Origin of the sequence: Streptomyces sp. NPDC053431, from assembly GCF_044544925.1 — a bacterium.
GTDB lineage: Bacteria > Actinomycetota > Actinomycetes > Streptomycetales > Streptomycetaceae > Streptomyces.
Window position 1 is genome coordinate 115,048 of the sequence record NZ_JBITXX010000004.1, and the last position, 222,087, is coordinate 337,134.

A 222,087-nucleotide genomic window follows, 5' to 3' on the forward strand; every position below is an offset into this window, starting at 1 on the left:
GGGAGTGGGCGAGCACGTCGTGGAGCTCGCGGGCGATCCGCAGCCGCTCCTCGTCGGCCCGGCGGCGCTCGGCCGCCGCCCGCTCGGCGCGCTCCTTGGCCCACTGCTCGCGGCGGACGCGGACGAGTTCGGAGGCGGCGAGGACGGCCACCGCGAAGGCGGCGACCGGGATCTCCTGCCCCCAGGGGGCAGCCCCGTCTCCCTCGGGGGGCAGGTACCGGTAGAGCCAGTGGGCCAGCACCAGATGCCCCGCCCACAGCAGACCGAGCGCCCACCAGGCGGCGCGCCGGTGCCCGTGCACGACGGCGGCGAAGCAGGCGGCGGCGACGAGAGCGAAGACCGGGCCGTACGCGTAGCCCGCCGCGAGGTACCCGAGTGTCACCGCCGACACCCCGAACACCACCGGCACCGGGTAGCGGTGACGCAGCAGCAGCACCGCGGCACCGAGGAGCAGCAGGGCCCGGCCGAGGGCGTCGAGCGTGGACCGATCGGGCTGGTTGCGGGCGGCGAAGCCGGTGCCGACGAGCACGAAGGCGGCGATGACGACTGTGGACCGCCAGGGCAGGCCGCCCCGGGGCTCCCGCGCGGCCCACCCCAGGGGCCCGCCGTGCCACCGCCCCTCGTGCCCGGCCCGACGCCACCGGCCTCCACCACGTCCGGCGCGGCCACGTCCCGCCGCACCGGAGCGCGAACCGCGGCGCCTCGGCCTCCGGCCGCCCGGGGGCCCGTCGTGCCCGGGGGCCGAAGTCCTGATCGCCTCTTCGTCCATGCGGCCACGCTAGACGGGGCCACGGCGCGCGGGCGTCAGCCGGGCGGGGTGGTCACCCGTACTCCCGCGGGAGTACGGGTGGGCGTCCGGCGGGCGACGTGCGCCGACAGACCGGGGCAGCCCCCCAAAAAAACCGGCCTGCCCCGGACCACCCCGTCCGCCCTCACGGCTTCGGGAAGAGGCCCACCTCGCGGCCCAGTCTTTCCGCCGCCGCCGTGAAGAAGGTGTCGCGGTCCTCGACGACCCGGTGGAACTGGCCGAAGACCTCGAAGGAGATCAGCCCGAAGAGCTGGGCCCAGGCGGAGGCGAGGGCGACGGCCAGGGGCGGGGGGAGGTCGGGGGCCACGTCGGTGGCGAGGCGGGTCGCCTCCGGTTCCAGGGCGGCCGGGAGGGGCGGCGGGGCGACGCCCTTGTCCTGGTAGGCGGCGCGGGCGACGGAGATGAGCAGCAGACCGACGCGCGACGCGGGGGCGATGGTGTCCTGGGGAGCGCTGTAGCCGGGGACGGGGGAACCGTAGATGAGGGCGTACTCGTGCGGGTGGGCGACCGCCCAGGCGCGGACGGCCCGGCAGACGGCGGTCCAGTGGGCGAGGTGGGCGCCGGGGGCGGCGCTCCGGGCGGTGGCGTGGGCCTGTTCGGCGGCGGCCCCGACGGCGTCGTACGCGTCGATGATGAGAGCGGTTAGCAGGTCGTCGCGGCTGGGGAAGTAGCGGTAGAGCGCGGAGGAGACCATGCCGAGCTCCCGGGCGACGGCGCGCAGCGAGAGCTTGGCGGCGCCCTCGGCGGCGAGCTGGCGGCGGGCCTCGTCCTTGATGGCGGCGGTGATCTCGATCCGGGCGCGGGCGCGGGCTCCTTGGACAGTGGTCATGAAGAGCAGTCTGCCACGTTTCGGAGCACCGCACCGAAACGAGAGCACTGCTCTTGCGTAGGAGCGCCGATCCGTGCACACTGATGTCAAGCGAGAGCAGTGCTCACACTTTGGAGCAGCGCTCACCCTGCCCGCCGCCCCAGGAGGCCCCGATGTCCGCTCAGCCGTCCGACCGCCCCGCCGCCGGCGCCCACGTCATGAAGCCCGGCTGGTTCACGATCAACGTCTTCAACCGCGCCGTCAGCTGGATGACCCGCCGCGGCATCAGCATCTGGGGCTCTCGCGTCCTCGCCGTCCGCGGCCGCAAGAGCGGCGAATGGCGCCGCACCCCCGTCAACCTGCTGACGGTGGACGGCGCCCAGTACCTGGTGGCCCCGCGCGGCCACGTCCAGTGGACCCACAACATGCGGGCGGCCGGCGGCGGCGAGCTGCACCTCGGCCGGCAGGTCCAGCCGTTCACCGCGGTGGAGGTCGCCGACGACGACAAGCCCGTCCTCCTGCGCGCCTACCTCAAGCGCTGGAAGGCCGAGGTCGGCGTGTTCTTCCAGGGGGTCGGGCCGGACTCCACGGACGAGGAACTGCGCGCCATCGCGCCCAGGCACCCCGTCTTCCGGGTCACCCCCACCGCCCCCACCCACGCGTGAGGGCGGTACGGATCCACTCCGCACCGCCCTCAGGAATCACCGCGCGAGCGGCTCAGGAGGCTTCCGGCACCTGCCGGTCGGCGCCGTCCCCAGCGCCGTCCCCGTCACCGGCCCCGGGTTCGGCCGCGCCGTCCCGGACCGCCCGGGCCGCGTCCTCCGACGCCTCCCCGGCCGCCGCCTTCTCAGCCGCCTCCTTCTCAGCCGCCTCGGTGTCCGCCGCCTCGGTCTCCGTGCCGCGCGGGACGCCCCGGCCCGCCGGACCCACGCCCGCGGAGGTGTCGATCCGGCGGTCGAACAGCTCGAGGGCGCGGTGCGCCAGGCCGTTGCCGCGGACCAGGCCGGCCAGCGTCGTCCCGCCCCGCGTGATGTCCGTGAACGCCTTCCACGCGGGCCGCAGTCCGGTGATCGCCGCGTGCAGCAGCCCCGGGCGCCGTTCGAACACGGCGAGCATCCGGCGGCCCACGGCCATCTCCACACCGAGCCCGGCCTTGATGGCGAAGGCGTAGTTCAGCGCCTGACGGCGCGCGTCCACCGCGTCGCCCGCCTCGGCGATCCGGACCGCCCACTCGCCCGCGAGCCGGCCCGAGCGCAGCGCGAAGGAGATGCCCTCGCGGGTCCACGGCTCCAGGAGACCGGCCGCGTCGCCGCAGACCAGGACCCGGCCGCGGGAGAGCGGCGAGTCGTCGGTGCGGCATCGGGTCAGGTGGCCGGAGGAGACGGACGGTTCGAAGCCGGAGAGGCCGAGCCGCGCGACGAAGTCCTCCAGATAGCGCTTGGTGGCCGCGCCCTCGCCGCGCGCCGAGATGACGCCGACGGTCAGCGTGTCGCCCTTCGGGAACACCCAGCCGTAACTGCCCGGCAGCGGGCCCCAGTCGATGAGCACCCGCCCCTTCCAGTCCTCGGCGACGGACGGCGGGACGGGGATCTCCGACTCCAGGCCCAGGTCGACCTGGCCGAGCTTGACGCCGACGTGCGCGCCTATGCGGCTCGCGCTTCCGTCGGCGCCGACCACGGCGCGGGCCAGGATCGTCTCGCCGTCGGCCAGGACGACGGCGACGGTGCGGCGGTCCGGCACGGCCGGACCGTGCTGCTCGACGCGGCTGACGGTGGCACCGGTGCGCAGCTCGGCCCCCGCCTTCTGGGCGTGCTCGACCAGCTGGGCGTCGAACTCGGGCCGGTTGATGAGCCCGAACAGCATGCGGCGGGAGCGCCGCGTGCGGGCGAAGCGCCCGTTGTGCTGGAAGGTCACCGCGTGCACGCGGTCCTGCAGGGGCAGTTCGAAGCCGGGCGGCAGCGCGTCGCGCGACGGGCCGATGATGCCGCCGCCGCATGTCTTGTAGCGGGGCAGCTCGGCCTTCTCCAGGAGCAGCACGCGGCGTCCGGCCACGGCCGCCGCGTAGGCCGCGGAGGCCCCCGCCGGCCCGGCGCCCACGACGACCACGTCCCACACCGGCTGCCCCCCGTCCGGGCCCACCGCCCCCGCTCCAGCCTCTGCCGCTCCGGCGTCTGCGTTCTCGCTGCTCACGATGTGCTTCTGCTCCTGATCCGACCGGTGGTACCTGCTGTGATCGCATCCTACGGCTCGGTAGCGGGGCCCGGCCGTGTCGCCCCGCGCCGTAGGATCGGCATGCGTTCGCCGTACAACCGATACACGGCGTTCGTCCTGACAACGTCGCACCCACCAGGAGCGTGCCCATGACCGCGAATCCGATAGCCGAGACCGTCGCATCCCTGATGCCCCGCGCCAAGGCGGAGCTGACGGAGCTGGTGGCCTTCCAGTCGGTCGCGGACGAGGCGGTCGCTCCGCGCAGCGAGTGCGAGGCCGCGGCGAACTGGGTGGCCGACGCGCTCCGCGCCGAGGACTTCCAGGACGTGGCGCTGCTCGACACCCCGGACGGTTCGCAGTCGGTGTACGGCGTGCTGCCGGGCCCGGTCGGCGCCCCGACCGTGCTGCTGTACGCGCACTACGACGTGCAGCCGATGCTGGTCGAGTCGGCGTGGGTGACCCCGCCGTTCCAGCTGACCGAGCGGGAGGACGGGCGCTGGTACGGGCGCGGCGCCGCCGACTGCAAGGGCGGCTTCATCATGCACCTGCTGGCGCTGCGCGCCCTGAAGGCGAACGGCGGCGTGCCGGTCACCGTCAAGATGATCGTGGAGGGCTCGGAGGAGCAGGGCACGGGCGGTCTCGAGCGGTACGCGGAGGCGCACCCCGAGCTGCTCGCCGCCGACGCGATCGTCATCGGCGACGCGGGCAACTTCCGGGTCGGCCTGCCCACGGTGACGGCGACGCTGCGGGGCATGACGATGATCCGGGTCACCGTCGACACCCTGCAGGGCAACCTGCACTCGGGGCAGTTCGGCGGTGCCGCGCCGGACGCGCTGGCCGCGCTGATCCGGGTCCTGGACTCGCTGCGCGCGGAGGACGGCTCGACGGTGATCGACGGGCTGCCGGCGGACGCCGAGTGGCAGGGTCTGCAGTACCCGGAGGCCGACTTCCGCAAGGACGCGAAGGTGCTCGACGGAGTGGACCTGCCGGGCAACGGCACGGTCGCCGACCGGATCTGGGCCCGGCCGGCCGTGACCGTCGTCGGCATCGACTGCCACCCGGTGGCGGGTGCCACGCCGTCGATCCCGGCGACCGCCCGCGCGCAGATCAGCCTGCGGGTGCCGCCCGGCCAGGACGCGGCCAAGGCGACGGAGCTGCTCTTCGCGCACATCGAGAAGCACACGCCGTGGAACGCCCGGGTGAGCCTGGAGCAGGTCGGCCAGGGGCAGCCCTTCCAGGCGGACACGTCCAGCCCGGCGTACGTCTCCATGGCGGAGGCGATGAAGGTCGCGTACCCGGGCGAGGAGATGCAGACGGCGGGCATGGGCGGCTCGATCCCGCTGTGCAACACGCTGGCCACGCTGTACCCGGAGTCGGAGATCCTGCTGATCGGTCTGAGCGAGCCGGACGCGCAGATCCACGCGGTGAACGAGTCGGTGTCGCCGGACGAGCTGGAGCGCCTGTCGGTCGCGGAGGCGCACTTCCTGCTCAACTACGCCCGCTCGAAGGCGTAGTTCCCGCGAGGGTCACGCTCTGGGCGGAACTCGCCCAGAGCGTAGACCGGACCGGAGGTCCGGGGCGCTGCCGTACGTTCGCGGCATGGACCTCGTAGAGATCACTCCCCGCCTCCACCTGCTGCGCTTCTCCATCGGCCAGGCGTATCTGTGGCGGGACGACACGGAACTGACGCTGATCGACGCCGGCTGGGCGGGCTCGGCCGACGAGATCGAGACGGCGCTGCGCGGAGCGGACCTCGACCCGTCCCTGCTCCGCCGGATCGTCCTCACTCACTGCCACCGCGACCACGTGGGCGCGGCGCAGGAGTTGGCCGACCGGTTCGGCGCGGAGATCCTGGCGCACGCCCTGGACGCCCCCGTGATACGGGGCGAACTCCCGGTCCCCCAGCCGGTCCTGCTGGACCGGGAGATCCCGCTGTACGCGCACGGGCTGACCGTCCCCGAGGCGCCGCCGACCCGGGTGGACCGCGAGCTCGCGGACGGCGAGGAGCTCGGCTTCGGCGACGGCGCGGTGGCGCTGCACACCCCCGGCCACACGCCCGGCTCGCTCGCGGTCCATCTCCCCCGCCACGGCGTGCTGTTCACGGGCGACACGGTGGCCTCCGTACCGGACGTCATGTTCGGCGTCTTCCACGTCGACCGCGCCCAGGCCCTGGCCTCGATGCGCCGCCTCGCCGCGCTGCGCCCGTCGGTGCTGTGCTGCGGGCACGGGGAGCCGGTGACGCAGGACACGGCGGAGCGGCTGGAGAAGGCGGTGGCCGCCGCGCCGGAGGCGTGACGAAAGGGTCCGCGCCCGGGCCCGGGCGGTCGGCGTGCGCCGAGATCACGTGGCCGCACGGCGCCTGGGCCCGGTTCGCGGGCCAGTCGGCGCCTGGGTGGGTTCGATCGGCCGACCTCTGCCCCCGGGGGGCGCCGGATTCAGGCTCAGGCACTTGGGGGCCCGGTTCGACGCCTGCCCCGGGGCCGCGGGAGCAGGCTCAGGCACGCGGGGGCCCGGTTCGACGCCTGCCCCGGGGGCGCCGGAGCAGGCCCAGGCACACTCAGGCCGGTTGCCTCGTCGGTCTTCCGGCCGCCCTCAGCCGACCGGCACCCCCGCCTCCAGGTTCAGCACCGTGCCGCGTTCGCGGGCGCGGAGGGCCCAGCGGAGGCGGGTGTAGCGGACCGGGGGGAGGAGGTCGGCGGCCTCTTCCTCGGTGACGAAACGCCAGGCGCGCAGTTCGGCGCCGGGGAGGAGGAGGCGGGCGGCGTCGGCGGTGGCGAGGCGGCCGCCGTCGAACAGGAGGCGCAGTCCGCCGTAGCCGGGGGGCTGGGGGCGTTCCCAGTCGACGAGGAGCAGGCGGGGGACGGTGTCCAGCTCCAGGCCGATCTCCTCGGCGACCTCGCGTATGCCGGCCCGGGCGGGTGCCTCGCCGGGTTCGACGACACCGCCGGGGAACTCCCAGCCGGGCTTGTAGGTGGGGTCGACGAGCAGGAAGCGGTCGTGTTCGTCGAAGAGCAGGACACCGGCGGCCAGGGTCTCGCCGGTGGGTTCGGGTGTCTGGACGATGCCGCAGGGTGCGGCGTGGCCCGCCGCGACGGCGTCGGCGACGGCGCGCGCGGTCTCGGCGGCGGTGAGCGCCGAGTTGTCGACGGCGTACGCGTCGGCGGCCAGCCAGCCGTCGAGGGCGTCGCGGAAGGGGCCGACGCGGTCGAGACTCCAGCGGCGGACGCGTTCGGCCGCCTGGGCCGGTGTCTCGCCGGCGGCCTCGGCGTACGCCTCGGAGCCGGGCTCGCCGGTCACCCCGCCGCCGGTCCCCGCCTCGGCGGCGAAGGCGGCCCGGCTGTCGATCCGTCCACGCAGGATCGTTTCGTCGGGAGCGAGCACCACATGCCGCACCTCGATCCTCCGGGCGGCGAGCGCGCCGAAGATCTCGTCCCGGTAGTCCTGCCGGACCAGGGTCATGGGGACGACGAGCACCCCGCCGAGCTCGGCGAGCATCGCGGCGGCCGTGTCCACGACCAGGCGGCGCCAGATCGGCAGGTCCTGGAAGTCGGTGACCTCAGCGAGACGTTTCTGCGGGAGCAGTCGGCACACGGCGCCGCCGACCAGCTCGGGGTCGTACAGCGTGCTGTTCGGGATCAGATCGACCAGCTCGCGCGCGGTGCTGGACTTCCCCGCGCCGAACGCACCGTTGATCCAGACGATCACGATTCCCCCTCTTCGGTTGCCCCCAGTGGACTGCCCGCACCACCCTGCCACGGAAACCCTCCGGCGGAAGCGGTCCGGGCGCAGCGGACGGCGGAACCGCGGCATGCCCCCGGCGCGTAACACATCCCGAGCGATCGTCGTTGGAAACGGCGAGCACGAGGGGGTGCGGAGATGGACCGTACGGTTCTGGAGCGGTTTCCGGCCGGAGGCCCGCGGGGCAGCTGGCCCGCGGAGGAGTTCGCCCACGCGCGGCGCGCGGAGGGACTGCCCGCGCGCGTGGTGATGGACCTGGAGGCCGACGCCTTCCTGGTGATCGTGGAACAGCGTTCGGCGGACACGGTACGGGGCTGAGCGCGGCCCTCCCGAGTCCTCCGGACGGGCGCCCGCCCGGGCCCCGGGAACGCGGTCGAGCCGGCGGCGCCTCGGCGTCGACCCGCGCCGCGGCAGCCCCGCCGGCCCCGGCAGCCCCGCAGCCCGGGATCCTCGTCGGCGATCCGGCCGCCGGGCCTTCAGGGTCGCGGGGCCGCCGCGGCCGCCGCTCCCAGGAGCCCCGCGTCCGTGCCCGTCAGGGCCGGGACCACCTGGAGGTCCCGGACGAAGGAGAGCGTGGCGTAGGAGCGGAGGCTGCGCCGGAGCGGGGCGAAGAGGATCTCGCCGGCGCCCGCCACTCCCCCGCCGACGACGGCGATGTCGATCTCCACGAGGGTGGCGGTCGCGGCGATCCCCGCGGCCAGGGCCTGGGCCGCGCGCTCGAAGGACGCGACGGCCACCGGGTCGCCCGCGCGGGCGGCGGCGGCCACCGCGGCGGCGGAGGTGTCGCCGTCGGGGCCGGGGCGCCAGCCGTTCTCCAGCGCGCGGCGCGCGATGTGCGGGCCGCTGGCGATCCGCTCGACGCAGCCGCGCCCCCCGCAGGCGCACGGCTCGCCGTCCAGGTCCACGCTGATGTGGCCGATGTGACCCGCGTTGCCGGTGGGGCCCGGGTGGACGCGCCCGTCGAGGACGAGACCGCCGCCGACGCCCGTCGAGACGACGAGGCACAGCGCGTTGTCGTGGCCGCGCGCCGCGCCCTGCCAGTGCTCGGCCGCCGTCATGGCGACGCCGTCGCCGACGAGGGTGACGGGCCGTCCGCCGCTCGCCCGATGAACCCGCTCCACCAGCGGGAAGTCGCGCCAGGCCGGCACGTTGACGGGGCTGACGGTGCCGGCCGCGGCGTCGACGGGACCCGCGCTGCCGATGCCGACGGCGCCCGCCGAGGCCCACAGCGGCGAGCCGGCCAGCTCGTCGAGCACCGCCGCCACCGCCCCCATCACCGTCTCCCCGTCCTCCCGCGCGGGCGTGGGCCGCTGCGCCCGGACGCGGATCCGGCCGCCGTCGTCGACCAGCGCTCCGGCGATCTTGGTGCCGCCGATGTCGAGGGCGACGACGAGGTCAGTGCGCATGGGCTCCGGATCTCCGTGGGACAGTGGGTGCGACCTACAGTCTTCCGCCCTCTGACAACGTTGTCCAGGGCCTATGCTCGACAACACGAGATCGACACGCATCTGAGCGCACGATCGCACACTCGACGGAGGAAACCCTCATCGTGGCCGACATCGCCCGCCGCCCCGAACATCGTTACGGCAATCGGCCCACGATGAAGGACGTCGCCGCCCGGGCGGGCGTCGGACTCAAGACCGTCTCACGGGTAGTCAACGGCGAGCCGGGCGTCACGCCCGACACCGAACGGCGGGTCCAGGAGGCCATCGACGCGCTCGGCTTCCGCCGCAACGACAGCGCGCGCGTGCTGCGCAAGGGGCGTACGGCATCGGTGGGCCTGGTCCTGGAGGATCTGGCCGACCCCTTCTACGGTCCGCTGAGCCGCGCCGTCGAGGAGGTCGCCCGGGCCCACGGGGCGCTGCTCATCAACGGCTCCAGCGCGGAGGACCCGGACCGCGAGCAGGAGCTGGCGCTCGCGCTGTGCGCCCGGCGCGTGGACGGACTCATCGTCATCCCGGCGGGCAGCGACCACCGCTACCTGGAGCCGGAGATAAGGGCGGGCGTCGCCACCGTCTTCGTCGACCGCCCCGCCGGCGGGATCGACGCGGACGTCGTGCTCTCGGACTGCTTCGGCGGCGCACGGGCCGGCGTGGCCCATCTGATCGCGCACGGCCACCGCCGGATCGGCTTCATCGGCGACCGGCCCCGCATCCACACCGCGACGGAGCGCCTGCGCGGCTACCGGGCGGCGATGGAGGAGGCGGGTCTGGACGTGGCCGAGGAGTGGGTGTCACTCGGCCCGACCGCGCCGGAGCGGGTGGCGGAGGCGGTCGAGGCGATGCTCTCCCGGCCGGAGCCGGTGACGGCGCTGTTCGCGGGCAACAACCGGGTGACGGTCACCGCCGTACGGGTCCTCGCGAGCCGCGAACACCCCGTGGCGCTGGTCGGCTTCGACGACATCGAGCTCGCCGACCTGCTGGGCATCACGGTCATCGCCCAGGACGCGGCCGCGCTCGGCCGGACGGCGGCGGAACGCCTGTTCCGGCGCCTCGACGGAGCCGACGAGGCGCCGGACACGGTCGTCCTCGGAACGAGGCTGATCGCCCGCGGCTCGGGAGAGATCCGCCCGGGCCACTGACCGACCGTGACACGGTCCCGCCCCCCGACGGTGGGCCGGCCGCTACCCAAGGGAAGGCCGATCTCTGTCCGGCGGAAGGCCGACCTCCGCCCGACGCGCGCCAGCCGCCGTACGACCGGCGGCCCGGCGCCTCCTGCTCGACCGTCAGCCGGTCCTGCCCTCTGCCGGGGGGGGGGCAGGCCGCTGTCCGACCGGCAGCCGGCCTCACGGCTCGACCGTCGGCCGGTCCCGCCGCCCGACGGAGAGCCGGCATCGGGACGGGCGGCCTGCCTCTCCGCCTGGCCGGTGGCCGACCGGCCAGGCGGAGAGGCAGGCCGGTGGCCGACCGGCCCGGCTGCCCCGGCCGCCCGCCGGCCCTCGGCGGCCAGCCGGCACGCCGGCCGCCCCGACCGCCCCGCAGCCCTCAGCAGATCGGCAGTCCCGGGATCGGCTGGTCGTTGTCGCCGCCCTTGAGGTAGACGACGCTGAAGTACACGTTCGTGTTGCCGCTGTCGTCGTCGGTCCTGGCCCACCAGATGTTGGTCCAATTGCCGTACGTCTCGCGCCGGCCCAGGTCGACCTGGCAGTAGAAGTAGTTCGTGCCGGCGTTCAGGACGCCCATCTCCCCGCCGTCGTGACGGTACGTCTTCTCGGTGCGCCACACCTGGCAGTCGTACTTCCCGCCGCCGCGCGCGGTGCAGCCGCCGGTCGCCGGCGTCGGGGACGTACCGCCGCCGCCCGTCGTGGTCGAACCGCCGCCGGTGCTCCCTCCCGTACTCCCGCCGCCGGTCGTGCCGCCCGCGGCTGCGCCCGGCAGTGGCGCCTTCGACGGCGTCGACGGCGAAGGGGTGGGCTTCCCGGACGGCTTCGCGCCGTCCTCCGAGGGGTTCGCGGACGCGGACGGGCTGCCGCTCGCGGTCTTCCCGCCGCCCGGCGCGCCCGGGTCGAGCACCCGGCCCGGGTCCGCGCTCGGGCTCGCCGACCCCTGGCCGCCGGCCAGCTGCTCCTGTTCGGTGCCGCCGCCGTCCCGGTCGACCAGCGCGTACGTCACACCGCCGCCGGCCAGCAGGACGGCCGCGACCGCGGCGGCGACCAGCGCGCCGGACCGCTTCCGGCCCCCCGCGCCGTGCGCGCCGTGCGCGCCGGACGCCCGGGTCGGCGCGGAGGTGCCGCCGTACGCACCGGGTCCGCCCGGCACCGGCGCCGGAGCCGGCGCGGACGGTCCGCCGGACAGCGGGAACGTCCCGGGGCCCGGCCCCTGCGGCGGCAGCGCCGGGCCGAATCCCTGCGGGCCGTGCGGTACGGCGTCGAGCTCGGTCGGCACCCACTGGGACGCGCCGGCGGGCGGTGCGGCCGCGGCGGGCGCCTGGACCGCGGGCGACCCGGCCTGCGGGTGGGGCTCGTCGCGTCCCTCGGCCACCGCCGTCAGCAGCCGTGCCGCCGTGCGGGCGTCCGGGCGTTGCGCCGGGTCCTTGTCCAGGAGCCGGCGGAGCACCGGGGTGAGGGGGCCCGCGTTGCGCGGCTCGGGCAGGGGCTCGACGACGATGGCGTTGAGGGTCTGCCAGGTGGAGGTGCGGCGGAAGGGGGAGTTGCCCTCGACGGCCGCGTAGAGGGTGGCGCCGAGTGCCCAGACGTCCGAGGCGGGGCCGGGCTGCTGCCCCTGGGCGCGCTCGGGGGCGAGGTAGTCGAGCGAGCCGACGATCTCGCCGCTGCGGGTGAGGTGGGTGGCGGAGCCGTCGCCGGGGTCGTCCATGGCGGCGATGCCGAAGTCGGTGAGGACGACGCGGCCGGACCGGTCGAGCAGGATGTTGCCGGGCTTCACGTCCCGGTGCAGCACGCCGGCGTCGTGGGCGGCGGCGAGCGCCTCCAGGACGGCGGCGCCGATCGCCGCGGCCTCCCGGGGGTCCATGGCGCCGCGTTCGCCGAGCACGCCGTCGAGCGAGGGCCCGTCGACGAGCTCCATGACGATGACGGGACGGCCCTGATGGTCGGTCACGTCGTGGACGGCGACGACTCCGGGGTGGCGGACCCGGGCCGCGGCCCGGGCCTCGCGCTGCATCCGCAGCCGCAGGTCCTGCAGCTCGGGACCGGACGCGTCGTTGTAGGCGCGCAGTTCCTTGACGGCCACCTCACGGCCGAGGACCTCGTCGACGGCGCGCCAGACGACGCCCATGCCGCCGCGCCCGAGCTGCCGCACCAATCGATAGCGGCCGGCCAGCCGCTCGTACTCCCCCGATGACACCGATGCCCCGTTCTCTGTGGCTGCGTTGGACGCGTACAGAGTACGGGGCGTCGGGAGGGGCCGGTGGGCGCCGTCTGGCTACTGGGCGGTCACGGTGAGGTCGCCGCGCCGCGGGGCGGCGAAGCGGTCGAGGTCCGCGCGGGTGAGGCCGGTGAGGGCGTCGACCTCGGCGGTGTCGAGGGCGCCGCAGTCGATGCCGCGCAGCAGGTAGGAGGAGAGCGCCTTGGCGGTGGCGGGCTCGTCCATGACGTCGCCGCCGGCGTGGTTGGCGTAGGCGGAGAGGCGCTTGGCGGCTGCCTGGAAGCCCTCGCGGTAGAAGGCGAAGACGGCGGCGTAGCGGGTGGGGATGTGGCCGGGGTGCATGTCCCAGCCCTGGTAGTAGGCGCGGGAGAGGGCGCGCCGGGTGAGGCCGTAGTGGAGCCTCCAGGCCTCGTGGACGTGGGCGGTGGGGCCGACGGGCAGGACGTTGGTGGAGCCGTCGGAGACGCGTACGCCGGTGCCGGCGGCGGCGACCTGCATGATCGCCTTGGCGTGGTCGGCGGCGGGGTGGTCGCTGGCCTGGTAGGCGGCGGAGACGCCGAGGCAGGCGCTGTAGTCGAAGGTGCCGTAGTGGAGGCCGGTGGCGCGGCCCTCGGCGGCGTCGATCATGCGGGCGACGGTGGCGGTGCCGTCGGCGGCGAGGATCGCCTGGCTGGTCTCGATCTGGATCTCGAAGCCGAGGCGGCCCTCGTCGAGGCCGTGGGCCTTCTCGAAGGCCTCGACGAGGCGGACGAAGGCGGTGACCTGCTCGGGATAGGTGACCTTGGGGAGGGTGAGGACGAGGCCGTCGGGCAGGCCGCCGTGCTCCATGAGGCCGGTGAGGAAGACGTCGGTGGTGCGGATGCCGCGGTCGCGTACGGCGGCCTCCATGCACTTCATCCGGATGCCCATGTACGGGGCGGCGCTGAGGTCCGCGTAGGCCTCGGTGATGATCCGGGCGGCGCGGGCGGCGTCGTGGTCCTCGTCGGTCCCGGCGTAGCCGTCCTCGAAGTCGACGCGCAGGTCCTCGATGGGCTCGCGCTCCAGCTTGGCGCGGACGCGGCCGTAGACGTCCTCGGCGAGGTCGTCGGAGAGGCCGAGGACGGCGGCGAAGGTGGCGGCGTCGGGGGCGTGCTCGTCGAGGGCGGCGAGGGCCTGGTCGCCCCAGGAGCGGATGGTGCCGGCGTCGAAGACGTTGCCGGGCACGTAGACGGTGTGGACGGGCTGACGGGTGCCGGGGTCTCCCGGGTAGCGACGGTCCAGCTCGGCGTCCACGCTGGCGAGGGAGGCGCTGATGCCCTCGCTGACCGCGCCGGCGAGGCTCGTCGACACCTTCTCCTGCTGACCCATCCCACATCCTCCTGTTTTCCGCTGCACGGAATCAACAATCCGTATAGCGAAGTTAGTAGTCCGCCTCCACTTGCGTCAATGGGTGTCCGAAACGGACGGGGGCCGCGCGGTGAAGATCACCACGCGGCCCCCGGACCGGCGAAAACCGCAGATCAGCCCTTGCGGGCCTTGATCTCGTCGGTCAGCTGCGGGACAACGTCGAAGAGGTCGCCCACCACGCCGTAGTCGACGAGGTCGAAGATCGGGGCCTCGGCGTCCTTGTTGATGGCGACGATGGTCTTCGAGGTCTGCATACCCGCGCGGTGCTGGATCGCACCGGAGATGCCGGAGGCGATGTACAGCTGCGGCGAGACCGACTTGCCGGTCTGGCCGACCTGGTTGGAGTGCGGGTACCAGCCGGCGTCGACGGCGGCGCGGGAGGCGCCGACGGCGGCACCGAGGGAGTCGGCGAGCGCCTCGATGACCGCGAAGTTCTCGGCGCCGTTGACGCCACGGCCACCGGAGACCACGATCGCGGCCTCGGTCAGCTCCGGGCGGCCGGTCGACTCGCGCGGCGTGCGGGCGGTCACCTTGGTGCCGGTGGCCAGCGCGCCGAAGGAGACCGCGAGGGCCTCGACGGCGCCGGCGGCCGGGGCGGCCTCCACGGGGGCCGAGTTCGGCTTGACGGTGATGACCGGGGTGCCCTTGGAGACACGGGACTTGGTCGTGTACGAGGCGGCGAACGCGGACTGCGTCGCGACCGGGCCCTCGTCACCGGCCTCCAGGTCCACGGCGTCGGTGATGATGCCGGAGCCGATGCGGACGGCGAGGCGGGCGGCGATCTCCTTGCCCTCGGCGGAGGACGGGACCAGCACGGCGGCCGGGCTGACGGCCTCGTACGCGGCCTGGAGGGCGTCCACCTTCGGGACGACCAGGTAGTCGGCGAACTCCGGGGCGTCGGCGGTCAGGACGCGGGTGGCGCCGTGCTCGCCGAGGACGGCGGCGGTGTCGCCGGCACCCTTGCCGAGCGCGACGGCGACCGGCTCGCCGACGCGGCGGGCGAGGGTCAGCAGCTCCAGGGTGGGCTTGCGAACGGCTCCGTCGACGTGGTCGACGTAGACGAGAATCTCAGCCATGGGACTTCAATCTCCTGCGGAAGAAACGGGGACGGCCTGAGGGGACAGCGCGGTTCGCGCGAGCCCTTAGATGAACTTCTGGCTCGCGAGGAACTCGGCGAGCTGCTTGCCGCCCTCGCCCTCGTTCGTCACGATCGTGCCCTTGGTGCGCGCGGGACGCTCGGTGGCCGAGTCGACCTTCGTCCAGGCGCCCTCCAGGCCGACCTCCTCGGCCTCGATGTCGAGGTCGGAGAGGTCCAGGGACTCCACCGGCTTCTTCTTGGCGGCCATGATGCCCTTGAAGGACGGGTAGCGGGCCTCGCCCGACTGGTCCGTCACGGAGACGACGGCCGGGAGGGAGGCCTCCAGCTGCTCCGACGCGGAGTCGCCGTCGCGACGGCCCTTCACGACGCCGTCCTCGATCGTGACCTCGGAGAGCAGGGTGACCTGCGGGACGCCCAGGCGCTCGGCCAGGATCGCCGGGAGGACACCCATGGTGCCGTCGGTGGAGGCCATACCGGCGATGACGACGTCGTAGCCGGTCTTCTCGATGGCCTTGGCGAGCACCAGGGAGGTGCCCATGACGTCGGTGCCGTGCAGGTCGTCGTCCTCGACGTGGACGGCCTTGTCGGCGCCCATGGACAGCGCCTTGCGCAGGGCGTCCTTGGCGTCCTCGGGGCCGACCGTGAGCACGGTGACCTCGGCGTCGTCCGCCTCTTCGGCGATCTGCAGGGCCTGCTCGACCGCGTACTCGTCGAGCTCCGAAAGGAGGCCGTCGACGTCGTCGCGGTCGACCGTCAGGTCATCGGCGAACTTCCGGTCGCCAGTGGCGTCCGGCACGTACTTCACACAGACAACGATCCTCAAGCTCACGCCGGCTCTCCTACTGCATCGTCATAACTGGGCTGCGGTGTTGCTCGCAGCATAGGCGCCTGAAGGGCGGGTTTCCGGTCGGGGCGTCCAACGCCCCGACCGAAATATTACTCGTCAGTACACCCAGTTCGTTACCAGTAAGCAAGCGCTCAGCCGTGTGACCTTGCCAACGCCCCCGCGGGGCGCCCGTACGGGAACTCTCAGTCGCGCAGCGCGTTGAAGCGCCCCTGGTGGTACAGCAGGGGGCGGCCCACGCCGTCCGGGTCGCCCGCGACGACCTCCGCTATGACGATGCGGTGATCGCCGGCGGGCACCCGGGCCACCACCCGGCACACCAGCCAGGCGAGCACGCCGTCCAGCACGGGCACGCCCTCGGGGCCCGGGCTCCAGCGGGTGGGCGGGGCGAAGCGGTCGGCGCCGCTGCGGGCGAAGGTGGCGGCCAGCTCCTGCTGGTGCTCGCCGAGTATGTGCACGCCGATGTGCTCGGCCTCGGCCACCACGGGCCAGCTGGAGGATCCGGTGCCCACCCCGAAGGAGATCAGCGGCGGGTCGGCGGCGACGGAGTTGAGGGAGGTGGCGGTGAAGCCGACCGGCCGCTCACCGTGCGCGGTGACGACCGCGACGCCGGCGGCGTGCTGCCGGAAGACGGAGCGGAGCAGGTCCGGAGAGCCGGGGCGGGGCGCCCCGAGGGAGGGAGGGGAGGGAATCGTCGTGAGCGTGCGGAGCTCGGGCGAGACCGTCATGGAGTTGTCCTTCTGCGGTGGCGGCGGGAGGCGGGTGTCGGGTTCGTCAGACACCCGGACAGCGCGCGCTCGCGTTACGGGCCAGGTCCACGTGGGCCCGGCCGTAGAGAAGGAGTTCTGAGGGCACTACGCCAGACTGACGATCGTTGACGTGTGCAGTCAAGTGCGGACCGGGATGTGGGAGATGTGTCACCGCGTCAGGGACCGCGCCGCGCACCGGATCAGACCGCCCGTCCGAGCGCGGCGATGACATCGGCCTTACGGGGCTGCCCGGACGCCCTGCGGACGATCCGGCCGGCCCGGTCGAGGACGAGCACCGTGGGCGTGCGGACGATGCCGAGCTCCCGTACGAGATCCAGCCGCTCCTCGGCGTCGATCTCCACGTGCCCGACGCCGTCGACCATGGCGGCCACCTCGGCGAGGGTCCTGCGGGTGGCGCGGCAGGGCTGGCAGAAGGCCGTGGAGAACTGGACCAGGGTGGCCCGCTCCCCCAGCTCGGCGCCCAGCGCCGCCGCGCCCAGGACCTCGGTCATCCCCACCGCCTCCTCGTGTACGTCCACTCCCGGTGCAGCGTCCCACGGCGCCGTTCGATTCCCGCCACGAACACCGGGAGTGACGAGAATCTCCCCGTACGAAGCCGTCAGGACTGGTCACGAGCCCCCACATGGGGCACGATCTGCCCAAAGCCGAAAACCTACGGCTGCGTAACTTCGCCGGGAGAACCCTCCCCAGGCACAGACGAAGGGTTTCCCTCCAGATGGCAGAGCTCGTCTATCGGCCGGTCATCGGCGCCGCTCTCACCATGTTCAAGGCGCTGGACCTGAAGATCGACACTCAGGGTTCACACCACATCCCCCGCCAGGGCGGAGCGGTGATCGTGAGCAATCACATCAGCTATCTGGACTTCATCTTCACCGGTCTGGCGGCCCTGCCGCAGAAGCGTCTGGTGCGCTTCATGGCGAAGGAGTCGGTGTTCCGGCACAAGGTGTCCGGTCCGCTGATGCGCGCGATGAAGCACATCCCGGTGGACCGCGCCCAGGGCGAGCAGGCCTACGAGCACGCGCTCAAGGCGCTGCGGGCCGGCGAGCTCGTCGGGGTCTTCCCCGAGGCGACCATCTCGCAGTCCTTCACGCTCAAGAGCTTCAAGTCGGGTGCCGCGCGCCTCGCGCAGGAGGCGGGGGTCCCGCTGGTCCCGATGGCGCTGTGGGGCACCCAGCGGCTGTGGACGAAGGGCCGCCCGCGCAACTTCAAGCGCAGCCACATCCCGGTCACCATCCGGGTCGGCGAGCCGATCGAGGCGCCGACCGACCAGTACGCGGGCGCGATCACCCGGCGGCTGCGCGAGCGCGTCCAGGAGCTCCTGGAGGCGGCGCAGCGCGCGTACCCCGTGCGTCCCAAGGACGCGGGCGACACGTGGTGGGTGCCCGCGCATCTCGGGGGCACGGCGCCGACGCCGGAAGAGCTCAAGGCCCGGGAGCAGTAAGAAACGCCGTCAAGGGTCCTCCGGAGTCCGGAGCGGCCCCTTCGGGGGTTCAGAGCGCGGTGGGGAGCGTCCGCCAGAGGTGCGGCCGGTCGGTGGCGGCGCGCAGCACCGCGAGGACGGCCGGGTGCGGTTCCTCGTGGACCACCGGGTAGTCCACCTCGCCGAACCCGGGGCGGACGGCCCACGCCAGCCGCTCCTCACCGACCGAGAACCGGGCGTCGACGCCGGGCTTGTTCCCGCGGGGGTCCTGCCGCGCCCACTCCCCCGCGTCGGGCAGCTTCACGGCGGCGAGCCCGTGGATCACCGGGTTCGAGCCGTCGTCGTCCGCCAGCCGCTGGTAGCAGAGGCCCGCCGGGATGCCGCGGGCCCGCAGGAGCGCGACGTACGCGACGGACTTGGCGTAACAGATGCCGGTGCGCTGTCCGAGGACGTCGGAGGCCCGCCAGGTGACGCGCATGTCCCCGGTGTCCGCGGAGTGCGGGATGGTGTCGCGCACGAACTCGAAGGCGGCTTCGGCGTATGAGTATGCGTCGGCGTGATCGACGTACAGGCGCTCCGCGGTGGCCAGGATCAGCGGGTGATCATGGTCGATGACCTCGCTCACGGCCAAGTAAGCAGAGATGTCAGGATTCTGCTGGATGAGTTCCATGGGCGGGGAGCATAGGAATGCGGCCGGACGGAAGTCAATGACTTTCCATCCGGCCGCATATTCATGCACCATGGCGGAGTGTTACCGCGCCATCTCTTCCTTCAGCGCCTGGAGGAAGGCGTCGACGTCTTCCTCGCTCGTGTCGAAGGAGCACATCCAGCGCACGTCGCCGGCCGCCTCGTCCCAGAAGTAGAAGCGGAAGCGCTCCTGGAGGCGGCGGCTGACGTCATGCGGCAGCCGCGCGAAGACGGCGTTCGCCTGGACCGGGTAGAGGATCTCGACCCCGTCCACCGCGCGCACGCCGGCCGCGAGGCGCTGGGCCATCGCGTTGGCGTGCCGCGCGTTGCGCAGCCACAGGTCCTTGGCGAGCAGTGCCTCCAGCTGCACCGACACGAAGCGCATCTTGGAGGCGAGCTGCATGGACAGCTTGCGCAGGTGCTTCATGTGGCTGACCGCGTCCGGGTTGAGGACGACCACGGCCTCGCCGAAGAGCATGCCGTTCTTCGTGCCGCCGTACGAGATGACGTCGACGCCCACCGCGTTGGTGAACGCGCGCATCGGCACGTCGAGCGAGGCGGCCGCGTTGGCTATGCGGGCGCCGTCGAGGTGGACCTTCATGCCCTTGGAGTGGGCGTGCTCCACGATGGCCCGGATCTCGTCGACCGTGTAGACGGTGCCGAGCTCGGTGTTCTGGGTGATCGAGACGACCTGCGGCATCGCCCGGTGCTCGTCCTCCCAGCCCCAGGCCTGCCGGTCGATCAGCTCGGGGGTGAGCTTGCCGTCCGGAGTGGGCACGGTGAGCAGCTTGAGGCCGCCCATCCGCTCGGGAGCGCCACCCTCGTCCACGTTGATGTGCGCGCTCTCGGCGCAGATCACCGCGCCCCAGCGGTCGGTGAGCGCCTGGAGCGCGGTCACGTTCGCCCCGGTCCCGTTGAAGACCGGGAACGCCTCGGCCGAGGGGCCGAAGTGGCTGTGCATGATGCGCTGGAGGTGCTCGGTGTACTGGTCCTCGCCGTAGGCGACCTGGTGGCCGCCGTTGGCGAGGGCGATGGCCGCGAGGACCTCGGGGTGCGCGCCGGCGTAGTTATCGCTGGCGAAGCCCCGGACCGACGGGTCGTGGTGACGACGGGCGTCGGTCACGGGGCCCAGGGCCGAGGTCACGGCTTGGGGGTCAGCCACAGGCGCTGTCCATTCACTTCCTGTGCGGGCCGGTCCCAGAGTCCGGCGATGGCGTCGGCCAGTTCCTTGACGTCGGTGAAGCCCGCGAACTTCGCATTCGGGCGCTCGGCGCGCATGGCGTCGTGCACCAGTGCCTTGATCACCAGGATGGCAGCCGCGGCCTGCGGGCCCTCTTCGCCCCCCAGCTTGCGGAACGAGTCCGCCATGGCGAGCGTCCACGCCTCGGCCGCCGCCTTGCCGGCGTTGTACGCGGCGTTGTTGGCCTGCGGCTTGTGCGCGCCGACCTGACTGATCAGGGCGTAGCGGCCGCGACCGCCGCTGCGCAGCAGCCCGTCGTGGAAGGCGAGCGAGGTGTGCTGGACGGTCCGGACCAGGAGCTTGTGCAGGAAGTCCCAGTCCTTGAGGTCGGTCTCGACGAAGGAGCCGCTGCCGCGCCAGCCGCCGACCAGGTGGACCAGGCCGTCGATCCGGCCGAACTCCTTCTCGGTCTTCGCGGCCCACTCCTTGGTGGCGTCCAGGTCGAGGAGGTCGACGGTGTCGCCGGTGACCGTGGCGCCGCCGTGGGCGTACCGCGCCGCGTCCACGGCCTCCACGAGGCGCGCCGGATCGGCGTCGGAGGCGACGACGGTCGCACCCGCCTCGGCCAGGCGCAGGAGGGTGGCCCGGCCGGCCGGACCGGCCGCGCCCGCGACCGCGATGACGGCTCCGTCCAGCGTTCCGCCGTTACCGTTGCCGATCATGGTCGCCTCCTGCTCCGTCGCCTGTGCCGCCTCGTCCGTCCCTGCCGTGTCGCTCACGCGGCGGCCTGCTCGGCCCGCGCGGCGCCGACGGCGGTGATGCCCTTGGTGGAGGCGATCACGCCCTTGAGCTTCTTCGCAAGGGCCTCATAGAACATGCTGAGCGGAAACTCGTCCGGAAGCACGTCGTCCACGAGCTTGCGCGGCGGCTGCGTGAGGTCCAGGGCGTCGGGGCCCTTGGCCCAGGTGGAGCCGGGGTGCGGGGCCAGGTAGGTGGAGACCAGCTCGTAAGCCTTGAACCAGTGCACGAGCTTCGGGCGGTCGATGCCGTCGCGGTACAGCTGCTCGATCTCGCCGCAGAGCTGGTTGGTGACCTCGGGGGCCCGCTGCCAGTCGATCTTCAGCTTGTTGTCGGTCCAGCGCACCACGTCGTGCTTGTGGAGGTACGCGAAGAGCAGCTGGCCGCCGAGACCGTCGTAGTTGCGGTTGCGGTCACCGGAGACCGGGAAGCGGAACATGCGGTCGAAGAGCACCGCGTACTGCACGTCACGGCCGTGCCCGTTGCCCTCGGCCTCGAGCTTCACGGCCTCCTTGAAGGCGGTGAGGTCGCAGCGCAGCTCCTCCAGGCCGTACATCCAGAACGGCTGGCGCTGCTTGATCATGAAGGGGTCGAAGGGCAGGTCGCCGTGGCTGTGGGTGCGGTCGTGGACCATGTCCCACAGGACGAAGGCCTTCTCGCAGCGCTCCTGGTCCTCGACCATGGCGGCGATGTCCTCGGGCAGCTCGATGCCGAGGATGTCGACCGAGGCCTCGGTGACCTTGCGGAAGCGGGCGGCCTCGCGGTCGCAGAAGATGCCGCCCCAGCTGAAGCGCTCGGGGGCCTCGCGGACGGCGATGGTCTCCGGGAAGAGGACGGCCGAGTGGGTGTCGTAGCCGGCCGTGAAGTCCTCGAAGGTGATGCCGCAGAACAGCGGGTTGTCGTAGCGGGTGGCCTCCAGCTCGGAGAGCCATTCCGGCCACACCATGCGCAGCACGACCGCTTCGAGGTTGCGGTCGGGGTTGCCGTTCTGGGTGTACATCGGGAAGACGACGAGGTGCTGGAGCCCGTCCCGGCGGTTCGCGGCCGGCTGGAAGGCGAGCAGCGCGTCCAGGAAGTCCGGGACCTCGAAGCCGCCCTGCGCCCACTTGCGCAGGTCCGCGACCAGGGCGCGGTGGTAGGCGGCGTCGTGCGGGAGCAGCGGGGAGAGCTGCTCGACCGCGGCGACGATGCGCTCGACGGTCTGCTCGGCGTGGGCCCGCGCCGGGGCGCCCTCGGCCGCGAAGTCGATCGAGCCGTCGGCGCTCTGCCAGGGGCGGAGCTCCTCCACGGCATTCTTGAGCTCGGGCCAGGCAGGGTGGTCGATCACCGGAGCGTCGGCGGATATCCCCCCACCGGTCACGTCCTGCACAAGAATTTCCGTCATGCCTCTTCCTCCACAGGAGAACCTTGCGTCAGCACAACGTAATCATGGCCGGATCTCTCCCACAAGAGGGGAAGGAAAAATTCTCCTGTGAGACCCCCCATATGACCGACAATTTTCCTGTGCCGCAGGGTTTGAAGCCGAGAAATACGGTGTTCCGCGCGGCAGCTTCCCGTTTCGTCCCCAGCGGTTAGGCTGCGCCACGAGCCGCGTCCTGGTCCGGCGGCGCCGGACCGGACCCCGACGGAAGCGAGAAGATCTTGAGTTTCCTCACCATCGGTCATCGCGGAGTCATGGGCGTCGCGCCCGAGAACACCCTGCGCTCCTTCGTCCGCGCCGAGCAGGCCGGCATGGACGCCATCGAACTGGACCTCCACCTCAGCAAGGACGGCGCGCTCGTCGTCATGCACGACGCCGAGGTGGACCGCACGACGGACGGCACCGGACCGATCTCCGGCAAGACGCTCGCGGAGCTGCGCGAGCTCGACGCGGGCGACGGGGAGCGGATCCCCGTCTTCGAGGAGGTCCTGGCGGCGGTCCGGGCCCCGCTGCAGGCCGAGATCAAGGACGTCGCCGCGGCCCGGGCGCTCGCCGAGGTGATCCGCGCGCGCGACCTGACGGCGCGGGTGGAGGTGCTGTCCTTCCACGACGAGGCGCTGGCGGAGATCCGGGACCTGGTCCCCGGGGTGCGCACCGCCCTCGTCGCCGACCACCTTCAGTCGGAGGTGGTGGAGCGCGCGCTGGCCGTCGGCGCCGCCGCGCTCGTCCTCAACATCCGGCACCTCACCCAGGCCACCGTCGAGCGGGCGCACGCGGCGGGCCTGCGGGTGATCGGCTGGGTGGTGAACACCCAGGACGACCTGCGGCTGGTGCGCGCCCTGGGGCTCGACGGGGCCACCACGGACCGGCCGGAGATCCGCCGCACCGGCCGCTTCACGGCCTGAGCGCCGGGCTCCGGTGCGTCAGACGAGTTCCTTGACCAGGAGCTCGAACTGCAGGTCGTCGCGCTGCGGCACGCCGAAGCGCTCGTCGCCGTACGGGAAGGGCGTCATCCGGCCCGTACGGCGGTAGCCGCGGCGCTCGTACCAGGCGATGAGCTCGTCGCGCACCGAGATGACCGTCATGTGCATCTCGCGGACGTCCCACAGCTCCCGCACCCGGCGCTCGGCCTCGCCGATGATCTGGCGGCCGAGGCCCGCGCCCTGGAGCTCGGGGCGGACGGCGAACATGCCGAAGTAGGCGGCCTCGCCGCGGTGTTCGAGCTGGCAGCAGGCAACGAGCGCGCCGTCCCGCTCGACCACCATGAGCCGGCTGCCCGGCGTGCTGATGACCGCCGCCACACCCTCGGCGTCGGTGCGCTGCCCCTGCAGGATGTCCGCCTCGGTGGTCCAGCCGGCCCGGCTGGAGTCGCCGCGGTAGGCCGACTCGACGAGCGGGACGAGGGCCGGGACGTCGTCCAGGACGGCGTCGCGGTAGGTGATCCGGCCGGTGTGCTGGGGCGCGGCGGTGTCCATGGTGTGCGGGTCTCCCCTCGGGCGCTGACGATCGGCGGGCGCGATCGTCCACGAGCCTAACGCGCTCCCCGCACTCCCCCCTCGTACACCCGTGCGCGCCTTCGCGTCCGCGTGGGCGGGGCGGGCACCGGGCATGCACTCCCGGTCGGGACCGCGACGAGGGGGTGTGCGGCGTGCACGGACCGGCTCTGTCCGGGTGGTTGCTGGTCGTGCTGTGCGCGGCGAGCGGGGCGTACTGCCTGCTGCGCGTGCGCGGCAGCACCGGTGCGGAGCGCCGGGCGGCCGGCGGCGAGGCCGTGATGGGCTTCGGGATGGCCGCGATGGCGCTGCCCGCGGCGGCGCTCACGGCGCCGGACTGGAGCTGGGCGCCGTACGCGGGGGTGTTCGGCATCGCGGCGCTGCGGACGCTCGGGTACGCGGTGCGGCACGGCGGGCACCATCTGCACCATCTGGTGGGCTCGCTGGCGATGGTCTACATGGCGGTGGCGATGGCCGCCGCGGGTCCCGGCGCGCACGCGGAACACGGCGCGGGGCACGGCGGCGTGGCCGCCACCGGAGGCATACCCGTGCTGACGGGGACGCTGCTCGCCTACTACGGGGTGTACGTGCTGCGTTCGGGCGCCCGGCTGGTGCCGGCGGCCGCCCCGGCGGGCGCGGGTGACGCGCGGCGGATGTCGGCCGTGGCCGCGGGTGACGCGCCGCGGACGTCGGCCGTGGCCGCGGGTGCCGAGCTGACGCTGGTGTGCCGGCTGTCCATGGCCCTCGCGATGCTGGCGATGCTCCTCACACTCTGAGGGACCGGCGCGACGGGATCACACCGTGGTGTACGTCACTTGCTCCGCGAGGCCATACCCCCGGTTGGTACCGCGCTCATAGGGTGGCGCCATGTTGGTCTCCCTCGCGCTGCTCGCGCTCGGCGTCCTGACCGCCGTCGTCGCCCCGCGGCTCCTGTCGCGGGCCGACTGGGTGGAACGGGAACCCGTGGTGGCGCTGTGGGTGTGGCAGTGCGTGGTGGCGGCGGTGCTGCTGAGCTTCGCGCTGTCGATGACGTTCAGCGCCGCGGCGGCCTGGCAGGCGGTGCGGGGCCATGTCTTCGCGTCCGCGCCGAACGCGGTGGTCGAGGCCTACGAGCTGGGCGGCCACCGGCCGTGGTCGGCGGCGCTTGCGGTGCTGCTCGCGGCCGGCGGGCTGTGGTCCGGTGCGATGCTGGGCCGGGAGATCGGCCGGGCGCGGGCGCGTCGCAGGCAGCGCCGCTGCGAACTCCTGGTGCGGGCGCCGCTGTTGCCGGGCGAGGAGGCCGCCGGCAGCGGGCGTCTGGTGGTCCTGGAGGGCGAGCGCGCGGACGCCTGGTGGCTGCCCGGCGGGACGCCGCGCCTGGTCATCACCACGGCCGCGCTGCGCCGGCTCAAGGGCCGCCAGCTCGACGCGGTGCTCGCGCACGAGCAGGGACACGCCCGGGCGCGCCATGACTGGCTGCGGCACTGCGCGGCGGCGCTCGCGGACGGTTTCCCGGGGGTGCCGGTCTTCGCGGCCTTCCGCGGCGAGATGCACCGGCTGGTGGAGCTGGCGGCGGACGACGTGGCCTCGCGCCGCTTCGGCCGCCTGACGATCGCCCTCGCCCTGGTCGAACTCAACGAGGAACGCGGGGTGTTCGGACCGGGCCCCGCCCCGGACGCCGATCTCCCGCAGCGCGTGAACCGGCTGCTCACGGCCACGCCCCGGCTCAGCCCGGGCCGCCGGCTGCGCCTGACGGCCGCCGCCGCGCTCGTCCCGGTGGTCCCGGTGCTCGTCGCCTTCGTACCGGCGCTGACGGCGCTCCCGTAAGGACACCCCGGGGCCGGGCGCACGGCACGGCGGCCCGTCGGGCAGGATCGGCCCATGCGCATCTCCGCCGTCGTGTCCGGCGCCCTGACCGTGCTGCTGCTCGTCCTCGTCGTCGTGGGATGGACTCCTCTGCTGTCCTTCGACCGGGACGTGACCCAGGCGCTGCACCGCATAGCGGTGGCCGAGCCGGGCTTCACCCGGCTCAACCGGATCCTGACGGACTGGGTCTGGGACCCGCTGACCATGCGCGCGCTCGCGCTCGCGACGGCCGTGGTGCTGTGGTGGCGGCGCGAGCGGCTCGCGCTGTGGGTCGCGGGCACCACCGCGGTCGCCTGGGGCCTCCAGCAGGGCCTGAAGGCCGCCGTGCAGCGGGAGCGGCCGCGCTGGCCGGACCCGGTCGACTCGGCACCGTACGCGGCCTTCCCGTCCGGTCACGCGATGGCCGCGTCGGTCACCTGCGGGCTGCTCCTGTGGGTGCTCGCGCTGCACTGGCGCGAGTCCTGGCGGGGCTGGGGTGCGCTCACCGGGGCGGCTGTGGTGTCGGTCCTCGGGGTCGGCTGGACCCGCGTCTACCTGGGCGTCCACTGGCCCTCGGACGTGTTCGCCGGCTGGCTGCTCGGCTGGTGCTGCGTCGCCGTGGCGATCCTCACGTACCGGCGCTACGGCGCCCGCGGCACCCCCACGGACGGCGCCCGCGCGACCCCGACGGACGGACCGGACACCGGAGGCAGAATGGGAGAAACACGATGAAGCCGCCTGTTCTGGACGATCCCCCGCGTCGCCCAGAACAGACGGCCTGTCCCGCCTCCGGCCACGAGGGCACGACGGCGGGACGCGTTGAGTATATTGGCTGCGAGCCAGTCAACGCAGGAGTCCAGCATGTCCCCGCGTAGCGCATCGGTCAATGAAGAGCTTCGGAGACGCTCCCGCGAGCGGATCCTGGCAGCCACCGTGGAGCTGGTCTCGGAGCGCGGGTACGAGGCCACGACCCTGGGGGACATCGCCGAGCGGGCCGGTTCGGCGCGCGGGCTGATCTCGTACTACTTCCCCGGCAAGCGGCAGCTGCTGCAGTCCGCCGTGCACCGGCTGATGCACCTCACCCTGGAGGAGGCGCTGGAGCGCGAGCCGCGCAGCGAGGACGGACGGGAGCGGCTGGCGCGCGCGATCGACGCGATCCTGGGCCTGGCCGAGGAGCGGCCGGTGCTCATGCGGACCCACATGGCCGGCATCCTCCAGGCCGAGGGCTTCGTGCGGTGCCCCGAGCAGCAGCGGCTCGCGGCGCTGCTCCGGGACACCGTGGTGCGCTACGGCTCCGCCGACGTGGACCGGGACTACCCGCTGCTGCGGGCACTGCTCATGGGCGCGGTGTTCGCGGTCCTGCTGCCGGGGGCGCCGATGCCGAGGGCCCGGCTGCGGGCCGAGCTGTTCCAGCGGTACGGGCTCGACTGGGACCTGGGCGTGCCGCCGGACGAGGGTCCGCCCGGCGGCATGCCGGAGATCCGTACGGTCTTACCGGACCGGTCGGTCCGGGTGCCGGGTCAGTCGTCGGCGCCCTGGTCGCCGTCCTCGGCGACGGACGAGGAGCCGCCCGTGCGGTCGAAGTCGTCGAAGTAGTCCGGCTGCGTCTGGACGTTGAGCTCGTCCATCCGGATCCGGGCCGCCTTGTCGGTGCGCTTGTCGCTGAGCTTCAGGACGTCGAAGCCCTTGACGAGGTCGTTCGAGTAGATGTGGCCGTTGTAGTAGTACGCGGACCAGGAGCCGCCGCCGACGAGGGTGGTCGCGGAGATCGGGCCGCGCTCGAAGTAGGCGATCTCCTTCGGCCGCCGGGAGTCGGTGAAGTCCCAGACGGAGACGCCGCCCTGGTACCAGGCCTGGACCATGATGTCCTTGCCCCTGACCGGGATCAGCGAGCCGTTGTGGGCGACGCAGTTCTCGGTGTCGGCCTGGTGGCGCGGGATCTTGAAGTAGCTGCGGAAGACCAGCTTGCGCTTGTCGCCCTTGCCGACGATGTCGTAGATGCCGTCCGCGCCGCGGTTCGGGCCGACGGCCGCGTTGCAGGTGGCCGCGCCGCCGCCGCCGAGCTCGTCGGTGAAGACGACCTTGTCGGCCTTCTGGTTGAAGGTGGCGGAGTGCCAGAACGCGAAGTTGACGTTGTCCTGGACCTGGTCGAGCACCCTCGGGTGCTCGGGGTCCTTGATGTCGAAGAGGATGCCGTCGCCCATGCAGGCGCCGGCAGCGAGGTCCTTGCCCGGGAGCACGGTGAGGTCGTGGCAGCCGGTCGTCTTGGAGACGCCCGGGTTGGTGGGCGCGCCGGGGTTGCCGCCGCCGTCCGGGCCGCTGCCCGGGAAGAGGACGGGGAAGCCGACGACCTTGGCCTGCTCGGGCGCGTCGCGCGGCACCTTGATGACCGAGATGCCGTCGTGCGGCGGCTGGCAGTCGGGGAAGGCGGCGTTCGGCGAGTACGAGGAGACGTAGATGTAGACGTCCTTGCGCTTGGGCACCAGGGTGTGGGTGTGGGAACCGCAGTTGGTCTCGACGGCGGCGACGTACTTCGGGTTGGCGACGTCGCTGATGTCGAAGATCTTCATGCCCTCCCAGGACGACTTCACCGAGGCCGGCTGGGGAACGCTGGCGCAGGAGTTGTCGCTGCGGGAGGAGTCGGTGGACAGGAAGAGCAGGTTCCCGGAGACGGAGACGTCGTTCTGGGAGCCGGGGCACAGCACCTGGGTCACCGTCTTCGGCGCCCTGGGGTCGCTGATGTCGAAGATCCGGAAGCCGTCGTAGTTGCCGGCGAAGGCGTACCTGCCCTGGAAGGCCAGGTCGGAGTTGGTGCCCTTGAGGGCGTCCTTGGGGATGTTGGCGAGGTGTTCGATGTTCGCGCTGTGGACGATCTCGTCCACGCCGGGTATCTCACCGTTCGCGATCGCGGCGCGGGCGTCGGCCGCCTGCTCCGCGCTGACGGTGCCCTGGATCGCGACGTCTCCCGGGTCGGGTGTGGCGGCCGCGGGTCCGGCGGCGAGCATTCCGATCAGCAGGCCGGCCGCGGCGGTCGCCACACCCAGGCCTCTGATCCGTGCACGCGGGGTACTCGTGGTACGCAACGAAGTCACTCCGTCCTCTCTGGATTCCGTTCACAGTTGAACGACGGATGGACCCCGGCAGTATCTTCCTTAGCGTGCGCATCTCAACAGATGGCAACACACATGTCATGAAGATTCTCCGAAAAGTGGCTGTCACACGAGTGCCCGGTGTTGCTCAAGTGCCTTTGGAGGACGTCTTGTTGAACCGCCGTCACATCCGCCGCCCGCTCGCCGCGGTCCTGACCGCCACCGCCGTACTCGCCCTGGCAGCCTGCGAGTCGGGGCCGGAGGATGCCAACTCCAGCCCGAAAGCGGGGAGTTCCACCGGACCGGCGATCGTGGCACCGGGCAGGCCGGGCGAGCCCGCGAAGCGCGTGTCGCCCGAGGAGGCGGCCCGGCTGATGCCCGACGAGAAGCCCAACGGGGCCGACTTCCGCTACGTCCAGATGATGATCGAGCACCACCGGCAGGCACTCACGATGACCGCCCTGGCCCCGCAGCGCGCCGGGTCCCCCCAGGTGAGGAACGTCGCGGCGCGGATCGCGGCGGCGCAGGGGCCCGAGATCGGCGCCATGCAGGGCTGGCTGAAGAACAACGGCGGCCCGCGTCCGATGTCCGGCCACGACCACCACACCATGCCCGGCATGGCCACCGAGGCCCAGCTCGCCGCGCTGAAGGCCGCCCGCGGGAAGGCCTTCGACGAGCTCTTCCTGAAGCTGATGATCACCCACCACCAAGGGGCGGTGACGATGGCGGCGGAGGCCCTCAGCCAGGGGAACAACGTCCTGGTGGAGGAGATGGCCAACGACGTGATCGCCCAGCAGACGGCGGAGATCGACCGGATGCGGTCGCTGTAGGGCGGGGGGCGGCGGGGGTAGGACGGAGGGGCGGCGGGGGTGAGCCGCCGGGGGCGGCGGGGGCACTCCGGCCGGGCGGCGGGGGCACCCGCGGCGGTCGCCTGCCCGGTGGGTGCACGCGCACGGTCGGTCCACCGGCGCCCGGCCGGGCGCCCCCGCCGGTCCCTGACGCGAGGCGCACCCGCCCCTCCCGGCCCTCCCGGCTCTCCCGGCTCTCCCGGCTCTCCCGGCTCTCCCGGCTCTCCCGGCTCTCCCGGCTCTCCCGGCTCTCCCGGCTCTCCCGGCAGACGCCTACTCCCCCGTCCGGGCTCGCGGTGCCATGCTGGAGGTCTCCCGGCGGGAAGGGGTGCGTTCGTGTTGCGTGTCGCGGTCGTCGGTTCCGGACCGAGCGGGGTCTACACCGCTCAGGCCCTGGTCGGGCAGAGCGCCGTGCCCGGGGTGCGGGTGGACGTGCTGGACCGGCTGCCCTGCCCGTACGGGCTCGTGCGCTACGGGGTGGCGCCCGACCACGAGAAGATCAAGTCGCTGCAGGGGAGCCTGCGCGCGGTCCTGGAGGACGAGCGCGTCCGCTTCCTCGGTGACGTGGAGGTGGGGGCGCGCGGGCTCACCCCCGCCCGGCTCCTGGAGCTCTACCACGCGGTCGTGTACTGCGTGGGCGCCGCCCGCGACCGGCGGCTCGGGGTTCCCGGTGAGGAGCTGTACGGCAGCTTCTCGGCGACGGAGTTCGTGTCCTGGTACAGCGCCCACCCGGACGCCGTCCACGACGGCTTCGGTCTGGACCGGCCCGCCGCCGTCGTCATCGGCGCCGGGAACGTGGCCGTGGACGTGACCCGGATCCTGGTCCGGCGGGCGGAGGAGCTGCGGCCGACCGACATCCCGCAGGGCGCCCTGACGGCGCTGGCCGGGAGCGGCGTGCGCGAGGTGCACATGGTCGCCCGACGCGGCCCCGCGCAGGCCCGCTTCACCACGAAGGAGCTGCGCGAGCTCGGCGCGCTTCCGGACACCCGGGTCCTGGTCGACCGGACGGAGCTCACGCTCGACCCGGCGTACGACGACCCCTCCGGCCTCCCCGCCGTCAACCGGCGCAATCTCGACGTCGTACGGAGCTGGTCGGCCGGCGCCGCCCAGGGCGCGCCCGCCTCCCGCTCGGTCCGGCTGCGGTTCTTCCTGCGGCCCGTGGAGATCCTCGGGGACGCGGACGGCCGGGTGGCCGCGGTGCGCTTCGAGCGCACCGAGCCCGACGGGACCGGCGGCGTGCGGGGCACCGGGCGGTACGAGGAGATCCCCGCCGGCCTCGTGCTGCGGGCGGTCGGCTACCAGGGCGTCCCGCTGCCCGGACTCCCCTTCGACCCGGTGCGCGGCACGGTCCCGCACGCCCAGGGGCGGATCCTCAGGGAGGGGACGCCGTCGCCGGGCGAGTACGTGGCCGGCTGGATCAAGCGCGGCCCCACCGGCGTGATCGGCACCAACCGGCCCTGCGCCAAGGAGACCGCCGCTTCGCTGCTCGCCGACGCGGTCGTCCTCGCCGCCCGTGACGTCGCCCCCGACCCGCTCGCCGCGCTGCGCGCCCTGGGTCACGAGCCGGTGCCCTGGACGGGCTGGCTGGCGATCGAGCGCGCCGAGGCGGCCCTGGGCGGCACGCTCGGCCGCGGGCCGGTGAAGATCCCGGACTGGGCGGGGCTGAGGGACGCGGCCCGGCCGGCCCGGGCGCCGGAGGGTCAGCCGATCGGTTGACCCCGGGGTCGGCCGGACGGGGCGGAAGGAGGGGCCGGCGGGCGGACCGGCCGCGTCGGGAGCCGCCACCACGATGGACGACAGAGCTTCGCCGGACCGGCGTCGCCTCCCTCGGGCGACTGACGCACCCCGCGACCGGCGCGAGCGACCACGCCGTTCCACACACCCGCACCACGGCGCCGCCGCACCCCCGGCGCCGCCGCACCCCTGAGTACGAGGAGCCCTCATGACCGCCCCCGCCGATCTGCGGCTGCTCGCCGCCGCCCGTCACGGCGACACCGAGGCCCTGCGCACGGCGCTCGACGACGGCGCGCGGGTCGAGGCCCGCGACGAGGAGCTCCGCTCGCCGCTGCTGCTCGCCGCGCTCGGCGACCACGTGGAGGCGGCGCGGATCCTCGTCGCGGCGGGCGCGGACGTCAACGCCCAGGACTCCCGGCACGACAGCCCGTGGCTGGTGACCGGGGTGACCGGCAGCGTCGCGATGATGCGGGTCCTGCTCGCGGCGGACCCCGCGCCCGACCTGACCCTGCGCAACCGTTTCGGTGGCATCAGCGTCATCCCCGCGTCGGAGCGGGGCCACGTGGCCTACGTGAGGGCCGTCCTCCAGGAGACGGCGATCGACGTCGACCATGTCAACGACCTCGGGTGGACGGCCCTGTTGGAGGCGGTGATCCTCGGCGACGGCGGGCGCGACCACCAGAAGGTCGTGGCCCTGCTGCTCGCCGCCGGGGCGGACCGTGAGCTGGCGGACCGCCACGGGACCACCGCCCTGGAGCACGCCGAGCGGCGCGGCTTCCAGGAGCTCGCCGCCCTGCTGAGGGACCCGGCCTGACCCGAAGGGCGGGACCTGGCCACCCTGTGCGAAGAGCGGGCCCAGGTCCTGTCGTCGGACTACCGGCGTTGCCCGGAGTCGCGGGGCAGGCGGGAGTTCGACGACAGGGCCTAGCCGCCCTGCGCGGGCAGCTCCTCGCCCAGGCGGTCCGCCTGGGCGTCCGCCGCCGCGAGGACGCTGTCGAGGAGGCCGGGGAAGAGCGCGTCGAGGTCGGCGCGGCGGAGGCTGTTCATCTTGGCCGTGCCCTGGTAGGTCTGCCGCAGCACGCCGCTCTCGCGGAGCACGCGGAAGTGGTGGGTGCAGGTCGACTTGGTGACCGGCAGGGCGAAGTACGAGCAGCTGAACTCCTCGCCCGCGCCGCGCGCCATGGCACGGACGATCCGCAGCCGTACGGGGTCGGACAGCGCGTGCAGCACGGGTCCCAGCCGGATGTCCTCGCGCGCGGGGTGGTTCAGGACCCGGGGACTGGTCGCGGTCGACACGGCTGCGGCTCCACGGCGCTCGGGAATGGATGCGGCCATTGTACGAGCGTCCCGGCACCGGCGAGGGGCCGCCCGGATCCCCCGTTCCGGGCCGCAACACGCCTCTCACCTGGGGCGGAGCCCACTCCGGGGGCCGTTGTCAGTGGCCGGGTGCAGACTGGCCCCTATCCGCGACAACGGCGTCCTGGAGGTGTCGGGCATGACCGACGTGCTATTGACCGTAGGGACCCGCAAGGGTCTGTTCATCGGCCGCGGGCGAGACGGCCGATGGGAGTTCGACGACCCCCACTTCAACGCGCAGGCGATCTACTCGGTCGGCATCGACACGCGCCGCGGCAGCCCCAGAATCCTCGTGGGCGGGGACAGTTCGCACTGGGGGCCGTCCGTCTTCCACTCCGACGACTTGGGCGCGAGCTGGAAGGAGCCGGCCAAGCCCGCGGTCAGGTTTCCGCAGGACACAGGGGCTTCGCTGGAGCGGGTCTGGCAGCTGCATCCGGCGCCGGCGCACTCCCCCGACGTCGTGTACGCGGGGACGGAGCCGGCCGCGCTGTTCCGGTCGACCGACGGCGGCGAGTCCTTCGACCTGGTGCGCCCGCTGTGGGAGCACCCCACCCGGGACAAGTGGGTGCCGGGCGGTGGCGGTGAGGCGGTGCACACGGTCGTGACCGACCCTCGCGACCCCGACGCGGTGACGGTCGCGGTGTCGACCGCGGGGGTCTTCCGTTCCCTGGACGGCGGCGCGAGCTGGACGCCGGCCAACCAGGGTGTGTCGGCGGTGTTCCTGCCGGACCCGCACCCGGAGTTCGGGCAGTGCGTGCACAAGATCGCCCAGGACGCGGCCGACCTGGACCGGCTGTATCTGCAGAACCACTGGGGCGTGTTCCGCAGCGACGACGGGGGCGGCCGCTGGACCGACATCGGCGGCGGGCTCCCCTCCGACTTCGGCTTCGCCGTCGCCGCGCACCCCCGCCGCCCGGACACCGCCTATGTCTTCCCGCTCAACGCCGACTCCGACCGCGTCCCCGCCGAGCGGCGCTGCCGGGTCTACCGCACCACGGACGCCGGAGCGAGCTGGGAGGCGCTCAGCAAGGGCCTGCCGGAGGGCGCCCACTACGGCACCGTGCTTCGTGACGCCCTGTGCACGGACGACGCCGACCCGGCGGGTGTGTACTTCGGCAATCGCAACGGCGAGCTCTACGCGAGCCCGGACGACGGGGACAGCTGGCAGCTCCTCGCCGACCACCTGCCGGACGTGCTGTGTGTCCGCGCGGCGGTGATCGGGTGAAGGCAAGCCGCGTGCACCCGGGGTAGTCGGCCGGGCGCACTCGGGGTAGCCGCCGGGTCGCTCCGGTGGGCCGGTGGGAGCGGGCGTGCGTCCCACGATCCCGGGTAGCCGCAGTCCGTCCCACCCCCTCGTGGGCCGAGACCGGCCTGCGCGGAACGGCCGAGGAGGCGGTTCATGCGCGTGGACAGCACGCTCCCCCTGATGGTGAAGGGCTACCCCTGGCTCTCCGAACTCCGCCGGCGTCAAGGCGGCGGTCCGGTGCGGACGCGTCTTCTCGGACGCCCCGCGCTCGTGCTCCGGGGCCCGGGGATGGTCGGCTTCTTCTACGACGAACGCCATGCGCGCCGGAGCGGAGCACTGCCGGGCCCGGTGCTCGACACCCTCTTCGGCCGGGGCGCCGTGCACACCCTCGACGGCCCGGCGCACCGTGCCCGCAAGGCGCTGTTCCTGGCGCAGCTCACCGACCCGGCACGGGTGGGCGAGCTGACCGCGCGCGTGAGCGCGGAGTTCCGGGAGACGTTCGGCCGCCTGCGGGGCTCCGAGGTCACGCTCTTCGACGAGGGCGCGCTCGTGCTCGCCAGGGCCGTGGCCGACTGGGTCGGCCTGCCCGGCCACGGCGCCGCGGAGACCGAGCGGCTCGCCCGTGACTGCGTGGCGATGGTCGACGGCTTCGCCACGCCGGGGCCGCGCCACTTCCGCGCCCGGCGCGCCCGGGCGCGGCAGGAGGCGCTGCTGAGCCGGGCGGTCGCACGGGCGCGGGAGGCGGGGACGAAGCCGGCGGGAGAAGGGGCGCCGGCGGGACGGCGCGGGCGGGGCGGCCCGGCGCGTACACCCTTCGAGGCGGTCGTGGCCCATCGGGAGGCCGACGGGACGCCACTGGATCCCCGCACGGCAGCGGTGGAGCTCCTGAACATCGTGCGGCCGACCGTGGCGATCACCTGGTTCGCCACCTTCGCCGCCCACGCCATGAGGGACGCCCCGAAGCTGCGGCGGCGCCTCGCGGACGACGACCCCGCCGGACTCGCCCTCTCGTTCGCCCATGAGGTACGCCGCTTCTACCCCTTCGTGCCGTTCGTCGGTGCCCTCGCGCCGGACGACCTGGTCGTGGCGGGAGAGGCCGTGCCACGAGACACGATGCTGCTGCTCGACGTGTACGGGCAGAATCACGACCCCGCACTGTGGGACGAGCCCTTCCGCTTCGTGCCCGACCGGTTCCTCGGCGCCGATCCTCGCCCCGACACGCTGATCCCGCAGGGGGGCGGCCCCCGGGAGGGCCATCGCTGCCCGGGCGAGGACATCACGATCGCCGTCCTGTCGGCGCTGTCCCGCGAACTCGCCCGGCTCGACTTCGCGGTGCCCGCCCAGGACCTGCGCATTCCGTTGCACCGGATCCCGACCCGGCCCCGCGACGGCTTCCGGCTGGAGGTACCCCGATGAACGCCGAACGTGACGACGGCGGCGGCCCCGCGAACGACGCCGCCCCCGAGCCGTACGACGCCACGCCCTTCCTGCCGAAGCGCGGCAAGCTGCCGGCCCACCGACGCGCCGCGGCCGACTGCCGGGGCTGCCCCCTGCACCGGGAGGCGACCGGGACCGTCTTCGGACGCGGCGACCCGCACGCGCGGCTGATGCTGGTCGGGGAACAGCCCGGCGACCGCGAGGACCGCGAAGGGGTCGCCTTCGTGGGACCCGCGGGCCGACTGCTCACCCGGGCGCTGGGCGATGCCGGGATCGACGAGGAGGGTGTGTACGTCACCAACGCGGTCAAGCATTTCAAGTTCAGCCAGGACGAGCCCCGGAAGCGGCGCATCCACAAGGCGCCGAGCCTGCGGGAGATGCTCGCCTGCCGGCCGTGGCTGACGGCCGAGCTCCGACTGGTGTCCCCGGAGCTGGTGGTCACTCTGGGCGCCACCGCGGGCCGCGCCCTGCTCGGGCCGTCCTTCCGGGTCGGCACGGACCGCGGCGTGCCACGGCCGCTGCCCGCGGCGGACGGCGAGGACGGCCTCGACGAGGAGGTCCGGCAGGGCATCCGGGTGCTGGCGACCGTGCATCCGTCGGCCGTTCTGCGCGCGCGGGACCAGGACCGCGAGGGCATGTACGCGGGCCTCGTCGCCGACCTGCGGACCGCGGCCGAGGTGCTGGACGCGCTGTGACGTCGGGCCGCGCAGCGGTCGTCGACGCGAAGGCGGTCGGAAAGCGGTCCCTCAACGCAAGGCGGTCCCTCAACGCGGGGCGGTCCTCAACGCGGGGCGGTCCTCAACGCGGGGCTTCGCCGTTCGGGGCCTCGCCGTCCTCCGCGCCGTCTCCGCCGTCCTCGGAGGGGTCCTCGTCGTGGGGCGGCATGAGGGCGATGCACTCGGCGTCGATCTCGTCGGCCACCTCCATGAGCTGGGTCGCCAGCGTCAGTACGGTGGCCGGGTCGTAGTCGGCCGCTCCGGTGTCCGTGGCCTGCAGCCAGACGGCCGCGACGTGCCGCAGCATCCCGGTCATCTGGTCCGCCCGGACGAGCAGGTGACCGCCCGCGAGGATGATGAAGGCCGACGGCGTGGTGGGGGTCACGGCGTTCTCCTCTCGCGACCGGCGTGCCGGCGGCGCAGCCGCACCGGCAGGACGTACCAGCACAGCGCGAACCAGGCCATCACGGCGGCCACGACCGCCTGGGCGAAGGGGGTCGGCAGAACGGCGTGCAGGAGGAACAGCAGCGTGCAGCCGATGGTGAGGGCGAGGAGGACGAGTCCGCAGGTCATCATGCGGCCGGCGGCTTCGACGACCTCGCGCTTCATGCGCAGCCCGGACAGGCAGCGGTGGATCGCGACGGGGGCTATCAGGGCCGCGGTCGAGGACGCGGCGAGGACGACGGTGACGACGTAGAGGCCGCGGTCGAAGCCGGACAGGTCGCCGAACCGCGGGGTGAAGGCGATGCTGAGCAGGAAGCCGAAGAGGATCTGGACACCGGTCTGGGCGACGCGTGTCTCCTGGAGGATCTCGACCCAGCGCCGGTTGACCCGTTCGCGCGCCGTCTCCGGCCGGCCCGTCACGTCCTGCCGCCGTGCTCTTCGCGGCGGCTCCTCGGCCCCTTCGAGCTCCTCGGTCCCGCCGAGCTCCTCGTCGGCCCGTACGAGCTCTCCTCCGACCGTGTGGGGGAGGTCGTCGCTCCGGCCCGACGTGCCCGATGTGAGGGTCATGACGGCCTCCTCGGCAGCTCGCGTCCGGCCGTGCGGGCGGGCGAGGACGGGTGGCGGTGGTCCCTCGTCCCCGCGGTCGCCTCGTCTCGCGCGTTCATCGCGGCCGGCTCCTCGGTACGAGTCCCGGCCGAGCGGCCGGGACGTTGCGGACGCGACTACCCGGGTCGACGCCGTCGAGTCCTCTTTTCGGAGACCGATTGACGTCGCGGGGATGCGGCTCAGGCATCGGCGGCGCGGGGGTGCCCGTTCAGCGGGACGCGGTAGAGCGTGAACGCGCGGCGGATCACCGGCTGGGCGACGTTGCGGACCCGTACGCCACCGGCCGTCATGCCGTGCTCGGTACCGAGGTGGGCGTGGCCGTGCACGGCCAGGTCGGCGCCCGCGGAGTCGATCGCCTCGGCGAGCAGATAGCTGCCGAGGAACGGGTAGATCTCCAGCGGCTCGCCCGCCAGCGTGTCGGGCACCGGCGAGAAGTGGGTCAGCGCGATGCGCACGTCGCACTCGGCCGCCGACAGGTCGCCGAGCGCCACGGCCAGCCCCTCCGCGCTGCGCCGGGTCGTCCGCACGAAGGCCTTCATCTCCGGTTCGCCGAACTCGCTCGCGCTCGCACCGACGAATCCGCCGCAGAAGCCCTTGGTGCCGGCGACGCCGATCTTGTGCCCGTCCACGGGGAGGACGACCGAGGCACCTTCCAGGACGCGGATGCCGGCGTCCTCGAGCACCCGGCTCACCTCCGCCTCCTGACCGGACTGGTAGTCGTGGTTGCCGAGCACGGCCACCACGGGCACCCCGGCGTCCCGGACCTCCTCCGCCACCACCTCGGCCTCTTCCGCCGTGCCGTGCCGGGTCAGGTCGCCGGCGAGCAGCAGCAGGTCGGCGCACTCCGACAGCACCGAGAACGCCGGCCGCAGCAGATCCCGGCAGTCGGGGCCGAGATGGATGTCTCCGACGGCCGCGACCCGCACGACCTCGGTCGACGTGGGGGCGGTCATGACAGCTCTTCCAGCTGGTCGGGCGCGTCCGCGCAGGCCACGGTGAGGTCGGCGCGCACCGTGAGTCCGGCGAGTTCACCGCGGGCGAGGCGGAGGATCTCGTCCCGCCGAGTGGTCGTCGGCACGGTGCCGGTCAGCAGGACGGCGCCGCCGCGCTGCTCGACGTGCACGCCGAGCTCGGCCAGGTCGTCGCCGGCGAGGCGCTCGACCAGCCGCGCGATGCGGTACTCGTCCTCGTGCGCTCCGAGATGCTCACTCATCGTCCGGTTCTCCTCTCCCGCCGGCCGCATCCCCGGCCCCGTCCCTCGCGTCGTCCGCGCCGCCGTCCTCGCCACCGTCCCCGTCGATCACGTCGAGCAGTTCGAGCAGGTACAGGAAGGCGGCCGCCATGGGCTTGCCCTTCGTCTCGGCGCGCACGCGCTTCCAGTCGACGCGTTCGCGCAGCCCGCGCGCCACGGGCAGCAGGGCGCCGAAGTCGCAGTGGTGCTCGGAGAACGCGGAGAGCCGCACGGCCATCAGGTCCGTCGGGTCGATCACCGGCATGTGCACGGAGTCGACGGGCAGGATCCAGGCGCGTCCGAGAAGTTCGGTGGTGACGGGCCGCCCGGCCAGGGCGAAGATGAGGTCGATCTCCTCGCCCCCGGTGCGGGCCTTCACGAGCCAGTCCTCCGGGGGCTCCACGATGGTCACGCCCCGCCGCTGCAGCAGCTGGGTGACGGTCTCGGCGTCCTCCCTGCGGACCGCGAAGTCGGTGTCGTGCTGCAGGCGTACGGGGATGCCGTGCGCGTACGCGGCGACGCTTCCGACGAGGGCGAAGGGACAGTCCGAGGTCTTCAGGACGGCGGCGATCTCCTTGGTGGCCTCAAGGATGGCCTGGGTGTGGTCGGCGGGCAGAGAGCCGCGCCGGTCGGGGCGCGGTTCGCGGACGGCCGCGTCCTGGGGGCCGCCCCTGCTGTTCACCTGCTGCCCGTCGGGCACGTCGGGCCCGCCGTGCGGGTGGGTGGCCCCGGGGCGTGCGCTGCCGCCCCGGCCTTCCATGAGGGTCATGGCGTCCTCCTGCCGTCGCGGCGTCCCGGTCGTTCGGGCCCCGTCTTGCGGGCCTCCGCAGCCTCGCGACGGTCCTCCGCTCGGATGCGACGCCTTGGCGGATTCCCCGTTCCGGCGGCCCTATGCCGCGCCGGCCGCCACGGGGGGGGGACGTGCGCATGATGTGCCGGACCGTGGGCAGGGGCCGTGGCGGGTGGCGCACACCCTTCGAGACGGCCGCCGTCCGGCTTCCCCCCTCCGGACGGCGGCTCTCGGCGTCCGGGGCATGTTTTCCGGGTCACGCAGCGAACCGGCGTGACCCAAAAGACAGGTCCTAGTCGCCGTTCCGGCTCGGGGGCCCGGGCGGCGGCACAGCGGGGCGGAGGTCGAAGAGTTCTATCGAACCCGTGGTCTCCAGCAGTCGCACCATCTGATGACTGGGCGCGGCGAGCTGGAGGGTGTGGCCGGACTCCAGCGCCTGTCCCCGGGCGGCCAGCAGCACGTTGAGACCCGTCGAGTCGCAGAACGAGGAGTACTGCAGATCGACGACGATCGCGGCGCCCTCGGGTGCCTCGTGGGCAGCCCTGAGGAGCGCGGACCGCAGCCCGGCCGAGTGGTCCAGGTCCATGTCGCCGATCACCCGGACGACGAAGGGATCACCGGCGGAGTCGTCGGCCGGGCGTTCGGGTTCGGGGTGCGGTACGAGCTCCGTTTCGGATGTCATCACACACCTCCTCGTCACAGGGCCACTGCCCTGCGCGCGACGTCGCATGCTCGCCCCTGCGTGCTCCGGGACTTCGGCGTGCCCGCCGGGGAGGAGCGGCACGGTGAGTGATCACGCGCGGGCCGGGCAGGCGCCCCGTGTCCGTTCGAGCACCCTTTCCGGGAGGCAGAACCATGCGCGCCTTGACGTGGCAGGGCACGCGGAACGTCCGCGTGCAGTCCGTACCCGACCCGCAGGTGGAGGAGCCGACGGATGTCGTCGTCAAGGTCACCTCCACGGGGATCTGCGGCTCCGACCTGCACCTCTACTCGGTGATGGGCCCCTTCATCGACGCCGGCGACATCCTCGGGCACGAGGCCATGGGCTTCGTGGAGGAGGTCGGCTCCGAGGTGTCCACGCTCCGCCCGGGTGACCGGGTCGTCGTCCCGTTCAACGTCTCCTGCGGGAACTGCTACATGTGCGACCAGGGGCTCCAGTCCCAGTGCGAGACCACCCAGGTCCGGGAGTACGGCAAGGGCGCCGCGCTCTTCGGCTACACCAAGCTGTACGGGCAGGTTCCCGGCGGGCAGGCGGAGTACCTGCGGGTCCCGTTCGGCGACACGCTGCCCGTGAAGGTCCCGAAGGGGCCGCCCGACGAGCGCTACGTGTACCTGTCCGACGTGCTGCCCACCGCGTGGCAGGCGGTGGAGTACGCGGACATCCCGCCCGGCGGATCCGTCACCGTCCTCGGCCTCGGGCCGATCGGGCAGATGGCCGCGCGGATCGCCCTGCACCGCGGAGCGGGTCTGGTGGTCGGGGTCGACCCGGTCGCCGCCCGGCGCGAGAGCGCGGCCGAGCGCGGGGTGCACACCATGGACCCGGAGAAGCACGGGAAGGACCTGGCGGACGCGATCCGGCAGCTGACGCACGGCCGCGGGACCGACTCGGTGATCGACGCGGTGGGCATGGAGGCGCACGGAACGCGGCTCGCGGCGGGAATGCAGCGCGCCACGGCGCTCCTGCCGGACGCCCTGGCGAGGCCGCTGATGGAACACGCGGGCATCGACCGCCTCGACGCCCTCCACAGCGCGATCGACATCGTGCGTCGCGGCGGGACCATCTCCGTGTCGGGCGTCTACGGAGGAGCCGTCGACCCCATGCCCCTGCTGACCCTCTTCGACAAGCAGGTCCAGCTGCGCATGGGCCAGGCCAACGTGCGGTCCTGGGTGGACGACATCCTGCCGCTGCTCGACGACGCGGACCCGCTCGGTGTGGAGGGCTTCGCCACCCACACGATGCCGCTGGAGGAGGCGCCGCGGGCCTACGCGATGTTCCAGGCCAAGGAGGACGGCATGATCAAGACCCTGCTCAAGCCCTGAGACGGGGTTCCGACGTAGAGGCCCGACGGCGATTGGGCCCGTCAGCTGCGGGTAGCCGCAGAACCGAGGAGGCTGATTCACATGGCCGAAGGCAAGAAGATTCGTGGCAAGGCCCAGGAAGCCATGGGCAAGGCCAAGGAGAAGACGGGAAAGGCCACGGGCAGGGACGACCTGCGCCTCAAGGGTGCCGGCGACCAGATGGCGGGCAAGGCCAAGCAGGCTGCCGGTGAAGCGACGCGGAACGCCAAGGCGACGAAGGACGAGGCCAAGGGCAAGATGCGGCGTCACACCTGACCGCACGCACCACCTGACCGCACGCACCGCCTGACCGCAGGCACCGGATCACAGCGGGAATCACCTCGCACCACGCCGCGGGCCCGGAGAGTGGGAACCTTCCGGGCCTGCGGCTGTGCGCGACGGCCCGACGCGGAACGTGTCGGGCCGTCGCCCTGTGCCCGCGCGCCTTGTCCTCCGTGGGGCGTCAGCGTGGCGGGGGGATCACCCGCGTCAGCGCCGTACGCCTCGCCCCGCGCCGTACGCGGCACCGGTCACCGCCGTACGGGTCCCTCCGTGTCGTTCGCCAGGAGGTCGCGTACCGCCGTCTCCACCGCGCCCTGGGTCGCGGGATGGCCGAACTCGCCGTGCTCGCCGAGCCGTCCCAGCGCGGGCGCCACGGTGACGCCGTCGGCGTACCGTTCCAGGACCCGGGGCGCGATGTACGAGGCCCGGCAGACGGTCGGCGTGTTGCCCAGGTAGTCGCTCACCTCGCACACCGCCCGCCGCACGGCCTTCCGCCGCGCCGTCTCGGACTCGTCGCCGGCCTCCTCGGACACCGCCAGCGCGACCGCCGCGAGGACCGTCGCGTGCCAGGTGCGGAAGTCCTTGGCGCTGATGTCGACGCCCGACCGGTCGCGCAGATAGGCGTTGAGGTCCTCGGCCCGCACGTCGTGCCAGGAACCGCTGTCCCAGTAGGCGAAGAGCCGCGGACCGTCCCCGGCACGGCGCAGCAGCGACCGCAGCACCCGGTAGGCCTCTTCGTCGACGAGCGTCGCCGTCGCCTGCTTCCCCGACTTGGCGGGATAGTCGAAGCGGGCCTCTCCGCGCGCGCAGCGCACCTGGGAACGCAGGAGGGTGGTCAGACCGTACGACTCGTTGTCGCGGCGGTACCGCTCCCCGCCGATCCGGAAGAAGCCGCGGTCGAGCAGGCGGGCGGCACACGCCAGGACGCGCTCCCGGCACAGCCCGCGCCGCGCGAGGTCGTTCCGGACGGCCCGGCGCAGCCGGGGCAGTGCACCGGCGACCTCGAGCACGTGGGTGTGCTTGGCGAGCTCCTGACGTGCGCGGTACGCGTCGTGGTACAGGTACTGCCTTCGGCCGGCGCCGTCGGTGCCGACGGCCTGGATGTGCCCGTTCGCCCAGGGGCAGATCCAGACGTCGCGCCAGGCGGGCGGGATCACGAGGGCCCGCACGCGGCTCCGGTCGGCCGCTTCGAGCGGCCGGCCCTCCGTGTCGAGGTAGCGGAATCCGCGGCCGCAGGGCACACGTCGCCACCCCGGGCGGGCGGGATCACTGGTCCGCAGTCGCATGGTCCGCGTATTCCCCGGAACGGTCGGGCCACGCGAAGGCGTCTCCCCGCCGCGCCCTACGCGGTGGCTGTGCGGTGCGGTCTCCATCACGTTTGGACCCGGGATATGGTGGCATTCGGATTGGTTACGCGGAAAGAACAGTCCGACTTTGGCGGTGAACCGTCACGAATACCGAAGACAGACGCAAGAGAAACGCCCGGAACAAACGCGATCCGGAGCCCGAGGGCGACGTCGAGAACGACGTCGAGGACGAAGTCGACGACGACGTCGAGGACGAAGTCGACGACGACGTCGAGGACGAGCCCGACGAAGACATCGAGGCGGAGGCGGATTCCGACTCCGAGGGCGGGACCGAGGCCCCCGACGAGGAATCGGCCGAGACCGAGTCGTACAAGCGCGTATCGGCCGCCGAGGCACTCCGGGTCGGCGTGCGGCAGCTCAGCGAGCTGCTGGGCCGCAGCCCCGAGTCCGTATCGGCGCTGGCACCGACGGAAGAGGGCTGGAAGGCGCAGATCGAGGTCGTCGAGATCGAACGGATTCCGGAGACCACCAGCGTTATGGCAAGTTATGAGGTTGCGCTGCGCCCGGACGGGCAGTTGCTGGGATACGAACGCGGCAAGCGGTACACGCGCGCTCAGGTCGACAACGACAGGTGAGCGAGCCGCCCCCTCGAACCGAGGGAGGAGAAGTGTCTGTTGTACAGCAGGGTGGCGGAATGCCCGGACAGGGCGGAGGCACCGGAAATCTCTACGACGTCCTCGACCTGATTCTGGATCGTGGCCTCGTCATCGACGCATTTGTCCGGGTGTCCCTGGTGGGCATCGAGATCGCCAAGATCGACGCCCGCGTCGTCGTGGCGAGCGTGGACACCTATCTGCGCTTCGCCGAGGCGTGCAACCGTCTCGACCTGGAGAGCGGCAGGAAGGCCCCGACGCAGCTGTCGGACGTCATGGAGAAGACAGTGGAGGGCGGAGCGAAGGGCAAGTCGAAGGGTGCTCTCACCGGCGCCGTCGAGGCCTTCACCGATTCCCTCACGGGCAAGGGCGAGGAGCGGGAGAAGGAGCCTCGCGAACGGGAGAGGCGCGATGACGACCGCCGGCGGGAGCACCGCTCGTCGCGACGGTCCTCGGAGGACGGCGATTGACGATGGCGCTCTACGTGTATGCCATAACGAAGTCGTCGCATCCGCTCGACGGCCTCGACGATCTGACCGGCGTGGGCGAGTCCACACCCGTACGGGCCGTGCGCGGCGACTCTCTGTGCGCCGTCGTGAGCGAGGCGCCGGACGAGGTCAGCGTGAAGCGCAGCGACGTGCAGGCGCATCACGCCGTACAGGAGCGCTTGTGGCACGACGGCGTCACGCTGCCGTTGGGCTTCGGCTTCGTGGCCGAGGACGAGGAGGCCGTCCGCGCCGTTCTCGAAGAGGGAGCCGAGCAGTTCGCCCAGCGCCTCGACGAGCTCGCGGACCGGGTCGAGTTCAACGTGAAGGGCGTCCAGGAGGAGGAGGCCGCCCTCCGGCAGCTCGTCGAGGAGTCCGAGCCGATCCGGCGTCTCAACGACGCCACCCGGGACGGCGGCGGCACCTACGAGCAGCGCCTGGAACTCGGCAGGATGCTCCATGACGGGATTCAGGCCCAGCAGGCGGCACTTGCCGAGTCCGTCCTGGCCGCACTGCGGCCGCACGCCGCGGCGGAGCGCCTCGCGGAGCCGTCACAGCAGTATCTGCTGAGCGCCTCGTTCCTGGTCGACAACGACAAGGCGGAGGAGTTCACCGGGGCCGCCCGGCAAGTGAGCGAGGAGCTGCCCGAGGGAGTCGAGCTCCGGATCCGAGGCCCGCTGCCGCCGTACAGCTTCGCCTGACGGCGGGCGCCACGACGGAGGGAACCGGAGGGAGACATGGGACTGCTGACCGAGATCCTGATACTGCCCGCCGCCCCGTTCCGCGGGGTCGCATGGGTGCTGGACAAGGTGACGCAGGCCGCCGAGCAGGAGTACTACGACCCCGGACCGGTCCAGGAGGCGCTCGCCGCTCTCGAACGGGACCTGGAGGAGGGCCGGATCGACGACGAGGAGTTCGAGGAGCGGGAAGGGCCGCTCCTGCAGCGCCTCGAAGAGATCCGGTCGTACCAGCTCGGCCGCGCCGGGCAGGCGTGACCGGAGCCGGAGCGGTAGCCCCGGTCGCCGGTCCGGGAACAGAAGACGACCGGCCGAGGAGAGAACATCATCATGAACACGGCCAAGATCGGTACCGCTCTCATCGGCGGTTATGTGCTGGGACGGACGAAGAAGGGGAAGCTCGCCCTCGGGGTGGCGATGGCGCTGGCCGGGTCGCGGGTGAAGCCCGCGCAGGTGGGGAAGACCCTCGCGCGTTCGCCCTTCCTCAGCGACGTGAACGAGCAGGTGCGCGGCGAACTCATGACGGCGGGCAAGGCCGCCGCCACGACGGTGCTCAACGCCAAGGCCGGGCACCTCGCCGACACCCTGCACGACCGGACGGCGGGCCTTCGCGGTGGGCAGGAGGACACGGAGGAGCGCACCGCTCGTCCGCGGGACGAGGAATCCGCGTCGGACGACGACCGTAACGAGGCGTCGGAGAAGGGCGGCGAGGGCGGGGCCGGCAAGGCCGGGTCGCGGCGCACCTCCTCCTCGAGCCGTGGCGGCGGCGCCGCGACGAAGAAGACCGAGGGGGCGAAGAGGACCGAGGGGGCGAAGAAGTCGGAGTCGAAGAGGTCCGACGGAGCGAAGTCCGAGGCCGGGGCCAAGCGCTCGACGCAGCGGACGTCCGCGTCCGGCGGGTCGGGGAGCAGCCGTTCCGGAGGCGGCAGGAGGCGGGACGATGACTGACACGAAGGGACCGGAAGGACGGGCGACGGGCGGTACGGACACCGCGTCCGGCGAGTCCGGCGCGCGGAAGATGCTCGACCGCAACCCTGGCGCCAACCGCCTGGCGGAGGAGTTCGAGTCCTATCTCATGGCACGCCTGGACAAGGCGCTGTCCGGCGTCGGCGACCGTATCGGCGGCGCGGCCGAGAAGGTCGGCGAGGCCCACATCGGGCCTTCCGCCCTGCTCCGCGGCATCGGCAAGGCCGGCCTCAGCTCGGCGGCGTCCAGCCTCACGAAGTCGGCCGCGGGCGCCAAGGACGCCCTGATGGACAAGGTGACCTCCGGCGGGTCCGACGAGCCCCGTTCCTCGGCCTCGAACTCGGGGCAGAAGAACCTGACGATCATCGAGGACATCGACGTCGGCGTCCCCGTCGAAGAGGCGTACAACCAGTGGACCCAGTTCCAGGAGTTCAGCCGGTTCGCCAAGGGCGTGGTCTCCGTCGACCAGCAGGACGAGACGACCACCCAGTGGCAGGTGAAGGTCGCCAAGTCGAACCGGGCCTTCACCGGCAAGATCACGGAACAGGTCCCCGACGAGCGCATCGCCTGGACCTCGGAGGGAGCCAAGGGCACGACCAGGGGCGTGGTCACCTTCCACCCGCTGGGCGAGAACCTCACCAAGGTCCTGCTGGTCATGGAGTACTACCCCAAGGGCTTCTTCGAGAAGGCGGGCGGTCTCGTACGGGCCCAGGGCCGACGCGCCCGGCTCGACCTCAAGGCGTTCCGCACCTTCGTGATGATGAAGGGCGAGGCGACCGGCAGCTGGCGCGGCGAGATCCGGGAGGGGAAGGTCGTCGCGGGCCCGGACGAGGAGGAGGGGGAGGCCTCCGAGGACAGGGAACCGGACGAGTACAAGGCCGGTGAGGAATCGGACGACTCGTACGAGGACCGGGACGAGGACGAGGACGAGGACGAGGAAGAGGCCGGGGAGCAGCCCGAGGACGAGGCCGCCGAGCCGGAGGACTACGACGAGGAAGAGGACGAGGAGGAGGACGAGGAAGGGGAGGGCGAGCCGGAAGGCCGGTACGACGAGGACGAGGAGGACGAGGCGCCCGAGGACCGGTACGACGAGGAGGAGGACGAGCCCGAGGACCGGTACGACGACGAGACCGACGACGAGGAAGCGGACGACGACGAGGACGCGGAGGACGAGTCCCGCGCCCGTCGGAGCCGCAAGGGCTGACGCCCAGGAAGCGAGGTCGATTCCGTCGTGGCTGCATCGGACCCCGCAGGCCCCTCGGCCGCGCGCTCACTGACCCCGTACGGACAGACGCAGAGCGCGAACCTCGCCGACATCCTTGAACGCGTGCTCGACAAGGGCATCGTCATCGTCGGGGACATCCGGATCAACCTGCTCGACATCGAGCTGCTGACCATCAGACTCCGGCTGCTCGTCGCCTCGGTCGACAAGGCCAAGGAGATCGGCATCGACTGGTGGGAGAACGATCCCGCACTGTCCTCACGGGCCCACCCCCGGCGGGAGTTGGAGGAGGAGAACGAGCGCCTGCGCGCCGAGATCCAGGCACTGCGCTCGCGGCCCGCCTCCGAACTGCCGGAGGGCTCGACCCGCCGCCGGCGCCGGGCGCCCGAACCGGAAGCCGAGCGCCGTCCGGCGCCCGAACGCAGAACCCGGCGACGGGAGGCGGAGCGGACGGAGCGGACGCGGACACGAAAGGCTCGCGCCCGTCCCGACGAGGACACGGGCGAGGACGTCGGCGAGGACGCGGACATGGACGAGGTCGTGGACGTGGACGTGGACGAGGACGTCGACGAGGACGAGGACCGCGACGAGGACGAGGACCGCGACGCGGACCTGGACAGGGAGGAGGAGACCTAGACCCGAGAGCGAGACCTGGACCGAGACCCAGACCCGCGGCGAGACCGGAGCCGACACCGAGGGTGAAGGACACGGGGATTGACGTCATGGCTGGAGAGGCCGGAGAGCTGAGCTACACGTACGCCGTCGTGCGCCCTACCGAGGCGCTCACCGATGAGGCTCTGCGCGAGGTCGGGGGCGTGGCATCCGGAGCGGTGCGGCTGGTGAGCGCGGAGGGCGTGGCGGCGGCGGTCGGTTCCGTGCCGGAGAGCGAGTTCTCCGAAGCGGCCCTGAAGCTCCACCTGGAGGATCTGACCTGGCTGGAGCGGGTGGCCCGGGCGCACCACGGCGTCGTGGAGTTCCTCGCCGCGCACACCACCGTGCTCCCGCTCCGGCTCGCCACCGTCTACGTGGACGACGACCGGGTGCGCGAGGTGCTGCGCCGGGGGGCGCCGACCTTCCTCCGTATGCTGGACCGCTTCGCCGAGCACGTGGAGTGGGGCGTGAAGGTCTACGCGGAGACCGCCGAGACCGCCCGCGGCCCCGCCGCCGCGCAGGGTGTGGACGGTGACTCCCCCGATCCCGGGCGCGCCTATCTGCGCCGGCGCCGGCAGCAGCGTGACGAGCGGGGGGCCGCCTGGTCGGCCGCGACCGAGGCGGTGCGCAGGATCGAGGCGGGTGCCGGCGGGATCGCCGTGGAACTGGCGCGCCACCGCCCGCAGCAGGGTCAACTGGCCGTCGGCGCCGGCGAGAACGTCGCCAACGACTCCTATCTCGTGCCGGCCGACCGCTCCGACGAGTTCTGCGCGCGCGTGCGGGACGCGACCCGCGACCTGCCGGGCGTACGGATCGAGATCACCGGACCCTGGGCGCCCTACTCGTTCGCCGTGCTCGGCGAGCCGGAGACACCGGACGAGGACGAGGTGCGCCGGCCGTGACCACGCACGACGAGAAGGCGCTCGCACAGCGGCACGTGGCCCTCATCGACCTGCTGGACCGCCTGCTGAGCGGGGGTGTCGTCCTGACCGGCGACCTGGTGCTGTCGATCGCGGACATCGACCTGGTGCGGATCTCGCTGCGGGCCGTCATCCTCGCCGTCCAGGAGGACGACCGGTGGGCCCTCACGGGCCTCGTGCCCGGTACCGAGCACCGCCAGGAGAGGCCCCCTGATGACCGGCCCCGCTGACCGGACCGGGCCCCCTGACCGGCCCGCCCCCGCCGACCGCCCCGACGACGCCCGGGCCGACCGGCGCCGTGAGGTCGTCGACGCCGCACGCCGCGCCTTCGCGCTGCTGCCGGCGCGCGCGGACGACCTGTCGGGCGTCGACCACCGCCCGCGGCAGCCCATGCGCCGTTTCCAGGCGGATCCCGAGACCGTGGAACGGGATCTCGTCGCCCTCGTCCTGACCATCGTGGAACTGCTGCGGCAGCTGATGGAACGCCAGGCGCTGCACCGCGTGGACCAGGGCGACCTCACCGAGGAGCAGGAGGAGAGGCTCGGTCTCACGCTGATGCTCCTCCACGACCGGATGGCGGAACTCTGCGACCACTACGGGCTCACCCTGGAGGATCTCAACCTCGACCTCGGCCCCCTCGGCACCCTCCTGCCGCCCTGACGGTCCACGCGACGGGACCGGCCGTGGAACCCGGTCCGGCGCCTGTCCCCGCATCCATGTCTGGATGTGACAGAACCTGGTCATTGCGGCCCTCGCCGCGAGGCGAAAAGATCGGCGCATGCTCCCACCGCACAGGGTCGTCGTCGCCGCCTTCGACGGGGTCGAACTGCTCAACGTCACCGGTCCGGCCGAGGTGTTCTCGGTCGCCACCCGGGTCGCCGGCACCGGCCGGCCCGGCTACACCGTCCGTGTCGCGACCGCGGACGGCGGGCCGGTGGTCACCGCCGGGGGGATCCGGCTGATGGCCGACCTGCGGCTGGACGAGGTGGGCGGTGAGGTGGACACCCTCCTCGTGTCGGGCGCCGTCCGGGTGGAGGACCAGGCGGTGGAGCCGGTCCTCGACGAGGGGATCATCGACTGGCTGCGTGCGACCGCCCCCGCGACCCACCGGCTGGGCTCCGTCTGCTCGGGCGCGCATCTGCTGGCCGCCGCCGGCCTGCTGGACGGCCTGACCGCCACCACCCACTGGCGGACGGCGGCGCGGCTGGCCGCCGACCACCCGCGCGTCACCGTCGACCCGGACCCGATCTTCATCCGGGAGGGCCGGCTGTGGACCTGCGCCGGCATCGCCTCGGGAATGGACATGGCGCTGGCCATGGTCACCGAGGACCACGGACCCGAACTCGCCCTGGCCACCGCCCGCACGATGGTCATGTACGTCAAACGGGCCGGCGGGCAGAGCCAGTTCAGCGTTCCGCTCGCGCTTCCGGCCGAACCGGGCGACCGGATCGACGAGCTGCGCGTGTGGATCGGTGAGCACCCCACCGAGGACCTGTCCGCCGAAGCGCTGGCCGTGCGGCTGCACCTGAGCGTGCGCCACTTCTCCCGGCTGTTCCAGCGGCGCACCGGCACCACCCCGGCCGCCTACGTCGAGTCCGTCCGCCTGGAGGCCGCCCGCCGGCTGCTCCAGGACAGCGACCACGGCCTGCCGGAGATCGCCGCCCTCAGCGGCCTCGGCTCCGTGGAGAGCCTGCACCGTTCCTTCCGTCGCCGCCTCGGCACCACACCCGCCGCCTACCGGCGCCGCTTCCGCTAGGCGCTGTCGTCGAACTCCCGCCTGCCCCCGCCGGGCAACGACGGGAGTTCGACGCCTGGACCTGGGCCCCGTCTCCCGGACCGCGCCCCGGCCCCCGTACCCCCGTCCCCCACCGCCCGCGGACCGCCGCGCGGCGGAAGACCGTCATGCCCCAGGAGAGAACCGTGTCCCGAACGAAGGTCGTGCCGATTCCGGTCATGGGCCGGCACCACATCAACGCCTACCTGCTGCTGGGCCGCCGCCCCGTCCTCGTGGACGCGGGGACGCCCGGCAGCGGCCGAAGGATCTACGAGCAGGTCGCCGCCCACGGCATGGACCCGGCCGACGTGTCGCTGATCGTCGTCACCCACGGCCACCTCGACCACTTCGGCTCCGCCGCGGAACTGCACCGCCTGACCGGGGCACCGGTGGCGGGACACGTCGCCGACCTCGGTCCGTACCGCACCGGCCGGGTCCGCGAACCCTATCTGCCCACCGGCCCGATGGGCCGTCTCATGGCCAGGAACAAGAACCTGCACATGCAGGTGGAGCCGTTCGAACCCGGCGTACTCGTGACCGGCGAGACCGACCTGGACGAGTTCGGGATCGGGGCACGCATCATGCCCACTCCCGGGCACACCGCCGGATCGGTCTCCGTCCTCACCGACCGCGGAGACCTCGTCGCCGGAGACCTGATCGCCAACTCCTTCTTCGGTCTCGTCCGGGGTCGCCCGGCCAATCCTCCCTTCCACGACGACCCGCTGCTCAACCTCGCCAGCCTGCGCAAGATGCTCGCCCTGAACCCGACCCGCCTCCATGTCGGGCACGGCACCCCGCTGGAGCCCGACCGCGTCCGGCGCTGGGCCGACCGGGAACACGAGCGCCTGACCCGGCTCGCAGCGGCCGGACGCATCCCCACCCGCACGGAAGCCGGCACGGCCTGACCGGCGGGCCCGGCGCGGCAGCCGCCGGGATGACGGAAGTCTTACGGCCCGGTGTGGGCGACCCCGGGAACGGCTGCCGGTCCGTAGCGTCACGCCCATGCGTGTTCTCGTCACAGGAGGAGCCGGGTTCATCGGCTCGCACATCGTCACCGCCCTCACGGACGCCGGGCACGAGCCGGTGGTCCTCGACGCCCTGCTGCCCAGCGCCCACCGTGCGACTCCCGTCGTCCCGGCCGTGGAGTTCCGGCACGCGGACGTCCGCGACCCGGGGGCGGTCGCGGCCGCTCTGCGCGGCGTGGACGCGGTGTGCCACCAGGCCGCCATGGTCGGCCTCGGCCAGGGCTTCGCCGACGCCCCCGAGTACGTGAGCTGCAACGACCTCGGCACGGCCGTGCTGCTCGCCGCCATGGCCGACCTCGGCGTCCGGCGGTTCGTCCTCGCCGGATCGATGGTCGTGTACGGGGAGGGGCGGTACGAGTGCCCCGCGCACGGTGTCGTACGGCCCGGCCCGCGCCGCCCCGAGGACCTGGCCGCCGGCCGCTTCGAACCGCTGTGTCCCGCCTGCGGCGCCGAGCTCACCGCCGGTCTCGTCGCCGAGGACGCCCCGGTCGATCCCCGCAACGTCTACGCCACGACCAAGCTCGCCCAGGAGCACCTGGCCGCGGCGTGGGCCCGGGCGGCGGGCGGCACGGCGGTCTCGCTGCGCTATCACAACGTCTACGGACCGGGCATGCCCCGCGACACCCCGTACGCGGGCGTGGCCTCGCTGTTCCGCTCGGCGCTGGCCCGCGGCGAGGCGCCCCGCGTGTTCGAGGACGGCGGGCAGCGGCGGGACTTCGTGCACGTGCGGGACGTGGCGGCGGCCGCCGTGCTCGCTCTGGAGGCCGCCGAGGGGCTGCCGCCCGGCGCGCTCAGCACGTACAACACCGGCAGCGGCGAACCGCACACCGTCGGCGAGATGGCCGCCGCGCTCGCCGGGGCCTGCGGGGGCCCTCGGCCGGTGATCACGGGCGAGTACCGTCTCGGCGACGTCCGGCACGTCACCGCCGACTCGGCACGGCTGCGCGGCGAGCTCGGCTGGCGACCCGGGGTCGGCTTCGCCGAAGGCATGGCGGAGTTCGCCCGGGCGGAACAGCGGGCTTCGGCGGCCCTGCGGTAAAGGGGTGGCCCCGAGGGAAGGGGCGGCTCTCAGGTCGGGGGTCAGCTCGCCGCCGCCGGCAGGGTGACCTCGAAGCGGCAGCCGCCCTGGACGTTGCGGACCTCGGCGCGGCCCGCGTGGGCCTCGACGATGCCGCGGACGATGGCGAGGCCGAGCCCCGCCCCGGCCGGCGGGGTGCGGGCCTCGGTGCCGCGCCACCCGGTGTCGAAGACGCGCGTGAGGTCCTCGTCGGGAATGCCGCCGCAGCCGTCGGTGACGGACAGGACGACGGCGTCGGCGCGGCGTTCGGCCGCCACCGCGACGGTGCCGTCGGCCGGCGTGTGGCGGATGGCGTTGACCAGCAGGTTCGCGAGGACCCGGGTCATCTCCTTGCCGTCGACCTCGACGGGGATCGCTTCGACCTCCTCCCCCACCAGGCGTACGCCGTGCTCGCGGGCGAGCGGGTCGGCGCCGCTCAGGGCGTCGCCCACGAGGTCGTACACGGACATCCGGCTCGGGCTGATGGTCAGGGCGCCGGCGTGGATGCGGGAGAGTTCGAAGAGGTCGGTGACCATGGCGGTGAGGCGCTCGACCTCGGTGCGGATCTGCCGGTGGTAACGGGCCGGGTCGGCGGCCATGCCGTCCTCCAGGGCCTCCGCCATGGCCCGCAGCCCGGCCAGCGGGGTGCGCAGGTCGTGGGAGATCCAGGCGACGAGCTCGCGCCGGGAGGCCTCCAGCGAGCGCTCACGGCGGCGGGAGGCGTCGAGTCTGGCGCTGGTGGCGGCCAGTTCCTCGGTGAGGGCGACGAGTTCGGCGGTGGCCGCGCCGTCCGGGGCGGAGAAGCTGCCGCCGTCGCCGAAGTCGCGCGCGGCGCGGGTGAGGGCACGGCTGCGGGCCACCACCCAGCGGCCCAGGACGAGGGCGGTGCCGAGGGAGACGAGGGCCGCCATGGCCACGACGACGGTCACCACCCACAGGTCGTGCGCGGAGAGGAACATCGCCTGGGCGACGGCGAGCGTCCCGGCCAGCATCGCCGACACGGTGACGGCCGCGACCACGGTCAGCGAGACCGCGACCGAGCGGCGCCGTACGAGCCGGAGCACCAGTGCTCCGGCGAGCCCGGCGGACACGGCCCCCGCGAGCGCGAACGCCGCGATCAGCAGGACGTCCTTCATGCCGCTCCCCCCTCCTGCCGCGGATCGAAGCGGTATCCGACGCCCCACACGGTCTGGATGAGCCGGGGCCGCGCCGGATCGTCCTCGATCTTGGCGCGCAGGCGCCGGACATGGACCGTGACCGTGGACAGGTCACCGAAGTCCCAGCCCCACACCCGGCGCATCAGCTGCTCCCGGGTGTGTGCGGCGCCGGGGTGTTCCAGGAAGTACGCCAGGAGGTCGAACTCCCGGAGGGTGAGGGCGAGTTCACGTCCCTCACGGGTGGCCCTCCGGGTGGCGGGGTCGACGGCGAGGCCGGCGGCGCGCAGCACCGGCGCGGCCGTCGGCCCGGCGGCGGCGCGGCTGCGGCGCAGCACGGACTCGACGCGCAGGACGAGCTCGCGCGGGCTGAAGGGCTTCGTGACGTAGTCGTCCGCGCCCACCTCCAGGCCGGTGATCCGGTCTTCCTCGTCGCCGCGCGCGGTGAGCATGATGACCGGAACGGGCCCGGTCTCCCGCAGCCGGCGGCAGACCTCGAGGCCGTCAAGTCCGGGCAGCATCAGGTCGAGCACCACCAGGTCCGGCCGGCGCTCGCCGGCCCGCAGCAGGGCCTCGGGGCCGTCGGCCGCGTGCTCCACGGCGAACCCCGACCGGTCGAGGTATCCGGTGACGACCTCGGCGACGGTGGGATCGTCGTCCACCACCAGGATCCGGGCCGGTGGCCGCGGGGCGCTGTGCTCGCTCATGCCGCACAGCCTCCCATCCGTCGCGCCGGGCGGTGCGGTCCACCCGGGCGTACGGGGGCCGACGTCCGCGTTTCGTAAGGAGTTCCACGCTCCCGATCCGCCGCCTGGTTCCTACGGTGAGGGGCGTGACACTCATGACCGTAGATGTGGTCCTTCCCTGTCTCGACGAGGCCGAGGCCCTGCCCTGGGTCCTGTCCCGTATCCCGCCCGGATGGCGGGCGATCGTCGTCGACAACGGCTCCGCCGACGGTTCCGCCGGCATCGCCGCGGAGCTCGGTGCGACGGTGGTGCACGAGCCCCGGCGCGGCTTCGGTGCCGCCTGCCACGCCGGACTGCTCGCCTCCGACGCCGAGTTCGTCTGCTTCTGCGACTGTGACGCCTCGCTCGACCCGGGCCTCCTGCCGGGACTCGTCGGCGCGGTGGCCGACGGTTCCGCCGATCTCCTGCTGGGCCGGCGCCGCCCCACCGGCCGAGGTGCCTGGCCGGCCCACGCGCGGGCCGGGAACCTCGCCCTGTCCCGGCTGCTGCGCCGCCGCACCGGTCTGCGCCTCCACGATCTCGGCCCGATGCGGGCCGCCCGCCGCGAGGCGCTGCTCGCCCTCGGCCTCTCGGACCGGCGCAGCGGCTACCCGCTCCAGATGGTCGTCCGGGCGGCCGACGCGGGCTGGCGGGTGCGGGAGGTGGACGTGCCGTACCGGCCCCGGACCGGCCGGTCGAAGGTCACGGGCACCTGGCGGGGCACCTGGCAGGCGGTGCACGACATGCGCAGGGTGCTCGACGAGCCGGCGCCGGCGGGCGGTGGTCCGCGGTGACCACCCTCCTCGTCGTCGCCAAGGAGCCCCGGCCGGGTCGGGTGAAGACCCGGCTCACTCCCCCGTTCACCCCCGCGGAGGCCGCCGCCCTCGCCGAGGCGGCCCTCGCCGACACGCTCTCCGCCGCGACGCGGGTCCCGGCGGACCGGCACGTCCTCGTGCTCGACGGGCGGCCGGGCCCCTGGCTTCCGCCGGGCTTCGAGGTCGTCCCCCAGGTGGGCGGCGGACTCGACGTCCGCCTGGCCGCCGCGTTCGCCGCCTGCTCCGGACCGGCCCTGCTGATCGGCATGGACACGCCCCAGGTCACCCCGGCCCTGCTGGCCCCCGCCCTGCGCTGGGACACGTACGACGCCTGGTTCGGCGCCGCCGCCGACGGCGGCTTCTGGGCGCTGGGACTCGCCCGTCCCGACCCTGCCCTTCTGCTCGGCGTCCCGATGTCGACGCCCGAGACCGGCGCCGTGCAGCAGGCGCGGCTGCGGGATGCCGGGCTGCGCGTCGGCCGCCTGCCGGTCCTGGTGGACGTGGACACCGCGTCGGACGCCCGCCGGGTGGCGGCCGAGGCGCCGGGCACCCGCTTCGCCGCCCGGTACGCGCGGGTCACCGCCACGACGGCTGGAGTCGGCCGATGACGACGGCGACATGGCCGGCGGACCCGTACACCTGCGCCCTGCGCACCGGCAGGGGCCCGCTCTTCCTGCGCCGGCACGACGGCTGGCTGCTGCCCCTGGAGGTGGAGCGCTGGTGCGAAGCTCCGGACCGCGCCGATCGCTCCGTCCTCGACCGCTGCCGCGGCACGGTCCTCGACATCGGCTGCGGGCCGGGCCGGCTGGTCGCGGCCCTCGCCGCGGAAGGCCGGCGCGCGCTGGGCATCGACATCAGCCGGGAAGCGGTCGCCCGCACGGCGCGACTCGGCGCGGCGGCGCTCCACCGGTCGGTCTTCGACCCGCTGCCCGCCGAGGGACGCTGGGACACGGCGCTCCTGATCGACGGCAACATAGGGATCGGCGGCGACCCCGCCGCCCTGCTGCGCCGGCTGAGGCAGGTCGTGTCGCGCTCCGGACGGGTCATCGCCGAGTGCGCGCCCGTGGACGTCGACGAGTGCTGCGAGGTACGGGTGGACGACGGCCGGGGCGGACAGGGGGCACCGTTCCCCTGGGCACGGGTGGGCACGCGTGCCCTGGCCGCGCACGCGCGGGACGCGGGGTGGGGCGTCCGCGAGGAGTGGGCCCTGGAGGGGCGTTCCTTCCTGTCGCTCGTGCCTCAGTCGTCCGCGGTGGCGCGCCCCTGACGGGGCCGCCGTGCCCGCAGGCGCCGCACGGCGACGAGCGCTCCCGCCGCCGCTGCCACGGCCGCGAGCACGATCGTGAGATTCCTGCCGTAAGGGAGCGGCAGCGCCGACGGGTTGGGCGGGCTCCCCGGCCGGACGAGCAGCGGCAGCGTCACCAGCACCACGCTGCCCGCCACGAGCAACGCCCCGCGCCAGACACCGCGCTGCCGTCGCCCCACCAGGAGCAGGCCCACGGCGAACACCGCCGGGGCGATGATCCCGTCGTGCAGCACGACCGCACCGGCCAGCCACACCGGCACCGCCCACGGATCCGGCTGGTCCGCGACCAGCCACCCGCCGAGGCCGATGAGCACGAGGCCGAGTCCGCCGAGGGCGTGGCGGAGCGTGTTCGCCGTTCTCACAGCACCTCCAGGCGGTGGACCCACTTGGTCTGGAGCACCCCGGGCCGGTTGGGGGCGATGATCCGGGCCGGGAAGCCGTGGTCGAGCGTGAGCGGCCGGCCGTTCAGCCCGAGGGCGAGGAGGGTGAGGGGATCGTCCGCGTACTCGGCGCCCATCTCCATCACCCGGTAGGCGCCGCTCACTTCGAGCGACGTCACCCGCAGGGCGTGCCGGCCCGGCCGCCCGCCGGCCCGGGCCATCAGGTCCCGGACGCGTACCCCGGTCCAGTCGGCGTCCACGCTCCAGCCTTCGACGCACGCGATCGGCAGCCGCGCCGTCGCCGACGGCATCCTCCGCAGTTCGTCGAGCGTGAGGGCGTACGCACGGGGCCCGAGGACCTCCAGCCGCCACTCCCGCAGGCCGCTCGCCGAGACCCCGGCCGCGACCGCGGTCCGGTTCACCGGAAGCCCCTGCGGGCCGTGGTCGGGGTGCCGTGGCGCGAGCAGGTCGAGTGCCTTGAGCGGGGTGAAGGACTGTCCGACGGTGGTCAGGGTCACCACGCCGACGGCCGCGCCCGTGGCGAGGAGCAGCGAGCGGCGGTCCACGGCGTCCTCGACCGGCAGAGCGCGAGTCCCGGCCGAACGTCGGCCCCAGTGGTCCCTGATCTCGGGGGCCTTGACGGCGATGTGCAGCAGGATCGAACCGGTCGCCACCCAGGCGACGGCGAAGTGGACGGGGACGAAGGCGAAGGGCCACGGATACCACTCGACGATGTTGAGCAGCCCGGTGAGCACCTCGAAGACGGCCGACGCCACCAGCAGCGCGACGGAGAGGCGCTCCAGCGCGTGGCGCGCGGACCGCACCGGCGGCCACCCGAACAGCCGGGGGTACACCGCCCACAGCTTGACCAGCAGCAGCACGATCGCCGCGAGTCCGGTGGCGACGTGCAGGCCCTGGGTGAACGCGTAGCCCCACACCGGGCGCGCGGGCAGCCGGTCCGCGAGCCAGTCCGGCGGGCGTTGGAGGTAGTGGCTGACGAGGCCGGTCGCGAGACAGACGGCGAAGGCCGCGCCGAGCCACCGGCCCACGGCGGTCGCCGTCCGGGCGTCGTGGAGGCGCCCGGTGAACTCGGGCGGCCGGACGGCCGGGGGCCGGAAGGCGGGGCGCGGCGGCCGGGGCATGCGGAACGTCATGCCGTCCATGACACCGCCACGAGCGGCCGGGCGGAGGCTCCGACACCTTACGAATCCCGAACGTCCCGCCGGGTCTCCGCCCCGCCCGCCGCCCGCGCTGACAGTCTGCGCCCATGACCCGCGACCGCCGCCGCCCGCTCCCCGTCGTCGTCACCGTGCTGCTCCTCGCGGCCCTGACGGCCTCGCTCACCCTCCTGCTCGGCTCGGGCGCGGAGGGGCCCGGCTTCCTGGGCGGGTACGCGGGCGCCTGGGCGGTGTTCGCGGCGGCCGTGGTCACCCTGCGCCGGGTCCCCCGCCGGCACGTCGTCCCGCTCGTCCTCGCCGGAGCGGTCGCCGTGACGGCCACGGGACTCGTGGCGGCCCCGCGGACGAGCACGGACTCCTACCGGTACGCGTGGGACGGCCGGGTCCAGTCCGCCGGCCTGTCGCCGTACGACCGCTCGCCGGCGGACCCGGCGCTCGCCGGGCTCCGGGACGAGTGGCTCTTCCCCGGCGCCGCGGACTGCGCGCGGGCCGACCCCGACCTCGCGCCGCTCGGGGACGGCCGGTGCACCCGCATCAACCGGCCCGCCGTCCACACGATCTACCCGCCGGTGGCGGAGGGCTGGTTCCTCCTCGTCCACGCCCTGTCACCGGACGGGGTCCGCCACAAGGGACTTCAGGCGGGAGCGGCGGTCCTCTCGCTGGCCGTCACCGGACTGCTGCTCGGCGTCCTGCGCCGGCGAGGGGACCCGCGCCGGGCCGCGCTCTGGGCCTGGTGCCCGGCGGTGCCCGTGGAGGCCGTCGACAACGCCCATGTCGACGTCCTCGCCGTGCTGTTGTCGGTCGGCGCGCTCGCCCTGGTGGCCGGGCGCCGCCGTGTCACGGGCGCGGTGCTGCTCGGCCTGGCGGTCGCCGCCAAGCTGCTGCCCGCCCTGCTCCTGCCGGGTGCGCTGTCCGGTGTCCGGCGTCCGCGCGCGATCGCGGCCGTGACGCTGTCGGCCGCGGCGACCGTGGCGCTGGCGTACCTGCCGTACGTCCTCCTCTCCGACGGCTCCGTGCTCGGTTACCTGGGCGGCTACGCGCGGGAGGAGGGCTATGACGACGCGAGCGCGGGCGGCCGGTACGCGCTGCTCCGGCTCGTGCTGCCCGACGCGTGGGCGCTGCCCGCGGCGGTGCTCGGGGTGGCGGCGGTGTCGGTGGCGGCCTGGTGGCACGGCGATCCCGAACGCCCGTGGCGGGGCGCCCTGTCGACGCTCGGCGCGGCCTTCCTGCTGCTGACGCCCGGCTACTCCTGGTACGCCCTGCTGCTGGTCGCCCTCGTCGCCCTCGACGGGCGCTGGGAGTGGCTCGGCGTGGCCCTCGCGGGCGCGGTGGCGTATCTGGCCGGCCCGGTCGCCGGTACGCCGGGGGTGACGGCGGCGTACGGGGCCGCGGGGGTCGTGGTGGGCGTGTCGTGGTGGGCGCGGCCCCGGAGCGCGGAGCGCGCTCCGGGGCACGGGTCGGTCGGAGACCCGGTCAGCGGCGCTCGACCGTGAACGAGCACCAGGCCGTCCAGGCGGAGGCCGTGTTCCCGTCCTTCACACGGACGCGCCAGCGGTAGGCGCCGTCGGACAGCGTGCCCTCGGGCAGCTGGAGGGCGGCGTCGTGACTGGTGTCGCTGGTGAGCTGCCGGTGCAGGACGGCCTGGCCGGCGGCGGTGTCGACCTCGAAGGTCACCTTGCGGCGCGGGCCCGGCTCGGCGGGCTCGACGGTGCCGGGCGGGGAGACCGATTCCAGGGTGGCGGCGAGGGTCGGTGTGCCGGTGGTGACGACGGGGTCGCCGGCCGGCCCGCCGCAGAACTGGAAGCCGGCGTACGAGCCGTTCGAGATGCGCGGCGCCTCGGGGGTGGGCAGCAGCCGGTCGTCCGCGACGGCGGCCGCAGGGGCCGGGTCGGCGGAGGCGGCGGCGAGGGCCAGCGGGGTCGCGGCGGCGCCGAGGGCGCAGGCGGCGACGAGCGCGAGGGTCACCCGGCGGGTGCCCCGGGCGGACTGGTTCCGCACACGCATGGTGGTGTCTCTCCTCCTCATCGGGCGGCTACTTGACGTAGAGCGTGTGGTCGGGCTCGGGCGCCTGGACCTGCGTGCACTGGTACGCGGTCCAGCGGTGCTCGGCGACGAGGCGCTTGCCGACCTCCTGGCAGCCGGCGAGGTTGTGCAGGGTCTCGTACGCCGTCCAGCTCGCGGCCGTGTTCGGCTTGAGCCGGTTGGCGACGGTGTACGCCGCCGCGTCGCCGCCCGCGGCCTTGCCGTCCGTGCCGTCCCATCGGTAGTGGACGCCGAGCCAGACGCGGCCGACGGCGTTCTCGTTCGCGGCCGCGGAGATCGACGTGAAGGTGCGGGTGACGCCGAGGGCGTTGGGGTCCTCGGTGGTCGCGGTCCAGGTGATCTGGTCGGTGCCGAACCAGGCCTGGGTGGCCTTGGACCAGGCACCGGCGAAGGTGGCGTGGCCGGAGACGTAGGCCGGGAAGGGCGGGGAGAAGTGCCCGCCGTTGCGGTCCTGGGACAGCGGCTGCCAGGCGGGGTCGGCGGTGGTGGCCGCGTTGCCGTCGCCGTCGAGGCGGATGGCGCTCTCCGGCCGCCACAGGTCGACGTCCGTCTGGTACTTCTGGTCCCAGGCGACGACCGCCGCGTCGGCCATGGCGAAGGCGGTCAGCGCGAACAGCTTGGCGTTGCCGGAGACCGTCGTGCCGTGCTGGCGGGACAGGATCTGGGTGTGGTCGAAGAGCTGGCCCGGCGGCTTGTAGGTGCCGTCGAGGTCGTTGGCCCAGAACAGGGCCGCCTGGGTCTGGTCGGCGGTGCGGGTGGTGGACTCGGCGCCGCCGAGGCTCTTCACGTCGTTGACCTGGTCGGCGTACGCCTGGCTCGGCAGCAGCGCGCTCATCTGCGCGTACCCGGCCGGCCCGGTGGAGCGGAACTGGCTGCCGGTCGCCATGCCGAAGGGCCTGACCAGGCCCCACTGCGGGGTGGCGCCGTCACCGGTGCCGGTGGGCCGCCAGTACCCCGGCTGGGTGGAGCCGGTGTACGGGGCGACGGACGCCGAGCCGTCGTTCTGCCGGGCGGCGATCATCGCGGCGGCGGCCTTCTGGCCGACCTCGGTGCCCGCGGCGCGCTGCGCGTCGGTCACGGCGGCGGGGATGGTGGAGCGGGCGGCGGCGATCTCGTCGTCGAAGTTCAGCGTCGGGTACACCGAGCGCAGCACGTCGAAGGCCGCGTGGTCGATGGCGCTGTTCACGTCGGGGAGCGCGCCGTTGGTGGCCGCCGCCTTCACGAGGTAGGGCTCGCCGAGGCACTTGAGCGTGCCTTCCGCGCAGCGGGCCGAGTTGGCCGCGTCGTAGATCGCGCCGTGCATCATGGCGCCCGCCCGGGCGAGCGGCCCGGGCGCGCCGCCGACCTGCCGGAAGGTCTCCTGGAGGACGTCGTTCCAGTAGACGACGTGGTCCTTGACCGGGTCCGGGGGCGTCTCGTAGGTGACGAGGATCGACGGCGCCGTGGCGGTCTGCGCGGAGGCGAAGATCTTGAACGCCGTGGTGTCGTTCTCGTCGGTCGCGCGGAGGCCTACGGTGTCGACGCTGTTGGCGGTCCTGGACCACTGCCTGACCAGCGGCGTGATGTCCTCGGATATCCAGCGGGGGCCGCAGTTGGTGTGGCCGTAGGTCTGCGTCGAGGCCTTCACCTTGGTCCGCCAGGCCGGCTGGCTGCCCCAGCGGGTGGCGGCCGACGCGATGCCGGTGTCCCAGATCTCCCAGGAGCGCGGTTCGCAGTTGTCGGACCAGGTCGCGTAGAGGTTGAGCTCCGCGTTGAGGACGTCCTGCCCGGTGACGGCGGGGTTGCGGGGGAAGTTGACGAAGGAGCGGGCCTCGCCCTTCTGCCACTCCCGGCCGACGCGCAGGTCCACGCCCGCGGAGGCGTCGGCGGTGTCGCCGTTGCGGACGTAGGTGTCGAAGTCGGTGCCGAAGTAGACGGCGGGGTCGATGGTGACCGGGTAGCGGGTGGCCCGGTCGGCGAGGAACGCCCGGTCCGCCCTGACCCTCAGGTCGAAGCCCACCGGCCGCTGGGCCACGTCGAGAGCGACCCGGGCGGTGCGGGCGCCGGGCGCGTTCGCGCCGCCCGCTCCGGCGTCCCACATGTACGGCGTCGACCCGCGCCCGACGGTGGCGCCGGTGCGCCCGTCGGTCAGCGTCAGCGTGTCGTCCGCGTCCTGACGCGTCTTCAGGCCCTTGGTGCGTACCGGCAGGGTCAGGTCCGCCACCCGTGCCGCGGCCTGCCGGTCGGCGACGACGAGGTACTGCTCGAAGCCGGTGCGGGTGGCCTCGACGACCAGGTCGACCCCGGGGACGACGTCGTCGTACGTGGCCTTCGAACCGCTCAGCCGGGGCGCGGGCAGTGCGCCCTGCCAGCCGAGGGCCAGCTCCTGCGCGCCGCGCCCGAGGACGGCCAGGTCACCCCCGGTGTCCCCGGTGCGCCCGGCGAGGCGAAGCCCGCGCGGGTGGGCCTTGGGGCGGACGGAACCGTCCGCGTCCCTCACGAGCGTCAGGTCGACCCCGACCCAGCGCCCGCGCTCCTTGAAGCGAACGGGGCCGGCGAAGGACTCGAGCGACATGGTGCCGTCGGGGTTCGCCCACAGGGTGGTGCTCTCGGTGCGGGCCCCCACGACCTCGATCCGCCGCCCCTGGGCCTGGGCGGTGAGCCGGGCGTTCACCTCCTCCTGGGCGGGCGCCGGCGCCGTCGTCCGCCGCGCGGCGGGGGCGTCGCCCGCCGCCGTGGCGGTCGGGGCGAGCGACAGGGCCGCCCCCGCGGGGGCGAGGAGGGCTAACGCGAGGGGCAGGGCCAGGGTGCGGGCCCGGCCGCGCCGTGCCGGTCCGCCGGACCGGCCGGTGGTTCTGTGCACGCCGTACTCCTTCTCATCAAGAGGGAAGAGACGCACGGCATGATCACAGCCGCCTACTCAGCGTGTCCACGACCTGTCTCGAAGGCCGAAGTGATCATCCTGACAACGGAATTCGGAACTCCGCCGAGACTCCGGCGGTTCTCCTGAAAAGCATCACTCGAGGGCATTCGCCTCGCCGGCGCTCCTGCCGGACACCCCTCCGCCCGGCCGTTCCGCACCGCCTCGGCGTCGCCGGCGGTGCGCGGCGACCCCCCTGTCATCACGTGACCGAGGTCACACGCGGGTCCTGTCAGGAATCGAGGCGCTGTACCGCTCAGATCACGGAAAAGCGGCCACCCGACAGGAGCAGCACATGAAGCACCGCATCGTCGTTCTCGGGGCCGGCTACGCCGGGGCCTACGCGGCGGGGACCCTGGCCCGCCGGCTGTCCCCGGCGGACACCGAGATCAGCGTCGTCAACGCCGAGCCCGACTTCGTCCAGCGGCTGCGGCTGCACCAGCTCGCGGCCGGCCGGGAGATCGCGGCTCCCCGGCTCACCGACGTCTTCGCGGGCACGGCGGTACGGCTGCGCCTGGCCCGTGTCACCGGTGTCGATCCCGAGCGCCAGGTCGTCACGGTGGCCGACGCCGACGGCGGCGGGGAGCTCGGCTACGACACGCTGCTCTACGCGCTGGGCAGCCACGGCGCCGACCACGGCGTCCCGGGCGTGGCCGAGCACGCCTTCGACGTCTCCGGCCGACCCTCGGCGCTCCGCCTGCGCGAGCGCCTGGACGGCCTGGACCGGCGGGCCGAAGGCGGGCGGGTGCTGGTCGTCGGCGACGGGCTGACCGGCATCGAGACCGCCACCGAGATCGCCGAGACCCGGCCCGGCCTGGCGGTGACGCTGGTCGCCCGCGGCGAGCTGGGCGCCCCGCTCTCCGTCGGAGCCCGGCGGCACCTGCGCCGGGCCTGCGACCGGCTGGGCGTCACCGTCCTGGAGCACACCCGGGTCGAAGCCGTCGGAGCGACGGGGGTGACGTGCGCCGACGGCACCGCCCTGGTGTCCGACGCGACCGTGTGGACGGCAGGGTTCGCGGTCGGCCCCCTCGCTGCCGCGGGCGGGCTGGAGGTCACCGAGGACGGTCGGATCGTCGTCGATCGCTCCATGCGTTCGGTCTCGCACCCGAACGTCTACGCCGTCGGCGACAGCGCCTACGCCCTGGGCGACAACGGCCGGCCGCTGCCGATGTCCTGCGCTTCGGCCGGCTACACCGGCGTGCGGGCCACGGCCGCGATCGTGGGCCGGCTGACCGGCCGCGAGATCGCGCTCAACAAGCTGGAGTACCTGGGCAACCACATCAGCCTCGGGCGGCGGGACGGGATCCTGCAGATGGTCGACGACGAGGGCAGGGCGAAGCCGAAGTACGTGGGCGGCCGGAAGGCCGCGCGGATCAAGGCGGGCATCGTCAGGATGTCCCTGTGGGCCACCGCGCACCCGACCTTCGGCCTGCCCAGGCGCAGGCACCGCCTGGCCGCGGCGCACGCCACGGCCGCCGAGCAGGCCCTCGCCTAGCCTGTCGTCGAACTCCCGTCGTCGCCGCGGGCGGGAGTTCGACGACAGGATCCGGACCCCCGGCCCACCGGCCGTCCACGCGGGCCGTGTTCGAGGCCCGCCGCGTCACCAGGGAGAAGTCCGCATGGACAGCACCGCCGTCGACCGCTTCGACACCGACCGCTTCGAGGCCGGCCGGAACCGGCTGGCCTCGCTGGCGTACCGGCTCCTCGGCTCCGCCACCGACGCCGAAGACGCGGTGCAGGACGCGTTCCTGCACTGGCAGGCCGCGGACCGGCGGCGGATCGAGGTGCCGGAGGCGTGGCTGACCAAGGTCGTCACCCACCTGTGCCTGGACCGGCTCCGCTCGGCGCGGACCCGCCGTGAACGCAGCGTCGGCGCCTGGCTGCCCGAACCGCTCCTGGACGGCGACGCGTTGCTCGGTCCGGCCGAGACCGCCGAGCAGCGCGAGTCGGTCTCCCTGGCGGTGCTGACGCTCATGGAGCGCCTGTCCCCTCACGAGCGGGCCGTCTACGTCCTGCGTGAGGCGTTCTCGTACGGCCACGCCGAGATCGCCGAGATCCTCGACATCACCGAGTCCGCGAGCCAGCAGCACCTCCACCGGGCCCGGCGCCGCGTCACCGACCCCCGCCGCGGCGGCGACGCCGACCCGGCCGCCGCCCGCAGGATCGTCGAGGAGTTCCTCGCCGCCGCCTCCTCGGGCCGCACCGAGCGGCTCGTGGCGCTGCTCACCGACGATGCGACCGCGCTCTCCGACGGCGCCGGCGGCCTGGCGGCGAAGCTGGTGCGCTACGACACCCCGCGGCGCATCGCCGCCGTCGTACGGGCGGGCTTCACCCCCACTCCCGCGAAGCGGCGACTGGCGGGAGGCACCCCGGCCATCCACTACGCGGTCGTCAACGGCGCCCCCGCCCTGCTCTTCGTGCTCGGCGACCAGGTCATCGGTGCCGTGACCTTCGACATCGCGGGCGACAGGATCGCGACCGTGCGCGGCATCGCCGCCCCGGCCCGTCTCGCCCGCCTCGCCGACAGGTGGCGGCGGCACGAGCCGGAGCCGCCGCTCGTCACCCGGTGGTGAGTCCGGCTCGACGACCGCCGCTCACGGCAGCCGCCAGTCCACGGGCTGCGCGCCCATCCGCTGCAGGTACTCGTTGGTACGGCTGAACGGACGCGTACCGAAGAAGCCCCGGTCCGCCGACATCGGGGACGGGTGAGCGGACTCGATCGCCGGCAGATCGCCCAGCAGCGGCCGTACGTTGCGGGCGTCACGGCCCCAGAGGATCGACACCAGCGGCTTGCCGCGCGCGGCGAGCGCCCGGATCGCCTGCTCCGTCACCGCCTCCCAGCCCTTGCCCCGGTGGGCCGCGGGCTTGCGGGGCGCCGTCGTGAGCGCCCTGTTGAGCAGCAGGACGCCCTGCCGTGTCCACGGCGTCAGGTCACCGTTCGACGGCCGGGGAAGACCCAGGTCGGTCTGCAGTTCCCGGTAGATGTTCTCCAGGCTCGGCGGCAAGGCGCGCACGTCGGGCGCGACGGCGAAGCTGTGTCCGATCGCCATTCCGGGAGTGGGGTACGGGTCCTGACCCACGATGAGCACACGGACCTCGTCGAAGGGCTGCTGGAAGGCACGCAGGATGTGAGGGCCCGCGGGCAGGTACGTACGACCGGCCGCGATCTCCCCCCGGAGGAAGTCGCCCATAGCGGCGATCCGGTCGGCCACCGGCCGCAGTGCGTCCGCCCAGCCGGGCTCGACGAGTTCGTTCAACGGTTGAGCTGCCACGGCACGTCACTCTAGTGGCGCACACCGACACTCCCTCACCTCCGGCGACCACGCGGACCCCGCCGGCGGTCGCCGCGCCACGGCCCCTGCCTCCGCCGGCCGGGTCGGGATAACCTGCCGGCGTTCACTCCCCCTCTTCCTGGAGACGGTCCATGAGGTCAAGCGGGCGCTCGTCCGAGAGCGGGGCGCGTCCGGTGCCTCCGACGACCGGGCCGGCCGGCCTCCGTCCTCCCCGACCGCCGCTCCGCCGGGGCGCCCGGGCAGCGGACCGGCGGCTGCCGTGACGGGCGCCCGGGGTCAGGAGCTCGTCGTCGGGGTCGACTCCGGCGGCTCGGGGCTGCGGGTCGCGCTGGCGCGGGCCGGGGACGGGCGGCTCCTCGGGACGGTCTCCTCCCGCGAACCGGTGCGCACCGGACCGGGCGGGATCGACGCCGGGCACCTGATCGGACAGGTGGTGCCGGCGGTCGACGCCATGGCGGCACGGGCCGGCGGCGGCCGGATCCTGGCGGTCTGCGTCGGGGCGGCCGGAATGGCCACGCTCGGCGACCGGTTGCGGGCCGAGCTGCCCGGGGCGCTCGAACGGGCCTGGGGCGTACGGCGGCTCGCGCTGGCTGCGGACGCCGTCACCGCGTACGCGGGAGCCCTCGGACAGCGGCCGGGCGCGGTGGTCGCGGGCGGCACCGGCCTGATCGCGATCGGCACCGATCTGGCCGGCTGGCGCCGGGCGGACGGCTGGGGCCATCTGCTCGGCGACTGCGGCAGCGGAGCCTGGATCGGCCGGGCGGGCCTGGAGGCGGCGATGCGGGCGTACGACGGACGCCGCGGCGGCTCGGCCGCGTTGCTGGCGCGCGCGGAGGAACTCTTCGGCCCGGCGCGCGGCTTGCCGGGGGCACTCTATCCGCGCACCGACCGGCCGGCCGTGCTGGCCTCGTTCGCCCCGGAGGTGGCGGGCTGCGCCGTGGCGGGCGATCCGGTCGCGGCCGGGATCCTGGAGCGGGCGGCCGCCCATGTCGCGGAGGCCGCGGCGGCGGTCTGCCCGGCCGGCGCCCCCGTCGAAGTCGCGCTGACCGGCGGTCTGTTCAGGATCGGCGAGCCGTTGCTCGGGCCGCTGCGCGAGGAGTTGGCCGCATGCCTTCCGAAGGCGCGCGAGGTGGCCGCGGCGGGAGATCCGACGGCCGGGGCGGTGACGATCGCCGGCGCGCTGGCGGAAGACGCCCTCCGCTTGCCGGCCGATCCGCTGCTGCTGCGAGTCATAAGATAGGCGGAGTTAACGGCCAGTTCGGACATACGCGGACAGAAGTCGCTCGACCGCACCTCAACGAACGCGGCATCGGGCAAAACCAGTAGCATGCGGCGCCATGAGCTCCCCCACTGGGCCCAACCCCGGCCTGCCTGTACGAATGCCACGACCCCGTCAGTCCGGGCGGCACCGTCGCCCCGAACCCGTGGCGGCGCCCGAGGGCGCTCCCGCGCTGGTTCTCGCCGTTCCCGGCGTCCCGTCGGCCGCCATACGCTCGCTGGCCGATGAGGTCGTGAGCATCGCCCGCTCGGAGCTGCCCGGCCTGGAGGCCGTGATCGGCTACCTGGACGGCGACGACGCCGAGTTCCCGACGCTGGCCGCGGTGCTCACGCGGGCTGCGGCCCTGCGCACCGAGCGGTACGAGATCGCCGTGGCCGCCGGCCGCGAGGTCGCCGCGCCCGAGGGCCCGGCGGCGGTCGTGGTCCCGCTGCTCGCGGGCCCCGACAGCGCCCTGACCCGGCGGATCCGCCAGGCGGTCATGGACGCCGGCAACAACGCCGAGCTGACCGACGTGCTCGGCCCGCACCCGCTGCTCGCCGAGGCGCTGCACGTACGGCTCTCCGAGGCCGGTCTGGCCCGCGCCGACCGCGCCCGGCTGTTCACGGTCGCCACCGCGGCCGACGGCATCATCCTGGCCACGGTCGGCGGCGAGGAGGCCGTGCAGGCCGCCGGGATCACCGGCATGCTGCTCGCGGCTCGCCTCGCGGTGCCGGTGATGGCCGCGGCGCTCGACCAGGAGGGCTCGATCGCCGCGATCGCCGACCAGCTGCGCGGCGCGGGCTCGGAGCAGCTCGCCCTGGCCCCGTACCTGATCGGCCCGGAGCTGGCCGAGGGGCTGCTCGACGCGGCGGCGAAGGAGGCGGGCTGCGCGGCTGCCGAGGCGCTGGGCGCGTACCCGGCCATCGGCCGGCTGGTGCTCTCGCAGTACATGGCGTCGCTGGGCATCACGCCGCAGCAGAGCTCGCCGGTGCACTGAACAGCCGAAGCGCCGAAGCGACACGGAAAGGGCCCGCGCCGGAGGAATCCGGCACGGGCCCTTTCGCGGTGGGCACGGGCCCTTTCGCGGGGGGGGTGACGGCGTCGGGTGCGGACGTCGGGCCACGCCGTCGGGTGACTCCGTCCGCCCCTGTCGATCACGCCACAGGGCGACGCCGCCGAGAGAGTCCGCCGAGCCCGGTCGGTCACGCCGCCAGTGGCGCGCCGCCCGGGGCCGCCGCCGGGGCGCGCCGCCGGCCCTGCGCCGCGAGGCCACGCCGCGGGGCCACGCCGCGCCATCAGCCCCACCCCGCCAAGCCACGTCGCCAGCGCGCGCCGCCGGCCGCGCCGTCAGCCCCACGCCGCCAAGCCGCACCCCCAGCCCCACCCCGCCAAGCCGCGCCATCAGGCCACGCCGCCCAGCCCCGCGCCCTCAAGCCGCGCCTCAGGTCATCCGAAGACCACGCAGGACGCGGCGGGAGCCGGGAGCGCGCCCGTCCGCTCGGGGACGCCGGTGTCGGGGTCGACCGTGAACCAGGTGACGTCGCCGGAGCGCTCGTTCGCCGCGTAGAGGTGCCGGGCCGAGGGGGCGAGGGTGAGATCGCGCGGCCAGTGGCCGCCGCAGGGCACCGTGGCGACGAGCCGGGCGGTGTCGCCGTCCGCGTCGAGGGCGAGGACGGCGAGGGTGTCGGCGCCGCGTACGGCGGCCCAGAGGAAGCGCCCGTCCGGGGAGGCGACGACCTCGGAGGGGTAGGCGGGCCCGGTGGTCCCCGCCGGGACGACGGGGGTCTCGCCGAGCGGGGTGAGGGCGCCCTTCTCCGCGTCCCAGCGGCACACCGTGAGGGTGGGCTCCAGCTCGTTGAGGACGTAGGCGTGGGTGCCGGCCGGGTGGAAGGCGAGATGGCGCGGGCCCGTGCCGGGGCGCAGCGCGGTCACGCCGTGCGGGCGCAGGGCGCCGGTGGCGGGGTCGAGGGCGCTGATCGTCACGGAGTCGGTGCCGAGGTCCACGGCGAGGACCCAGCGACCGCCGGGGTCGGGCAGCACCTGGTGGGCGTGCGGGCCGGCCTGCCGGTCGGTGACCGGGCCGGAGCCCTCGTGGCGCACCTGGTCGGCGAGGGGGCGGAGGGCGCCGTCGCCGGTGCGGGGCAGGACGGAGACGCTGCCGGAGGTGTAGTTCGCGGTGAGGAGGTGCCCGCCCACGACCGCGAGGTGCGTGGGGCCGGACGCCCCGACGGACACGGGGGCACCGAGCGGGCGGGGCGTGGGGCCGGCCACGTCGAAGGCCGCCGCGGCGCCTTCCTCGGTCTCCGACACGGCGTACAGGACGTCCCCGTCGGGCGCGAGGAACGACGGGTCGGCGACGGCGTCGCTGTGCCCGGTGACGCGCAGCGCGCCGCTGTCGGGGTCCCACTCGGCGGCGAGCACACCGCGCCCGCCCGCCGAGGTGAAGGAGCCGATGAATGCCCGGGTACGGCGCGGTGCGCCGCCGGGTCCCGTCCGCGTGTCGCCCACGGTGCCTCCCCTGTCCTCCGGCCGGTCAGGGCAGACCGGCCGCCGTCCGGGCCGACGTTAGCAGGCGGTCTAGACCAGGTGGGCCCGTACGGCGGAGAGTTCGGCGGGTCAGGCCGCCGGGACCAGCGGGGCGCGCGGCGAGGTCCGCAGCGGGGTGGCCAGATCGACCAGGGCGCGTTCGAGGCCGTGGAGGTGGGCCAGGGCGGCCTCGGCGCCCGGGTGGTGGGGCGGGAGGTCGCGCGCGGCGAGCTCCGAGCGGGCCGGGGCGGTGGGCGGGACCAGGGCGTGGACGGCGGCCTCGACGCGCCAGGCCGCCGCAGCGAGGCGGGCGTCGTGGGAGGCGTCGGGGTCGGCGGCGACCGCCGCGAGGCCCCGGCTCTCGCGGGCGCAGTCGTCGAGCAGGGCGAGCACCTGGCGGGCCCGGGCCTTGCGGGCGCGCAGCGGGCTCAGCGGGTGGACGAGCGGCGCGAGGGTGAGCCGGGCGCGGGCCAGGAGCAGGTCGAGCTCGGCGGCGTGCGGCGCCGGGTCGGCGTGCGGGTCGCCGGCGAGGCGGCGGGCCGCGGCGGTGGTGCAGGCGTGGACGCAGGTCACGGCCCGCTGGATCCAGGCGTTGGTGGCCGCGTGGGTGGTCACCGGCAGGAGCGCGACGCCGACGGCCGCGCCGAGGGCGCCGACGGCGGTCTCCTCGAAGCGGAGCAGCAGCAGCCCCGGGTGCAGGACGCCGAGCAGCCCGTACAGGAGGCCCGCCATGACGGTGACGAAGAACATCATCCAGCTGTACGAGAGCGGGGCGGTGTAGAAGATCCCGAAGACGCACACGGCGACCAGGGCGGCGGTGGGCCCGGCGGCGCCTTCCAGCGGCAGGGCGACGAGCAGTCCGGCGGCGATGCCGGTCACGGTGCCGACGACCCGGCGGAAGCCGCGCACGAGGGTCTCGCCGCGCGAGGCGGTGTTGACGAAGATCCACCAGGCGGTGCCGACCGCCCAGTACCAGCGGTCCTGGGACAGGATCTGGCCCACGGCGAGGGCGACGGCACAGGCGGCGGTGGCCTGGAAGGCCTGCCGGGTGGTGGGCCGGTCGAGTCCGGTGCCGGGCAGCGGCGCGGGCGCGGCGGGCGGCGGGACGCGCCGTTCGATGCACCAGGCCACGAAGCGCACGGCGCCGGCCGCGCCGAGCGCGAGGAGCACGGCGCCGAACAGCTCCGGCAGCTGCGCGGGCCGCGCGTGCAGGAACTGGGTCACGAAGAACTGCATGAAGGCGAAGATGCCGAGCGCGTGCCCGCGCGGGCCCCAGCGGCGCGCGTACACCCCGGCGAAGACGACGAGCAGCCACAGGGTGTCGCGCAGCAACGGCGTCCCGTGCAGGGCGGTCGCGAGCGCGAGGACGGGGAAGCCCGCGAGCGGCAGCAGCGCGGTGGTGACGGCCTGCCGGCGCACGGTGGGATCGGCCACGGTGAACAGGGCCAGGAGCGCGGCGAGACCCGCGGTGATCGAGGCGGTCAGGGACAGCCCCGCCAGCTCGGCCGCGGCGACGGCCAGGGCGACGCCGAGCACGGCGCGCGTGGCGACGCGCAGCCGGACCTTGCCCGGGTCGGGCGCCAGGCACATCCTGCGCAGGATCCTGCCGCCGGCCGTCAGGCCCTTCTTCACGGCGGTCGTTCCGCCCCCGCTGCCGTACACACACCCTCTTCGTCGTCGTGGCCCGACCGGCCGGATCCGTATGGCTTCGGACATGGCGATGGCGCCGCGGGTCCGGGGCCGGCCACCTCGCCGGTCCGGCGCGTGCGCGGCGCCATCTGTCCAACTCTTCCAAGAGGAAACCATCGTTCCGCCCACTGGCTCAACCGGGCGGCGAGAGGCTGTGCCATTGGTACAGTCGAAGAATCAGAGGTACGACCAGAAGGGGGCCAACGGACCATGGCGGTGGACGAGCTCGACACCCGCATCCTGCGGCTCCTCATCGAGCAGCCGCGCACCAGCGTGCGCGAGTACGCGCGGATCCTCGGGGTGGCCCGGGGCACCGTCCAGGCCCGGATCGACCGCCTCGAACGAGACGGGGTGATCACCGCCACCGGGCCGGTGCTCTCCCCCGCGGCGCTCGGCCACCCGGTGCTGGCGTTCGTGCACATCGAGGTCACGCAGGGGCACCTGGATGAGGTCGGCGACGCGCTCGCGAGCGTCCCGGAGATCGTCGAGGCGTTCTCCATCACGGGCGGCGGCGACCTGCTGACCCGGGTGGTGGCCCGCGACGCCGGCCACCTGGAGGACGTGATCCAGCGGCTGATCCAGCTGCCGGGGGTGGTCCGCACCCGTACGGAGATCGCGCTGCGCGAGCGGGTGCCGCACCGGCTGCTGCCGCTCGTCGAGGCCGTGGGACGCGGGACCCGCTGAACGGGCCGCCTCCCCTCGGCATGCCGGCGCCCGGTGGACGCCGACCCGTTCGGAGCTTCCTCCAGGGGGCGCGTCAGGTGCCAGGACGATGCCCCACAGTTGATTGCAGATGAGACGGCGCCCGGCCTAATCTGACGCACATGCAGTCCTACACCATCGGACAGGCCGCGCGTCTGCTGGGCGTGAGCCCGGACACCGCCCGCCGCTGGGCCGACGCGGGCCGGGTCGCCACCCACCGCGACGAGAGCGGTCGCCGGCTCATCGACGGCCGCGACCTGGCCGCGTTCTCCGTCGAGATCGCCCAGGGCGGTACGGGGGACGAGGAGGAGACGTACACCTCGGCCCGCAACGCCTTCCCCGGCATCGTGACCGCCGTCAAGCTCGGCGACATCGCCGCCCAGGTCGAGATCCAGGCGGGCCCGCACCGGCTCGTCTCGCTGCTCACCCGTGAGGCGGTGGAGGAGCTGGGTCTGGAGGTCGGCATGCAGGCCACGGCCCGCGTGAAGTCGACCAGCGTCCACATCGACCGCACCTGAGCGACGCCGCCGTCCGTCACCGGCCGCCCCGCAGCCGTTCGTCCCAGGAGCCCCGCCCCGCGCGGCCGCGTTCGTGGCACGGCTCGGCTCGCCCGGGGCTCAGGCCACATCTGAGCGCAAGGCCGCACGCGAGCAGGAGGCCGCACCCGAACCGCGGGGGCTGTCCGATCCGGGGGGACGGACAGCCTCCGCCCAGGGAGACCACCGCCCCGTCCGGGAAGCACAGCCGCCGCCCGGGGAACCCCAGGAACGAGCGATGAACCGACCCCGCACCCCGATCGCCCTCGCCGTCCCCGCGCTGCTCGCGATCGCGTTCCTGCTGCTGCCGCTGATCGGCATCCTGGCGCGCACCGAGTGGAGCGAACTCGGGACGCACCTGACGGGGCCGGGGACGGTGCGGGCGCTCAGACTCTCGCTCGTCGTCTCCTTCTGGGCCCTCGGCCTCTCGCTGCTGCTCGGCGTGCCGCTGGCCTGGCTGCTCGCCCGGGTGCCGTTCCCGGGCAAGGCCTTCGTCCGCTCGCTCGTGCTGCTGCCGATGGTGCTGCCGCCCACGGTGGGCGGTGTCGCGCTGCTCCTCGCGTTCGGGCGGCGAGGTCTGCTCGGCCCGTGGCTGGAGGACGCCTTCGGTCTGACCCTCCCCTTCCACACCTCCGGCGCGGTCGTCGCGGCGACCTTCGTCGCGATGCCGTTCCTGGTGATCAGCCTGGAGGGCGCGCTCGCCGGGCTGCGCCCGCGGTACGAGGAGACCGCGGCTTCGCTCGGCGCCTCGCCCGTACGCGTCTTCCGCACGGTCACGCTGCCGATGGTCGCCCCGGGGCTGCTCGCGGGCGCGGCGCTCACCTGGGCGCGGGCGCTCGGCGAGTTCGGCGCCACGATCACCTTCGCCGGGAACCTGCCGGGCACCACCCAGACCCTGCCGCTCCAGGTGTACCTGCTGCTGCAGGACGAGCCCGCGGCCGCGACCTCCGTCTCGCTGCTGCTCCTCGCCATCGCCATGGCCGTGCTCGTCGCGCTGCGCGGCCGCTGGACGGGCTCGCCCAGGGACGCCCGGCCGGCCCCCGCGGCGGCACCGGACGGCGCGCCCGCGCCCGTGCCCGCCGGTGACAGGGTGCTGCCCGCGGAGGACGGGACCGTGCCCCCGGGCGACGAGGCCGGGGAGCGGTGGGCGCTGCACGCCGAGGTGAGCGGCTTCGACCGGCTCACCCTGGACGCCGAACCCGGCACCACGATCGCCGTCGTCGGCCCCAACGGCGCCGGCAAGACGACCCTGCTGCGGGCCCTGCTCGGGCTCACCCCGCGCGCCCACGCGGACCTCACGCTCGGGGAGAGCGACGTCACCGGCCTGCCGCCGCACCGCCGGCACGTCGCCTGGGTGCCGCAGGACGGCGCACTGTTCCCGCACATGACGGCCCTCGCCAACACCGCGTACGGCCTGCGGGCCCGCGGGGTGCCGCGCGCCGAGGCCCGGCGCGCGGCGCAGTCCTGGCTGGACCGGCTCGGGGTCGGGCACCTCGCCCGGCGCAGGCCCGCCCAGCTCTCCGGCGGACAGGCACAGCGGGTCGCGCTGGCCCGCGCGCTCGCCGCCCGGCCCCGGCTGCTGCTGCTCGACGAGCCGCTGGCCGCCCTCGACCAGACCACCCGCGCCCAGGTGCGGCACACCCTGCGCGGCCACCTCGCCGCGTTCGGCGGGGTCTGTCTGATCGTCACCCACGACCCGGTCGAGGCGGTGTCGCTCGCCGACCGGGTGCTCGTCCTGGAGGACGGGCGCGCCGTGCAGGACGCCGCGCCCGCCGAGGTCTCGCGGCATCCGCGCTCGCCGTGGGTCGCGCGGATGCTGGGCAGCAACGCGTGGCCGGGGACCGCCACGGCCGACGGCATCACGCTCGCCACGGGCGGCCGGCTGGTGGCCGCCGACCCCCTGCCGGTCGGCGCCGAGGTCCTCGCGGTCATCGCGCCCGAGGCGGTCGCCGTGCACCGGGAGCGGCCGGGCGGCAGCCCCCGTAACGTCTGGCCCGGCACCGTACGGGAGATCACGGCCGCGGGCAGCAGGCTGCGGGTGCTGATCACCTCGGAGCGGGTACCGCCGCTGGTCGCCGAGATCACGCCGCAGGCGGCCGCCGAACTCGGCCTCGCGGACGGCACCCCGGTGTGGACGGGCGTGAAGGCGACCGAGGTGACCGTCGTGTCCCTGTGACGTCCGGCAGCCACTCCCGGTGGTCCTCCGGGGCCGCGGCGCCGCGCATCCTCGGCGCCCTTAATTCGCTGTCGGGGTGCGGTCGTTGTGTGACAGGGTGCCGGACGCACCGGCCGTCGACCCTGGAGCGTTCCGTGACCCTCCCGCCCCGCCTCGTCCCCCTGCTGGAACAGTTCGACTTCGCGCGCGAGCGGCTCGTGAACCGGCTCAACGGTCCGCTGATGGACAGCGGCAACGGGACGCCCGTCCAGGTCCGGCCGATCACGGACGCCGAGTACCTGTGGGAGCCGGTGCCGGGCTGCTGGTCGGTCCGTCACCGCGAGGCCGGGCCCGGCCCGGCCGCCACGCTCCTCGTCGGCGCGGGTGACTGGGGCCGGGACGCGACCCCGCCGCCGCACCCCGAGCCGGCGCCCTTCACCACCATCGCCTGGCGGCTGAGCCATCTCGTCGAGATGTTCGTGCTGCGCACCGACCACACCGCCGGCGGCCACAGCCTGACCCGGGACGACTTCCGCAGCCGTGGCGACGCGGCCTCGGCCGTCGCGGACCTCGAGGAGGCCACGCTGGGGTGGCGGAAGGCGCTGCTGTCGCTGACCGACGCGGACCTGGACACGGTGGGGTACAGCAGCTATCCGCACGGCGGCGACGCCGAGGAGGCGTTCGTGGACGTCGTGTGGTGGATGAACCAGGAACTGCTCCACCACGGCGCCGAGATCGCCCTGCTGAGGGATCTCCACCGGGCCCGCGGCGAGGCCCGCTGACCCTGCCGCGGGGCTGTTCCGCGTGGGACGATAGGGGCAGATCCATCCTCGCGTGAGCAAGGAGACGACATGTCCAGGATCAAGGCCTCCGTCGACATCGACCGGCGTCCCGAGGACGTCTACGCCTACGTCACCGACCCGACGCACCTGCCCGAATGGCAGGAGAGCGCGGTGAAGGTGAGCCGGATGGGCGGCACCCCGGGGGCCGCCGGGCAGAAGGTCAAGGTGACCCGGCACATGGGGCGCCGTGACTTCGACACGAACGTGGAACTCACCGCGATGGACCCGCCGCGCAGCTGGCACGTCCACGGCACCGACGGACCCGTCCGCCCCGACATGCGCGGCACCATCGAGCCGCTCGACAACGGCACGCGCTCGCGGGTGACCTTCGACCTCGACTTCGAGGGTCACGGCATCGGCAAGGCGCTGGTTCCCCTGGTCGTCAAGCCCGCGGTGCGCAAGGAGATGGCGCGCGACGAGCAGCACCTGAAGGAGATTCTGGAGCGCGGCGCCCCCGGCTGACCGGCCCGGACCGCGCCCCGGCGGGCGGGGCAAGGCCTACCGGCCCGCCGGACACTCCCTTTCGGAGGCGGCCCGTCAGGCGGCACCGCCCGTCGTGCGGGCGATCAGCACCGCCACGTCGTCCTGGGCCGGGCCCTCGGGAAGCCCGGCCAGGACCTCGTCGCACAGCTCGTCCAGCGGCCGGTCCATGTGCCGCAGGGCCCGGGCGAGCCGGGCCATTCCCTGGTCGAGGTCGCGGTCGCGGGACTCGATGAGGCCGTCGGTGTAGAGGACGAACAGCCCGCCGGCGGGCAGGGCGACCTCCTCGGTGCCGAACTCGTGGCCCCCGGTGCCCAGCGGCGTGCCGGGCGGGCCGTCGAGGAAGGTGATGGTGCCTTCGGGGGTGACGACGGCGGGCGGCGGATGGCCGGCCCGGGCGATGGTCCAGACGCCGGTGGCCGGGTCGTGCACGGCGTACACACAGGTGGCCATCTCGTCCTCGCCCAGGTCGGCGACGACGGCGTCCAGGGACCGCAGCATGCGCGCGGGCGCGATGTCGTGACGGGCCAGGGTGCGGACGGCGGTGCGGAGTTGCCCCATGACCGCCGCCGCGTGGATGCCGTGTCCCATGACGTCGCCGATGACCAGGCCGGTGCGGCCGCCGGGCAGGGCGACGACGTCGAACCAGTCGCCGCCGACGTCGTGGTCGCTCGCGGGGAGGTAGCGGCCGGTGAGCTCCAGGCCGGTGACGTCGGGCAGCTCGTTGTTGGTCAGGCTGCGCTGGAGGGTGAGGGCGGCCTGGCGCTGGGTGGTGTAGAGGCGCGCGTTGTCGATGTTGAGGGCGGCGCGGGCCACGACCTCGTCCATGAGGACCCGGTCCTGCTCGTCGAAGGGCGGCCGGGTGCGCAGCCGGGTCACCGAGACTGTGCCGAGCACCTTGCCGCGCGCGACCAGCGGCATCAGCCGGGCGGAGCCGATGCGGGTGGACAGATAGCGGCGGAGGGCCTCGAACCGGGGGTCGCGGATGAGTGCCGGGACGTCGCCGACGAACAGGTCCATGGCGCGCGCGTCGGTGATGACCTCCTCGTACACGGAGTCGAGCGGGATCTGGAACTTCTGTCCGACGGCGAGGAGCGCGGTCGGTGCGGTGGGGTCGGGGAAGCCGGCGGCGAGGCGGCGCAGGACGCCCCGGGTGGCGGCGGTGGACTCGTCGGGGTCCAGGACGGACTCCAGGAGCTGGACGTCGGCGGAGTCGGCCAGCTGGGGGACGAGGAAGTCGACGACCTCCTCGGCGGTGCGCCCCAGGTCGAGGGTGGTGCCGATGCGTTCGCCGGCCTCGGCGAGCAGCGCGAAGCGCTGGCGGGCGCGTTCGACCTCGATGTGGGCCTGCTGGCTCTCGGTGATGTCGATGACGGAGGCGATGATGCCGAGCAGCCGGCCGCTGTTGTCGAGGAGCGGGGCGTAGGAGTTGGACCAGATGTGGTCCTGTCCGGGGTCGGCGGGGGTACGGCCGGCCCGGCGGGCGTCGACGACGGGGCGGCCGCTGTGCAGGACCTGCCGCATGAGGGCTTCGAGGGCGCCGGCGTTGACGCCGGGCACGACCTCGGTGAGGCGGCGGCCCACGTGCCCGGAGGGCGGGACGCCGTTCATCTCGGCGAGGGCGTCGTTGACGCGGAGGAAGCGCAGGTCGGGGCCGAGGGTGGCGAGGCCGATGGGCGACTGGGTGAAGAGCGATTCGAGGGCGGCCAGGGAGTCGCGCATCTTGAGGACCTGGGAGGTCTCGAAGGCGATCAGCATCGCGCCGGGGAGGCCGTCCGGGTCGGCGGCGGGCACGATCCACATCTCCATGGCGACCGAGTGGCCGTCGCGGTGCCGTACCGGGAGCGTGCCGACGACGGTCTCGCCGGCCTGGACCTTCCGGGTCAGCCGTTGGGCCAGCTCGCGGTTGGCACTGGGGACGAGGATCGGGCCGGCGGGCCGGCCGATGACGTCCTCGGGGCGGTATCCGAGCAGGTCCTGCGCGGCCAGCGACCACTCGACGATCAGGCCGCGCGCGTCCTCGCGCCAGAGGGCGACGGGCAGCAGGTCATTGAGCACGCCCGCGTACCCGACTGCCGCCCGCGGCGGCTGCGGAACCCTGCTCGGCGACTGGTGAGTGTCCAACGCATCGACCTACGCATCGGCCGGGCCCCGTGGGGCGCATTCCGCGATACCTACCAAATCACCCTAGCCGAGACATAAGGGACGGGCGCTCCGCGGTTCCGCCGACCGCGCCCCACGGGCCCCGCCGCCTCATACTCCGCACCCCCGATGCGCGGAGCGTGAGGGGAGCGGTCGCCCCGCCGTCCGTGAGAGGCACGGTCCCCCCGCCGCCCACCGCCGGCGTCGGCGGCCGGGGGTGTGCCGGCTGTGCCGGGCCGTACGCGCGGGCTCAGGCCTCCGCGCCCGCCGCGGCGGCGCGGGCCGAGGCCGCGGCCCTGGCCTCGCCTTCCGCACGGGAGCGCTTGGCCGTCCGGATGGTCCACAGGACGAGCAGGCCGAGGGTGCCGTAGATGAGGAAGGGATTGACGACCACCATCGCGTCCACGGACAGCGCGTAGGAGAGGACGATGCGGGCGACGGCCTCGACGAGGTACGCGACGCCCCAGACGATCGTCATGCGACGCATGGTCGACCGGAAGCCCTCGAACTGCCACAGGCCGTTCCACCAGGCGTGGCTCTCGGCCGTGCCGTCGGTGGAGAAGCGCCGCCCGAAGTAGAACATCAGCGGCCGGGGCGCGAACAGGGTGGCGAGACAGAGGACGCCGAAGAGGCCGGTCACGGCCGAGTCCTTGACGAGCAGGGCCCGGGCGGAGTGGGCGCCGACGAGGGAGACGACGGCCGTCAGGACCAGGAAGAAGATCGTGACGACCGCGAACTCGTCCGTCTTGCGGTGCCAGACGAGGTGGATCACGGTGTCGAGAACCGGCCACACACCGCTGACCAGCAGCGCGGTGAAGTCGGTCCAGCCACGGTCGGTGAGCGCCCCGAAGGTGAGGATGGGCGCCACGATGTTGAGGCCGACGGTGAGCGTCCAGCCGATGGCGGCGGCAGCTCCTGAGCGGGCGGGCGCTGCGGGTTGCACCTGCGGTGCGGACATGGTTCCCCCTGGGTCGTTGCATAGGGTGCGGCATCGGCACGCTAGGGCCGGTGACCGGGCGTCACAAGGTGCGTCCGACCAAAATGATCTTCAAGTTGTCCGGAGCATGGCACTCCGCATGCTTCCGGACCCAGGGGGACGCGGGCGCGGACGGGAAGGACGGGCTACGGGGACGGCCGGGCGGGTGGCGGCCAGGTCTCCGACGGGGGGCTCCAGGTGGGTCCGGACGGCGGCGCGAAGGGGCCGGCCCGGTTCTCCGCGAGGAGGAGCATCACGGCGCCGAAGACGAGCGTGGCGATGACGAGGGCGAGCCCGACGGGATGGCGCGGGTTTTAGGCGTAGCGGTTCGTCCCCCACCGGCTCTTCTTGAACACCGGCTTGTAGTCGTCGCCCCTCCAGGTTCCCCCCTGCCCGGTCCGCGTCAGGCTACCCTGCGGTCACGGAGCACGGACGACCGAGGGACGACCACCGGCCATGGGGCAGGACGCGCAGTACGAGCACTGGCAGCGCACGTACGAGGCACACCCCGGCATGTACGGGACGGAGCCCTCCGCCCCGGCGCGCTACGCGGCCGACGTCTTCGCGAGGGTGGGCGCCCAGGACGTCCTGGAGCTGGGCGCGGGGCACGGGCGGGACGCCCTGTACTTCGCCCGCCGCGGTTTCACCGTGCTCGCCACCGACTTCAGCCCGGTGGGTCTCGGCCGGCTCGCCGAGAATGCCGGGGCCGAGCGTCTCGGCCGGGTCGCCACCCGGGTGGTGGACGTGCGCGAGCCGCTGCCGTTCGCGCCCGCGTCGGCGGACGCGGTCTTCGCCCACATGCTGCTCTGCATGGACCTGCCGACGCGTCGGATCGAGCAGCTCGTCGCCGAGGTCCGCCGGACGCTGCGCCCGGGCGGCACCTTCGTCTACACGGTCCGGCACACCGGCGACGCCCACTACGGGACGGGCCTGGCGCACGGCGACGACGTCTACGAACACGGCGGCTTCGCGGTCCACTTCTTCTCGCGCGCACTGGTCGACCGCCTCGCCGAGGGCTGGACGCTCCAGGAGGTGCACGCCTTCGAGGAAGGCGCCCTGCCGCGGCGCCTGTGGCGCGTGACGATGACGGCCCCCTCCGCCGGCTGAGCGGCCGGACCCGCAACCGGCTCGACGCCGTACCTTCGCGTCACTTCTCCGCTTCCGGGCGCCGGTCCGGTGCCAGGGCCGCCGCCCGGAGGAGCAGATAGCGGCGTTCCGGGATGCTCAGGGTGGCCGAGGCGGCCTCCTGGTAGGCGGTGCGGGCCGCTTCCCGGTGGCCCGCGCGTTCCAGGAGGTGGGCGCGGACGGCGGCGACGCGGTGGGTCCCGGAGAGCGAGCCGGTGGCTTCGAGGGCGGCCAGGCGGTCGAGGCCCTCCTGGGGGCCGTGGACCATGGCGAGCGCGACGACGCGGTTGAGGTCGACGACGGGGCCGGGCGTGAGGTCGGCCAGGAGGTCGTAGAGACCGAGGATCTCCGGCCAGTCGGTGTCGTCCGCGGTGGGGGCCTCGTCGTGGACGGCGGCGATGGCGGCCTGGAGCTGGTACGGGCCGAGGGGGGTGGTGGTCAGGGCGCGGGAGAGGAGGGCGACGCCCTCCGCGACGGCCGTCCGGTCCCAGCGGCCGCGGTCCTGCTCCGTGAGCGGGATCAGCTCGCCGCCCGGCCCCGTACGGGCCGCGCGGCGGGCATCGGTGAGCAGCATCAGCGCCAGCAGGCCGGCGACCTCGCCGTCCCCCGGCAGCAGGCGGTGCACGGCGCGGGTCAGCCGGATCGCCTCGGCGGAGAGGTCGGCGCGCCGGAGGGCGGGGCCGGAGGTGGCGGTGTAGCCCTCGTTGTAGATCAGGTAGAGGACCTGGAGCACGGCGCTCAGGCGCGCGGGCACGTCGGCCGGATCGGGTGGGGCGAAGTGCGCGCCCGCCTCCTTGACGGTCTTCTTGGCCCGGCTGATCCGCCGGCCCATCGTGGCTTCCGGGACGAGGAACGCGCGGGCGATCTCGGCCGTCGTCAGGCCCCCGACGGCGCGCAGGGTGAGGGCGATCTGCGAGGGCGCGCTCAGCGCGGGGTGGCAGCACAGGAAGAGCAGGGTGAGCGTGTCGTCCTCGGACGGGGCGCGGGACTCGCCGGGCGGCGGGGCCCGGAAGTCCTCGCGCGGCGTGAGCGCCGCGGCGGCCTCCTCCCGGCGGCGCCGCGCCTGCTCGCTGCGCAGCTGGTCGGTCAGCCGGCGCGACGCCACGCGGATCAGCCAGCCGCGCGGGTTGTCCGGGATCCCGGACTCGGGCCACTGCCGGGCCGCCGCCAGCAGGGCCTCCTGCACGGCGTCCTCGGCCGCGTCGAAATGGCCGTAGCGGCGCACGAGCGCGCCGAGGACCTGCGGCGCGTGGGCACGCAGCAGGTCTTCGATCCTCGAGGCGGGATTCACGGGCCGGTCGCCACCGTCATGCCGGGGCGTCCGGGGCGCGCGCCGGACGCCGGGGCGTCGTGGCGGGGCATGGAGTCATGGGCGGGCGTGGGGGCGTGGCCGGCCGTGGGGTCCAGGGCCGCCGTCGGGTCGAGGCCGGCCACGGGGGCGGGGGCGGCCGTCAGGTCGGGGGCGGCTGTCAGGTCGAGGCCGGCCGTCGGGTCGAGGCCGGCTGTCAGGTCGAGGGCGGCTGTCAGGTCGAGGCCGGCCGTCGGGTCGAGGGCGGCTGTCAGGTCGAGGCCGGCCGTCGGGTCGAGGGCGGCTGTCAGGTCGAGGCCGGCAGAGGCGTCGAGGGCGGCCAGGGCGTGGTCGAGGGCGACCTGCCTCTGGCGGCGCGCGACCCGGTACCGCTCCATCGCGTTCCCTCCTCGGCCGTCGGCGGGCGCCCCGGTGTGAGCGCCTCTCGCAGGGGACGTCGGTCCCGGCCCGCCGTTCCCGACATCCGTCACCGGAATCCTTCCAGCGACCGGAGCGTCGCGCGGCGCGCGAAACGCGCTCCGGTCCTCCGGAGGCGCGGCCCGCCGGGGCCGCGCCGTCTCACCCGTCCGCCGAGCGCCCGACCCGCGCCGGGTCCCAGCCGCGGCGCGGGACGGAGTCGAGCAGGAGGCGGGTGTAGGGGTGTTCGGGGGCGCCGAGGACCCGTGCGGTCGGGCCCGCTTCCACGATCCGGCCCTGGCGGAGCACCACGAGTTCGTCGGTGATGTGCCGTACGACGCCGAGGTCATGGGTGACGAAGAGGAAGCCGACGCCCGCCTCGCGCCGGATCCGGGCGAGCAGTTCGAGGATCTGGGCCTGGATGGACACGTCCAGGGCGGCGACGGCCTCGTCGAGGACCAGGATCCGCGGTTCGGCGGCGAGCGCCCGGGCGATGGCCACGCGCTGCCGCTGGCCGCCGGACAGACCGCGGGGCAGCGCGGCGGCCTCGCGCGGGCCGAGGCCGACCTGGTCGAGGAGTTCGGCGACGCGGGCCCGGCGGGCCGCGGGCGCGAGCCGGAAGTGCAGCCGCAGCACCTCGTCGACGCAGCCGCCGACCGTGATCCGGGGGTCGAGGGAGAGGTACGGGTCCTGGAACACCATCTGGATCTCGCGGGCCCGGGCGAGGCGTTCGGTCCGGCCGCGGGGGCGGGCAGACCGGTCCCGGCCGTCGAGGGTGACCGTGCCCGCGTCGGCGCGTTCGAGGCCGACGAGCATCCGTACGGTGGTGGTCTTGCCGCTGCCGGACTCGCCCACGATGCCGAGGGAGGAGCCGGGGGCGAGCGCGAACGACACGTCGTCGACGGCCGTGTGGTCGCCGTACTCCTTGCGGAGTCCCGCGACGACGAGCCCGGGAGTCGCGGTCACTGGAGGATCCCTTCGTCGGCGCGGTGGCAGGCGGCGAGCCCGTCGCCGTACGCGGTGAGCACGGGCACCTGCTCGGTGCAGCGCGGCTGCGCGTGGGCGCAGCGGGCGGCGAAGGCGCAGCCGGGCGGCGCCTCGGCGACGGAGACCGGGCGGCCCTCGATGGGGCGGGGCGGGGGCGCGTCGGGGTCGATGCGCGGGGTGCAGGAGAGGAGACCCGCGGTGTAGGGGTGGCGGGGGCGCTCGAAGAGCTCGGTGGTGGCGCGGGTCTCGACGATCCGGCCGGCGTACATGACGTACACCCGGTCGCAGATGGCGGCGGCGAGTTCGAGGTCGTGGGTGACGAAGAGGAGCCCGGTGCCGCGTTCGGCCTGGAGGCGGGTGAGGATCGCGATGATCTCGGCCTGGGTGGTGACGTCGAGCGCGGTGGTCGGCTCGTCGGCGACGAGGAGCGCGGGGTCGGCGGCGAGGGCGGCGGCGATGACGACGCGCTGGAGCATGCCCCCGGAGAACTCGTGCGGGTACCGGCGCAGGGCGCCGCGCGGGTCGCGGATGCCGACGGCGGCGAGGAGCTCCTCGGCGCGGGCGGCGGCGCGCGCGCCGGGGGTGCCGGCGGCGCGCAGCCCTTCGGTGACGAAGTCGCCGACGCGGCGCAGCGGGTTGACGGAGGCGCGCGCGTCCTGGAAGACCATGGCGACCTCGCGGGCGCGGAGGGCGGCGAGCGAGGCGCGGTCCATGGAGAGGACGTCGCGTCCGCCGACCCTGACCTGGCCGGTCGTCCGGGCCTTGGCGGGGAGCAGACCGAGGACGGTGCGGCAGGCGACGGACTTGCCGGAGCCGGACTCGCCGACGAGGCCCACGGTCTCGCCGGGGGCGACGGTCAGCGAGACGCCGTCGAGGAGGGGGCGGGCGGCCCGCCCTTCGGGGAGCCGGAGGGTGAGCCCGTCGATCTCCAGGACCGGCGCGAGCGGCGTGACCGGCGCGCCGGCGGACCGCCCGGGCGCGCCGGCGGACCGCCCGGGCGCGCCGGCGGACCGCCCGGCGTCCCGCGGAGGGTTGCGCGGGGAGTTCTCCGGGGAGTTGCGCGGGGAGTTCTCCGGGGAGTTGTGCAGGTCGGTCATGCGTCAGCGCTCCCGCTTCGCGATCCGGTCGGCGATGCCCTCGCCGACGATGCCGAACGCCACGACGGCGAGGACGATGCAGAAGGACGGCGCGAGGGCGGGCAGCATCGCGCCCATCTGGAGCGCCGACTGCCCCTCGTTGATCATGGCGCCCCAGTCGGCGGTCGGCGGCTGGACGCCGAAGCCGAGGAAGGACAGGGCGGCCAGGTCCATCAGGGCGTAGCCGAAGTTCATCGCCGACTGGGCGAGGACGGTCGGCGCGATGTTGGGCAGCAGGTGGCGCAGGCTGATGGTCCAGCCGGACCAGCCCTGCACCACGTAAGACTCGATGTAGGGCCGGGCCTTCTCCTGGCGGGCGATGCCGCGGACGAGGCGTCCGACGTACGGGGTGTAGGCCACGGCCATGGCGATGACGGGCGCGGTCATGCCGGCGCCGAGCACCGCCACGAGCATGATGGCGAGCAGCATGCCGGGGATGGCGAAGACCAGGTCCATGGAGCGGGACAGGACCGCGTCGGCCCAGCCGCCGCGCCAGCCGGCGAGCACGCCGAGGGCGGTGCCGAGCAGCGTGGAGACGCCGACGACGAGGAGCGGGCCGAGCAGTCCGGTGCGGGCGCCGTGCAGCAGCCGGGACAGGATGTCGCGGCCGGACTGGTCGGTGCCGAGGAGGTGGTCGCCGCCGGTGCCGACGAGGCTGGCGGACAGGTCCATGGCCTCGGGGTCGTACGGGGCGAGCAGCGGGGCCAGCGCCGCGACGACGACGAGCGCCACGAGGAGCAGGACGGCAGCGGTGAACATCGGGCCCTGGCCGAGGGCCCGCAGCCGGCGCAGACCGGGGCGTCTGCGCAGCGGGACCGCGGGGTCGGCCGCCCCGGAGTGTGCGGTGAGGGTCATGAGGTGCCTTCCCCGTGGAGGGTGAGCCGGGGGTCGATCAGGGGAGCAAGCAGGTCGACGGCGAGGTTGACGAGGACGAAGGCGGCGACGCTGAGGAGGGTGACGGCCTGGACGACGGCGAAGTCCTGCGCGGTGACGGACTGGACGAGGAGGGAGCCGAGGCCGGGGACGTCGAAGGCGGTCTCGACGATCGACGTGGTGACGAGGAGGCCGGCGAGCATGGTGCCGCCGACGGTGACGACGGGGCCGAGGCTGTTGCGCAGGACGTGCCGGCGGACCACGGTCCGGCCGGGGACGCCGCGGGCGCGGGCGACGTCGACATGGTCACGGCCGAGTTCGTCGAGCATCGCGGATCGGGTGACGCGGGCGAGCAGTCCGGCGAAGGTGGTCGCGAGGGCGAAGGCGGGCAGCGTCAGGTGGTGAAGGCGGTCGCCGAGACCCTCGGGCGTGCCGCCGGGGCCGGGGAACCAGCCGAGGTGTACGGAGAAGAGGGACACGAGCCCGATGGCGCTGACGAACGAGGGCGTCGCGGTGGCGATCCCGGTGCCGACGAGGACCGCCCGGTCGACGAACCCGGGCCGCAGCGCGGCGAGTACGCCGGCGGCGACGCCGCCGACGGCGACGAGCAGGGCCGCGTAGCCGACGAGCAGCACGGTGCCGGTGAGGCGCGAGCCGAGCAGCGCGGAGACCTCCTGGTGGTACTGCGCGGAGCGGCCGAAGTCGCCGTGCAGCGCGCCGCCGAGCCACTTGGCGTACTGCACGGCCAGCGGGTCGTCGAGGTGGTACTGGGCACGGAGCGCCGCCACGGTCTCGGGGGTCGCGGGACGCCCGTGCAGCAGGAAGGAGACGGGGTCGCCGGGGGCGAGGTGGACGCTCGCGAAGACGACGAAGGAGGTGACGAAGAGGACGCCGAGGAGACCGGCGGTCCTGCCGAGGAGGTATCGGGTCATGCCGTTTCGGCTCCTCATCGGCCCGTCGCGCCGACCGTCGCGGCCCAGGGGTAGTAGAGCTGGGCGATGCCGGTGGGGGCGCCGGTGACACGGCTGCCGAGGAAGACGGAGTAGGGGGCCTCGTAGAGCGGGATGACCGGCAGTTCGCGCACCGCGATCTTCTGGAGCTCCTGGGTGAGGTCGGAGCGGGCGCCGGGGTCGGCGGCGGCGTTGGCACGGTCGAAGGCGGCGTCGTAGGCCGGGTCGGACCAGTTGCCGTAGTTCCCGAAGTCGCCGGTGCGCAGGTACTGGTAGAACTCGAGCGGGTCGGGGGTGTTGTCGTACCCGCTGGTGATGACCAGATCGAGTCCCCTGCGGGCGTTCGGGTCGACGAAGATGCTGCTGTACGCCTCGGGAGCGACGGCCTTGAGCCGCACGTCGAGGCCTATCTGACGGCCCGCGGCCTGGACGGCGTTGGCGACGACGCTGATCTCGGGGGCGAGGGTGCTGGTCACCAGGGTGATCTTCCTGCCGGTGGCGCCGGCCTCCTCGACGAGCCGTTTCGCTCCGGCCACGTCGTAGACGGGCTCGGGCAGTTGGGCGAAGTAGCCCTCGGTCCGCTCCGGGAGGAGGGCCCAGGCGCCACGGGCCGTGGGGGCCTTGGCGGGGACGCCGATGCCTCCGGCGGCCGCCTTGACGATGTTCTTCCGGTCGAGGGCCATGGAGAGGGCCCGGCGGACCTTGAGGTCGCCGAGGGGGCCCTTGAAGTCGAGGACGGCGAGGTTGGACGTGGCGGTGTTGGGGCCGAACCAGAGCTTGCCCTTGGTCGTGGCGCGCAGCTGGGCGAAGGAGGACGAGGGGACCATGTAGCCGCCGTCGGCGGTGCCGGAGAGGAAGGTGTTGGTGCGGGCGGCGGGGTCCTCGACGAAGGTGAAGCGGACGGTGTCGGTCTTCGGCGTGAGCTTCGTGTCCCAGTAGCGGGCGTGCTTCCTGAGGGTGATGGACTCGCCCTGCTGCCACGAGTCGAGGGCGTACGGACCGGTGCAGTTGACCCTGCCGCCGGGGACTCCGTACTCCTTGCCGGCCTTGGCGAGGAAGGCGGCGCTCTCGACGGTGCCGGGCGAGGCGGCCATGAGCTCGTTGAGCAGCACGTCGGGCTTGCCGAGCCGGAGGGTGACCTCCAGCGGCCCGGTCTTCTCGACCGTCTTGACGTTCTTGAAGGCGGATCCCCAGGGCGAGCCGGTGGCGGGGTCCATCTGGCGCCTGAGGGAGGCGACCACGTCGTCGGCGGTCATGACGGTGCCGTCGTGGAAGGTGACGCCGGGGCGCAGTGTGTACACCCACACCAGCGGGTCGGGGTTCGCCCACTTCACCGCGAGTCCGGGCTCGACCTTCAGGTCGGGGGTGACCCGCAGCAACTGCTCGCAGACGTTCGCGAGCACGGTGTTCGGCGGGTAGTCGTAGGCCTGGGCGTAGTCGAGGGTGTACGGCTCGGCGTACAGCGACCAGGTGATCTCCGGGAGGTCGCCCTTCGCGGCGGGCGAGAGCGGCGTGACGGTGTAGGAGCCGGGCCCCGCGCCCGCGGGCCGGGTGGCGCCGGAACAGGCGGTGGCGGTGACGGCGAGGGCCGCGGTACAGGCGAGGGCGGCGAGGAGTCTGGGCGTGCGCAAGGAGACCCACCCCTTTACGGGTGTAGTGACGGGCGCTGGGGATTGCAGCGAGTATTGATGCGGGAACGTTCCCGCACAAGACTTTCGGCCGGCTTTGCGGGAACGGTTTTGCAATGGTCAGAGAGGTGACAGCATCAGTGCGTGACCACACGTGAACCCTCTGGCGGGCACGCCGGGGAGAGGCCCGGCGGGACCGCCGGCGAGCGGCCCGCGGGGCCCCGGCCGCGGCTCGTCGACGTGGCCCGGGAGGCCGGCCTGTCGAAGACGAGCGTCTCGGCGGCGCTCAACGGCACCGGCCGGCTCTCCCCCGAGGTGCGGGAGAAGGCGATCGAGACCGCGCGCCGCATGGGCTACCGGCCCAACGCCGCGGCCCGCCAGCTGCGCGCCGGGCGGGCCCGGCTGATCGGCTACGTCGTCGGCGAGTTCGCCGGCGAGCCGTGGGCCTACCTGGACTCCCCGTACTTCGCGCGGCTCACCAGCGTGACGGCCTCGGCCGCGCTGCGGCACGGGTACGCCCTGGTGATGCTGCCCGCGGGGACGCTGCAGCGGGAGTGGGCGGAGCTGCCCCTGGACGCGGTGATCGTCGCCGACCCGGTGGAGGACGATCCTCTGGTGGAGGACTTCCTGGCCGCCCGCATCCCGGTCTTCAGCGACGCCTCGGTCGCGGGCCGGCCGGGCGCGCACTGGGTCGACCTGGACGTCGAGGCGGCCGTCCGGGAGTCACTGGACCACCTGCGCGCGGGCGGTGCGCGGCGGACCGCGGTCGTCCTGCCGGACAGCACGACCCGGTTCCACCGTGAGGTGCTCGCCGCGTACCGCGCCTGGTGCGCGGAGCACGGGGTCGGGGAACTGGTCACCCTCGTCCCCGAGCCGGGCAACGGCCCGGTGGTCCGCGCGGTCGAACGGGCCCTGACCACCGAGCCCCGGCCCGACGGCCTCTTCGTGGTGGCCGAGGCCAGCCCGCCGCTCGTCATGGACGCGGCGCGGCGCCTCGGCCTCTCCGTACCCGGCGAGCTGCGGGTGGTGTGCGTCAGCGAGGACGACTCGGCGGCACATGCCGACCCGCCGGTCAGCACGCTGAGTCTGCGGCCGGCGGACGTCGCCGAGGAGGGGATCACGCTTCTCGTCACCGCCCTGGAGGGCGGTGGCAGCACCCCCCCGGGAGTGCTGCTCACCGCCCGTCTCCAGGTGCGGGCGTCGTCCGGTCATGAGAGCGGGCCTCCTGGTCGGGTGGGATGAGAACGGTGGACGGGGGTGCGCCCCGCCCCGCGGAGGACCTGACCCCGGCGGGCCCACGGGTCCGGTGCCTCGCCCGTAGGTCCTGTCGGCGAACTCCCGTCGTTGCCCGGAGGGCGGCCCCGCGGCGTCAGGTGCGTGCTCTCGGTGTGCCGGGCGCGAGGCCTCGTACCGGACGTACTCGGCCTGGTGCCCGGTGCGGCGAGAGCGCGTGCAGGGCGTCGCGGGGCAGGCGGGGGTTCGACGACAGGGCCTGGGGGTGGGTAGGGCGCGGGGAGCGTTGGCCCGGCTCCCGCCGCGCGGTGAGGCGGGATCAGCGGGCGTAGACCCTCGTGCCGCCCACGAAGGTCTGTTCCACGCGGGTCTCGGCGATCTGCTCCGGCGGGGCCGTCAGGATGTCGCGGTCGAGGACGACGAGGTCGGCGAGGTGGCCCGGGCGGAGGCTGCCCGCGTCGTCGTGACCGTTCACATGGGCGGAGCCGGCCGTGTACGCGGCGAGGGCGGTCGTGAGGTCGAGCCGCTGCTCGGGCAGGAAGACGCGCCCGTCGGTGGCGCCGGGCTCGGCGCGGTTGACGGCGACGTGGATGCCGGCGAGCGGGTCGGGGCTGCTGACCGGCCAGTCACTGCCCGCGACCAGGGTGGCCCCGGCGCGAACGAGGTCGCCGAACGGGTACTGCCAGGCGGCGCGCTCGGGCCCGAGGAAGGGGATGGTCAGCTCGTCCATCTGCGGCTCGTGCGCGGCCCACAGCGGCTGGATGTTGGCCAGCGCGCCGAGCCGGGCGAAGCGGGCGATGTCGTCGGGGTGCACCACCTGGAGGTGGGCCAGGTGATGACGGTTGCCGCGCCGCCCGTTGGCGGCGACGGCCGCCTCGAGCGCGTCCAGGGCCTCGCGCACGGCCCGGTCGCCGAGGGCGTGGAAGTGGACCTGGAATTCGAGCGCGTCGAGCTCGGTGACGTACGCGCGCAGCGCCTCGGGGTCGACGAAGCTCATCCCGGTGTTGGCGGTGGCGCAGCCGCAGCCGTCGAGGTACGGGCTGGTCATGGCGGCGGTGAAGTTCTCGGCGATGCCGTCCTGCATGATCTTCACCGAGCCGGCGCGGAACCGCCCGACGCTCGACTTCTCGCGGCGCGCGACGAGTTCGGGGATCTGCTCGGCGCCACGCCCGCGGTCCCACCAGAGGGCCCCGTTGACCCGGGCGGTGAGGGTGCCGTCCTGGGCGGCGGTGAGGTACGCGTCGGACGGGTCGGGCTTGCCGGCGAACTCGCCGAGCAGGGCGTCCTGCCAGCCGGTGACGCCGAGCGAGTGCAGCATGGCCTGGGCGCGCAGGAGCCCGGCGAGCCGGTCGGCCGCGGTGCAGGGCGGGACGATCCGGGACACCAGGGCGGCGGCGCCCTCCTGGAGGACACCGGTGGGCACTCCGTCGGCGTCGCGCTCGATGCGCCCGTCGGACGGGTCGGGGGTGTCGGCGGTGATGCCGGCGAGCTCCAGGGCGCGGGAGTTGACCCAGGAGCCGTGGTGGTCGCGGTTGACCAGGCAGACGGGCCGGTCGGCGACGACGGAGTCGAGCAACTGCCGGGTGGGCAGGCCGCCTTCGAAGCTCTCCAGGGACCAGCCGCCCCCGGTGATCCAGGCGTTCTCGGGGTGGGCGGCGGCGAACTCCCGGACGATCCGCAGGTATTCGGCGACGCCGGTGGTGCCGCTCAGGTCGCACTCGGCGAGCTCCACACCCCCGTACACGGCGTGGATGTGCGCGTCCTGGAAGCCGGGGACCAGCAACCTGCCCGCGAGGTCGACCACTTCGGTGGCGGGCCCGACGAGCTCGCGCACCTCGTCGTGACCGACGGCGGTGATCCGCTCCCCGACGACGGCGAGGGAGGTGGCCCGGGTGCGGGCGGGGTCGCCGGTGAAGACGGGGCCACCGGTGAAGACCAGGTCGGCCGTGCTCATGTACGTACTCCTGGAGGTGAGGGACCCGGCGCGGGGCCGGTACGAGGTGCGCCATGCAACAGGCGCCGTCCACAACACGTCAAGGGTGTTGTCGTAAGGCTGCCGCCGGTAGGGTCCCCGCATGGCAGAACGAGTGGTTCCGGAGAACCGGCGGCAGCGCCGCCGTCCCACCAAGCAGGGCACCGTGCTCTCCGAGCGGGTGATCGTCGAGACCGCGCTGCGCCTGGTCGCCCAGCACGGGGCGGAGGCGCTGTCCGTACGGCGCCTCGGCGCCGCCCTGGGCGCGGACCCCAGCGCGCTCTACCGCTACTTCCGCAACACCGACGACCTGCTCCTCGCCCTCGCCGACGAGATGGTCGGCCGGGCGCAGGCGGGCTGGCGGGCGACCGGGGACTGGCGGGCCGACCTCCGCGAGATCGCCCTGCGCATCCACGCCGCCTATCTGGCGAACCCGCAGGTGGCGGCGCTCGCCGCGCACCGCACCACGGGGCGCGAGCACGAGACCCGCGCCGTCGAGGCGATCCTCGGGGTGCTGCGACGGGCGGGTTTCCCCGACGCGGAGGCGGTACGGATCTACCACGCGTTCGTGGACCAGGCGCTGGCCTTCGCCGCGCTCGACGCCGCCGCGCTCGCCCTGCCGGAGCCGGCCCGCGAGGCCGACGAACAGGTCTGGCACGCGGCCTACGGCAAGCTCTCGGCCGACACCCACCCGCACGTCGCGGCGACCTTCCCGCTGCTCGCGGCGGACATGCGGGACAGCGGTCACCCCTTCGCCCTGGAGCTGATGCTGGACGCGGTGGGCGCCCGACTCGCGGCGCAGAGCACGAGCTGACGGCGGCGCACCGCACGAACCGACCCCGGCGCAGGGCGTGAACCGACCGCGGCGCAGGGCACCAACTGACCGCGGCGCTCGGCCGGCACGCCCGGGACCCACCTCCGGAGCTTACGACAACATCATTGACGCAAATTCGCCCCGACGGATCTCATGGGCGCACCTCGGAGGCCCCCACCTCCGCGATCCGAAGGAGCAGCCCGCCCCATGGACCCCGTCTACGCGCTCCGCGACGCCTTGCCCACCCCCTTCTGGCTGGACGACGCCCGCAGGCCCGCACCCGCTCCGGCCCTCGTCGGCCCCACCGACTGTGATCTGCTCGTCGTCGGCGGCGGGTACAGCGGGCTGTGGACCGCGCTGATCGCCAAGGAGCGCGACCCGTCCGCCGACGTCGTGGTGATCGAGGCGGGCGAGGTCGGCGCCGCCGCCTCGGGCCGCAACGGCGGCTTCTGCGAGGCGAGCCTCACCCACGGCCTCGGCAACGGGATCGCCCGCTGGCCCGGCGAGATCGGACGCCTGGAACGGCTCGGCCGGGAGAACCTCCAGGCCATCGAGGACACGATCGGCCGGCACGGCATCGACTGCGCCTGGGAGCGCACCGGCTCCCTCGTCGTGGCCACCGAGCCGTACCAGCTCGCCGGCCTGAAGGAGGAGGCCGAGGCGGCCGCGCGGTACGGGACCGAGGTGGCCCTGCTGGACGAGGCCGCGGTGCGCGCCGAGATCGACTCCCCGACCTTCCTCGGCGGTCTGTGGAACAAGGACGGCGTGGCGATGGTCGATCCGGCCCGGCTCGCCTGGGGCCTGAAGCGGGCCTGCCAGGAGCTCGACGTCCGGGTCTACGAGCACACCCCGGGCACCGCCCTGGCCGAGGACGGGGCCCGGATCGCCGTGACCACGCCGTACGGCCGGGCGCGCGCCCGGCGCGTCGCGCTCGCCACCAACGCGTATCCCTCGCTGCTGCGCCGACACCGCCCGTACACCGTCCCGGTGTACGACTACGCGCTGATGACGGAGCCCCTGACGGACGAGCAGCTCGCCGCCGTGGGCTGGCGGAACCGGCAGGGCTTCGCCGACTGCGCCAACCGCTTCCACTACGTACGCCTGTCGGCCGACAACCGCGTCCTGTGGGGCGGCTTCGACGCCGTGTACCGCTTCGGCGGCGGCGTCCGGGCCGAGCGCGACCAGCGCCCCGAGACCTTCGCCACCCTCGCCCGGCACTTCTTCCAGGCCTTCCCGCAACTCGCGGGCGTCCGCTTCAGCCACGCGTGGGGCGGAGCGATCGACACCAGCACGCGTTTCTGTGCCTTCTTCGACACCAGCCATCGCGGCCGGGTGGCGTACGCGGCCGGCTACACCGGCCTCGGCGTGGGCGCCACGCGCTTCGGCGCCGAGGTGATGCTCGACCTGCTCGCCGGGGAGCGCACCGAGCGCACCCGGCTCGACATGGTGCGTCGCAAGCCCCTGCCGTTCCCGCCCGAGCCGGTGCGCTCCGTCGGCATCGGCATCACCCAGTGGGCCCTGGCCCGCGCCGACGCGCACGAGGGCCGCCGCAACCTCTGGCTGCGCGCCCTCGACCGCGCGGGCCTCGGCTTCGACAGCTGATCCCGGGCGCGCCGGACCACCCGGCGCGCCCGGCACACGGCGGCCGGACACTCCACGCCCACCCGTACCATCCGCAGCCGTGGCCGGTGCGCGCACGCCGTACGAGACCGACGTCCTCCGTCGCGTCCCGCCGGCGGCGCTCACGCCTCCGGGGTCGTGACCGGGGATGCCGCACTCCCCCGCGGGCTCAGGTCGGGGTGCCCGCTCCGGCCCGGCCCGGGATGCCGGCCCGCCGCAGCGCGGAGCGCCAGGCGAGGGCCGCGACGACCTCGGCGACGCCGAGCAGGACCAGCCACAGGCCGAGCAGCCGTGTGAGGACCTGGGCGGACTCCGTCGGCAGGGCGAGGACGACGATGCCGGCGGTGATGCCGAGGACGGCGACCACCATGGCGACGCCCCGATGCGGCATGCCCTTGCCGGCGACGGCCGTGTAGAAGCCGAGGATGCCGGACACCAGCCAGACGCCGCCGACGATCAGCGAGAGCGCGGCGATGGTCTGCAGCGGGTTGCGCAGGCACAGCACGCCGCCCAGGACGAACAGCAGGGCCACGAGGAGCCCGACGACCCGCTCGCCCGCCTCCTCCCGGCCGAAGACGGCGACGAACCGGAAGCCTCCGAGCACCAGCAGGTAGAGGCCGAGGAGCACGGCCAGCACGTGCAGGGTCACGTCCGGCCAGACCAGGGCCATGATGCCCGGTACGAGCGTGGCGATCCCCGCGGCGAGTACCCAGGTCCACGAACGGCCCAGGCGGGCCAGCTGCTCCGCGGGGTCGGGCGGGGCGAAGGGGTCCGCCCCACGGGCCGTCGGTTCGGGGCCGGTACCGGGCGCCGGATCATGCGGCGTGGTCATGGCTCCTCCTTTCGAGCGGACGGGTCGTCCCCGCGGCGGGCCGGGGGACGGACGCGGTCCCGTCCTCCTCCGAGCGTTCGCCCGGATCCCTTCCACGGCCTCACCCGGTACGGGTGAGGCGGCGACACCGGTCCGGCCGGCGGCGGGGCGCACTTACCCGCCGCGCGGACGCGACCGGCCCCGGGCACGGAGCCCGGGGCCGGTCGGGAGGTACGTCCTCCCGCGAGTTACGCCGGCTGCTAGACGCCGGGGATCTGGCGGGCCCGGAAGGCCGCGCGGACCGCGTCCGCCGCGCTCTGGCCGTACATGCCGCGCGCCGTCTCGATCGTCTTCGCCGCCGCGTCCGAGAACGAGGTGTCGGGAGCGAAGCCGAACTGGGCGTTCACGATGATCCGGTCGGCGGTCCGGGCGCCGAGCGCGCCGCGGATGTCCCACAGGGCGCGGGACCAGATCTCGCCGTCCGCGTGCACCTCGCCGACCCGGTCGGCGTAGACCTTGTCGCCGTCGACACGGCGCAGGCAGTGCGGGGCGGTGCTGTACGTGACGGAGTCCCAGTCGGCGACGCAGGCGGGGTTCGCCTTCACGGGCCAGTTGTAGCGGGCGGCGGCGTCGGTGCCGACCTCGACGGCGAGGTAGTCGCCGAAGGCCTCGCCGATCGCGCCCGCCTCCGGGGAGCTGCCGAAGCCGGGCACCTGGGCCTCGTGCACGGCGTGCCCGTACTCGTGGACGATCACCTCGGCGTCCTCGGCGTCGTCGACGCCACCCTTGCCGAAGCGGATCTCGTCCTTCTTGTCGGTGAAGAACGAGTTGTCCGCACCCCACTGGTTGATCCGCACGGGCTGGGCGCGGTCGTTGGCGCCGGGCAGCTCGCTGCCGAAGCCGAGGCCCTGCAGGTACTCCTGGGCCTGGTTGACCCAGAAGTAGGCCATGACCTGCTCGAACTGGTCGTCGTGGCGGTCGTACGTGGTCGCCGCGGCGGTCTTCGCCGAGGCGCCCGTGTCGGACCGGACGGTGGCCCAGCGGCCGGAGAGGCCGCCGCTGCCGTCGAGGTTGCGGAGCACGGCGGTGGTGTAGGCGGTGGCGGGCACCGCGGTGGCGGAGTCCTTGCCGTCGCCGAGCGACTGGTCGCCCGAGGACTGCACGGGGTTGACCATGAAGATACGGGCCTGCGGGCCGGCGGCGGGGGCCTGCCCCGCGGCCGAGGCCGCTCCGGCCGGGGCGATCAGCGCCACGGTGGCGGTGGCCGCGGCTATCAGGCCGCGGGATGTGCGGCGAGCCATCAACGTCCTCCCATGAGGGGGTGTGAGATGTGGGGGGGGGTGGGTGGTGCGGGCGCGATCATCGCCCACGACGGGGCTCCGCGTCGAGGGTCAGGGCAGGAGAGCCGGGCGGGCCTCGCGGGCGAGCCCGTGCGCGAGGTCCGGCCACCAGGCCCCGGCCGGCGGGTCGACGACGCCGTACTCGGGGTCGACGGGGCCGCCGGTGCCGCGGGTGCAGCTGCCGTCGGACTCGCCGATCGTCTTCACGTACAGGTACGCGTCCACGAGCGGGACGCCGGTGTCGGCGGTCGGGCGCGCGCCGATGCCGCGGCCGGGCGGGTTGCACCAGGTCTCGGGGTCGCCGTAGGTGCCGGCGGCGGGCTGCCAGGGGCCGCGGCCGTTGCGGCTGGTGTCGATGACGAAGTGGAGCAGCTCGGTGGCCGGCGGCCGGCCGACCGCCTGGTCGTACCAGGCGTCGGTCCAGTGCCAGGTGCTCGGGTCGTCGGCGGAGACCGCGTTGCCGGGAAGGCCGTCGTTGGGCGCGGCGGCGGAGTAGTACTGGTTGGCGCACCAGTCGGTGTGGCCGCGGGCCCAGTCCGGCCCCTGGGTGGCGAACCAGACGCACTTGGCCACCCAGGTGCCGTACCGGGTGTTCTGGTCGTCGGGCCGGAAGTTGGAGACGTTGAGGGCGAAGCCGTCGGCGCGCCTGCCGCCGGCGTCGATCAGCCGCCGGGCCATGTCGCCGACGGCCCGCCAGTGGCTGTTGCCGGCGTCGAGGTAGACCGCCGTGCCGGTGTGTGCCTTCAGGGCGCTGACGGCGAAGTCGAGGTCGGCGATCCGGGCGGCGCTGAGGGCGCCGGTGGGGTCGACGGAGCCCGCGCAGTCCTTGGGCAGGGCGGCGAGGCCGTCCGGCTCGAGGATCACGACGGCGTCCCGGTCGCCGATGCCGTCGGCCAGCGCGCCGATCCACTCCCGGTACGCGGCGGAGGAGGCCGCGCCGCCGCTGGAGTAGAGGCCGCAGTCGCGGCCGGGCACGTTGTACGCGACGAGCACGGGCACCTGTTCGGCGGCGTCGGCCCGGGCCACGAGGTCCGCCGCGTCCGCGCGGACCTGCTCGGGCGTGCCGCCGGTGAACCACGCGGCCTGCGGAAGTCCGGCGAGCGCGGCCATGTTCGCCGCGTTCTCGGTGTCGCCGGCCGCCCGGTCGACGAGCGCCTGCCGGGCGGCGCCGCTGTCCGGGTCGACGTAGAACCGGCTCGCGGGCGTGAGCGGCCCGGCGCCGGCCGGCTCCTCGGCCCCGGCCGCCGGTGTGACGGCGATCCAGGCGGCGCAGACGGCGAGCGCGGTCGCCAGACCGGCGGAACGCCGCCCCGGTATCCGGTTCGTCATGAAATGACCCTCCCTTGGCGTGATCATGAGCAGCCTAGGCGGCGTTGATCATCCTTCGGGCGGGAACGGCCGGATCCGACGGTACGCGCGGCGCGTGCGCCGGGGTACCGGGTCACGGACGGGGCGCTCAGTCCTGACGGCTGCTCTCGTCCCTGAGCCAGGTGTCGAAGTCGCGCTTCCGAATGGCCCTGCGCGCGCCCCGGCGGGCGGCCAGCGCCGCCGTGAGGAAGACGAACATCGCGGGGAGCAGGGTCGGTTCGGCCCGGAGGATCGCGCGCAGGTCGCCGAGGCCGGTGCGGGCGGAGGGCGGCGCGGCCGGTTCCGGGGACGGAGACGGGGACGGGGGCGGGGCGAGGTGCGAGGACCGGTCCGGTCCGGCGGCCCCGGCTGGGGCAGCCACCCTGGCGGGGTCCGGCGTCCCGGCGGGGTCGCCCGCCCCGGTGGGGTCCGGCGTCCCGGCCGGTTCCACGGCCCCGGCGGAGGCGGACCGGCGCTGGTGGTCCTCCAGTTGGGCCGTCGAGGTGGCCGCGCGGACCCGGCGGCGGATGAGGTCGGCCCAGGTGCGGGGCGGCCGCACCACGACACGGGCGGTGGGCACCACGGCGCGTTCGGCCGGGCCGAAGGCGAGCGAGGCGGCCAGGTCGTCCGCCATGAGCGGCGGCAGGGCGGCGATCCGGGCATGGCCCTCGTCCGACACGGCGATCACCCCGCGCCCGAACAGGCCTTCGCGCACGGCGGGAAGCCGCTGCCACACCCGGTAGTAGGCCCGGACCCGCCAGGAGCAGCCGGCCATCGGGAGCTCCCGCTCGGGCGCGGCGGCCAGGACGCCGTCGGGGCCGGCGAGCGCGTCGGTGAGGGCGCGGACGTCGGCGGCTCCCAGCTCCACGTCGGCGTCCACGTAGATGCGCGGGAAGCCGTCCGCGTGGGCGTCGCCGAGGCGCAGGGCCTCGTGCTTGGAGGGGACGGGCGTCTCGACCACGCGGACCCGCGGGCCGCGCGCGGCGGCGACGTCGGCGGTGGCGTCCGTACAGCCGTTGCACACGACCAGGATGTCGAACTCCGGGTCGGAGGAGCCGTCCAGCAGGCCGTCCAGGAGACGGCCGAGGGTGCGTTCCTCGTTGTGGGCGGGGATCACGATGGTGGGCACATGCACAGTATGACCAACCCGTCCCACTCTTACAGTTCCTTCAACTATCGGTAGGAGTTTCACACAACTGCTGGTTGGCCTGCCCCAGTTGGTCTAGATTGAGCGCTGCCGAATCCGCTCGGTCGCGAACACACTCGTGTCCCGGGCGGTTTCTGCGTCCTGTGCGGGCCCGGCCGTGGCTGGGGAGACTTGCGACCTCGGTCCGCACCGTTTTGTCAGGCGGAAGAGCCGCGTACCCTCGTCGACCGTCGCCGCCCTTCCCCTGCCCATGAGTCGTGCGCTCAGGGGCGGATCGGGGGAATGGCCGCGAGCGCTGGGCGGGGTGCGTGCGAAGCGCCCTTGGGGGGAATGGATGACCGTCCTGCCGGTCACGCATGAGCGGCATCGTGTCGAATCCACACACTTCGACGTCCACCGCCTGTGGTGGCGGAGGAGACACCAGATCGTGCTGCTGGTGGCGGACGCCGTCGCGGCCGTCGCCGCCGCACTGCTCGTGCTGCGGGCGGGCGGCCACTGGCCGGTCGTCCTCGGACTGCCGCCGGCCTGGGTGGTCGTGCTGTGCGCCCACCGGGCGCACGCGCGCAGCTCGCTCGGCTCGGGGACCGAGGTGTACCGGCGCGTGCTGCGCGGCACGCTGGTCCTGCCGGCCCTGGCCGCGGGCCTCGGCTGGGGAGCCGGAGACCTCGACCTGCTGCACGAGATGATCCTGGCGGCCCCGGCGGCCGCCGTCCTGTCCCTGGCCGCCCGGTTCGCGCTGCGGCGCCGGCTGCGCCGCGACTGGGCGCGGGGCGAGAACCGGACGACCGCGGTCCTTGTCGGCCCTGCGGCCGGCGTCGCCGAACTGCTCACCGCGCTGCTGCGCGACGGGCGGCCCGGTGCTCCCGCGGCGGCCGTGCTCCAGGGCATGGACATCGCCGCGGTGTGCCTGACGGATCCGCAGAACGCCAAGGAGGTCGACGCCTTCGGGGTACCGGTGCTCGGCGGCGTCGACGAGGTCCCGGGCGCCATCCGGACCTTCCGCGGCTCCACGGCCGTGGTGGTGCTGCCCACACCCGAGATCGACGCGGCCCTGCTGCGCCGGCTCTCCTGGAGCACGGCGGCCGCCGGGGGCGACTTCCTGCTCGCGCCGGCCTTCGGGGACGTGGCCGCCGCGCGTCTGGAGGTCCGGCCGGTCGGCGGTGTCCCGCTGATCCACGTCCGGGCCCCCCGGCTCTCGCGGCTCGCCCGGCTCCCCAAGGAGCTGGCCGAGCGCCTGATCGCCGCGGTGCTGCTGGTGCTGCTGGCGCCGCTGATGTGCGTGGTCGCGGTGATGGTGCGGCTCGGCAGCCGGGGTCCCGCGCTGTTCCGGCAGGTGCGGGTGGGGCTGCACGGCAAGCAGTTCACCATGCTGAAGTTCCGTACGATGCGGCCCGACGCGGAGGCGCTCCGGGCGGAGCTCGCGAGCGCCAACCACAACAGCGACGGGCTGCTCTTCAAGGTCCGCGAGGACCCGCGGGTGACCAAGGTGGGCGCCACCCTGCGCCGCTACTCGCTGGACGAACTCCCGCAGCTGATCAATGTGCTGAGCGGCCGGATGTCGCTGATCGGGCCGCGTCCGCCGCTGCCCGAGGAGGTCGCCGGCTACAGCCACGAGGTCCGCCGCCGGCTGCTCGTCAAGCCCGGGCTCACCGGCCTGTGGCAGGTCAGCGGCCGCTCCGACCTGCCCTGGGAAGAGGCCGTACGGCTCGACCTGGCGTACGTCGACAACTGGTCGCTCGGCCTCGACGCGGTGATCCTGCTCCGCACCGGCCCCGCGGTCCTGCGCGGCACGGGTGCCTACTGACATGCGCACACACCAGCCCACCGACCTGGGCACCGACCTGGAGGGGAACACGTTGAACGACGCCGCCCGACCCGACGAGCGACGGGGAGTCGCCGTCATAGGCGCTGGCTACTGGGGCCCCAACCTCGTGCGCAACTTCCAGGCCAGCGACCGCTTCCGGCTGCGCTGGCTGTGCGACCTCGACGTCACGCGGGCTCAGCGGGTCCTCGGCGGATACTCCACCGTGCAGGCGACGGCCGACTACGCGGCGGTCCTGGCCGACCCCGAGGTGCACGCCGTCGCCGTCGCCACGCCGGCCGGCACCCACCTCGACGTGGCGCTCGCCGCGCTGCGCGCCGGCAAGCACGTCCTCGTCGAGAAGCCGCTCGCCACCACCTACGCCGACGGGGCGCGCCTGGTCGCGGAGGCCGAGGAGCGCGGCCTGACCCTGATGTGCGACCACACCTACTGCTACACGCCGGCCGTGGCGAAGATCCGCGAGCTGGTCCACGAGGGCGCGCTCGGGGACATCCACTACGTGGACTCGGTGCGGATCAACCTCGGACTGGTCCAGAAGGACATCGACGTGCTGTGGGACCTCGCCCCGCACGATCTGTCCATCCTCGACTTCATCCTGCCCGAGCACGTGGAGCCGGTGGCGGTCGCCGCGCACGGCGCGGACCCGATCGGCGCGGGTCAGGACTGCATCACGTACCTCACCCTGCAGCTGAACACGGGCGCGATCGCGCACGTGCACGTCAACTGGCTGTCCCCCACCAAGGTGCGCACCACCATGGTCGGCGGCGCCAAGCGCACCCTCGTCTGGGACGACCTGAACCCGGCCCAGCGCGTCGCGGTCTTCGACCGCGGGGTGGACCTGGCGACGCCGCAGGACCTGGGCGCGGACGAGCGCCGCGAGGCCCTCATCTCGTACCGGAGCGGCGACATGATCGCCCCCGCGATCGGCGAGAAGGAGGCGCTGCGCAGCATGGTCGACGAGTTCGCGGCGGCGATCACCGAGGGGCGGGCCCCGCTGACCGACGGGCGGGCGGGCCTGCGGGTCCTGGACATTCTGGAGGCGGCCTCGCGGAGCCTGGAGTTCCGTGGCGCGGTCGTCGGCCTGCGGACCGGTGCGGACCGGTCCCTGAAGAACGCGAACGAAGCGGTGGGAGAACGGCGTTGAGCGATATTCGGGACAAGCGGATCCTGGTCACCGGCGGGGCCGGCACCATCGGCTCCCATGTGACGGACCTGCTGGTCGAGGGGGGCGCGCGCGAGGTCGTCGTGCTCGACAACTTCGTGCGCGGCCGCCGGGCGAACCTCGCGCGGGCGATGGCGAGCGGCCGGGTGGAGCTCGTCGAGGGCGACATCCGGGACGCGGCGACCGTGCGCAGGGTGACGGAGGGCGCCGATCTCGTCTACCACCTGGCGGCGATCCGGATCACCCAGTGCGCGGAGGAGCCGCGGCTCGCCAACGAGGTGATGGTCGACGGCACGTTCAACGTCCTGGAGGCCGCGGCGGCCGCCGGGGTGGGCAAGGTGATCGCCTCGTCGTCGGCCTCCGTGTACGGCCTGGCCGAGCAGTTCCCGACCACGGAGCGGCACCACCCGTACAACAACGACACCTTCTACGGCGCGGCGAAGGCCTTCAACGAGGGGATGCTGCGCAGCTTCCACGCCATGTACGGCCTGGACTACGTGGCCCTGCGCTACTTCAACGTGTACGGGCCGCGGATGGACATCCACGGCCTCTACACCGAGGTGCTGATCCGCTGGATGGAGCGGATCGCCTCGGGCGAGCCGCCGCTCATCCTCGGTGACGGCGCCCAGACGATGGACTTCGTCGACGTCCGGGACATCGCGCGCGCCAACATCCTGGCCGCCCGCGAGGACCTCACGGACGAGGTGTTCAACGTGGCGAGCGCCACGGAGACCTCGCTGCGCGAGCTCGCCGACGCGCTGCTCGAGGTGATGGGCTCCGACCTGGAGCCGGTGCACGGTCCGGCGCGCGCGGTCAACGGGGTGACGCGGCGGCTCGCCGACACCACGCTCGCCGAGGAGCGGCTCGGCTTCAAGGCCGAGATCGACCTGCGGACCGGCCTGAAGGACCTGGTCGACTGGTGGCGGGCGGAGAAGGGCGCGACCGCCACGGACGCCGAGCGGGCGCCGGCGCGGATCCCCGTGATGGTGCCGTGGCTGGGCGAGGAGGAGGCGACCGCCGCCGCCGAGGCCGTACGGTCCGGCTGGGTCGCCCAGGGTCCCCGGGTCGCCGCCTTCGAGCAGGCCTTCGCGGAGCGGGTCGGCGCCCGGCACGGCGTGGCGGTCAGCTCCTGCACGACCGCCCTGCACCTGGGGCTCGTCGCGCTCGGGCTCGGCCCCGGTGACGAGGTCGTGGTCCCGTCGCTGTCCTTCATCGCCACCGCCAACGCGGTGCGGTACGTGGGGGCCGAGCCGGTCTTCGCGGACGTCGACCTCGCGACCGGCAACCTGACCGCCGCCACCGTGGACGCGGTCCGCACCGGGCGGACCAAGGCCGTCCTGGTGGTGCACCAGGGCGGGGTGCCCGCGGACGTGGAGGAGCTGCGCGAGGCCTGCGCGGCCTGGGGGCTGCCGCTGGTGGAGGACGCGGCCTGCGCGATCGGCTCGACCGTCGGCGGCGGGTCCGTCGGCCGGGCCGCGCTGCTCGCCGCCTGGTCGTTCCACCCGCGCAAGCTGCTCACCACCGGCGAGGGCGGCATGATCACCACCGACGACGCCGAGTGGGCGGCGCGGCTGCGCCGGCTGCGCGAGCACGGGATGAACGTGTCGGCCGCCGACCGCCACGCGAGCGGCAAGCCGGTCCTGGAGAGCTACCTGGAGACCGGGTTCAACTACCGGATGACCGACATCCAGGCCGCGGTCGGCCTGGCCCAGCTGGAGAAGCTCGACGCGATGGTGGCGCGCCGCCGCGAACTGGGCGCGCGCTACGCGAAGCTGCTGGCCGACGTGCCGGGTCTGGAGCCGGTGCGCGACCCCGCGCACGGCGAGGGCAACTTCCAGTCGTACTGGGTGCTGCTCGCCGAGGACTTCCCGGTGGGCCGCGACGCGCTGCTCGCGCTGCTCGCCGAGGCCGGGGTGTCGGCGCGCCGCGGCATCATGGCGAGCCACCTCGAACCGGCCTACGCGGGGCACCCGGTGGCGGCGCTGCCGGTCACCGAGCGGATCAGCCGCGACTCGCTGATCCTGCCGCTGTTCCACACGATGACCGAGGCCCAGCAGGACCACGTGGTCTCCGTGCTGCGGGAAGCGGCGGCGCGCCGGTGACCCGGCTCGTGATCATCGGCGCCGGCGGCTTCGCGCGGGAGACCGCGCAGGCCGCCCGCGCCGCCGGCCTGCCCCTGGCGGGCCATCTCGACGACGACCCGGCGCTGCACGGCGTCGAGGTCGACGGCGTGCCCGTGCTCGGCGGCACCGAGCGGGTGGCGGAGCTGCCGGACGCCTCCTTCGTGGTGTGCGTCGGCAGCCCGCGCGACTACGCCTCCCGGGCGCGGGTGGTGCGGCGGCTCGCCCTGCCCGAGCACCGCTACACCACCGTGCTCCACCCGACCGCCGTGGTCTCGGCGAGCTCCGCGGTCGGCCCGGGGACGGTGCTGCTCGCCCACACCGTGCTGACCGCGGCCGTGCGGGTGGGCCGGCACGTCGCGGTGATGCCGCACACGGTCCTCACGCACGACGACGAGGTCGCGGACTTCGCGACCCTCGCCTCGGGCGTACGGCTCGGGGGCGGCGCCCGGATCGGCCGGGGCGCGTACCTCGGGGCGGGCGCGCTGGTCCGCGAGGGCACGGCGGTCGGCGCCTGGTCGCTGGTCGGCATGGGCTCCGTGGTCCTGGGCGACGTGCCGCCGGGCGAGGTGTGGGCAGGCTCCCCGGCCCGCCTGCTCCGCCCGGCGCCGGCCACGGCACTCGACGAACTGCACGGCGAACGCGACGACAGCGACGACCAGGGGAACCTGCGGGTCCCGGCACGAGGAGTGAACGGCTCATGAACCAGATTCCCCTGGTGGACCTGAAGGCCGCCCACGCGGAGGTCGCGGAGGAGATACGGGCCGGCTTCGACCGGGTCCTCGCGAACACCGCCTTCATCGGCGGCGAGGAGGTCGCCGCCTTCGAGCGCGAGTACGCCGAGTTCGGCGGCGTCGCCCACGTGGTGGGCGTGGCCAACGGCACCGACGCCCTGGAGCTGGCCCTGCGCGCGAGCGGGGTCGGCGCGGGCGACGAGGTCGTGCTGCCCGCGAACACCTTCATCGCCACCGCGGGCGCCGTGGCCCGGACCGGCGCCCGCGCGGTCCTGGTCGACTGCGACCCCGACACCCTGCTGATCGACCCCCGGGCCGCCCGGGCCGCGGTCGGCCCGGCCACCAAGGCCGTGGTGCCGGTCCACCTGTACGGGCAGTGCGCCGACGTCGCCGCGCTGGCCGAGGGTCTGCCGGCACACGTACGGATCGTGGAGGACGCCGCCCAGAGCCAGGGCGCGAGCCGGCACGGCCGTACCCCGGGCAGCGGGGGCATCGCCGCGACCAGCTTCTACCCGGGCAAGAACCTCGGCGCCTACGGGGACGCGGGCGCCGTCCTCACGGACGACGCCGAGGCCGCCGCCCTGGTGCGGGCCACCGCCAACCACGGCGGGGTCCACAAGTACCGGCACGACGTGCCCGGCTTCAACAGCCGGCTCGACGGCCTCCAGGCCGTCGTGCTGCGCGCGAAGCTGCGCAGGCTCGCCGCCGGCAACGAGGCCCGGCGGACGGCGGCGGCTCGCTACGACGAGCTGCTCGCCCCGCTGGCGGAGACCGGCCGCGTGGTCCGCCCCACGACGGCCGACGGCAACGCGCACGTGTGGCACCTGTACGTGGTGCGCGTGCCGGGCGCCGACCGGGACGCGCTCGTCGGCAAGCTCAACGCGAGCGGCGTCGGGGCGGGTGTGCACTACCCGGCCCCCGTGCACCTGACGCCCGCCTACCGCCATCTCGGCCACGAGCGCGGGGACTTCCCGCACGCCGAGCGGGCGGCCGACGAGATCCTGTCGCTGCCGCTGTTCCCGCAGATCACCCACGACCAGCAGCGACAGGTCGTGGACGCACTGGTGAATGCCCTGAACTAGGGCCCGCTCCCCACCCCGGCCGTGAGGCCTGGACCTGTACTGCCCGTGAAAGGTACAGCGATGCAGAACCACTTCCGTCGGGTCAGAGGCGCCGTGTTCGCCCTGGCCGCGGCGCTGACAGCAATCTTCTTGCCGCCGGGCGGAGAGGCGAGCGCGCTCGCCGATCCCTGCGGAACGGGCAGCAATCCCATCGTCTGCGAGAACTCCAAGCCGGGCACGCCGATGTCCGACTGGTTCGCGGGCAGCTCCTGGGGCGACATCGCGGGATTCCCCACCAAGATGAGCCTCCAGGCCGGGGAGACCCTCCAGTTCAAGGTCCAGTCCCCCTCCGCCTACCACGTGCGGATCTACCGGCTGGGCTGGTACGGCGGTGACGGCGCGCGGCTGGTCTCCACCGCGGCGCAGGCCTCCCAGACGTACCCCGCCACCTATCTCTCGCAGCGTCCCAGCTGCGTGAAGGACCAGCCGACGGGCCTGATGGACTGCGGCAACTGGCCCACCACGGTGAGCTGGACGGTGCCGAACGACGCGGTCTCGGGTCTCTACGTGGCCAACTTCGACCAGGCCGACGGCAACGGCCTCATGCCGTACCCCTTCGTGGTGCGCAACGACGCCGGCCACTCCGAGATCGTCGTGCAGACCTCGGACCAGACCTGGCAGGCGTACAACGACTGGGGCGGCACCAACCTCTACGACGGTCAGGGTCCGGCGCCCGACGGGCGGGCGTACAAGGTCAGTTACAACCGCCCGATGGACATCGGCGGCGAGAACGGCATCTACGGCTCCGAGTACGAGATGATCTCGTGGCTGGAGCGCAACGGCTACGACCTGAGCTACGTCTCCGGCCTGGACACGGCCACCCGGGGTGCCGCGCTGCTCGCGAACCACAAGATGTTCATGTCGCAGGGGCACGACGAGTACTGGACGCAGGAGCAGTTCACCAACGTGCTCAACGCGCGCAAGGCGGGCCAGCACCAGACGTACTTCGCCGGCAACGAGGTCTTCTGGAAGACCCGGCTCGAACCCAGCATCGACGGCAACAACACCGCGAACCGGACGCTGGTCTGCTACAAGGAGACCAAGCTCAAGTTCCCGACGCCGAACGGTGTCGCCGACCCGAGCAACGTGTGGACGGGTACCTGGATGGACCCGGACAGCACCAAGGAGGGCGAGCCCTACCGGCCGCAGAACATCCTCACGGGTTCGCTGTTCCAGGTGAACGGCCCGCGCAACGACGCCATCACCGTGCCCGCCGCCTTCGCGAAGATGCGGCTGTGGCGCAACACCACGGTCGCGGGGCTGACCGGCAACCAGGTCGCCACCTTCCCGCAGGGCACCCTCGGCTACGAGTGGGACAGCGACATCGAGAACGCCTCCCGGCCGTCCGGGCAGATCAGGCTCTCCTCCACCACCGTCGACATCAACGACGGCAACTACCTGCTCGACTGGGGCAACTACTACGGCAACGGCACCGCGACCCACAGCCTCGTCGCGTTCCGTGACCCGACCTCGAACGCCCTGGTGTTCGGCACCGGGACCGTGCAGTGGTCCTGGGGTCTGACCAACGTCCCGACGGCCGACCCGAACGGCGGCGTGGTCACCGAGGACAAGCGGATGCAGCAGGCCACCGTGAACATCCTGGCCGACATGGGCATCCAGCCGAAGTCCCTCCAGTCCGGACTCGTCACGGCCACCGCCTCCACCGACACCACCGGGCCTGCCGTCACCGTCACCAGCCCGGCCGCCAACGCCTCCGTCCCGGCCCTGCGCCAGATCACCGTCACCGGTACCGCCACCGACGCGGGCGGCGGCGTGGTCGCCCGCGTGGAGGTCTCCACCGACGGCGGCACCACCTGGAAGGCGGCCGAGGGCAACGGCTCCTGGAGCTACAAGTGGACCCCGCTGGCGGAGGGACCGGTCCAGCTGAAGGTCCGCGCCGTCGACGACAGCGTCAACATCGGCGCCGTCACCACCATCCCGCTGACCGTGGCCCAGCAGCAGTGCCCGTGCACGGTGTGGCCGGCGACGGCCGCCCCGGCGAAGCCGAACGGCGGTGACGGCAGCTCCGTCGAGCTCGGCGTGAAGGTCCGCAGCTCGGTCCCCGGCACGATCACCGGCGTCCGCTTCTACAAGTCGAGCGCCAACACCGGTACGCACAAGGGCAGCCTCTGGTCCTCGACCGGCCAGCTCCTCGCGACCGGCACGTTCGCCAACGAGACCGCGTCCGGCTGGCAGGAGCTGAAGTTCGCGAGCCCGGTCCCGGTGAAGGCCAACACCACGTACATCGCCTCGTACTTCGCGCCGAACGGCGGATACTCCTACGACGCGCACTACTTCACCGACAAGGCCGCGGGCCTCGCGCCGCTGACGGCGCTGCAGTCCGGCACCGACGGCGGCAACGGCGTCTACCGGTACGGCTCCACCAGCGGCTTCCCGAACCAGGCGGCCTCGGGCAGCAACTACTGGGTGGACGCCGTCCTGGAGACCGGCTCGGCCAGCACCGTGCCGCCGACCGTCACCGGCCGCACCCCGGCCCCCGGCGCGACCGGCGTGGCGATCACGGCCCCGCTGTCCGCCACCTTCAACCAGAGCATCGACAGCGGCACCCTGGTGTTCACCGTGCGGGGCCCCGGCGGGGCGGCCGTCCCCGGCCGGGCCACGCTCGACGGCGACGGGAAGACCGCGGCGTTCACCCTCAACAGCCAGCTGGCGCTGGGCACCACGTACACGGCCTCCGTGCAGGCCGCGGACCTGTGGGGCAACGCGATGGCCGACCCGGTCACGTGGACCTTCACGACCAGCGCGACCCCGCCGCCGACCTCGTGCCCCTGCACCCTGTGGAGCGCGCAGACCGTGCCGGCGCAGACCGCGGTGACCGGCGACCCCAACTCCCTGGAGCTGGGCACCCGTTTCCAGTCCTCGGTCGACGGCAAGGTCACCGGCGTCACGTTCTACAAGGGCGCCACCAACACCGGCACCCACACCGGCAGCCTGTGGGCCGCCGACGGCACCCTGCTCGCCACCGGCACCTTCGGCGGCGAGACGGCCACCGGCTGGCAGACGCTGACCTTCGCCACCCCGGTGAACATCACGGCCGGCACCACGTACGTGGCCTCGTACCACGCCCCGAACGGCAACTACGCCTCGGATCCGGCGTACTTCACGGGCACCCACCTGAACTACCCGCTGTCGGCGCCCGCCGACACGAGCGGCAACGCCAACGGCCTCTACCGGTACGGCGCCACCAGCGCCTTCCCGAACGGCTCCTACAACTCCACCAACTACTGGGTCGGCCCGGTCTTCACGACCGGCTGACCCGGCCGACCGGACGAACCGTCCGAACCACCCGATCCATCCGAACCACCCGATCCACCTGACCGAAAACGGGGAACGCACCACATGAGCTCTGTCAGCGTCGTGATCCCCTGCTACAAGTACGGCCACTTCCTGGCCGACTGCGTACGCAGCGTGCTCGACGAACAGCCCGGCCTCGACGTGCGGGTGCTGATCATCGACGACGCCTCGCCCGACGACTCGGCGGAGGTGGCCAGGAAGCTGGCCGCCTCCGACCCGAGGATCGAGGTGCGGGTCCACGAGCGCAACAAGGGCCATATCGCCACCTACAACGAGGGCCTCCTGGAGTGGGCGGACGGCGACTACGTCGTGCTGCTGTCCGCCGACGACAGGCTGGTCCCCGGGGCGCTCGTGCGGGCCGCGGCCCTGCTCGACGCCCACCCGGAGGCGGGCTTCGCCTACGGCAGGCCGCTCCGGTTCCGGCACGGCGGGCCGCTGCCGGCGGCCCGCACCCGGAGCACCGGCTCCGTGGTCTACCCCGGCCACTGGTGGCTGGAGCGGCGCTTCCGGGAGGGCACGGGCTGCATCACCTCACCCGAGGTCGTGGTCCGCACCAGCCTGCAGAAGAAGGTGGGCGGCTACGACCCCGACCTTCCGCACGCCGGCGACATCGAGATGTGGATGCGGCTGGCCGCCCACGCGGACGTCGGCTACGTCCGCGGGGCGGACCAGGCCTTCTACCGCGTGCACGGCGACAACATGTCCACCACGGACTTCGGCGGCCAGCTCGACGACATCCGGCAGCGGCGGGTGGCGTTCACCTCGGTCCTCGCCAAGTGCGGCGACCTCCTCCCGCAGGCGGACCGGCTGGCCGGTCTGGTCGACACCCGGCTGGCCCGGCAGGCGCTGCGGCGGGCCTACCGGGCGTACGACCGGGGGCGGACGGACGTCGTGCCCGTGGACGAGCTCGTGGACTTCGCCCGCGCCTGCCGGCCCGACGTCGAGGCGCTGCCGGAGTACCGGGCGCTGCGGCTGCGGCGCCGGATCGGCGCCCGCGTCATGCCGTACCTCCAGCCGCTCGTCCTCTCGGCGGTGGCCGAGCGGGCCCGCGAGTGGTTCTGGTGGCAGTCGTGGAAGCGGCGCGGGATCTGATCACTCCCCCGTCCCCCTCCGATCTCCGATCTCCGAACGAAAGGTACGTCCGTGAACTACCGGGTCCAGCCCACCGCTCAGGTCGACGAGAAGGCCGTGGTCGGCGCCGGCAGCAGCGTGTGGGAGCTCGCCCAGATCCGCGAGGACGCCCGCCTGGGCGAGAACTGCGTGGTGGGCCGGGGAGCCTACGTCGGGCCCGGTGTGACCATCGGCGACAACTGCAAGCTGCAGAACTACGCCCTGGTGTACGAGCCCGCGGTGCTCGGCGACGGGGTCTTCGTCGGCCCGTCCGTGGTCCTCACCAACGACCACAACCCGCGGGCCGTGGACCCCGACGGCAGGCTCAAGCGCGGCGGCGACTGGGAGCCGGTGGCCGTCCGGATCGGCGACGGCGCCGCCGTCGGCGCGCGCTCGGTGTGCGTGGCCCCGGTCAGCATCGGGCGCTGGGCGCTGGTCGCGGCCGGCTCGGTGGTGACGGCCGACGTCCCCGACTTCGCCCTGGTGATGGGCGTGCCCGCCCGGCAGGCGGGCTGGGTCGGCAAGGCGGGCGTCCGGCTGACCGCGCACCCGGAGCGCCCGGGGATCTGGGAGTGCCCGGAGACGGGCGAGCTGTACGAGGAGCGGGACGGGCGTCTCACCGAGTACGGTGCCGCGCACTGAGCTCCGGGGCCTCCGCCGTGTCCGGGTCGTCCGGGGTCCCGGGGGTCTCCGCGTCGGAGCGTCGGCGGCGCCGTGCCGTCGCGTACCGCTCGACCCACAGCGCCGACATGACGCCCGTGAGGGTGCCGAGCGCGCCCACCCCGGCGAAGGCCCGGGACCGGTTGGGGGGCAGGGCGACGGTGCCGGGGCGGTTCACCAGGTCGACGGTGAGCAGCGTCGCGGCCGGCACGCCCTGAGCGGTCTGGAGGGCGCTCAGATGCCGGCCGTAGACCGCGATGATCGCCTGGACCGTGCGGTCGGCCGCCTCGGGCGCGGACTGCTCGGCCTCGATCTGCAGGGTGGGGATCGAGTAGTACGGGGTGGCGCTGGTGCCGCTGTTGCGGGGGGTGATCCGGTAGGTGCCGCGCACCCCCGCCTCGCGCAACTCGGCGCGCCCGGCGGGCGACTGGAGCTGCTGGACCACCGCGAAGCTGACCATGGCCAGCGAGGGCTGGAGGTTGGTCAGCTGGTTGGGCTGGTTGTCGGTGCGCGGCGGCTTCACCACGAGCACCGCGGAGCTCTGGTAGCGCGGCGCGGGCCGCAGCGCCGGGTAGCAGGCGACGCCGGTGACGAGCGCGGCGAGGACCAGGACGTACCAGCGGCGCAGCAGCACGCCGGCAAGTCCCTCGGGAGTCAGCACGTCTCTTTCCATCAGCACCGATACTGGCAGCACCGAGGGGAACCGGGGGAGGGTTCGTGAGCATCGCCGAGATCTTCCGTGTGCTGTGCAGGCGTTGGTACGTGATGGTGCCGTTGACCCTGCTCGGTCTGGTCGCGGGCGGCTATCTGTACACGACGGTGCCCGTGACGTACGAGTCGCAGAGCCAGCTGGCCCTGCTCAACTCCAGCCGGGTGGCCAGGCCGGCCCCGAGTTACGGCAATCCGCTGGCGTACGCGAGCGGTTCGCTGATCGGCACGGCCGACGTGCTGATCCGGGCGCTGCAGGCGCCGGAGACGGCGCGGACGCTGCAGGGGCAGGGCATCACCGACGAGTACGCGGTCGACTTCGCCGCCAAGGCCGAGGGCCCGCTGCTCACCCTCACGGTCAAGGGCGAGGACCGCGCGAAGGTGCTCGACGAGACCCGGAAGATCACGGACTACGCCGCCGAGCAGCTCCAGGTCCTGCAGAAGCAGGCCCGGGTGCCGGACGGCTACTACGTGCAGTCGGCGCGGATCGTGCCGCCGCAGAAGCCGGTCTCGCAGCCGAAGTCCCGCTACCAGAAGGTCGCCGCGGTCGTGGTGTTCGGGATCACCGGCGCCTTCCTGCTCTCGTTCCTGGTGGAGACCTGGGCGGGGGCCCGCCGCCGCGCCCGGGGCCTGCCGGACCCGCACCCCGCTCCCCCGGCGCCCCGGCCCGGGGCGGGCCGGCTGCGCCGGCTGCTCACCCGGCCGCTCGACGCCACCGCCGTGCTGACCGGCTATCTGGCGCTCGCGCTGTTCCTGCCGTCGAACCTGGCGCTGCCCGCCCTGGGCGGGGCCGGCACCCCGGCGAACGTCTTCGCGCTGCTCGGGCTCTTCTGGTACCTGGCGACCTGGTGCAGCGGCCGGATCGCCCCGGCGCCCGGCACCCGCACGATGCGGACCGTGATGCTGGTGGTCGGCGTCGCCGTCCTGCTCTCGTACATCGCCAACCAGGACCGGATCAGCAACCAGAAGGAGATCCTGGCAGCCGACCGGGGCCTGATCGTGCTCCTCGTCTGGGTGTCGCTGGTCGTCCTGACGACGGCCGCGATCCAGGACCGCGAGCGACTGAACGTGCTGCTGGGGCGGCTCGTCGTGATGGGCACGGTGGTCGCCGCGCTGGGCCTGTACGACTTCTTCACCGGGACCAACATCGCCGACTCGCTGCGCATCCCGGGACTCAACTCCAGCACCGCGAGCGTGAACGTCATGGACCGCGGCTCCTTCACCCGGCCGCGCTCGCTGACCGCCCATCCGCTGGAGTTCAGCGGCATGCTGGCGATCCTGCTGCCGTTCGCGGTCTGGTACGCCTTCGATCCGGCCCGCCGGCACCTGCGGGCGTACCGGCGCTGGGCGCCGGTGGTGCTCCTCGGCGGCGGCCTTCCGCTGACGGTCTCGCGGACCTCGATCATCGGGATCGTCGTGGTCGCGCTGGTGATGGTGCCGCGCTGGAAGCCCGAGCGGCGCTGGACGGCGATCGGCATCCTGTTCGGCTCGGTCGCGGTGTTCAAGGTCCTGGTGCCGGGCCTGATCGGCACCATCACGGGGCTGTTCTCGGGCAGCCTCAACAACGCGGACAGCAGCACCCAGGCCCGCACCGTCAAGTACCCGAAGATCTACGAGTACTTCGTGCAGGATCCGGTGTTCGGCCGGGGCTTCGGCACCTTCACGCCCGAGCGCTACTTCTTCACCGACAACCAGTACCTGCTCACCGTCGCCGAGCTGGGCGCCCTCGGGGTCGCCTGTCTGCTGCTGCTCGGTCTGACCGGGGTGCACCAGGGCGGTTCGATCCGGCGGCTCGCCCGGAGCGAGTCGGACCGGGAGCTCGGCCAGGCCTTCTTCGCCTCGGCGACCGTGGCCCTGGTGATCAGCGCCACCTTCGACACCCTCAGCTTCCCCATGTTCGCGGGCGTGTTCTTCCTGCTCCTCGGCGCGGGCGGCAGCTGCCTCGGCTTCGTACGGCGCGAGGCGGCCGGAGCCGCCGCGCCGGCGGCGTCCGGGCACCGCACGGCCGCGGCGCCCCCGGCGCGCCCGCGTACCCCCGACTCCGAACGCCTCGTGGAGATTTGATGCCGCATCAGCCCGCTTCCGCGGTCGGCCCGGTGGCCGTCCTCGTCGTCACCTGGAACAGCGCGGAGGTGCTGCCCGGCTTCCTCGACTCGCTCCCGGCGGGGATGAAGGGCCTGGACTGGCGGCTCGTCGTCGCCGACAACGCCTCCTCGGACGGCACCGTCGCCGTGGTGCGCGAGCTCGCGCCCGAGGCCACGGTCGTGGAGACCGGCCGCAACGGCGGCTACGCCTTCGGCGTCAACGCCGCCCTGCGCGCCGCCGACGCCTGGGAGGACGGCTACCGCGCCGTCCTGATCTGCAACCCCGACATCCGGATGGGCGAGGGCTGCGCCGCCACCCTGGTCGAGGCCCTCGGCTCTCCCCTGCCGGACGGCTCGCGGGTCGGGATCTCGGTGCCGCTCCTGTACGAGGAGGACGGCGCCCTCGTCCACTCCCTGCGCCGCGAGTCCAGCCTGACCCGTGCCCTCGGCGAGGCGGTGCTCGGCAACCGCAGGGCCGGCCGGTTCCCGCGCCTGAGCGAGCTGGTCACCGCCCCGGCCGCCTACGCGGGACCGACGACGGCGGACTGGGCCACCGGCGCGCTGATGGCGCTGTCGCGCGAGTGCGTGGCGGCCTGCGGGCCGTGGGACGAGTCCTTCTTCCTCTACTCGGAGGAGACGGAGTACTGCCTGCGGGCCGGGGACCTCGGTCTGAGCACGCGCCTGGAGCCCTCCGCGCGGGCGACCCACCTCGGCGGCGACTCACGGGTCTCGCCGCGCCTGTGGTCGCTGCTCGTGGTGAACCGGGTGCGCCTCTACCGGCGCCGGCACGGTCTCGCCGCCACGGCGGCCTTCCGCGGAGCGGTGCTGCTGCGGGAGCTGTCCCGGGCGGCGCTCGGGCGGGAGCCCGCGCGCGCCGCCGTGGCGGCCCTGCTGGGGCGGCCTCAGTCCCGCCACGAGGTGTAGAAGCTCCCCGGGTTGACCAGGTAGCGCACGGTGGGCCGGGCGAGATGGGCGACCCGGTGCGTCCGGCCGTAGCGGCGGATCAGCTCCCAGTCCTCGCGGGGCAGCACCTCGGGGGTGCGCCGCAGCCGGCTGAAGCGCAGGGCGGGGACCCGGCGGGCGACGAAGGCGTTGGTGTCGAGGAAGGCCTCGTGCGCGGCCCTGCGCCGGTCGTAGGGCACCGACAGCACGTCCATGGCGGTGCCGTCCGGCCGGACCCGCCGCAGCGCCGTGTAGACGCCGTCGGGGCCGTCGGGCGCCTCCAGGGCGGTCAGCGCCTCCTGGAGGTGGTCCGGCTCCCACAGGTTGTCGTCGTCGAGGAAGGCGACGTAGGCCGAGTCGGTCAGCCGGATGCCCACGTTGCGCACGACCCCCGCCACCCCGGTGTTCCGGGCCAGGGAGACGGCGAAGAGCCGTGGGTCGGCGGGGAGTTCCGGGAGCCCCGCGCCGTCGTCGACGACGATGACGACCTGGTCGCGCACGGACTGCTCCAGGGCCGAGCACACCGCCCGCAGCAGCGCCTCGGGGCGCCGGTGGGTGGCGATGACGGTCGCCACCCGGGCCGTCGGGCGCCGGCCGAGGTCGCGCGCGAGCCGGGCGGTCTCCGCGTCCTCGACCCGGCGCAGCCGCCGGGCGGTCGGCGCGAGCAGGACCTTGTTGCGCAGCTCGTACAGGACGAGCCACCCGAAGCGCCGCTTCAGCAGCTCCCAGGGCGCGCGCAGGACCCGGCGCGGCAGGCCGCGCATCAGGGCCGGGTGCGGACGGCCGTCAGCGACTTGGTGAGCCCGGCCACCCGCTCGCTGAGGATCACGGACCGGGGGAAGAGGTAGCGCATCTCGGCGCGGGTGAGCAGCTCGATGTTGATGACCGCGTCCATGCCCTCCTCCGGTGTGCCGGGGCGGCTGTGGGTGAGCGGCCAGTGGCGTACGAGCTTGGCCTGGGCGGCGAGCGGCAGGAACTGGAAGCCGGGGGCGAGGAAGTGCGGCTCCACCGGGAAGTAGCGGTAGGGCGTCTGCACCCAGTGCAGCGGGGCCAGCTTCTCGATGGCCGTGACGAAGCGGCGCCGCTGGGCGTGGCCGCCGACGTGCTCGATGGTCGAGTTGGAGACGACGAGGTCGAACTGCCCGAGGGAGTCCGGGATCGCGGGGTCCGTGACGTCGGCGATCTCGGCGCTGATCCAGTCGGGCAGGTCCGCGGGGTGCGCCTCCAGGTTCACCAGGTGCACGTGCTTGGGCCGCAGCGGGGAGCGCAGCCAGTTGTCGGCCGTGCCGCCGAGGTCGACGACGCGCAGGTCGGCGATGGCGGGGAAGCAGTTGCGGAACCGCTCCCAGCGGGCCGCGCGGAATCGTTCGCCGAGCGAGTCGGGCGCGTCGACGAAACGATTGCGGAGGGCACGGATGCCGGACATCGCATCAACCACCTGGGGTTCGAAGAAAGGGTGGGGTCGGGCCCAACCCTATGCGGAGAGTGGGGATTTATCAGCCGATCTGCTGATCTGCCGATCTGCTGATCTCGTGGGTCGCGGATCTCGTACGGTCAGGGCTGGGCCGGGACGACGGGTGTGCCGTCCGCCATCCGGTTGCCGCGCCACACGTTGCCCTTGCCGGCCGGGTTCCAGTAGGCGACGGCGCCGTACCGGCCGCCGGCCGGGTAGTACTGGGGCGAGAACACGTTGTCGGTGACCTCGATGCCGGTGGAGTCCTTGCCGCCCGCGTAGAGCGTGTAGGCGCCGCCGGCCAGCCAGTTGTCGTCGACGACGGTGTGGGAGACGGGCGCGCTGTCGGCGAACAGGCCGATCGCGGCGGAGGCGCCCTTCTCGACCGGGGTCGGGTTGAGCAGCGTGTTGTGCCGGATGATCAGCTTGCCCTTGCCGCCGCCGTTGCTGATCACCGCGTTGGTGTGCTGCCACTCGCCGTCGAGGTTCTTGAACGGGGTGACGTCGTGCACGTAGTTGTCGTGCAGATGGCCCTGGCCCATGGACAGGGCGTCGCCGAAGACGGAGATGTCGCAGTGGCCGACCTCGATCGAGCTGGTGCTCATGTTGGACACCGCGTAGTCCGAACCGCCGTTGTTCGGGCCCTTGCCGGGCACGGCGGTGATGGTGGTGTGGAGGACGCGGAGTCCCGAGTAGCCCGGGCGCAGGTTGATCCCCCACCAGTTGGTCGAGGTGATGCGGCTGTCGACGACGGTGACGTCGTTGGCGTAGATGTCGAGGGAGCCGGTGATGTCCCAGCCGCGGATGACCGTGCCGTCGGTGCGGATGGCGGCGTTGCCGGTGCTCTGCGGGGTCAGGGTGGCGATCCGCGGGCCGGTGGTGCTCGCGTCGGGGTAGCCGCAGTCCCGGGGGCGCGCGCAGCCCTTCGGCGCGCGCGGCTTGCCGTCCGCGGTGCCGGCGGACGCGCCGGGCGTGCCGTCGGCCCCGGGCGCGGTGATCGCCCGCGAGTCGCACAGCGCCGCGCCCCCCAGGCACAGCGCCTGCTGGCCGAGCCCGGTGAAGGTGAACAGCGAGAACAGCAGGACGGCGGCGAGCAGCGCCGCGCCGAGGACCTTCCGGCGGCCGGATCGGGCCAGGGGACTCACCTCATCGCTCACGGGCCGGCGCGGCCGGCCGCTTCTGCGCCGGTACGGAGGGGACGGCGCGCTCGGCGTCCACCGCAGGCCGCTCGTCGGCCCGGCTCCGGCTCCGCCGGGCGAGTGCGCCGTGCACCAGTGTGCGGCCGGGCAGCACGCACAGCCCGTAAGCCACGAGCCCGACGACGCTCGTGGCGCACAGGGCCACGAGGCCCTCGCCGAGGCGCTGCCGCAGCAGGACCAGCAGGACCCCCAGCACGGCCCCGCCGAGGACCGGGCGGACGCAGACCCGGGCGAGGGCGCGGACCGCGATGCCGCCGCGGCGCAGGGCCACGAGGAAGGCGGGCAGGACGATCACGCCGGCGACGACGACATGCCCGACCGCGACCGTGTCGATGCCCCCGGCGCGGGCCGCCAGGATCAGCACGGGGACCAGCGTGACCAGCCAGAGCCCCTGGATGAGCAGCAGCGATCGGCGTCGGCCGATCGCGACCAGGCAGTCGTACGTGAGCTCGGCGGCGATCCTGGCCAGCCCGAGGGCCATCAGCCAGGGCAGCGCCTCGGCCGCGGGCCGCCACCTGGCGCCGTAGACGAGCTCGACCAGCGGTCCGGCGAGCGCGCCGAGCAGCACGCAGGCCGGGACGGTGGCGGCCATGAGGACGCCCAGGGCGCGGGCGAAGCCCTCGGAGAGGGCCTTCGGGTCGCCGGCGAGGCGGGAGAAGCCGGCGAAGGAGACCCGGCGGGCGGTCTCGGAGATGACCCGCACGGGCCAGCCGGCCATGTTGAAGGCGAGCATGTAGAAGCCGAGGGCGACGTTGCCGAGGACCGCGCCGACGATCATGGCGTCGGCGTTGACGACGGCGAGGGAGAGCAGGCTGGCGCCGGCGAGGGGCAGGCCGAACCGGAGCAGTGCCCTGGCCTGCTCCTTGTCCCAGCCGAACCGCAGCATGCCCGGGGCGGCGACGGCGCAGCCGACGAGGGCCACGACGTTGCCGGCGACGGCTCCGCAGGCGAAGCTCATGGCGCCCCAGCCCCGGAGGGCGAGGATCAGGGTGACGGAGGTGCTGACGACGAAGTTGAGGGCGTCGACGACCATCCGGCGGCCCTGCCGGAACTCGCGGGTGAGGACGCCCGCGGGCACCTGGGCCAGGCCGTCGAGCACCAGGCACAGGCACATGACGCGGAGCACGGCGGTGGCCTCGCCGGAGCCGAGCAGCGCGGCGACGGCCGGGGCGGAGACGAAGAGCGTGAGATAGAGCAGGCCGCTGGACAGGGCGCCGAGGGTGAGCACGGTCGGCGCGAACCGCCGTACGTCGCCGTCCCACCGTACGACGGCCAGTGTGACGCCCAGCTCGTTGGCGGCGAGCAGGACCATGAGGACGGTCTGGGCGACGCCGTACACGCCCCAGGCGGCCGGGTCGAGCACGTAACGGACCAGGACGATGCCGGTGGCGAAGTTGCCGAGCCGCATCACCATGGTGTTGACGAGGCTCCACCGGGTCGCCGAGCGGACCTTGGTGCCGAGGGACGCCTCGCCCTCGGCGGGTGCGGACTCCATCGAGGGGCTCCTTGTCACTTCACCCATGACGGCGGCCGCTTGGCGGGGCGGCGCTCGGCGACGGGCAGCACGGGCAGCTGGACGGTGGGCTGGTCGGGCTGCTGCTCCGGGGCGCCTTCGGACCGGTCGCCCTCGGACCGGTCGCCCTCGGACCGGTCGCGCTCGGACCGGTCGCGCTCGGGGGCGGTGCGGGAGCCCTGGGCGTCCGGGGCGTCGGTGCCGGTCAGCAGGCCGTCCGTGAGGTGACCGCCCAGGTCGGCCGGCCGGGCGGGGCCGGCCGCCACCGGGGCGGGCCGCTCCTCGGGCCCGGGGGCGGACCCGGACCGCTCGGTGTCCGGATCCTGACGGTGCTTCCGCGGGGTCCGGCCGCGGCGGCGCGCCTCGGCGAAGAAGGTACCCACGAGGCTGAGCACGATGCCGAGGCCCGCGGCCATGACGAGGTACTGCACCTTGGACTTGAGCTTGGGCTCGGGATCCTGCGGCGGGACGATGGTGGTGATCCGGATCATGGATTCCGGGGCCACCTTCTGCTCCGCCTGCAGGTCCTCGAGCCGCTGGGCGGTGAAGGCCATCAGCGTCTTGTTGCCCTGGAGGACCGCGTCCCGGTCCTCACCGGTCACGGTGAGCCAGAGCAGCGGCCCCTGCGCGTTGTCCGCGATCTTCGCCTCGTACTTCTCGGTGAGCCCCTGGGCCTTCAGCTCGGCCGCCGACGCGTCGGAGTTGACGTTGCGGGCGAGGCTGTCGGCCATGCCGGTGAGCGAGGGCTCCATGCTGAGGAAGGGATTGCCGTCCGCCTCCGCGCCCTTGCGGGAGTTGAGCATGGCGACCGTGCTCTGCGACTCGTACGAGACCGGTACGAGCAGCCAGGCGCCCACCGTCAGACCGGCGGTGAGCAGCAGCCCGGGCACGAGGACGTACCACCGCCGGCACATGACCCGGAAGATCTCTGCGAGGTCCATGGCGTTCCCCCTTGCGCGCCCCTGATCGGCGGCTGCTCAACTGCCTTGCCGCAGATGAGGATAGGTGGGATCGCGAGCGGACGTGAGCCCTTCGCGATCACCACGTGCGACGTTCTGCGGTGTGACGTGCCGCCGGTGGTGCCCGGTGACGGTCAGCGGTGGTCCGTGGGGCGGGGGTGGTCGGTGGGCCGGGCGCGCTCGGCCGCCGTTCCGCCGTCCAGGAGCACCCGGGCGATGCGTTCGCCCGCGTGCCCGTCCCACAGTTCGGGGCGACGGGGCGGCGGCGGTTCGTCGAGGAGCCGCACGGCGGTGGCGACGATCCGGGCCGGGTCGCGGCCGGCCAGGACGTTGGTGCCCTGTTCGACGGTGATCGGGCGCTCGGTGTTGTCCCGGAGCGTCACACAGGGCACGCCGAGGGCGGTGGTCTCCTCCTGGACCCCGCCGGAGTCGGTGAGCACGATCCGGGCGCCGGCCTGCAGGGCGATGAAGTCGAGGTAGCCGGCGGGCGGGACGAGCCGGATGCCGCCGGGCACCCCGAGCGCGTTCAGCCGGTCGGCGGCCCTCGGGTGCACGGGCAGGACGAGCGGGCAGTGGGCGGCGACCTCGCCGAGGCCCTTGAGGAGGCCGGCGAGGATCTCGGGGTCGTCGACGTTGGCGGGCCGGTGCAGGGTGACGAGGCCGTACGCCCCGGTGTCCAGACCGAGTTCGGCCAAGGTGCGGGACTCCTTCGCCCGTTCCAGGTTGGCGAAGAGCGTGTCGATCATGACGTTGCCCACGACGTGGATCTGGTCGTCCCGATAGCCCTCGGCACGCAGGTTGTCGGCGGCGTCGGGGGACGGGGCCAGCAGGTAGTCGCTGATCCGGTCGGTGGCGACCCGGTTGACCTCCTCGGGCATGGACCAGTCGCGGCTGCGCAGGCCCGCCTCGACGTGCGCGAGCAGCGGGCCGCCCTTGGCCGTGACCAGGGCGCAGGCCAGCGTCGAGTTGACGTCGCCGACCACGACCACGACGTCCGGCGCGAGTTCCTCGACGAGGGGCTCGAAGGCGGCCATGACCCGCCCGGTCTGGGTGGCGTGGCTGCCGGAGCCCACGCCGAGGAAGTGGTCGGGCGGGCGCAGGCCGAGGTCCTGGAAGAAGACGTCGTTCATGGCCGGGTCGTAGTGCTGCCCGGTGTGGACGAGGATCACCTCGGCGCCCTGGGCCTCCAGGGCGTCCATCACCGGTTTGATCTTCATGTAGTTGGGGCGTGCGCCGGCGACGCAGAGGATCCTGCGGACGGTGGTGACGGTCATGCGGTTCAGAGCACCTCGATCCGGGGACCGCTCAGCCGGCGCCGGCAGTCGAGTACGTAGTCGGCGTGGGCCTCGACGAGGCCGTAGTCGAAGGCGTCGTGGTCGGTGATGAGCACCACCGCGTCGGCGGCGGCGAGCTCCTCCTCGGTGAGCTCCACGCGGACCAGCCGGCGGTCGACCCGGTGGCCCTCGACCACGTGGGGGTCGGCGGCGCGCACCTCGGCGCCCATGTCCAGGAGGAGTTGGGAGATCCGCACGGCGGGCGACTCGCGGGCGTCGCCGGTGTTCTTCTTGTAGGCGAGGCCGAGCAGCAGGATCCGGGAGCCGTTCACGGCCCGCCTGCGGGTGTTGAAGGCGCTGACCAGGCGCTGGATCACGTAGTCCGGCATGTGGTTGTTGATGTCGTTGGCGAGCTCGACGAAGCGGAAGCTCTGCCCGAGCTCTCGCTGCACCCGCCAGGACAGGTACGAGGGGTCGATGGGCAGGCAGTGGCCGCCGACGCCCGGTCCGGGGGTGAAGCGCATGAAGCCGAAGGGCTTGCTGGAGGCGGCGTCGATCGCCTGCCACACGTCGATGTCGAGGTGGCGGGCGAACATCGCTATCTCGTTGACCAGGGCGATGTTGACGTGCCGGAAGGTGTTCTCCAGGAGCTTGGCGAGCTCGGCCTCCTTGGGCGAGCCGACCGGCACCGTGGTGTCGACCAGGCCGTCGTAGAAGTCCCGTACGGCCTTGAGGGAGGCGGCGTCCACGCCGGAGACCACCTTAGGGGTCTGCTCGAAGCCCCAGACGGGGTTGCCGGGGTCGATCCGCTCGGGGCTGTAGCCGAGGTGGAAGTCGGATCCGGCGACGAGCCCGGACCCCTCTTCCAGGAGGGGGCCGAAGAGCTCCTGGGTGGTGCCGGGGTAGGTGGTCGACTCCAGGACGACGGTGGCCCCGGGGCGCAGGTAGCGGGCCAGGGTGCGGGCCGACTCCTCGATGTAGCGCAGGTCGGGGGTGCCCTCGTGCAGCGGGGTCGGCACGGTGACGACGGCGACGTCGAAGCCGCCGATGTCCCGTACGGAGTCGCTCGCGCGGTAGGTCCCGGCCTCGAGGGCGGCGCGGAGGCGCTCGGAGGAGACGTCCTCGACGTACGACTCCCCCGCCGCGAGGCTCTTCACCCGCTCGGTGTCCACGTCGTAGCCGATGACCTCGTGCCCGGTCTCGGCGGCCCGGACGGCGAGCGGCAGGCCGACGTATCCCTGTCCCACGACGACGACGCGCATCACGATTCCCCCCTGCTTGCGGTGCTGATCGGCGGTGCCGGCGTGCGGCGGAGCAGCTCCCGGCCCGTCATGAGGGCGAAGGAGACGTTGGTGGTGAGGTAGCGCTTTCCCAGGCGTCGCGGCTCCTGCAGGGCGCGGTAGAGCCATTCGAGGCCGAGCCGCTGCCAGCGTTCGGGGGCGCGCCGGGTGACGCCGGCCAGGATGTCGAAGGAGCCGCCGACGCCGTGGACGAGCGCCACCTTGCTGCGCTCGCCGTAGCCGGCGGTGAAGATCTCCTTCTTGGGGGAGGTCATGCCGAGGAACAGCATGTCCGCGCCGCTGGCGGCGATGGCGTCGGCGATCGCGGGCTGCTCGCTGTCGTCGAAGTAGCCGTTGCGGCTGCCGGCCACGCGCAGGCCGGGGAAGCGGACGGCGATCCGCCGGAGCATCGTGTCCAGGACGTCCTGCCGGGCGCCGAGGAGGTACACGGAGTGTCCGGCGGCCTCGGCCTCGCCGAGCAGCCGCATGAACAGGTCGATGCCGGCGACGCGTTCGGGCAGCGGGCGGCGGAGCAGCCGGCCCGCCCACACGACGGCCTGGCCGTCGGCGAGGACCAGGTCGCAGCCGGAGACGGCCCGGGCGAGGGCGGGGTCGCGGCGCATGTTGACCAGCTTGGCGGCGTTGACGACGCCGATCTCCAGGCGTTCGCCGGCGCGGACGGCCGCGAGGCAGCGGTCCACGGTCTGGTCCATGGTGAGCGCGTCGAGGGTGACGCCGAACAGGTTCTGACGTGCGGTCATCTGTCGGCCGCCTCCGTCTCGTCGGCGGTCCGGAAAGCCGTGGCCTTCCGCTCGGACTCCCCGGCCCCGGTGGCCCTCGCCTCGGACTCCCCGTCCCCGGTCACCTTCGACTCCCCGGCCGCGGTGGCGCCGAGCGGCCCGCCGGCCCGGATCGAGCCGAGCCAGGCGAAGAGCATCCAGCCGAACTCGTACGGCCGGCACTCGCGGTCCACGGCCGTGGGGCGGAACACGGAGTCGAGCGCGCCGATCCGCAGTCCGGGCACCAGCCGGGTGGAGAGGCCCCGGGCGGCGCGCACCGCCTTCTTGGGGTCGCCGCGGTAGACCTTGCGCCAGGTGACCCCGAGGTCGTCGAGGATCATCGGCTCGGACGCGCCGGCCCGGGCGAGTTCGGGGACCTCGGTCATCCAGCGCAGGCCGCGGCGGATCGGCTCGCCGAAGTCGGTGCCGCCGGCCTCGGCGAGGTCGAGCAGCGCGGTCGGCGCCATCGCGTGCTGGTGCACGCTGTAGACGGGGTAGCCCTCGACGACGGTGCCGCGCCGGGCGTCGTAGTGCCACCACCACTGTCCGCCGTCGCCCTGGAGGGCGCAGATGCGGGTGGCGCAGGCGTCGGCGGCGGCGAGCGCCTCGGGGTCGTCGCCCGAGGCGTGCGCGCGGGCGAGGGCCTGCAGCGGGTAGGTCTGGTCGGCGAAGCAGCCGATGTGGTCGCGGTACCAGGCGTTGAGGCCGGGTCCCGTGGCGTGCGGGAAGAGCGGGCTGTCGCCGATCCGGGCGCGCAGCAGCCGGTCGCGGGCGGCGGCGAGGCGCTGCTCCACGTCGAGGGTGCCGCGGGCGGCGGCGAGCGCGGAGAGCACCCAGGCGGCCTCGACGGTGTACTGGGGGCGGCCGGGCACGTCGAGGGCGGCGACCCGGTCGAGCGCGTCCGACAGCTTGGGGTGGCCGGTCTCGGCGGCGGCCCAGGCGACGAGCGCGGCGTCGCCCAGGTTGCGCACCCCCGGGAGCCGCTCGACGAGCAGGCCGGTGAACTCCTCGGCGGTGTGCCCGCCGAGGACCGCGCGCTGCCGGTCGACGGGCAGGAAGCGCACGCCGAGGGCGGTGATCGCCGCGTAGCGGATGCTGGTGCCGCGCTGTTCCAGGGTCCATTCGCCGGGGCCGGCGGGGTGTCCGACCCGGGTGAAGACGAAGCCCGTCCCCTCCGGCAGGAGCATCTTCGGGAGTCCCCGCTCGGCCACGGCGAGCAGGCGGACGGCGAGGTCGTGGAGCGGTCGGTCCGCCGCCGCGAGCTCGGTCATCCGTGAACTGCGTGGAATGTCGGGTGTGTTGGCAGGACGATCGGACACACCCACCCCCCTCGGGTCGGTCCCGGACCAGAGCGGCTGGTCCGGATCGGCTGGCTGATCGGCCGGCTGTGGGGCCGGCTGTTGTGGTGCGGGACTACGACGGGGTGTCGTGCGACGCCGGATTGCGGGCAGCGCGGCGCGGCGCGGGACGGAACCGCGGCACCCCCGAGGGATGCCGCCCTGCGCGTCGGCGCGCCTATCCGGCGGATGCCCGGATCTCGGGCAGGCCGGCGCGCGATCGGTCCCGGGTGTCACGAACCCGGGCAAGTCGAACATGATGAGACGGACAGTCGGCGTCGAGGCGTCTACGCCTCGGCCTCCCGCCGGTGAAACCCCCCACGAACACCCCCAGCGCACAGCGCGAACGTTGTGCTCAACTCGCAGCGTACAACGGGAAGATAGGCGCACAACACGGTGACGATGAGGCCTTTCGCGGAATTGGTGCCAAGCGGTCGCGAAGCCGCACCGATCGCGACCTTCCGACGGGCCTCCAGCGGTTACAGTGGGCGCGCGTTCACCCGCTCGACGAGGCTGGAGTCCTGGACCGTGTACCTGGCCGACCGCTCCTCACCGCAAGGGACGCCCAGTTCCGCGCCGGACCGCGTCCGCGGCACGGTGCGGGCGGTCTCCCCGACCGTCCTGGCGCTCGGCACGGTCAGCCTGATCACCGACGTCTCCAGCGAGATGGTCACCGCCGTGCTGCCCCTGTACCTGGTCATGGGTCTCGGGCTCAGTCCGCTGGGCTTCGGGATGCTCGACGGCGTGCAGAACGGCGTGAGCGCCCTGGTGCAGCTCACCGGCGGCCATCTCGCCGACCGGGTGCGGAACCACAAGCTGATCGCCGGGATCGGGTACGGCCTGTCGGCGCTGTGCCGGCCCCTGCTGCTCGTCCACAACATGGGCGCGCTGGGTGCGGCGCTGGCCCTGGACCGTACGGGCAAGGGCCTGCGCACCGCCCCGCGCGACGCCCTGATCTCGCTGTCCGCCCCGCCGGACCGGCAGGGCCGGGCCTTCGGCGTGCACCGGGCGATGGACACCACCGGGGCCCTGCTCGGCCCCGTCCTCGCCTTCCTCATCCTGGGTGTGGCGGCCGGGGGTTACGACGCGGTGTTCGCGGTCAGCGGGTGCGTGGCGGCGCTGGGGGTGCTGGTGCTGCTGCTCTTCGTACCGGGCGGGAAGAGGGCGGCGGCGCCGGCAGCGCAGGCCGCGGGCCCGGACGCCGCGCTCCGGGACCCCGCGACGGCGCCGACCCCCGCGCTCGACTCGGCGGCCCCGCTCGCGACCCCTCACGCGGCTCCTCACGCGCCGCCGCAGGCGGATCTGCGGGTGGATCTGCGGGCGGCGTTCGGGCTGCTGCGGACGCGGCGGCTGCGGGCGCTGTTCGGGTGCGCGGTGCTGCTCGGCCTGACGACGGTCAGCGACGCGTTCCTGTACCTGCTGGTGCAGCGCCGCACGGGGATCGACGAGCAGCTGTTCCCGCTCCTCCCGCTGGGCACGGCGACGGTGTTCCTGCTGCTCGCGCTGCCGGCCGGGCGGCTCGCGGACCGGGTGGGGCGGCGGGCGGTGTTCCTGGCGGGGCACGCCGGGCTGCTGCTCGCGTACGCGTTGCTGCTCTGGGCGCCCGCCACCCCGGCCCTGCCGTACCTGGTCCTGGTGCTGCACGGCGTCTTCTACGCCGCCACGGACGGCGTGCTGCCCGCCGCGGTGGCCGCGGTGGTGCCCGAGCGACTGCGGGCGAGCGGCATCGCCCTGGTCGGCACCGGCCAGGCGCTCGCCCGCTTCTGCTGTTCCCTGGCCTTCGGCGCCGCGTGGGCCACGTGGGGCGACGGCCCCGCGCTCGCCGCGGCGGCCGCCGGCCTCGCCTGCTGCGCGGCCGTCGCCGGTGCCGCCCTGCGCCCCACGGGAGATCCGCGATGACCCTCACCCCGCTGCGCCGCCTGCTGATTTTCGCCGCGGGGCTTCTGCTCCTCGGGGGCGTGGGGGCCTGGGCCGTGTTGTCGGCCGCCGACCGGGCCGCCGAGGAGAACAAGCCGCGGGCGGGCGGCCCGGCCTTCGCGAGCGGCAGGGTGCGGCTGGACAAGCCGGGCCGGCTGGTCTTCCGCAACACGGCGGCGGGTCCGCACCGGGACCGTCTGGTGTCGGTCCCGGCCGCGACCGCGGCGGCCGCGACCCGCACCGCCTCCGACGTGAGCTGTCTGCGCTTCCACTCCGCGGCCGGCACCGGCGTCTGCCTCCAGTCCACGACCGTGCTGGGGCGCCCGGCCTACCGCGCGCAGATCCTCGACGCGGACCTGCGGGTCCGCGAGACGTACGCGCTCGCGGGCATCCCGAGCCGGGCGCGGGTCTCGCCCAGCGGCCGGCTGGCCGCCTGGACCGTGTTCGTGAAGGGCGAGTCGTACGGCTCCGCCTTCTTCTCGACCCGTACCGCGATCCTCGACACCCGCGGCTGGAAACTGGTCCCGAACCTGGAGGAGTTCGCGATCGTCCTGGACGGCCGGCCGTACCGGAACAAGGACGTCAACTTCTGGGGGGTGACCTTCGCGAAGGACGACGACACCTTCTACGCCACCCTGAGCACGGGCGAGGAGACGTACCTGGTCCGCGGCTCGCTCGCGGCCCGCTCCGTCACCACCCTCACCCGCAACGTCGAGTGCCCGTCCCTCTCTCCGGACGGCACCCGCGTCGCGTACAAGAAGCGCGTGCTCGGAACGTCCGCGCTGTGGCGCGAACACGTCCTGGACCTGCGGACCTTGAAGTCCACCCCACTCGCCGAGCGGCGCAGCGTCGACGACCAGGCGATCTGGCTCGACGACCGCACCCTGGCCTACGCCCTGCCCGCCGACACCCGCGCGAACTCCGACGACGTCTGGACCGTCCCGTCCGACGGCTCGGGCACCCCCCGCGTCCTCCTGCAGGACGCCCTGGCCCCCGCGGCCGCCCGAGCGGCCGAGTGAGCTGCCCCCGCCCGCGCGCCTGCCCCCCGGTCCCGGCCCCGACGGGGGCGCGCGGGCTCGGCCCCGGTCGGCCTGACCCGGCGGACGGGCCCTAGATCACCTCGCCGGCCGCGAGGGCCCGTTCCGCGCCGTCGATGAGCTCCTTGTAGGTGAGGATCTCGATCCGGTTCAGGTGCGAGGCGTGGATCCGGAGCGCGTCGTTGATCTCCTTCTCGTCGACCTCCGGCTGGCCCAGCGGATGACCGACGAGGACGGTGGCACTGGCGCGACGGGTGTCGACGCCGAACTCCCGCCCTATGCGGTCCCGGTTCTCGTCAAGGCCGACGAGGTAGTTGACGGCCTGGGCGACGGCGTCGTGCACCTCTCGCCTCGGCACCCAGGCGCCCCGGTGCTCCTTCACCAGTCTCACCGCCGCGGCCTGCTTCAACTCGACTATGTGGAGCGAGCCGTCGGCACGGATCAGCGGGATGTCGACCTCGTCCCCGGGCACCAGCCTCCGCTGCTGGGCCTCACCGATGAAACGTCCGCCGAACACCCAGTACATCCCCTTCAGCGCCCTCTGCAGAGCGTGTTCGGAGGCGACCGGGTCTTCGGCCAGGCGGCGCAGTTCCTGGAGCTGCCCGGCCCTGCGCTGCAGCTCCGCCGCGCGCAGGACCGTACGCCCGTCCTCGTCCCCCGCGAGGACCGCCAGGGCCTCCGGCGACGACATGATCCGGCGGGCGGCCCCCGCCGGATCGGTCACCTCGACGCGGTTCCTCAGCACGCGCTCGGTCCACAGCGCGCGCTCGGCGATCCCGCGGGGAATGTGGTAGCGAGCCGGGTCGTCGACCGGGGCCTGCATGTAGCGGGCGTCGTGTCCGAGCGTCCGCACGTGGTCCAGGACCTCGGCCACGGTGGCCTGCGGACGCTCACCCAAATACTTCTCGGCCTCGTGGCACCAGAACTCGTTCATCATGGCGACGGTCCGGGCGATGGTCTCGAGCTCCGCATGGTCACGCGGGCCGCGGTCGAAGAGGTGCAGCCGGTACTTCTCCTCGTAGTCGGGCCTCAGAAGCCGCCCCTCGGTGTAGTGGAGGGCGTCCTGCAGGGACCGTACGACCTCCCACTCCTCCGCCGTCGCCGCCGAGCGTCGCGCTCCGGCGAGGAGCTCGGTCAGCCGCCGCCCGCCCTTGCGCCTCCCTCCCGTTCCGGACCGCACGTGGCGCAGGGCCGCGCCGACCGCGTCCTTGACGGTGTCCGCCGTCGCGGTCGAGAGGATCGCGTCGAGGTGGAGTTCGAGAGCCATGTCGGATCGTGTGGGCATGCGCCGGATTCTCTTCCACGGGTCTGACAGCCCGGTGCGCAAATGTGCGGCGGCTCCGGTCCAGGGGTTGACCGGAGCCGCCGGGGTGCAACCGCGTGGGGCGCGGTCATGCCGTTCAAACACGAGGGTCGTCCGAGGAGGAGGGGGCGACCTGTCGATGTTCTGTTCGGGCCCGTGGGGGCCTCTTCAGTAAATATACTTACTGTCGAGAAAGCAAGAGAATGAAAATTTTCATGCTACTGGGCGGTACGAAACCGCCCGCCCCTCTCCCGCGGTTCAGGGCGGGCCGTGGGCGGCCGGGGCACCGGCCTCGGCTCACTCGTCCAGGAAGAAGGCGTGCTGCTCGGCCGCCTGCTCGTACTTCTCCAGCCGCAGCTGCGTACGCTCCGGATCCGCGTCCGCCATCGCCTGGAGGATGGCCGCCGACAGCACCCCCGGCGCCGCGTACGAGTCGAAGACGAGCCGGGAGCCGGTGCCCGCGGTGAAGACGACGTCCGCCTCGTCGACGAGCGGGCCGAGCGCCAGATCGGTGATCAGCGCGACGCGCAGGCCGGCGGCACGGGCGGCCCTGACGACGGCGAGGGTCTCCTTGGCGTGGCGGGGCATCGCGAAGGCCAGCACCCAGGTGCCGCCCGCCTCCCGCGCCTGCAGCAGCCCGTCGTAGGCGACGCTGCCACCGCGCGTCACCACCCGGACGTCCGGGTGGATGCGGCGCGCGGCGTACGCGAAGTACTCGGCCAGGGAGACCGAGATCCGCAGGCCGAGGACGGTGAGCGGCACGGATCGGGCCAGCTCACGGCCGATGTCGAGGATCCGGTCCGGGTCGGCGAACACGCGCCGCAGGGCCGTCAGGTTCTCGATCTCGGCGTCGACCGCCGACTGGAGCTCGTTGCGCAGCCGCCCCTCCGCCTCCCCCTCGTCCGGCACGCCGGCGACCGCGCTGAGCGCGATGGGCTGCAGGGCCTCCCGGAGCGCGGGGTAGCCGCTGAACCCCAGCGACGCGGCGAACCGGGTCACGGACGGCTGACTGACGCCCACGCGCTCCGCGAGCTCGGTGATCGACAGGAACGCGGCCTCGGTGAGGTGGTCGATCAGGAACTGGGCGATGCGCCGCTGCGCGGGGGACAGCCGGTGTCCGCCGAAGAGCGCCCGCACCCGCTCGGCGGGGGTGGCCGCCTCCGGTTCCGACGAGCGTCTGCCCGGCGTGATCGCGGCCGCCTGTGCGCGCGCCTGCTGCCCAGATGGCACGGGGTGCCTCCTTCTCGTCTCCTTGCCGCCCAAGATAGTTCAACGGGCGCCCCCGTCCCCGAGCAGCCGCCCGGGACGGGCGGGGGCCCGGGCCCCGTTCGGCACCGCCGTCGACCGCGTGGCGCTCCCCCGGACACGCCGTTCGCTTGGTGCCGCGACCCGGCAGACCTCAGCGTCCCATTCGGGGCGGAATTCTTGCTTTCGCCCGTAAGGGGATCGCCGATGATGCACGAACGGCGCCACCGCACACCGGAATGCGACGAAGAGGTCGACCTCGTCGTGGTCGGCTCGGGCTCCGGCGGCTCCGTCGCCGCGTACCGGCTCGCCGCCGGCGGCCGGTCCGTCGTCGCCTTGGAGCGCGGCAAGCCGTACCCGCCCGGCGGCTTCCCCCGGAGACCCGCGGTCATGGCCGCAACTTCTGGGACCCGAGCGAGGGTCTGCACGGACGGTTCGACATCTGGTCCTGCCGCGGGCTGGAGCAAGTCGTCTCCAGCGGCCTCGGCGGCGGCTCGCTCATCTACGCCAACGTGCTGCTGCGCAAGGACGAGAAGTGGTTCGGTCGTGCACGGGGCCGGGGTGCGGGCCGAGCTGTTCCGGCCACCGCTGCGACGCACTGTCTGAACTGCGCGTGGCACGCGCTCCATGGCGCGAGCGGACCCGGGGGCCGCGGCCCGCGGCGTCAGCCCCGCGTCGGCGTCACGGTGACGGCGGCCGTCACGCCGTCCACGCGGAGATCGGCGGCCTCGTCGTCGGAGAAGAGGACGGCGTCGTACCGGCCGAGGGTGACCCCGGACCCGGCGACGGTCGCCGTGCCCGCGAGCGCGATCACCAGAGTCAGGGCCCCGCTCCGCGGGACGACGGAGAAGTTCTCACGCGTCACGCGCACCTGCGCGGTCGCGGCGGCGCGGCGCGTCATCACGTTGAAGTCGACGAGCGGGCCGCCCAGCAGCCGGCAGTCCGTGACGGCGTCGCCGGAGAAGGAGAAGGGCTCGTACGGGGCGTCGACGGTGTGCGGGACCCCGTCGACGGTCAGCTCCATCCCCGGCCCGTCCACGACCGTGATGATCCGGTCCACCCCCGGGAAGGAGGAGAAGGGACCGCCGCTCGCGACGTCGGCGAGGCTCACCCGCCAGGCGAAGTCCGCCAGGCCCGCGTCGGCGGGACCGGCGGCCACCTCCCGGGTCACCCCGCCACCGTTCCGCCAGCGCGTCGCCGGGCGGTCATGGGCCATGAGCAGGCGTCCTGCGGTCATCTCGTCAGCTCCTTCGGCGCGCACTCGGCAGGAGGTCGGTGCCGGACGCGCCCCCGCCGAGCCGTGCTATGGTTTCCAGAGTTGCAGTTGCGGTACCCATGAACCTATGTGCGCCTGACAGGAATGCTTCCTCAGGCGCATATTTTGTTTCCGGCATCTCCGGATGGGGCCTCTGCCTACAGAAGGAGAAGATCATGGCACAGGGAACCGTCAAGTGGTTCAATTCCGAAAAGGGCTTCGGCTTCATCGAGCAGGACGGCGGCGGCCCGGACGTCTTCGCCCACTACTCGAACATCGCCACCCAGGGCTTCCGTGAGCTCCAGGAGGGGCAGCGGGTTTCCTTCGACGTGACGCAGGGCCAGAAGGGCCCGCAGGCCGAGAACATCATCCCCGCCTGATCGCCACACGCGTATCCACTCACCGGGGTCCGCACCGTCATGGTGCGGACCCCGGTTTGCGCTGTTTCCAGGAAGGCGGACCACCGCATGTCCCGTAGGCCCCAGAAGTCGAGCCGGCGTTCCTCGTCGCCGTCACCGGCCCCGTCGTCACCGAGGGAGTTCCGGCTGCCGGAAAACACGACGCCGGCCCTTCCCGCCGTCGAGGACTTCGCGGACATGGACCTGCCCTCAGGCCTGCTGAAGACCCTCGTCGCGCAGGGCGTCACCACGCCGTTCCCCATCCAGGCCGCCACGCTGCCCAACTCGCTGGCCGGCCGCGACCTGCTGGGCCGGGGCCGTACCGGCTCCGGGAAGACCCTCGCGTTCGGGCTTGCGCTGCTGGCCCGTACCGCCGGCCTGCGCGCCGAGCCCAAGGCACCCCTGGCCCTCGTGCTGGTGCCCACCCGGGAACTCGCCCAGCAGGTCACGGACGCGCTCACGCCCTACGCCACGGCCGTGCACCTCCGGCTGGCCACGGTGGTCGGCGGGCTGTCCATCACCAAGCAGGCCGCCGCGCTCCGCCGCGGCGCCGAGGTGCTCGTGGCGAGCCCGGGCAGACTCAACGACCTCGTGGAACGCGGGGACTGCGTGCTCGACCAGGTGCGCATCACGGTGCTGGACGAGGCCGACCAGATGACCGACATGGGCTTCCTTCCCCAGGTCACCAAGCTGATCCAGCAGGTGCGGCCGGACGGCCAGCGCATGCTCTTCTCGGCCACCCTGGACGCCAACATCGACCGCCTCGTGCAGCGGTTCCTCACCGACCCCGTGGTCCACTCCGTGGACCTGTCCGCGGGGGCCGTGACCACGATGGAGCACCACGTGCTCCACCTGCTGGACGAGACCGACAAGAAGGCCGTCACCACCCGCATCGCGGCCCGTGACGGCCGGGTCATCCTCTTCCTCGACACGAAGAGGTCCGCCGACCGGCTCGCCAAGCGGCTCCTCTCGGTCGGCGTCCGCGCCGCCGCCCTGCACGGAGGCCGGAGCCAGCCGCAGCGCAACCGCACCCTGGAACAGTTCAAGAGCGGCCTGGTCACCGCGCTGGTGGCGACCAACGTGGCGGCCCGGGGCATCCACGTGGACGACCTCGACCTCGTCGTGAACGTGGATCCCCCCACGGACCACAAGGACTACCTGCACCGGGGCGGCCGCACGGCCCGCGCCGGCGGCAGCGGCAGCGTGGTCACCCTGGTCCTGCCGGACCAGAAGCGGGAGGTCAACAAGATCATGTCCGACGCGGGCATCCGCCCCCGGACGGCCCGCCTCACGTCGAGCGACGCGGAGCTGGCCGAGATCACCGGCGCTCGCGAGCCCTCCGGCGTTCCCGTGACCGTCGAGGTCGTCCAGCCGGCACCGCCGGCGCCCCGCCGGGAGCGGAAGGCGGGCACCGAGCCCGGCACGCGATCCGGCCGGCGCCGCAGGAGCGGCGGCGCGGCGACGACGGACGCGGCGGCCCCCACCGGCACGCGGGAGCGCGGCAGGACCGAGCGCGGCGCAGCCGAGCGGGGCAGGACCGAGCGCGGCACGACCGAGCGCGGCTCGGGCCGCCGGACCGGGGCGGCCGGGGCGACCGGGGCCGAGCGGTCTTCCGCGGGCCAGGGGCGTACCCCTGGCCGCCGCACCGGGGCCGGCAAGGCCACGAGTGCCACCGGTGCCGCCGCCGGCACGGGTGGCCGCGGCCCCGACCGTCGGGGCGGGGACGCGACGGCTTCGAGCCGGTCCGCCGCCGCGGGCAAGCCCTCCCGGGGCTCGGGCCGCCGGGCGTCGACGGCCGGCGGCAACGCCGGCGACCGCTCGTCGACCCGAGGTGAGCGCCGCAGGTCGGCGCCGCAGGCGTAGCGCGGGGCGGCGCCGTGACGGGGCCACCCGTAACGATGCCGTCGCGGGGCCACCCGTGGCGGTGCCGTCACGGGGCCGCCCATAGCGGTGCCGTCACGGGGCCGCCCGTAGCGGTGTCGTCACGGCACAGTGCCGTCGCGGGACCGGCCGTAACGGTGCCGTCGCGGCGCCGCCCGTAACGGTGTGGCAGCCGTGCGGTGCCGCGGCGCTGCGCCGTAACCGGTGCACCGCTACGGCGCCGTGGCTATGCGGCGCCGTGCGGTGCCATGGCCGTCGGGCGCCGTGCCGGGGTGGTCAGCCCGCCGCTGCCCCTCCCCCGGCGGTCAGTCCGCTGCCGAGCTGTTCGGCCCCGGCCCGCCCGGCGACCCGTCGTCGGACGGCACGGGTGAGCCCAGGCGGCGGGCCGCCCACGGTTCGCGGGCGATGACGGCGCCGGCGGTGACGCACAGGGTCACGACCACGCAGAGCGCGATGAGCCAGCTCAGCAGGGTGAAGACCGCGCCCAGGGAGCCGTACTTGTCCAGGCTCCGGTTGAGGGCCACCGGAACGTAGAGCGACGCGGTCGACGTGAGGACGGTCAGGGCGACGCCGGTGAGCAGCGCGCCCGGCAGCAGCGGCGGCCACGGCACGCGTGCGGTCAGCAGCAGGTGCTGCGTCCACCACCACATGCCGACCTCCGCGAGCAGCAGGAGCGGAAAGCCCAGCCACAGGCCCAGCCCGAAGCCGCTGTGCAGGCTGCCTTGCGCGCCGACCATGACCATCCAGGCCCCGAGCCAGGCGACCCAGCGCCAGGCCGCCACCCGCGCGCTCGCGCCCCGCAGGCTCCAGGCGCGCTCGCACAGGCGTTGCATGGCGCGGCTGCACGCGGTGGCCGAGATGAGCACCATCAGCCCGCTGACGACGCCGGTGGTCTGCCGCAGCTCGTCGGAGGGGTGGCCGGTGCCCTGGAGGGCCTTGCCCAGTTCGGTCCCCGCGCTCCCGGTCAGGCCGAAGACGGCCTGCAAAGAGCTGACGAACTGGTCGCGCAGCTCCGGCGGGGCGATCGAGGCGACCACGAACAGCAGCGGCACCGCCGTGAGGAAGGTCTGGGCGGCCAGCCGGGTGGCCGAGTCGAACACGTTCACCGAGATCAGGTGCGACATGAGGTGCGTGATCAGCGGGAACCGTTCCTCGGTGCCGGTCCGCAGCTCCTTCACGCGGGTTCCCAGCTTCGCGAGCCGTGACCGCATCCGCGTCGTCACCCGGGACCGCAACGAGGCTTCGGACCGCCGGCGCCGCTCGCGCCGCCGGTCGCGGCGTGACCCGCGGTCGGCGCGGCGCCCTCCGCCCCTTGTCGCTCGCTGCATGGTGCCAGCGTGCCGCCCGGGCGACCGCCCGGCTCGTAACGGCGGCGCGACCGCGACCGAACGGGTGAAACCGCCCTCGGAGAAGGCTCCGGACCCGGGATCGTGGGGCCCGTCCCGCCCTGGCCGGGCGCCGCCCTCGACGATTTGTGGGGTCCTGGCGGGACGGTGAAGATAAGGCCATGAGCGAGAGCGGCCCGGAGACCGGGCCCGCGGGGCCGTGCGGGGGCCGCGATGACGCTTGACCTGGTGATCATCGGGCTGGGAATCGCCGTGTTCCCGCTCTCGGTGACCGCGTTCGTGCTGGTGCTCTCGGCGGATCGCGGGATCTGGAAGGGCCTCGCCTTCATCCTCTCCTGGCTCGCCTGCTTCGTGGCCGTCCTCGTCGCCGTGCTGATCACCACCGGCGGCAAGCCGCCCGCCCCGAAGTCCCCTCCCTCCACCGCCTCTTCCGCCGTCAAGCTCGCCATCGGCCTGGGGCTGGTCGCGTACGGCTGGTACCGGCACAAGGCGGCTACGCGGACCGAGCGGCGCGAGAAGCCCCCCGGCAGGATGTCGGCGCGGCTCGACCGGATCTCCGTGTGGACCGCGGCGGGGCTCGGTCCGCTGCTCCAGCCCTGGGGTCTCGTGGCGGCCGGTGCGGCGACGGTGGTGAGCGCCGACCTCTCCCGTAGCTCCTCCTACGCCGCCCTGGTGGCGTACTGCGTCCTCGCCACGAGCAGCCTGCTGGCGATGGAGCTCTACGCGCTGTTCGCGCCCGACTCGGCCCGCGTCCGGCTCGGGAGGCTGCGGACCTGGCTCCATACGCACCAGAACCAGGCGCTCGTGGGCGTGACCGTGGTGGTGGGGCTGTTCCTGGTGGCGAGAAGCATCCACCAGCTGACCTCCTGAGCCGGCCTTCCCCGCTCAGACCACGTCCGGATGCCGTCGCCGCTCCCTGCCGCGGCCGTCGGCGGCCAGCAGGGCGATCACCGCGAGCACCGCGAGCAGGATGAGGACGAGGAGCAGGATCGTGAGGACCGTGGGGTGGTTCCACAGGGCGAACAGAAGGGCGACGAGCAGGACGGCGCCGAGGGTCAGCCACTTGCGGTGGGCCTCGGTCCAGGTGCCCACGGGGCCGGTGTCGATCCCGTGGCCGCCCCACCAGCCGGCCGCCGAGTCGGCGCCGCGCTCGGCGGTGGAGCGCGTGGCGCGGGCCAGTCGGCCGGGGCCGACGAAGTAGGCGCCGAGGGCGATGACGACGCCGAGCACGATCGCGGTGCGCAGCGCGATCCGCAGGAAGTGCAGGAGGTGGTCGAAGACGGCCGCCGCGGCCGCCTCGGACTGCACCTGTGGTGGCAGGTGGTCCAGGTAGTAGCGGCGGGCGACGACGAGCGCGATGGCCACGACCAGACACGCGAAGGCCGCGCCCAGGGCCGTCTTGGCCAGGGCGCGTCGGCGCCGGTGGGCGAGGAACACGCCCGCGGCGGCGAGCACGACCGTGAGAACGGGCAGCCAGTTGCCGACGACGTCCAGGGCGTGCGCGGCGCCCTGCACGCGTTCCAGCTTGTCGGACTGGAAGAGCACCATCTGCTTGTCGACGTCCGGGATCTTCTCCGCCGGCTCCAGGCCCGCGTCCACCAGCTCCTGCTTGACCCGCTCCACGGCCGCCCCGACGTCGAGGGTGACGGTGCCCTCGTCGACGCCGATCGCTCCCCGGCCCTTGCCGGTCAGGGCATGGACCACGGCCGTGTGGGCGGCCCGGTTGGCGGTGACCCACACCTTCTCGAAGCGGTCGCTCTCGACGAACCGGGTGGCCACCTTGTCCGCGGCCGCGTTCACGGCGGCGTCCAGCTGCGGGGCGAGCCCCCTGACGGCCTTGGCCGCGCGCGGCGGCAGGCCCTGCGACTGCAGCCAGGCCGCGATCTCGGCGGTGACCTCCTTGCCGTCGACCCGTACGTCCACGGCGTGCACGATCCGGTTGTGCGCCGCGGCCTCGATCGCCGGGTCGTCGGCGAGCGGTTTCATGGTCGCGACGTAGCGGTCCGTGTCGAGGACGATGTCGTGCACCCACACCGTGAGGACGCTGACGGGGACGAGGATGCAGGCGAGGACGATCAGTACCGCCGACGCCACACTCCGCAGCGCTCTTGCCATGCGTCCTCCATGGTCACGTCATCGTCCTTCAAGGACAGATCTCCGTGTCCATTTCCGTCGACATGGGAGCGCACGGCATCCCGGGCTGAGCCGTTCGGGCGCGGGGACGGGCTCGGTACGGCCCGCGTGGAAACGGGCTCGGTACGGCCCGCGTGGAAACGGGCTCGGTACGACCCGCGCGGAATCGGGCTCGGTACGACCCGCGTGGAAACGGGCTCGGTACGACCCGCGCCGGGCGGCCGTACCGAGCCCGTCCCTGGGGAAGACGACCGGCGAGCTCGAAGAGCTCGGTCGGAGGACGAAGCTCAGCGGGTGTCAGAGGGCGAGGAGCCTGCTCTTCTGGGCGGCGAACTCCTCCTCGGTGAGCACGCCCTGCTCCTTCAGCTGGCCGAGCTCCTTCAGCTGAGCGATCTTGCTGCTCATGTCGTCGCCCGCCGTGGGGGCCGCGGGCGCCGGAGCCGGTGGTGGCGGCGCGTACTGTTCGGCCGCCGCCGCGTCCTGCTGGGCCCAGCGGCCCGCCTGGCGCCGCGAGACCCGGTTGGAGACCGCGGTCGCCGTACCGGCCACCACCGCGGTGCGCGCTACCCCTCGAAGAAGTCCTGGCATGTCGGGCCTCCTTGGCCGCGTTCGAGTGGATGGTGCTCCCCCGGTGGGGGTGTCAGGCGGCGGCTCCGCCGGCGTCCGCGTCCAAGGCGTCGAGCGAGGCGAGGATGGCCTGGACGGGAATGCGTCCGCCGGCCACGAGCTGCGCGCCCTGGCGCCGCAGGGTCCGCGCGAGGGGGGCGGCCCAGAGGTTCTCGTAGATCAGGATCCCGGCCGAGTTGCCCGGCTGGAGGGCGGCCCCCGCCTCGTCGAGGTCGTCCTGCCCGAGCAGTCCGGACGAGGATCCCTCGAAGACGGAGACGTCGAACTCCCCCGCGGTGTCCAGTTCCTTCAGTTCCAGAGCGACGACACTGCCGTCGGCGTCCTTCCTGACGAACAGAAGATCGAGAATGCGGACGATGCCTCTGTCGACCAGGTCGAGGAGCAGGGGAAACGCCTCGCCCGTCATACGGTTGCCGGGGAACTCGATGACCAGATAGTCGACGGGTCCCATGTCCTCGAAATCGTCGCTCATGACCACTCCACTCCACACAGCCGGGAGACGTGACCGCAACCGCCCCCACCTGCGTCGCCCCTCGGCGGGCGTGACCGGACGCAGTCGTATCCCCATTGGAGCATCCGCCAGAAGTCGCCGCACGTGGAGGACGTCCGCGCCGTCGCCGCGGGCGGGGCCGGGACCCGCGGCGGGCCGGCCGTAGGGCTGCGGACCGTAGGGCTGCGGGTGCTACCGGGCGTCGGCGGCCACGCGGAAGCCGATGTTGCCGGTCGAGCTGTCGGGCGTGTTGGAGCTGCGGGCGGCCACCCGGTAGCGGTTGCAGTAGGAGTCGTGGCACAGGTAGGAGCCGCCGCGCATCGCCCGGGAGCCCTCCTGACCGGGGGTGAACCGGTCCGCGCACCACTCCCAGACGTTGCCGACCGTGTTGTAGAGCCCGAAGCCGTTGGGGCGGAAGGACTTCACGGGCGCGGTGCCCGCGTGGCCGCCGGCGGGGAGGTGGGGGAAGTCGCCCTGCCAGATGTTGCACATGCGCTGCCCGCCGGGCGTGAGCTCGTCACCCCACGGGTAGCGGCGTTGCTCCAGTCCGCCGCGGGCCGCGTACTCCCACTCGGCCTCGGAGGGCAGGCGGGTGCCGGACCAGGCGCAGTACGCCTGGGCGTCGTTCCAGGAGACGTGGACGACGGGGTGGTTCTGCCGGTCGGTGATGTGTGAGCCGGGCCCCTCGGGGTGCTGCCAGCTGGCCCCCTCGACGGCCCGCCACCAGGGGACCGCCGCCACCGGTGGGGAGACGTCGGCGATACGGTCGGCGAGGAAGGCGCCGAAGGTGAAGGAGAAGCCGAAGCTTTCGGCCTCGGTGACGTGGCCGGTCGCCTTGACGAAGGTGGCGAACTGCGCGTTGGTCACGGCCGTGGCCGCGATGCGGAAGGGCTCCACGACCACCTCCCGGACCGGCCCCTCCGCGTCCGCGGGGAAGCCCTCCGGGTCGTCGGTGCCCATGAGGAAGCGTCCACCGGGCAGGGCGAGCAGCTGCCGGGCCACCCGCGAGGGCGGTGCCGTCGCGGGCGGTGGCGCGGCGGGCGGCAGCGCGAGGGTGAGCAGGGGGGCCTGGGTGTTGCCGGGTGTGCAGCATCCGTACATGGCGGCTCCGTGGGTACGGGCGTGGGGGGGGGGGGGGGGGGCGGGGGGCCCCCCCCCCCCGGCGGGGGGGGGGGGGGGGGGGGGGGGGGGGGGGCGGCCCCGGGGGGGGGGGCCCCCCCCCACGACTGTCGTGGTGCGGGTGGTGGTGCGCGTGGGGGTGCGGCCCTGGGGCGGGTCGCGGTGCGCGTCAGGCCACGCGGTCGGCGGCGAGCCGGGCGGCCAGGTCGGGAATCCCGAGGGCCTGCTCCTGGGCGGGAGAGGCCTGGTACAGCTTGTTGGTCAGCTGATAGGGGTCGTTCACCAGGTCGTAGTACTCACGGAACTTCACCTGGCCGGTGCCGGACACCGTGCCCTCGGCGTCGGTCGTCAGGTCGTAGTACTCCGTGTACTGCTTGTCCTTGGCCACGTACGAGGACCAGGTGGGCGCCCCACCGGTGCCGGTGCCCTGCTTCCACCACTCCACCAGCAGGTGGTCGCGGTTGTAGGAGGAGAGCAGGGACCGGCCGTCCTGCGGGGCGCTCGGGGTGATGCCCGCCGCGTCGAGGATGGTCGGCGCGATGTCGATGTTCGCGACGATGCGGTCGTCCAGGGTCCCCGCTGCGCGCCCGCCGGCGGGCCAGGAGAGGTAGAACGGCACCTCGTGCGCGGGGCGGTAGGGCACCGACTTCGCGGTCCAGCCGTGATCCGCCCAGCTGAAGCCGTTGTCGCCGATGTAGATGACGAGGGTGTTGTCCAGCTGCCCCAGCGCCTGGAGCTTGTCCTTGAACGCCTGCACCGCGTCGTCGACGGAGAGAAGCGTACGGAGCTGTTCGGCGCGGATGGTCCGGCCGTCGGCGAGGGTGCCGGTGGCGTTCCTGATGTAGGCCGGCTTGTCGCTGCGGTCGTTCTCGGGGACGGAGGGGCGGCCGTTCCAGTCCGGTACGGGAGTGTCCGCGTACTTCGCCTCGGGGGTCCGCGGGCCGTGGGAGGCGTACGGGGTGACGTACGCGAACCAGGGCCGGGGGTCGGTCGCGGCCTTGTCGAGGAAGTTCAGCGTGCGGTTCTTGACGATGGTGGTGGTGTAGCCGTTGATCGTCTGGACGGTGCCGTTGACGTTCCACTGGGCGTCGACGTATCCGGGCTGGAGGAGGGCGAACTCCTCGAAGTGCGGCGGGTTGTCCGCCAGGGTCCAGGAGTTGAGGTACTTGCCGAAGAGGCCGGTGCGGTAGCCCGCCTGCTTGAGGTACTTCTGCACGGTGGTGCTCTGGTCGAGCGCGTGCGAGGCGCCGTTGTTGCGCACGCCGTGGTTGTGGGCGTGGCGGCCGGAGAACACGCTGGAGCGCGAGGGCGCGCACAGCGGGGTGGTGACGTGCCCGTGGGTGAATTTGACGCCCTGGTCGGCGAGCCAGGCGACGGTCTTGGGCAGCGCCCACTCGGTGTGCTTGGGCTGGTCGTCGGTGACGATCAGCAGGATGTTCGGCCGGCCGGCGGCAGCGGCGGGGCCGGCTGCGGCGACCTGCGCGAGGGCGGGTACGGCGGTCGCGGCGGCCACGGCGGCGGCGCCGCCGAGAAAGCCTCTTCGGCTCACCGGCGGACGTCGGTTCTCGCTCATGAGGGTCCATTCCTCCTGGGTGCGTCTGCACAGGGGGCACGGCGGACGGACGGACGAGGGTCGGACCGTCGGCCGCGGTGCGGGAAGGGGAAGAGACGGGAGTCAGGCGAAGACGCCAGGTGGGGATCCCGGGGGGAGAGGGGCGCGTTCAGCGCGCCGGGGCGACCGAACACAGGGCACTGGCCGTGTGCCCCTGGTCGACGTGGCGGCGCGCAGTGAGGATTCCTGCTGCCATGCCCACGACAGTAGGTGATACGGAACCGACCTTCCATGTACGGCAGATGAAATGGGCGCCCACCCTCCGGGACGAGCGGCGGGAGGGTTGCCGGGCTCCGAACGCCAGGGCCAGGCGCGGCAGGCCCCCGGCTATATTCCCTCCGTGGACGACGCTCACGATCAACTCCTCGCCGACCGATACCGGTTGCTGCGACTGCTCGGCCAAGGTGGCATGGGCGCCGTCTGGCAGGCCCACGACGAGCAGCTGGGGAGGGACGTCGCTGTCAAGGAGTTGCGGCTGCCCGAGCATCTGGGCGAGGCCGAGCGGCAGAACTGGATCGCCCGGCTCGACCGCGAGGCCCGCGCCGCCGCACGGCTGAAGCATCCGGGGATCATCACCGTTCACGACCGGATATCCGGCCCCGACGGACGGCCCTGGATCGTCATGGAGCTGGTGAACGGCGGGTCCCTGGCCGACCTCGTCGAGGCGCGGGGCCCGCTCACGCCCCGACGGGCCGTCGACATCGGGCGGCAGGTGGCGGCTGCGCTCGGTGCCGCCCACCGGATGGGGATCACCCACCGGGACATCAAGCCCGCCAACATCCTCCTCGAAGGGGACCGGGTCGTCCTGACCGACTTCGGGATCGCCGCCCTGGAGGGAGACGCCACCCTCACCGCCACCGGCATGATCATGGGCACGCCCGCGTTCATGGCACCCGAGCAGGTCCGTGGCCTGCCCGCGACGGCCGAGTCCGATCTGTGGTCGTTGGGTGCGACGCTGTACGCCGCCGTGGAGGGCCGCCCGCCGTTCGCGGGGACGGCCCCCAGCGCGGTCCTGGTCGCGGTCGTGACGGAGGAACCGGCGCCGGCGGTGCGGGCGGGGGCCCTCGGCCCCGTACTCGACGGACTGCTGCACAAGGATCCGGCCCTGCGCCTGACCATGGATCAGCTGCAGACCCGACTGAACGAGGCCGCCGACGCGACGCCGACCTCCCCCGCGACACCCCCTGTCGCGTCCCGAACCCCCACGATGCCGGCCCAGAGCCCCGCTGTGCGGCAGCCGACGGCGCGTCCCACCGCCACCCCCGGCCCGGGGCGCCGACGCCTCTCACCGTGGGCCAAGCTGGGCGCGATGGCGCTGGTGGTCACGCTGGTCTCGTATGCCGGGTACTTCCTCGACCACCGGGCCGACGAGAACAACACGTACGAGGCCAACCGGAGCGTGGCCGACGCGCTGACCGCCCCCAGGGGCTCCTCCCGGCAGACCACGACCCGCGTCGACCAGGACCGGGCACAGGTGACGTACACGTGGCCCGACCCGTGCGTCGATCACTGCGCCGACCTGGTCCCCCTGGTCGAAGCCTGGATAAGCCAGCAGGCGGGCGTGGCCCGGGTCGACACCCTCGGGGCCGAACGCGGCGGTTGCCTCGCCTACGAGCACGGCTGCCCCGTCCTGATCGAGCAGGTGCCGTCGTACAAGAACCCGACCCTGCAGGGCGCCGCACTCCAGACGGACGGCGACCGCCTCTCCTTCAGGGTCGACGTGGGCCGCTAGCCGACGGCCGCTTCCCCGCCCGACGGGCCGAGGGCGCCGCCGTCTGCCCAGGAGTACAGGGTCGGCAGTCTCACGGCGTGGACATTGCCGTACTCCGCACAAGTATCGTCGTGCGACGGCAGGCAGACTTCCGTCCATGGCTCAAGCTCGCAGCCACAGGCCACCGGAGTCCCACCGCGCCGTCGGGCGCAGCTGGATCGGCCCGGTGAGCGTGTGCACCCTGCTTCTCTCCATCGCGGTCGCGATGGCGTGGTGGATCGTACCGGCCGTGTCCGCGGAGGAACGGGCATGGAAGGCCGCCGTCCCGTGCACCGCCCCGGTCCGTCCGACGAAGGACAGCGCGTGTCTCGCGGCATGGCAGGCCGTGATCGCACGGACCGTCGCCGGTCGACCCAAACAGCCCAGCTGGATGTACTTCACCGACGGCAGGCCGCTGGAGCGGGCAGATGTCTCGATGGATGCCGCCGAGACGTTCCGGTCCGGTGACAAGGTCGAGCTGATTTTCTGGCGCGGCAAGGTGATGACGGTCAGTGGAGCAGGGCACGTCTGGCACCGGCACGTCCCGACCCCCGGATCCGCCGCGGTCCCAGCGGCAGCGTTCGCTCTCCTCGCGGGCTACTCCGGGGCCCTGGCCCTGCTGCGGCTGCGCTGCCGCAGGCTTCCCGAAGACGAGATCCTCCCGTCCGCTGCTCCGTTCGCGGCAGCGCTCGTCGGGACCGCCCTGTGGTTGCTGCCGCTTTGTTACCTGCATCCCACGGACCTGTTCACCTCCCCGACGGCGATCACGGGGGCGACGGTGGGGTCACTGATCACCGCGGGCCTCTTCGCCTGGGCGTGGCGCGCCACCCGGGTCCGTACGCCTGAGGACTACCGGGAGGCAGGTGAGGCGGAGGGGGCTGGGGAGACGGCCGAGGTGTTCCTGGCCGCCCGTTTCCTGGACGATACGGACTACAACCCGAACGGCTTCGGCACCCACATCGTCCTCGGCGACGGCCCTCCCGCGGTGACACCCCATCCCGGCCCCGGCCGGTTCGCGGCAAGACCCGTTCCCGTGGCACGGCTCACCGTTCGTACCGTGCGCCGAGCCCGGGTCGGCGACGGCGAGGGCGTCCCCAGGGACTGGCACGTCGCAGAGCTCGACGACGCGGGCATCCCGGTGCGCCTTGCGGCAGCGCCGGCCAACCTGACCCGTATCCTCCGCGCTCTGGACCGCGCGAAGGTGTGAGCCACTTACGCCCCGGCGGGCGTACCGTGACGGACGCCCGCCAGGAGGCGCGAACCTCCGCCGACCGCGAACCTCCTGGCACCCGGTCGGCTCCCCGCAGTCAGTGATCGGCCGCACAGGTTCTAAGCGCTCCGGCTCGCTGAGGTGCTGCACTGGCGCCCGCCCGCACCCGCTGTCGTGAGTCCCGACGCCTCACCCCTCCACATGGCGGCTGTCATGGAGCGCACCGAGAGCGACGTCGTCCTGGTCGTCGACTATGACGGCGACAAGCCGCACGTACTCGGCACCGTCGACGCGGCAGCCCTGCTCCAGCACTACCTCTGACCGGCCCGCCGGCCAACCACCCCCGAAGGAACACCGTGAACACCAAGCGCCGGGCGTCCGCCACCCTGGTTCTCCTCGGACTTCTCCAGGCGACGCTGGGCACCGTCGTCACCCTTGCCGTGAACAAGGGCTTCGGAGTGCCGCTGTTCTGGAGCTCCACGTTCAGCCTCGCCTGCGCCTGGGTCGCCGAGCGCCGGGCCTCCGTGTCGTAAGCCGGCGGCGCCTGACGGTCTGGCAGAGGACATGGGGTGCCTTCGCCGCTCTGATGGGTCTGGCCGTCCTCCTGATAGCGGCGAGCGGTCTGGTCGTCCTGCCGGAGGCACAGCAGGACGAGGATTTCTACCTGCGGGCGAAGCCATGGCGCCCACGCGCAACCGACCCCGGCCGCGGGGCAGCCAGCGGTTACTCCTCGTCAGACCAGTCGGTCGACACGGATGATGAGGTACACGGGAGACGGTCGCGTCGATCCGCTGTTCGGCCCGGGCGATCTTGGCGAAGAGGTCCGGTTCCGTGGCAGCGATCATGTATGAAGAAGCCGTACTTGTGATCGACATTCTGTGGTGGGCCTGGGGCCGCGCGGGTAGCGTGGCCGACGGGGAAGCCTTTGCGATCGAACACGGGGGTGTTTCGACGATGTCGTTCGAAGACGAGTGGGCCGCTGAGCAAGCGGCTGTCGCCATGCGGCTGAACAAGGCAGACAGCACGGGAGGGTCCACCCCCGCGAAGGGGTCCGGAGACTACGTCGTCGAGGACGACGATCTGGGAGAGATAGGCCATGCCGCGTACGGCCTGTTCAACGGCCTCGAATCGGCCGGCACGCACGCGAACACGGCCAGCGAGACCGCGGGCACGAGTCTGAAGGGCGACGGCTTCGACTCCGGAGCGGCCCTGAGCGAGGTCAACAAGACCTGGGAGACCCAGGTCAAGACCCTCCTTCAGGCGTGTGCGCACATCTCCAACCACCTGAACTACACGAAGAAGTCCAACAGGGCTGAGGACGACTTGATCGCGGCCCAGCTGCGGATCGTCGGTCCGGTCGCCCCGGGCGTCGACGGCGCCGTGTCCGCGTCCCAGATCGACAAGTACTTCCGGTAAGGAGCCGAGCCACTGATGCCCACGTTCGAGCAGCTTCTGAACGCCAAGCTCGGCCCGATGAACACCGCGGCCACTCAATGGACCGAGATGATCTCGAAGCTGACGCAGCTCAAGACGGATGCGTCGGCCATGACGTCCAAGGCCGGCAAGTCGACCTGGCGGGGTGAGAACGCCTCCGTTACGAAGGAGTTCGTCACCAAGACGGCCAAGGAGTTCAGCGACGCCGTCACCGAGGCCGAATCCGTGCGCGACCTCCTTCAGGACGCGTACACCCTGCTGAAGTCGGCACAAGACGACCTCAAGAACACGTACGACAATCCTCCGCCGGGCATCACGATCTACCCCAACGGCGTGCTCTCCCACCGCGTCCACCCGGACCGCCGGCCGGCTGACAGCACCGAACCGGTCGCCACCGAGGCACAGTTCAATGCGCTGCAGGAGAAGATCGACGGCATCTTGAAGCGGGCCGCCGAAGCCGACGAGCTGTGCGCCTGGGGACTGCGCGCACTCATCAAGAACCACCCGAACGACTTCGGCAGCACCGACATCGACGGTGTCGCGGAGGCAAAGAAGCTACGTCAAGAGGAGAAGCAGCAGACCGAGAACGGCCGCGAGGCGGCCAAGCTCTACGCCCGCTGGGAGTACCTGGACGACAAGGAGCGGGAGCGGCTGCTCACGCTCGTCGAGGGCGGCAAGAACCACCCGGCCTTCGCCGCCGAGCTGATGACGAACCTCGACTACAACGGTCGCAAGGGTCAGGAGGCTGTGCTTCTGCTGGCCGGCAGCATGGAACACGGCGGCCGCGACGGCTCGGTCTCCGTCACCGACGCCCGCCTCTACAAGGCGTTCTCCGGCAGCCTCGCCACGGCCACCGGCCCCGACTCCCCGCTCGGCTCCCCGGGCGGGATGACCTCGGCCTGGACGGACCGCCTCATCGGCCTCGCCCGCGAGGGCAACGGGCTGCCCAACCAGCACCCGGGACAGCTGGGGGGCGGGGCGGCGGGGCTCAGCACGCTGACGAAACTGATGGCGGCGGATTCCGGCGACAGCCCGTACGACCCGAAGGACCCGAAGTCCTCCCCGTTCGACAAGGACAAGGACGACCCGGTCTACAGCGAAGCCTTCCTCACGGAGGTCGCCGACACCATCCGTGAGTGGGAGACGAACGCCGACGACCCGTACGACGGCTACATGAAGAACTGGCAGGGCACGCAGGAGGACCCGATGAAGGGCCTGCTGAACGCCATGAGCCGCAACCCCTCCGCGGCCACCTCGTACTTCGACCCGAACACCACGGACAACCTCAAGTACTTCCTGGACGACCGGAAGTGGCCCGGCGCAGACGTCGAGGGCAAGATGCCCGAGGACCTCCAGCACAGCTCGGCCCGCGCCGAGTTCGGTGCGGCTGTCGAAGCCGCGGCCACCGGCCGCGCACCGGGCACCCCGCTGCACGCCATCCCCGCGCACCACGACGCCGCAGAGGCCGCGATCTTCGAGCGGATGGTCGGCGCGTACGCGAAGGACCTGGAAGGAAACCAGAGCGCCGTACCGGTCTCCATGCGTCGGCCCATGGCCGACATCGTCGCCGCCTACTCCTCGGACGTGCACCAGATCCTCGGCAAGACGCTGGACGGGCCGTCGGAGTTCAACAACCTCAACATCAAGGAGGGCGACCTCACCCGGCTCATCCGCTCGACCGCCGAGGACCCGAAGGCCTTCGCCGTCATCCACCAGTCGCAGACCGCGGTCATCGCCGACGGCCTCGCCCGGTTCCCAGAGGATTCCTTCCGCAAGGAGGACACCGACCTGCAGGCATGGGTCAAGCAGTCCTCATCGGTACTCGGCCACCTCGACGGCGTACGCGGTGACGTCATTTACGACATGGGCCAGGCACAGAAGGACACCAACGGCTGGAACAAGATGATCAACTACCACGCCATCGGCGCGCCCTTCACCATCATCCCCGGCGTCGGTGACGTCATCCAGCGCGCGGTCGACGTCGGTACCGCGGCGTACATGAACGACCTGAATGCCCAGGTCGACGCCGCCACCCGGCGGGACATGGTCCATCACTTCGAGAACGGCGAGAACCAGATGTACGCCATGATGCAGAAGGTGGCGAAGCTCCGCGGTCTCACTGACGAGGAGTTGGACGCGAGCCCCGGCTGGTACGAGGACGGCCTTCAGGCGACCGCCGAGCAGTGGCACCAGACCGGCATTGAGAAGGCCGGTTCGAAGATGGGACAGCCGTAGACCCATGGACAAGAAGTGGCTGCCACTGACCATCGTGCTGGGCCTCGCTGGGGCGGCCGTCGTGACGGCGTCGCTCTGGCCCGATGCGGACGAGCCCCCGCCGCCCCAGAGCCTGTGCTACGGCGCACTCAGCCGGAAAACGGCGGAGCTGATCGACGACGGCAAGGGGGGAGAGGTCAGCTCGGAGGAGTGGGAGCGGAAGGGAAATGGCGACTACGCCGTCTTCAAGACATGCCACGTGATGCGCGCCAACCAGGACAGTGACTCCCCCCGCGGGATCTACCAGCTGATCATCGAGGACACGCGGAGTGGCCCCGGCCACAAGAAGGACTCCGTCCCCCTCGGCCCCGGCTTCACGGGCTGGGCCCTCCCCGACAGGGCCGAGGCCACCCTGCCCGCCGGCTGCGCTGCCCGTGTGGGCTCGACCGCCCCCTACATCACGGTGACGCTCATGGCCCCCTCGCAGGCGGAGAAGAAGGGGCTCGTCGACCGGGACACGGCCCTCCGCAACAGCGCCACGGTGATCAAGGAGGCTGCAGGGAACCTCGCAAAGAAATACGGCTGCGAGGCGTAGGACCGGCATCCGGGCTCGACCGCTCTTTCCGGCTGATCCTTCCGCAAGGAGGCACAGGAGCTGCTTGCCCGGGTCAGCAAGGAGCCCACGCCCAGGGGTGGAACCAGATCGGGAGCGGCATCGGACCTGGGCACAGCGTCGACACGCCCAAGGAGGAGGACGGCGGCTACACCGTCAGCACCGAGGACACCGAGACCTGTTCTGCAGGCCCGCATACTCCGGCCGGGAGGCCCCGAGCAGTTCCGGGTCCTCCGCCGCACGATCGGCGGCGTCGCGAAACCGAGATCCGGACCATGGGGGGGCGGAGACTGTCGGCTGCTCGTTCAGCGCCGCGGGAACACCGGTGCCGTCGGAGCCGGCCCCAGCGTCGTCGTGCCGGGGGGCGAGCGATGGCCCAGCCCCGTACGGTACGCGTCCAGCGCGGCCTCGGTGCGGCCGCCGCGGCGCAGAAGGTCGCCCAGCAGACGGCACAGATCGGCGAGGTCGCCGCTCGCGCCGCTGCGCTCCAGCAGTCCGAGCGCCATGACGTAGTGCTCCTCGGCGGTCTCGCTGTCCCCCCGCTCCTCGGCGATCAGCCCGAGCAGCCGGTGCGCACCCCCGGCGTGCACCGCGCCGTGCCGGTCACCCAGTTCAAGAAACGCGGAGAGCAGATCCGACGCCTCGTCGTGCCGTCCGAGCCGCCGGAGGACATCGGCCAACTCCACCTCCACCTGCGCGGTGAAAAGAGTCGCGCGCCTGGCATTCAGCATGTCCCGGGCGGCTCGCAACTCCTTTTCGGCTGAGGCCAGTTCGCCCTTCTGAGCCTGGACGTAGCCGCGCATCCAGTGGCAGTGCGCGAGATCGGTACACAGGCTCAGCTGCTGGTAGATCGCCTGCGCCTTGGCCAGTGAGGCGTCGGCGTCGGCCGTGCGCCCCTCGGCGAGGAAGGTGCGAGCCACCTGCCGGTGCATGCCCGCCACCAGCGCCGGATCGTCGACCTGCGGAGCCAGCGCCAGGGCGAGCTCGGCGGCGTGCGCGGCACGGGCGTGCGCACCCATGTCGATGTACGGGCCGATCACTGCTGCGTACAGGATGACCAGCGCCTCGGGGTCGGCCAGGCCACTCGCACCGAGCTCGTCGATGGTGGATTCGAGCAGGTAGCAGGCGTAACGCAGTTCACCCGCCAGGAGGTGCGCGACGGCACGGCCCCGGATCGCGCGTGCGCGGCGGGGCAGCGGCTCCTCGGCGAGGAGCCGCTCGGCGGCCTGGAAGTGATGGCCCGCGTCGACCAGTTCACCGGTCTCCAGGGCGCAGTCGCCGAGCCCGAGCAGCGCCTCGGCCTGCTCGGGAACGAGTCCGAGGTGCTCCGCGTCGGCGAGGAGCCGGCGGTAGCGCACGGCGGCCTCGTCCGCCGTCCCGGTGGCCAGCTGCTGGTGGGCGTCGGAGAGGGCGAGCCGCAGCTCGGTGGCGAGGTGTGCGGGGCGGCCGGTGGCCAGTTCTTCGTACGACGTACCGAGCCGCTCCGCAAGGAAGCGCAGTGCGGTCTCCGAGGGCCTGACCTTGCCCGACTCCAGCGTCGACACGTACGCGGGGGTGTACGAGGGCTCGGCCAACTGCCGCTGCGTCAGCCCACGTTGAGTGCGCAGGCGCTGTACTCGGTGGCCGATCGTGGCCGGATCGTCCATGCGGACCCCCTGGTTCGTGAACTCCCCAGTATCCAGGCGCAGTAGGCATTGCGCACCCCTCGCCTTGCCTCTAAGTTAAGCAACTTGTTCAGCACATTTACTGAGGCGGTTAACTCGCCTGACAAGGGGCTGATTTCATGCGTTCAGCACGACGCGGAGCCATGGCGGCCGGAGTGGCCGTCGCCCTCGCGGCCGTCCTCGCCGCCGCACCCGGCAGCGCCGCCGCGGACCCGACGGCACCCCCCACGAACCGAGTCGAGGTCGAGATACCCGGGCCGGAACACGGGACGCTCGCCGGATCCGGCCGCACGCATGTGCCGCCGGAGGGCCGGAACCAGCCGACCTCCCACCTGACGGCGACCGAGGCGGTCGCCGACGGCGAGGTGACCAAGGTGGTCGACAACGGCCCCATCGCCGACCGGCTCGACATCGTCGTCGTCGGAGACGGCTACACCGTCGCCGAACTGCCCCGATTCCACGCCGACGCCCAGCAGAAATGGGACGAGTTGACGGCCGTCGAGCCGTACACCACCTACCGCAACCTCTTCAACGTCTGGACCGTCGACGCCGTCTCGAACCAGTCCGGCGTCTCCGGCGACCCCTCTGCCGACACCCTCCGGGACACGGCTCTCGGCTCGTACTTCTGGTGCGACGGCATCGAGCGGCTGCTCTGCGTCGACCAGGACAAGGTCGACGGATACGTGGCTAAGGCCCCCGAGGCCGACCTGGTGCTCGTCCTCGCCAACAGCACCAAGTACGGCGGCGCGGGCTACAACGAGCCCAGCAGGACCCTCGGCTACGAGGGCATATCAACGGCCTCGGCGGGCAACGACAAATCCGGCCAGGTCGCGATCCACGAGACGGGCCACTCCCTGGGCAAGCTGGCCGACGAGTACTTCTACTCCGACTACCCCGGCTACGAGCGCTACGTGGGTCGCGAGCCCGCCGACTCCAACATCACGACTCTCACCGCCGACGACATGGCCGCCCGGGACGCCAAGTGGTACCGCTGGCTCGGCGAGCAGTCTCCCGACGGCGGCGCCGTCGGCGCGTACGAGGGCGGCGGCTACTACGTCACCGGACTGCGGCGTCCCACCGAGAACTCCATGATGCGCTCCCTCGGCAAGCCCTTCAATCTGCCCGGAGCGGAGGCGATGATCGCCGGCTTCTACCGCAAGGCGCGCGTCGCCTCCCCCGTCACGCCCACCGATCGCACCCTCCGCAGGGGCGACACCGCCAAAGCCCTCGTACCCCGGCTGACGGGGGCGGACGGGCGTCAACTCACCATCCGCTGGTACCTGGACGGGCGCGAGATGAAGGCTCTCGCGGGCCGCACCGACGTACGGGTGTCCGACCCCGCCCTGCGGCTGCTCGACCTCCGGACCCACACGCTGTCCCTCACCGCCGTGGACCGCACGCCCTCGGTGCGGGACCGCGACATCGCCCGGACGATGAGGTCCACGGTCAGCTGGAAGATCCGGCTCTGACGGCTCCGGCGGGCAGACGTCGCGGTTCGCGGGCGCCTCGAGGACAGTGTCCGGAAGTATGACGCGGTGGCGGTCGATGCGGATCCGGCAGCCCGAAGACGTGGGCCGTCCCGTGGGCGACGACCTTGCGGCCCCGGCTCCACACGTCCTGGAGGAAGGTGCCGTCCCACGGTGGCGCTCCTGCCGGCGGTCGAACCCATCTCCCCACCGAGTGGGGGTGGCTGACACCAGGATCCGGGCCACTCGCAGACCAGCACTCCACCGACAACGACGCGTCCGACCGACTCGTCGGCCGGGAGCGAAAGGTCATCGCACGCGTCCAGGAGCGATTCGCCCGCGCCGACGACCTGGGCCGGCTCGCGCGGCGACTCGTCCATGGCCCGGATGGCGTCGGCGCACTCCGCGACCGACAGGAAGCCGACCGCCGCTGCCGCGTTCTGCGTCCTGAAACGGGGTCGCATGTCCTGGCGCCTCCTGGCGGGGTACGTCTCGTGAGGGGCGCCTCCGGACTCCGGCAGGCGGGCATGCCGGAGCGGGACCGGCGCGCCGGACCAGCCCGTGCGGCGGAGCGGTGGGGCCCGCCCGGACGGCCGGCGGGTGGGGTGTCGTCGTGCGTCACCCGCCTGCGGAAAGGCGGCTTTCCAGTGCCCGGGGCAGCGGGTAGGGGCGTTCCTTGGGCAGCAGCCGCTGGGCTTTCGCCGCCTGGCCCGCCTGTATGAGGCAGGCGGCCTTGCGGACCTGCGGGGTGATGTCGGTGAGGCCGACGGTCCAGTCGTCCGTGAAGGTCCTGATCAGGCGGCGGCCGATGCCGACCTGGATGCTGTAGTGGTTGAGCGCCGCCCCGCGCGGCGAGCGCTCGGGGTCCCACTGGACGTGCACGGCCGCCTCGGCGAGGGCCCTCGGGTCCCCGTTCGTCAGAACGGCCCGGGACAGGGCCTCCTCCCAGCCGTCCCGGGTGATGCGCACGGCGAGGACGCGCTCCTGACCCGGCTTGCGGGCCCAGTTGCTGCGGTGCATCAGCCACATCAACGACGGCTTGATCCAGGTCATCCGGTGGAACGAGAAGGGCGCCACGAAGCGGCCCGCCGCCAGGGCCGCGTCGGCGATGGCGGGCGAGTAGGCCTGGTAGACCACGATCGTGCGGGCGTCGTAGTCGGCGCGGATCTGGTGCAGGGGCGACATGCCACGGAGCCTGCCATCGGCGCCTCGATGCCCGCGAGCCAGTTTCGCGCCCCGGCACCGGCCCAGGGGTGGTCGCGGCGGCGCGCACCGCAGTCCGGGCACCCGTCACACGCCGGACGGGACGCGCCCCCGGCGGCCGGAGCGCCCATACATCCCACTTGTCCTCGCGTGGCCAAAAATCCCCACCCCGGACGCCGGAGCCCGAGCACCGTCGCCGTGGCCAACGCCGCCTCGAACAGATCGTCACGGCTGCCGAAGCCGATCGGGGCGCGCCCCTGGACGGCATCCTGCACCTGGCCGGCACGTACGCCTTCCAGCTGCTCGCGGACAGCGACCGGCCCGCCTCGTAGGACGGGCTCGGCCGGAGACGACAGGGCCTCGCGGCGACTCCGGTCCGGTCTCCACCTTCATGCCCGGAGACACCTAGAGGGCCGTCAGTTGGTGCGGCCGGACATCCTGTCCACGGTCCCGCTGTGCCCGCTACCCGAGGAACGACAGGCGGACCTGACGGTCGGGGTTGTCCTTGTTCGTGTCCACCAGACATACGGACTGCCACGTGCCCAGCGCCAGTTCGCCGCCGATCACGGGGAGCGTCGCATGGGGCGGCACGATGGCCGGCATCACGTGGTCACGGCCGTGGCCCGGGCTTCCGTGGCGGTGCTGCCAGCGTTCGTCGGCGGGAAGCAGATGGTGCAGGGCGGTCAGGAGGTCGTGATCACTGCCCGATCCCGTTTCGATCAGCGCCACGCCCATGGTCGCGTGCGGCGTGAAGACGTTCAGCAGCCCGTCTCTGCCCTGGGCCACCTCGGCCAGGAAGGAGGAGCACTCACGGGTGAGGTCGTAGACCGTCTCCGATGCCCCAGTGGTGATGTCGAGGGTGCGGGTCTCGAATCCGTGGCTCATGCCCCCATCGTGGGCGCACGGGGCCGTCCGCTCAAACTTCACACGCGGGTGGTCCCCTCGGGACCCTCACGGCACCCGAGGTGACCGTCCGCTCAAACTTCACACGCGGGTGGTCCCCTCGGGACCCTCACGGCACCCGAGGTGCCGTTCACGGGTCGGGATCGCTCGTCCATGCTCCGAGACGCCGTTGACCGTGTGCCGGACGGCTCGCTACGTTCGCCGCATGTTGCGTACAGCCCTGCTCACCACGCGTGGTCACATCGACCTGCTGCGGGTGGCCTCCGCCGCGTGTCCGCGCGGCTGCTGACGCCTGTTCAGTCGCCTTTCCCCCTGATTCTCCCCGACGGTGTTCCGACGCCCTGACGCGTCCTCCGTCGTCGCCTTCGTGCGCGCCGGCTTCTCCCCTCCGTGGTGCTTCACACCGGCCGGCCCCGCGCGCTCCTCGGAAAGGGCTTCCCCCGATGACCGTTCACCTCCATTGGTTCCTGCCGACCGGCGGCGACGGCCGTGGCCTCGTCGACCGGCACGTCTACGCCGACGGCGGCATCGGCCGGACGCGCGCCGTGAGCGGGGTCCGGCCGCCCGACGTCGAGTACCTGGCGCAGATCGCCAAGGCCGCGGAGCAGTTGGGCTTCGAGGCGGTGCTGACCCCGACCGGGACGTGGTGCGAGGACGCCTGGCTGACGACGGTGGCGCTCGCGCAGCACACCGAGCGGCTCAAGTTCCTGGTGGCCTTCCGGCCGGGGGTCCTGTCGCCGGTGCTCGCGGCGCAGATGGCGGCGACGTACCAGCGGATCACCCGCGGCCGGCTGCTCCTGAACGTGGTGACCGGCGGCGACGCGGCCGAGCAGCGGCGGTTCGGCGACTTCCTCGACCACGACCGGCGGTACGCGCGGACCGCCGAGTTCCTGGAGGTGGTGCGCGGGGTGTGGGCCGGGCGGCCGTACGACTTCCACGGCGAGCACTACCGGGTGGCGGGCGGCCTGACCGCGCTGCCGCCGGACCCGTTGCCGGAGATCTTCTTCGGGGGTTCCTCGGCGGCCGCCGGGCCGGTCGCCGCCGAGCATGCGGACGTCTACCTGACCTGGGGCGAGCCGCCCTGGCAGGTGAAGGAGAAGATCGACTGGATCCGGCGGCTGGCCGAGGAGCGAGGGCGCAACGTCCGCTTCGGCATCCGCCTGCACAGCATCTCGCGCGACTCCGCCCGCGAGGCCTGGGCGACCGCGGACCGGCTGCTCGCCGACCTGGACGCGGAGACCGTCGCGACGGCCCAGGCGGCGCTCGCGCGGAGCGAGTCGGTGGGCCAGCAGCGGATGCTGGCCCTGCACGGGGGCGGCACGCTCGACCGGGACCGTCTGGAGATCGCGCCGAACCTGTGGGCGGGAGTCGGTCTCGTACGGGGCGGGGCCGGCACGGCGCTGGTGGGCAGCCACGCGGACGTGGCCGACCGCATCGAGGAGTACCACGACCTGGGCGTCGAGCACTTCGTGCTCTCCGGCTATCCGCATCTGGAGGAGGCGTACTGGTTCGGCGAGGGCGTGATCCCCGAGCTCGCGGCACGCGGCCTGCTCGCGACCATTCCGCCGTCCCCTCTCCTCGGCGTCCCGGCCCTGAACGGCCGTCCCGCCTCGGCGCCGGGTGGCGCGCCGCTGATCCTCGGGGGCGGGCGGTGACCGTCGGCGGCGCTCTGATTGTGCAGGGCGGGCGGTGACCGTCGGTAGCGCCCTGATTGTCCAGGGCTGGCGGCGGCCGTCGGCAGCGCCCCGAGCGCCGAGGGCCAGCGGGATCGTCGGGGGTGGGTGGTGACCGTCACGGGCGCCGCTGACCGTCGGGGGTCGGTGATGACCGTCACGGGCGCCCCTGACCGTCACGGGCGCCGCTGATCGTCGAGGGCGGGCGCTGATCCTGAGGGGGCGGGCGGTGACCGTCGAGGTCGCCCGGCCATGGCACGCCTGCCGCTGCCCCCCCCCCGCCGGGAAGATCCCCGTCCCGCTCGCGGTTGGTGGAATCGTGAACGATTTCGGGGTGCACGAAGCGCGTGACGTGGACGTGGTGGTCATCGGGGCCGGGCAGGCGGGGCTGTCCGCCGCGTATCACCTGCGGCGGAGCGGGTTCGAGCCCGATCGGGACTTCGTGGTGCTCGATCACGCCCCGCGGCCGGGCGGGGCCTGGCAGTTCCGGTGGGCGTCGCTGACGTACGGCAAGGTGCACGGGATGCACGCGCTGCCCGGCAAGGAGCTGACCGGGGCCGACCCGGCGCGGCCGTCCTCCGAGGTGATCGGCGACTACTTCGCCGACTACGAGGAGACCTTCGACCTGCGGGTGCACCGGCCCGTCGACGTGACGGCGGTGCGCGAGGGCGAGGGCGGGCGGCTGCTCGTGGAGACCTCGGAGGGGACGTACGCGACGCGCGCGCTCGTCAACGCGACCGGCACCTGGGACCGGCCGTTCTGGCCGCGGTACCCGGGGCAGGAGACCTTCCGGGGGCGTCAGGTGCACACCGCGCAGTATCCGGGGCCCGAGGCCTTCGCCGGGCAGCGGGTGGTCGTGGTCGGCGGCGGTGCCTCCGGGACCCAGCACCTGATGGAGATCGCGGAGCACGCCGCCGCGACGACCTGGGTCACCCGCCGCGAGCCCGTCTGGCGCGAGGGGCCGTTCGGCGAGGTCCAGGGGCGGGCGGCGGTGGCGCTCGTGGAGGAACGCGTACGCCAGGGGCTGCCGCCGCAGAGCGTGGTGTCGGTCACCGGGCTGCCGCTGAACGACGCCGTCCGCGCGGCCCGCGCGAGCGGGGTCCTGGAGCGTCTGCCGATGTTCGACCGGATCACGCCGACCGGGGTGGCCTGGGACGACGGCCGGACCGTCGACGCGGACGTGATCGTGTGGGCGACCGGCTTCCGGGCCGCCATCGACCATCTCGCGCCGCTGCGGCTGCGCGAGCCGGGGGGCGGGATCCGGGTGGAGGGGACCCGGACGGTACGGGACCCGCGGATCCACCTCGTCGGGTACGGGCCCTCGGCCTCGACCATCGGCGCCAACCGGGCCGGCCGCGCGGCGGCCGCCGGGATCCGCGCGCTGCTCAGGAGCTCGCCGGAGCCTGTCGCCGCGCGTTGAACTCGGCGACGTTGGCCTGGTGTTCGGTGTAGTCGGCGGTGAAGCGGGTGTCGCCGGGGCGGACGCTGACGAAGTAGAGCCAGTCGCCCCGCGCGGGGTCGACGGCCGCGGCCATGGCCTGGTCCCCGGGGTTTCCGATGGGGGACGGGGGCAGCCCCCTGCGCTCGTAGGTGTTGTACGGGCTGTCGATGCGGGTGTCGGCGTGACTGGTGTCCACGGTGTCGCGCCCGAGGGCGTAGTTGAGGGTCGAGTCCATCTGCAGCGGCATCCCCCGGGCGAGCCGGTTGTAGACGACCCGCGCGACCTTGCCCATGTCCTCGGCGGTGTCGGCCTCCGCCTGGACGATGCTGGCGACGATCACGGTCTGGTGGACGCTCAGCCCGTGGGTCCGGGCGCCGTCGGCGATCCGCGCGGTCCCGAAGCGTCGTCCCGCGGTGTCGACCATGTACCGCAGCAGGCCCTCCGCGGTGGTGGCCTTGCCGACGGGGTAGGTGGCGGGGAAGAGATAGCCCTCCGGGTTGCCGTCGGCCGCGGCCGGGAGGGCGAGGTTCGTGGTGGGCGACTGGGCGGCCCTGCGCGCCGTGCCGGCCGGCAGTCCGAGGGAGCGGTCCACCGCGGCGTACACCTCTCCCCCGCGCCAGCCCTCGGGGATGAGCAGGGTGCGCTGTTTCTCCGGGGCGGGCTTGTCCGGCGGGCCGAGCAGCAGCAGGGGCACCGCGACCGCGGCGGCGGCCGCCAGGACGGCGCCCACGAGGAGGACGAACCTGCCGCGCCGGGTGAGGCGTGCGCGCCGCCGACGGTGTTCGGGCTGCCAGGACCGGTACCTCATGGCCGCACGCTAACCCGGCACACCGGGCAAATCGGGGAGCGCACACGCGGCGGCGCCGCCGGTCCCTGGGACGGGGGACCGGCGGCGCCGGGCACTGCGATCGTCAGACGAGCCAGCCAAGGAAGTGGAGGACGCCGGCGAGCAGGTTGGTGATGACGTTCATGGTGGTGCTTTCTCCTCGTGCAGAGCTTTTGTGGGACTGCGCAGTCGCGGTCTGCAGCCCGTCGCTTGCGCACCGTAATCATCTGGCGTCACACGGGAGATGGGCAACGAAAACCGGCACGATCACACGTTCTGGGGAACAACCGCTCCCGCGTTCGTGCGTTCGTCCCGGCGCACCAGTGCCGCGTACCGCCCGTCGAGCGCGAGCAGCTCCTCGTGGGTGCCGCGCTCGGCGATCCTTCCGGCCTCGAGGACGACGATCTGGTCGGCGTCGCGGACGGTGGAGAGCCGGTGGGCGATGGTGATGGTGGTGCGGCCGGCGGAGAGCGCGTCGATGGCCTGCTGCACGGCGTGCTCGGTCCGGGTGTCGAGGGCGCTGGTCGCCTCGTCGAGGATGAGGACGGGCGGGTCGCGCAGGATGGTGCGGGCGATCGCGAGGCGCTGCTTCTCGCCGCCCGAGAAGCGGTAGCCGCGCTCGCCGACGAGGGTGTCGTAGCCGTCGGGCAGCGAGGCGATGTGGTCGTGGATCTGGGCGGCGCGGGCGGCGGCCTCGATCTCCGCGTCGGTGGCCTCGGGCTTGGCGAAGCGCAGGTTGTCCGCGACCGAGGCGTGGAAGAGGTAGGTCTCCTGGGAGACCACGCCGACCGCCCGGGCGAGGCTGTCGAAGTCCAGGTCGCGCACGTCGACGCCGTCGAGGGTGACCCGGCCGTCGGTGACGTCGTAGAGCCGGGGCACGAGGTAGCTGAGGGTGGACTTCCCGGATCCGGTCGGGCCGACGACGGCCAGGCTGCCGCCGGCCGGGACGGTCAGGTCGACGCCCTCGAGGGTGGGGCGGCCCTCGCCCTCGGGGTCGTAGCGGAAGCCGACCTTCTCGAAGACGACCTCGCCGGAGGCCTTCGGCAGGCGGACGGGCTCGGCGGGTTCGGTGATCTCGACGGGCAGGTCGAGGTATTCGAAGATCCGCTGGAAGAGGGCGAGCGAGGTCTGGATCTGCACACCGGTCGACAGGAGGCCGACCGTGGGCCGGAAGAGGCCCTGCTGGAGCGAGACGAAGGCGACCAGGGTGCCGAGGGAGATGGCGGGGCCGCCGGCCTGGAGGGCGAGGCCCGCCGCCCAGTAGAGCAGGGCGGGCATGGCGGCCATGACGATGCCGATGGTGGACATCCGCCAGCGTCCGGCCATGGAGGAGCGCACTTCGAGGTCGACGAGGCGCTCGGACTCCTCGGCGAAGGACCTGGTGAGGGAGTCGGCGCGGCCCATGGTGCGGCCGAGCAGGATGCCGCTGACGGACAGCGACTCGGTGACGGTCGCCGCCATGGCGGCCATCTGCTTCTGGCGCCGGGTGGTGATCCGCTTGCGCTCCCGGCCGACCCGGCGGCTGATCCAGACGAAGAGCGGCAGCAGGAGCAGGGAGACCAGGGTGAGCCGCCAGTCGAGCGCGAGCATCGCGACGACGGTGGCGACGACGGCGGTCAGGTTGGAGACGAGGGAGGTGGCGGTCGAGGTGACGGTGGCCTGCATGCCGCCGATGTCGTTGGCGATGCGGGACTGGACCTCGCCGGTGCGGGTGCGCGTGAAGAAGGCGAGCGGCATCCGCTGCAGCTGCGCGTAGACCGCGGTGCGCAGGTCGTGCATGACGCGCTGGCCGACGGTGGTGGAGATGAGCGTCTGGAGCACGCCGAAGACGCCGGAGACCACGGCGGTGACGATCATGCCGAGGGCGAGCAGGCTGAGCAGCCCGGTGCGGCCCTGCGGGATCGCGGTGTCGAGGATCTCGCGGAGCAGGAAGGGCGAGGCGACCGAGACCAGCGACGACGCCGCGACGAGCAGGCCGACGAGGGCGAGGCGGCCCCGGTAGGGCCGGAAGAGACTCAGGATGCGCCGCAGCTGGGCGGGCTCCTCGGGGCGGGCGCGGTCACGGTCGGGAGGCGTCCAGGTGGACTCGTCGTGCGGGTGCATGGGCTCCTACGAGGGTTCGGGAGTACGGCGATGAGAGCTTAGCTCATTGTTACCTATACTCACAATGAACATCGTCCTGATATTGTTCCGTCATGAACACCCCGGCCACTCCCGGCAGCTCCGACCCCGACGCGCCCGGCGGCGCCGATCCCGACGGGTTCCTCGCCGAGCAGCTGCTCCGGCTCACCCGCCGGCTGCACCGCTTCCAGAAGCAGTATCTGGAGCCGGTCGGCATCACCCCGGCGCAGTCCCGGCTGCTGCGGACGGTCGCGCACTACCCGGAGCCGCCCCGGATGGCCGATCTCGCGGCCCGGCTCGAAGTGGTCCCCCGCGCCGTCACCACCCTCGTCGACGGCCTGGAGGCGGCCGGGCGGGTCCGCCGGGTGCCCGATCCGACCAACCGCCGGGTCGTGCGGATCGAGCTCACCGACACCGGCCGCGACACGCTGAGGGAGCTCCGCAGCGCGCGCCGTGCGGCCGCAGAGGACATGCTGGCCCCACTGACCGTCGAACAGCGCGAGGTGCTCGGAGGTCTGCTGTCCGCTCTGGTCGACCGCGGTCCGGAGCGCGTCTGCTGAGACGGGGGCAGCCGAGGCCGGGGCACGCCGCACGCCGGAGGGGAGCCCTGACCATGCCCGCACTGGAGCCGAATCCGCGGACGCTGCGAGCCGGTACCAAGCGGCGGCCGGCGCCCGACCGGGTGCCGGACCTCCAGGCCCGGGGCACCCAGAAGCACCTGCGGGAGGAGCTGGTCACCCTCCTCGGCGCGGACAAGGTGCTGTCGAGGGTCTCCGATCTGGTCCGCTACGCCTCCGACGCCAGTCCCTACCGCTTCGTGCCGCAGGTCGTGGTGATGGCCGAGGACATCGACGACGTGTCCGCGGTCCTCTCGTACGCGCACGGCAAGGGCCGCGAGGTGGTGTTCCGGGCCGCCGGGACCAGCCTCAACGGGCAGGCGCAGGGCGAGGACATCCTGGTCGACGTGCGCCGCCACTGGGCGGGTGTCGAGGTGCTGGACGGCGGCGCCCGCGCCCGGATCCTGCCGGGCACCACGGTCGTCCGCGCCAACGCGGCGCTCGCCCCGTACGGCCGGGTGCTCGGCCCCGACCCGGCGAGCGCCGTCGCCTGCACGATCGGCGGCGTGGTGGCCAACAACGCCTCGGGCATGACGGCGGGCACCACCCGCAACGCGTACCGCACGCTCGCCTCGCTCACCTTCGTCCTGCCGAGCGGCACCGTCGTCGACACCGCCGACCCGCGGGCCGACGCCGAACTCGCCCGCGCGGACCCCCGGCTGTGCGCCGGACTCATGGCGCTGAAGGCGGAGATCGAGGCGGATCCGGAGCTCACGGCACGGATCCGCGCCAAGTACGCGATCAAGAACACCAACGGATACCGGCTCGACGCCTTCCTCGACGGCGCCACCCCGGTCGAGATCCTGCGCGGACTGATGGTGGGCTCCGAGGGCACCTTCGGCTTCATCTCCGAGACCGTCTTCGACACGCTCCCCCTCGACCGGAGGGTCTCCACGGCGCTGCTCTTCTTCCCGTCGCTGCCGGCCGCCGCCGCAGCCGTGCCGCGCTTCAACGAGGCGGGCGCCCTGGCCGTCGAGCTGATGGACGGCAACACGCTCCGGGCCTCGGTGCGCGTGCCGGGCGTGCCCGCCGACTGGGCGGAGCTGCCCAGGGAGACGGCCGCCCTGCTCGTGGAGTTCCGGGCGCCCAACGAGGCCGCGCAGGAGGCGTACGAGGAGGCGGCGGCCCGGGTCCTGGAGCACCTGGAGCTCGTCGCGCCGGTCGCCTCGGTACGCAACGCCTTCACCCGGGACGCGCGGACCGTCGCCGGCTACTGGAAGGCCCGCAGGGCCTTCGTGACCGCGGTCGGCGGGTCACGCCCCCCGGGTACGACCCTGATCACGGAGGACTTCGCGGTGCCGCCCGCGCGGCTCGCCGAGGCCTGCGCCGAGCTGCTCGACCTCCAGGAGCGGCACGGCTTCGACGCCGCCGTCGCCGGTCACGCCGCCCACGGCAACCTGCACTTCCTGCTCGCGTTCGACGCCGGCGACCCGGGCGACGTCGAGCGGTACGCGGCGTTCATGGACGAGTTCTGCAAGCTGACCGTGGAGCGCTTCGACGGCTCGCTGAAGGCCGAGCACGCCACCGGCCGTAACATCGCGCCCTTCCTGGAGCTGGAGTGGGGGCCCAAGGCGACCGAACTGATGTGGCGCACCAAGGAGGTCATCGACCCCGACGGGGTGCTGGCGCCCCGGATCGTCCTGGACCGCGATCCGCAGGCGCATCTGCGCGGTCTGAAGACCATCCCCGTCGTGGAGCCGGTCGCCGATCCGTGCATCGAGTGCGGCTTCTGCGAACCGACCTGTCCCAGCCACGACCTGACGACCACTCCGCGCCAGCGCATCGTGCTGCGCCGGGAGATGATGCGGCAGGCCGACGGCGCCCCGGTCGAGAGGCGGCTCCTGGAGGCGTACGGCTACGACGCCGTCGACACGTGCGCCGGCGACTCCACGTGCCGGCTGGCCTGCCCGGTCGGCATCGACACGGGCGCGCTGATGAGGGAGTTCCGGCACGAGCGGCACTCCCCGCGCGAGGAGCGCGCCGCCGCCCTCGCCGCCCGGAACTTCCGCGCCGTGGAGGCCGCCGCGCGGCTCGCGGTGGGCGCCGGCGCGCGGCTGGGCGACCGGCTCGTGGAGTCGGCGACCGGGTTCGCCCGCAGGCTCGTACGGCCCGATCTCGTACCGGAGTGGCTGCCCGAGATCCCGGGGCCCGCCGCTCGCCGGCTCCCCCGCACCCACCGGCCGTCCGCGGTCGCCGTCTACTACCCGGCCTGCGTGAACCGGATCTTCGGCAATCCGGACGGCCTGGAAGGCCCGTCGCTCCCCGAAGCCGTGGTGGCGCTGTCCGCCCGCGCGGGGCGCCCGGTGTGGATCCCGGACGACGTGGCGGGCACGTGCTGCGCGACGATCTGGCACTCCAAGGGGTACGAGCGGGGCAACGAGGTGATGGCCAACCGGATCGTCGAGGCCGCCTGGGGCTGGACCGCCGGCGGCCGGCTGCCCCTGGTCGTCGACGCCTCCTCGTGCACCCTGGGCCTCGCCCACGACGTCGTGCCCTGTCTCACCGACGACAACCGGGAGTTGCACGCCGAGCTGACCGTGCTCGACTCGCTCGTCTGGGCCGCGGACGAGCTGCTGCCCCGGCTCGACGTGCGGCACCGGGTGGCCTCGGCGGTGGTCCATCCCACCTGCTCCATGCGGCACCTGGGCGACGAGGACCGGCTGACCGCGCTCGCGGAGGCGTGCGCCGACGAGGTGCTCGTCCCGGTCGACGCGGGCTGCTGCGCCTTCGCGGGCGACCGGGGCATGCTCCACCCGGAACTGACCGCGTCCGCCACCGCGCGGGAGGCCGCCGAGGTCACCGCGCGCGCCTTCGACGCGCACCTGTCGGCCAACCGCATGTGCGAGGTCGGCATGGACCGCGCAACGGGCCGCACGTACTACTCGGCGCTGCTGGAGCTGGAGCGCGCGACCCGGCCGTAGCCGCGCGTGCGGTGCCCGGGCCCGCGGGCCGGGACACCGCACGCGCTCGGGCGGTCAGCAGCGCCGCAGGTCCTCGACGAGCGTGCCCTGGACGGTCTTCAGCGAGCGGTCGTAGCAGCCGTCGGAGCCGTACACGCGGTAGCGCTCGGCACTGGTGCCGATCGCGTGGCGCTGCTCGCGCGGGACGCCGAGGGTGAAGGAGGCATCACCGGTGTACGTGTCGTCGAGGCGCGACCAGGACAGGCGCCTGCCGTCGCGGACGACGCTGACGGCGGCCCGGTCGCCGACGGTGAGGACGGTCCGCAGCCGGTCATCCGCGCCGATGCCGATCTCGCCGTCCATCGTGTAGCTGCGCCGGGTGCGGGTGGTGGTCCGGCCGACGGTCACCGTCTCGTCGTCGGTCCAGTACGCGCTGAGCGCGTCCGGGTTCTCGTCGGCGCCCCAGCGGTGGGTGGACCGGTGGTCGACGGTGCGGGTGACGGTGGTGGCGACCCGGCCGTGCGAGGTGTTCAGGTGGCCGGCGACGGTGAGGGTGTGGCCGCCCGTGGTCTCCAGGACGTCGGGCGAACCGGCGGTGTACACCGCGGAGTTGCGCGGGGTGCCGGACTCGTGCCGGTCGAGGGCTCCGGTGACGACCGCGCTGCCCTCGTCCTGCCACAGCAGCACGTTGGCCGGCACGCTCCAGCCGGTCTGGCCGGCCGGGACGCCGGCCACGGAGACCTCGACGCGGTGGGCGCGGCCGTCGTTCAGGACGCCCGCGAACGGGGTGAGGTCGTAGACGACCGGCTGGACGTCGAAGGCGCGCGGAGCGGGGGTCACGTACCAGAGGAAGGGGTTGGACCAGCCGCCGGTCCAGACGTGCGGGAAGGGGGCGGCGATGCCCGCGAGCTTCCCGTCGACGGATATCCGCACCTCGCGGTACGGGCCGTCGGTGGCCTTGCAGGAGTACGGCGCGGCGTCGGGGACGGTGAGGTACCAGAACTCCTCGCAGCCGCCGCCCGAGCCGGTGGCGTACACCTCGGCGAGGATCCGCTCGGTGTTCCGCGGGGTGGTGAGGGTGGCGTCGGTGAGCGGCAGGACCCGGTCGGGGGTGCCGGCGGCGGGCTTCACCTTGCCCTGGGCGGTGTGGAAGGTGAGGGTGACGCGGATGTCGAGGACCCCGGTGTACGTGTCGTTGACGACGTTGCCGATGAGCATCTCCACGGCCCCGGGGCGGCTCAGGGTGTCGCGGTAGCGGGTGACGTCCTTCTCGACCGACCAGGCGATGCCCTCGGGCGAGGGCTCGGGGGTGGAGGTGCGGAGGATCTCCACGCCGCCGACGGTGAGATAGCCGAGGCGGTCGTACTGACGGCCCTTCACCTTGCCTTCCAGGCGAAGGACCACCTTGTTCCAGCGGGTGCCGCACTCCTTGGGCGGGGCGTAACTCCCCTTGTACGGCGTGAAGTCGCGGAACTGGACCTCGGCGAGCGTCACCTGGCAGGTGCGGGTGCCGGGGGTGGCGATCGGCGGCGCGGCGGTGACCGGGTCGTGCCAGTCGGTGGTGAACTCGGCCGGCGGGGTCGGGGCCTCGTCCGCGTGGGCCGCGGGGGCGGCGAGCAGCAGTCCGGCGGCCAGGGTGAGCCCGCCGATCAGGCTCGTGATCTTCCGTTGTCTCATGGGTCGTGAGTGAAGCGCGGGGCTGCGGACGCGGTCCAGAGGGCGTGGGCCCGGCTTGGCGGGATCTGTTCCCGGATGCCGGGAAACCCGTTCGCCGGAAAATCGATTGCCGAGCGCTCTCCGGCGGCGCGAGTCTGGATCGGTTCGAGACCTCACCGGACCGGTACGAGCGATCGGTCGAAAGCGCTGGGACAGCATGCAGATTCGCGATCTTCCGTACGCCGACCCAGGGGACCCGGACGTCCGCTCGGGCCCGCGGTTCCTGCTGTGGCTCGGCCGGGCACAGCTCGGCGGTCAGGTGAAGTGCCTGCTGTGGGGTCTGCTGCTGCAGCTCGGCATCGCCGGGCTGCCGCTCGGGGTCGGAATCGCCGTACAGGCGGTCGTGGACCGCGACGGCGGCCGGCTCGGCCTCGGCATCGGGCTGCTCGTCGCCTTCGGCCTGGCCATCGCGGCCGGCGACATGATGGTCCACCGGGTGGCCGTCACCAACTGGATCACCGCGGCCGCCCGGGTCCAGCAGCTGCTGGCGCGCAAGACCGCCGAACTCGGGTCCGTGCTGACGCGTCGGGTGGCGGCGGGCGAGGTCGTGGCCGTCTCCACCGGCGACGTGGAGAAGATCGGCTGGTTCGTCGAGGCGGCCTCCCGCTTCGCGTCCGCCGCCGTCGCCCTGCTGCTCGTCTGCGGGGGACTCGTGCTCTACCAGCCGGACCTGGGCGTGGTCGTCGCGCTCGGCGTCCCCGTCCTCGCGCTGGCCGCCCTGCCGCTGCTCCCCCGCGCCACCCGCCGGGCCGACGCCCAGCGCGAGAAGGCCGGCCGGGCCACCGAGCTGGCCTCCGACACCGTCGCCGGGCTGCGCGTCCTGCGCGGGATCGGCGGCGAGGAGCTGTTCCTCGGCCGCTACCGGGCCGCCTCCCAGGAGGTGCGCCGGGCCGCCGTGCACAGCGCCCGGATGTGGGCGCTCATCGCGGCGATCCAGGTGCTGCTGCCGGGCGTGCTGCTGGTCGGCGTGATCGTGTACGGCGCGCGGCTGGCGCTCGACGGGCGGATCACGGTCGGCGAACTGGTCACGGTGTACGGCGCGGTGGCGCTCACCCACCACCCGCTGCGGACGTTCGAGGAGATCGCCATGGCGTACTCCTTCTCCCGCCCGTCGGCCCGGCGTGCCGCGCGGGTGCTCGCCCTGTCCCGTACGACGGGCCCGGCGGCCGGGGCTCCCCGGGAGGTGCCGGTCGGCGACCTGTACGACCCGGTGACCGGGGTGCGCGCGGCGGCCGGGAGTCTCACCGCGGTGGTCTGCGGGGATCCGGACGCGGCCGGCCGGCTCGCCGACCGGCTCGGCGGGCATCCGGCTGACCCGGGCGAGGACCACGCCTCGGTGCTGGTGGGGGACGTGGCCCTCGACGAGCTGCCCCTCGACGCCGCGCGGGCCGCGGTCCTCGTCCAGGACAAGGACCCGGTGCTGCTCTCCGGCACGCTCGCGCAGCTCCTCGACGTGCCGTCCTCCGGGCAGGTGGCGGCGGCCGAGGCACTGGAGGCGGCCCAGTGCGGGGACGTGCTCGACGCCCTCGCGCAGGCCTCCGTGGACACCGGCGGCGACCCGATGCGGACCCGGATCACCGAGCGCGGCCGGTCGCTGTCCGGCGGCCAGCGCCAGCGGCTCGCGCTGGCCCGCTCCCTGGTCACCGACCCCGGTGTGCTGGTCCTGGACGAGCCGACCTCGGCGGTCGACTCGCACACCGAGGCCCGGGTGGCCGCCGGGATCAAGCGGCTGCGGGCCGGCCGGACGACCGTCGTCCTGGCCTCCTCGCCGCTGCTGCTCGACCTGGCCGACCGGGTCGTCCTGGTCGACGGCGGCAGGGCCGTCGCGGCCGGCACCCACCGCGAGCTGCTGGCCGCCGAACCCCGCTACCGGGCCGTCGTCACCCGCGAGACGGACGACGAACGCGCCGGGGACGGGGCGGACGACGGACGCGCGGCCGGGGCGGAGGACGCACCCGCGGCTCGGGCGGAGGACGGGCGCGTCGGCCGGAGCAGGCCCGGGACGGACGCCGTGGGGGCCGAGGAGCTGGGGCTCGACGCCGAGTGGCGCGAGCTGAAGGAACGGGAAGACGAGCTGGAAGGAGAGACGGCATGATCGCCGTGGCGCCGCCGTCGTACGACCCCGCGGCCCCCCGGTCGGCGACGACGCTGCCGGTCGGCACCGCCGCCACGGTGCGGGGGTACGTCCGGGACCTGCTGCGCCGCCACCGGGGCGCGTTCGCGGCCCTCGTCGTGGTCAACGCGATCGCCGTGACCGCCTCGATGGCGGGGCCGTACCTCCTCGGCTCCGTCGTCGACGCGCTCACCGCCGGGGCCCGGGAGCTGCGTCCGGAGCGCACCGCCGCCCTGTTCTGCGTCGCCCTGCTGATCCAGACGGTCTTCGTCCGGTCGGTCCGGCTGCGCGGCGCGATGCTCGGCGAGGAGATGCTGGCCGACCTGCGCGAGGACTTCCTCGTCCGCGCGGTGGCGCTGCCGCCGGGCGTCCTGGAGCGGGCCGGGACCGGCGATCTGCTGTCCCGGATCACGACCGACGTCGACCGGCTGGCCAACGCCATGCGCGAGGCCGTGCCGCAGCTCGTCATCGGCGTGGTGTGGGCGGCGCTGCTGATCGGCGGGGTCGCGGTGACCGCGCCCCCGCTGGCGGTGGCGCTGCTGCTCGCCGCGCCGCTGCTGATCGTCGGCTGCCGCTGGTACTTCCGGCGTGCGCCGGCCGCGTACCGCTCGGAGGCCGCCGGGTACGCGGCGGTGGCCGCGTCCCTGGCGGAGACCGTGGACGCGGGCCGCACTGTGGAGGCGCACCGCCTCGGCGGGCGCCGGATCGAGCTGTCCGACCGGCGGGTGCGCGAATGGACCGCGTGGGAGCGCTACACGCTCTATCTGCGCTCGGTGCTGTTCCCCGTGGTCACCCTCACCCACACCCTCGTGCTCACCGGGGTCCTGGTGATCGGCGGGCTGCTCGTCTTCCAGGGCTGGATGGACGTGGGGCAGCTGACCACGGGCGCCCTGCTCGCCCAGATGCTGGTCGACCCGATCGGGATCGTCCTGCGCTGGTACGACGAGCTGCAGGTGGCCCAGGTGTCGCTGGCGCGGCTGGTGGGCGTGCGGGACATCGAGCCCGAGGCCGGCGACGTGACCGTACGCCCGGAGGGGCGGGAGGTCCGCGCCGACGAGGTGCGGTTCGGCTACCGGGAGGGCGTCGACGTGCTGCACCGGGTGTCGATGCAGGTCGCGCCGGGCACCCGGCTGGCCCTGGTCGGCCCGTCGGGCGCCGGCAAGTCGACGCTCGGCCGGCTGCTCGCCGGCATCTACGCCCCGCGCTCGGGCACGGTCACCCTCGGCTCGGCGGAGCTCGCGCGGATGCCGGCCGAGCGGGTCCGCGAGCACGTGGCCCTGGTCAACCAGGAACACCACGTCTTCGTCGGCTCGCTCCGCGACAACCTGCTGCTCGCCAGGGCGGGCGCCGGGGACGCCGAGCTGTGGGCGGCGCTCGCGGCGGTCGACGCGGACGGCTGGGCGCGGGCCCTCGACGGCGGCCTGGACATCGAGGTCGGCTCGGGCGGCCACGCCCTCACCCCGGCCCAGGCGCAGCAGGTGGCCCTGGCCCGCCTCGTCCTGGCCGACCCGCACACGCTGGTCCTCGACGAGGCGACCTCGCTGCTCGACCCGCGCGCGGCCCGGCACCTGGAACGCTCGCTGGCCCGCGTCCTGGACGGCCGTACGGTCGTCGCCATCGCCCACCGGCTGCACACGGCGCACGACGCCGATCTGATCGCCGTGGTCGAGGGCGGCCGCATCAGCGAACTGGGCCGGCACGACGAACTGGTGGCGGCCGACGGAGCGTACGCGGCACTGTGGCGCTCCTGGCACGGGCACGGGTAAGCGCCGCGGCATGCGAAGGGGCCGCACCGGTCACCCGGTGCAGCCCTGGTCCCGCAGAAGCCCACACCCTCAACCGCCACCCGCAGAAGCCCACAACCTCAACCCACACCCACAGAAGCCCACACCCTCAACCGCCACCCGCAGAAGCCCACAACCTCAACCCACACCCGCAGAAGCCCACAACCTCAGCCCACACCCGTAGGACCCCTCGCCGTAGGAACGGCCGGGCCCCCTAGAGAAAGCCGAGCGCCGAAGCCCCACCCACCCCGCCCAGCAGCATGAACGCCGGCATCAGCACCTTCAGCTCCACCCAGCTGCCCGCCCGGAAGCGCATGCCCTTCGGCGGGCCGATCGGGTACCAGCGCTTGCGGCCGACCGGGATGGGCCACAGGATCGGGCAGCCGGAGACGGTCAGGGCGTCGCCGATGTCGTGGACGAGGGCGCCCAGGACGATCGGCAGGCCCAGCCACAGGTACTCCTGGCCGGGCTCGGTGAAGAGCCAGCCGGCGCCGTTGCCGGGCTGGTCGAGGACGCCCGCCAGGATCCAGGCGCTGGTGGCGCCGAGCAGCCAGACCAGGACGTCGCTGGACATCCGGGCGGCCCGCCACAGCAGGCCCTCGACGGCGAGGACGAGGTGGACGAAGAGGATCGCGAGGACCGCCCAGCGGCCGCCGGTCACGGCGGCGACGGAGCAGCCGGCGCCGATCAGCACCGCCCACACCCAGGTGTGCGTGAGGGTGCGGTGGCCACCGGAGCGGCGCGGGTCCTGGGCGGAGCGGGTGGCCTTGTAGACGGCGTACGACAGCTTGTCGACGATCTCGCACAGCCCGCGCGAGACCGGACCGAAGGCGCGCGAGATGGTGGCCGACTTGTGGTCCAGGTCGGGGGCGAGGGCCGCACCCGCGCAGAGGAGCGCGCCGACCACCAGAACCGGCCACGGCATGGGGTGGTCGAAGGCCGCCGCGGCCGCACCGACGCCCAGCCAGGCCGCCGCTCCGGACAGCGAGTGCGCCGGTCCCATCATGGTCGTCCCGCCCCGTTTCTCGTGCGCCGGCGCCCAGTTGACGTCCGGTCGACGGGCCAGCCTATCGTCCGTGATCTTCGATGCGACGGCCGGTTCCCTCCTCCGGGCGGAATCCAGGCAAGATGGGGGCGTGACCCTTATCGATCAGCTGCCGCCGACCGCCGACCCCGACGCCCTCTTCGAGGCCTTCTCCTCATGGGCGGAGGACCGGGGCATCACGCTCTACCCGGCCCAGGAGGAGGCGCTGATCGAGGTGGTCTCGGGGGCCAACGTGATTTTGTCGACCCCCACCGGGTCGGGAAAGTCGCTGGTGGCGGCCGGGGCGCACTTCACGGCGCTGGCCAATGACCAGGTCACGTTCTACACGGCACCGATCAAGGCGCTGGTGTCGGAGAAGTTCTTCGACCTGTGCAAGATCTTCGGCACCGAGAACGTCGGCATGCTGACCGGCGACGCGTCCGTGAACGCGGACGCGCCCGTCATCTGCTGCACCGCCGAGGTGCTCGCCTCCATCGCGCTGCGCGACGGCAAGAACGCCGACATCGGCCAGGTCGTCATGGACGAGTTCCACTTCTACGCGGAGCAGGACCGCGGCTGGGCCTGGCAGATCCCGATCCTGGAGCTGCCGCAGGCGCAGTTCGTCCTCATGTCGGCGACGCTCGGCGACGTGTCGATGTTCGAGAAGGACCTGACCCGGCGGACCGGGCGGCCGACCGCGGTGGTCCGCTCCGCGACCCGGCCGGTCCCGCTGTCGTACGAGTACCGGCTCACGCCGATCACGGACACCCTGACCGAGCTCCTGGAGACGAAGCAGGCGCCCGTCTACATCGTCCACTTCACGCAGGCGCAGGCCGTGGAGCGCGCGCAGTCGCTGATGAGCATCAACATGTGCTCGCGCGAGGAGAAGGACGCCATCGCCGAGATGATCGGCAACTTCCGCTTCACCACGAAGTTCGGCAAGAACCTCTCCCGGTACGTCCGGCACGGCATCGGCGTGCACCACGCGGGCATGCTGCCGAAGTACCGGCGCCTGGTGGAGAAGCTGGCCCAGGCGGGTCTGCTGAAGGTCATCTGCGGCACGGACACCCTCGGTGTCGGCGTCAACGTGCCGATCCGCACGGTGCTCTTCACCGCGCTCACCAAGTACGACGGCAACCGGGTGCGGACGCTGCGCGCCCGTGAGTTCCACCAGATCGCGGGCCGGGCCGGCCGGGCCGGCTTCGACACCGCGGGCTTCGTGGTGGCGCAGGCGCCGGAGCACGTGATCGAGAACGAGAAGGCGCTCGCCAAGGCGGGCGACGACCCGAAGAAGCGCCGCAAGGTGGTCCGCAAGAAGGCCCCGGAGGGCTTCGTCGGCTGGACCGAGAGCAGCTTCGAGAAGCTGATCGCCGCCGAGCCGGAGCCGCTGACCTCCCGCTTCCGGGTCACCCACACCATGCTGCTCTCGGTGATCGCGCGCCCCGGCAACGCCTTCGAGGCCATGCGCAAGCTCCTGGAGGACAACCACGAGCCGCGCAAGAACCAGCTCAAGCACATCCGCCGGGCCATCGCGATCTACCGCTCACTGCTCGACGGCGGGGTCGTGGAGCAGCTGGACACCCCGGACGCCGAGGGCCGCACGATCCGTCTGACGGTCGATCTGCAGCAGGACTTCGCGCTCAACCAGCCGCTGTCGACCTTCGCGCTGGCCGCCTTCGACCTGCTCGACCCGCAGTCCCCGTCGTACGCGCTCGACATGGTGTCGGTCGTCGAGTCGACCCTCGACGACCCGCGCCAGATCCTGCACGCCCAGCAGAACAAGGCGCGCGGCGAGGCGGTCGGCGCGATGAAGGCCGACGGGGTCGAGTACGAGGAGCGCATGGAGCGGCTCCAGGAGATCTCGTACCCGAAGCCGCTCGAAGAGCTGCTGTGGCACGCGTACAACGTCTACCGCAAGTCGCACCCCTGGGTCGGCGACCACCCGGTGTCGCCGAAGTCGGTGATCCGCGACATGTACGAACGGGCGCTGACCTTCACCGAGTTCACCTCGTTCTACGAGCTGGCGCGCACCGAGGGCATCGTGCTGCGCTATCTGGCGAGCGCGTACAAGGCGCTCGACCACACGATCCCGGACGACCTGAAGACCGAGGACCTGGAGGACCTGATCGCCTGGCTGGGCGAGATGGTGCGGCAGGTCGACTCCTCGCTGCTCGACGAGTGGGAGCAGCTGGCCAATCCGGAGCTGGAGAGCGCGGAGGAGGCCCAGGAGAAGGCCGACCAGGTCAAGCCGGTCACCGCGAACGCCCGCGCCTTCCGGGTGCTGGTGCGCAACGCGATGTTCCGCCGGGTGGAGCTGGCGGCGCTCGACCACGTGGACGAGCTCGGCGAGATGGACGCGGAGTCCGGCTGGGACGCGGACGCGTGGGGCGAGGCGATGGACGCGTACTGGGACGAGTACGACGACCTGGGTACGGGTCCGGACGCGCGCGGCCCGAAGCTGCTGTCCATCGAGGAGGACCCGGCGCACGGCGTCTGGCGCGTCCGGCAGACCTTCGCCGACCCGAACGGCGACCATGACTGGGGCATCAGCGCGGAGGTGGACCTGGCGGCCTCGGACGAGGAGGGCCGCGCGGTCGTCCGCGTGACGTCGGTCGGACAGCTGTAGGCACTGCTGTGGAATCGGACAGCTGCAGGCACTCCCGTGGAAAGGGCATGAGGTGACGAATCCCGCCGAGAGGCTCGTGGATCTGCTCGACCTGGAGCGGATCGAGGTGAACATCTTCCGCGGCCGCAGTCCGCAGGAGTCGTTGCAGCGGGTCTTCGGCGGGCAGGTCGCCGGCCAGGCCCTGGTGGCGGCCGGCCGCACCGTGGACGACGATCGCCCGGTGCACTCGCTGCACGCCTACTTCCTGCGCCCGGGCCGGCCCGGCGTACCGATCGTGTACCAGGTGGAGCGGGTGCGCGACGGGCGCTCGTTCACCACCCGCCGGGTCACCGCGATCCAGGAGGGCCGGACGATCTTCAATCTGACGGCCTCGTTCCACCTCCCGGAGGAGGGCGCCTTCGAGCACCAGCTGCCGCCCCGGCACCTCACCGACCCGGAGAGCCTGCCGAGGCTCGCGGACGAGATCAAGGACCACCTCGGCGCCCTGCCGGAGGCCCTGGAGCGGATGGCCCGCCGCCAGCCCTTCGACATCCGTTACGTGGACCGGCTGCGCTGGACGAAGGAGGAGGTCCAGGACGCGGACCCGCGCAGCGCGGTCTGGATGCGCGCGGTCGGGCCCCTGGGCGACGACCCCCTGGTGCACACCTGCGCCCTCACCTACGCCTCGGACATGACGCTGCTCGACGCGGTCCGCATCCCGGTCGAGCCGCTCTGGGGTCCCCGCGGCTTCGACATGGCGTCCCTCGACCACGCGATGTGGTTCCACCGCCCGTTCCGCGCCGACGAGTGGTTCCTCTACGACCAGGAGTCCCCCATCGCGACGGACGGCCGCGGCCTGGCCCGCGGCCGGATCTACGACCGCGAGGGGCGGATGCTGGTGTCGGTGGTGCAGGAGGGGCTGTTCCGGAAGCTGTAGGTTCCCGGGCCCGGCCGGCCCCGATCCACCGGGCGCGCCTCAGGTCCCCGGCAGCGGGTCCTGCTCGACCTCGTGGCGCCGGGTGCGGATGTCCGGGCCCGGCGGGTGGAGCTTGGCGTCGCAGGACGGGCCCAGTCCGGTGCGGCGGGAGTCGGCGCCGGTCAGGGGGCGCCCGCACAGCCGGCACCACACGCGCCGCGGGCCCTCCGGCGGGGGCACGGAATCGATGTCGATTGCCAGCGGTTCTTCTCCCATGCTGAGATCAAACCTCATTTCCCCCAAGGAGCTGTCCATGAGCCTGTACGAGATTCCGCTGAAGACCCTCACCGGTGACCCGATCTCCCTCGCCGACTACCGCGACCACGCGGTCCTGGTGGTGAACGTGGCCTCCCAGTGCGGTCTCACCCCGCAGTACGCCGGTCTGGAGCGGCTGCAGAAGGAGTACGGGGAGCGCGGCTTCACCGTGCTCGGCGTGCCCTGCAACCAGTTCGCGGGCCAGGAGCCGGGGACCGCGGAGGAGATCGGGACGTTCTGCTCGGCGACGTACGGCGTGAGCTTCCCGCTCCTGGAGAAGACCGAGGTCAACGGCGAGGGGCGGCACCCGCTGTACGCCGAGCTCACCAAGGTCGCGGACGCCGAGGGCGAGGCCGGTGACGTGCAGTGGAACTTCGAGAAGTTCCTCGTCGGCCGGGACGGCGTGGTCACCCGGTTCCGTCCGCGCACCGAGCCGGAGGCCCCGGAGGTCGTCGCGGCGATCGAGGCCCAGCTTGCCTGACCTGGGGGTGGTGGAGCGGCTGCGGGCCGCGGGCTGCGTCTTCGCCGAGGAAGAGGCGGAACTGCTGCGCGCGGCGGCGGCCGGTGCGGCCGAGCTCGACGCGATGGTCGAGCGGCGGGCCGCGGGCCTGCCCCTCGAACACGTCGTGGGCTGGGCCGCGTTCGGGGGGTTGCGGATCGAGGTCGACGGCGGCGTCTTCGTGCCGCGCCGGCGTACGGAGTTCCTGGTCGCCCAGGCGGTCTCCCTGGCCCGGCCGGGCGCCGTCTGCGTCGACCTGTGCTGCGGCTCGGGCGCGGCGGGCGCGGTGCTGCTCGCGTCCGTCGAGGGCGCCGAGGTGTACGCCTCCGACATCGAGCCGGCGGCGGTGCGCTGCGCCCGCCGCAACGTGGAGCCGCGCGGCGGCCGGGTCTACGAGGGCGATCTCTTCGAGCCGCTGCCGGAGGCGCTGCGCGGCTGGATCGAGGTGCTGGTCGCGAACGTCCCGTACGTCCCCAGCGAGGACGTGGCCCTGCTCCCCGCCGAGGCCCGTGAGCACGAGCCGCGGGTCGCCCTCGACGGCGGCACGGACGGCCTGGACGTGCTGCGCCGGGTAGCGGCCGGGGCGGCGGAGTGGCTGGCCCCGGGCGGGCACCTCCTGGTGGAGACCAGCGAACGGCAGGCCGACCGGGCGGTGAAGGCGGTCACCGAGCACGGCCTGACGGCCCGGGTCCTGGAGGACGAGGAGCTGTACGCCACGGTGATCGTGGCGACGCGCGGCTAGGGCGCGTATCGGGTCGAGTCGTGATCAACCCCGCGTCCGGGCCGGACGCGGTCGCCGGGGACAAGGCGTACCCGTCCCCTGGAAACCGCGTCCACCTGCGCAAACGCCGTATCGAGGCGGTCGTCCCGGACAAGAGGGACCAGGCCGCCGACCGGTCCGGAGTCGAGTCAGCGGTCGACCAGCCGTGGCCGCGGGGCCTCACCCGTGGCTTCCGCGTCGGTGTCGTCGGTGCCGACCGGGCCGCGGGGGAGCATCCGGTCCAGCCACTTCGGGAGCCACCAGTTGGTCCGGCCGAGGAGTGTCATGGTCGCCGGCACCAGCACCATGCGTACGACCGTGGCGTCGACGAAGATCGCGGTGGCCAGGCCGAGCCCGAACATCTTGGCGGAGGGGTCCTCGGCGACGGCGAAGGACAGGAAGACCGCCACCATGATGAGGGCGGCCGAGGTGATGATCCGGGCGGTGCGCGAGACGCCCTCGACGATCGCCGTGCCGTTGTCGCCGGTGCGCAGGTACTCCTCCCGCACGCGGGAGAGGAGGAACACCTCGTAGTCCATCGACAGGCCGAACAGGATGGCGAAGAGGAACATCGGGATGAACGACACGATCGGAACCGTCGCTTCCAGCCCGATGAGTGCGCCTCCCCAGCCCCACTGGAAGACCGCGACCATGATGCCGTAGGACGCGCCGATGCTCAGCAGGTTCAGCAGTACCGCCTTGAGCGGTACGAGTATCGAGCGGAAGACCAGCATCAGCAGCAGGAACGACATCGCCAGCACGGCGGCGACGAACGCGGGCAGGCGTTGGCTGGTGCGTCGGCCCACATCGGACAGGCCGGCGGCGGCGCCGCCGACGTGGGCCCTGGCCGGGCCGTCCCCGATGGCCGTGGGCAGCACCTCGGTGCGCAGCCGGGCGATGGTGTCGGTCGTGGCCTTGTCCTGAGGGCTGGTGGTCGGGAACACCACGAGGGTCGCGATGCCGGTGGCCCGATCGATGTGCGTCGGCGCGACGGACGCGATGCCCGGATCCGCCGTGACCGCCCCGACGAGTCGGTCCAGCACTCCCGGATCACCGGCGAGGTCCGCGGCGATGACGAGGGGACCGTTGGTACCCGGCCCGAACCCCTCGGCGACGAGGTCGTAGGCGCGGCGCTCGGTACGGCTGGGGGGCAGTGAGCCGTCGTCGGGCAGGCCGACGCGCAGGCCGAGCACGGGCAGCGTCGCGGTCAGCAGCAGCCCCGCCGCGCCGATCGCGTACGGCACCGGGTGCCGGCTGACGTGGCCGATCCAGCGCCGCCACCCGGCGGCGGGGACGGCGCCCGCCTCCGGGTCCCGCCGTCGCCCGAATCGGCCCGGCCGCCCCGCCCGAAGTGCCCGGCCGATCCGGCCGGCCCGGGCCAGGCGCGGGCCCGCCGCGCCGAGGAAGGCCGGCAGCAGCGTCACCGACGCGAGCACCATCGTCAGGACGACGATCGAGACGGCGACCCCGCCCACCGTCATGAACGGCACGTTCGCGACCGCCAGGCCGAGGATCGACACGACGACGGTGCCGCCGGCGAAGACCACCGGCCGCCCCGCCGTGGCCACCGCTCGCCCCGCCGCCTCGCGGGGATCGAGCCCGCGCGCGAGGTACTCCCGGTGCCTGGCGAGCACGAACAGCGCGTAGTCGATGCCCACGCCGAGCCCGACCATGCTGCCCAGGACAGGAGCGAAGGCCGGGACGTCCGTCACCCCCGCCAGTACCGTCATCGTGGCGACCCCGACGGTCAGTCCGAAGACCGCCATGCCGATCGGCAGCGCGGCGGCGACGAGCGAACCGAACGCCAGGAACAGGATCGCGGCCGCGGCGAGGAGGCCGATCAGCTCGCTCACGCCGCCGTCGGGGTCCGAGAAGGCGTAGAAGAGGCTCCCGCCCATCTCGATGCGCAGCGGCAGCTCGGCGCGCAGCCGGTCGCCGAGTTCGACGAGGGCGTCCAGGTCTTCGGCCGACAGCCGGCTCTGGTCGGGGTACTGCACCCGGACGACCGCGATCCGCCCGTCGGCCGAGACGAGGCCGCCGCGCACGGCGGTGTCCCCGCCCGCCTCGAGCGCCCCCGCCGGGTCGCTCGCGCCGAGCACGTGCGGCAGCCGCCTCATCTCGGCCCGCAGCCGCGTGAGAGCGGTGCGCGCGCCGTCGTCGTCGAAGAACGTCGCACCGTCGTGGAGGGGGGTGACGACCACTTGGGCGGTCATCCCCTCCTGGCCGGTGCCTGCCCGCTCGATCAGTTCCGCGGCCTGCCGGGAGTCCAGTCCCGGAGCGGTCATCGAGTCCGCGGTCCGCCCACCGAAGGCGACGGCGGCGAGGACGGCGAGCGTGGCGGCCATCAGCCATGCCGCGATCACCCGCCAGGGATGGCGGGCGGCGCTTGCGCCCAGGCGCAACAGGGCTTTCGAGAGCATCGGGTCCTCCAACCACCTCGGTCGGCCGTCCTTGTACGGCCGCCGATGCCGAGGCTCGCCGCCACGGCTCTCCGCGACATCGGCCCGCGGGCCGCGGATCCGTCGGCCCCGGGGCGGAGTGACGACCCGTCCTTTCGGCCGATGCGCGGCACGCCGCGGTCCCTAGGCTGAGAACCGTGCTCCGAGACGACCTGCGAACCCTGTGGACCGAACCCCGGCCGCCCGACGCGCCCGCCCGGGTGTGGCGGGACTGGGCGCTGCTCGCCGTGGGTCTGAGCGGTGTGGTGCTGGAGGCCACCCTGCGCGAGAACGTCGTGTGGCGCCCGGTGGCGGTGGTGTCGGCGGTCTGGCTCTGCCTGCTGCCCCTGTGGCGCCGGACCCGCCCGCTGGCGATGGTGACGCTGGCGTTCGGCTCGGTGGCCCTGCCTCCGTTGGCCTCGCTCGTCGCCGCACCGCGCGAGCCCGTCGGCCTGTACACCGGCGTGGTCGTGCTCGTGCTGGTGTACGCGCTGCCCCGGTGGGGATCAGGACGCGAGATCGTGCTGGGCGGCGCGGTGATCCTCGCGGTCGGCGCGCTGTGTGTCGTCACGGACGGGACCCCGGTCGTCGAAAAGCTCGTGGGCTTCGCCTTCCTGCTGGTGCCCGGCGTGGTCGGGGCCGCCGTGCGGCTCTGGGTGACCGCCCGCGAGCGGCAGTTGGAGCAGGTGCGCTCCCGCGAGCGCGAGCAGCTCGCCCGGGAACTGCACGACACGGTGGCCCACCACGTCTCGGCCATGGTGATCATCGCCCAGGCGGGCCGGGTGCTCGCGGGCACCGACCCGTCCGCCGCCGTCGAGGCGCTGGAGGGGGTCGAGGAGGAAGGGGCGCGCACGCTGGAGGAGATGCGCGCCATGGTCGCCGCGCTGCGCGACCGCGGGGTCGGCGCCGAGCTGGCGCCCCCTGCCGGTGTCGCGGATCTGGAGCGCCTGGTGCGCACCCCGGGTGGTCGCCTCAGGGTCGACCTGGGGCTCGACGGCGAACTGGACGCGCTGCCCCCGGCCGTGGACGCGGCCGTCTACCGGATCGTGCAGGAGTCGGTGACCAACGCGCTGCGCCATGCGGTCGACGCGACCGAGCTCGTCGTCCGGGTCGCCGCCGAACGGCACACGGTGCGGGTGAGCGTGCGCGACAACGGCCGGCGCACCGGCCGGGGTCGCGACGGATACGGACTTACCGGACTGCGCGAGCGCGCGACCCTGCTGGGCGGCACACTACGAGCCGGCCCGGGCACCGACCGGGGCTGGCATGTCGACGCCGAACTGCCGAGAGCGAGGAGCGAGAGCGGTGTCCATTCGCGTCCTCGTCGCTGACGACCAGACGATCATCCGCACCGGGTTGCGGATCATGCTGAACGCCCAGCCCGGCATCGAGGTGGTCGGCGAGGCCGCCGACGGACGGGAAGCGGTCCGTCTGGCCCGCGAACTACGCCCCGACGTCTGCCTGTTCGACATCCGCATGCCCGTGCTCGACGGGCTCGAGGCCACCCGGCTGGTCGCCGGCCCGGGCGTCGCCGACCCGCCGGCCGTGGTCGTCATCACCACGTTCGACCTCGACGAGTACGTCTACGGCTCCCTGCGGGCCGGCGCCCGCGGATTCCTCCTCAAGGACACGGGACCGGACCTTCTGGCGCAGGCCGTACGGTCGGCGTCCGACGGTGAGGCGCTCATCGCGCCCAGCGTCACCGTCCGTCTGCTCCAGGCGTTCGCGGACCTGCCCGCCGGGCGGCCCGTGGCCCAGCCGGTCTCCCCCGTCACCGCCCGCGAGGAGCAGGTGCTCCTCGCCGTCGCTCGCGGGCTGACCAACACCGAGATCGCCGACGCGCTGCACATCAGCCTCAGCACCGTGAAGACGCATCTGGCCAGCCTGATGGCCAAACTCGGCGCCCGTAACCGGGTCGAGATCGCGATGTGGGCCTACGAGACGCGCCGCATCCTCCCCGGAACCTGAGCCGGGTGCCGGGCCACGGAACCTGAGCCGGGTGCCGGGTGCCGGCTCTGGAACCTGAGCCGGGTGCCGGCCATGGCTCAGGGAGCGGAGTCCGCCTAGGGTGTGCGGCGTGCGCGTACTGCTCGTCGAGGACGACGAAAACCTCCGGTTCGGTGTGGCCGCCGCGTTGCGGGCCGCCGGGCTCGCCGTCGACGAGGCGGCCGATCTGCCGCAGGCGGACGAGGCGCTGTTCGTCACCGCGTACGACTGCGCGGTCTTCGACCGGATGCTGCCGTCCGGGGACGCCGCCGGCTACGTCGAGGGCCTGCGGCGCGCCGGCCGCGGCGTGCCCGTGCTGTTCCTGACCGCGCGCGACACCGTCGCCGACCGGGTGGCCGGCTTCGCGAGCGGTGGTGACGACTACCTCGTCAAGCCGTTCGCCGTGCCCGAGCTGGTCGCCCGCGTGCGCAGCCTGTGCCGCCGCGCCGCGGTGGTACGGCCGCCGGTGCACCAGGTCGGCGACCTGGAGATCGACACGGCGCGCCGGCACGTGCGCCGCGGCGGTGTGCTGCTGACCCTGACGAGCAGGGAGTTCGCCGTCCTGGAGGTGCTGGCCGCCCGCGCCGACCAGGCGGTCCCGCGAGCCGAGCTGATCGAGAGCTGCTGGGACGAGATGGCCGAGCCGCAGTCCAACGTCCTGGAGGTGCTCGTCTCCCAGCTCCGCCGCAAGCTCGGCGACCCGCCGCTGATCCACACCGTGCGCGGGGTCGGCTACCGGCTCGCGCCCGACGCCGCCCGGTGAGCGGCCGCCCTACGCGCCGGTCGCGGCCGCTCACGCCGACGGAGCGGGTGCTGCGGCTGCGGCGCCGGATCAGCCTGCTGTTCGCGCTGACCAGCGCCGTGGGCCTGATCGCGATGGCGCTGCTCGCCGTGCGCAGCGACAGCGGCCGCTGGCGCGAGCAGCTCGACCACGCGATGGACGCGGACAGCAGCTGGGCCCTCGGGCTCCTGGAGACCGACGCGGACGGACGCCTGGACACGGCCGTCCTCGCCGACACCATGAACATCGACTGCCCGCCGCTGACCGTGCTCCTCGTCGACGGCGCCGACCCCGAGGACCTCACCGTCCAGCACGCCCCGGCCAAGCCCTGCCTGAGCGTGAGCCGCGGCGTGGTCCTGGCGGCCGGCCGCGCGGCCGCCCGGGCCGAGGAGCCACGCGGCTTCGACCGGCGTACGACGGACGGCACCCCGGTACGGGTCTTCGCGCTGCCCTTCTACGCCGCCGAGGCCGCCGACGACGAGCCGCCCCAGGGCGTCCTGGTGACGACGGCCGACGCGAGCGCGCCCCAGGACGAGCACCGGCGCCTGGTGTGGATCGTGTCGGGCGGCTGCGCCCTGCTCGTCCTGCTGTCCGCCGCCGTCGGGCACGCCCTGTCCGGGCGGGCGGTCCGGCCCGCTCTCGCCGCCCTGGGCCGGCAGGAGGCGTTCCTCGCGGACGCCGCGCACGACCTGCGCACCCCGGCCGCCTCGCTGCGCACCCTCGCCGAGACCGCGCTGCGCGGCGAGACGGACAGCGCGGACGTGCACCGGCGCACCCTGCGCCTCGCGGAGGGCATGGGGCGGCTCGTCGACGGGCTGCTCACCAGGGCCCGCCTGATGTCCGGCACGGCGACCCTGGCCCGCCAGCCGCTGCGCCTCGACCAGTTGGTCGAGGCGGTCGTCGAAGAGGCGGGCGAGGCCGCCACGGGCGGACACCGGGTACGGATCGACGCCGAGGACACGGTCGTGGTCGCCGACCCCGACCTGCTGCGCCGCGCCGTGGGCAACCTGCTCGGCAACGCCCTCGCCCACGGCCACGCGCCGGGGCTCCCGGCGGACGTCCTGATCACGGTCACCCGCGACGGCACGGTGACGGTCGAGGACTCCGGCCCCGGGCTCCCGCCGGAGGTCGCGGGCGCTCTCTTCGAACGCTTCCGCAGCGGCTCCGGCTCCACCGGCCTCGGCCTCTCCATCACCTCCTGGATCGCGCACGCGCACGGCGGCACCCTCACGGCGGGACAGGGAGAGCACGGCGGGGCGCGGTTCATGCTGCGCCTGCCGACGCGGGACTCACGGGAGGCGCGGGACTCACGGGAGGCACGGGACTCACAGGAGGCGCGGGACTCACGGGAGGGCTGAGGGGCCGGCCAGGGCCCGTACCCGGAGTCCTCTCCCTCCCGCCGCCTCCCCCGCGCACCCGCACCGCCGCCTTCCCCGGCACCCGCTTCAGGAAATCCTCAGCATCCGCGCGTGATCCTTCCGGGACCGACCGTCCAAGGGGAGCTCCTCGTGATCCGTGCCACCGCCCGCCGCCGTCCGGCCCTCGTCCTGGCCCTCGCCGTCCTCGGCGCCATGTCGACGGCCGGCTGTACGACCGGTCCCGGTCCCGACGGGGACCGGCCCAGGGCCGCGTCCGCCAGGCCCGACCCGGCCGAGCGGCCCGAACTGCGCCGCTTCTACGGGCAGAAGCTCGCCTGGCGGCCCTGCGGCGACCTGCGGTGCGCCTCGCTCACCGTCCCCATGGACTACGCGCACCCGGAGGACGGGAAGACCTTCGTGCTGCCGGTGGCCAAGGCCGCGACGGCCACGCCGGGCCGGCGGATCGGCTCCCTCGTCTACAACCCGGGAGGACCCGGTGAGCGGGGCGTCCAGGCCCTCAGGGACGGCCTCGCCGACGATCTCGGGCGGGGCGTGCGCGAGCGGTTCGACGTCGTGGCCTTCGACCCGCGCGGCGTCGGCGAGAGCAGGCCGGCCCTCACGTGCGTCCCCCCGGGACGGTCGGACGAGGACGCGGCGACCCCGGCCGCCGGCGTCCCGCTGCGCCCCCGTACCGAGGCCGAGCGCGCCGCAGTCCTCGCCGACGCGCGGGCCACCGCCGAGGCCTGCCGGAAGGCCAGTGGGCCGCTGCTCCCGCACGTCGGTACGGCCGACGCGGCGCGGGACCTGGACGTGCTGCGGGCGGCGCTGGGCGAGCGGCGGCTGACGTACGTCGGCTGGTCGTACGGCACGAGCCTGGGCACCTCGTACGCCGAGCAGTTCCCGCGCCGGGTGCGCGCGATGGTCCTGGACGGGGCGGTCGACCCCGCGCTCGACTGGCGGCAACGCATGATGAGCCAGGCCAAGGGCTTCCGGGACGCCGTCGACACGTACGCGCGCACCTGTGCGGACGTCGTCGAGCAGGGCTGCCCGGGCACCGGCCCCCAGGAGATACGGGCGCTGATCGACCGCCTCGTGGCGCGGACGCAGCGCGAGCCGCTGCCGGTCGAGGGCTCGGAGGACGGACTCGACGCGGCCGGTCTGATCTCCGCGCTCAGCCTGTCCATGTACACGCCGGAGGCACAGTGGGAGGGCCTGTCCGCCGGCCTGCGCGCGGCGGACGGCGGCGACGGTACGAAGCTCGCGGCGCTGGCCACGGAGGCGGGCGAGGAGGAGGAGCCGGGCGACGACGGGCAGACCTCCGACGGGACTGACGGGACCGACGGGACCGACGCCTCCGACGGGTCCGGCGCGTCCGACGGGTCCGAGGCGTCCGACGGGTCCGGCGCGTCCGAGGCACCCGACGCGTCATCCGACGCGACCGGATCGCCCGCCGGGTCCGCCGACTCCGGTGACCCCGCCGCGCCCGCCGTCCCGGAGGACAACTCCGAGGCCGCTCTGATCGCCGTCAACTGCCTCGACGTCCCCCACCCGCGCGACGCCCGGGCCTACTGGGACGCGCTCGCTCCCGCCGAGAAGGCCGCCGGTGTCTACGGCACCACGGGGCTGACGGGCGAACTCGTCTGCAAGGACTGGCCGGCCGGTCCGGACCGCCCGCACCGGGTGAACGCGGTGGGCGTCCCGCCGGTCCTCGTCGTGGGCACGGCGGGCGACCCGGCGACGCCGTACGCCGAGGCGGTGAGCCTGGCGCGGCAGTTCCCCGGCGGCATGCTGCTGTCCTTCCAGGCGCCGGGGCACACCGGGTACGGCCGCGACGCCTGTGTCGACAGGAAGGTCGAGGACTATCTGATCGCCCTGAGGAAGGTCCCCGCCGGCACCACGTGCACGCCCTGACGACGTGGGTCCGCCCTCCGGGCAACGACGGGAGTTCGACGACAGGGCCTAACGCCGCCTGGGCTTCAAGCGGCAGCGGGCCGGGCCGAGGGCCTGGAGGGTGATCGCGGAGCCGAGGGGCACATGCGTGTCGATCGCCTCCAGCTCGTAGTCCTGCAGGATCATCGCGAGCGCGATCACGGACTCCAGCATCGAGAAGTGCTGCCCGATGCAGGCGCGCGGGCCGCCGCCGAAGGGGAACCAGGCGTAGCGCGGGCGTTCGGCCTCGCGCTCGGGGGTGAAGCGGTCGGGGTCGAAGCGCTCCGGGTCGTCCCAGTAGCGGGGGTGCCGGTGGGTGACCCACGAGGAGACGATCACGTCTGCCCCGGCGGGGATCAGGTACCCGTCGATCTCGGTGGCCTCGACGGCCCGCCGCCCGATGGCCGGGGCGGCCGGGAAGAGCCGCATGGCCTCCTTGAGGACGCGGCCGAGGTAGGGCAGCGCGTCGAGGTCGGCGGCGTCGGGGGTGCGGCCGCCCAGGACGCGGTCCAACTCCTCGTGGGCGAGCCGCTGCTGCTCGGGGTGGCGGGCGAGCAGGTGCAGGGCGAAGCCGAGCGAGGTGGCCGTGGTCTCGTGACCGGCGAGGAGGAACACCAGGACCTGCTCACGGAGTTCGGCCGCGTCGAAGCCGCCGTCCTCGTCGCTGCCGGCGGCGGCCAGGAGGGTCAGCAGGTCGCGTTCCCGGCCGTCGCCGCCGGCCGCGCGCCGCTCGGCGATGATGCGGTCGCAGACGGCGTAGAGCTCCTCGTGGGCGGTGGCGGCCCGGCGGTTTCCGGGGGTGGGCCAGTGGCGCGGGAGCTTGCGGGGCGAGTAGCCACGGCGGGAGACGTAGGCGCCGAGGACGGGGAAGCAGCGCTCGACGATGCCGACGGCGGCCTCGACGTCGGTGCCGAAGAGGATGCGGGCGACGGCGCGCAGGGCGAACCCGGTCATCTCGTGCACGACGTCGACGGAGTCCCGGGCCCCGGCGCGCCAGGTGTCGGTGAGCCGGGTGACCTCGGCCGCCACGGCGGAGGCGTAGGTGTCGACGCTCCTGCGGGTGAACAGCGGCTGGACGAGCCGTCGTTGGCGCAGGTAGTCGCCGTCCTGGCTGGTGAGCAGCCCGTTGCCGAAGGACTCCCGGATCTCCTGGTAGAAGGCGTTGTCCTTGCGGAAGTTGGCGGCGTCGCCGGCGAGGACCTGCTGGGCGCCCTCGGCGGAGAAGACGCAGTGGACGGTGGCCCGGGCGCCGGGTGGCCCGGCGGAGATCCGGACCACGTCCCCGTGGTCGCGGCGGGCCTTCAGGAAGGTGCCGAGCGAGTCGTTCTTGAGGTCGAGCAGTGAGCCGAGCAGCGGGACGCCCGTGAGTTCGGGTATCGCCCGCGCGGTGGTCGTCGCCATCGTGCCGTTCCCCCTGAGCGTTGCGGTGGCGTGGCCGGGTCCGACGATCGGCTCGCCCGACCGTCGGGAGGTCCGGTGGTGGAGTCGTCCGGTCGGATCCCGTGATCGATTCTGCCGCAGGAGGTGACCCGCCGGTAGTCGGCGCGGCGGGCCGTTGTCAGTGGTCTCTGGAACGCTTCCGCCATGGACGCACCTGAGATGACCCTGCAGCTCACCGTCGACTGCGCCGATCCGCAGCGCCTGGTCGCCTTCTGGGCCGAGGCCCTGCGGTACGAGCCGGAGCCGCCGCCGGAGGGGCACGCGAGCTGGATCGCGTACTGGCGGGCGATCGGTGTCCCCGAGGACGAGCTCGGGGAGGGCACCGGGGAGCTCCCGGAGTCCATTGTGGACCCGAAGGGCACCGGCCCCCGGGTCTGGTTCCAGCGGGTCCCGGAGCCGAAGACGGTCAAGAACCGGCTGCATCTGGACCTGAAGGTCGGCGGCGGCCGGACCGTGCCGCTCGCCGTGCGCCGGGAGCGGGTGGACGCCGAGGTGGCCCGGCTGACCGCGCTCGGCGCGTCCGTGCTGTACGCGATGGACGAGCCGGACGGCATGGACCACTACGCGGTGGTGCTCCAGGACCCGGAGGGCAACGAGTTCTGCGTCGTATGACCCTCCGGGTCCTGGCCCCGGGGCCTGGACTCCCCGGAGTTCGGGGCCGCCGGCACCGCGAGCCGGCGGCCTGGGGGGGAGGGATCGGCGGGTCAGCGGATCGGCATGCCGGACAGGGTGCGGGCGATGACCAGGCGCTGGATCTCGCTCGCGCCTTCGAAGATGGTGTAGATCGCGGCGTCGCGGTGCATCCGCTCGACCGGGTACTCGCGGGTGTAGCCGTTGCCGCCGAGGATCTGGATGGCCTGGGCGGTGACCTTCTTGGCGACCTCGCTCGCGTACAGCTTGGACATCGAGCCCTCGGCCGAGGTGAAGGGCTTGCCGGCGGTCGCCATCCAGGAGGCGCGCCAGACCAGCAGGCGGGCCGCGTCGATCTGGGTGCGCATGTCGGCGAGCTGGAAGGCGACGCCCTGGTTGTCGATGATCGGGCGGCCGAACTGCTCGCGGGTCTTCGCGTAGTCGAGGGCGACCTCGTACGCGGCGCGGGCGGTGCCGACGGCCATGGCGCCGACGGCGGGGCGGGAGGCCTCGAAGGTGGCCATGGCGGCGTTCTTCACCCGCTCGCCGTTGCCGGCCTGCCTGGCCTTCTCGCGGGCTCGGGCGAGGCGCTCGTCGAGCTTCTCCTTGCCGCCGAGGAGGCAGTGGCCGGGGACCCGGACGTTCTCGAGGACGACCTCGGCGGTGTGGGAGGCGCGGATGCCGTGCTTCTGGAACTTCTGGCCCTGGGAGAGGCCGGGGGTGTTCGGCGGCACGATGAAGGAGGCGTGACCCTTGGAGCCGAGCTCGGGGTCGACCACGGCGACGACGACGTGGACGTTGGCGATGCCGCCGTTGGTCGCCCAGGTCTTGGTGCCGTTGATCACCCACTCGTCCTTGGCCTCGTCGTAGACGGCGCGGGTGCGCATGGAGGCCACGTCGGAGCCGGCGTCGGGCTCGGAGGAGCAGAAGGCGGCGACCTTGACGTCGTCGGCGTCGCCGTACATCTGCGGGACCCAGGTGCCGATCTGCTCCTCGGTGCCGTTGGCGAGGACGCCGACGGCGGCGAGTCCGGTGCCGACGATGGAGAGGGCGATGCCGGCGTCGCCCCAGAACAGCTCCTCCATGGCCATCGGGATGCCCAGGCCGGTCGGGTCGAAGAACTGCTGGGCGTAGAAGTCGAGGGAGTAGATTCCGAGCTTGGCCGCCTCCTGGATGATCGGCCAGGGGGTCTCCTCACGCTCGTCCCACTCGGCCGCCGCGGGGCGCATCACGTCTGCGGCGAAGCCGTGGAGCCAGTCGCGCACCTGCTTCTGGTCGTCGTTGAGATCGAGCGTGAACTCGGCCATGGTCCCTCCCAGCGGTATGTTACTTGCGGTAACAGCAGTCTGTTACCGACGGGTAGGGGCTGTCAACCAGCACCGGAGCGCTTCCTGGCAGGCGACGGCCCAGCGGCACCGAGTGCCGTTCGGGTGTTACGTTGCGGACAGCCTCAGGAATTTCGTACGGGCGGGGAGAGACGCTTATGGACACCACACACCGGACCACCACCGATCAGCAGAAGCCGGCCGACCAGCGGCGCCGGGAGCTGCTGGAGGCGGCGGACCGCGTGGTGCTCCGGGACGGCCCGAAGGCCTCCATGAACGCCATCGCGGCCGAGGCCGGGATCACCAAGCCGATCCTCTACCGCCACTTCGGCGACAAGGGCGGCCTCTACCGAGCCCTCGCCACCCGCCACACCGACGCCCTCCTCTCGGCGCTCCGGGCCGCGCTCGACGCGCCCGCCGAGCGGCGGCAGCGGGTCGAGTCCACCCTCGACACCTATCTGGCCTCCATCGAGGCCATGCCGCAGGTCTACCGCTTCCTCATGCACCCGGCCGAGGAGTCGCACCAGTCGGAGCAGGGCTTCGACGTCGGCCGGCACTCCGCGCCGCTGCTCCGCCGCATGGGCGAGGAGCTGGGTCAGGTCATCGCCGAGCGCGTCGACCTCGGACCGGGCAGCGAGGCGCAGGCCCGCATCTGGGGCCACGGGATCGTCGGCATGATGCACGCCGCCGGCGACTGGTGGCTGGGCGAACGCCCCTGCTCGCGCGCGGAGTTGGTCCGGAGCCTGGCGGACCTGCTGTGGGGACGGCTGGCGGCCGCCGGCGACCGGGCGGACGGGCCGGGGTTCTGACCGGCTCCCGGGCCGGGCGCACTGCGCCGCCGCGGCGCTCAGCCGCCCAGCACCTCCGCGCCCCCGCCCCACGGCTCCTTCCGGATCGCCCGCAGCAGGCGACGGCGCGCCCATCCCGTCACGTGGTCGGCGTACACCCCGCCCTCCAGGTGGTCGCACTCGTGCTGGAGGCACCGCGCGAAGAAACCCGTGCCCTCGACGCGGACCGGGGTGCCGTCGAGGCGGACGCCCTCGACGACCGCGCGGTCGTGGCGCGGGGTCGGGGCCTCCAGGCCCGGCAGGGACAGACAGCCCTCCGGGCCGCGGAACACGTCGCCGTCGGCCTCGACCAGGCGCGGGTTCACCACATGGCCCAGATGCCGGACGTCCTCGTCGTCGGGGCAGTCGTACACGAAGACGCGCAGCCCCACCCCGACCTGGTTGGCGGCGAGGCCCACGCCGTTCGCCGCGTACATCGTCGCGAACATGTCCTCGACGAGGCGGGCCAGCTCGGGGCCGAAGTCGGTGACGGGCTCGCAGGGGGTGTGCAGCACCGGGTCGCCGAGCAGGGTCATCGCTCGGACGTGGCCGGAACTGCCGGGGATCAGCCGGTTTCGCATGGGCGCAAGGGTACGTTCAGGGGTCGGCGCGTCCGCGCCGTGGTGCCGCGGTTCGGGCTGCTGGCCGGATCTCGATAGGCTGAGCCCGGACCGACGCAAGGAGGAACAAGGACGATGTCAGGCAGCAACTCGGAGCCGCTGTCGCCGCGCGCCAAGCTGGCCGTGACGGCGGGCAAGGCCGCCGCCGCGGTGTCACGGGCCGCGGGACGCGGCAGCGGATCGGTGATCGGCGGCCGGGTCGCGCTCAAGCTCGACCCCGATCTGCTGGGGCGGCTCGCGCAGCACCTGGACGTGGTCCTCGTGTCGGCGACCAACGGCAAGACCACGACGACCCGGCTGATCGCCGAGGCGCTGCGGGCCAGCGGCCCGGTCGTGTCGAACGCGCTCGGCGCCAACATGCCCGCGGGCATCACCTCCGCCCTGGCCGGCGGCTCGGACGCCAAGTTCGGCGTCATCGAGGTGGACGAGAAGTACCTGGCGGGCGTCGCCCGGGACACCACCCCGAAGGCGATCGCCCTGCTCAACCTCTCGCGCGACCAGCTCGACCGCGCCGCCGAGACGCGGATGCTCGCCGAGAAGTGGCGCGAGGGCCTCAACGGCACCAAGGCCGTGGTCATCGCCAACGCGGACGACCCGCTGATCGTGTGGGCCGCCTCCTCCTCCCCCAACGTGGTGTGGGTCGCCGTGGGCCAGGAGTGGAAGGACGACGCCTGGTCCTGCCCCTCCTGCGGCGGTGTGCTGCAGCGCCCCGGTGACGACTGGTTCTGCGGCGAGTGCGGTTTCCGCCGCCCCGCGCCGAGCTGGGCGCTCAACGGCGACCACGTGCTCGACCCGCACGGCTCGGCCTGGCCGATCCACCTCCAGCTGCCCGGCCGCGCCAACAAGGCGAACGCCGCCACCTCGGCCGCGGTCGCCGCGGTCTTCGGGGTGCCGCCGCAGGTCGCCCTGGAGCGCATGTACCAGGTGCAGGCCGTCGCCGGCCGCTATGACGTGGTCTCCTTCCAGGGCCGTGAGCTGCGGCTGCTGCTGGCGAAGAACCCGGCCGGCTGGCTCGAAACGTTTTCCCTGATCGACCAGCCGCCGACGCCGGTGATCCTCTCGGTCAACGCGCGCGGCGCCGACGGCACCGACACCTCCTGGCTGTGGGACGTGGACTACGGCCGGCTGGCCGGCCACCCGATCATGGTGATCGGCGACCGCAAGCTGGACCTCGCGGTCCGCCTGGAGGTCGCGGGGGTGGACTTCCGCGTGTGCGAGACGCTCGACGAGGCCGTCACGGTGGCCCCGCCGGGACAGATCGAGCTCATCGCGAACTACACCGCGTTCCAGGACGTCCGCCGCCGCGTCGGCAACTGACCGCGACTCGACCCCGCAGAAGGACTTGCAGCATGAGTGACAGCAGCCTGCGTCTGGTCTGGGTCTACCCCGACCTGCTCAGCACCTACGGCGACCAGGGCAACGTCCTCGTCGTCGAGCGCCGCGCCCACCAGCGCGGACTCAGCGTCGAGCGCGTCGACGTGCGCAGCGACCAGCCGATCCCGACCTCCGGCGACATCTACCTGATCGGTGGCGGCGAGGACCGGCCGCAGCGGCTCGCGGCCGAGCGGCTGATCCGCGACGGCGGCCTGAGCCGGGCCGCCTCCAACGGCGCGATCATCTTCTCGGTGTGCGCCGGCTACCAGATCCTGGGCCACGAGTTCGTCAACGACGTCGGCGAGCGCCAGCCGGGCCTCGGCCTGCTCGACGTGACGACGGTCCGCGGCGAGGGCGCCCGCTGTGTCGGTGACGTGCTCGCCGACATCGACCCGCAGCTGGGCCTGCCCCAGCTCACCGGGTTCGAGAACCACCAGGGCATCACCCATCTCGGCCCGACCGCCCGCCCGTTCGCCCGGACCGTGTTCGGCAAGGGCAACGGCACCGGCGACGGCACCGAGGGCGCGTACAACGACACCGTCTTCGGCACCTACATGCACGGCCCCGTCATGGCGCGGAACCCGCAGATCGCGGACCTGCTCCTGAAGCTGGCGCTGGACGTGAACGCGCTGCCCCCGACGGACGACCGCTGGTACGAGGCGCTGCGCGACGAGCGCATCGCCGCCGCCACGCAGCCGTCCTGACGGATCACCAGACTGCACGTCTGAGCGGGTAGACGCACATTGGATTCGTAAGTGAATACGGTGTCCAATCTGCGGACATTCGGTTCGGCCCCGCCGCTCGGCACCGATAGGGTGGCGGGGATCCAGCCGGACGACGTGGTCCGGGAGTCGGCCCACGTTGCAAAGGTTTTTGGGCTATGCGCATTGGTGTGCTCACCTCCGGCGGAGACTGCCCCGGTCTGAACGCCGTCATCCGTTCCGTCGTGCACCGCGCCGTCGTCGACCACGGTGACGAGGTCATCGGCTTCCTCGACGGCTGGAAGGGCCTCCTGGAGGCCGACTACCGCAAGCTGGACCTCGAGGCCGTGAACGGCATCCTGGCCCGCGGCGGCACCATCCTCGGCTCCTCGCGGGTCCAGCCCGCCCATCTGGTCGACGGCGTCGAGCGGGCCAGGGGCCATGTCGCGGACCTGGGCCTCGACGCGATCATCCCGATCGGCGGCGAGGGCACCCTGAAGGCCGCGAACCTCCTGTCGGAGGCCGGCCTGCCGATCGTCGGCGTCCCGAAGACCATCGACAACGACATCGCCTCGACCGACGTCACCTTCGGCTTCGACACCGCCGTCACCGTGGCGACCGAGGCCCTGGACCGGCTGAAGACCACCGCCGAGTCCCACCAGCGCGTGCTGATCGTCGAGGTCATGGGCCGGCACACCGGCTGGATCGCCCTGCACTCCGGCATGGCGGCCGGCGCGCACGCCATCGTCGTGCCCGAGCGGCCCTTCGACATGGACGAGCTGACCGCCCGGGTCGGCGCCCGCTTCGAGGACGGCAAGCGCTTCGCGATCGTCGTGGTCGCCGAGGGCGCGAAGCCGCGCGAGGGCTCGATGGACTTCAAGACCGCCGGCACGGACATCTACGGGCACGAGCGCTTCACCGGCGTGGCGAACCAGCTCTCCGTCGAGCTGGAGCGGCGCCTCGGCAAGGAGGCCCGTCCGGTGATCCTCGGCCACGTCCAGCGCGGCGGCACCCCGACCGCGTACGACCGGGTCCTCGCGACCCGCTTCGGCTGGCACGCGGTGGAGGCGGCGCACCGCGGCGAGTTCGGGATGCTGACGGCGCTGCGGGGCACCGACATCGTGCTCGTCCCGCTGGCGAAGGCCGTGGAGACGCTGAAGACGGTCCCGGAGGACCGCTACACCGAGGCGGAGAACGTGCTCTGACCGCACCTCCGTGCGGCGCCACCCCGACGAACCGCCCCCGGTCGCGATCGCGACCGGGGGCGGTTCTAGTCTGGTGCGGACAACAAGCGCGAATCGGGCTCCAGGAGTAACACATGGATCACAGCGGGCACGGCATGACGATGGATATGCCGCCGTTCACGCTGGGGCGGGCCCTGGAGTTCTCCCCCGACCTGTTCTTCCTCTTCGGCTGTCTCGCCGCGCTCGGCCTGTACGGCTGGGGCGTGGCGCGGCTGCGGCGGCGCGGGGACGCGTGGCCGGTGAGCCGGACGGTGTTCTTCGCGGTGGGCGTGCTGACCATCGCGCTCGTGATGTGCACCAGGCTGAACGACTACGGCATGGTCATGTTCAGCGTGCACATGGTGCAGCACATGGTGATCTCCATGCTGTCGCCGATCCTGCTGCTGCTCGGCGCGCCGGTGACGCTGGCGCTGCGGGCCCTGCCGGTGGCGGGCCGCGGCTCGACCGGCCCGCGGGAGCTGCTGCTGAAGCTGCTGCACAGCCGGTACATGCGGATCGTCACGCACCCGGCGTTCACCATCTCCATGTTCATCGCGAGCCTCTACGCGCTGTACTTCTCGCCGCTGTTCGACTTCCTCATGGGCTCGCAGGCCGGTCACGTCGCGATGATGGTGCACTTCCTCATGGTGGGTCTGGTCTTCTTCTGGCCGATCATGGGTGTCGACCCGGGCCCGCACCGGCCGGGCTACGTGATGCGGATGCTGGAGCTGTTCGCGGGCATGCCGTTCCACGCCTTCTTCGGCATCGCGATGATGATGGCGACCGAGCCGCTGGTGAAGGTCTACGAGAACCCGCCGGCCTCGCTCGGCATCGACGCGCTGTCCGACCAGCACGCGGCGGGCGGCATCGCCTGGGCGTTCAGCGAGATCCCCTCCGTGCTGGTGCTGATCGCGCTGGTCTACCAGTGGTACCACTCCGAGCAGCGCCAGGCGGTCCGCAAGGACCGGGCGGCGGACCGGGACGGCGACAAGGAGCTGGAGGCGTACAACGCGTACCTCGCCTCGCTGCAGGCGCGGGGGCGGTAACCCTCCGTACCGGCGCACAACAGCGCGTACGAGGTCTGGCGCGCGCCCCGCTTCCGGGGTCACGATGGCGGGGTCGAACGACGTCGTCGACCCGGCTTCGTCGGACGGCTTCGAGGAGGGCGGAGCGATGATGTCCGGTCCCACGAAGACCATGGGTGTGATCACCTTCGCGGCGCTGGTGCTGACCACCACGTACACGGTGGCGCTCGGCAGCAGCGGCTGGCTCTGGTTCGGCTGGGTGGTGCTCGGCGTGGCCACCATCGGGATGGCGGCCGCCGACGCCGGAGAGCCGCACCCCAGGCCCGTCCGGCCGCACCGCCCCGGACCCCGGCCCTGAGCCTCACGGGCCGGGCCTCACGGGCCGGGCCTCAACCGGGCCGGGCCTCACCGGTTCCCGGTGAGCAGGACCCACACCTGCCCGGGCGCGAAGGGCATCGGGGCGCCCGCCGGGGTGGTGAAGGCGGTCCCGGCGTCCGCGTCCGGCCGGCTCCAGCGGGCCTCGTAGGACTTCCCGTCGCGGAGCACCTGTGCGCGGCCGGAGCCGGTGGTGACGGTGTACGGGGAGACGGCGCCGAGGACGTCGTGGAAGCGCGAGGCCCGTACGGTGACGTGCTGCACCACGACGGTGGCCGGCTTCAGCGGGCCGTCGGACCGGCCGTCCATGGCGACGTGCCAGACGTGCTCGGCGGGCGCCCAGGCGAAGGTGTAGCGGGCGGTGGGGAAGCGGACCGTCCGGCTGTTGACGGGGGTGCCGTCCGCCGGCGCGGGCCCGAAACGGAAGCCGATGTCCTTGGCGCGGGTGGCGTCGGGGGCGGTGGCGAGCGCGCGGGCGGGCCGCAGGTAGAGGTTGTGCGGAGCGGCCCGGGCGGAGGAGCGGACGAACGCCGCGGGGGTGCTGCCCTCGGTGACCAGGTGGAGCGGGGCGGCCCGCAGCAGCGGGGTGAGGGCGCTCTGGGCGCCGGAGTAGGCGAGGACCGGGCGCCCGAACTGGCGCAGCAGGGCGAGGTCGGACTCGCGGGCGCTGCGGACGGGGCCGATCCGGTCGGGCAGCCGGGACGCGTAGACCGCCATGAGCCGCGTCTGGCCGGACTCGACCTGCTCGACGTAGACGAGGTCGGCCTCGGCGAGGCCGGTGTGCGGCCGGGCCGGCGGCACGTTGTCGATCTTGACGGCGAGGACCGGGCCGGAGCGGGCGGGCCGTCCGGTGAACGGGGAGACACCGCCGGGGGACGAGGAGGCGGGTGGCCGGGTGGCGGGCGCGGGCGAAGGCGTCGGCGTCGGCTCCGACGGGCCCGAGCCGGAGCAGCCGTACAGACCGGCGGCCACCACGGCGCACAGGACGGCGGTGGCGGCTGCGCCGGGACGCCTGTGCCCGCGCGCGCCTGTCATCGAACCCGCTCTCTCCCCACCAGTGGACCACGCGGGCCTGCTTGGTTACAAAGAAGGTTGCTGCCGCGTGAACGGGGGTTGCCGGTGTTCTACCTCGTCCTGAAGTACGTCCTGCTCGGTCCGCTGCTCAGACTGCTGTTCCGGCCACGGGTGGAGGGTCTGGAGCACGTGCCCGAGGAGGGTGCGGCGATCATCGCGGGGAACCATCTGTCCTTCTCCGACCATTTCCTGATGCCGGTGGTGCTGAGCCGCCGGATCACCTTCCTCGCCAAGCAGGAGTACTTCACCGGCCCCGGCCTCAAGGGCCGGCTGACCGCGGCCTTCTTCCGCAGCGCGGGCCAGATCCCGGTGGACCGCTCGGGCAAGGAGGCCGGGCAGGCCGCGATCCGCGAGGGGCTCGGCGTGCTCGGCCGGGGCGAGCTGCTCGGGATCTATCCGGAGGGGACCCGCTCGCACGACGGGCGGCTCTACAAGGGCAAGGTCGGGGTGGCCGTCATGGCACTGACGGCGGGCGTGAAGGTCGTGCCGTGCGCGATGGTCGGCACCTTCGAGATCCAGCCGCCGGGCCGGGTCCTGCCCCGGATCCGCCGGGTCACCATCCGCTTCGGCGAGCCGTTGGACTTCTCCCGGTACGCGGGTCTCGCGGGCGAGAAGGCCGCGGTGCGCGCGGTCACCGACGAGATCATGTACGAGATCCTGGCGCTGTCGGGGCAGGAGTACGTGGACGAGTACGCGGCGACGGTGAAGGCGGCGGAAACCGCCGCGGCGCCCAGGAAGTTCCCCGGACGGGGACGCTGAGGGCGAATCCGCGCACGGCGAAAGGTCCTGGGCCGTCCGCCCCCGGACCCGTAGCGTCCGTTCCATGACCAAGGGAAACGCGTTCGTGCTGGGAGCGACGGGGCAGATCGGACGGGCGGCCGTGCGGGCGCTCGTCGCGGACGGATGGGAGGTGACGGCCGCCTCGCGCCGGGGCGGCCGGGAAGAGAAGTGGCCGGCGGAGGTCCGCTCGGTGGCGGTGGACCGCGGCGAGGAGGGAGCGCTGTCGGCGGCGCTGGGCACGGGCACGGACGTCCTGGTGGACGTGGTGGCCTACGACGCCGGGCACGGCCGCCAGTTGACGGGCCTCGCGGACCGGATCGGTTCCGCGGTCATCATCTCCAGCGGCGCCGTCTACGAGGACGACCGGGGGCGGAGCTTCGACACGCAGGAGGAGCCGGACGGCTTCCCGCGCTATCCGGTGCCGATCCCGGAGACCCAGCGGACGGTGGCGCCGGGCGGGTCCTCGTACGGGACGCGCAAGGTCGCGCTGGAACGAGAGTTGCTCGCCGCGGGCGAGAGGCTGCCGACGACCGTGCTGCGGGCGGGCGCCGTCCACGGGCCGTACTCCCCGGGGCCGCGGGAGCTGTGGTTCGTGAAGCGGGCGCTGGACGGGCGACCGGTGCGGGTGCTCGCGGAGGGCGGCCGCTCCCGCTTCCACCCCGTGCACGTGGACAACCTGGCCGAGCTGACCCGGCTGGCCGCGGCGAGGCCGGGCACCCGGGTGCTCAACGGCGGGGACCCGGTGGCGCCGACGGTCGCGGAGATCGGTGCGGCGATCGACGCGGTGATGGGGGTGACGAGCGAGACCGTCCTCCTCGAGGGCGCGGCGGCCGGCACGGTGGGGCTCACGCCGTGGACGGCGCCCCATCCGGTCGTCTACGACATGGCGGCGGCGGAGCGGGAGTTGGGCTACCGGCCGGTGGTGACGTACGAGGATTCGCTGCCGGGCACGGTCGAGTGGCTGGCGGCGACGGTGGCGCGGCAGGACTGGCGGGAGGCCTTCCCCGGGCTGGTGAAGTACGGGGTGGACTTCTTCGACTACGCGGCGGAGGACGCCTGGCTGGCCTCGCGCTGAAACGGCGGAGGGGGGGGGGGGGGGCGGGGCCCCCCCCCCCCCCCGGGGGGGGGGGGGGTAGGGGGGGGGGGGGGGGGGGGGGGGGGGGGGGGGGGGGGGTTGGGGGGGGCGGGGGGGGGGGGGGGGGGGGGGGGGGGGGGGTTCCCGGGGGGGGGGGGGGGGGCGCGGCCGCCCCCCCCCCCCCCCTTGGCGTCGTGCGGTGTTACGGCTGGGGCGTGGCGTGCGGCTCGCACGTCACGTCCTGGCTGTCCACCTGGCCGGTCAGCAGGTACGTCTCGACCCGGGGGTTGATGCACGGGTTCACCAGGCCGGTGACACCGTGCGAGCCCGCGTTCTTCTCGGTGATCAGACGCGAGCCCTTGAACCGCTTGTGCAGCTCGACGGCGCCGGCGTACGGCGTGGCCGCGTCACGCTCGGACTGGACGATGAGCACCGGCGGCAGGCCCTTGCCGGTGCGCACGTCGGTCACCCGCTGGCGCGGCGCGGACCAGGTGGCGCAGGGCAGGTTCATCCAGGCGTTGGCCCAGGTCATGAACGGGTTCTGCTCGTGGAGGCGGGAGTTGTCCCGGTCCCACTTCTTCCAGCTGGTCGGCCAGGGCGCGTCGGCGCACTCGACGGCGGTGTAGACCGCGTTGCCGTTCTCCGAGGAGATGTTGCCGGCGGTGTCGGTGGGGTCGGAGGCGGCCGCGTCGATCAGCGGCTGCGGGTCGCCCGCGGCGTAGGCGCTCCAGGCCTCCGCGACCGGGACCCACATGGAGTCGTAGTACGGGGCGTTCTGGAAGAAGCCGATGAGCTCGGCCGGGCCCACCTTGCCGCCGAGGGGGTTCTTCTTGGCGGCGGCGCGCAGGGTCACCCACTGCTGCTGGACCTCGGCGTAGGTCTTGCCGAGGTGGAAGGCGTCGTCGTGCTGGGCGACCCAGGTCATCCAGTCCTTGAGCCGGCCCTCGAAGGCGATGTCCTGGTTGAGGTTGGCCCCGTACCAGATCTCCTTCTTCGACGGGTTGACCACGCTGTCGACCACCATGCGGCGCACGTGGGTCGGGTACAGCGTGCCGTAGACGGCGCCGAGGTAGGTGCCGTAGGAGACGCCGATGAAGTTGAGCTTCTTCTCGCCGAGCGCGGCCCGGACGACGTCGAGGTCACGGGCCGTGTTGCGGGTCGTCATGTAGGGCAGCATGTCGCCGCTCTTCTCGGCGCAGCCCTTGGCGTACTCGGCGGCCAGCTTGCGCTGGGCGAGCTTGTCCGCCTCGCTGTCCGGCACCGGGTCGAGCTTGGGGCCCTTGACGAACTCGGTCGGGTCGACGCAGGAGATGGGCGCCGAGTGGCCGACGCCGCGCGGGTCGAAGCCGACGAAGTCGTAGGCCTTGGCGGTGTTCGCCCAGATCTTGTTCTTGGTGGTGACACGGCGCGGGAAGCGCAGGCCCGAGCCGCCGGGGCCGCCCGGGTTGTAGAGCAGCGCGCCCTGGCGCTCGGCGGGCGTGCCGGTGGAGACGACGCGGTCGACGGCGATCTTGATCTGCTTGCCGTTGGGCTTCGCGTAGTCGACCGGGACGGTGACCCAGCCGCACTGGATGGGCTTCTCCAGGCCCCAGTCGGCAGGACAGTCCTGCCAGTCGATGCCCGCCTTCGCTGCGCGGGCGGCGGCGACGGTGGCGCCGCGCGCCTCGTCGTCGCGGTCGTGGCTGCTGCTCTGGGCGCTGGCCGTCGGTGCGGCCAGGGCGCCGGCTATGAGCGTGGCCGCGGCCAGCGTGCCGGCAGAGCCGAACACTGCTGTACGTCTCAAGTGGTCCCTCCCCCTTGTGGGCGCCGCCCCCGTGGCAGCGCCGTGGTCCTGTGCTGTCCGGGGGATCCTTTCGTCAAGGTGGCCACGGGTGAAAGGGCGTACGGGTGTTTCTTTGCCGAACCAATAACCGGAGACCGGTGTACCGCTGAGCGGAACCGTCACCGGCCGCCGGCGAGCAGCCCCTGCGCCTCGTCGAGGACGCGGCGCAGCGCGAGGGCGTCGGGGGCGGCGGCGGTGACGAGGGCGGCGGGCCCGGCGAGGGGGGCGAGCACGGCGTGCTCACCGAGCAGCCGGACTTCGGCCGGTTTGTCCTGGAATGCCGGGTCGACGACGAGGAGTTGGCCGGTGGCGCGGTGGCCGGCGAGGACCGCGGGGCCGTTCCAGCCGCCGGGAGCTCCGGGGCCGTAGCGCAGTTCCTGGTCGAGCAGCGGACGTCCGGCGAGGCGCACGGTGAGCCGGGTGGCGAGGGTGCCGGGCGGCTCGCCGTGCCTCCCGAGGACCTGTTCTTCTCGAAGGACGAGACGCGCGGTGGGGGCGAGTTCGACGGTCGTCCGCATCCGCAGCGCCGAACCGGCGGCGGAGACCAGCTGTTCGGGCAGCCAGCGCAGTTCCGCGTCCGCGCCGACGGTGAGCGTGACGTCGTACGTGGCGGTCGCGGCGGACCGCCCGGGCAGGGCGACGGTCGCGGCCGCCGAGTCGACGAGCAGCCGCGCCCCGTCCCGCACGTCCACGAGCAGGGCGAGCCGGTCGCCGCCGAGCGGGGCGCTCATCGCACCGACGACGGTGACGCGGGTGTACGGGCCGGGGGCGCGGGTGCGGCGCAGCGCGAGGGGGCCCTCGCTCTCCAGGACCGGGAGGGTGCCGTCGGCCGCGGCGGTGACGCGGGCGGTGGCGGCGAGGCTCATGCGGTCGGGCAGGTTCATGCGGTCCAGTCCGTGAGGCGGGCACGGACCCAGTCGGCGACGGGCGCGACGCCCTCCGCCGAGCGCAGGGAGGTGAAGGCGACGGGCAGTTCGCCGCGCTGCTCCTTGGCGTCGCGGGCCATCCGCTCCAGGTCGGAGCCGACGTACGGGGCGAGGTCGGTCTTGTTGATCACGAGCAGGTCGGCGGTGCTGACGCCGGGGCCGCCCTTGCGCGGGATGTCGTCTCCGCCGGCGACGTCGATGACGAAGATCTGGGCGTCGACGAGGCCCTTGGAGAAGGTGGCGGTGAGGTTGTCGCCGCCGGACTCGACGAGGACGAGGTCGAGCGGGCCCGCGGAGTCCTCCAGGTCCTCGACGGCTTCGAGGTTGGCGGAGATGTCGTCGCGGATCGCGGTGTGCGGGCAGGCGCCGGTCTCGACGGCCTGGATGCGCTCCGGCGGCAGGACGGCCTCGCGGAGCAGGAACTCGGCGTCCTCGCGGGTGTAGATGTCGTTGGTGACGACGGCGAGGGAGAGGGAGTCGCGCAGGGCGCGGCAGAGGGCGGCGACCGTGGCGGTCTTGCCGGAGCCGACGGGGCCGCCGAGGCCGATGCGCAGGGCGCGGCGGGTGCCGTCGGGCCGGTGGGCGTCGGCGGAGACGGCGAGGCCGTGGTCGTGGCCGTGGTCGAGGTGCATGGAGGGCTCCTTGCGGGGGAGTTACGAGGCGAAGAGGCGGACGGGCCAGGCCGCGTGCTGCTCGGCGGTCAGGTCGAGCAGCGGGGCCGAGGCGGCGGGCAGTGCGTCCAGGCCGCCGCCCGCGCCGCCGAGCGCGGCGGCGGCGCGCTCGGCAGCCTCGGCGGCGACCTCGTCCAGGGCGGGAGCGAGGCGGGCGAGGACGGCGGTGGCCTGGAAGGGATCCAGGCCGAGGAGGCGCACGACGGCGGTCGCGGGGCCGCCGACAGTCTCGTACGCGACGCAGTGGGCGGCGTCCTCGGGGCCGAGTCCGGCGGCGCGGGCCGCGACCCCGAGGACGACGGGCTGGTGCGCGCCGCGCGGGAACGCGGCGGCGAGCCGGTCGAGTTCGGGGCCGGGCCAGGCGGCCCGGGCCGCCCGCATGAGCTGCCGGCCGAGCTTGCGGCTGACGGCGCGCAGGGCGGGCGAGGGGGTGCGGGCGTCGGCGGCGGCGTCGAGCGCGTGGGGGTCGGCGCCGAGGGCCGCGGCGGCGGCGAGGCCGGCCGTGGTGAGGCCGGTGGTGTGCAGCCGGCCGCGGCAGAACGCCTCCAGGTCGGCGGCGTTCGTGAGCCGGCCGGCCTTGACGGCGGCTTCGGCGCCGCCCGAGTGGGCGTGCCCGCCGGCGGGGAACCGCCCGTCGGCGAGCACGAGGAGTGCGGATCGGGTCATCGTCGATTCGGGCCTTCGGCGCTCAGAAGAGGAAGTAGCGCTGGGCCATGGGCAGTTCGGCCGCGGGTGCCGGTTCGACGTGCTCGCCGTCGATGGTCACCGAGAAGGTGTCGGCGTCGACCTCGACCCGGGGCAGGGCGTCGTTCTCCCGCATGTCGGCCTTGGTGACCCGGCGGGTGGAGCCGATGGCGGTGAACTCCTTGTGCAGGCCGAGCCGGTGCGGCAGGTCGTCCTCGAGGGCGGCCTGGGCGACGAAGTTGACCGAGCCGGCCGCGGCGGCCCGGCCGAGCGCGCCGAACATCGGCCGAGGAAGCACCGGTTGGGGCGTCGGGATGGAAGCGTTGGCGTCGCCCATCTGCGCGTACGCGATCTGGCCGCCCTTGACGACGACGAGCGGCTTGACGCCGAAGAAGGCCGGCTCCCACAGCACCAGGTCGGCGAGCTTGCCGGGTTCGACGGAGCCGATGAGGTGGTCCATGCCCTGGGCGACGGCCGGGTTGATCGTGTACTTGGCGACGTAGCGCCGGGCCCGGTGGTTGTCGGCGGCGCCGTCGCCGGGCAGCGCGCCGCGCCGCCGCTTCATGACGTGGGCGGTCTGCCAGGTCCGCATGATCACCTCGCCGATCCGGCCCATGGCCTGGGAGTCGGAGGAGATGATCGAGATGGCGCCGAGGTCGTGCAGCACGTCCTCGGCGGCGATCGTGGAGGGCCGGATCCGGGACTCGGCGAAGGCGAGGTCCTCCGGCACGGCCGGGTTGAGGTGGTGGCAGACCATCAGCATGTCGAGGTGTTCCTCGATGGTGTTGACGGTGTGCGGCCGGGTGGGGTTCGTCGAGCTGGGCAGCACGTACGGCTCGGACACGACGGTGATGATGTCCGGCGCGTGCCCGCCGCCCGCGCCCTCCGTGTGGTACGCGTGGATGGTCCGGCCCGCGATGGCGGCGAGGGTGTCGCCGACGAAGCCGGCCTCGTTGAGGGTGTCGGTGTGGATGGCCAGCTGGGCGCCGGTCTCCTCGCAGACGCTCAGGCAGGCGTCGATGACGGCCGGGGTGGCCCCCCAGTCCTCGTGGATCTTGAAGCCGAGGGCACCGCCGCGCAGTTGGGAGTGCATGGCCTCCCGGGACATCGTGTTGCCCTTGCCGAGCAGGCCGATGTTCACGGGGAAGGTGTCCAGGGCCTCGAACATCCGGGCCATGTGCCAGGGGCCGGGGGTGATGGTGGTGGCCTTGGTGCCCTCGGCCGGTCCGGTGCCGCCGCCGACGAGCGTGGTCACGCCGGTGGCGAGGGCCTGCTCGACGACGGTGGGCGAGATGAAGTGGACGTGGGTGTCGACGGCGCCCGCGGTGACGATCCGGCCGTTGCCGACGATCACCTCGGTCTCGGGACCGATGACGAGCGCGGGGTGGACCCCGTCCATGGTGTCGGGGTTGCCGGCCTTGCCCAGGGCGGTGATCCGCCCGTCGCGGATGCCGATGTCGGCCTTGACGATCCCCCAGTGGTCGATGACCACGGCGCCGGTGATCACGGTGTCCGGGGCGCCTTCGGCGCGGGTGGTGCGGGACTGGCCCATCGACTCGCGGATGACCTTGCCGCCGCCGAAGACGGCCTCCTCGCCGGCGCGGCCGGGGCCGCCGGAGCGGTCCTCCTCGATCTCGACGAACAGGTCGGTGTCGGCGAGCCGGACGCGGTCGCCGGTGGTGGGGCCGAACAGGTCGGCGTAGACGGCACGGTGCAGCTCAGGCACGCTCGCCTCCCTGGGTCTCGTCGTGGTCGAGGGGTCCCGCGGTCTCGCCGCGCAGGCCGGGCACGATCCGGCGGCCGGCGATCGGTACGAGCTCGACCTCGACGGGGATGCCGGGCTCGAAGCGGACGGCGGTGCCGGCGGCGATGTTCAGGCGCAGACCGCGGGCGGCGGCGCGGTCGAAGTCGAGACCGGGGTTGGCCTCGGCGAAGTGGTAGTGCGAGCCGACCTGGACGGGCCGGTCGGCGGCGTTGAGGACGGTGAGGCGGGTGACGGGGCGGCCCTCGTTGAGGGTCACCGGTCCGTCCCCGTACCTGATTTCTCCGGGGATCATCGCTGACGGTCCGCTTTCACACGATCGGGTCATGGACGGTGACGAGCTTGGTCCCGTCCGGGAAGGTGGCCTCGACCTGGACGTCGTGGATCATCTCGGGGATGCCCTCCATGACCTCGTCGCGGGTGATCACCTTGCGACCGGAGGACATGAGCTCGGCGACCGTGCGACCGTCCCGGGCGCCCTCCAGGACGTGCGAGGTGATGAGCGCGACGGCCTCGGGGTGGTTGAGCCGTACGCCGCGCGCCCGGCGCTTCTCGGCCACGTCGGCCGCGACATGGATGAGCAGGCGCTCCTGCTCGTGGGGGCTGAGTTGCACGCTTCCACCTCACTGTCTTTCACCGGGTGACTCACCCGGACAGCAGCGGACCATAGCGATCATCAACACTCTGTTGAGCCACGAGAGGGGCCGCCGGGTCAGACATTGCAGGTTAGGGCGGAAGTTTTTCCGGCTCGTTAACTCGCGCTTTGCAACTGCGTGGACAACGGTCGGCGCACTCGGTCCCACGACAGGGGGATTCGGACATGCGGTCGAGTGCGCGCCGGGCACCGCCCGGCGCGCCTCACGCGTCAGGCGTCACGCGTCGGGGGCGCCCGGGTCGCGGTGACGGGCGGCGATGCCGAAGCGGCGCTGTTCACCCGGAGCGGACGTCACTCCGCGGACGGAGGAGAGCGAGCTGATCACCTGCTCCTCGGCCGGCGCCTCCGTCGCCTCGAGTCGTTCCAGGTCAGCGGCGGACACCAGGGCGACCAGCGGCTTGCCGTGGCGGGTGACGACCACCCGCTCACCGCCGTAGACGACGCGGTTGATCAGCTCCGCGAGCTCTGCGCGGGCTTGCGTCACCGGAATCTCGTAGGCCATGCTCCTCATCTTACGGGCTGTACATCCTGTACATTTTTTACAGAAGGAGGAGCGCCATGCGGCACGCCCTGCGATATGTCCTTCCGGAGTTCACCGAGCGCACGAGCTACGGCACGCGCACCCTCGACCCGTACGCGAAGCTGCTCCAGGAGCGGATCGTCTTCCTGGGCACGCCGGTCGACGAGACCTCGGCCAACGACGTCATCGCCCAGTTCCTGCACCTCGACCACGCCGCCCCGGAGCAGGTGATCAGCCTCTACATCAACTCCCCCGGCGGCTCGATCAGCGCGATGACCTCGATCTACGACACGATCGGCACGGTCTCGTGCGAGGTGGAGACCATCTGCCTCGGTCAGGCCGTCGGGCCCGCGGCGGTGCTGCTCGCGGCCGGCTCCCCGGGCCGGCGGCTCGCGCTGCCCGGGGCCAGGATCGTCCTCCAGCAGCCCACGCTGGACGAGCCGTTGCGGGGTCAGCCCAGCGATCTCGACATCCACGCGCGGGAATTGCTGCGACAGCGCGCGCTGGTCGCCGGACTGCTCGCCGCGCACACCGGGCGGGACCGCGGCCGGGTCGACGCCGACATCGACCGGACCACCGTGCTCGACGCCACGGAGGCGCGCGCGTACGGCCTGGTCGACCACGTCGTGCAGAGCCGCCGCGGGTCCGCCGGCACCGCCGACGAGGGGTGAGCCGGCCATGGTCCCGGAGCTGCCGCCGCTCCCCGCGCTGACGCGCGCCGAGAGCGAGTTCGTGGACGCGTACCTCGAAGTCGTCGACCTGCTGGGAAGAATCAATCCATCCAGGTCCTCGCATACCTATGGGGCCCTGCGAGCCGCCCAGGCCCTGATAGGACGCGCGACGGCGCTCCGGGACGCCCTGACGCTCATGCATATGCGGGGCGAGAGCGAGGTCCACGTGGCCACATTGACGCGCGCGCTAAGGGTGTTGGACGGCGAGCGGCGCTCAGGGCGCGTCACCCTCCCCGGAGAGCAGGCGAGTTGACAACACCGCGTGTCGTGTCGAGGTCCACACGGGGCATGCGCGACGCAGAATCGCTCCCCCGTTCGGCGTAGTCGACGAATCGACATGGAGCTCAGGTAAGTTGCGCAACAGGTGTACACATCTAGCGGAATCGGGCATTCCATCGCTGGTGACGGGGTCGTCGGCCAAACCTCCGAAGATCGCGAAACCCGACTGTCCACTCGAATGGATCAGTCGTGAGGAGCCTCACATATGGCCGTTTCAGCTCGGATTTCGCCCTAGGTGTGGGTCAAGATCCCTGTCGACGACAAGCCCCCGCCACCCGAGGCGGGGCGGTCCGGGCGGACGCCGAGTCCTGCCGCCGTCCCGGACGTCTGGTCGACAGGAGTGGATCGGCAGGAGTGGAGGACCCGAGCAACACGGGACGTGCCCGCAAGGGTGACGGCCCTCGGGGTGAAGCCGCAGCCGCGGCCGGGCATCTTCGCCTGCCCGAACCCGACAGGTCATCCTTCACAGGCGGCTGACGAAGGGTTGCGCATGACTGCGCAGATTCATGTCCCGTCCCTGCTGTCCCGGGCCGGAGCCGTCTCGGCTCTCACCCTCGCCGCCGTGGGCGGCACGCTGCTCGCCCCAGGAGCGGCGCCGGAGGCCCAGGCCGCGACCTCGTACGCCGACACGGCCCTGAGCGTCGCCGCCTCGAAGAAGGGATCGCCTTACAAGTACGGCGCTACGGGCCCCACCAGGTTCGACTGCTCGGGCCTCACGCTCTACTCGTACAAGAAGGCGGGCAAGACGCTGCCCCGCACCGCGCAGCAGCAGTACAACAAGACCCGGCACATCGCGGCGTCCAGCCGCCAGAAGGGGGACCTCGTCTTCTTCCATTCCGGTGGAAGGGTGTACCACGTCGGAATCTACGCGGGTAACAACAAGATCTGGCACTCCCCGAAGACCGGTTCGTGGGTGAAGCTCGACAAGATCTGGTCGGCCAAGGTGCTCTACGGCCGCGTCCGCTGACCGCGGATCCCGCCGCGCCCGCCGCCCGGCGCCCACCGGGCCCGTTCCGCGGCCCCCGCCCCCACGACTCCCGTCCCCGGGGTCGGCGCGCGCGGGGGCGGGCGGTCCCGGGGGCGGCCCGCCCTGTCGGGGCGTCAGCGTCCCTATCGAGGCGTCAGCGTCGCCGCCGTCCAGGGGAGGCTGATCCGGACCGTCTTGCCGCCCTCGGCCGTCGGCGTCACCGCGAGGCGGCCGCCGGCCTCGGCGGTCAGCGAGCGGATGATGACCATGCCGCGCCCGTTGTCCTGCTGGACGGCCGCCGGGAGGCGCCGGGGCCACCGCGGGTGGCTGTCGGTCACGCCGATGTGCAGCCGCTCGTCGCGTTCCAGGCGCACGTCGACGGTGAAGGTGGGCGACCGGCCGAAGGTGTGCTGCACCGCGTTGGTCGCCAGCTCGGAGACGATCAGCCGGACCGTGTCCGCCGTGTCGCTCGCGCTCCCGAGCCCCCAGGAGGTGAGCACCTCGGCGACGTACCTCCGGGCGGCGGAGACCGAGGCCGGATCGCTCGGCAGCGTGACGGTTGCTTCCTGGTGGTCTGCCATGGCGACGCCGTCCCTTTCCCACCGGGCCCCGCCCGGATTGCGCTTCGCGTCAGAGTGCCACCGATCGGGCCGGCCTGGACGTCGATCGGCGAAGATATGCGGATATCTGTCGCCCGAAGCGGTGAACCGTGCGCGCGGCGGCCGGATGCGGACTCGGCGTGCCTGTAAGGCCCTTGAGCGGGCACACGAGCCGTATGACCCTCTCCGACAACACCGTCTCCCGGCACCCCGTCTCCAAGAGCACCGTCCTCGTCCTGGACAGCAGCGATCCCGAGCCCCTCGCCCGCTTCTACGCCGCCCTGCTGGGCGGCACCGCCGAACCGGCCGAGGGCGACCCCGACCTGCTCCTGATCTGCTCCCCCGGGGGCGTCGTCCTCGGCATCCACCGCGACCCCGGCCAGGCTCCGCCCAGCTGGCCACGGCCGGAGGACTCCCAGCAGGCCCACTTATGGATCCTGGTCGCCCCCGACGCCCTCGACGAGGCCGAACGCGAGGCCATCAGCCTGGGCGCGCGGCCGGTGGCGGCCGAGGTCGACGGCACCCGCCTCGACCGGCGCACCGCCGTGCGGCGCTGCACGGACCCGGCCGGCCACCCCTTCGTGCTCGCCGCGGCGCCCGGTGTTTCCGCGTGAGGCCACCGGGCAGCCGCATCCACGTCCCACCCATCGTCCGTACGCACACGGAGGACGAGCATGAGCCACCACGAGCGCCGGCGCACCCTTCCCGCGGACGCGCCGCCCCGCACCACACCGTCCGAGGCCGTCGGCGAGAGCGGTGACGCCGAGGCCCGCCAGGAGGCCGAGGAGGCGGTACGCGGCCGCCGCGGCGACACCGCGCCCGACGCGCACGGCATGGGCGCCAAGCGCCAGTCCCCCGGCCTGGGCCGCGAGGAACAGCGCCGCCCCCACGGGCGCAGGGGCGAGGCCGGGGACGGCGACGTCGAGGAAGGCGACTCCTAGTTAGACGCCAGGGCCCGGGTCCCGGCCGCGGGGCGGGGGCGGGTGGCCGCCGCCAGGACGAACGTGATGCTGATCAGCAGCGACCAGGCGCCGAACTTCTCCACGCCGACGGGCTGCCACCCGTGGAGCTGGTACGGGTAGCGCCAGGCGCCCACGTACGTGGCGAGGTTCTCCGCCAGCCACAGGAAGAAGCCGATCAGCACGAAGGACAGGGCCAGCGGCATCCGCAGGCGGGCACCGCGCACCGTGAACCGCACGGAGGTGCCCGCCGTGACGGCCAGCAGCAGCGCGGCGAGCGGCCAGCGGGCGTCCGGCAGCCAGTGGTGGGTGAAGAAGTTCACGTAGATCGCCGCGGCCACCACCGCCGTCGCCCGGGGCCGGTAGCGCACCAGCTCGAGGTCGAAGAGGTGCCACGCCCGGCAGACGTAGCTCCCGACGGCCGCGTAGAGGAACCCTCCGTACAGCGGGACGCCGGCGAACTTGAGCACGGCCGGTTCGGGGTAGCTCCACGAGCCGAGCGCCACCTTCACCAGCTCGAACGCCAGGCCGATGACATGGCAGACGGCGATGACGGCGACGTCCCGCCCCGACTCCCAGCCGCGCAGCCAGAAGAGCAGGGTGAGCAGCACGCCGTAGACGACGAGCAGGTCGTAGCGGGCCACCGGGAGCCCGGGCAGCAGCGTGGACGCCGCCACCCCCGACAGCAGCGCGATCGCGAAGGCGCAGGCCCGGGTCTGCCCCCAGGCGAAGGCGAGCAGGCGGCGGAAGGACGAGGTCAGCAGGTCGGTGAAGGGCGCGTTCAGGCTCAGCATGATGCGCTGTAGGACGAGCCTGACGACCGGCCCGGTTGCGGGCGGCGGGCACCGAGCCGCTGCCCGCGCCCGGCCGCCGGCGGGGGCTCAGGCCCTCGCGCCCTCCGGTGCCGTGCGGACGATGGTCGTGACCGCGCGCTCGATCTCCGCCTCCGTGAGGTCGGCGCGGGCCGTCAGGCGAAGCCGCGAGATGCCGTCCGGGACGGACGGGGGGCGGAAGCAGCCGACGGCCACACCGAGTTCCCGGCAGTCGGCGGCCCAGCGGAGGGCCTCGTTCGGGCCCGGGGCGCGGACCGAGACCACGGCGGCGTCGGGGCGCACGGCGGTCAGCCCGGCCTCGGTGAGGAGGCGGTGGAGCGTGGTCGCGACCGTGCGCGCCCGGTCCGCGAGGGCCGGTTCGGCCACGATCAGCCGCAGGCTCGCGAGAGCGGCGCCCGTGGCGGCGGGGGCGAGTCCGGTGTCGAAGATGAAGGTGCGGGCCGCGTTCACCAGGTGCTCGATCACCCGGGCCGGGCCGAGCACCGCACCGCCCTGGCTGCCCAGCGACTTGGAGAGGGTGAGGGTCGCGACGACGTCCGGGTCGCCCGCCAGCCCCGCCTCGTGGAGGGCGCCGCGTCCGCCGGCACCGAGCACCCCGAGACCGTGCGCGTCGTCGACGACCAGGCCCGCGCCGTGCGCCCGGCAGGCCTCCGCGAGCGCCGTGAGGGGCGCCTTGTCGCCGTCGACCGAGAAGACGGAGTCGCTGACCGCGATCGCCCGGCGGTCCGGGTGCGCGCCGAGCGTCTTGGCGACGGCCTCGGGGTCGGCGTGCGGGACCACCGCCGTCTCGGCCCGGGACAGCCGGCAGCCGTCGACGATCGAGGCGTGGTTGCCCGCGTCCGAGACGATCAGGCCGTCCCGGGCGGAGAGCGCGGTGAGCGCCGCGAGGTTCGCGGTGTAGCCGGAGGAGAAGACGAGCGCCGCCTCGAAGCCGCAGAACTCGGCGAGTTCGCGCTCCAGGCGGGCGTGAAGCCGGGTCGAGCCGGTGACGAGCCGCGAGCCGGTGGATCCCGCGCCCCAGCGTCGGGCCGCCTCGGCCGCAGCCTCGGTGATCTCCGGGCGGCGGGTGAGGCCGAGGTAGTCGTTGCTCGCGAGGTCGAGCAGTTCCGACTCGGCCGGCCGGGGCCGCAGTGTCCGTACGAGCCCCGCCTCCGCGCGCTGCCGTGCCGCGGCCTCGGTCCAGGCGAAGGCGGTTCGGCGGGGGTCCGAGCCCGCGCCCGGGTTCTGCGCGTCCTGCGGGTCCTCGGCGTACGGCGGCATGGCAGATCCTTTTGTAGGCAGCCCACAGACCCTAACCGGCCGGGCTCCAGGTCAGGGTGTGGCCATCCACACACTACGAACCGGTCTGTTTGTTCTTCTCTTCCTTGGCCCGGAGGTCTGCCGTAGGTAAGGATCAGCCCTTATGGACCTGCTGAACACCCTGGTGGAGAAGGGGCTGCGGCGCGAGCTGCCGACCCGTGAAGAAGCGCTCGCCGTCCTGGCGACATCCGACGACGACCTGCTCGATGTGGTGACCGCGGCCGGCAAGGTGCGCCGCCAGTGGTTCGGACGGCGGGTGAAGCTCAACTATCTGGTCAATCTGAAGTCGGGGCTGTGCCCCGAGGACTGCTCGTACTGTTCGCAGCGGCTGGGCTCGACGGCGGGCATCCTCAAGTACACGTGGCTGAAGCCCGACGAGGCCTCCGCCGCCGCGGCGGCCGGTGTCGCGGGCGGCGCGAAGCGGGTCTGTCTGGTGGCCAGCGGCCGCGGTCCGACGGACCGCGACGTCGAGCGGGTCGGCAAGACCATCGAGGCCATCAAGGAGCAGAACGAGGGCGTGGAGGTCTGCGCCTGCCTCGGTCTGCTCTCCGACGGCCAGGCGGAGCGCCTCAAGGACGCCGGCGCCGACGCGTACAACCACAACCTCAACACGTCCGAGGGGACGTACGGGGACATCACGACCACCCACACCTACGCCGACCGCGTGGACACCGTGCAGAAGGCGCACGGCGCCGGCCTGTCGGCCTGCTCGGGCCTGATCGCGGGCATGGGCGAGAGCGACGAGGACCTGGTCGACGTCGTGTTCGCGCTGCGCGAGCTGGACTCCGACTCGGTGCCGGTCAACTTCCTCATCCCGTTCGAGGGCACGCCGCTCGCCAAGGAGTGGAACCTCACCCCGCAGCGCTGCCTGCGGATCCTCGCGATGGTGCGGTTCGTCTGCCCGGACGTGGAGGTCCGGATCGCGGGCGGCCGCGAGGTGCACCTGCGCTCGATGCAGCCGCTGGCGCTGCACATCGCCAACTCGATCTTCCTCGGCGACTACCTCACCAGTGAGGGCCAGGCCGGCAAGGCGGACCTGGACATGATCGCGGACGCGGGCTTCGAGGTGGAGGGCGCGGGCACGACGACGCTGCCGGCGCACCGGGCGGACGCGCTCGCCGCGGCGGCCGGCGGCGGCTGCGGCTCGCACGCCGAGGCCGGTGGCGGCGGCTGCGGTTCCGCGGCCGAGGCCGGCGCGGGCTGCGGTTCGCACGCCGAGGCGGGCGGCGGCTGCGGTCCGTGCGGCGGGCACGCCTCGGTTCCGGCGGCGGCCCCGGCCGCGGCCTCGGAGGCCCGGACGGACCTGGTGGCGGTGCGCCGCCGGGGCGCCGGCACGGATCTCGCGCCGAATGCGTAACGACGAACTGCTCGCCCTGGACCGGGCGCACGTCTGGCACCCGTACGGCCCGATGCCCGGCCGTACGGATCCGCTGGTCGTCGCGTCCGCGTCCGGGGTGCGGCTCCGGCTGGCCGAACCCAGCGAGGGCCGAAGCGAGTTGATCGACGGCATGTCCTCGTGGTGGTCGGCCGTCCACGGCTACAACCACCCCGTGCTCAACGAGGCGGCGCGCGGCCAGCTCGACAGGATGAGCCACGTCATGTTCGGCGGGCTCACCCACGAGCCGGCCGTCCGGCTCGCCTCGCGCCTCGTCGAGATCACGCCGGAACCGCTGCGGCACGTCTTCCTCAGCGACTCCGGATCGGTCTCGGTCGAAGTCGCGGCCAAGATGTGCCTGCAGTACTGGCGCTCCGTCGGCCGTCCCGGCAAGCGCCGGCTCCTCACCTGGCGCGGCGGCTACCACGGTGACACCTGGCAGCCGATGTCCGTGTGCGACCCCGAGGGCGGCATGCACGAGCTGTGGTCGGGGGTGCTCCAGCGGCAGGTCTTCGTGGAGGCGCCGCCGGCCGCGTACGAGGAGTCGTACGCGGAGCTGCTCCGCGAGGCGATCGGACGGCACGCGGACGAGCTCGCCGCGGTCGTCGTCGAACCGGTCGTGCAGGGCGCGGGTGGGATGCGCTTCCACAGCCCCGCGTACCTGCGGGTGCTGCGGGAGGCGTGCGACGCGCACGACGTGCTGCTGATCTTCGACGAGATCGCGACCGGCTTCGGGCGCACGGGCGCGCTGTTCGCCGCCGACCACGCCGGCGTCTCCCCCGACGTGATGTGCGTGGGCAAGGCGCTGACCGGCGGCTATCTGTCGATGGCGGCGACGCTCTGCACGAGCCGGGTCGCCGACGGCATCTCGCGGGGCGAGGTCCCCGTGCTCGCCCACGGGCCGACCTTCATGGGCAACCCGCTCGCCTCGGCGGTCGCCCTCGCCTCCATCGACCTGCTGCTCGGGCAGGACTGGCAGGTCGAGGTCAAGCGCATCGAGGCCGGCCTCCGCGAGGGGCTGGCGGACGTCGCCGACCTCCCGGGCGTCCGCGACGTCCGGGTCCTCGGCGCGATCGGCGTGGTGCAGCTCGACCACGAGGTCGACATGACCGCCGCCACCCGGGCGGCGGTCCGCGCCGGCGTCTGGCTGCGCCCGTTCCGCGACCTCGTCTACACGATGCCGCCGTACGTGACGGGCGACGAGGACGTGGCCCGGATCTGCGCCGCGGTGCGCGCGGCGGCGGCAGCGGGCTGAGGTCCGCCCCGCCCACCACGAGGTGCGCCGCGCGCCGCCCAGGCGCGCGGCGCCCGCTTCCCTCGGAAAGGAATCCCTCTTCATGACCGTCATCGTCGTCAGCGGCACCGGCACCGAGATCGGCAAGACCGTCGTCACCGCCGCCCTCTCCGCCGTCGCCACCGCCTCCGGGCGGTCCGTCGCCGTGCTCAAGCCCGCGCAGACGGGGGTCGGGCCCGGGGAGCCGGGAGACGTGGAGGAGGTCCTGCGGCTGTCGGGGGCGGCGAAGGGGGCCGAACTGGCCCGCTTCCCGGAGCCGTTGGCGCCCGGGACCGCGGCGCGTCGCGCGGGGCTCGCGCCGGTCCGGCCGGACGCGGTCGCGGCGGCGGCGCGCGAGCTGGCGGACACGCACGACCTGGTGCTCGTGGAGGGCGCCGGCGGGCTGCTGGTGCGCTTCGACGAGGAGGGCGGGACGCTCGCGGACGCGGCCCGGCTGCTCGGCGCTCCGGTGCTCGTCGTGACCCCCGCGGGGCTGGGCACGCTCAACTCGACCACCCTGACGGCGGAGGCGCTGCGGGCGCGCGGCATCGAGCAGCTGGGCGTGGTCATCGGCAGCTGGCCGGAGTCCCCGGACCTGGCCGAGCGGTGCAATCTGGCGGATCTGCCGGAGGCGGCGGGCGCGCCGCTGCTGGGGGCGGTGCCGGCGGGCGCCGGCGGGCTGCCCGCGGCGGAGTTCCGTGCGGCGGCGGCCTCCTGGCTGGCGCCCGCGCTGGGCGGCACCTGGGACGCGACGGCGTTCGCGGCGGCGGCGGGGGCCTGAGCCTCCCGGGCCTCGTCTCGGCAGTCGGGGCCTGAGCCGCCGGCCTCTCGTCGCGGCTGTGGCGGCCTGAGCCGCCGGCTTCTCGTGGATCCGGTCCGGCCGGCCCCGCGCCGTACCCTGGCGCCATGCGTGCTCGTGTGCAGGAGATCGTGTTCGACTGTGCCGAACCGGCCGTCCTCGTGCGGTTCTGGGCGGCGGTCCTCGGCGGGGCTCCGGTCGACCGGAGCCCCGACTGGTCGTACGTCGACCCGCCGGGTTTCGTCCGGCTGGCCTTCCAGAAGGTGCCGGAGGGCAAGACGGTGAAGAACCGGGTCCATCTGGACGTGGAGGTGGCCGACCCGGAGGGGGCGGCGGAGCAGGTGCTGCCGCTGGGCGCCCGCCGGTCGGGTGGTCTCGTGACCGACGAGCAGGGGTCCTTCCAGGTGATGCTCGATCCGGAGGAGAACGAGTTCTGCTTCGTGACAGGCTGAGAGGCGGAAGTTCGTCGCTGAGGGTCTGTCAACTGGAGGATGCGCCGTGGTTCTGCCGTTCCGGTTCTCCGTCAACATGCTCACGCCCGGCACGGGAAGCGAGTGGCGGTCGCGCTGCCGCCGCGCGGAGGAGCTCGGGTACGACCTGATCCAGGTCGCCGACCATCTCGGGATGCCCGCCCCGTTCCCGTCGCTCGTCGCCGCGGCGGAGGCCACCACCCGGCCGCGGGTCGGCACCTTCGTGCTCAACGCGGCCTTCTGGAACCCGGTGCTGCTGGCGCGCGAGGTGACGACGACGGCCGCGCTCACCGAGGGGCGGCTCGAACTGGGGCTGGGTACGGGGTACGTGCCGGCCGAGCACGAGCAGGCCGGAGTCCCCTTCCTGCCGCCGCGCGGGCGGGTCGACCATCTGGCCCGCACGGTGGAGGAGTTGGCGGGGGCGCTGAAGGGCGGGGAGGGTTCCCCGCCGGTGCGGCTGCTGATCGGCGGCAACGGGAACCGGGTGCTGCGGCTGGCCGCCCGCCACGCGGACGTGATGGCGTTCTCCGGTGGCCGGTTCGACGGTGGCGCGCCCACCCTGCTGACCGCCGAGGAGATGGCCGCGCGGGTGGCGGCGTTCGAGGGGTTCGAGCGGGCGGCCGGGCGCCGGACGCCCGCGGAGCGCAATCTGCTGCTCCAGCGGGTGATCGTGACGGACGACCCAGCCGGGGCCGTGGCGGGGTTCCTGCCGCTGGTGCCGTATCTCTCCGAGGAGCAGGTGCTCGATCTGCCGGTGCTGGCGATCGGGACCGTGCGGGAGATCGCCGACCGGCTGGTCGCCCTGCGGGAGCGGCTCGGCATCTCGTACGTCACGGTGCTCGACCACTCCATGGAGGCGTTCGGGCCGGTGATCGCGGAGCTGCGCGCGTCTGAGGGGTGAAACCCGGTCGACGGCCGGGAGCGGCCGGTGGTGGGATGCCCGCATGGACGATCTTCGGATACGGGCCGCGGTGGCGGCCGACATCGACGCCGTGCTCGCCTTCTGGAAGGCGGCGGCCGAGGGGACCAGCATCAGCGACGACGGCGCCGGGGTGGCGCGGCTCGTCGCGCGCGACCCGGAGGCGCTGCTGCTCGCGGAGCGGGAGGGGGAGCTGGTGGGGACGGTGATCGCCGGGTTCGACGGGTGGCGCTGTCATCTGTACCGGCTCGCCGTCCATCCGGACCACCGGCGCCGCGGCATCGGTGGCGCGCTGCTCGCCGCGGCCGAGGAACGCTTCGTACGGCTGGGTGGTCGGCGGGCGGACGCGATGGTGCTCGACCGGAACGCGCCGGCGCAGGCGGCGTGGCGGGCGGCGGCGTACGGCCCCGAGGAGCAGTGGACCCGCTGGGTGAAGCCGCTGACCGGCTGAGACCGCCGCTTTGCCGATCCTTTACCATGGTGTGCAGTATCGATCACCTACCGAAAGGTGTGAGCGTCCGCCCATGGGCGAGCCTCCCAGTACCCGTTTCGCAAGCCGACGTCGCGCGGTCCTCACGTCCCTGACTGATCATGGGACTCGTCGAGGGACGGAGGTGAACCGATGACCGAGGTGCTGCTGCTCCTGGTGGCGCTGCTCCTCGCCCTCGCCTGCGGCGCCTTCGTGGCGGCCGAGTTCTCGCTGACCACCGTCGAGCGCTCCGAGCTCGAAGCCGCCGTCGAGCGGGGCGAGCGCGGGGCGGCCGGTGCCCTGAAGGCCGTCAAGTCGCTCACCTTCCAGCTGTCCGGCGCTCAGCTCGGCATCACCGTGACCAATCTGGTCGTCGGCATGCTGTCCGAGCCGTCGATCGCCGCGCTGATCCGCGGCCCGGTCGAGGCCCTCGGCCTGTCGCCCTCGGTCGCGTCCTCGGTGGCCCTGGTCATCGGCACCGCCCTGTCGACCGTCGTGCTGATGGTCGTCGGCGAGCTGGTGCCCAAGAACTGGGCGATCTCCTCCCCGCTGGCGGTCGCCAAGGTGGTGGGGACCCCGCAGCGCATCTTCAGCGCCGCCTTCAAGCCGCTCATCAGCCATCTCAACAACACGGCCAACCGGCTGGTGCGCCGCCTCGGCCTGGAGCCCGCCGAGGAGCTGGCCTCCGCCCGCTCCCCGCAGGAGCTGGTGGCCCTGGCCCGGCACTCCGCCAAGGAGGGCGCCCTGGAGGCGGACACGGCCGAGCTGTTCGTCCGCACCCTCAACCTGGCCGAGCTGACCGCGGAGAACGTGATGACCCCGCGCGTCCAGGTCACCGCCCTGGAGGTGCAGGCCACCGCGGAGGACGTGGCCAACGCGACCCGGGCGACCGGCCTGAGCCGTTTCCCCGTCTACCGCGGCAGCCTGGACTCGGTCGTCGGCATCGCGCACATCAAGGACGTGCTCGCGATACCGGCCGAGGAACGGCCGCGCCGGAACGTCGGCGACCTGCTGCGCGAGCCGCTGCTGGTGCCCGAGAGCCTGACCGTGGACAAGCTGCTCGACCGTCTGTCCGGGAGGCAGACCATGGCCGTCGTCATCGACGAGTACGGCGGCACGGCCGGCGTCGCGACCCTGGAGGACATCGTCGAGGAGGTCGTCGGCGAGGTCCGCGACGAGCACGACCCGCACGAGACGCCCGACCTGGCGCGGGTGGGCGACGACGCCGACGGCCGCGCCCTGTGGTCCGCGGACGGCGCGGCCCGTACCGACCAGCTGGAGGCCATCGGCCTGCGCGTGCCGGAGGGCCCGTACGAGACCCTGGCCGGCGTGCTGGCCACCGAGCTCGGCCGGATCCCGGTCCTCGGCGACCGCGTGGAGCTGGCCGGCTGGCGCCTCGACGTGGTCGACGCCACCGGACGGCGGGCGGCCCGGGTGCTGCTGCACGCCCCCCTCCCCCACTCCGGCGAGGAGGCCGGCCGATGACCGTCGTCCAGCTGCTGATCGGTCTGGCGAGCCTGCTCGTCAACGCCTTCTTCGTCGGCGCCGAGTTCGCCCTGATCTCCGTGCGCCGCAGTCAGGTCGAACCGCTCGCGGAGGCCGGCGACCGCCGGGCCCGCAGCGTCATCTGGGGCCTGGAGCACGTCTCGGCGCTGCTCGCGGCCGCCCAGCTCGGCATCACGCTGTCCACCCTGGTCCTCGGCATCGTGGCCGAGCCGGCCATGGCCCATCTCCTGGAGCCGCTGTTCGACGCCGTGGGCGTGCCGCACGGCCTGGTGCACCCGATCTCGTTCGTGATCGCGCTCACCGTCGCCACGTATCTGCACATGCTGCTCGGCGAGATGGTCCCGAAGAACATCGCCCTGGCCGAGCCGTCCCGGGCGGCGCTGCTCCTCGGCCCGCCGCTGGTGGCCGTGACCCGGGCGCTGCGTCCGGTGATCTTCACGATCAACGCCTTCGCCAACGGCATCCTGAAGCTGCTGCGCGTGGACGCGAAGGACGAGGTCGCGGCGACCTTCTCGGACGACGAGCTGGCCCGGATGGTCACCGACGCCGGTCACGCCGGCCTGCTCGACGACCGGGCGGCCGAGCGGCTGCACGACGCCCTGGAACTGGGCCGGCGCCCGGTGCGGGACGTGGTTCTTCCGGTGGAGAAGGTCGTGTACGCCCGGGTGGACACGACTCCGGAGCAGCTGGAGGCGATGTCGGCCAGGTCCGGGTTCTCCCGCTTCCCGGTCCTCGACTCGGACCAGCGCATCCTGGGCTATCTGCACGTGAAGGACGCCCTCGACGTCACCCCCCGCGACCTGCCGTTCCCGGTGTCGGCGCTGCGGCCGATCGCCCGGGTGCGGGCGGCGACGCCGCTGGACGACGTCCTGACGGCGATGCGGCGCAGCCGGACCCACCTGGCGGCGGTCCTCGACGAGGACGGCCGGCCGGCGGGTCTGGTGACGATGGAGGACGTGCTGCGCGAGCTGGTGGGGCGCCCCTCCGCGTGACCTCGACCACGTGAAGGGCCCCGGGACCTCGTCCCGGGGCCCTTCGGCGGGTCAGAGCGCGGTCGCCGCCCGCCAGGCGTCCAGCACCGTACGGTCGCCCGCGTGCGTGAAGCGCGGGTCGTCGGCCGCGTACCGCCCGTAGACGAGGAGCAGCAGGTCGGCGGCGGTGCCCTCGACGGTCGCGGTCGCCTCGCCGTCGGCCCGCCGCTGCCAGGTGAAGCCGCCCCCGCCGAGGGTGAGCGTCCAGGCGGCGCCGGAGTCGGTGGCCGCCAGCCGCAGCCGCGCGCCGTCCCGGCCGAGCCGGGCGACGGGCTCGGCGACCCAGGAGAAGTACGGCAGGTTCTCCAGGAACTCCTCGATGCCGTCGGCGGCCGTGCCCGGGTCGATCGGGCCGGGCTCCCGGCCGAGCGCGCGCTCGGCGTCGGCGCGGTGGACGACCGCCTCGAAGAGGAGCCGGCGCGGGAAGAACCGGACGTGCGGGTCGGCGCCGTGCGACCACGTCGGGGCGTCGGGCTCCGCCGCGCGCAGGGCGCGCAGGCTCGCCTCGGCGCTCGCGGCCAGCCACTCCGGGTAGGCGGCCGGGTCCTCGGGCAGGTCGAGGGGCACGTCCGTGGACCACACCCGCTCGGTGGCCCGGGTGCGGACCAGGTGCTCCGTCCAGCGGTGGGTGGTGCCGTGGTGCTTCACCAGGTCGGCGAGGGTCCAGCCGGGGCAGGTCGGGACGGGGGTGGCGGGGTCGGCGCCGCGGACGAGGGTGACGAAGCTCTCCACGGCCGACGCGACCCGCTCGCAGTTCACGGCGTGGTCGTCCGCCGTCAGCCCGAGGCCTTCCGACACCTTCAGCAGCTCGTCGCGCCGCGGGCCGGGCGGCCGCCGCAGGGCGGCGTCGCGGAAGAGACGGTCGAGGGCGCGGCGGTCCGCGGCCGGGAGTCCGCCGAGGACGTACCCGGTGCTCTCCAGCCACTTCACCGCCGTGTCCGGGTCGAGGACCTCGTCGTCCGCGGTCTCGACCGCCGTGACCAGATCGGCCAGGGCCTCGGTCAGCGCACTCAGCAGCGCCTCGCTCATGGGGTTTCCCCTCCCGGTTCTCCACGGCCGGCGGCCCATACCGAGCGGTATGATCGCTGGGCCATGGAGATCAATGCCACGTACACCAGTCTTGTCGCCGTGGGCGACAGCTTCACCGAGGGTATGTCGGATCTGCGGCCGGACGGTTCCTACCGCGGCTGGGCCGACGTGCTCGCGGGCCGGCTCGCCGCCCGCACTCCCGGCTTCCGCTACGCGAACCTGGCCGTGCGCGGCAAGCTGATCGGCCAGATCGTCGAGGAGCAGGTGGACACCGCGGCGGCCATGAAGGCCGACGTCGTCACCCTCGTCGGCGGGCTCAACGACACCCTGCGCCCCAAGTGCGACATGGGCCGGGTGCGCGGTCTGCTCGGCGAGGCCGTCGAGCGGCTCGCCCCCTCGTGCCGGCAGCTGGTCCTCATGCGCAGCCCCGGCCGCCAGGGACCGGTCCTGGAGCGCTTCCGGCCCCGCATGGAGGAGCTCTTCGCGTACGTGGACGAGCTCGCCGCCCGGCACGGCGCCCTGGTCGTCGACCTGTACGGCGCGCCGGCGCTCGCCGACCCCCGGATGTGGGACGTCGACCGGCTGCACCTGACGGCGGAGGGGCACCAGCGGGTGGCCGAGGCGGTCTGGCAGGCCCTGGGCCTGCCGGGCGAGAGCGACTGGCGCGATCCCCTGGCCCCGACGCCGCGGCCGGGCTGGGCGGCCCGCCGGATCGCCGACGCCCGGTTCACCAGGGAGCACCTGGGACCGTGGATCGGACGCCGGCTCACCGGCCGCTCCTCGGGCGACGGCCGCGCCCCGAAGCGCCCCGAGCTGCTGCCGTACGAGATCCCGGAGACCGGCTGACGGCGGGCCGCGACGTGACGTCCGTCTCGTAGCAAGCTCCAGCCGGAACCGTGGCGCTGGCCTGCAGAAACCGCCAGTAGAATCAGGACACGTGACAGCTGTGACTGCGAAGCCCCGCATCCCCAACGTCCTGGCCGGCCGCTACGCCTCCGCGGAGCTCGCCGTCCTCTGGTCCCCCGAGCAGAAGGTGAAGCTGGAGCGCCGGCTGTGGCTCGCGGTGCTGCGTGCCCAGAAGGACCTCGGGATCGAGGTTCCGGACGCGGCGCTCGCCGACTACGAGCGCGTGCTCGACCAGGTCGACCTCGGCTCGATCGCCGAGCGCGAGAAGGTCACCCGGCACGACGTGAAGGCCCGGATCGAGGAGTTCAACGCCCTCGCCGGCCACGAGCACGTCCACAAGGGCATGACCTCCCGCGACCTGACCGAGAACGTCGAGCAGCTGCAGATCCGGCTCTCCCTGGAGCTGATGCGGGACCGTACGGTCGCCGTCCTCGCGCGTCTCGGCAAGCTGTCCGGCGAGTACGCGGAGCTGGTCATGGCCGGCCGCTCGCACAACGTCGCCGCCCAGGCCACCACCCTCGGCAAGCGCTTCGCGACCGCCGCGGACGAGCTGCTCGTGGCATACGCGCGCCTGGAGGAGCTGCTCGGCCGCTACCCGCTGCGCGGCATCAAGGGCCCGGTCGGCACCGCCCAGGACATGCTCGACCTGCTCGGCGGCGACGCCTCGAAGCTGGCGGACCTGGAGCAGCGGATCGCCGCCCACCTCGGCTTCGCGCACGCCTTCACCTCGGTCGGCCAGGTCTACCCGCGCTCGCTCGACTACGACGTGGTCACCACGCTCGTGCAGCTGGCCGCCGCCCCGTCCTCGATCGCCAAGACGATCCGCCTGATGGCCGGCCACGAGCTGGTCACCGAGGGCTTCAAGCCGGGCCAGGTCGGCTCCTCGGCGATGCCGCACAAGATGAACACCCGCTCCTGCGAGCGCGTGAACGGTCTCATGGTCATCCTGCGCGGCTACGCGTCGATGACCGGCGAGCTCGCCGGCGACCAGTGGAACGAGGGCGACGTGTCCTGCTCCGTGGTCCGCCGGGTGGCGCTGCCCGACGCGTTCTTCGCCCTCGACGGGCTCCTGGAGACCTTCCTCACCGTGCTCGACGAGTTCGGCGCCTTCCCCGCCGTCGTCGCCCGCGAGCTGGACCGCTACCTGCCCTTCCTGGCGACCACCAAGGTCCTCATGGGCGCGGTCCGCGCCGGGGTCGGCCGCGAGCTGGCCCACGAGGCCATCAAGGAGAACGCCGTCGCCTCCGCCCTCGCCATGCGCGAGCAGGGCGCCGAGCGCAACGAGCTGCTCGACAAGCTGGCCGCCGACGAGCGGATCCCGCTGGACCGCGCGCAGCTCGACGAGCTGATGGCGGACAAGCTGTCCTTCACCGGTGCCGCCGCCGACCAGGTCGGCGTCGTGGTCTCCCGGATCGAGGAGATCGTGAAGCAGCACCCGGACGCCGCCGGCTACACCCCCGGGGCGATCCTCTGACCCGGACTCCCCGGTTCACCCAGCAGGAGCTGGAGGCCGCCCGCGACCGCGTCGTCCCCGACGTGGCCGCGGGCGGCCTTTCGGTCCTCTTCTGCGGCATCAACCCGGGTCTCATGACGGCGGCGACCGGCCACCACTTCGCCCGGCCGGGCAACCGCTTCTGGCCCGCGCTGCACCTGTCCGGCTTCACCCCGCGCCGCCTCGCCCCGGCGGAGCAGGAGGAGCTGCTCGATTACGGTCTGGGCATCACGAACGTGGTGGCGCGGCCGACCGCGCGGGCCGACGAGCTGAGCGCCGAGGAGTACCGGACGGGCGGGCGCGTCCTCACCGCGAAGGTGGAACGGCTCGGCCCGCGCTGGCTCGCGGTCGTCGGAGTCACCGCGTACCGCACGGCGTTCGACGACAAGCGCGCCGCGATCGGCCCGCAGGAGCGGACGATCGAAGGGCCGCTCGGCACGACGAGGATCTGGGCCCTGCCCAACCCCAGCGGGCTCAACGCGCACTGGACGCTCGAGACGATGGCCGAGGAGTTCGCCCGGCTGCGGGAGGCCGCAGGTGTCCCGGACCGGCGCGGCCAGGGCATCCCGGACCGGCGCGGCTAGGCCGTCCCGGGCCGACGCGGCCAGGGCGTCCCGGACCGGCGCGGCTGGGGCGGCTCCTCCGGAACAGGCCGGCCGGCCGCCGGTGCCGCCCGTCAGGGAGCCGGCGTCCGGTGCGTGCCGGGCCGGATCAGGGCGGGTCGACGGTGGTGACCACGGCGAGGAGCTGGAAGGGCAGCTCCTTGTCCCACTGGGACACCCCCAGGCCGATCCAGCGCTGCCCCGCCCGCCACAGGTGCAGGTCCGGGACGTGGCAGCACACCCCGCCCCACGGCTCGGATATCCGCTCGCCCGACATGCTCCGGTCGAGGACCGACCACAGGCTGAAGACCTGGGGCGGGCCCCAGCGGACGCCCAGCACCGTCGACAGACCGTCCCGGTCCGCCTCGTACTGCTCGTGGACGGCCGACCGTCGGGTGCCGTCGTCCTCCCAGAACTCCTCGCTGGTGGCGAGCGCGGCGACGTGGTAGCCCGGGCCGCTGTCGCGGAACCCGGAGCTCTCGGCGCGCTCCGGGAAGGCCCGGACGACCAGGTCGTCGATCGCCGCGAGGTGCTGTGCCGTCTCCATGTCTTCCAGTAAACCGCTCCGCACCGACAACAGTTGGCGGCCCGTCAGGCCCGGCCGGCGCGCAGCGCGCCGGCCGGGCCCGGAGCGGGTGCCGGACCTGCCCGCGGACGCCGCTCGCCGCTCCCCCGTCCATTGAGTAACATCCGGCCAAAGAAGCGCACGAGCTGGGAGGACACACGGTGGGGCGGCTGACCGGCGGGGACCCGTCGCTGTTGCGGCGGATCAACTCCGCGGTGGTACTCCATGCGCTGCGGAGCTCCGACGCGCTCACGCTCACGGACCTGACCCGGATCACGGGTCTGTCCCGGCCGACGGTCGAGGGAGTGACCGAGGGACTGATCGCGGGCGGTCTGGTCGTCGAGGCGGCGCCCGAGGAGGGCGAGACCCGGCGGCAGGGCCGGCCGGCCCGGAGGTTCCGCTTCCGGGCGGAGGCGGGCCACCTGCTCGGCGTCGAGATCGGCCCGCACCGGGTCGCCGCGCTGATCTCGGGCCTGGACGGGCGGATCATCGGCGCCGGTTCGCGCGAGGTGTCGGAGACGGCCCCGGAGGACGAGCGGCTCGACCGCGTCCGGGCCGTGGTGGCCGACGTGCTGCGCAGGACCGGGGTGCCCCGGTCGAATCTGCGGGCGGTCGGCGTCGGCACGCCGGGCATCGTGGAGGCCGACGGCACGGTCCGGCTCGGCACCGCCCTGCCGGGCTGGACGGGTCTGGCGCTCGGCGAGCGGCTCCGGCGTTCGTTCCGCTGCCCGGTGATCGTGGAGAACGACGCCAACGCGGCGGCGGTGGCCGAGCACTGGAAGGGCGCGGCGACCGACTCCGACGACATCGTGTTCGTACTGGCCGGCCTCAGTCCGGGCGCCGGCTCCCTCATAGGCGGGCGGCTGCACCGGGGTTACGGCGGGGCGGCCGGCGAGATCGGCGCGCTGCACCTGCTCGGCCGGGGCGTCACGCCGGAGCATCTGCTGTCGACGACGGACGAGCCGCTGCACCCGCTGGACGAGCAGGCGGTCGCCGAGGTGTTCGCGCTGGCCCGGCAGGGCGACGCGCGGGCCCAGGCGGCGGTGGAGCGCTTCATCCAGCGCCTGGTGCACGACGTGGCGGCGCTGGTCCTGGCGCTGGATCCGGAGCTGGTGGTGATCGGCGGCTGGGCGGCGGGCCTCGACGGGGTGCTGCAGCCGCTGCGCGACGAGCTGGCCCGCTTCTGTCTGCGGCCGCCGCGGGTGGTGCTGTCGATGCTGGGCGAGGCGGCGGTGGGCACGGGCGCGCTGCGGCTCGCGCTGGACCACGTGGAGGAGCAGCTGTTCGCGGTGGACGGCACGGCGACGGCGCGTCGCTGAGTCTCCTGCCGGACACGGGCCCTCGGACACGGGTTCACGGACACGGGTTCACGGACACGGGTCCTCGGATACGTATGAACGGACACGGGTCTCGGACACGGCGACGGCCCCGGGGCGGTGTGCCCGGGGCCGTCGTCGTCGTACGCGGGTGGCGCTCCGTCAGGAGGCGATGGCCAGATCGCCGGAGTCGCCGAAGGTGAGCCGGCAGGTGTCGGCGCGGTAGGTGGCCACGGACACGGCCGCGGTACGGCCCCCGGAGAGGTAGCGGGTGGTGACGACGAGGACGGGCGCGCCGGGCAGGCGGTCGAGCTCCTTGGCGTCGTCGGCGCGGGCGGAGCCCAGTTCGACGGAGCGGTCCTGGCCGTCGAGGGCGAGCTGCTGCAGCTCGCGCAGGACGGCGCGGGCACGGGCCGTCCCGGCGGCGGCGTCGGTCTCGATGAGGCCGGGCACGGAGCCGGAGGGCACGTAGAGGAGTTCGGCCGCGACGGGCTGACCCTCGGTGACGCGCAGCCGGCGCACGATGTGCACGTGCTCGCCGGGCTCGATGTCGAGGAGGCGGGCGACGGCGGCGGGCGCCTTGTCGGCGGCGGAGTCGACGGACTGCCAGGTGTCCTCGCCGACGCCGGGCCAGGAGTGCTGGGTGGTGGAGACGTCGACGCCGACGCGCGGCGGGGCGACGGTGGTGCCGACGCCGCGGCGGCGCTGCAGGCGGCCTTCCAGCTCCAGCTGCTCCAGGGCCTGCCGGAGGGTCGCACGCGCGACGCCGAAACGGGCGGCCAGTTCACGCTCGTTGGGCAGGATCTCCCCGACCGCGAAATCCGAGTCGAGGGCTTCGCCGATCACGGTCTTGAGGTGCCAGTACTTCGGCTCCGGTGCTGCTTCGAGCTGCGTGGTCCCCACCCTGATCCTCCGCACATTCGCCGTGTCCCGCGGCGTTTTCCGCGCCCTTGTTTATTAAAGGTTCCTGCACTAACTCTGCGACCATAAAGCGCGGCACACCCTTGGTCAAGACCAATCCTCCGTCGAACGCCCCTGCATGTGACCCTCTGACCTAGATCGTTCACAGGACGTTCGCGTCGCTGTGAGGCCCGCGCAGCACGACGCCCCGCCACGGAGCCGTGGGGTCCGGGGCGGGGCGGGCGGAGCGGGGTGGACGGACAGGTGGCGCCAGGCCGGCGTCAGTCGAGGACGAGGCTCTGGAGTTTGTCCGGATTGCGCAGGATGTACACGCA

206 protein-coding genes, 2 pseudogenes and 1 riboswitch (2 of these 209 cut by a window edge) are annotated in these 222,087 nt (G+C 73.5%); of the genes and pseudogenes, 113 read left to right on the top strand and 95 right to left on the bottom strand.

What is annotated here, in order from left to right:
- Both ACIGXE_RS13180 and ACIGXE_RS13185 read right to left on the bottom strand, forming a co-directional pair.
- Positions 1-769: pseudogene (locus tag ACIGXE_RS13180) on the bottom strand (sensor histidine kinase); its annotated part reaches 563 nt to the left of the window's first position; the annotation flags it as partial.
- A gap of 163 nt (positions 770-932) precedes the next feature.
- On the bottom strand, positions 933-1,637 hold the full coding sequence (locus ACIGXE_RS13185) for a TetR/AcrR family transcriptional regulator (protein WP_399746555.1): 705 nt from the start codon (positions 1,635-1,637) through the stop codon (positions 933-935).
- 152 nt (positions 1,638-1,789) lie between these two features.
- On the opposite strand from ACIGXE_RS13185, the gene ACIGXE_RS13190 reads away from it, so the two are divergent.
- A complete protein-coding gene (locus ACIGXE_RS13190; RefSeq protein WP_399746557.1) occupies positions 1,790-2,281 on the top strand; it encodes a nitroreductase family deazaflavin-dependent oxidoreductase in 492 nt (163 codons plus the stop codon).
- A 52-nt stretch (positions 2,282-2,333) separates the two neighbouring features.
- On the opposite strand, the gene ACIGXE_RS13195 is transcribed toward ACIGXE_RS13190, so the two are convergent.
- A complete protein-coding gene (locus tag ACIGXE_RS13195; protein WP_399746559.1) occupies positions 2,334-3,806 on the bottom strand; it encodes a geranylgeranyl reductase family protein in 1,473 nt (490 codons plus the stop codon).
- A 170-nt stretch (positions 3,807-3,976) separates the two neighbouring features.
- On the opposite strand from ACIGXE_RS13195, the gene ACIGXE_RS13200 reads away from it, so the two are divergent.
- Together ACIGXE_RS13200 and ACIGXE_RS13205 are read left to right on the top strand one after the other, a co-directional pair.
- Positions 3,977-5,341 carry a dipeptidase gene (locus ACIGXE_RS13200; RefSeq protein ID WP_399746561.1) on the top strand — a complete coding sequence of 455 codons (1,365 nt, stop codon included), beginning with the start codon at positions 3,977-3,979 and terminating at the stop codon, positions 5,339-5,341.
- Between the two features lie 85 nt (positions 5,342-5,426).
- Positions 5,427-6,122: an MBL fold metallo-hydrolase gene (locus ACIGXE_RS13205; RefSeq protein WP_399746563.1), complete on the top strand. Its 696-nt coding sequence runs from the start codon at positions 5,427-5,429 to the stop codon at positions 6,120-6,122.
- Positions 6,123-6,419: 297 nt separating this feature from the next.
- Here the strand turns inward: ACIGXE_RS13205 and ACIGXE_RS13210 are convergent, their stop codons facing one another.
- Complete coding sequence (locus ACIGXE_RS13210) at positions 6,420-7,532, bottom strand: NUDIX domain-containing protein (protein WP_399746565.1); 1,113 nt, start codon at positions 7,530-7,532, stop codon at positions 6,420-6,422.
- A 171-nt stretch (positions 7,533-7,703) separates the two neighbouring features.
- Here ACIGXE_RS13210 and ACIGXE_RS13215 point away from each other — a divergent pair, with 171 nt between their 5' ends.
- Positions 7,704-7,883 (top strand): hypothetical protein, encoded by a 180-nt coding sequence (locus ACIGXE_RS13215; RefSeq protein ID WP_399746567.1) that lies wholly within the window; start codon positions 7,704-7,706, stop codon positions 7,881-7,883.
- 158 nt (positions 7,884-8,041) lie between these two features.
- Here ACIGXE_RS13215 and ACIGXE_RS13220 read toward each other — a convergent pair whose 3' ends face one another.
- Positions 8,042-8,971 carry an ROK family protein gene (locus ACIGXE_RS13220; protein WP_399746569.1) on the bottom strand — a complete coding sequence of 310 codons (930 nt, stop codon included), beginning with the start codon at positions 8,969-8,971 and terminating at the stop codon, positions 8,042-8,044.
- A gap of 143 nt (positions 8,972-9,114) precedes the next feature.
- Between ACIGXE_RS13220 and ACIGXE_RS13225 the strand changes: the two genes are divergently transcribed.
- A complete protein-coding gene (locus tag ACIGXE_RS13225) occupies positions 9,115-10,146 on the top strand; it encodes a LacI family DNA-binding transcriptional regulator (protein WP_399746571.1) in 1,032 nt (343 codons plus the stop codon).
- A 403-nt stretch (positions 10,147-10,549) separates the two neighbouring features.
- Here ACIGXE_RS13225 and ACIGXE_RS13230 read toward each other — a convergent pair whose 3' ends face one another.
- The 6 genes from ACIGXE_RS13230 to ACIGXE_RS13255 form a co-directional block, all read right to left on the bottom strand.
- Positions 10,550-12,367, bottom strand: a complete 1,818-nt coding sequence (locus ACIGXE_RS13230; RefSeq protein ID WP_399746573.1) for a serine/threonine-protein kinase — start codon at positions 12,365-12,367, stop codon at positions 10,550-10,552.
- 78 nt (positions 12,368-12,445) lie between these two features.
- A complete protein-coding gene (locus tag ACIGXE_RS13235) occupies positions 12,446-13,735 on the bottom strand; it encodes a DUF6986 family protein (protein ID WP_399746575.1) in 1,290 nt (429 codons plus the stop codon).
- Between the two features lie 152 nt (positions 13,736-13,887).
- Entirely contained in the window at positions 13,888-14,850 is a 963-nt protein-coding gene (locus tag ACIGXE_RS13240; protein ID WP_399746577.1) for an electron transfer flavoprotein subunit alpha/FixB family protein, read from the bottom strand.
- Positions 14,851-14,916: 66 nt separating this feature from the next.
- Entirely contained in the window at positions 14,917-15,702 is a 786-nt protein-coding gene (locus tag ACIGXE_RS13245) for an electron transfer flavoprotein subunit beta/FixA family protein (protein WP_399746579.1), read from the bottom strand.
- Between the two features lie 200 nt (positions 15,703-15,902).
- Positions 15,903-16,445, bottom strand: coding sequence for a flavin reductase family protein (locus ACIGXE_RS13250; RefSeq protein ID WP_399747130.1), 543 nt, complete (start codon positions 16,443-16,445; stop codon positions 15,903-15,905).
- Positions 16,446-16,666: 221 nt separating this feature from the next.
- Positions 16,667-16,978, bottom strand: coding sequence for a TlpA family protein disulfide reductase (locus ACIGXE_RS13255; RefSeq protein WP_399746580.1), 312 nt, complete (start codon positions 16,976-16,978; stop codon positions 16,667-16,669).
- A 224-nt stretch (positions 16,979-17,202) separates the two neighbouring features.
- On the opposite strand from ACIGXE_RS13255, the gene ACIGXE_RS13260 reads away from it, so the two are divergent.
- Positions 17,203-17,928 (top strand): lysophospholipid acyltransferase family protein, encoded by a 726-nt coding sequence (locus ACIGXE_RS13260; RefSeq protein ID WP_399746582.1) that lies wholly within the window; start codon positions 17,203-17,205, stop codon positions 17,926-17,928.
- Positions 17,929-17,977: 49 nt separating this feature from the next.
- Here ACIGXE_RS13260 and ACIGXE_RS13265 read toward each other — a convergent pair whose 3' ends face one another.
- The 4 genes from ACIGXE_RS13265 to ACIGXE_RS13280 form a co-directional block, all read right to left on the bottom strand.
- Positions 17,978-18,577 (bottom strand): transglutaminase family protein, encoded by a 600-nt coding sequence (locus tag ACIGXE_RS13265; RefSeq protein ID WP_399746584.1) that lies wholly within the window; start codon positions 18,575-18,577, stop codon positions 17,978-17,980.
- 81 nt (positions 18,578-18,658) lie between these two features.
- Positions 18,659-19,738 carry a threonine aldolase family protein gene (locus ACIGXE_RS13270; protein ID WP_399747132.1) on the bottom strand — a complete coding sequence of 360 codons (1,080 nt, stop codon included), beginning with the start codon at positions 19,736-19,738 and terminating at the stop codon, positions 18,659-18,661.
- Positions 19,735-20,496: an SDR family NAD(P)-dependent oxidoreductase gene (locus ACIGXE_RS13275; RefSeq protein ID WP_399747133.1), complete on the bottom strand. Its 762-nt coding sequence runs from the start codon at positions 20,494-20,496 to the stop codon at positions 19,735-19,737. The genes ACIGXE_RS13270 and ACIGXE_RS13275 overlap by 4 nt, the downstream gene beginning before the upstream one ends.
- A gap of 53 nt (positions 20,497-20,549) precedes the next feature.
- Positions 20,550-21,956, bottom strand: coding sequence for a DUF6421 family protein (locus tag ACIGXE_RS13280; protein WP_399746585.1), 1,407 nt, complete (start codon positions 21,954-21,956; stop codon positions 20,550-20,552).
- 257 nt (positions 21,957-22,213) lie between these two features.
- On the opposite strand from ACIGXE_RS13280, the gene ACIGXE_RS13285 reads away from it, so the two are divergent.
- Positions 22,214-22,897, top strand: a complete 684-nt coding sequence (locus ACIGXE_RS13285; protein ID WP_399746587.1) for a glycerophosphodiester phosphodiesterase — start codon at positions 22,214-22,216, stop codon at positions 22,895-22,897.
- Between the two features lie 18 nt (positions 22,898-22,915).
- Here ACIGXE_RS13285 and ACIGXE_RS13290 read toward each other — a convergent pair whose 3' ends face one another.
- Positions 22,916-23,467 (bottom strand): GNAT family N-acetyltransferase, encoded by a 552-nt coding sequence (locus tag ACIGXE_RS13290; protein WP_399746589.1) that lies wholly within the window; start codon positions 23,465-23,467, stop codon positions 22,916-22,918.
- Between the two features lie 173 nt (positions 23,468-23,640).
- Here ACIGXE_RS13290 and ACIGXE_RS13295 point away from each other — a divergent pair, with 173 nt between their 5' ends.
- The 4 genes from ACIGXE_RS13295 (at position 23,641) to ACIGXE_RS13310 (ending at position 26,905) form a co-directional block, all read left to right on the top strand.
- Complete coding sequence (locus ACIGXE_RS13295) at positions 23,641-24,261, top strand: DUF5134 domain-containing protein (protein WP_399746591.1); 621 nt, start codon at positions 23,641-23,643, stop codon at positions 24,259-24,261.
- Positions 24,262-24,352: 91 nt separating this feature from the next.
- The gene (locus ACIGXE_RS13300; RefSeq protein WP_399746593.1) at positions 24,353-25,291 is read left to right on the top strand and encodes a M56 family metallopeptidase; all 939 of its coding nucleotides are present in this window, start codon (positions 24,353-24,355) and stop codon (positions 25,289-25,291) included.
- A gap of 54 nt (positions 25,292-25,345) precedes the next feature.
- Positions 25,346-26,041 carry a phosphatase PAP2 family protein gene (locus ACIGXE_RS13305; RefSeq protein WP_399746595.1) on the top strand — a complete coding sequence of 232 codons (696 nt, stop codon included), beginning with the start codon at positions 25,346-25,348 and terminating at the stop codon, positions 26,039-26,041.
- A 129-nt stretch (positions 26,042-26,170) separates the two neighbouring features.
- Complete coding sequence (locus tag ACIGXE_RS13310) at positions 26,171-26,905, top strand: TetR/AcrR family transcriptional regulator (RefSeq protein ID WP_399746597.1); 735 nt, start codon at positions 26,171-26,173, stop codon at positions 26,903-26,905.
- On the opposite strand, the gene ACIGXE_RS13315 is transcribed toward ACIGXE_RS13310, so the two are convergent.
- On the bottom strand, positions 26,830-28,401 hold the full coding sequence (locus ACIGXE_RS13315) for an LVIVD repeat-containing protein (RefSeq protein ID WP_399746600.1): 1,572 nt from the start codon (positions 28,399-28,401) through the stop codon (positions 26,830-26,832). The genes ACIGXE_RS13310 and ACIGXE_RS13315 overlap by 76 nt on opposite strands.
- Before the next feature lie 170 nt (positions 28,402-28,571).
- Between ACIGXE_RS13315 and ACIGXE_RS13320 the strand changes: the two genes are divergently transcribed.
- From ACIGXE_RS13320 to ACIGXE_RS13330, 3 genes are all read left to right on the top strand, one after another.
- Complete coding sequence (locus tag ACIGXE_RS13320) at positions 28,572-29,228, top strand: DUF305 domain-containing protein (RefSeq protein ID WP_399746601.1); 657 nt, start codon at positions 28,572-28,574, stop codon at positions 29,226-29,228.
- Positions 29,229-29,582: 354 nt separating this feature from the next.
- A complete protein-coding gene (locus ACIGXE_RS13325; RefSeq protein ID WP_399746602.1) occupies positions 29,583-30,962 on the top strand; it encodes an FAD-dependent oxidoreductase in 1,380 nt (459 codons plus the stop codon).
- Between the two features lie 226 nt (positions 30,963-31,188).
- The gene (locus ACIGXE_RS13330) at positions 31,189-31,794 is read left to right on the top strand and encodes an ankyrin repeat domain-containing protein (RefSeq protein WP_399746603.1); all 606 of its coding nucleotides are present in this window, start codon (positions 31,189-31,191) and stop codon (positions 31,792-31,794) included.
- Between the two features lie 110 nt (positions 31,795-31,904).
- Here the strand turns inward: ACIGXE_RS13330 and ACIGXE_RS13335 are convergent, their stop codons facing one another.
- Positions 31,905-32,276 (bottom strand): ArsR/SmtB family transcription factor, encoded by a 372-nt coding sequence (locus ACIGXE_RS13335; RefSeq protein WP_399746605.1) that lies wholly within the window; start codon positions 32,274-32,276, stop codon positions 31,905-31,907.
- Between the two features lie 199 nt (positions 32,277-32,475).
- Here ACIGXE_RS13335 and ACIGXE_RS13340 point away from each other — a divergent pair, with 199 nt between their 5' ends.
- The 3 genes from ACIGXE_RS13340 (at position 32,476) to ACIGXE_RS13350 (ending at position 35,714) form a co-directional block, all read left to right on the top strand.
- On the top strand, positions 32,476-33,561 hold the full coding sequence (locus tag ACIGXE_RS13340) for a WD40/YVTN/BNR-like repeat-containing protein (protein ID WP_399746607.1): 1,086 nt from the start codon (positions 32,476-32,478) through the stop codon (positions 33,559-33,561).
- Between the two features lie 174 nt (positions 33,562-33,735).
- The gene (locus tag ACIGXE_RS13345) at positions 33,736-34,998 is read left to right on the top strand and encodes a cytochrome P450 (protein WP_399746609.1); all 1,263 of its coding nucleotides are present in this window, start codon (positions 33,736-33,738) and stop codon (positions 34,996-34,998) included.
- Entirely contained in the window at positions 34,995-35,714 is a 720-nt protein-coding gene (locus ACIGXE_RS13350) for a UdgX family uracil-DNA binding protein (RefSeq protein WP_399746611.1), read from the top strand. The genes ACIGXE_RS13345 and ACIGXE_RS13350 overlap by 4 nt, the downstream gene beginning before the upstream one ends.
- Positions 35,715-35,817: 103 nt before the next feature.
- Here ACIGXE_RS13350 and ACIGXE_RS13355 read toward each other — a convergent pair whose 3' ends face one another.
- The 6 genes from ACIGXE_RS13355 to ACIGXE_RS13380 form a co-directional block, all read right to left on the bottom strand.
- Positions 35,818-36,120, bottom strand: coding sequence for a DUF6213 family protein (locus ACIGXE_RS13355; RefSeq protein ID WP_399746613.1), 303 nt, complete (start codon positions 36,118-36,120; stop codon positions 35,818-35,820).
- Positions 36,117-36,746, bottom strand: a complete 630-nt coding sequence (locus ACIGXE_RS13360; protein ID WP_399746615.1) for a DUF6328 family protein — start codon at positions 36,744-36,746, stop codon at positions 36,117-36,119. The genes ACIGXE_RS13355 and ACIGXE_RS13360 overlap by 4 nt, the downstream gene beginning before the upstream one ends.
- 218 nt (positions 36,747-36,964) lie before the next feature.
- Positions 36,965-37,738: a metallophosphoesterase gene (locus ACIGXE_RS13365; RefSeq protein WP_399746617.1), complete on the bottom strand. Its 774-nt coding sequence runs from the start codon at positions 37,736-37,738 to the stop codon at positions 36,965-36,967.
- Complete coding sequence (locus ACIGXE_RS13370) at positions 37,735-37,998, bottom strand: BON domain-containing protein (RefSeq protein WP_399746619.1); 264 nt, start codon at positions 37,996-37,998, stop codon at positions 37,735-37,737. The genes ACIGXE_RS13365 and ACIGXE_RS13370 overlap by 4 nt, the downstream gene beginning before the upstream one ends.
- The gene (locus ACIGXE_RS13375) at positions 37,991-38,785 is read right to left on the bottom strand and encodes a nucleotidyltransferase family protein (protein ID WP_399746621.1); all 795 of its coding nucleotides are present in this window, start codon (positions 38,783-38,785) and stop codon (positions 37,991-37,993) included. Before ACIGXE_RS13375 ends, ACIGXE_RS13370 begins: the two co-directional genes overlap by 8 nt.
- Positions 38,786-39,098: 313 nt before the next feature.
- Positions 39,099-39,488 carry an STAS domain-containing protein gene (locus ACIGXE_RS13380; protein ID WP_399746623.1) on the bottom strand — a complete coding sequence of 130 codons (390 nt, stop codon included), beginning with the start codon at positions 39,486-39,488 and terminating at the stop codon, positions 39,099-39,101.
- 173 nt (positions 39,489-39,661) lie between these two features.
- Between ACIGXE_RS13380 and ACIGXE_RS13385 the strand changes: the two genes are divergently transcribed.
- The gene (locus ACIGXE_RS13385) at positions 39,662-40,846 is read left to right on the top strand and encodes an alcohol dehydrogenase catalytic domain-containing protein (protein ID WP_399746625.1); all 1,185 of its coding nucleotides are present in this window, start codon (positions 39,662-39,664) and stop codon (positions 40,844-40,846) included.
- 81 nt (positions 40,847-40,927) lie between these two features.
- Entirely contained in the window at positions 40,928-41,140 is a 213-nt protein-coding gene (locus ACIGXE_RS13390; RefSeq protein WP_399746627.1) for a CsbD family protein, read from the top strand.
- Positions 41,141-41,394: 254 nt separating this feature from the next.
- On the opposite strand, the gene ACIGXE_RS13395 is transcribed toward ACIGXE_RS13390, so the two are convergent.
- A complete protein-coding gene (locus ACIGXE_RS13395) occupies positions 41,395-42,432 on the bottom strand; it encodes a DNA topoisomerase IB (protein WP_399746630.1) in 1,038 nt (345 codons plus the stop codon).
- 314 nt (positions 42,433-42,746) lie between these two features.
- Between ACIGXE_RS13395 and ACIGXE_RS13400 the strand changes: the two genes are divergently transcribed.
- The 13 genes from ACIGXE_RS13400 to ACIGXE_RS13460 all read left to right on the top strand — a co-directional run bounded on the left by ACIGXE_RS13400 (position 42,747) and on the right by ACIGXE_RS13460 (position 51,925).
- Entirely contained in the window at positions 42,747-43,088 is a 342-nt protein-coding gene (locus ACIGXE_RS13400) for a gas vesicle protein (protein WP_399747135.1), read from the top strand.
- A 32-nt stretch (positions 43,089-43,120) separates the two neighbouring features.
- Positions 43,121-43,576, top strand: a complete 456-nt coding sequence (gene gvpJ / locus ACIGXE_RS13405; protein ID WP_399746632.1) for a gas vesicle protein GvpJ — start codon at positions 43,121-43,123, stop codon at positions 43,574-43,576.
- 2 nt (positions 43,577-43,578) lie between these two features.
- On the top strand, positions 43,579-44,292 hold the full coding sequence (locus tag ACIGXE_RS13410; protein ID WP_399746634.1) for a GvpL/GvpF family gas vesicle protein: 714 nt from the start codon (positions 43,579-43,581) through the stop codon (positions 44,290-44,292).
- Positions 44,293-44,328: 36 nt separating this feature from the next.
- The gene (locus ACIGXE_RS13415; protein ID WP_399746636.1) at positions 44,329-44,586 is read left to right on the top strand and encodes a gas vesicle protein GvpG; all 258 of its coding nucleotides are present in this window, start codon (positions 44,329-44,331) and stop codon (positions 44,584-44,586) included.
- Between the two features lie 72 nt (positions 44,587-44,658).
- Positions 44,659-45,276 (top strand): hypothetical protein, encoded by a 618-nt coding sequence (locus tag ACIGXE_RS13420; RefSeq protein ID WP_399746638.1) that lies wholly within the window; start codon positions 44,659-44,661, stop codon positions 45,274-45,276.
- On the top strand, positions 45,269-46,498 hold the full coding sequence (locus ACIGXE_RS13425; RefSeq protein WP_399746640.1) for an SRPBCC family protein: 1,230 nt from the start codon (positions 45,269-45,271) through the stop codon (positions 46,496-46,498). The genes ACIGXE_RS13420 and ACIGXE_RS13425 overlap by 8 nt, the downstream gene beginning before the upstream one ends.
- A 27-nt stretch (positions 46,499-46,525) precedes the next feature.
- On the top strand, positions 46,526-47,152 hold the full coding sequence (locus ACIGXE_RS13430; RefSeq protein ID WP_399746642.1) for a gas vesicle protein: 627 nt from the start codon (positions 46,526-46,528) through the stop codon (positions 47,150-47,152).
- An 86-nt stretch (positions 47,153-47,238) separates the two neighbouring features.
- On the top strand, positions 47,239-48,069 hold the full coding sequence (locus ACIGXE_RS13435; protein WP_399746644.1) for a GvpL/GvpF family gas vesicle protein: 831 nt from the start codon (positions 47,239-47,241) through the stop codon (positions 48,067-48,069).
- Entirely contained in the window at positions 48,066-48,317 is a 252-nt protein-coding gene (locus ACIGXE_RS13440) for a gas vesicle protein (protein WP_399746646.1), read from the top strand. Before ACIGXE_RS13435 ends, ACIGXE_RS13440 begins: the two co-directional genes overlap by 4 nt.
- Complete coding sequence (locus ACIGXE_RS13445) at positions 48,301-48,747, top strand: gas vesicle protein K (RefSeq protein ID WP_399746648.1); 447 nt, start codon at positions 48,301-48,303, stop codon at positions 48,745-48,747. The genes ACIGXE_RS13440 and ACIGXE_RS13445 overlap by 17 nt, the downstream gene beginning before the upstream one ends.
- Before the next feature lie 118 nt (positions 48,748-48,865).
- Positions 48,866-49,843, top strand: coding sequence for a GlxA family transcriptional regulator (locus ACIGXE_RS13450; RefSeq protein WP_399746650.1), 978 nt, complete (start codon positions 48,866-48,868; stop codon positions 49,841-49,843).
- Between the two features lie 164 nt (positions 49,844-50,007).
- On the top strand, positions 50,008-50,766 hold the full coding sequence (locus ACIGXE_RS13455) for an MBL fold metallo-hydrolase (RefSeq protein ID WP_399746652.1): 759 nt from the start codon (positions 50,008-50,010) through the stop codon (positions 50,764-50,766).
- Positions 50,767-50,863: 97 nt separating this feature from the next.
- A complete protein-coding gene (locus ACIGXE_RS13460) occupies positions 50,864-51,925 on the top strand; it encodes an NAD-dependent epimerase/dehydratase family protein (protein WP_399746654.1) in 1,062 nt (353 codons plus the stop codon).
- A 41-nt stretch (positions 51,926-51,966) separates the two neighbouring features.
- Here ACIGXE_RS13460 and ACIGXE_RS13465 read toward each other — a convergent pair whose 3' ends face one another.
- Together ACIGXE_RS13465 and ACIGXE_RS13470 are read right to left on the bottom strand one after the other, a co-directional pair.
- Positions 51,967-53,079: a sensor histidine kinase gene (locus ACIGXE_RS13465; RefSeq protein WP_399746656.1), complete on the bottom strand. Its 1,113-nt coding sequence runs from the start codon at positions 53,077-53,079 to the stop codon at positions 51,967-51,969.
- Positions 53,076-53,804 (bottom strand): response regulator transcription factor, encoded by a 729-nt coding sequence (locus tag ACIGXE_RS13470; RefSeq protein WP_399746658.1) that lies wholly within the window; start codon positions 53,802-53,804, stop codon positions 53,076-53,078. The genes ACIGXE_RS13465 and ACIGXE_RS13470 overlap by 4 nt, the downstream gene beginning before the upstream one ends.
- Positions 53,805-53,938: 134 nt before the next feature.
- Between ACIGXE_RS13470 and ACIGXE_RS13475 the strand changes: the two genes are divergently transcribed.
- From ACIGXE_RS13475 to ACIGXE_RS13485, 3 genes are read left to right on the top strand one after another with little or no spacing between them, the layout of a single operon-like run.
- Positions 53,939-54,616, top strand: coding sequence for a glycosyltransferase family 2 protein (locus ACIGXE_RS13475; protein ID WP_399747137.1), 678 nt, complete (start codon positions 53,939-53,941; stop codon positions 54,614-54,616).
- Complete coding sequence (locus tag ACIGXE_RS13480; protein WP_399746660.1) at positions 54,613-55,245, top strand: DUF2064 domain-containing protein; 633 nt, start codon at positions 54,613-54,615, stop codon at positions 55,243-55,245. Before ACIGXE_RS13475 ends, ACIGXE_RS13480 begins: the two co-directional genes overlap by 4 nt.
- The gene (locus tag ACIGXE_RS13485; RefSeq protein WP_399746662.1) at positions 55,242-55,904 is read left to right on the top strand and encodes a class I SAM-dependent methyltransferase; all 663 of its coding nucleotides are present in this window, start codon (positions 55,242-55,244) and stop codon (positions 55,902-55,904) included. The genes ACIGXE_RS13480 and ACIGXE_RS13485 overlap by 4 nt, the downstream gene beginning before the upstream one ends.
- Here the strand turns inward: ACIGXE_RS13485 and ACIGXE_RS13490 are convergent.
- Positions 55,877-56,305 (bottom strand): hypothetical protein, encoded by a 429-nt coding sequence (locus tag ACIGXE_RS13490; RefSeq protein ID WP_399746664.1) that lies wholly within the window; start codon positions 56,303-56,305, stop codon positions 55,877-55,879. The two genes, ACIGXE_RS13485 and ACIGXE_RS13490, sit on opposite strands and share 28 nt — an antisense overlap.
- Complete coding sequence (locus ACIGXE_RS13495; RefSeq protein WP_399746666.1) at positions 56,302-57,477, bottom strand: molybdopterin-dependent oxidoreductase; 1,176 nt, start codon at positions 57,475-57,477, stop codon at positions 56,302-56,304. Before ACIGXE_RS13495 ends, ACIGXE_RS13490 begins: the two co-directional genes overlap by 4 nt.
- Before the next feature lie 113 nt (positions 57,478-57,590).
- Between ACIGXE_RS13495 and ACIGXE_RS13500 the strand changes: the two genes are divergently transcribed.
- The gene (locus ACIGXE_RS13500) at positions 57,591-58,994 is read left to right on the top strand and encodes a glycosyltransferase 87 family protein (protein WP_399746669.1); all 1,404 of its coding nucleotides are present in this window, start codon (positions 57,591-57,593) and stop codon (positions 58,992-58,994) included.
- Here ACIGXE_RS13500 and ACIGXE_RS13505 read toward each other — a convergent pair.
- On the bottom strand, positions 58,975-59,505 hold the full coding sequence (locus ACIGXE_RS13505) for a hypothetical protein (RefSeq protein WP_399746671.1): 531 nt from the start codon (positions 59,503-59,505) through the stop codon (positions 58,975-58,977). The two genes, ACIGXE_RS13500 and ACIGXE_RS13505, sit on opposite strands and share 20 nt — an antisense overlap.
- A 28-nt stretch (positions 59,506-59,533) precedes the next feature.
- Positions 59,534-62,386: a DNRLRE domain-containing protein gene (locus ACIGXE_RS13510; protein WP_399746673.1), complete on the bottom strand. Its 2,853-nt coding sequence runs from the start codon at positions 62,384-62,386 to the stop codon at positions 59,534-59,536.
- A gap of 352 nt (positions 62,387-62,738) precedes the next feature.
- Here ACIGXE_RS13510 and ACIGXE_RS13515 point away from each other — a divergent pair, with 352 nt between their 5' ends.
- Positions 62,739-63,938 carry an NAD(P)/FAD-dependent oxidoreductase gene (locus ACIGXE_RS13515; RefSeq protein ID WP_399746675.1) on the top strand — a complete coding sequence of 400 codons (1,200 nt, stop codon included), beginning with the start codon at positions 62,739-62,741 and terminating at the stop codon, positions 63,936-63,938.
- A gap of 124 nt (positions 63,939-64,062) precedes the next feature.
- Complete coding sequence (locus ACIGXE_RS13520) at positions 64,063-65,016, top strand: sigma-70 family RNA polymerase sigma factor (protein WP_399746677.1); 954 nt, start codon at positions 64,063-64,065, stop codon at positions 65,014-65,016.
- 21 nt (positions 65,017-65,037) lie between these two features.
- On the opposite strand, the gene ACIGXE_RS13525 is transcribed toward ACIGXE_RS13520, so the two are convergent.
- Entirely contained in the window at positions 65,038-65,715 is a 678-nt protein-coding gene (locus ACIGXE_RS13525; protein ID WP_399746679.1) for a uracil-DNA glycosylase, read from the bottom strand.
- Between the two features lie 280 nt (positions 65,716-65,995).
- On the opposite strand from ACIGXE_RS13525, the gene ACIGXE_RS13530 reads away from it, so the two are divergent.
- Both ACIGXE_RS13530 and ACIGXE_RS13535 read left to right on the top strand, forming a co-directional pair.
- Positions 65,996-66,976: an N-acetylglucosamine kinase gene (locus ACIGXE_RS13530; RefSeq protein WP_399746681.1), complete on the top strand. Its 981-nt coding sequence runs from the start codon at positions 65,996-65,998 to the stop codon at positions 66,974-66,976.
- Positions 66,977-67,073: 97 nt separating this feature from the next.
- Positions 67,074-67,991, top strand: coding sequence for a sirohydrochlorin chelatase (locus ACIGXE_RS13535; protein ID WP_399746683.1), 918 nt, complete (start codon positions 67,074-67,076; stop codon positions 67,989-67,991).
- 449 nt (positions 67,992-68,440) lie between these two features.
- Here ACIGXE_RS13535 and ACIGXE_RS13540 read toward each other — a convergent pair whose 3' ends face one another.
- The gene (locus ACIGXE_RS13540) at positions 68,441-69,502 is read right to left on the bottom strand and encodes a lactonase family protein (protein ID WP_399746685.1); all 1,062 of its coding nucleotides are present in this window, start codon (positions 69,500-69,502) and stop codon (positions 68,441-68,443) included.
- A 108-nt stretch (positions 69,503-69,610) separates the two neighbouring features.
- A complete protein-coding gene (locus tag ACIGXE_RS13545; RefSeq protein ID WP_399747139.1) occupies positions 69,611-71,110 on the bottom strand; it encodes an FUSC family protein in 1,500 nt (499 codons plus the stop codon).
- Positions 71,111-71,419: 309 nt separating this feature from the next.
- Here ACIGXE_RS13545 and ACIGXE_RS13550 point away from each other — a divergent pair, with 309 nt between their 5' ends.
- The 5 genes from ACIGXE_RS13550 (at position 71,420) to ACIGXE_RS13570 (ending at position 75,906) form a co-directional block, all read left to right on the top strand.
- Entirely contained in the window at positions 71,420-71,893 is a 474-nt protein-coding gene (locus ACIGXE_RS13550) for an Lrp/AsnC family transcriptional regulator (protein WP_399746687.1), read from the top strand.
- 140 nt (positions 71,894-72,033) lie between these two features.
- The gene (locus tag ACIGXE_RS13555) at positions 72,034-72,429 is read left to right on the top strand and encodes a molybdopterin-binding protein (protein ID WP_399746689.1); all 396 of its coding nucleotides are present in this window, start codon (positions 72,034-72,036) and stop codon (positions 72,427-72,429) included.
- 256 nt (positions 72,430-72,685) lie between these two features.
- A complete protein-coding gene (locus tag ACIGXE_RS13560; RefSeq protein WP_399746691.1) occupies positions 72,686-74,623 on the top strand; it encodes an ABC transporter permease in 1,938 nt (645 codons plus the stop codon).
- Between the two features lie 134 nt (positions 74,624-74,757).
- On the top strand, positions 74,758-75,384 hold the full coding sequence (locus tag ACIGXE_RS13565; protein ID WP_399746693.1) for a DinB family protein: 627 nt from the start codon (positions 74,758-74,760) through the stop codon (positions 75,382-75,384).
- 69 nt (positions 75,385-75,453) lie between these two features.
- On the top strand, positions 75,454-75,906 hold the full coding sequence (locus ACIGXE_RS13570; RefSeq protein WP_399746695.1) for an SRPBCC family protein: 453 nt from the start codon (positions 75,454-75,456) through the stop codon (positions 75,904-75,906).
- A 75-nt stretch (positions 75,907-75,981) separates the two neighbouring features.
- Here the strand turns inward: ACIGXE_RS13570 and ACIGXE_RS13575 are convergent, their stop codons facing one another.
- Together ACIGXE_RS13575 and ACIGXE_RS13580 are read right to left on the bottom strand one after the other, a co-directional pair.
- Complete coding sequence (locus ACIGXE_RS13575) at positions 75,982-77,982, bottom strand: SpoIIE family protein phosphatase (protein WP_399746697.1); 2,001 nt, start codon at positions 77,980-77,982, stop codon at positions 75,982-75,984.
- A 334-nt stretch (positions 77,983-78,316) separates the two neighbouring features.
- On the bottom strand, positions 78,317-79,024 hold the full coding sequence (locus ACIGXE_RS13580) for a VC0807 family protein (protein WP_399746699.1): 708 nt from the start codon (positions 79,022-79,024) through the stop codon (positions 78,317-78,319).
- A 474-nt stretch (positions 79,025-79,498) separates the two neighbouring features.
- Here ACIGXE_RS13580 and ACIGXE_RS13585 point away from each other — a divergent pair, with 474 nt between their 5' ends.
- Positions 79,499-80,149, top strand: coding sequence for a class I SAM-dependent methyltransferase (locus ACIGXE_RS13585; RefSeq protein WP_399746701.1), 651 nt, complete (start codon positions 79,499-79,501; stop codon positions 80,147-80,149).
- A 40-nt stretch (positions 80,150-80,189) separates the two neighbouring features.
- On the opposite strand, the gene ACIGXE_RS13590 is transcribed toward ACIGXE_RS13585, so the two are convergent.
- From ACIGXE_RS13590 to ACIGXE_RS13620, 7 genes are all read right to left on the bottom strand, one after another.
- Positions 80,190-81,458, bottom strand: a complete 1,269-nt coding sequence (locus ACIGXE_RS13590) for an RNA polymerase sigma factor (protein WP_399746703.1) — start codon at positions 81,456-81,458, stop codon at positions 80,190-80,192.
- Positions 81,455-81,853, bottom strand: a complete 399-nt coding sequence (locus ACIGXE_RS13595; RefSeq protein ID WP_399746705.1) for a hypothetical protein — start codon at positions 81,851-81,853, stop codon at positions 81,455-81,457. The genes ACIGXE_RS13590 and ACIGXE_RS13595 overlap by 4 nt, the downstream gene beginning before the upstream one ends.
- Before the next feature lie 181 nt (positions 81,854-82,034).
- Entirely contained in the window at positions 82,035-82,838 is an 804-nt protein-coding gene (locus ACIGXE_RS13600; RefSeq protein WP_399746707.1) for an ABC transporter ATP-binding protein, read from the bottom strand.
- Positions 82,835-83,956, bottom strand: a complete 1,122-nt coding sequence (locus tag ACIGXE_RS13605; RefSeq protein ID WP_399746709.1) for an ABC transporter ATP-binding protein — start codon at positions 83,954-83,956, stop codon at positions 82,835-82,837. Before ACIGXE_RS13605 ends, ACIGXE_RS13600 begins: the two co-directional genes overlap by 4 nt.
- 3 nt (positions 83,957-83,959) lie before the next feature.
- On the bottom strand, positions 83,960-84,850 hold the full coding sequence (locus ACIGXE_RS13610; protein ID WP_399746711.1) for an ABC transporter permease: 891 nt from the start codon (positions 84,848-84,850) through the stop codon (positions 83,960-83,962).
- Positions 84,847-85,800, bottom strand: coding sequence for an ABC transporter permease (locus ACIGXE_RS13615; RefSeq protein ID WP_399746713.1), 954 nt, complete (start codon positions 85,798-85,800; stop codon positions 84,847-84,849). Before ACIGXE_RS13615 ends, ACIGXE_RS13610 begins: the two co-directional genes overlap by 4 nt.
- Positions 85,801-85,814: 14 nt before the next feature.
- Positions 85,815-87,449: an ABC transporter substrate-binding protein gene (locus ACIGXE_RS13620; protein WP_399746714.1), complete on the bottom strand. Its 1,635-nt coding sequence runs from the start codon at positions 87,447-87,449 to the stop codon at positions 85,815-85,817.
- A 141-nt stretch (positions 87,450-87,590) separates the two neighbouring features.
- On the opposite strand from ACIGXE_RS13620, the gene ACIGXE_RS13625 reads away from it, so the two are divergent.
- On the top strand, positions 87,591-88,688 hold the full coding sequence (locus ACIGXE_RS13625) for a LacI family DNA-binding transcriptional regulator (RefSeq protein ID WP_399746716.1): 1,098 nt from the start codon (positions 87,591-87,593) through the stop codon (positions 88,686-88,688).
- A gap of 310 nt (positions 88,689-88,998) precedes the next feature.
- Here the strand turns inward: ACIGXE_RS13625 and ACIGXE_RS13630 are convergent, their stop codons facing one another.
- On the bottom strand, positions 88,999-90,633 hold the full coding sequence (locus ACIGXE_RS13630; protein WP_399746718.1) for an amidohydrolase: 1,635 nt from the start codon (positions 90,631-90,633) through the stop codon (positions 88,999-89,001).
- Positions 90,634-90,754: 121 nt separating this feature from the next.
- On the opposite strand from ACIGXE_RS13630, the gene ACIGXE_RS13635 reads away from it, so the two are divergent.
- A complete protein-coding gene (locus tag ACIGXE_RS13635; protein WP_399746720.1) occupies positions 90,755-91,465 on the top strand; it encodes a TetR/AcrR family transcriptional regulator in 711 nt (236 codons plus the stop codon).
- 207 nt (positions 91,466-91,672) lie between these two features.
- On the top strand, positions 91,673-93,067 hold the full coding sequence (locus ACIGXE_RS13640) for an NAD(P)/FAD-dependent oxidoreductase (protein WP_399746722.1): 1,395 nt from the start codon (positions 91,673-91,675) through the stop codon (positions 93,065-93,067).
- 187 nt (positions 93,068-93,254) lie between these two features.
- Here the strand turns inward: ACIGXE_RS13640 and ACIGXE_RS13645 are convergent, their stop codons facing one another.
- From ACIGXE_RS13645 to ACIGXE_RS13660, 4 genes are all read right to left on the bottom strand, one after another.
- Positions 93,255-93,917, bottom strand: coding sequence for an HdeD family acid-resistance protein (locus ACIGXE_RS13645; RefSeq protein WP_399746724.1), 663 nt, complete (start codon positions 93,915-93,917; stop codon positions 93,255-93,257).
- 239 nt (positions 93,918-94,156) lie between these two features.
- Complete coding sequence (locus ACIGXE_RS13650) at positions 94,157-95,197, bottom strand: M4 family metallopeptidase (protein WP_399746726.1); 1,041 nt, start codon at positions 95,195-95,197, stop codon at positions 94,157-94,159.
- A 90-nt stretch (positions 95,198-95,287) separates the two neighbouring features.
- A complete protein-coding gene (locus tag ACIGXE_RS13655) occupies positions 95,288-96,565 on the bottom strand; it encodes a glycoside hydrolase family 6 protein (protein ID WP_399746728.1) in 1,278 nt (425 codons plus the stop codon).
- 127 nt (positions 96,566-96,692) lie between these two features.
- Positions 96,693-97,712: a glycosyltransferase gene (locus ACIGXE_RS13660; protein WP_399746730.1), complete on the bottom strand. Its 1,020-nt coding sequence runs from the start codon at positions 97,710-97,712 to the stop codon at positions 96,693-96,695.
- Between the two features lie 445 nt (positions 97,713-98,157).
- Between ACIGXE_RS13660 and ACIGXE_RS13665 the strand changes: the two genes are divergently transcribed.
- The 8 genes from ACIGXE_RS13665 to ACIGXE_RS13700 all read left to right on the top strand — a co-directional run bounded on the left by ACIGXE_RS13665 (position 98,158) and on the right by ACIGXE_RS13700 (position 109,756).
- Positions 98,158-99,534 (top strand): sugar transferase, encoded by a 1,377-nt coding sequence (locus tag ACIGXE_RS13665; protein ID WP_399746732.1) that lies wholly within the window; start codon positions 98,158-98,160, stop codon positions 99,532-99,534.
- A gap of 1 nt (position 99,535) precedes the next feature.
- A complete protein-coding gene (locus tag ACIGXE_RS13670) occupies positions 99,536-100,696 on the top strand; it encodes a Gfo/Idh/MocA family protein (protein WP_399746734.1) in 1,161 nt (386 codons plus the stop codon).
- Complete coding sequence (locus ACIGXE_RS13675; protein ID WP_399746736.1) at positions 100,693-102,816, top strand: aminotransferase class I/II-fold pyridoxal phosphate-dependent enzyme; 2,124 nt, start codon at positions 100,693-100,695, stop codon at positions 102,814-102,816. Before ACIGXE_RS13670 ends, ACIGXE_RS13675 begins: the two co-directional genes overlap by 4 nt.
- Positions 102,813-103,538, top strand: coding sequence for an acetyltransferase (locus ACIGXE_RS13680; RefSeq protein ID WP_399746738.1), 726 nt, complete (start codon positions 102,813-102,815; stop codon positions 103,536-103,538). The genes ACIGXE_RS13675 and ACIGXE_RS13680 overlap by 4 nt, the downstream gene beginning before the upstream one ends.
- Positions 103,535-104,650 (top strand): DegT/DnrJ/EryC1/StrS family aminotransferase, encoded by a 1,116-nt coding sequence (locus ACIGXE_RS13685; protein WP_399746740.1) that lies wholly within the window; start codon positions 103,535-103,537, stop codon positions 104,648-104,650. Before ACIGXE_RS13680 ends, ACIGXE_RS13685 begins: the two co-directional genes overlap by 4 nt.
- Positions 104,651-104,710: 60 nt before the next feature.
- Positions 104,711-107,965 carry a DUF4082 domain-containing protein gene (locus ACIGXE_RS13690; RefSeq protein ID WP_399746742.1) on the top strand — a complete coding sequence of 1,085 codons (3,255 nt, stop codon included), beginning with the start codon at positions 104,711-104,713 and terminating at the stop codon, positions 107,963-107,965.
- 84 nt (positions 107,966-108,049) lie between these two features.
- Positions 108,050-109,096, top strand: a complete 1,047-nt coding sequence (locus ACIGXE_RS13695) for a glycosyltransferase family 2 protein (protein ID WP_399746744.1) — start codon at positions 108,050-108,052, stop codon at positions 109,094-109,096.
- 51 nt (positions 109,097-109,147) lie between these two features.
- Complete coding sequence (locus ACIGXE_RS13700) at positions 109,148-109,756, top strand: acyltransferase (protein WP_399746746.1); 609 nt, start codon at positions 109,148-109,150, stop codon at positions 109,754-109,756.
- On the opposite strand, the gene ACIGXE_RS13705 is transcribed toward ACIGXE_RS13700, so the two are convergent.
- Positions 109,731-110,435, bottom strand: a complete 705-nt coding sequence (locus tag ACIGXE_RS13705; RefSeq protein WP_399746748.1) for a hypothetical protein — start codon at positions 110,433-110,435, stop codon at positions 109,731-109,733. The genes ACIGXE_RS13700 and ACIGXE_RS13705 overlap by 26 nt on opposite strands.
- A gap of 56 nt (positions 110,436-110,491) precedes the next feature.
- Between ACIGXE_RS13705 and ACIGXE_RS13710 the strand changes: the two genes are divergently transcribed.
- Together ACIGXE_RS13710 and ACIGXE_RS13715 are read left to right on the top strand one after the other, a co-directional pair.
- Positions 110,492-112,546, top strand: a complete 2,055-nt coding sequence (locus tag ACIGXE_RS13710; RefSeq protein WP_399746750.1) for an O-antigen ligase family protein — start codon at positions 110,492-110,494, stop codon at positions 112,544-112,546.
- Positions 112,546-113,490 carry a glycosyltransferase family 2 protein gene (locus ACIGXE_RS13715; RefSeq protein WP_399746752.1) on the top strand — a complete coding sequence of 315 codons (945 nt, stop codon included), beginning with the start codon at positions 112,546-112,548 and terminating at the stop codon, positions 113,488-113,490. Before ACIGXE_RS13710 ends, ACIGXE_RS13715 begins: the two co-directional genes overlap by 1 nt.
- Here ACIGXE_RS13715 and ACIGXE_RS13720 read toward each other — a convergent pair.
- The 9 genes from ACIGXE_RS13720 to ACIGXE_RS13760 form a co-directional block, all read right to left on the bottom strand.
- A complete protein-coding gene (locus ACIGXE_RS13720; RefSeq protein WP_399746754.1) occupies positions 113,469-114,272 on the bottom strand; it encodes a glycosyltransferase family 2 protein in 804 nt (267 codons plus the stop codon). The two genes, ACIGXE_RS13715 and ACIGXE_RS13720, sit on opposite strands and share 22 nt — an antisense overlap.
- Entirely contained in the window at positions 114,272-114,934 is a 663-nt protein-coding gene (locus tag ACIGXE_RS13725; protein WP_399746756.1) for a class I SAM-dependent methyltransferase, read from the bottom strand. Before ACIGXE_RS13725 ends, ACIGXE_RS13720 begins: the two co-directional genes overlap by 1 nt.
- 128 nt (positions 114,935-115,062) lie before the next feature.
- Positions 115,063-116,106, bottom strand: coding sequence for a hypothetical protein (locus ACIGXE_RS13730; protein ID WP_399746758.1), 1,044 nt, complete (start codon positions 116,104-116,106; stop codon positions 115,063-115,065).
- A gap of 1 nt (position 116,107) precedes the next feature.
- Entirely contained in the window at positions 116,108-117,655 is a 1,548-nt protein-coding gene (locus ACIGXE_RS13735; RefSeq protein WP_399746760.1) for an oligosaccharide flippase family protein, read from the bottom strand.
- 14 nt (positions 117,656-117,669) lie between these two features.
- On the bottom strand, positions 117,670-118,614 hold the full coding sequence (locus ACIGXE_RS13740) for a chain length determinant protein (RefSeq protein WP_399746762.1): 945 nt from the start codon (positions 118,612-118,614) through the stop codon (positions 117,670-117,672).
- A gap of 152 nt (positions 118,615-118,766) precedes the next feature.
- Positions 118,767-119,906, bottom strand: a complete 1,140-nt coding sequence (gene wecB, locus ACIGXE_RS13745) for a non-hydrolyzing UDP-N-acetylglucosamine 2-epimerase (protein ID WP_399746764.1) — start codon at positions 119,904-119,906, stop codon at positions 118,767-118,769.
- A gap of 5 nt (positions 119,907-119,911) precedes the next feature.
- Positions 119,912-121,168 carry a nucleotide sugar dehydrogenase gene (locus ACIGXE_RS13750; RefSeq protein ID WP_399746765.1) on the bottom strand — a complete coding sequence of 419 codons (1,257 nt, stop codon included), beginning with the start codon at positions 121,166-121,168 and terminating at the stop codon, positions 119,912-119,914.
- Positions 121,168-121,947: a WecB/TagA/CpsF family glycosyltransferase gene (locus ACIGXE_RS13755; RefSeq protein WP_399746767.1), complete on the bottom strand. Its 780-nt coding sequence runs from the start codon at positions 121,945-121,947 to the stop codon at positions 121,168-121,170. The genes ACIGXE_RS13750 and ACIGXE_RS13755 overlap by 1 nt, the downstream gene beginning before the upstream one ends.
- On the bottom strand, positions 121,944-123,236 hold the full coding sequence (locus ACIGXE_RS13760; RefSeq protein ID WP_399746769.1) for a hypothetical protein: 1,293 nt from the start codon (positions 123,234-123,236) through the stop codon (positions 121,944-121,946). The genes ACIGXE_RS13755 and ACIGXE_RS13760 overlap by 4 nt, the downstream gene beginning before the upstream one ends.
- Before the next feature lie 594 nt (positions 123,237-123,830).
- On the opposite strand from ACIGXE_RS13760, the gene ACIGXE_RS13765 reads away from it, so the two are divergent.
- Entirely contained in the window at positions 123,831-125,201 is a 1,371-nt protein-coding gene (locus tag ACIGXE_RS13765) for an MFS transporter (RefSeq protein ID WP_399746771.1), read from the top strand.
- A complete protein-coding gene (locus tag ACIGXE_RS13770) occupies positions 125,198-126,238 on the top strand; it encodes a TolB-like translocation protein (RefSeq protein ID WP_399746772.1) in 1,041 nt (346 codons plus the stop codon). Before ACIGXE_RS13765 ends, ACIGXE_RS13770 begins: the two co-directional genes overlap by 4 nt.
- Before the next feature lie 91 nt (positions 126,239-126,329).
- On the opposite strand, the gene ACIGXE_RS13775 is transcribed toward ACIGXE_RS13770, so the two are convergent.
- The 3 genes from ACIGXE_RS13775 to ACIGXE_RS13785 all read right to left on the bottom strand — a co-directional run bounded on the left by ACIGXE_RS13775 (position 126,330) and on the right by ACIGXE_RS13785 (position 130,041).
- Positions 126,330-127,541 (bottom strand): Shedu anti-phage system protein SduA domain-containing protein, encoded by a 1,212-nt coding sequence (locus ACIGXE_RS13775; protein ID WP_399746774.1) that lies wholly within the window; start codon positions 127,539-127,541, stop codon positions 126,330-126,332.
- Positions 127,542-127,856: 315 nt separating this feature from the next.
- The gene (locus ACIGXE_RS13780; RefSeq protein ID WP_399746776.1) at positions 127,857-128,789 is read right to left on the bottom strand and encodes a MurR/RpiR family transcriptional regulator; all 933 of its coding nucleotides are present in this window, start codon (positions 128,787-128,789) and stop codon (positions 127,857-127,859) included.
- A 679-nt stretch (positions 128,790-129,468) separates the two neighbouring features.
- On the bottom strand, positions 129,469-130,041 hold the full coding sequence (locus tag ACIGXE_RS13785) for a HutD family protein (RefSeq protein WP_399746778.1): 573 nt from the start codon (positions 130,039-130,041) through the stop codon (positions 129,469-129,471).
- A gap of 194 nt (positions 130,042-130,235) precedes the next feature.
- Here ACIGXE_RS13785 and ACIGXE_RS13790 point away from each other — a divergent pair, with 194 nt between their 5' ends.
- Both ACIGXE_RS13790 and ACIGXE_RS13795 read left to right on the top strand, forming a co-directional pair.
- A complete protein-coding gene (locus tag ACIGXE_RS13790) occupies positions 130,236-130,439 on the top strand; it encodes a cold-shock protein (protein ID WP_399746780.1) in 204 nt (67 codons plus the stop codon).
- Positions 130,440-130,526: 87 nt separating this feature from the next.
- A complete protein-coding gene (locus ACIGXE_RS13795) occupies positions 130,527-132,320 on the top strand; it encodes a DEAD/DEAH box helicase (protein ID WP_399746782.1) in 1,794 nt (597 codons plus the stop codon).
- 323 nt (positions 132,321-132,643) lie between these two features.
- Here the strand turns inward: ACIGXE_RS13795 and ACIGXE_RS13800 are convergent, their stop codons facing one another.
- Positions 132,644-133,516, bottom strand: coding sequence for a YhjD/YihY/BrkB family envelope integrity protein (locus ACIGXE_RS13800; protein WP_399746784.1), 873 nt, complete (start codon positions 133,514-133,516; stop codon positions 132,644-132,646).
- Between the two features lie 381 nt (positions 133,517-133,897).
- Here ACIGXE_RS13800 and ACIGXE_RS13805 point away from each other — a divergent pair, with 381 nt between their 5' ends.
- Positions 133,898-134,554 carry a GAP family protein gene (locus ACIGXE_RS13805; RefSeq protein ID WP_399746786.1) on the top strand — a complete coding sequence of 219 codons (657 nt, stop codon included), beginning with the start codon at positions 133,898-133,900 and terminating at the stop codon, positions 134,552-134,554.
- Positions 134,555-134,569: 15 nt separating this feature from the next.
- On the opposite strand, the gene ACIGXE_RS13810 is transcribed toward ACIGXE_RS13805, so the two are convergent.
- The 5 genes from ACIGXE_RS13810 to ACIGXE_RS13830 form a co-directional block, all read right to left on the bottom strand.
- Positions 134,570-135,799, bottom strand: a complete 1,230-nt coding sequence (locus ACIGXE_RS13810) for a hypothetical protein (RefSeq protein ID WP_399746788.1) — start codon at positions 135,797-135,799, stop codon at positions 134,570-134,572.
- Between the two features lie 315 nt (positions 135,800-136,114).
- Positions 136,115-136,405, bottom strand: coding sequence for an SHOCT domain-containing protein (locus ACIGXE_RS13815; RefSeq protein WP_399746790.1), 291 nt, complete (start codon positions 136,403-136,405; stop codon positions 136,115-136,117).
- Positions 136,406-136,457: 52 nt separating this feature from the next.
- Positions 136,458-136,916 carry a DUF6325 family protein gene (locus tag ACIGXE_RS13820; RefSeq protein WP_399746792.1) on the bottom strand — a complete coding sequence of 153 codons (459 nt, stop codon included), beginning with the start codon at positions 136,914-136,916 and terminating at the stop codon, positions 136,458-136,460.
- Positions 136,917-137,126: 210 nt separating this feature from the next.
- On the bottom strand, positions 137,127-138,035 hold the full coding sequence (locus ACIGXE_RS13825; protein WP_399746794.1) for a formylglycine-generating enzyme family protein: 909 nt from the start codon (positions 138,033-138,035) through the stop codon (positions 137,127-137,129).
- Between the two features lie 187 nt (positions 138,036-138,222).
- The gene (locus tag ACIGXE_RS13830) at positions 138,223-139,626 is read right to left on the bottom strand and encodes a sulfatase (RefSeq protein ID WP_399746795.1); all 1,404 of its coding nucleotides are present in this window, start codon (positions 139,624-139,626) and stop codon (positions 138,223-138,225) included.
- Between the two features lie 379 nt (positions 139,627-140,005).
- Between ACIGXE_RS13830 and ACIGXE_RS13835 the strand changes: the two genes are divergently transcribed.
- The 6 genes from ACIGXE_RS13835 to ACIGXE_RS13860 all read left to right on the top strand — a co-directional run bounded on the left by ACIGXE_RS13835 (position 140,006) and on the right by ACIGXE_RS13860 (position 146,868).
- Complete coding sequence (locus ACIGXE_RS13835; RefSeq protein WP_399746797.1) at positions 140,006-141,397, top strand: protein kinase; 1,392 nt, start codon at positions 140,006-140,008, stop codon at positions 141,395-141,397.
- 136 nt (positions 141,398-141,533) lie between these two features.
- Positions 141,534-142,622: a PH domain-containing protein gene (locus ACIGXE_RS13840; RefSeq protein ID WP_399746799.1), complete on the top strand. Its 1,089-nt coding sequence runs from the start codon at positions 141,534-141,536 to the stop codon at positions 142,620-142,622.
- A 359-nt stretch (positions 142,623-142,981) separates the two neighbouring features.
- Entirely contained in the window at positions 142,982-143,158 is a 177-nt protein-coding gene (locus ACIGXE_RS13845; RefSeq protein WP_399746801.1) for a hypothetical protein, read from the top strand.
- A 298-nt stretch (positions 143,159-143,456) separates the two neighbouring features.
- Positions 143,457-144,041, top strand: coding sequence for a hypothetical protein (locus tag ACIGXE_RS13850; RefSeq protein ID WP_399746803.1), 585 nt, complete (start codon positions 143,457-143,459; stop codon positions 144,039-144,041).
- Positions 144,042-144,056: 15 nt separating this feature from the next.
- Positions 144,057-146,294, top strand: a complete 2,238-nt coding sequence (locus ACIGXE_RS13855) for a DUF6571 family protein (protein WP_399746805.1) — start codon at positions 144,057-144,059, stop codon at positions 146,292-146,294.
- A gap of 4 nt (positions 146,295-146,298) precedes the next feature.
- Positions 146,299-146,868: a hypothetical protein gene (locus ACIGXE_RS13860; protein ID WP_399746807.1), complete on the top strand. Its 570-nt coding sequence runs from the start codon at positions 146,299-146,301 to the stop codon at positions 146,866-146,868.
- Positions 146,869-147,191: 323 nt separating this feature from the next.
- Here ACIGXE_RS13860 and ACIGXE_RS13865 read toward each other — a convergent pair whose 3' ends face one another.
- On the bottom strand, positions 147,192-148,532 hold the full coding sequence (locus ACIGXE_RS13865; RefSeq protein ID WP_399746809.1) for a tetratricopeptide repeat protein: 1,341 nt from the start codon (positions 148,530-148,532) through the stop codon (positions 147,192-147,194).
- Between the two features lie 137 nt (positions 148,533-148,669).
- Here ACIGXE_RS13865 and ACIGXE_RS13870 point away from each other — a divergent pair, with 137 nt between their 5' ends.
- Entirely contained in the window at positions 148,670-150,019 is a 1,350-nt protein-coding gene (locus tag ACIGXE_RS13870) for a M64 family metallopeptidase (protein WP_399746811.1), read from the top strand.
- Positions 150,020-150,634: 615 nt separating this feature from the next.
- Here the strand turns inward: ACIGXE_RS13870 and ACIGXE_RS13875 are convergent.
- Positions 150,635-151,201, bottom strand: a complete 567-nt coding sequence (locus ACIGXE_RS13875; protein ID WP_399746813.1) for a DUF4291 domain-containing protein — start codon at positions 151,199-151,201, stop codon at positions 150,635-150,637.
- 158 nt (positions 151,202-151,359) lie between these two features.
- Here ACIGXE_RS13875 and ACIGXE_RS13880 point away from each other — a divergent pair, with 158 nt between their 5' ends.
- A complete protein-coding gene (locus ACIGXE_RS13880) occupies positions 151,360-151,551 on the top strand; it encodes a hypothetical protein (RefSeq protein WP_399746815.1) in 192 nt (63 codons plus the stop codon).
- 130 nt (positions 151,552-151,681) lie between these two features.
- Here the strand turns inward: ACIGXE_RS13880 and ACIGXE_RS13885 are convergent, their stop codons facing one another.
- Positions 151,682-152,104 carry a YjbQ family protein gene (locus tag ACIGXE_RS13885; RefSeq protein WP_399746817.1) on the bottom strand — a complete coding sequence of 141 codons (423 nt, stop codon included), beginning with the start codon at positions 152,102-152,104 and terminating at the stop codon, positions 151,682-151,684.
- 461 nt (positions 152,105-152,565) lie between these two features.
- On the opposite strand from ACIGXE_RS13885, the gene ACIGXE_RS13890 reads away from it, so the two are divergent.
- Entirely contained in the window at positions 152,566-153,777 is a 1,212-nt protein-coding gene (locus ACIGXE_RS13890) for an LLM class flavin-dependent oxidoreductase (RefSeq protein ID WP_399746819.1), read from the top strand.
- 352 nt (positions 153,778-154,129) lie between these two features.
- Positions 154,130-155,215, top strand: a complete 1,086-nt coding sequence (locus ACIGXE_RS13895) for an FAD-dependent oxidoreductase (protein WP_399746821.1) — start codon at positions 154,130-154,132, stop codon at positions 155,213-155,215.
- On the opposite strand, the gene mltG is transcribed toward ACIGXE_RS13895, so the two are convergent.
- Both mltG and ACIGXE_RS13905 read right to left on the bottom strand, forming a co-directional pair.
- The gene (gene mltG, locus ACIGXE_RS13900; protein WP_399746823.1) at positions 155,181-156,044 is read right to left on the bottom strand and encodes an endolytic transglycosylase MltG; all 864 of its coding nucleotides are present in this window, start codon (positions 156,042-156,044) and stop codon (positions 155,181-155,183) included. The two genes, ACIGXE_RS13895 and mltG, sit on opposite strands and share 35 nt — an antisense overlap.
- Positions 156,045-156,329: 285 nt before the next feature.
- Entirely contained in the window at positions 156,330-158,165 is a 1,836-nt protein-coding gene (locus tag ACIGXE_RS13905) for an ABC transporter ATP-binding protein (RefSeq protein ID WP_399746825.1), read from the bottom strand.
- A 92-nt stretch (positions 158,166-158,257) separates the two neighbouring features.
- On the opposite strand from ACIGXE_RS13905, the gene ACIGXE_RS13910 reads away from it, so the two are divergent.
- Together ACIGXE_RS13910 and ACIGXE_RS13915 are read left to right on the top strand one after the other, a co-directional pair.
- Positions 158,258-158,743 (top strand): MarR family winged helix-turn-helix transcriptional regulator, encoded by a 486-nt coding sequence (locus tag ACIGXE_RS13910; RefSeq protein WP_399746827.1) that lies wholly within the window; start codon positions 158,258-158,260, stop codon positions 158,741-158,743.
- 53 nt (positions 158,744-158,796) lie between these two features.
- Positions 158,797-161,721, top strand: coding sequence for an FAD-binding and (Fe-S)-binding domain-containing protein (locus tag ACIGXE_RS13915; protein ID WP_399746829.1), 2,925 nt, complete (start codon positions 158,797-158,799; stop codon positions 161,719-161,721).
- Between the two features lie 54 nt (positions 161,722-161,775).
- Here ACIGXE_RS13915 and ACIGXE_RS13920 read toward each other — a convergent pair whose 3' ends face one another.
- The gene (locus ACIGXE_RS13920; RefSeq protein ID WP_399746831.1) at positions 161,776-163,377 is read right to left on the bottom strand and encodes a peptide-N4-asparagine amidase; all 1,602 of its coding nucleotides are present in this window, start codon (positions 163,375-163,377) and stop codon (positions 161,776-161,778) included.
- A 196-nt stretch (positions 163,378-163,573) separates the two neighbouring features.
- Here ACIGXE_RS13920 and ACIGXE_RS13925 point away from each other — a divergent pair, with 196 nt between their 5' ends.
- Both ACIGXE_RS13925 and ACIGXE_RS13930 read left to right on the top strand, forming a co-directional pair.
- On the top strand, positions 163,574-165,511 hold the full coding sequence (locus ACIGXE_RS13925; RefSeq protein WP_399746833.1) for an ABC transporter transmembrane domain-containing protein: 1,938 nt from the start codon (positions 163,574-163,576) through the stop codon (positions 165,509-165,511).
- Positions 165,508-167,295: an ABC transporter ATP-binding protein gene (locus ACIGXE_RS13930; RefSeq protein WP_399746835.1), complete on the top strand. Its 1,788-nt coding sequence runs from the start codon at positions 165,508-165,510 to the stop codon at positions 167,293-167,295. The genes ACIGXE_RS13925 and ACIGXE_RS13930 overlap by 4 nt, the downstream gene beginning before the upstream one ends.
- Positions 167,296-167,527: 232 nt before the next feature.
- Here the strand turns inward: ACIGXE_RS13930 and ACIGXE_RS13935 are convergent, their stop codons facing one another.
- Complete coding sequence (locus ACIGXE_RS13935) at positions 167,528-168,319, bottom strand: metal-dependent hydrolase (RefSeq protein WP_399746837.1); 792 nt, start codon at positions 168,317-168,319, stop codon at positions 167,528-167,530.
- Positions 168,320-168,389: 70 nt separating this feature from the next.
- Between ACIGXE_RS13935 and ACIGXE_RS13940 the strand changes: the two genes are divergently transcribed.
- Positions 168,390-170,963 (top strand): DEAD/DEAH box helicase, encoded by a 2,574-nt coding sequence (locus ACIGXE_RS13940; protein WP_399746839.1) that lies wholly within the window; start codon positions 168,390-168,392, stop codon positions 170,961-170,963.
- A 52-nt stretch (positions 170,964-171,015) separates the two neighbouring features.
- Positions 171,016-171,879, top strand: a complete 864-nt coding sequence (locus ACIGXE_RS13945; protein WP_399746841.1) for an acyl-CoA thioesterase — start codon at positions 171,016-171,018, stop codon at positions 171,877-171,879.
- Positions 171,880-171,918: 39 nt separating this feature from the next.
- On the opposite strand, the gene ACIGXE_RS13950 is transcribed toward ACIGXE_RS13945, so the two are convergent.
- Positions 171,919-172,134 carry a DUF6011 domain-containing protein gene (locus ACIGXE_RS13950; RefSeq protein ID WP_399746843.1) on the bottom strand — a complete coding sequence of 72 codons (216 nt, stop codon included), beginning with the start codon at positions 172,132-172,134 and terminating at the stop codon, positions 171,919-171,921.
- A gap of 37 nt (positions 172,135-172,171) precedes the next feature.
- Between ACIGXE_RS13950 and ACIGXE_RS13955 the strand changes: the two genes are divergently transcribed.
- Both ACIGXE_RS13955 and ACIGXE_RS13960 read left to right on the top strand, forming a co-directional pair.
- A complete protein-coding gene (locus tag ACIGXE_RS13955; RefSeq protein ID WP_399746845.1) occupies positions 172,172-172,654 on the top strand; it encodes a glutathione peroxidase in 483 nt (160 codons plus the stop codon).
- Positions 172,647-173,414, top strand: a complete 768-nt coding sequence (locus ACIGXE_RS13960; protein WP_399746847.1) for a putative protein N(5)-glutamine methyltransferase — start codon at positions 172,647-172,649, stop codon at positions 173,412-173,414. The genes ACIGXE_RS13955 and ACIGXE_RS13960 overlap by 8 nt, the downstream gene beginning before the upstream one ends.
- A gap of 167 nt (positions 173,415-173,581) precedes the next feature.
- Here the strand turns inward: ACIGXE_RS13960 and ACIGXE_RS13965 are convergent, their stop codons facing one another.
- Positions 173,582-175,852: an MMPL family transporter gene (locus tag ACIGXE_RS13965; protein WP_399746849.1), complete on the bottom strand. Its 2,271-nt coding sequence runs from the start codon at positions 175,850-175,852 to the stop codon at positions 173,582-173,584.
- Between the two features lie 176 nt (positions 175,853-176,028).
- On the opposite strand from ACIGXE_RS13965, the gene ACIGXE_RS13970 reads away from it, so the two are divergent.
- From ACIGXE_RS13970 to ACIGXE_RS13990, 5 genes are all read left to right on the top strand, one after another.
- Positions 176,029-177,201 (top strand): sensor histidine kinase, encoded by a 1,173-nt coding sequence (locus ACIGXE_RS13970; protein ID WP_399746851.1) that lies wholly within the window; start codon positions 176,029-176,031, stop codon positions 177,199-177,201.
- Positions 177,176-177,838: a response regulator gene (locus ACIGXE_RS13975; protein WP_399746853.1), complete on the top strand. Its 663-nt coding sequence runs from the start codon at positions 177,176-177,178 to the stop codon at positions 177,836-177,838. The genes ACIGXE_RS13970 and ACIGXE_RS13975 overlap by 26 nt, the downstream gene beginning before the upstream one ends.
- A gap of 109 nt (positions 177,839-177,947) precedes the next feature.
- Entirely contained in the window at positions 177,948-178,619 is a 672-nt protein-coding gene (locus ACIGXE_RS13980; RefSeq protein WP_399746855.1) for a response regulator transcription factor, read from the top strand.
- Complete coding sequence (locus ACIGXE_RS13985; protein WP_399746857.1) at positions 178,616-179,995, top strand: sensor histidine kinase; 1,380 nt, start codon at positions 178,616-178,618, stop codon at positions 179,993-179,995. Before ACIGXE_RS13980 ends, ACIGXE_RS13985 begins: the two co-directional genes overlap by 4 nt.
- Before the next feature lie 111 nt (positions 179,996-180,106).
- The gene (locus tag ACIGXE_RS13990; RefSeq protein ID WP_399746859.1) at positions 180,107-181,906 is read left to right on the top strand and encodes an alpha/beta fold hydrolase; all 1,800 of its coding nucleotides are present in this window, start codon (positions 180,107-180,109) and stop codon (positions 181,904-181,906) included.
- Between the two features lie 48 nt (positions 181,907-181,954).
- Here the strand turns inward: ACIGXE_RS13990 and ACIGXE_RS13995 are convergent, their stop codons facing one another.
- Positions 181,955-183,325 carry a cytochrome P450 gene (locus tag ACIGXE_RS13995; RefSeq protein ID WP_399746861.1) on the bottom strand — a complete coding sequence of 457 codons (1,371 nt, stop codon included), beginning with the start codon at positions 183,323-183,325 and terminating at the stop codon, positions 181,955-181,957.
- Between the two features lie 183 nt (positions 183,326-183,508).
- Here ACIGXE_RS13995 and ACIGXE_RS14000 point away from each other — a divergent pair, with 183 nt between their 5' ends.
- Complete coding sequence (locus tag ACIGXE_RS14000) at positions 183,509-183,976, top strand: VOC family protein (RefSeq protein ID WP_399746863.1); 468 nt, start codon at positions 183,509-183,511, stop codon at positions 183,974-183,976.
- Positions 183,977-184,068: 92 nt separating this feature from the next.
- On the opposite strand, the gene ACIGXE_RS14005 is transcribed toward ACIGXE_RS14000, so the two are convergent.
- Complete coding sequence (locus ACIGXE_RS14005; RefSeq protein WP_399746865.1) at positions 184,069-185,301, bottom strand: acyl-CoA dehydrogenase family protein; 1,233 nt, start codon at positions 185,299-185,301, stop codon at positions 184,069-184,071.
- A gap of 176 nt (positions 185,302-185,477) precedes the next feature.
- Between ACIGXE_RS14005 and ACIGXE_RS14010 the strand changes: the two genes are divergently transcribed.
- Positions 185,478-186,128, top strand: a complete 651-nt coding sequence (locus ACIGXE_RS14010) for a TetR family transcriptional regulator (RefSeq protein ID WP_399746867.1) — start codon at positions 185,478-185,480, stop codon at positions 186,126-186,128.
- 38 nt (positions 186,129-186,166) lie between these two features.
- On the opposite strand, the gene def is transcribed toward ACIGXE_RS14010, so the two are convergent.
- Entirely contained in the window at positions 186,167-186,727 is a 561-nt protein-coding gene (def, locus tag ACIGXE_RS14015; RefSeq protein ID WP_399746869.1) for a peptide deformylase, read from the bottom strand.
- Positions 186,728-186,841: 114 nt separating this feature from the next.
- On the opposite strand from def, the gene ACIGXE_RS14020 reads away from it, so the two are divergent.
- From ACIGXE_RS14020 to ACIGXE_RS14040, 5 genes are all read left to right on the top strand, one after another.
- Complete coding sequence (locus ACIGXE_RS14020; RefSeq protein WP_399746871.1) at positions 186,842-188,083, top strand: MurT ligase domain-containing protein; 1,242 nt, start codon at positions 186,842-186,844, stop codon at positions 188,081-188,083.
- A gap of 32 nt (positions 188,084-188,115) precedes the next feature.
- Positions 188,116-188,844, top strand: coding sequence for a type 1 glutamine amidotransferase (locus tag ACIGXE_RS14025; protein ID WP_399746873.1), 729 nt, complete (start codon positions 188,116-188,118; stop codon positions 188,842-188,844).
- 176 nt (positions 188,845-189,020) lie between these two features.
- On the top strand, positions 189,021-190,046 hold the full coding sequence (locus ACIGXE_RS14030) for a 6-phosphofructokinase (RefSeq protein ID WP_399746875.1): 1,026 nt from the start codon (positions 189,021-189,023) through the stop codon (positions 190,044-190,046).
- 113 nt (positions 190,047-190,159) lie between these two features.
- Positions 190,160-191,110, top strand: coding sequence for a cytochrome c oxidase assembly protein (locus ACIGXE_RS14035; protein WP_399746877.1), 951 nt, complete (start codon positions 190,160-190,162; stop codon positions 191,108-191,110).
- 64 nt (positions 191,111-191,174) lie between these two features.
- Positions 191,175-191,447 carry a hypothetical protein gene (locus ACIGXE_RS14040; protein ID WP_399747155.1) on the top strand — a complete coding sequence of 91 codons (273 nt, stop codon included), beginning with the start codon at positions 191,175-191,177 and terminating at the stop codon, positions 191,445-191,447.
- Positions 191,448-191,494: 47 nt separating this feature from the next.
- On the opposite strand, the gene ACIGXE_RS14045 is transcribed toward ACIGXE_RS14040, so the two are convergent.
- Complete coding sequence (locus tag ACIGXE_RS14045; RefSeq protein ID WP_399746879.1) at positions 191,495-192,499, bottom strand: DUF3048 domain-containing protein; 1,005 nt, start codon at positions 192,497-192,499, stop codon at positions 191,495-191,497.
- Between the two features lie 84 nt (positions 192,500-192,583).
- Between ACIGXE_RS14045 and ACIGXE_RS14050 the strand changes: the two genes are divergently transcribed.
- Entirely contained in the window at positions 192,584-193,297 is a 714-nt protein-coding gene (locus ACIGXE_RS14050) for a lysophospholipid acyltransferase family protein (protein ID WP_399746881.1), read from the top strand.
- Positions 193,298-193,361: 64 nt separating this feature from the next.
- Entirely contained in the window at positions 193,362-194,393 is a 1,032-nt protein-coding gene (locus tag ACIGXE_RS14055; RefSeq protein WP_399746883.1) for an NAD-dependent epimerase/dehydratase family protein, read from the top strand.
- Positions 194,394-194,595: 202 nt separating this feature from the next.
- Here the strand turns inward: ACIGXE_RS14055 and ACIGXE_RS14060 are convergent, their stop codons facing one another.
- The 8 genes from ACIGXE_RS14060 to ACIGXE_RS14095 all read right to left on the bottom strand — a co-directional run bounded on the left by ACIGXE_RS14060 (position 194,596) and on the right by ACIGXE_RS14095 (position 201,415).
- Positions 194,596-196,176, bottom strand: a complete 1,581-nt coding sequence (locus ACIGXE_RS14060; protein ID WP_399746885.1) for an alpha/beta hydrolase — start codon at positions 196,174-196,176, stop codon at positions 194,596-194,598.
- A 158-nt stretch (positions 196,177-196,334) separates the two neighbouring features.
- Positions 196,335-197,081, bottom strand: a complete 747-nt coding sequence (locus tag ACIGXE_RS14065) for an urease accessory protein UreD (RefSeq protein WP_399747141.1) — start codon at positions 197,079-197,081, stop codon at positions 196,335-196,337.
- Positions 197,082-197,095: 14 nt separating this feature from the next.
- Positions 197,096-197,773 carry an urease accessory protein UreG gene (ureG, locus tag ACIGXE_RS14070; RefSeq protein ID WP_399746887.1) on the bottom strand — a complete coding sequence of 226 codons (678 nt, stop codon included), beginning with the start codon at positions 197,771-197,773 and terminating at the stop codon, positions 197,096-197,098.
- 21 nt (positions 197,774-197,794) lie between these two features.
- A complete protein-coding gene (locus ACIGXE_RS14075; RefSeq protein WP_399746889.1) occupies positions 197,795-198,478 on the bottom strand; it encodes an urease accessory protein UreF in 684 nt (227 codons plus the stop codon).
- A gap of 22 nt (positions 198,479-198,500) precedes the next feature.
- Positions 198,501-200,222 (bottom strand): urease subunit alpha, encoded by a 1,722-nt coding sequence (locus tag ACIGXE_RS14080; RefSeq protein WP_399746891.1) that lies wholly within the window; start codon positions 200,220-200,222, stop codon positions 198,501-198,503.
- Positions 200,215-200,553: an urease subunit beta gene (locus tag ACIGXE_RS14085; protein WP_399746893.1), complete on the bottom strand. Its 339-nt coding sequence runs from the start codon at positions 200,551-200,553 to the stop codon at positions 200,215-200,217. The genes ACIGXE_RS14080 and ACIGXE_RS14085 overlap by 8 nt, the downstream gene beginning before the upstream one ends.
- 16 nt (positions 200,554-200,569) lie before the next feature.
- Positions 200,570-200,872 carry an urease subunit gamma gene (locus tag ACIGXE_RS14090; RefSeq protein WP_399746895.1) on the bottom strand — a complete coding sequence of 101 codons (303 nt, stop codon included), beginning with the start codon at positions 200,870-200,872 and terminating at the stop codon, positions 200,570-200,572.
- Positions 200,873-201,130: 258 nt separating this feature from the next.
- The gene (locus ACIGXE_RS14095) at positions 201,131-201,415 is read right to left on the bottom strand and encodes a type II toxin-antitoxin system Phd/YefM family antitoxin (RefSeq protein ID WP_399746897.1); all 285 of its coding nucleotides are present in this window, start codon (positions 201,413-201,415) and stop codon (positions 201,131-201,133) included.
- Between the two features lie 56 nt (positions 201,416-201,471).
- On the opposite strand from ACIGXE_RS14095, the gene ACIGXE_RS14100 reads away from it, so the two are divergent.
- The 3 genes from ACIGXE_RS14100 (at position 201,472) to ACIGXE_RS14110 (ending at position 203,410) form a co-directional block, all read left to right on the top strand.
- Entirely contained in the window at positions 201,472-202,104 is a 633-nt protein-coding gene (locus ACIGXE_RS14100; RefSeq protein WP_399746899.1) for an ATP-dependent Clp protease proteolytic subunit, read from the top strand.
- A gap of 7 nt (positions 202,105-202,111) precedes the next feature.
- Complete coding sequence (locus ACIGXE_RS14105) at positions 202,112-202,417, top strand: hypothetical protein (protein WP_399746901.1); 306 nt, start codon at positions 202,112-202,114, stop codon at positions 202,415-202,417.
- 315 nt (positions 202,418-202,732) lie between these two features.
- A riboswitch (cyclic di-AMP (ydaO/yuaA leader) is annotated at positions 202,733-202,930 on the top strand.
- A 3-nt stretch (positions 202,931-202,933) separates the two neighbouring features.
- Positions 202,934-203,410, top strand: a complete 477-nt coding sequence (locus ACIGXE_RS14110) for a C40 family peptidase (RefSeq protein WP_399746903.1) — start codon at positions 202,934-202,936, stop codon at positions 203,408-203,410.
- A gap of 143 nt (positions 203,411-203,553) precedes the next feature.
- Here the strand turns inward: ACIGXE_RS14110 and ACIGXE_RS14115 are convergent, their stop codons facing one another.
- Positions 203,554-203,991, bottom strand: a complete 438-nt coding sequence (locus ACIGXE_RS14115; RefSeq protein ID WP_399746905.1) for an ATP-binding protein — start codon at positions 203,989-203,991, stop codon at positions 203,554-203,556.
- A gap of 194 nt (positions 203,992-204,185) precedes the next feature.
- Here ACIGXE_RS14115 and ACIGXE_RS14120 point away from each other — a divergent pair, with 194 nt between their 5' ends.
- Positions 204,186-204,623: a VOC family protein gene (locus tag ACIGXE_RS14120; protein ID WP_399746907.1), complete on the top strand. Its 438-nt coding sequence runs from the start codon at positions 204,186-204,188 to the stop codon at positions 204,621-204,623.
- A 60-nt stretch (positions 204,624-204,683) separates the two neighbouring features.
- Positions 204,684-204,950, top strand: coding sequence for a hypothetical protein (locus ACIGXE_RS14125; protein ID WP_399746909.1), 267 nt, complete (start codon positions 204,684-204,686; stop codon positions 204,948-204,950).
- Here the strand turns inward: ACIGXE_RS14125 and ACIGXE_RS14130 are convergent.
- Together ACIGXE_RS14130 and ACIGXE_RS14135 are read right to left on the bottom strand one after the other, a co-directional pair.
- The gene (locus ACIGXE_RS14130) at positions 204,947-205,762 is read right to left on the bottom strand and encodes a DUF817 domain-containing protein (RefSeq protein ID WP_399746911.1); all 816 of its coding nucleotides are present in this window, start codon (positions 205,760-205,762) and stop codon (positions 204,947-204,949) included. The genes ACIGXE_RS14125 and ACIGXE_RS14130 overlap by 4 nt on opposite strands.
- Positions 205,763-205,849: 87 nt before the next feature.
- Entirely contained in the window at positions 205,850-207,061 is a 1,212-nt protein-coding gene (locus ACIGXE_RS14135) for an 8-amino-7-oxononanoate synthase (protein ID WP_399746913.1), read from the bottom strand.
- A gap of 142 nt (positions 207,062-207,203) precedes the next feature.
- Here ACIGXE_RS14135 and bioB point away from each other — a divergent pair, with 142 nt between their 5' ends.
- The 8 genes from bioB to ACIGXE_RS14175 all read left to right on the top strand — a co-directional run bounded on the left by bioB (position 207,204) and on the right by ACIGXE_RS14175 (position 214,903).
- Complete coding sequence (gene bioB, locus ACIGXE_RS14140) at positions 207,204-208,457, top strand: biotin synthase BioB (protein WP_399746914.1); 1,254 nt, start codon at positions 207,204-207,206, stop codon at positions 208,455-208,457.
- Entirely contained in the window at positions 208,450-209,730 is a 1,281-nt protein-coding gene (locus ACIGXE_RS14145) for an adenosylmethionine--8-amino-7-oxononanoate transaminase (RefSeq protein ID WP_399746916.1), read from the top strand. The genes bioB and ACIGXE_RS14145 overlap by 8 nt, the downstream gene beginning before the upstream one ends.
- 82 nt (positions 209,731-209,812) lie before the next feature.
- The gene (gene bioD / locus ACIGXE_RS14150; RefSeq protein ID WP_399746918.1) at positions 209,813-210,529 is read left to right on the top strand and encodes a dethiobiotin synthase; all 717 of its coding nucleotides are present in this window, start codon (positions 209,813-209,815) and stop codon (positions 210,527-210,529) included.
- Between the two features lie 125 nt (positions 210,530-210,654).
- A complete protein-coding gene (locus ACIGXE_RS14155) occupies positions 210,655-210,999 on the top strand; it encodes a VOC family protein (protein ID WP_399746920.1) in 345 nt (114 codons plus the stop codon).
- 46 nt (positions 211,000-211,045) lie between these two features.
- A complete protein-coding gene (locus ACIGXE_RS14160) occupies positions 211,046-211,918 on the top strand; it encodes a TIGR03621 family F420-dependent LLM class oxidoreductase (RefSeq protein ID WP_399746922.1) in 873 nt (290 codons plus the stop codon).
- Between the two features lie 43 nt (positions 211,919-211,961).
- Positions 211,962-212,387: a GNAT family N-acetyltransferase gene (locus ACIGXE_RS14165; protein ID WP_399746924.1), complete on the top strand. Its 426-nt coding sequence runs from the start codon at positions 211,962-211,964 to the stop codon at positions 212,385-212,387.
- 171 nt (positions 212,388-212,558) lie between these two features.
- A complete protein-coding gene (locus tag ACIGXE_RS14170) occupies positions 212,559-213,890 on the top strand; it encodes a hemolysin family protein (RefSeq protein WP_399746926.1) in 1,332 nt (443 codons plus the stop codon).
- Positions 213,887-214,903, top strand: a complete 1,017-nt coding sequence (locus ACIGXE_RS14175; RefSeq protein ID WP_399746928.1) for a hemolysin family protein — start codon at positions 213,887-213,889, stop codon at positions 214,901-214,903. The genes ACIGXE_RS14170 and ACIGXE_RS14175 overlap by 4 nt, the downstream gene beginning before the upstream one ends.
- Before the next feature lie 51 nt (positions 214,904-214,954).
- On the opposite strand, the gene ACIGXE_RS14180 is transcribed toward ACIGXE_RS14175, so the two are convergent.
- Complete coding sequence (locus ACIGXE_RS14180; protein ID WP_399746929.1) at positions 214,955-215,971, bottom strand: maleylpyruvate isomerase family mycothiol-dependent enzyme; 1,017 nt, start codon at positions 215,969-215,971, stop codon at positions 214,955-214,957.
- Between the two features lie 63 nt (positions 215,972-216,034).
- Here ACIGXE_RS14180 and ACIGXE_RS14185 point away from each other — a divergent pair, with 63 nt between their 5' ends.
- The 3 genes from ACIGXE_RS14185 to mug all read left to right on the top strand — a co-directional run bounded on the left by ACIGXE_RS14185 (position 216,035) and on the right by mug (position 218,953).
- Positions 216,035-216,817 carry an SGNH/GDSL hydrolase family protein gene (locus ACIGXE_RS14185; protein ID WP_399746931.1) on the top strand — a complete coding sequence of 261 codons (783 nt, stop codon included), beginning with the start codon at positions 216,035-216,037 and terminating at the stop codon, positions 216,815-216,817.
- A 91-nt stretch (positions 216,818-216,908) separates the two neighbouring features.
- On the top strand, positions 216,909-218,351 hold the full coding sequence (gene purB / locus ACIGXE_RS14190; RefSeq protein WP_399746933.1) for an adenylosuccinate lyase: 1,443 nt from the start codon (positions 216,909-216,911) through the stop codon (positions 218,349-218,351).
- Positions 218,352-218,413: 62 nt separating this feature from the next.
- Positions 218,414-218,953, top strand: coding sequence for a G/U mismatch-specific DNA glycosylase (mug, locus tag ACIGXE_RS14195; protein WP_399746935.1), 540 nt, complete (start codon positions 218,414-218,416; stop codon positions 218,951-218,953).
- Between the two features lie 127 nt (positions 218,954-219,080).
- On the opposite strand, the gene ACIGXE_RS14200 is transcribed toward mug, so the two are convergent.
- Complete coding sequence (locus tag ACIGXE_RS14200; RefSeq protein WP_399746937.1) at positions 219,081-219,518, bottom strand: hypothetical protein; 438 nt, start codon at positions 219,516-219,518, stop codon at positions 219,081-219,083.
- Positions 219,519-219,697: 179 nt separating this feature from the next.
- On the opposite strand from ACIGXE_RS14200, the gene ACIGXE_RS14205 reads away from it, so the two are divergent.
- Entirely contained in the window at positions 219,698-220,855 is a 1,158-nt protein-coding gene (locus tag ACIGXE_RS14205) for an ROK family transcriptional regulator (protein ID WP_399746939.1), read from the top strand.
- 159 nt (positions 220,856-221,014) lie between these two features.
- On the opposite strand, the gene ACIGXE_RS14210 is transcribed toward ACIGXE_RS14205, so the two are convergent.
- Both ACIGXE_RS14210 and sigJ read right to left on the bottom strand, forming a co-directional pair.
- Positions 221,015-221,755, bottom strand: coding sequence for a GntR family transcriptional regulator (locus ACIGXE_RS14210; protein ID WP_399746941.1), 741 nt, complete (start codon positions 221,753-221,755; stop codon positions 221,015-221,017).
- Positions 221,756-222,033: 278 nt separating this feature from the next.
- A pseudogene (gene sigJ, locus ACIGXE_RS14215) lies at positions 222,034-222,087 on the bottom strand (RNA polymerase sigma factor SigJ); it runs 821 nt beyond the window's last position.

What these genes read in the sequence shown, in the direction of transcription:
- ACIGXE_RS13185 (WP_399746555.1), bottom strand. Translation starts at nt 1,637, where the DNA reads ATGACCACTGTCCAAGGAGCCCGCGCCCGCGCCCGGATCGAGATCACC.
- ACIGXE_RS13190 (WP_399746557.1), top strand. Translation starts at nt 1,790, where the DNA reads ATGTCCGCTCAGCCGTCCGACCGCCCCGCCGCCGGCGCCCACGTCATG.
- ACIGXE_RS13200 (WP_399746561.1), top strand. Translation starts at nt 3,977, where the DNA reads ATGACCGCGAATCCGATAGCCGAGACCGTCGCATCCCTGATGCCCCGC.
- ACIGXE_RS13205 (WP_399746563.1), top strand. Translation starts at nt 5,427, where the DNA reads ATGGACCTCGTAGAGATCACTCCCCGCCTCCACCTGCTGCGCTTCTCC.
- ACIGXE_RS13215 (WP_399746567.1), top strand. Translation starts at nt 7,704, where the DNA reads ATGGACCGTACGGTTCTGGAGCGGTTTCCGGCCGGAGGCCCGCGGGGC.
- ACIGXE_RS13220 (WP_399746569.1), bottom strand. Translation starts at nt 8,971, where the DNA reads ATGCGCACTGACCTCGTCGTCGCCCTCGACATCGGCGGCACCAAGATC.
- ACIGXE_RS13235 (WP_399746575.1), bottom strand. Translation starts at nt 13,735, where the DNA reads ATGGGTCAGCAGGAGAAGGTGTCGACGAGCCTCGCCGGCGCGGTCAGC.
- ACIGXE_RS13240 (WP_399746577.1), bottom strand. Translation starts at nt 14,850, where the DNA reads ATGGCTGAGATTCTCGTCTACGTCGACCACGTCGACGGAGCCGTTCGC.
- ACIGXE_RS13250 (WP_399747130.1), bottom strand. Translation starts at nt 16,445, where the DNA reads ATGACGGTCTCGCCCGAGCTCCGCACGCTCACGACGATTCCCTCCCCT.
- ACIGXE_RS13255 (WP_399746580.1), bottom strand. Translation starts at nt 16,978, where the DNA reads ATGACCGAGGTCCTGGGCGCGGCGGCGCTGGGCGCCGAGCTGGGGGAG.
- ACIGXE_RS13260 (WP_399746582.1), top strand. Translation starts at nt 17,203, where the DNA reads ATGGCAGAGCTCGTCTATCGGCCGGTCATCGGCGCCGCTCTCACCATG.
- ACIGXE_RS13265 (WP_399746584.1), bottom strand. Translation starts at nt 18,577, where the DNA reads ATGGAACTCATCCAGCAGAATCCTGACATCTCTGCTTACTTGGCCGTG.
- ACIGXE_RS13275 (WP_399747133.1), bottom strand. Translation starts at nt 20,496, where the DNA reads ATGATCGGCAACGGTAACGGCGGAACGCTGGACGGAGCCGTCATCGCG.
- ACIGXE_RS13280 (WP_399746585.1), bottom strand. Translation starts at nt 21,956, where the DNA reads ATGACGGAAATTCTTGTGCAGGACGTGACCGGTGGGGGGATATCCGCC.
- ACIGXE_RS13290 (WP_399746589.1), bottom strand. Translation starts at nt 23,467, where the DNA reads ATGGACACCGCCGCGCCCCAGCACACCGGCCGGATCACCTACCGCGAC.
- ACIGXE_RS13300 (WP_399746593.1), top strand. Translation starts at nt 24,353, where the DNA reads ATGTTGGTCTCCCTCGCGCTGCTCGCGCTCGGCGTCCTGACCGCCGTC.
- ACIGXE_RS13305 (WP_399746595.1), top strand. Translation starts at nt 25,346, where the DNA reads ATGCGCATCTCCGCCGTCGTGTCCGGCGCCCTGACCGTGCTGCTGCTC.
- ACIGXE_RS13310 (WP_399746597.1), top strand. Translation starts at nt 26,171, where the DNA reads ATGTCCCCGCGTAGCGCATCGGTCAATGAAGAGCTTCGGAGACGCTCC.
- ACIGXE_RS13330 (WP_399746603.1), top strand. Translation starts at nt 31,189, where the DNA reads ATGACCGCCCCCGCCGATCTGCGGCTGCTCGCCGCCGCCCGTCACGGC.
- ACIGXE_RS13340 (WP_399746607.1), top strand. Translation starts at nt 32,476, where the DNA reads ATGACCGACGTGCTATTGACCGTAGGGACCCGCAAGGGTCTGTTCATC.
- ACIGXE_RS13345 (WP_399746609.1), top strand. Translation starts at nt 33,736, where the DNA reads ATGCGCGTGGACAGCACGCTCCCCCTGATGGTGAAGGGCTACCCCTGG.
- ACIGXE_RS13350 (WP_399746611.1), top strand. Translation starts at nt 34,995, where the DNA reads ATGAACGCCGAACGTGACGACGGCGGCGGCCCCGCGAACGACGCCGCC.
- ACIGXE_RS13360 (WP_399746615.1), bottom strand. Translation starts at nt 36,746, where the DNA reads ATGACCCTCACATCGGGCACGTCGGGCCGGAGCGACGACCTCCCCCAC.
- ACIGXE_RS13365 (WP_399746617.1), bottom strand. Translation starts at nt 37,738, where the DNA reads ATGACCGCCCCCACGTCGACCGAGGTCGTGCGGGTCGCGGCCGTCGGA.
- ACIGXE_RS13370 (WP_399746619.1), bottom strand. Translation starts at nt 37,998, where the DNA reads ATGAGTGAGCATCTCGGAGCGCACGAGGACGAGTACCGCATCGCGCGG.
- ACIGXE_RS13375 (WP_399746621.1), bottom strand. Translation starts at nt 38,785, where the DNA reads ATGACCCTCATGGAAGGCCGGGGCGGCAGCGCACGCCCCGGGGCCACC.
- ACIGXE_RS13380 (WP_399746623.1), bottom strand. Translation starts at nt 39,488, where the DNA reads ATGACATCCGAAACGGAGCTCGTACCGCACCCCGAACCCGAACGCCCG.
- ACIGXE_RS13385 (WP_399746625.1), top strand. Translation starts at nt 39,662, where the DNA reads ATGCGCGCCTTGACGTGGCAGGGCACGCGGAACGTCCGCGTGCAGTCC.
- ACIGXE_RS13390 (WP_399746627.1), top strand. Translation starts at nt 40,928, where the DNA reads ATGGCCGAAGGCAAGAAGATTCGTGGCAAGGCCCAGGAAGCCATGGGC.
- ACIGXE_RS13395 (WP_399746630.1), bottom strand. Translation starts at nt 42,432, where the DNA reads ATGCGACTGCGGACCAGTGATCCCGCCCGCCCGGGGTGGCGACGTGTG.
- ACIGXE_RS13410 (WP_399746634.1), top strand. Translation starts at nt 43,579, where the DNA reads ATGGCGCTCTACGTGTATGCCATAACGAAGTCGTCGCATCCGCTCGAC.
- ACIGXE_RS13415 (WP_399746636.1), top strand. Translation starts at nt 44,329, where the DNA reads ATGGGACTGCTGACCGAGATCCTGATACTGCCCGCCGCCCCGTTCCGC.
- ACIGXE_RS13420 (WP_399746638.1), top strand. Translation starts at nt 44,659, where the DNA reads ATGAACACGGCCAAGATCGGTACCGCTCTCATCGGCGGTTATGTGCTG.
- ACIGXE_RS13425 (WP_399746640.1), top strand. Translation starts at nt 45,269, where the DNA reads ATGACTGACACGAAGGGACCGGAAGGACGGGCGACGGGCGGTACGGAC.
- ACIGXE_RS13435 (WP_399746644.1), top strand. Translation starts at nt 47,239, where the DNA reads ATGGCTGGAGAGGCCGGAGAGCTGAGCTACACGTACGCCGTCGTGCGC.
- ACIGXE_RS13445 (WP_399746648.1), top strand. Translation starts at nt 48,301, where the DNA reads ATGACCGGCCCCGCTGACCGGACCGGGCCCCCTGACCGGCCCGCCCCC.
- ACIGXE_RS13450 (WP_399746650.1), top strand. Translation starts at nt 48,866, where the DNA reads ATGCTCCCACCGCACAGGGTCGTCGTCGCCGCCTTCGACGGGGTCGAA.
- ACIGXE_RS13460 (WP_399746654.1), top strand. Translation starts at nt 50,864, where the DNA reads ATGCGTGTTCTCGTCACAGGAGGAGCCGGGTTCATCGGCTCGCACATC.
- ACIGXE_RS13465 (WP_399746656.1), bottom strand. Translation starts at nt 53,079, where the DNA reads ATGAAGGACGTCCTGCTGATCGCGGCGTTCGCGCTCGCGGGGGCCGTG.
- ACIGXE_RS13470 (WP_399746658.1), bottom strand. Translation starts at nt 53,804, where the DNA reads ATGAGCGAGCACAGCGCCCCGCGGCCACCGGCCCGGATCCTGGTGGTG.
- ACIGXE_RS13475 (WP_399747137.1), top strand. Translation starts at nt 53,939, where the DNA reads ATGACCGTAGATGTGGTCCTTCCCTGTCTCGACGAGGCCGAGGCCCTG.
- ACIGXE_RS13485 (WP_399746662.1), top strand. Translation starts at nt 55,242, where the DNA reads ATGACGACGGCGACATGGCCGGCGGACCCGTACACCTGCGCCCTGCGC.
- ACIGXE_RS13495 (WP_399746666.1), bottom strand. Translation starts at nt 57,477, where the DNA reads ATGACGTTCCGCATGCCCCGGCCGCCGCGCCCCGCCTTCCGGCCCCCG.
- ACIGXE_RS13500 (WP_399746669.1), top strand. Translation starts at nt 57,591, where the DNA reads ATGACCCGCGACCGCCGCCGCCCGCTCCCCGTCGTCGTCACCGTGCTG.
- ACIGXE_RS13505 (WP_399746671.1), bottom strand. Translation starts at nt 59,505, where the DNA reads ATGCGTGTGCGGAACCAGTCCGCCCGGGGCACCCGCCGGGTGACCCTC.
- ACIGXE_RS13515 (WP_399746675.1), top strand. Translation starts at nt 62,739, where the DNA reads ATGAAGCACCGCATCGTCGTTCTCGGGGCCGGCTACGCCGGGGCCTAC.
- ACIGXE_RS13520 (WP_399746677.1), top strand. Translation starts at nt 64,063, where the DNA reads ATGGACAGCACCGCCGTCGACCGCTTCGACACCGACCGCTTCGAGGCC.
- ACIGXE_RS13535 (WP_399746683.1), top strand. Translation starts at nt 67,074, where the DNA reads ATGAGCTCCCCCACTGGGCCCAACCCCGGCCTGCCTGTACGAATGCCA.
- ACIGXE_RS13545 (WP_399747139.1), bottom strand. Translation starts at nt 71,110, where the DNA reads ATGTGCCTGGCGCCCGACCCGGGCAAGGTCCGGCTGCGCGTCGCCACG.
- ACIGXE_RS13550 (WP_399746687.1), top strand. Translation starts at nt 71,420, where the DNA reads ATGGCGGTGGACGAGCTCGACACCCGCATCCTGCGGCTCCTCATCGAG.
- ACIGXE_RS13555 (WP_399746689.1), top strand. Translation starts at nt 72,034, where the DNA reads ATGCAGTCCTACACCATCGGACAGGCCGCGCGTCTGCTGGGCGTGAGC.
- ACIGXE_RS13560 (WP_399746691.1), top strand. Translation starts at nt 72,686, where the DNA reads ATGAACCGACCCCGCACCCCGATCGCCCTCGCCGTCCCCGCGCTGCTC.
- ACIGXE_RS13570 (WP_399746695.1), top strand. Translation starts at nt 75,454, where the DNA reads ATGTCCAGGATCAAGGCCTCCGTCGACATCGACCGGCGTCCCGAGGAC.
- ACIGXE_RS13580 (WP_399746699.1), bottom strand. Translation starts at nt 79,024, where the DNA reads ATGTCCGCACCGCAGGTGCAACCCGCAGCGCCCGCCCGCTCAGGAGCT.
- ACIGXE_RS13585 (WP_399746701.1), top strand. Translation starts at nt 79,499, where the DNA reads ATGGGGCAGGACGCGCAGTACGAGCACTGGCAGCGCACGTACGAGGCA.
- ACIGXE_RS13595 (WP_399746705.1), bottom strand. Translation starts at nt 81,853, where the DNA reads ATGGAGCGGTACCGGGTCGCGCGCCGCCAGAGGCAGGTCGCCCTCGAC.
- ACIGXE_RS13605 (WP_399746709.1), bottom strand. Translation starts at nt 83,956, where the DNA reads ATGACCGACCTGCACAACTCCCCGGAGAACTCCCCGCGCAACTCCCCG.
- ACIGXE_RS13610 (WP_399746711.1), bottom strand. Translation starts at nt 84,850, where the DNA reads ATGACCCTCACCGCACACTCCGGGGCGGCCGACCCCGCGGTCCCGCTG.
- ACIGXE_RS13615 (WP_399746713.1), bottom strand. Translation starts at nt 85,800, where the DNA reads ATGACCCGATACCTCCTCGGCAGGACCGCCGGTCTCCTCGGCGTCCTC.
- ACIGXE_RS13630 (WP_399746718.1), bottom strand. Translation starts at nt 90,633, where the DNA reads ATGAGCACGGCCGACCTGGTCTTCACCGGTGGCCCCGTCTTCACCGGC.
- ACIGXE_RS13635 (WP_399746720.1), top strand. Translation starts at nt 90,755, where the DNA reads ATGGCAGAACGAGTGGTTCCGGAGAACCGGCGGCAGCGCCGCCGTCCC.
- ACIGXE_RS13640 (WP_399746722.1), top strand. Translation starts at nt 91,673, where the DNA reads ATGGACCCCGTCTACGCGCTCCGCGACGCCTTGCCCACCCCCTTCTGG.
- ACIGXE_RS13645 (WP_399746724.1), bottom strand. Translation starts at nt 93,917, where the DNA reads ATGACCACGCCGCATGATCCGGCGCCCGGTACCGGCCCCGAACCGACG.
- ACIGXE_RS13650 (WP_399746726.1), bottom strand. Translation starts at nt 95,197, where the DNA reads ATGGCTCGCCGCACATCCCGCGGCCTGATAGCCGCGGCCACCGCCACC.
- ACIGXE_RS13655 (WP_399746728.1), bottom strand. Translation starts at nt 96,565, where the DNA reads ATGACGAACCGGATACCGGGGCGGCGTTCCGCCGGTCTGGCGACCGCG.
- ACIGXE_RS13670 (WP_399746734.1), top strand. Translation starts at nt 99,536, where the DNA reads ATGCGCACACACCAGCCCACCGACCTGGGCACCGACCTGGAGGGGAAC.
- ACIGXE_RS13685 (WP_399746740.1), top strand. Translation starts at nt 103,535, where the DNA reads ATGAACCAGATTCCCCTGGTGGACCTGAAGGCCGCCCACGCGGAGGTC.
- ACIGXE_RS13690 (WP_399746742.1), top strand. Translation starts at nt 104,711, where the DNA reads ATGCAGAACCACTTCCGTCGGGTCAGAGGCGCCGTGTTCGCCCTGGCC.
- ACIGXE_RS13695 (WP_399746744.1), top strand. Translation starts at nt 108,050, where the DNA reads ATGAGCTCTGTCAGCGTCGTGATCCCCTGCTACAAGTACGGCCACTTC.
- ACIGXE_RS13715 (WP_399746752.1), top strand. Translation starts at nt 112,546, where the DNA reads ATGCCGCATCAGCCCGCTTCCGCGGTCGGCCCGGTGGCCGTCCTCGTC.
- ACIGXE_RS13720 (WP_399746754.1), bottom strand. Translation starts at nt 114,272, where the DNA reads ATGCGCGGCCTGCCGCGCCGGGTCCTGCGCGCGCCCTGGGAGCTGCTG.
- ACIGXE_RS13725 (WP_399746756.1), bottom strand. Translation starts at nt 114,934, where the DNA reads ATGTCCGGCATCCGTGCCCTCCGCAATCGTTTCGTCGACGCGCCCGAC.
- ACIGXE_RS13735 (WP_399746760.1), bottom strand. Translation starts at nt 117,655, where the DNA reads ATGGAGTCCGCACCCGCCGAGGGCGAGGCGTCCCTCGGCACCAAGGTC.
- ACIGXE_RS13740 (WP_399746762.1), bottom strand. Translation starts at nt 118,614, where the DNA reads ATGGACCTCGCAGAGATCTTCCGGGTCATGTGCCGGCGGTGGTACGTC.
- wecB (WP_399746764.1), bottom strand. Translation starts at nt 119,906, where the DNA reads ATGACCGTCACCACCGTCCGCAGGATCCTCTGCGTCGCCGGCGCACGC.
- ACIGXE_RS13750 (WP_399746765.1), bottom strand. Translation starts at nt 121,168, where the DNA reads ATGCGCGTCGTCGTCGTGGGACAGGGATACGTCGGCCTGCCGCTCGCC.
- ACIGXE_RS13755 (WP_399746767.1), bottom strand. Translation starts at nt 121,947, where the DNA reads ATGACCGCACGTCAGAACCTGTTCGGCGTCACCCTCGACGCGCTCACC.
- ACIGXE_RS13760 (WP_399746769.1), bottom strand. Translation starts at nt 123,236, where the DNA reads ATGACCGAGCTCGCGGCGGCGGACCGACCGCTCCACGACCTCGCCGTC.
- ACIGXE_RS13770 (WP_399746772.1), top strand. Translation starts at nt 125,198, where the DNA reads ATGACCCTCACCCCGCTGCGCCGCCTGCTGATTTTCGCCGCGGGGCTT.
- ACIGXE_RS13775 (WP_399746774.1), bottom strand. Translation starts at nt 127,541, where the DNA reads ATGCCCACACGATCCGACATGGCTCTCGAACTCCACCTCGACGCGATC.
- ACIGXE_RS13785 (WP_399746778.1), bottom strand. Translation starts at nt 130,041, where the DNA reads ATGACCGCAGGACGCCTGCTCATGGCCCATGACCGCCCGGCGACGCGC.
- ACIGXE_RS13790 (WP_399746780.1), top strand. Translation starts at nt 130,236, where the DNA reads ATGGCACAGGGAACCGTCAAGTGGTTCAATTCCGAAAAGGGCTTCGGC.
- ACIGXE_RS13795 (WP_399746782.1), top strand. Translation starts at nt 130,527, where the DNA reads ATGTCCCGTAGGCCCCAGAAGTCGAGCCGGCGTTCCTCGTCGCCGTCA.
- ACIGXE_RS13805 (WP_399746786.1), top strand. Translation starts at nt 133,898, where the DNA reads ATGACGCTTGACCTGGTGATCATCGGGCTGGGAATCGCCGTGTTCCCG.
- ACIGXE_RS13810 (WP_399746788.1), bottom strand. Translation starts at nt 135,799, where the DNA reads ATGGCAAGAGCGCTGCGGAGTGTGGCGTCGGCGGTACTGATCGTCCTC.
- ACIGXE_RS13815 (WP_399746790.1), bottom strand. Translation starts at nt 136,405, where the DNA reads ATGCCAGGACTTCTTCGAGGGGTAGCGCGCACCGCGGTGGTGGCCGGT.
- ACIGXE_RS13820 (WP_399746792.1), bottom strand. Translation starts at nt 136,916, where the DNA reads ATGAGCGACGATTTCGAGGACATGGGACCCGTCGACTATCTGGTCATC.
- ACIGXE_RS13825 (WP_399746794.1), bottom strand. Translation starts at nt 138,035, where the DNA reads ATGTACGGATGCTGCACACCCGGCAACACCCAGGCCCCCCTGCTCACC.
- ACIGXE_RS13830 (WP_399746795.1), bottom strand. Translation starts at nt 139,626, where the DNA reads ATGAGCGAGAACCGACGTCCGCCGGTGAGCCGAAGAGGCTTTCTCGGC.
- ACIGXE_RS13840 (WP_399746799.1), top strand. Translation starts at nt 141,534, where the DNA reads ATGGCTCAAGCTCGCAGCCACAGGCCACCGGAGTCCCACCGCGCCGTC.
- ACIGXE_RS13855 (WP_399746805.1), top strand. Translation starts at nt 144,057, where the DNA reads ATGCCCACGTTCGAGCAGCTTCTGAACGCCAAGCTCGGCCCGATGAAC.
- ACIGXE_RS13860 (WP_399746807.1), top strand. Translation starts at nt 146,299, where the DNA reads ATGGACAAGAAGTGGCTGCCACTGACCATCGTGCTGGGCCTCGCTGGG.
- ACIGXE_RS13865 (WP_399746809.1), bottom strand. Translation starts at nt 148,532, where the DNA reads ATGGACGATCCGGCCACGATCGGCCACCGAGTACAGCGCCTGCGCACT.
- ACIGXE_RS13870 (WP_399746811.1), top strand. Translation starts at nt 148,670, where the DNA reads ATGCGTTCAGCACGACGCGGAGCCATGGCGGCCGGAGTGGCCGTCGCC.
- ACIGXE_RS13875 (WP_399746813.1), bottom strand. Translation starts at nt 151,201, where the DNA reads ATGTCGCCCCTGCACCAGATCCGCGCCGACTACGACGCCCGCACGATC.
- ACIGXE_RS13885 (WP_399746817.1), bottom strand. Translation starts at nt 152,104, where the DNA reads ATGAGCCACGGATTCGAGACCCGCACCCTCGACATCACCACTGGGGCA.
- ACIGXE_RS13890 (WP_399746819.1), top strand. Translation starts at nt 152,566, where the DNA reads ATGACCGTTCACCTCCATTGGTTCCTGCCGACCGGCGGCGACGGCCGT.
- mltG (WP_399746823.1), bottom strand. Translation starts at nt 156,044, where the DNA reads ATGAGGTACCGGTCCTGGCAGCCCGAACACCGTCGGCGGCGCGCACGC.
- ACIGXE_RS13905 (WP_399746825.1), bottom strand. Translation starts at nt 158,165, where the DNA reads ATGCACCCGCACGACGAGTCCACCTGGACGCCTCCCGACCGTGACCGC.
- ACIGXE_RS13910 (WP_399746827.1), top strand. Translation starts at nt 158,258, where the DNA reads ATGAACACCCCGGCCACTCCCGGCAGCTCCGACCCCGACGCGCCCGGC.
- ACIGXE_RS13915 (WP_399746829.1), top strand. Translation starts at nt 158,797, where the DNA reads ATGCCCGCACTGGAGCCGAATCCGCGGACGCTGCGAGCCGGTACCAAG.
- ACIGXE_RS13920 (WP_399746831.1), bottom strand. Translation starts at nt 163,377, where the DNA reads ATGAGACAACGGAAGATCACGAGCCTGATCGGCGGGCTCACCCTGGCC.
- ACIGXE_RS13925 (WP_399746833.1), top strand. Translation starts at nt 163,574, where the DNA reads ATGCAGATTCGCGATCTTCCGTACGCCGACCCAGGGGACCCGGACGTC.
- ACIGXE_RS13930 (WP_399746835.1), top strand. Translation starts at nt 165,508, where the DNA reads ATGATCGCCGTGGCGCCGCCGTCGTACGACCCCGCGGCCCCCCGGTCG.
- ACIGXE_RS13935 (WP_399746837.1), bottom strand. Translation starts at nt 168,319, where the DNA reads ATGATGGGACCGGCGCACTCGCTGTCCGGAGCGGCGGCCTGGCTGGGC.
- ACIGXE_RS13950 (WP_399746843.1), bottom strand. Translation starts at nt 172,134, where the DNA reads ATGGGAGAAGAACCGCTGGCAATCGACATCGATTCCGTGCCCCCGCCG.
- ACIGXE_RS13955 (WP_399746845.1), top strand. Translation starts at nt 172,172, where the DNA reads ATGAGCCTGTACGAGATTCCGCTGAAGACCCTCACCGGTGACCCGATC.
- ACIGXE_RS13965 (WP_399746849.1), bottom strand. Translation starts at nt 175,852, where the DNA reads ATGCTCTCGAAAGCCCTGTTGCGCCTGGGCGCAAGCGCCGCCCGCCAT.
- ACIGXE_RS13995 (WP_399746861.1), bottom strand. Translation starts at nt 183,325, where the DNA reads ATGGCGACGACCACCGCGCGGGCGATACCCGAACTCACGGGCGTCCCG.
- ACIGXE_RS14000 (WP_399746863.1), top strand. Translation starts at nt 183,509, where the DNA reads ATGGACGCACCTGAGATGACCCTGCAGCTCACCGTCGACTGCGCCGAT.
- ACIGXE_RS14005 (WP_399746865.1), bottom strand. Translation starts at nt 185,301, where the DNA reads ATGGCCGAGTTCACGCTCGATCTCAACGACGACCAGAAGCAGGTGCGC.
- ACIGXE_RS14010 (WP_399746867.1), top strand. Translation starts at nt 185,478, where the DNA reads ATGGACACCACACACCGGACCACCACCGATCAGCAGAAGCCGGCCGAC.
- def (WP_399746869.1), bottom strand. Translation starts at nt 186,727, where the DNA reads ATGCGAAACCGGCTGATCCCCGGCAGTTCCGGCCACGTCCGAGCGATG.
- ACIGXE_RS14020 (WP_399746871.1), top strand. Translation starts at nt 186,842, where the DNA reads ATGTCAGGCAGCAACTCGGAGCCGCTGTCGCCGCGCGCCAAGCTGGCC.
- ACIGXE_RS14025 (WP_399746873.1), top strand. Translation starts at nt 188,116, where the DNA reads ATGAGTGACAGCAGCCTGCGTCTGGTCTGGGTCTACCCCGACCTGCTC.
- ACIGXE_RS14030 (WP_399746875.1), top strand. Translation starts at nt 189,021, where the DNA reads ATGCGCATTGGTGTGCTCACCTCCGGCGGAGACTGCCCCGGTCTGAAC.
- ACIGXE_RS14035 (WP_399746877.1), top strand. Translation starts at nt 190,160, where the DNA reads ATGGATCACAGCGGGCACGGCATGACGATGGATATGCCGCCGTTCACG.
- ACIGXE_RS14040 (WP_399747155.1), top strand. Translation starts at nt 191,175, where the DNA reads ATGGCGGGGTCGAACGACGTCGTCGACCCGGCTTCGTCGGACGGCTTC.
- ACIGXE_RS14045 (WP_399746879.1), bottom strand. Translation starts at nt 192,499, where the DNA reads ATGACAGGCGCGCGCGGGCACAGGCGTCCCGGCGCAGCCGCCACCGCC.
- ACIGXE_RS14055 (WP_399746883.1), top strand. Translation starts at nt 193,362, where the DNA reads ATGACCAAGGGAAACGCGTTCGTGCTGGGAGCGACGGGGCAGATCGGA.
- ACIGXE_RS14065 (WP_399747141.1), bottom strand. Translation starts at nt 197,081, where the DNA reads ATGAGCCTCGCCGCCACCGCCCGCGTCACCGCCGCGGCCGACGGCACC.
- ureG (WP_399746887.1), bottom strand. Translation starts at nt 197,773, where the DNA reads ATGCACCTCGACCACGGCCACGACCACGGCCTCGCCGTCTCCGCCGAC.
- ACIGXE_RS14075 (WP_399746889.1), bottom strand. Translation starts at nt 198,478, where the DNA reads ATGACCCGATCCGCACTCCTCGTGCTCGCCGACGGGCGGTTCCCCGCC.
- ACIGXE_RS14085 (WP_399746893.1), bottom strand. Translation starts at nt 200,553, where the DNA reads ATGATCCCCGGAGAAATCAGGTACGGGGACGGACCGGTGACCCTCAAC.
- ACIGXE_RS14095 (WP_399746897.1), bottom strand. Translation starts at nt 201,415, where the DNA reads ATGGCCTACGAGATTCCGGTGACGCAAGCCCGCGCAGAGCTCGCGGAG.
- ACIGXE_RS14100 (WP_399746899.1), top strand. Translation starts at nt 201,472, where the DNA reads ATGCGGCACGCCCTGCGATATGTCCTTCCGGAGTTCACCGAGCGCACG.
- ACIGXE_RS14105 (WP_399746901.1), top strand. Translation starts at nt 202,112, where the DNA reads ATGGTCCCGGAGCTGCCGCCGCTCCCCGCGCTGACGCGCGCCGAGAGC.
- ACIGXE_RS14110 (WP_399746903.1), top strand. Translation starts at nt 202,934, where the DNA reads ATGACTGCGCAGATTCATGTCCCGTCCCTGCTGTCCCGGGCCGGAGCC.
- ACIGXE_RS14115 (WP_399746905.1), bottom strand. Translation starts at nt 203,991, where the DNA reads ATGGCAGACCACCAGGAAGCAACCGTCACGCTGCCGAGCGATCCGGCC.
- ACIGXE_RS14120 (WP_399746907.1), top strand. Translation starts at nt 204,186, where the DNA reads ATGACCCTCTCCGACAACACCGTCTCCCGGCACCCCGTCTCCAAGAGC.
- ACIGXE_RS14125 (WP_399746909.1), top strand. Translation starts at nt 204,684, where the DNA reads ATGAGCCACCACGAGCGCCGGCGCACCCTTCCCGCGGACGCGCCGCCC.
- ACIGXE_RS14130 (WP_399746911.1), bottom strand. Translation starts at nt 205,762, where the DNA reads ATGCTGAGCCTGAACGCGCCCTTCACCGACCTGCTGACCTCGTCCTTC.
- ACIGXE_RS14135 (WP_399746913.1), bottom strand. Translation starts at nt 207,061, where the DNA reads ATGCCGCCGTACGCCGAGGACCCGCAGGACGCGCAGAACCCGGGCGCG.
- bioB (WP_399746914.1), top strand. Translation starts at nt 207,204, where the DNA reads ATGGACCTGCTGAACACCCTGGTGGAGAAGGGGCTGCGGCGCGAGCTG.
- ACIGXE_RS14145 (WP_399746916.1), top strand. Translation starts at nt 208,450, where the DNA reads ATGCGTAACGACGAACTGCTCGCCCTGGACCGGGCGCACGTCTGGCAC.
- bioD (WP_399746918.1), top strand. Translation starts at nt 209,813, where the DNA reads ATGACCGTCATCGTCGTCAGCGGCACCGGCACCGAGATCGGCAAGACC.
- ACIGXE_RS14155 (WP_399746920.1), top strand. Translation starts at nt 210,655, where the DNA reads ATGCGTGCTCGTGTGCAGGAGATCGTGTTCGACTGTGCCGAACCGGCC.
- ACIGXE_RS14165 (WP_399746924.1), top strand. Translation starts at nt 211,962, where the DNA reads ATGGACGATCTTCGGATACGGGCCGCGGTGGCGGCCGACATCGACGCC.
- ACIGXE_RS14170 (WP_399746926.1), top strand. Translation starts at nt 212,559, where the DNA reads ATGACCGAGGTGCTGCTGCTCCTGGTGGCGCTGCTCCTCGCCCTCGCC.
- ACIGXE_RS14175 (WP_399746928.1), top strand. Translation starts at nt 213,887, where the DNA reads ATGACCGTCGTCCAGCTGCTGATCGGTCTGGCGAGCCTGCTCGTCAAC.
- ACIGXE_RS14180 (WP_399746929.1), bottom strand. Translation starts at nt 215,971, where the DNA reads ATGAGCGAGGCGCTGCTGAGTGCGCTGACCGAGGCCCTGGCCGATCTG.
- ACIGXE_RS14185 (WP_399746931.1), top strand. Translation starts at nt 216,035, where the DNA reads ATGGAGATCAATGCCACGTACACCAGTCTTGTCGCCGTGGGCGACAGC.
- ACIGXE_RS14200 (WP_399746937.1), bottom strand. Translation starts at nt 219,518, where the DNA reads ATGGAGACGGCACAGCACCTCGCGGCGATCGACGACCTGGTCGTCCGG.